A 225,800-nucleotide genomic window follows, 5' to 3' on the forward strand; every position below is an offset into this window, starting at 1 on the left:
CGGGCCGCAGGTGCATGGCGTGTCGGCCGAGGAGTCGATGCGCCGTGCGCACGACCTGCTGGCGCGCGTCGGCCTGGAGCCTGCGCGCTTTGCAGGCCGCTACCCGCACGAGCTGTCGGGGGGGCAGCGCCAGCGTATCAACATCGCGCGCGCCCTCGCGCTGCGCCCGCGCCTGCTGATCCTCGACGAGGCGGTGTCGGCGCTCGACAAGTCGGTCGAGAGCCAGGTGCTCAACCTGCTGTTGGACCTCAAGGAAGAGTTCGGCCTGACCTATGTCTTCATCAGCCACGACCTCAACGTGGTGCGCTACATGAGCGACCGCGTGCTGGTGATGTACCTCGGCGAGGTCGCCGAGGTGGGCCCCGCAGGCGATCTGTTTGACAACCCCGCCCACCCCTACACCCGCGCGCTGCTGTCGTCGGTGCCCTCGATGGACCCTGACCACCGCACCGAGGCACCGGCCCTCACCGGCGACCCGCCCAACCCGATCAACCCGCCCCCGGGCTGCCGCTTTCACCCGCGCTGCCCGATGGCCGACCCGGTCTGCTCGACCCGCACCCCGGCGCGCAGCCTGGCCGGTGAGCACCATGTGGTGGCCTGCCTGATGCACGAGCTGGGCAGCGGCCACCCGCGCGCGCCGCAGCGCTCGCTGCACGACCCGCAAAACCTGTTCATCGCGAAAGAGGCCCTGGCATGAGCGCTGACCCCAAGACCCTGTCCGCCGGCGCGAGCGACGATGCACCGCTGGTGCAGATCGAAGACCTGTGCGTCACCTTCACGGGCGGCCGCAAGCCGGTGCAGGCCGTCAGCGGCGTCACCCTCAGCGTGCCGCGCGGCCAGGTGGTGGCCCTGATCGGCGAGTCTGGTTCGGGCAAGAGCGTCACGCTGCGCACCCTGCTGCGCCTGCACCCCGAGCGCCGAACGAAGATGAGCGGCCGGGTGCTGGTCGGTGGGCGCGACGTGCTGGGCATGGGCTCGCGCGAGCTGTGCGACTACCGCGGCAAGACCACCTCGATGATCTTCCAGGAGCCCCTGCTGGCGCTCGACCCGGTGTACCCGGTGGGTGCGCAGATCATCGAATCCATCCGCCGCCACGACCCGAGCGTCAGCCAGGCCCAGGCCCACCAGCGGGCGCTGGCCCTGTTTGAGCAGGTGCGCATTCCGAGCCCCGAGCGCCGCTTGCAGGCCTACCCGCACGAGATGTCGGGCGGCATGCGCCAGCGCGCCATGATCGCGCTGGCCCTGGCCTGCCGTCCCCAGCTGCTGCTGGCCGACGAGCCCACCACGGCGCTCGACGCCACGGTGCAGATCCAGATCCTGCTCTTGCTGCGCGAGTTGCAGCGCGAGCTGGGCCTGTCGGTGATTTTTGTCACCCACGACATCGGCGCCGCGGTTGAGGTGGCCGATCGGGTGGCCGTCATGTACGGCGGCCGCATCGTCGAAGAGGGCACGGTGCGCGAGCTGATCCACCGCCCGCAACACCCCTACACGCAGGCCCTGCTGGGCAGCCGATCGCACGGCGCGATGACGCCGGGCCAGCGCCTGCAGACCATCGGGGGCTCGCCACCGGACCTGGCCAACCTGCCCGCCGGCTGCTCGTTTGCCGAGCGCTGCAGCCGCGCCAGCGACCTGTGCCGCCAAGCCCAGCCCGAGGCGCGCGAGGTGGTCCACTCGGGCAGCCTGGGCCACCGCGTGCGCTGCTTCCATGCCGGCCCGGCCACCCCCGCGGCCCCCTTGCCCCCAGTTGGAGAAGAACCCCATGCCCTTGCATGACCCGGCGCACGCCTTCGTGCCCTATCCCGATGTGCCGGTGGCCCACGCGTCCACCGGTCCCCTGACCGGCCTGCGTTTCGCGGTCAAGGACCTGTTTGACATCGCCGGCTACCCCACCGGCGGCGGCAACCCCATCGTGCTGGCCCTGTCGGGCATCAAGACCCGCACGGCCCCCACGGTGCAGGCCTTGCTCGACGCCGGCGCTGCGCTGGTGGGCAAGACCGTCACCGACGAGCTGGCCTTCTCCATGAACGGCAACAACGCCCACTTTGGCGCCCCGATCAATGGCGCCGCGCCGGACCGCATCTCGGGCGGCTCGTCGTCGGGCTCGGCCTCGGCCGTGTCCAACCACCTGGCCGACTTTGCCCTGGGCACCGACACCGGTGGCTCGGTGCGCGCCCCAGCCAGTCACTGTGGCCTGTACGGCCTGCGCCCCAGCCACGGCCGCATCTCGCTGGCCGGTGCGCTGGACCTGGCGCCGAGCTTTGACACCTGTGGCTTCTTTGCCCGCGAGGCCGACACTTTTTGTCGCGTCGGCGAGGTGCTGCTCGGCCCCGACGCCACCCCGCTGCCGGCCCGTCCGCGCCTGCTCAAGCCGCTGGACCTGTGGGCCCTGGTCGCGCCCGCGGCCGTGGCCGCGGTGACGCCGCTGTTCGAGCGCGCCCAGGCCCTGTGGGGCCCGGCCGCCGACAGCGCCGCGGTGCTCGACTCGCTGGAGGCCATGTACTGGCACTTCCGTTACCTGCAAGGCCGTGAGGCCTGGGTCACCGATGGCCCGCTGATCGAGCGCTACGCGCCGCCGCTGGGCCCGGGTGTGGCCGAGCGCTTTGCCTGGTCGCGTGCCGTGACCGATGCCCAGGTGGCCCAGGCGCAGGCCTTCCGGCGCGCCTACCAGGCCCACCTGGCGGCGCTGCTGGGCGCTGACGGCGTGTTGATCCTGCCCACCATGCCCGACGTGGCGCCGCTGCGCAGCGCCCCCGAGTCGGCCTTGGAGGACTACCGCAACCGCGCCATCAACCTGCTGTGTGCGGCGGGTTTGGCGGGCTGCCCGCAGGTGTCCGTGCCGGGCGCCGTCCAGGCCGAGGCGGGGGCGCCGATCGGTCTGTCCCTGATCGGGCCGGTGGGCTCCGACGCCAGCCTGCTGCGCCTGGCGGCCGCCCTGAGCGTGGTTTGAGTGCGGCTTGAACGTGGCTTGAACGCGGCTTGAACGCGGCTTGGGTGGGCCCTGAGCCCAGGCTGAACCCGCGTTGAACCGGCCCTGATCCACCCCCGATCCACCCCCGGCGGGCGCGTCCGCGCCGGCGGCTCAGGTGCCCCGTCGGCGGTGCACTTTGTAACAAAGTTGGCGCCGTCTTTGCGGCCTTTTCATCTCGGGCGCATGCGTCGGCGCGACGGCGGCGACTACAGTGCACGGGCCCGCGCTGCGCGGGCAGTGACTGGGTGTTCCGATGCAGACTGTTCTCTCTCTTTTGGCCTTGCTCGCGCTGGTGGCCTGTTCCGGCGTGGTGACGCGCTTCTGGCCGCGCCTGCCGCAGCCCTTGTTGCAACTCGCGCTCGGCGCCCTCGCAGCCTGGCCGGTGTCGGGCCTGCGGGTCGAGATCGACGCCGCCACCTTCATGCTGCTGATCCCGCCGATGCTGTTTGCCGACGGCTGGCAGATGCCCAAGCGCGAGTTTGGCGCCAACCGCTGGCCCATCCTGATGCTGGCCGTGGGCCTGGTGCTGATCACCGTGCTGGTGGTCGGCCACATCATCCACTGGATCCTGCCCGCCATGCCGCTGTCGGTGGCCTTTGTGCTCGCCGCGGTGCTGTCGCCGACCGACGCGGTGGCGGTCTCGGCCGTGTCGCAGCGCCACCCCATGCCCGCGCGCCTGCAGAACGTGCTGGAGGGCGAGTCGCTGATGAACGACGCCTCGGCGCTGGTGGCGGTCAAGTTCGCGGTGGCGGCCACGCTGACGCAGCAGTTCTCGTGGCGCGAGGCGGGCTGGGACCTGCTGTGGATGTCGGGCGGCGGGGTGCTGGTGGGGTGGCTGTTCAGCCGCGCCTTTGCCTGGGTGCATGACCGCTTTCTGTTCTGGCGCGAGGGCGAGGCCGCGGGGCCCTCCGTGCTGTTGATCCTGCTGATGCCTTTTGCGCCGTACCTGGTCGCTGAGCACCTGGGCCTGTCGGGGGTGTTGGCCGCGGTGGCGGCGGGCATGAGTGCCAGCCTGCTCGACCTGCGCAGCACGCGCTTCAACGCCTTCCATGTGCAGGCCCAGGGCACCTGGGAGGTGATCCGTTTTGCCTTCACCGGCCTGGTGTTCGTGTTGCTGGGCCAGCAGGTGCCCGAGCTGCTGCAGAACCTGCAAGAGCCTTTGCAGGACCTGCAGGCCGCGGGTGCGCGCATGCACCCGGGGCAGGCGCTGGGGCCGCTGCTGGGCAGCACCTTGGTGATTGCCTTGTCCCTGCTGGCGGTGCGCTTTGGCACCCTGCTGATGGGCGTGGGGCTGCCGTCCTTGCTGCCTCGGCGCTGGCGCCGTGGCGGGCTGCGCCCGGTGCCGCTGAGCTGGGTGGCGGTGGCCTCGCTCGGTGGCATCCGCGGCGGCATCACGCTGGCCGCGGTGCTGGGGCTGCCGCTGTGGCTGAACTCAGGCGCACCGTTTCCGGCGCGCGACCTGCTGGTGTTCCAGACCACCGCCATCATCGTCATTTCGCTGCTCGGAGGCAGCCTGGGCCTGCCCTGGTTGCTGCGCCGCCTGCACGCCGCGGCAGGCCCGGGCCGACCGCACCTGGAGCAGCGCTGGGCCCGCAAGCGCGCCTTGCGCGCCGCCCTGCTGGCGCTGGAGCAGGTGCCCGAAGGCCTGGTGGCCCGCCACTTGGGGGACGAGGCCGCCGCACAGGCGGCCCTGATCGACAAGGTGCGCCTGCGCGTGCGCCACCTCTACCAGCACCGCCTGACCGAGGTGGCCGGTGACGAGGCCGGGCGCGCCGTGTCGCAGAGCGTGCTGGGGTTGGAGAAGGGCCTGCGCCTGCACGTGCTGCAGGCCGAGCGCGAGGCCCTGTACGCGCTGCGCGGGCGCCACCAGATCAACGACGACACCCTGCGCCTGCTGATCCGCGAGATCGACATGGTCGAGCTCGCCTTGCGCGGCGTGGTCTGAGGCTCGCGCGGGGGGCTGCGCCGCGGGCTCAGGCCCACAGCGGCTCGGCGTCCAGGGCTTCGAGCTGGTCGTGCAGCAGGTGGGTCTGACCCTGCCAGTAGTCGCTGCTGCCAAACCAGGGAAAGTGGATCGGGAACGTGGGGTCGCTCCAGCGGCTGGCCAGCCAGGCGCTGTAGTGGATCAGGCGCAGCGTGCGCAGCGGCTCGATCAGGGCCAGCTCGCGGCGGTCGAAGTCGCGCACCTGCTCATAGCCTTCGAGCAAGGCGCTGAGCTGGCCGGTCTGCTGCGCGCGGTCGCCCGACAGCAGCATCCACAGGTCTTGCACCGCGGGGCCGCTGCGCGCGTCGTCGAGGTCGACAAAGTGCGGGCCGCCCTCGGGCAGCTCGGTCGGGGTCCAGAGGATGTTGCCCGGGTGGCAGTCGCCGTGCAGGCGGATCAGCTTCAGTGCATCGGCGCGGAAGTGCCCGTTCACCGGGTCGCAGGCCGGGTGGGCCGCGATGCGCGCCAGCGCCTCGTTGCAGGCCGCCAGCCAGGGGCCGGCGGCGTCGGCGGGCAGGGCGTTGGACTGCAGCAGGCTGTCGCGCGCGGCCCAGCCAAAGCTGGCCAGGTCCAGCGCCGGGCGGGCCTCAAACGCCTGCTGCGCGCCCACCTGGTGCAGGCGCGCCAGGAAGCGCCCGGTCCATTCGAGCACCTCGAAATCGTCCAGCTCGGGCTGGCGGCCACCCCGGCGCGGGCTGACCGAAAACGCGAAGCCGCTGTGGTGGTGCAGGCTGCGGCCCTCGATCTGCAGCGGGCCCACCGCCGGCACTTCGGCGGCACTGAGCTGGGCCGAGAAGCGGTGTTCTTCGAGGATCTGCGCCTCGCTCCAGCGCCCGGGGCGGTAGAACTTGCACACCACCCGGTCGTGCCCCTGCACGGGTGACTCGAGTTGCACGTCGTAGACGCGGTTCTCGTACGAGGACAAGGCCATCAGGCGGCCGTCGCCGTGCAGGCCGATCTGGGCCAGCGCGTCCAGCACGGTGTCCGGGGTCAGCCTTTCGTAGGGGTGCTCGGCAGCGGGGCTGGCCGGGGCCTGCTCGTCGAAGGTGAAGGGAGGTTGGTCGTCCAGGGGATCGGTGTGGGGCATGCGCTGATTGTCGTTGCCCCGGGCCTCTAGGCGGTGGTCGCTTCGTCCATCCGTGCGGCCGCGGCCAGCAGGGTCTGGCGCAGCCACAGCAGGCCCGGGTCCTTGGAGCGGTGCTTGTGCCACTGCATGACCTGCACCATGGGCGGGATCGGCATCGGCGGTTTGAGCAGCCGGATTGGCAGGTGCCGACTGGCCTGCTGGGCCAGGCGCCGGTGCATGGTGGCGATGCGGTCGGTACCCACCACCAGGTGCGGTGCGGTCATGAAGCTGAAGGTGGACACCTCCACGCGGCGCGCGATGCCGTGGCGCAGCATGAAGGCCGACTCCAGCGATTGCCCCCCTGCCGGCGGCTGCATGATCACATGGCCGGCGGCCAGGTAGGAGTCCGGCGTCAGCTCGCGGTCGCGGAAGCGGCCCTGGTTGCACACGGCGCAGACAAACTCGTCCTGGAACACGGTGTCGGTTGGGTGGTCGGGCGAGCAGAACTCCTTGGGAATCACCAGCAAGTCGGCCTGACCCTGCTCGAGCGCCCGTTGGGGTTGCTCCACCTGCGGCATCAGGTGAAATCGCACCCGTGGGGCCTGGGCATGGGCCAGCACCATCAGCTGCGGCATCAGGGTGCTCAGCGAGTAGTCCGAGACAAAGATGCGGAACTCGCGCTCCGAGCGCGCCGGGTCGAACTCGGGCTGCGCGGTGATGGTGGTGTCGACCCGCATCAGCACGTCGCGCACCGCCTCCTTGAGCACTTCGGCACGCGGGGTCAGCTCCATTTGCCGCCCCACTTGCACCAGCAGCTCGTCGTCAAAGTACTCGCGCAACCGCGCCAGGGCGTTGCTCATGGCCGACTGGCTCATGTGCAGGCGCTCGGCGGCGCGGCTGATGCTGCAGGTGCTGAGCATCGCGTTCAGCGCCACCAGCAGGTTCAGATCCAGTTTGTTGAAACGCATCGCGGTCCTGCGGGCCACACCTCAGTGTTAACCCCTTATGTATTCATGGGATCGATATCTTAGATGTGTTGAAACCATTTTACGAATGTGTGTCGGCTTCGTAACCTTCGCGGCATCGATCGGCCAAGCCGCTCAAAGCCTCGCCAAGAAGGCCCCTGAAACCCACGGAGACACACACCATGCAACTCAGACCTCAGCGCCTGCGCCAGCGCACCAGATGGACCCGCCTGCCCCTGTGGGCCCTGTCCATGGTCATGTTCCCGGGCGCGCACGCCCTGGAGCTGGACACCGGCAACGAAGACCTCAAGATCCGCTTTGACAACACCGTCAAGGCCAGCACGCAGTACCGCCTGCAAGACGCCCAGCCCGCCCTGGCCAACAGCACCCGCCAGATCGTGCCCGGCGTGGCCGCCTCGGCGTTTCCGCAGGCCCTGAACCTGAACGCTGGCGATGACAACTTCCGCCGGCAAGGCATCGTCTCCAAGCGCCTCGACCTGCTGAGCGAGTTCGACCTCGTCTACCGCAAAGACCTGGGCCTGCGCCTGAGCGCCGCCGCCTGGTACGACGCCGCCTACAGCGGCACCACCTCGGCCACTGACCCCGGCAACGGACAGGCGGTGTACAACCAGTTCTCCAGCGCCACCCGCGACCTGGCCGGGCGCAAGGCCGAGGTGCTGGACGCCTTCGTCTTCGGCGCGCTGCCGCTGGCCAACGGCAACAAGGCCACTGCCCGCCTGGGCCGCCACGCCCTGCAGTACGGCGAAAGCCTGTTCTTTGGCGACAACGGCATCGCCCGCGCCCAGGGGCCGATCGACATCTGGAAGTTGATGTCCTCGCCCAACGCCCAGTTCAAGGAAATCATTCGCCCGGTGCCCCAGGTGTCGGCGCAGCTGCCACTGTCGTCTGACGTGTCGATCGGCGGCTATTACCAGTTCCGCTGGGAGGCCGACCGCATGGCCCCGGCCGGCAGCTATTTCAGCAATGCCAACACCATCTGGGGCGGCTCGGGCCTCAACGAGGTGGTGGGCAGCGCGGTGTTGCGCCCGGGCGCGGACGTGCGCCCACCCGACAGTGGTCAGTTCGGGGCCCAGCTCAAGTGGCGCCTCGAGGAGACCGACCTGGGCTTCTATGCCGCGCGCTACCACGACAAGGCCGGGCAATTGTTCTCGCAGCTCAATGTGACGGGCGGGCAGGGCCAGTGGTACTACGCCTTTCCCCAGGCCGTGAAGACCGTGGGCGCCAGCGCCAGCCACTCGCTGGGCAACACCAATGTGTCGGTCGAGACCTCGTTGCGCCAGGACATGCCGCTGGTCAACAGCAACATCGTCTACGCCAACGTGGGCCCCACCGGCGTGCTGGCCACCGGCAAGACGGCGCACCTGAACCTCTCGTGGCTCAGCTCGCTGGGGCCCAGCTTCGTGGCCCGCGAAGCCACCTTCCTGGGTGAGATCGCCTGGAACCGCCTGCTCAGCAAGCGCGACCCGCAAGGCCACCTCGACCCCCTGCGCACCCGCGACGCCACGGCGCTGCAGATGGTCTTCAGCCCCAGCTACCGGCAGGTGCTGCCGGGTCTGGACCTCAGCGTACCGCTGGGCCTGCGCTATGTGCTGGACGGCAACTCCGCCATCACCGGCCAGTCCTGGGGCCCCAAGGGCACGGGGTCGGCCACCTTCGGTGTGGAAGGCACGTACGAGGGCGTGTGGCAGTTCGCCCTCAATTACACCCGCTTCCTGGGCGGCTCGGCGCCCCTCGTCAACTACACCCCGCTGCTCACCGGCGGCACCCCGACCTACACCACCGGCAACCCCCTTGGCGACCGTGACTTTGTCTCGCTGTCGATCCGCCGGACCTTCTGATTTCGACTGGAGACAAGCGTGAACAAAACGATGCTGATTTCGATGCTGACCGCCGCTGCTGCGGTTTCAGGGATGGTGCCCGCAGTGGCGGCGGTGAGTGCCGATGAGGCGGCCAAGCTCAAGTCTGAACTGACCCCATTCGGGGCGCAAAAGGCCGGCAATGCCGACGGCACCATCCCGGCCTGGACCGGGGGCTACACCCAGCCCATCGCGGGCGACAAGGCCGGTGGTCGGCGTGGCGATCCGTTCAAGGACGAGAAGCCCCTGTTCTCGATCAACGCCAAGAACGCCGAACAACACGCGGCCAAGCTCAGCGAAGGCACGCGAGCCCTGCTCAAGAAATACCCCGACAGCTTCCGGGTCGACGTGTACCGCAGCCACCGCACGGCCGCGGCGCCGCAGTGGGTCTACGACAACACCTTCAAGAACGCCACCCGCGCCAAGCTCAACAACGACGTCATCGAGGGCGCCTACGGCGGCATCCCGTTCCCGATTCCCAAGACCGGCGCCGAGGCCATCAGCAACCACATCCTGCGCTGGCGCGGTGCCACTTGGCAATGGCAGGCCACCCAGTACCAGCTCACCGCCGAGGGCAAGGCCGTGATGACCACCGACGGCCAGGCCGACCAGCAGATGCCGTATTACTTTGAAGACGGCAATCCCGAGCAGTTCGCCAAGAAGAACGAGACCTGGCTGATCCGCCTCATCAACACCGGCCCGCCGATCCGCGCGGGCGAGGCCATCGTCGGGCGCACCCAGGTGGACGGCAGCAAAGACCAGGCCTGGGTCTACTTGACCGGCCAGCGCCGTGTGCGCAAGCTGCCCAACCCCTGCTGCGACACCCCGGCCCCGGCCACCGCAGGCGTGATGAGCTTCGATGAGCTGGAGACCTGGAACGGCCGCATCGACCGCTTTGACTGGACCCTGGTCGGCAAGCAGGAGATGTTCATCCCCTACAACGGCAACAAGCTGCTGCAGCCCAAGACTGACGCCGAAGTGCTGAGCGCCCACCACCTCAACCCCGACCATGTGCGCTGGGAGCTGCACCGCGTCTGGGTCATCGAGGCCAAGCTGCGTCAGGGCCAGCGCCACCAGGCCGTGCGCAGCCGCTACTACTGTGACGAGGACACCTGGACCTGCGTGCTGGGCGACCGCTGGGACGCCAACGGTCAACTCTGGCGCACCCTGTGGTCGCAGACCCTGGTGGCCCCGGACCTGCCGGGCACTGTGGTCGGCGCCATGGGCATGAATGACCTGCTGACCGGGCAGGCCTATGTGGCCAACCTCTACAACAGCAAGCCAGTGCACTACGCGATCAAGCCGCGCCTGCCGGACACCGTGTTCACTCCCGACGCCATGGCTGGCGAGGGGATCCGCTGAGGGCCCGACCCGACCGTTGCCCCTTCCTGTTCCCTCGGGGCCGGGCCCTTGCGGGCCCGGTTCGCCACCCCTTTGAAGATCGAGACTCGCCATGACCGCGCCTGCTGACGCCCTGACGGTGCCCCACCGCCCGCGTCGCCCCACTGGACCCGCATCCCCCGGGACCGCTTTCCCTCCCGCTGACCTCGCGGGCTCCGTGCCGGCCCGGCGCGTGCGCCCCGCCGCCGCTTCGCTTGCTGACCTGCTGGCTGCTTTTGTCGCGCTGCCGTTCCGGTGGTGTCGTGCTGCCTTGCTGGCCACACCGACGCCAGTGCCCGTGTGCGCCAGCCGTCGCGGGGCGCTGCGGTGGGGCGCCGCCCTGGGCGGCCTGCTGGGCGTGGCCCAGGCCGCCCCGGTGGTTGACAGCCTGGACCGGCCTGCGCTGGCCACCCGCCTGGGGCCGAACTCGGTGCTGCTGGCAGCGGCCCAGGCCGGCCCGCACACCGTGGTGGTGGGCGAGCGCGGTTTGGTGCTGTGGAGCCCGGACCAGGCGCGCACTTGGCACCAGGCCCAGGTGCCGGTCAGCGTCACCCTGACGGCCGTGCGCTTCGAATCGGAGCGCCGCGGCATCGCGGTGGGCCACGGGGGTGTGGTGCTGAGCACCCAGGATGGCGGTCAAAGCTGGCAACAGCGCCTGAATGGTCGCCAGATGGCTCAGGCCCTGCTGAGCGAGGCCCGCGCCCGCCAGCACGCCGGGGCCATCGCCCAGGCCGAGCGCCTGGTGCAGGATGGCGCTGACAAGCCCCTGCTCGACGTGGCCTGGGTGGCGCCGCAGCGCGTGCTGGTGGTGGGCGCCTTTGGCCTGGCGTGGGCCAGCGAGGACGGGGGCCTGAACTGGGCCCCGTGGACCGAGCGCCTGGACAATCCCAAGGGCTTGCACCTGTACGCGGTGCGCCACCATGGGGCGGCCCTCCTGCTGGCCGGTGAGCAGGGTCTGCTGCTGTATTCCAGCGATGCCGGGCGGCGCTTCCAGCGCCTGCCCAGCCCTTACCAGGGCAGCTTTTTCACGGCAGAGATGCTCAGCCCCACCGAGTTTGTGGTGGCGGGCCTGCGCGGCCAGATCTGGCACACTCAAGACGCGGGGCAGCACTGGCAGCCGGTCCACAACCCGGTCCACGCCAGCATCACGGGCTCGGCGCAAGGCGCCGATGGCCAGCTGTGGTGGGTCAATCAGGCGGGCCTGGTGCTGCAACAGCGCCAGGGGGCGCTGCAGCCCGTGCCGGGCAAGCCCCAGGCCCCCCTCAGTGGGGTGTTGCCGCTGGCGGGCGGGTCTTTGTTGACCGTCGGCCTGCAAGGGCTGCGCCTGCAGACCGTCGCGCCCGCCAGCGCCGCTGCGGCGGCCCCAGGAGCCCAGCCATGAGCGCCCACGTCCCGTCGCACCCCTCGGTCGTCGCACCTGCCGGAGCCGACTTCGATCCCCGCTCGGGCTCGGCCATCGAGCGCCTGCTGTTCAACCACCGGCGCTGGGTGCTGCTGTTCTGTGCGCTCGCCACCGTGCTCCTCGGTTGGCAGGCCACCGGGCTGCAACTCAACGCCAGCTTTGACAAAACCATCCCCGTCAGCCACCCCTATGTGCAGAACTACCTGAAGCACCAGGGCGAGCTCAGCGGCCTGGGCAATGCGGTGCGCATCGTGGTCGTCAACACGCAAGGCAGCAGCCTGTACGACCCCGCCTACCTTGAGACCCTGCGCCAGATCAGCGACGAGGTGTTCCTGATCCCGGGCGTGGCCCGCACCCAGATGAAATCGCTCTGGACCCCCAGCACCCGTTGGGTCGGGGTGACCGAAGAGGGGCTCGAAGGCGGGCCGGTGATTCCCGATGGCTATGACGGCTCGCCCGCCAGCCTGCAGCAACTGGCCGCCAACATCGCGCGCTCGGGCGAGCTGGGGCAGGTGGTAGCGCTGGACGGCCGATCGACCGCCCTTTACGTGCCCCTGCTGGAGCGAGACCCGCAGGGCCGGCGCCTCGATTACGCAGCGCTGTCCGAGCGCCTGGAAGCCCTGCGCACCCAGTACGAGGGCCGAGGCGTCACGCTGCACATCACGGGCTTTGCCAAGATCGTTGGTGACCTGATCGCCGGGGTGCGCGTGGTGCTGGTGTTCTTTGCGCTGGCGGTGGTCATTGCGGCCGCCATGGTCTATGGCTTCACGCGCTGTGCACGTTCCACTGCCCTGGTGGTGCTGGCCTCGCTGGTGGCTGTGGTCTGGCAGCTCGGCTTGCTGCCCATGCTGGGCTCCGCGCTGGACCCGTACTCGATCCTGGTGCCGTTTCTGGTGTTTGCCATCGGCATGAGCCATGGCGCGCAGAAGATGAACGGGATCATGCAGGACATCGGGCGCGGCATCTCGCCCCTGGTGGCGGCCCGCTTCACCTTCCGCCGCCTGTTCCTGGCCGGGCTGACCGCCTTGCTGGCCGACGCCGTGGGTTTTGCGGTGCTGCTGGTGATTGACATCCAGGTGATCCGCGAGCTGGCCATTGCCGCCTCGCTGGGCGTGGCGATGCTGATCTTCACCAACCTGATCCTGCTGCCCATCCTGCTGAGCTACACCGGCGTCAGCCAGGCCGCGGCTGCGCGCAGCCTGCGCAGCGAACTGGCCGATGCGTCCGGTGCGGCGCGCCACCCGGCCTGGGCCTTGCTGGACCGCTTCACCCAACGCCGCTGGGCCCTGGGCGCGCTGGTCGGGGCGGCCGCGCTGGCGCTGGCGGGTTACCACGGGAGCACCCAGTTGCAGGTGGGCGACCTCGATCCGGGCGCGCCCGAACTGCGCGCCGACAGCCGCTACAACCGCGACGTGGCCTACGTCAACGCGGCCTATGGCGCCTCCAGCGATGTGCTGGCCGTGATGGTCAAGACCCCCGAGGGCCAGTGTGCGAACTACGCGGTGCTGAACCGGATCGATGCCCTCGAATGGCAGCTGCGCCAGCTGGAGGGTGTGGAGGCCACCAACACCCTGGCGCTGCTGAACCGCCGCGTGCTGTCCGGTCTCAACGAAGGCAGCCCCAAGTGGTATGAGTTCCTGCCCAACCAGGACATGCTCAACACCGTCACGGCGGGGGCCCCGCGCGGCCTCTACAACGATGCCTGCAGCCTGCTCCCGCTGTATGTGTACCTGCGCGACCACAAGGCCGACACCTTGAGCCGTGTGGTCGGCCTGGTCGAGGCGTTTGCGCGCGACAACAACCGCCCCGAGGGCGAGTTTCTGCTCGCCGCCGGTTCGGCGGGCATCGAGGCCGCCACCAACATCGTCGTCAAGAGCGCCTGGCACGAGATGCTGTTGATGGTCTACGCGGCCGTCGTGCTGCTGTGCTTCATCACCTTTCGGTCCTGGCGTGCGGTGTTGGTGGCGGTGTTGCCACTGATGTTGACCTCGGTGCTGGCCGAGGCCCTGATGGTCGGGCTGGGCATGGGCGTGAAGGTCGCCACCTTGCCCGTCATTGCGCTGGGTGTGGGCATCGGTGTGGACTATGCGCTGTACATCCTCAGCATCACGCTGGCGCAGTTGCGTGCGGGCGCCACGTTGTCTCAGGCCTATTACCAGGCGCTGTTGTTCACCGGCAAGGTGGTCATGTTGACCGGCGTCACCCTGGCCATCGGCGTGGTCACCTGGGTTTTCAGCCCGATCAAGTTCCAGGCCGACATGGGGTTGCTGCTGGCCTTCATGTTCCTCTGGAACATGTTCGGCGCGCTGGTGCTGCTGCCCGCCCTTGCGCACTTTCTGCTGCGTCCCGCAGCGCCCTGCAACCCCCGGGTTGCTGCTCCCAACGAAGGTAAATCCCCATGAATCTGTTGAGCCATTTCCTGTGCCATTGCCTGCACCTGCGCTGGGTGGGGGCGGCCCTGGCGGTCTGCGTGGTGGCGGGCGGGCCGGGTCTCGCGGTGGCGGCCCCGGCCACCCCAGCCCAAGTCTTCGAGCAGTACTTGGCGGCCGTCAAGGCCCAGGACAAAGCCGCTGTCGCGGCCCTGATTGCCGACGAGGTGGAGCGCAACGACTTCCCTGCTTGTCGCCCAGAGATGAGCCACAAGCAGTGCCTGATGCTCTACATCGACGCCACGGTGCTGAGCCAGTCGGGCCAGATCACCGTGCTCGACACCCAGGTTCAGGGCGACACCGTCAGCGCCAACCTGGCGCTGCGCAGCGAGCTGACCCGCCGCGCCGGCGTAGAGCGGGTTTTGGGCGTGGACGTGGTGCGGGTGCGCGAGGGCCGCATCGTGGCCTTCCGTTTCGTGCCCGACTTCTCCGACCCCCCGACGCGCCGCTTCTTTGCCACCTTGGGCATTGGGCCGGGCGCGCACTGAGTTGTTGTGCCGGGCCGGCACTCGGCCCGGTGGCCCCCGTTTTTTTGAAGAGGACCTTGGATGTTTCGTTTCTTTCCCACCAACTATGTTTGGGACCTGTCCATCAACCTGGCCATCGAGATGGGCGCCCGCATGGGCGAGATACAGGCCATGTGCGCGCCGCTGGCCGATGCGGCCAAACAACCCGACGCGGCCGGTACCGCCGCTTTCCGCGACACCTGGGTGCGCATGGCCGACCAGCTTTGTGACCTGGCCGCCGAGGACGAGGCCCGTGGCCGCCTGATCTCGGCTGGCGACAAGCTCAACCGCGCCGCGACCTACCAGATCACCGCCGAGCGCCTGCTGGCCCACGGCAGCGAGGGCCGCCTGGCCCTGTACCAGCAGTTCTTGCGGACCTTTCGCCGCAGCATCGAGCTCGCGGGCGAGCCCTGCGAGTTCGTGCAGATCCCTTACGAAGGCCAGCATCTGTCGGGTTTGTTCGTACGAGCCGAAGGCGTCAGCGGGCCGGCGCCGGTCCTGGTGCAGGTCAACGGCCTGGACTCGACCAAGGAGATGAAGTACCGCGTGGGCCTGCCGGCCTGGCTGGCGAAGCGCGGCGTGTCCTCGCTGATCATCGACCAGCCCGGCACCGGCGAGGCCTTGCGCCTGCTCGGGCTCACAGCGCGCTACGACAGCGAGCACTGGGCCAGCCGCGTGGTGGACTGGCTGCAAACCCGCGCCGATGTCGACCCCGCCCGCATCGGCCTCGAGGGCGTGTCGCTGGGCGGCTACTACTGCCCGCGTGCGGTGGCCTTTGAGCCGCGCTTTGCCTGCGGCGTGGTGTGGGGCGCCAACCACGACTGGCGCGACGTGCAAAAGAAGCGCCTGGCGCGCGAGGGCAGCTTCCCGGTGCCGCACTACTGGGAGCATGTGCGCTGGGTCTGGGGCGCCAAGGACCAGGAGGATTTCATGCGCATCGCCGAGAACGTGCACCTCGACGGCGTGCTGGACCGCATCCGCGTGCCCTTCCTGGTGACCCACGGCGAGAAGGATTCGCAGATCCCGCTGGCCTGGGCGCACCGCACCTACGAGCAGCTGGTCAACAGCCCGAAGCGCGAGCTCAAGGTGTTCACCGACCGCGAAGGCGGCGTGCAGCACTCGAGCTTCGACAACTCGGCCAATGCCGGCGCCTACATCGCCGACTGGGTGGCCGAGACCCTCGGCGGCCGCACCGCCCTGAACAAGCGCCCGGGCTGAGGCCTGGGCACCGCCCTTGATTTTTGGAGACTTCGCATGAACATCATCGGACCCGACGCCCTGGTCTTTGGCGTCGACGACCTCGCGGCCTGCAGCCGCTACCTGACCGACTACGGCCTGCAGCCGGTGGGCGTGGACGCCCGCGGCGGCCGCTTTGAGGCCCTGGACGGCACCGCCATCGTGCTGGCCCGCCAGGACGACCCGTCGCTGCCCCCGAGCCTGGGCACTGCCAGCCAGTTGCGCAAGACGGTGTACGGCGTGGCCGACGCGGCGGCGCTGGAGGCCATCGCCACCGAACTCGGCCGCGACCGCACGGTGCGCCGCCTGCCCGACGGCTCGATCGAAGCCGTGGACGACATGGGCTTCACGCTGGGCTTTCAGCTCAGCGTGCGCCGCCCGATCAACCTGCCCGCCGAGACCCTCAACGCCCCCGGCGCGCCGGCCCAGCGTGCGCCCAACCAGGTGGCCGCCAGCGACGACACCCTGATCCGCCCGCGCACCCTGTCGCATGTGGTGTATTTCGTGCCCGACGTGGCGCGCGCCGAGGCCTTCTATGTGCAGCGCCTGGGTTTCCGTTGCACCGACCGCTTCACGGGTGTGGGCCCGTTCCTGCGTCCCGCCGGGACGCTGGACCACCACACGCTGTTCATGATCCAGACCCCGCCGTTCATGAAGGGGGTGGAGCACTTCACCTTCCACCTGGGGGGGCCGTCCGAGCTGATGCAGGCGGGCACACGTTTCGTCAACCAGGGCTACCAGTCGTTCTGGGGCCCGGGGCGGCACCGCTTTGGCTCCAACTGGTTCTGGTACTTCAACAGCCCGCTGGGTTGCCACGTCGAGTACGACGCCGACATGGACCAGCACGACGACCAGTGGCAGGCGCGCGAGACCCCGATGGGCGCCGATGCCTCGCAGCTGTTCCTGTTCCAGCACCGCGACAAGTGGGCGCCGTCGGGCCCGCCGCCCGGGGCGGCGGCCGCGGGCCACTGAGGCGGACCGGGCCGTGTCCTCTTGGATCCGACTGTGCCACAGCGATGAGCTGCCCGAGGGCAGCTCACGCGGCTTCGACCCCTTGCAGCAGGGGCAGGACTCGGTGCTGCTGGTGCGCTGGCAGGGCCAGGTGCACGCCTACCGCGACGCCTGCCCGCACCACCAGGGCACGCCCATGGCGTGGCGCAAGGATGCCTACCTCAACGCGGCGGGCAACCGCATCGTCTGTCACGCCCATGGCGCGCAGTTCGACATGGCCAGCGGGGTTTGCACCCTGGGGCCCTGTCTTGGACAGTCGCTGCAACGGCTGCCGATCGAGAGCAGCCCCGAGGGTGAACTGCGCCTGCCCCGGCAGGCCCTGATTTCAAAACACGGAGACATTTCATGAGCATTCAACAACCCAAGATATTGATCATCGGCGGCGGCTTCTCCGGCATGTCGGCCGCCATCGAACTGCGCAAGCGCGGCCACGCCGTGGACCTGGTCGAGATCGACCCCGGCTGGCGTTCGTACGGCGCCGGTATCAGCCTGGGCGGCGCCACGCTGCGCGCGTTCCGGCAACTGGGCATCCTGTCCCAGTTCCTGGAGGTCGGCCACGCTTCGGACGGCGTCGAGCTGCTGGCGCCCAACGGCAGCTCGCTGGCCATGCTGCCCACACCCCGCATTGCGGGCCCCGAGGTGCCGGGCGGCGGCGCGATCATGCGTCCCGTGCTGGCGCGCCTGCTGGCCGAGGCCACGCGCGCCGCAGGCGCCCAGGTGTTCCTGGGTTGCACCTTCGCCGACATCCGACCGGACGCCGAAGGGGTGGATGTGCGCTTCACCGACGGCCGTGAGCTGCGTTACGACCTGGTCATCGGTGCCGATGGCCTGTACTCCAAGGTGCGGCAAGCGGTGTTCCCGCAGGCCCCGGCGCCCCGCTACAGCGGGCAGGCCGTGTGGCGTGCCGTGCTGCCCCGACCCGACAGCGTTCAGCACGCGATGATGTGGGTCGGCCCGCGCATCAAGGTGGGCGTCAACCCGGTCTCCAAGACCGAGATGTACCTGTTCGTGACCGAGGACCGCGAGCACAACACCCATGTGCCGCCGGCCGACTTCCACCGCCTGCTGGACACCTTGCTGCAGCCCTTCAGTGCCCCGCTGGTGCAGCAGGTGCGCGCGCTGCTGACACCCGAGTCGCAGATCGTCTTCCGCCCGCTGGAAGGCCTGCTCATGCCGCGCCCCTGGCACCAGGGGCGGGTGGTGTTGATCGGTGACACGGTGCACGCCACCACGCCGCACCTGGCCTCGGGCGCCTGCATCGGCATCGAGGACGCGCTGGTGCTGGCCGAAGAGCTGGACGCGGGCAACGACATCGACGCCGCGCTGCAGCGCTTTGAGGCGCGGCGCTGGGAGCGCTGCCGCATGGTGGTCGAGAACTCGGGGCGCCTGGGTGAGATCGAGATCACCGGGGGCGACAAGGCCGAGCACGCGCGCATCATGCGCGACTCCCTCATGAGCCTGGCGGAGCCCGTATGAGCCGCGCCCCCGCTCCCGTGATTGCCCATGGCGCGGCCCTGGCCGGGCCGCGCGCCGACACCGAACGTGGGTCGGCCCGGCTGGCCTTGATGCTGGCGCACTGCGCGGGCATGCTGGACTTGGTGGCCCTGCCCTTGTGGGTGGGCACCCTGGTGTCGGCCTACCGGCTCGACCCCCAACAGGCCGGTGGCCTGGTCACCCTGTTCCTGGCTGGCGCCGTGTTCAGCAGCCTGGCTGTGGCACCGCGCCTGCACCGCCTGCCGGGGCGGCTGGTGACCAGCCTGGGCTTTGGCCTGGCCGCGCTGGCCTTTGCCGGGGTCTCGCAGACCACCGACTACGCCTGGATGGCCGGCCTGCACCTGCTGGCTGGCGTGACCTCGGCCGCGGCGTTGAGCTGCACCCACGGCACCATCGCACGCAGCGCCAACCCGCACCGGCTGTTCGCCTTGGTGGGCATGGCGCTGGGGGTGTTTGCGGTGGTGTTCTTTGCGGCGCTGCCACCGCTGATGGCGCGTTGGGGCGGCGACCGGCTGTTTCAGGTGTTCGCGGGGGTGATGGCGGTGGCCGGTGCGGTCGCGGCGCTGGTTTTCCCACGCACCGTGGCGGCGTCGCCGGTGCCGGCCTCGGTGGCGGCTGCGCCGCGGGCTGGTCTGGGCCGCGCGGTCTGGTTCGGGGCGCTGGGCGTGAGCTGCATGGCCCTGGTGCAAGCGATGATGTTCAGCTTCCTCGAGCGCATCGGCATCGACCGGGGCTTTGGCCAGCCGGCCGTCAACGCGGTCCTGGTGGCGCTGGGCCTGGTCAACCTGTTGCCCGCTGGCCTGGCCGCGCTGTTGCAGCGGCGTTGGCCGGCTGAACGCGTGGTGCTGTGCGGGCCCGTGGTTCAGCTGGCGCTGGTGTTGCTGATGACCCAAAGCCAGCAGTTCGCGCCTTACGCCGCCGCGGCCTCGGTGTTCGCCGCGGTGATGATCTTCACCCACACCTTTGCCTTTGGCCTGCTGGCCCGGCTCGACCCCAGCGGTCGGGCGCTGGCGGCCACGCCGGCCATGATGATGGCGGGTGCCGCCCTGGGCCCGGTGCTGGGCGGCACCCTGGTCAAGTGGGCCGGCTACGAGAGCCTGGCCGTGGCGGCCTTGCTCATCGCGATCGGCGCCGTGGGCTGCTTTGCGCAGGCCCGCCAGGCCCCCGGCCTGCGCCCCGACGCTGCGCGCAGCGCACCGTGATGTTGTTCCTCCTTCGCTGGCAAACCCCATGACCCCCAAGCCCAACCGCCAACTGATCGACCTGTCGATCTACCTCGAAAACGATGTGCTGTCCGACCCGCCCCCGCTGGCGCCGCGCATCACCTACCAGCGCCACGCCGACACCTTGCCCGAGTTCATGCACATGCTGCCGGGCACCCAGGTCGAGGACTACCCCGACGGCCAGGCCGCCGCGGCCGAGTGGGTGACGCTGACCACCCACAACGGCACCCACCTTGATGCGCCGTACCACTTCCACTCGACCATGGACGCCCACTTCGGCGAGGCCAAGCCGTCCATCACCATCGATGAAGTGCCGCTGGCGTGGTGCTTTCAACCTGGGGTGAAGCTGGACTTCCGGCATTTCCCCGATGGTTATGTGGCCACTGCTGCGGATGTGGCGGCCGAGTTGGCGCGCATCCAGTACACCTTGCAGCCGCTGGACATCGTGCTGGTGAACACCCGTGCGGGCGCGCGCTACGGCCAGCCCGACTACCTCAACGCCGGCTGCGGCATGGGCTACGAGGCCACCATGTACCTGCTGGAGCGCGGTGTGCGTCTGACCGGCACCGACGCCTGGAGCTGGGACGCCCCGTTCTCCTATACCGCGAAGCGCATCGCCGAGACCGGCAACAAGGCGCTGATCTGGGAAGGGCACAAGGCCGGACGGGACATTGGCTATTGCCACCTCGAGAAACTGCACAACCTCGAGGCGCTGCCGCCCCACGGCTTCACCGTGAGCTGTTTCCCGCACAAGATCCGTGGCGCCTCGGCGGGCTGGACCCGGGCTGTCGCCATCCTTGACCTGATGTGATGTTGCTTTCTACCGTTTTGGAACCTGGACACCCTTCGCCATGAGCACCTGCACCGCTTTCCCCCCCATCCACCGCGTGGTCACGGGTCACAATGACCGCGGCCAAGCCGTCATCAGCAGCAACGGCCCCTTGCCCACGGTGGTGGCCATCGAAGCCATCCCGGGCACGGTGTTCCATGAGGTCTGGAGCACCGACAGCACGCCGGTGCGCGTGGACAACGGCGCCGACCCCACCGTGGGCCCGCTGCGCCTGCCGCCGCCGTCGCAGGGCACGCGCATCCGCTTTGTGGACATCCCGCCCGACACGGCCGAGTATCTGGCGCACGGTGCCGGCCGCATGAAGGACGCCTTCACCCAGATCGGCGACGCCAGCGCGTCCACCGTGGCCGCCGATTCGCCCCACCCGCTGATGCACCGCACCGAGTCGGTGGACTACGGCGTGGTCATCGAGGGTGAGATGACCCTGGTGCTTGATGACTCTGAAGTGGTGCTGAGGCCTGGCAGCGTGGTGGTGCAGCGCGGCACCAACCACGCCTGGGCCAACCGCTCGGGTCGGCTGTGCCGCATGTTGTTTGTGCTGGTCGATGGCCGTTATGACCCGGTGATCGCACAGCAACTCGGGGCGCCCGGCCACCCGGGCGCCTGAGCCGGCTCCCCCGGGCGGTGGGGCGGTCAGGGCGTCACTCGGGCTCGATGCCGGCCGCCTTGATGATGCGGGCCCACTTCAGCGATTCGGCGGCCTGGAACTTGCGCAGCTCGTCGGGGCTGTTCAGGTAGACCTCGGTGCCGGTGGGCTGGTAGAAGGCCGTGCTGGCGCTGCCGCGCGCCGCCTTGTGCAGCAGCTCGTTGAGCTTGGCGACCACCGGGGCCGGGGTGCCGGCCGGGGCGTAGGCCGCGAACCAGTAGGTGGCTTCGTAGCCCTTGACGCCGGCTTCTTCGATGGTCGGCACGTCGGGGGCCAGCGGGCTGCGCTGGCGTGGCGTCACGCCCAGGGCGCGCAGCTTGCCGCCCTTGACCTGGGGCAGGCCGGTGGCCATGTCGGTGAACATCAGGTCGAGCTGGCCGCCGATCAGGTCGGTCACCGCGGGCGGGTTGCTGCGGTAGGGGATGGCCACGATGAAGGTGCCCGTCAACTGCTTGAACATCTCCCCGGCGATGCGGCTTGACGAGCTGCCCGCGCCAAACGAGTACTTGCCCGGGTTGGCCTTGGCGGCCTTGACGAAGTCGCCCACGCTGTGGAACGGCGACTGCGCGCCCACCACCATCAGCTGGCCGCCGCGGCCCAGCGCGGTGATCGGCTCAAAGTCCTTGATCGGGTCGTAGGGCAGTTTCTTGTAGAGGTGCTCGTTGGCGGCGTGCGTGGTGTTGGTGGCGATCAGCACGGTGTAGCCGTCGGGCTTGGCCTTGGCCACGGCCTGGGCGCCAATGAAGGCGTTGGCGCCGGGCTTGTTGTCCACCACCACGCTGTACTTGCCGTCGCTGCCGATGGCGTTGGCCAGCGCGCGGGCCAGTTGGTCGGTGGCGCTGCCGGCGGTGAAGGGCACCACGAAGGTGATGGGCTTCTCTGGGTAGCCTTGGGCCAAGGCGTTGCCGCCCCAGGCGGCGAGGCCGGCCACCAAGGTGGTTTGCAGCAGCAGGTGGCGGCGGTTCGGGGTGAAGTTCATGGGGTCTCCTTGGTGTTGTGAGGGGCTCAGGCGTCGGGCGCGGTGGGGCGGTGGATGGGCAGGCTCAGCAGCAGGCCGGACAGGCTTTTGCCATGGCCGTCGAGGTTGAGCGCATCATTCACACCGCCTTCGAGCACGTCTTCGAGCACGAAATTCATCGCCTGCAGCTGGGGCAGCAGGTAACGCGTGACCCGGCTCGGGCGCCGGTGGGCGAACAGTTCGGCCACGCGCGCCTCGGTCACTTGTTCCAGCAGCAGCGGCCAGGATTGGGGCTCGTAAGCGATCACGCTGATGTTGGAGTGGTTGCCCTTGTCACCGGTGCGGCCATGGGCCAGGTAGCTCAGAGGCACGGTGTCGGGCAGCGCGTTGGGCAGGGTCTCGGGTCGGGGCGATTTTGTCACAGCAGGCTCCATCGTTCTTGGATCCAGGCGCGCGGCACGTACCAGGATTCGCTGGCCAGGCGGGGGGTGATGGCCGTGCGCACGCCCGCGCCGCCGGCGGGACCGCAGGTGTAGAGCGCGAGCACTTCACGCGTCAGTTGCTCGGCGTCCTCGCGTTGCGGGCTGCGCGCGGCCACGCGCAGGCGCACGTCGGTCAGCGCCAGCGGGTCGGTCGCGGCCTCGGCGCCTTGCGCGCGGGCCCAGTCGCTGGCGTCGTCGTTGAACAGGCTGGCCACGCCAATCAGGTCGCAGCGCAGCGGGGCCAGCGCCGGGGCCTGTTCGGCCAGGCGGGTGCGCACCACCTCGGCCGCCAGCCGGGCGCGGGCCACGGCGTTGGGGCCCGCGTAGGAGATCTCGCCCTCGGCCAGCCAGCCCCCTTCAAAGCAGGCGGTGGTCTTGAGCGTGGCCGGGCGCGGGTGGCCGCGCACCCCGCTGACCTGCACCTGGTTGGGGCCGATGGCCTGCACCTGCACCGCGCTGATGTCGGCCACCACGTCGGGGGTCAGGTAGGCGGCGGGGTCGTGGATCTCGTACAGCAGTTGCTCCTTGACGGTGCGCTCGTCGACGCAGCCCCCGGTGTGGTCGGCCTTGCCCACCGTGAAGCGGCCATCGGCGGCCATGCTCAGCACCGGGAAGCCCACATGGGCCAGGTCGGGCACGTCCTTCAGGCCCGGGTCGGCAAAGTAGCCGCCACAGACCTGGGCGCCGCACTCGAGCAGGTGGCCCGCGATGGTGCCTGCGGCGAGCCGGTCCCAGTCGTCCTCGGCCCAACCAAAGTGGGCCAGCATCGGGCCCAGGGCCAGGGCCGGGTCGGCCACGCGGCCGGTGACCACGATCTGCGCGCCGGCACGCAGGCAGGCCGCGATGCCCTGCGCGCCCAGGTAGGCGTTGGCGCTGACCGGGGCGCCTGGGTGCGGGCCGCGCACCTGGGCCAGTTGTTCGGGCGTCAGTTGGGCCAGCACATCGTCGCCTTCGACCACGCCAATGCGCAGCGGCGGCAGGCCCAGCGTTTGGGCCAAGGCCTGCAGGCAGGCCGCCGCGCCATGCGGGTGAGCAGCGCCGAAATTGCCCACGATGGGGATGCCGTGCGCGATGCAGTCGGCCAGCACCGGGCGGATGAAGCGCGCCAGCGTCGGCTCATAGCCGGCCTGCGGGTTCTGGCGCCGCTGCAACTGGGCCAGCGCCAGGGTGCGTTCGGCCAGGGTCTCGAACATCAGCACCGCGGGGCCACCGCGCGCGATCAGGGTGCGCACCACGGGGACGGCAGCGTCCCAGCGGTCGCCTGAGAAACCGGCACCGCAGCCAATCAGCAGCGGCACCTGGGAGGGGGAGGTGGACAACATGGGCGCAGTGTGGCCGCCCAGTGGACATTTGTAAAATGGATTGATTGAATGGATTGATCCATGAATTCACTGAATCCAATCCGCTGGTCCTCGTCCGATCTGGAGGCTTTTGCGGCCCTGGTGCAGACCCGCCACTTCACGCGGGCGGCCGAGCGCTGTCACCTGTCGCAGAGCGCGTTCAGCCAGAAGATCCGGCGCCTCGAGACCGCGGTCGGTGCGCGCCTGTTCGAGCGCTCGACCCGCCAGGTCAGCCTGACGCCCGAGGGTGAACTGCTGGCGCAGGAGGTGTTGCGCCTGGAGCAGGAGCTGCAGCAGGCGTTGGGGCGTTTGCAGGCCCTGGCCGGCTTGCAGGCCGGGCGGGTGGCGGTGGCGGCGCTGCCCTCGCTGGCCGCGGTCTGGTTGCCCGAGCTGGTGGCGCAGTGGCGCCAGCAGCACCCCCAGGTGCAGTTGACGGTGCACGACACCCTGGCCCAGGGGGCGACCAACCTGCTGCGCGAGGGGCGGGTGGACTTTGCCTTGACCGCCGGGGGCGACCTGCGCGAGTTCGACACCGAGTTGCTGTTGACCGAACCCTACTGGCTGGTCTGCCCGGCCCGGCACCGCCTGGCCGCGCGCGGGGCGGCGGGGGCCCGTTGGGATGATCTGGCGGGCGAGGAGCTGATCCACCTGGCGCGCAGCAGCAGCGTGCGCCAGCAGATTGAGCGCCTGAACCTGCGCCCGAGCTGGCGCACCAGTGCGCTTGAAGTCGAGCACCTGGCCACGCTGGCCGGCCTGGTGCGCGCCGGTTTGGGCCTGACCCTGGTGCCTGCCTTGACGCTGTTTCACTTTGCGGGCCCCGGCCTGGCGGTGCTGCCCTTCCTGGAGCCGGCCTTGTCGCGCCCCGTGGTGCTGGCACGCCGCAAGGGCCAGGCCCTGTCGGTGGCGGCCCAGGCCTGGCGTGAACTGCTGCACCAACGGGTGGCCGCCGAGCGCATGGGGCTGCCGCCCAAGTGACACGCGGAGGCTGGGCCTGAGGGTTGTTGGGGATGGGCGCGGGGGCTCCGGGCCCTGCATGATGGCACCGTACTTGCATCGTGTTGCGCTTCAACAGGAACCTGCCCATGTCTCTTTTTTCCCGCTCTTTCGTGGCGACCGCACTGCTCGCTTTGTCCTGCTCTGCGGCCCAGGCGGCCAGCCTCGACGAGGTGCAGAAGGCCGGTGTGCTCAAGGTGTGCACCCCGGGCGACTACAAGCCCTTCAGCTTCGCCTTGCCCGATGGGAGTTTTGAAGGCCTCGACGTGGACCTGGTCGCTTCGCTGGCCGCCTCCTTGGGGGTCAAGCCGCAGTTTGTCAAAACCAGTTGGGCCAAGCTCATGGACGACTTCACCGGGGGCGCCTGCGACATCGCGGTGGGGGGCATCTCGGTGACCCTGGAGCGCCAGAAGCGAGCTTGGTTCAGCGTGCCCTACATGGTCAACGGCAAGACGCCCCTGGTGCGTTGTGCCGACGTGTCGCGCTACCAGACCGTGGCCGCCATTGACCAGGCGGGTGTCAAGGTGGTGGCCAACCCCGGGGGCAGCAACGAGCGTTTCGCCCGGGCCAATTTCAAGACCGCGCAGCTGACCATCCACACCGACAACATCACCATCTTCAATGAGGTGCTGAGTGGCCGTGCCGATGTGTTCGTCACCGAGTCGGCCGAGACCCTGGTGCAGCAAAAGCTCAACCCGGGCCTGTGTGCCGTGAACCCCGACAAGCCTCTGCAGTACGGCGAAATGGCCTACCTGTTGCCGCGCGGCGACACGCTGACCAAGGCCTACGTGGACCAGTGGCTGCACCTGATCCGGGCCCAGGGCGACTACCAACGCATCACGGCCAAGTGGCTCAACTGAGCCTGCTGGGTCTGGCCCCCGCGGCGCCCGAGTCCGGGGGACCGGGCCAGGGCGCTGCAGCGGGCTAGCCAGGGCCCTGTTTGATGGCTGTCGCATGGGTGACAATCTGCGGAGGTTGAGGGAAATGTATCCACATGTAAACAAGTTCGACGCATACTGTCTCACCGCGCTGACCCCTTCTTTTTTGTGCTGAACTGTGACTTGATTCGCCGTTGGACCGGCGGCCTGCGGGCCTGGCCTGGTCGCCTCATGGGCCTGCTGTTGTCGTGCTCGCTGGGCACTGTGGCCGCCGGGCCCACAGGGTCGCCTGGCGCCAGCGAGGTGGTGCGCATGGGCATCCTGGGCAACTCGCCGCCCATGTCCTTTCGCAATGCCGAGGGCGAGTACAGCGGCTACAGCATCGACATGGCCCGCGCCGTCTGCCGCGAGCTGAACTGGCACTGCCAGTGGGTGCCCACGACGATCAGCGCGGTCATGGACGAACTCAAACAAGGCCAGGTGGATGTGGCAGCGATGAGCCTGCTGTCCACCCCCGAGCGGCGCGCCCAGATCCTTTTGGCGCGCCCCTACTACACCTCGATTTCGGCCTGGGTGGCCCGCCATGGTGTGGCCCTGGATGCGCCGGGCACGCGGGTGGCGGTGGTGCAGGGGTCGGCCCAGGCGCGCTTTGCGCAGACCCGGTCGTGGAAAGCGGTGGAAGTCGGCACCCACGCCGAGCTGGCGCAGGCCCTGGCCCAGGGCCGCGCCGATGGCCTGCTGGCACCCATGATGTCGGTGGTGGGCTTGATGGCCCAGCCGCCCTTGCAAGGCCTGGGGCTCAATGTGCAACCCCGCCGCGAGCCCGAACTGACCGGGGCCGCGTCGTTTGGCATCAGCCCCTTGCGGCCCGAACTCAAACCCTTGATCGACGGGGCGCTGGAGCGCCTGGAGCGCAACGGGGTCTACGACAAGATCAACTCGCGCTACCTGCCGTTCAAGGTGAACTGAGATGTCGCGGCCTCGGCGCAACACCCGCTCCATCTGGTTTTTTTCGCTGGCGGCCGCGCTGTTTGTGCTGCTGTACTTGGGCACCTCTTGGTTGATTGACCACCAGCAGCAGCAGGTGCTGGCCGCCACCCAGCGCATGCAAGAGCGCACCGTGCCCGAGATCGTGCGCCTGCAGCGCCTGGGCCGCAACCTGGAGCAGATGCGGCACGCCGGTGAGCAGGTGCTGGCCCTGGCCCCGGCGTCGCAGCGGCAAAGCACCTTGCTGCTGCTCAACCTGGTCAGCCACCACCCCAGCCTGCAGGCGCACCCGCAGGCGGCGCCGCTGGCCGAGCAGGTGTTCCATTTCCTGACCGAAGCCGACGCCGCCCTGAGCCGCGACCCGTCCAGCGTGGCCGATTGGCGTCAGCGCTGGCAGCCACTGGCGCGTCAGCTCAGTCAACTGGCCGACGAGGTCATGACCCAGGCGGCCCATTTGATGAGCGAGGACCTCGACCGCCTCTCCAAGGTGGTGAGCCGCGCGCGGCTGCAGTTGTTGCTGTCGATGCTCCTGGTCGGCGGCTTCAGCCTGGCGTTGTTGGCCAGCCTGCACCGCCAAATCTTGCAGCCGCTGCGGCAGATCCATCAGGTGTTGCTGGCGCTGAACCAGCATGGCCGGGTGCCCGAGCTGCCGCAATCCCGGGTCATGGAAGTGCGCTCGGTGGAGTCGGCGATCACCGCTTTGCAGCAGGCCATGCGGGAGAACGAATCGGTGCGCCAGCAATTGGAGTTTCAGGCCCACCATGATGCCTTGACCGAGTTGCCGAACCGCCGCTTCTTCATGGACCAGGCGCAGCGCCTGACCCAGTCCTTGCAGGCCTCGGGCGGTGTCGCCGTGGTGGGCATGGCGGATCTGGATTTCTTCAAGCGCGTCAATGACGAGCACAGCCACGCGGCGGGTGACGATGTGCTGCGCCAGTGTGCCCACATCCTGCGCGCCGCCTTGCGCGCCGACGACCTGGTGTGCCGCTATGGCGGTGAGGAGTTTGCGTTCTTGCTGCCCCACGCCAGCCCCGAGCTGGGCCACGCGCTGGCCGAGCGCCTGCGGCACAACCTGGCCGCGCATGTGTTTTCACTCGGCGGCGGTGCGGTGCTGCCGCCCATGACCGTCAGCGTGGGGCTGGCCCCGTTGGGCCCCGATGGGTTGGAGAAGGCCTTGGCCGAGGCCGATCAGGCGCTTTACCAGGCCAAAAAGGGCGGCCGCAACCAGGTGGTGCTGCACCCGGCACCGGCCTCCGCCGTGGCGACCGCTGCGGCTTGAGCACCCAGGCCAGCACGCGCCCCAAGCCAAACAGCCCACGGGCCAGGGGCCGGTGGGCTGTGGTCACGCTGGGGGCGCGCCACCGCCGTAGGCGGGCTGGGCCCGCCGACGGGGAGTGCGCAGGTCGCTCAGGCCAGGGTCAGGGTGACTTCGATGTTGCCGCGGGTGGCGTTCGAGTAGGGGCACACGCCGTGGGCCTTGTTCACCAGGTCCTGGGCCACAGCGCGGTCCATGCCGGGCAGGCTGATGGTCAGGTGGGCTTCGATGCCAAAGCCGGCCGGGATGGCGCCAATGCCCACCTTGGCTTGGATCGAGGCGTCAGCCGGCACGGCGATCTTGGCGGCACCGGCGACGTGCTTGAGCGCGCCCATGAAGCAAGCCGAGTAGCCGGCAGCGAACAGCTGCTCCGGGTTGGTGGCGCCACCGGCACCGCCCAGTTCCTTCGGCGGGGCCAGCTTGACGTCCAGCAGGCCATCGGCACTGATGGCGCGGCCATCGCGGCCACCGGTGGAGGTGACGTCAGCGGTGTACAGAACTTTTTCGATCTTGGTGGTCATGGTGCTTCCTTCAGGTTGATGCCCGCATGGCGGGACAGGGGGGTACAGGGTGAATGTCAGGCCGACGCCAGTCGGTGTCGCAAGGCCTGCAATTGGTGGGTCAGGCTTTGCAGTTCGGGCAGGCTGCACTGGCTGGCCGCCAGCACGCAGGGGGGGATGGCCTCGGCGCGTTGGCGCAGGGCGCGGCCCTGGGCGCTGAGCGTCAGGCGCACCCGGCGTTCGTCGTGGGCGTCGCGCAGGCGGCTCAGCAGGCCGGCGCCCTCGAGGCGCTTGAGCAGCGGGGTCAGCGTGCCGGAGTCCAGGAACAGGCGCTCGCCCAGCTCGGACACCGTCAGGCCGTCGCGCTCCCACAGCACCAGCATCACCAGGTACTGCGGGTAGGTCAGCCCGATCTCGTCGAGCAGGGGCTTGTAGAGCTTGGTCATGGCCAGTGAGGCCGAGTACAGCGCAAAGCACACCTGGTTGTCCAGCTGCAGCATGGCGGGGCTGGGACCATCCATCGGCTGGGCTGAGGTGGGGGTGGGCTGCGTTGTCATGGGGTGAATTGTGGCGATCAATTTAATTGTGTGCAATTTAATTGCGAAAAACCATTTTCGACGAAGGGCTGCTGGCCGCGTGAATGGCGCGCCGCGCTGCGGTCTGGCAAGCCCGGCCCCTTCCCACGCGCAGGGGCCAGTCAGTCCGGGCTGGGCGGCCATGGCTGCGGGCCTGTTCCAGCGGCGGGGCCGAGGTGGTCGGCGGCGGTCAGCGCCCCACGAAGCGGGCCGCGCGCTTCTCGATGAAGGACTGCACCCCTTCGCGCGCATCCTCGCTGCGGGACAGGCGCTGCTGGGTTTCGATGAACTCGTGCATGGCCACCATCGGTCCGTGTTCGACGGCCTTCAGCGCGTTGAGGCGGGTCGCCACGACGGCCAGCGGGGCCTGCTCGGCAATCGCCTGCGCCAGCGCCAGGGCGGTGTCCAGTTGCTGGCCCGCGGGGACCACCTTCTGCACAAAGTTCAGGCGCAGGGCCTCGGCGGCCCCGAACTCATCGCCGGTCAACAGGTGCAGCAAGGCGTTGCCCAGGCCGGCGCGCTCGGCCATGCGCAGGGTGGCACCACCGGTGGCCATGATGCCGCGCTTGACCTCGAGTTGGGCAAAGCGGCAGTCGTCGGCAGCGACCACCAGATCGGCCGCCAGCATCAGCTCGATGCCCACGGTGAAGGTGATGCCCTGCACGGCGACCACCAGGGGCTTGGTGCGGCGCCGGTAGCCGGGGGTGCCCAGGTCGTTGGGCTCGACCAGGCCCAGCGGGATGGCGCGCTCGCCACGCTGCATCAGCGGTGCGATGGTCGGCAGGTCCAGCCCAGCGGTGAAGTGCGCGCCAAACGCATGCAGCACCCCCACGCGCAGCGCGGGGTCCTCGTCGAGCCGGGTGTAGGCCTCGGCCAGCTCGCGGTACATGCGGGGCGTGAAGCCGTTGCGCTTGGCGGGGCGGTTGATGCCGATCAGCAGCACGGCGCCACGCACTTCGGTGACGATGCAGCCCTCGGGCGGGGCGGGGGGCAGGGGGGAGTTGGGGGTGTCGGTCATGCCGACCATGCTAGGCCGGTGAACCCGGCGCCGCTTTCACCGAGGTGACATCGGGCGGCGCCGCGGCGGGGCGGCTTGGGGCCGCTGCCCCCGGGGCCGCCCTGGCCCCGGTGGGGCTCAGTAGGCGTAGACGCCGTGGCCGGTCTTGCGGCCCAGGCGGCCGGCCGCGACCATTTCGCGCAGCAACGGGCAGGGGCGGTACTTGCTGTCGCCGTATTCCTTGAGGTAGACCTCCATCACGGCCAGGCACACATCCAGGCCGATCATGTCGGCCAGGGCCAGCGGGCCGATGGGCTGGTTGCAGCCCAGCTTCATGCCGGCGTCGATGTCCTCGGCGGTGGCCAGGCCTTCGGCCAGCACAAAGAAGGCCTCGTTGATCATCGGCACCAGGATGCGGTTGACCACAAAGCCCGGTGCGTTCTTGACCGTGATCGGGCTCTTGCCCAGCGCCAGGGCCAGGGCCTTGACCGCGTCGTGCGTGGCATCGCTGGTTTGCAGGCCACGGATGATCTCGACCAGGGCCATCATCGGCACCGGGTTGAAGAAGTGCATGCCGATGAAGCGGTCAGCGCGCGAGGTGGCGGCCGCCAGCTGGGTGATCGAGATCGACGAGGTGTTGGACGCCAGGATCACCTCGGGGGCCAGCAGCGCGTCGACCTGCTGCAGGATCTTGACCTTGAGGGCGTGGTTCTCGGTGGCGGCTTCGATCACGATCTGGGCTTGCTTGAGCAGTTCGTAGTCGGTGCCCCCCTGGATGCGGGCCAGGGCCGCGTCCTTGTCGGCGGCGGTGATCTTTTCTTTCTTGATCAGGCGGTCCAGGCTGCCGGCGACGGTGGCCAGGCCCTTTTGCACGGCGGCCTCGGCGATGTCCACCATCACCACCTTCAGGCCCGCGACCGCGCAAGCCTGCGCGATGCCGTTGCCCATGGTGCCGGCGCCAATGATGCCCACAGTCTGAATGCTCATAAACAGTGCTCCTCGTGATGAATCTGTATCAATGGGGCGATTGTTATCGAAAACCCGGGGGGCCATGTGCCCGTTTCAGGCAGGTGCGCGACAGCGGGGCGATCACGGGCCTGCTACAACAGGCCTCCTTGCGGAAAGGCAAACCATGTTCGATTACCTGGTGATCGGTGGCGGTTCGGCGGGCTGTGTGCTGGCCGGGCGTTTGAGTGAGGACCCCGCTGTGCGCGTGGCCCTGCTGGAGGCGGGGCCCGCCGACACCAGCCCCCTGGTGCATTGCCCCGGGGGCATCGCCGGCATTGCTCGGTTTGGCTTGCTGGGGTGGGACCAGCACACCACGCCGCAGCCAGGCCTCAACGGCCGGCGTGGTTACCAGCCGCGCGGCAAGGTGCTGGGCGGTGGCAGCTCGGTCAACGCGATGGTCTATGTGCGCGGCCAAGCCGCGGACTACGAGGCCTGGGCCCAGGCCGGCAACCCGGGCTGGGGCTGGGCCGATGTGCTGCCGTACTTCAAGCGCGCCGAGGACAACGCGCGCGGCGCCGACCCCTGGCATGGCCAGGGCGGTCCGCTGCATGTGATGGACTTGATGTCGCCCCACCCGGTGAGCACCACCTTTGTCGAGGCCGCGGTGCAGGCGGGCCACCGCGCCAACCGCGACTTCAATGGCGCCGACCAGGAAGGCGTGGGCCGGTACCAGGTCACGCACCGCGCGGGCGAGCGCTTCAGCGCCGCCAAGGCCTACCTCACCCCCCACCTGGGCCGCCCCAACCTGCAGGTGATCACGGGCGCCCGGGCCAGCCGCATCCTCTTTGAGGGTCGGCGCGCGGTCGGGGTGGCCTACCTGCAAGGGGGGCAGGAACACCGGCTGATGGCCTCGCGCGAGGTGCTGCTCAGCGCCGGGGCCTTGCTGTCGCCGCAGTTGCTGATGCTGTCGGGCGTGGGCGCGGGGGCCGAGCTGCAGGCGCTGGGACTGCCGGTGCTGCACGACCTGCCGGGCGTGGGCCGGCACCTGCACGACCACCCCGATGTGGTGCAGGTGATGGACACGCCGCAGCGCAAAGACCTGTTCGGGGTCTCGCTCACCGGCCTGGCCCGCATCGCCCAAGGGGCCTGGCAGTGGCAGCGCCAACGGCGTGGCCTGCTGACCACCAACTTCGCCGAGGCTGGGGGCTTCATCCGCAGCCAGCCCAGCGAGCCCGCCCCCGACCTGCAACTGCATTTCGTCATCGGCAAGCTGGCCGACCATGGGCGTCAGACGGTGTTGGGCCACGGCTACTCCTGCCACGTCTGTGTGCTGCAGCCGCAAAGCCGCGGGTCGGTGCGACTGGCCAGCCCCGACCCGCAGGACCTGCCCCTGGTCGACCCCAACTTCCTGGCCGAGCGCGCCGATGTGGACCGCCTGGTGCGCGGCGTGCAGCGCCTGCGCGAGATCCTGGCCCAACCGGCCCTGGCCACCTTGGGCGGGCGCCCCGGGTCCGACGCGGCCCGTGCGCAAAGCCCGACCGAGATCGAGCAGTGGGTGCGCCAGCACGCCGACACCATCTACCACCCCGTGGGCAGCTGTCGCATGGGCCCGGGCCCGCTGGATGTGGTGGACGCTGCCTTGCGGGTGCACGGCCTGCAGGGCCTGCGTGTGGTGGACGCGTCGGTCATGCCGCGCATCGTGAGCGGCAACACCAACGCGCCCACCATCATGCTGGCCGAGAAGGCGGTGGACCTGATCCGCGCCGGGCGCTGAGCCCGCGCGGGCCCGGGGCTTGGCCCCCGTGCTGCAAAGGTGGGCCGGCGTTGTTAAAGTCGCGTTCCTTGAGGCCTCAGCGCTCGCCGCGTCCTACCTCCCTATGCTTCATTACCTGCGCGATCTGGTGCGTGGCACCGTGGCCATTGCCGGGGCCGAGCTCGCCCTGCTGCGCCGATTCCCACGCACCTGGCTGGCCATCCTGGCGGTGGGGCTGGTGCCGGCCCTGTATTCCTTGATTTACCTGACCAGTGTCTGGGACCCGAACGGCCACACCGGTGAACTGCCCGTGGGCCTGGTCAACGAGGACCAGGGCATCCACTACATGGGGCGCCACGCCAATGTCGGTGCCGAGCTGAGCCAGATCCTGCTGGAGCGACCGGCCTTTGGCTTCCGCGCCATGGCCCACCCCGAGGAGGCCCGTCAGGCGGTGCGCCGCGGTGAGCTGGCTTTTGCCCTGTTGATCCCGCCCAACTTCAGTGCCAACGCGGTGCCCGGCATCGAGCGGGGGGCGGGCGAGCTGGTCATCTACACCTCCGAGGGCAACAACTACAGCTCCGCCGGGCTGGCCCGGCGCTTTGCCTCCGAGGTCGGTCACCAGGTCAATGAGATGCTCAATGAACAGCGGTGGGCCCTGGTGCTGGACACCGCCTCCAGCTCACAAGACCGCCTGACCCAGCTGCGCCGCGCGCTGGCGCAGCTGCGTGACGGTGCCCACACCCTGTCCACGGGCAGCCGGCGCTACAGCGACGCCGCCAGCCAGGTGGGCGAAGGCTTCAAAGAGGTCAATGGCGGCATCCGCCACCTGGCCTCGCACCTGCCGCCGCCCGCCGACCTGAAGGCGCTGCGCAGCGGGGCCCAGCAGCTCAGTGCCGGTCAGCGCGAGCTGGGCAGTGGCCTGTCGCAGATCGGCCATGGCCTGGACCAGCTCGACACCGGCGCCGGGCAGTTGTTGACCGGGGCGCGCCAGATGCAGAGCGAGACTGAGTCGATCTGGCTGGTGGGCGACCGCGTGTCCGCCGGGGCCGGCCAGCTGGCCGATGGCGCCAGCCACCTCCAACAGGGCCTGCAACAGGCCCGCAGCGCCAACCGCCAGGCCCAGCTGGGCAACCAGCAACTGCAGACCGGAGCGGTGGCGTTGGAGAGCGGCGTGGTGCAGTTGACCGACGGCTTGCAGACCCTGGGCGACGGGGTGCAGAAGATGAGCAGCAAGCTGCCCAGCGACCGCCAGCTGGACGAGTTCAGTGACGCCGGGGTGCAGTTGGCACACGGCGCCCAGCGCCTGCTGCTGGGCCTGCAGACCGTGGAGGCGGCGCTGCCCCGTGCCATCACCCGGCTCGAAGGCAATGCCTCGGGGCTGGCCGAATCGGTGGCGCCCCAGGTGCAGGTCGACGCGCCCGTGGCCAACAACGGTGTCGCCTTCATCCCCAACATGGTGTCGGTGGCGCTGTGGATCGGTGCCGTCATGGCGGGCTACCTGTTCAACATGGGCCTGGTGCTGCACGAGCACGACCGCTACCCGCGCCTGGCCAAGGCGCTGGGCAAGATGGTGCTGCCCGCCGCGGTGGTCTTGTTGCAGGTGGCCTGGGTCGAGCTGGCCCTGCTGTTCGTGCTCGATGTGCGGGCCCCGCGGGTGGCGGGGCTGGGCGTGACCATGGCTTTGGCGGCGGTGGTCTTCCTGGCCGTGCTGTCCGCGGTGGTGCAGGTGTTTGGTGACTTCGGCCGCATCCTGTCGGTGCTGCTGTTGACGCTGCAGCTGTCGGCCGGGGGCGGTGTGCTGCCCGTCGAATTGTCGGCGGGCTTTTTCCGCGCGGTGCACGACTGGCTGCCTTTCAGCTGGGTCGTCCAGGCCTTCCGTGCGGTGCTGTTTGGCGCCTACGACCAGGGCTGGGGCCACGCCTGTGCGATGGTCGTGCTGTCGGGGCTGGTGGCCGTGGCGCTGATGGCCCTGTTCGGCCGCTGGGGCCGCGTGGGGCTGGACGCCTACCAGCCCACGGTCAAGCTCTGAGCCGGGTCAGCCCCGGAAGCGCTTGCGCGTCAGTTCGAAGACGCGCACTTCGCCACCTTACTCCTGTGCTCATGCGACGCCCCCCGCAGCCACAGGCTTGCGATGACCACCTGCTGCGCATGTCCCATAGGCCGGGCGACCCGTTTTCAGTCAACCCTGAGGGCTCTTTGACCCGGCGACTGGCAAATACCGTCATTCACCGCGACTTTGCGCTGCATGCGAGCAGCAGGCAGCATCGCTTGAATGGGGCGCCTCCGCCGGTCACAGGTTAAAAAAGTGATCCAGCCACAGTGGGGACAAGCGCCTGCACCTGTTCGTCGTCCTTTTGCTCAACCGCCCTCCCGCGGCGAGGGGCTGACCAGCTGGACTACAATTGTTTGAAAATTAAACAACGGTCCTCACTGGCCAATCAGTCATGAGCCCGCGAAGGCGAGTAATGGCATCACCCGCAACTCTGCCTCTCATTTTTGCGGGTGCTGCCACACCGCACTCCTCCCGCAAGTCAAGCCCGCCCAGACGCATGAGCACTCGCCGCCAATATTCGAACGACGACACCCTGTTTTGGACGCTCAAAGCGCTTCAAGACAATCCGGGAGCTACTCAACGAGCTTTGGCCAAAGAGGTGGGTATCAACGTCAGCACCATCCATTTTTGCCTGAAGGCGCTGGCTGAAAAAGGCTGGATCAAAGTCAGCAACTTCAGCAAAAGCCCAAATAAGTTAGGTTATGCCTACCTGCTTACGCCCACAGGGGTGTCTGAAAAAGCGGCGCTGACACACCGTTTCTTGCAGCGCAAGATAGCGGAATACGACAAGTTACGCGAAGAGATTGAAGCGTTGCAACGCCAAGTTGACCAGCCCTTTTCGCCCTTGATCAACGACGCGGGATCGTCGGCACCGACCCAGGAACCTCAATGATCCAAGACAAGCGCGTCCTCCCATGCGGAGGGTTGAGCCTGAGCTCAGGGCGGCTGTCACACAACGGCTTTGCCAAACAGTCTCTGCGTTGGACAGACCATGACAGTCTGTCGAGCTTGGCCGTGACGGAAAGCATTGTTATGCGGGGATTCGTGATGGCTTCGATGGGAAAAATGGCGTGCCTGGATGCGGCGCATGGGCGATTGAAATCACTGTGAGGTCAAGCTTGGCTGTGTCAATTATTCAGTTAACCAACGGGCGCGAGTTCTCTGCCGCCCCGGGCGTCTCCATATTGGATGCAGCCTTATCTGCCAAGATTTCTTTGCCCTACAGTTGTAAAAGCGGCCGTTGTAGTGCCTGCAAAGCACAGGTTCAGGGCGGTCGTACTCGCCCTCTTATTGTCGAAACAGGGCTCACGCCGGACGAGTTGCAAGCTGGCTGGATTCTGACCTGTGCTCGTGAGGTTGAATCCGATATCACGTTGGATGCTGATGATTTGGGGGGTATCGAATTACCCCACCCAAGAACCTTGCCATGCCGCATTGCGCATTTGGAACATCTTGCGTCGGATGTGCTTCAAGTGAAGCTTCGTTTGCCGCCGACGGCAGATTTTGCATACATGCCCGGTCAATACATTGATGTCATTGGCCCCGGTGGTCACCGTCGCAGTTACTCCTTGGCCAGGGCCTGCTCAGCCGATAAGCAGCTTGAATTGCACATTCGTGCAGTTGAGGGAGGGGTGATGAGTCAGTATTGGTTTGCTCAGGCAAAGGTGAATGACCTGCTGCGCCTTCATGGTCCCCTTGGAACGTTTTTTCTGCGTGAAACAGCTGGTGTGGACCTCGTTTTCATGGCGACCGGCACAGGATTTGCTCCCGTTAAGGCGATGCTGGAATCACTGAATGATCTTGCGGCTGATCTACAGCCTCGTTCGGTGACTTTGTTTTGGGGTGGCCGGAAAATAGAGGATCTCTATGCTGATCCTGTCCGAATGTCGACTGGGCACGTCTATGTTCCTGTGTTATCTCGCGCCCCCGAGGATTGGACAGGGGCCAGAGGTTATGTTCAGTCCGAACTGCTCAAGAAAATGCCTGAGTTAGCTCGCGTTGCAGTGTATGCGTGTGGCTCCGATGCCATGATTCGCAGCGCCAAAATTCAACTTGAGGCTGCCGGCTTACAAGCTCGACGGTTTTATGCAGATGCCTTTGTGAGTTCTGGTAATTAATTTTTAAGATTTTAATCTAGGTAACTAAAAATGAAAGCAGTCATTCTTGCTGGGGGGCTGGGGACACGTCTGAGTGAAGAGACTTCCACGCGTCCAAAGCCAATGGTAGAGATTGGTGGTAAGCCCATTTTGTGGCACATCATGAAAATGTACTCCCATCACGGGATTAATGATTTCATTATTTGCTGTGGTTATAAGGGATATTTGATTAAAGAGTATTTTGCCAACTACTTTTTGCACATGTCCGATGTCACTTTTGACATGCATGCCAATAGCATGCATGTCCACGAAAAGCGCGCCGATCCTTGGAAAGTTACCTTGGTTGATACAGGTGAAAAGTCCATGACAGGAGGCCGCTTGCGTCGGGTGGCTGATTATGTTAAGGACGATGAAGCCTTCTGCTTCACGTATGGTGACGGTGTTGGTGACAATGACATTGCTGCCACCGTTGCTTTCCATCGCAGTCATGGTAAGGCTGCGACCCTGACCGCGACCTACCCGCCAGGCCGCTTTGGGGCATTGGATATCAAAAACGGACAGGTACTCAGTTTTAAGGAAAAGCCGCGTGGTGATGGCGCCTTGGTCAACGGTGGCTTTTTTGTGTTATCTCCTAAAGTTTTATCTTTGTTGGAGAATGATGGCACCATCTGGGAGCAAGAACCTCTTGGTAAATTGGCCGAAGCAGGTGAGCTAATGGCATACCCGCATTATGGTTTTTGGCAGCCCATGGATACCCTGCATGACAAAACGACGCTGGAGAGCATGTGGTCCAGTGGCAGCGCCCCATGGAAAAAGTGGGATTGATGATGGCTGCCATCACCACAGTCGATCCAGCGTTTTGGAAAGGCAAGCGAGTTTTTCTCACTGGGCACACTGGCTTCAAGGGAGGCTGGTTGAGTCTCTGGCTGCAATCCATGGAGGTGAACCTACACGGATTTGCGCTGCCGCCGCCGACATCGCCAGCGCTTTTTGATGTTGCTGACGTGGGCGCTGGTATGCACAGCACGGTGGGTGATATTCGTGATTACGCGGCCGTTTTGGCTGCGATGCAGGCCTGTAGGCCTGACATCGTCATTCACATGGCAGCGCAGCCATTGGTACGCTACTCCTATCAAGCGCCTGTGGAGACCTATGCAACCAATGTCATGGGCACCGTCCATGTGCTGGAAGCTGCTCGGCAAATTGGTACCGTCAAAGCGATCGTCAATATAACTACCGATAAATGCTACGAGAATCGCGAGTGGGTATGGGGTTATCGTGAGATTGAGCCCATGGGCGGGCATGACCCGTACTCCAGCAGCAAAGGCTGCGCCGAACTGGTCAGTTCTGCGTATAGACAATCTTTTCTCAAAGATGCCGGTATTGCGATGGCCACAGCCCGCGCGGGCAATGTCATAGGCGGCGGCGATTGGGCGCATGACCGGTTGGTGCCAGACGTATTGCAAGCGCTCCAAGCCAAGATGCCAGTGCTTATCAGAAATCCGCACGCCATACGTCCGTGGCAGCATGTGCTTGAGCCCCTCTCTGGTTATCTTTTGCTGGCGCAGAGTCTCTACACTCATGGGCAGACGGATGCTGAAGCCTGGAACTTCGGCCCTACAGAAGAAGATGCACGTCCTGTCCAGTGGATTGTAGAGAGGTTGTGTCAGGCTTGGGGTGTTGGTGCGACTTGGTCGCTCCAGCCTGGCAACCACCCTCACGAAGCGCACTATTTAAAGCTAGATATTTCCAAAGCGCGGCAGCGTCTTCATTGGGCACCGCGTTGGTCGCTCGAGGCGGCATTGCATCAAATAACATCATGGCACCAAGCTTGGCTCAATCGTCAGGATATGCGTGCGATGTGTTTAGAACAAATATCTCAATACGAAATAAATCAATGACTGCTACGATTGTCAACTTCCAACCTAAACTTGACTTGCTCCGTAGTCAAATCAGCGAACTAGTACAACAGTTTGCCGAGATCGCATGCGCGCAAAAACCCTTCGTGCCTGGTGAGACACCGGTGCCTGTTTCTGGCAAGGTCATTGGTGCAGCTGAACTAAAGAACATGGTCGATGCATCACTGGATGGTTGGCTGACTACAGGTCGTTTCAACGCTATGTTTGAAGCGCGGCTCGCCGAATTCCTGGGTGTCAAGCATCTGATCACAGTCAATTCGGGCTCCTCGGCCAACTTGGTGGCTTTTTCTACGCTGACCAGTGCTAAATTGGGTGATCGGGCCATCAAGCCTGGTGATGAGGTCATTGGCGTGGCTGCAGGTTTCCCCACCACCGTCAATCCCATCATCCAATTTGGCGCTGTTCCTGTTTTTGTGGATGTAGAGCTGTCAACGCACAACATCGATGCTGACAAAATAGAGGCGGCCATCACACCTAAAACCAAGGCAATCATGCTTGCCCACAGTATGGGCAATCCATTCAATCTCGATGTTGTGATGGCTTTGTGCAAAAAGTACAAGCTGTGGTTGGTCGAAGATTGTTGTGATGCCTTGGGTGCGACCTATAAAAATCAAATGGTGGGTACTTTTGGTGATATTGCAACCTTGAGTTTTTATCCCGCACACCATATCACCATGGGTGAGGGCGGTGCGGTATTCACTAACAACTCTGAGCTTAAGTTGATTGCCGAATCGTTTCGCGATTGGGGGCGGGATTGTTATTGCCCGCCTGGCAAGGATAATACCTGTGACAAGCGTTTTTGCTGGACTAAGAAACAGTTGGGCGGTGATCTGCCTGACGGCTATGACCACAAATACACTTACAGCCACTTGGGCTACAACCTTAAGATCACCGACATGCAGGCAGCCTGCGCGTTGGCGCAGATGGATCGGTTGGAAGAATTCATTGCAAAGCGTCGTTCCAATTTTGCTTACTTGAAAGCCCGCTTGGCCAGTTGTGCAGATTTTCTGCAGTTGCCCGAAGCGACGCCGAACTCCAATCCATCTTGGTTTGGCTTCCCATTGATCGTCAGAGAAGAGTCTGGTGTTAAACGCAGTGATCTGATCAATTATTTGGAGCAAAACAAAATTGGTACACGTCTTTTGTTTGCTGGAAACCTAACAAAGCAGCCCTATATGGTTGAGCGAAATTGCCGCGTCAGTGGTGAATTGGTTAACACCGACGTGGTGATGAATCAGACTTTCTGGCTTGGTACTTTCCCGGCGTTAGAGAGAGATCATCTGGACTATATCGTCAGCAAGTTGGAGGAGTTCTTTGGAGTTAATTTCTGATGACTGCTGTCACGATGCCGTGCGGTGACGCTCGCGCTGATCGCCGCTTTGAACCCGCTCGCATGCGACGCACTGTGCTGCAAATGGCCTATGCTGGTGCTGCCGTTCACATTGGTTGCGCGTTTTCGATCACAGAGTTGCTCTCTGTGCTGTACCGAAACCATTTGCGATATCCAGGTAACGATCCTCGCGCTGAGGGGCGAGACTATTTGGTCCTGAGCAAAGGGCACGGGGTCATGGCTCAGTATGCCTGTATGCATGAGCTGGGGTGGCTGCAGGATTCGCATATCCTGGGCTATTTTGCTGACGGCAGCGAACTGAAAGGTTTGTCTGACTCCCGCGTTGCGGGTTTAGAAGTAACCTCCGGCTCTCTCGGCCACGGATTTTCCGTTGGGATCGGTATCGCGATGGGACTGCAACGGCAGAGGACTGATCAAAAGGTTTACGCGATCGTCGGTGATGGCGAGCTTAATGAAGGACCCATCTGGGAGGGAGCGTTGGTCGCTGCGCACCATCGAATTGATAATCTGATGTTGATTGTTGATAAAAACGGTTTTCAGGCGATGGGCTCAACCGATGACGTGCTGGCGCTTGGCGATTTGTCTGCCAAGTTCGTGAGTTTCGGCTTCGAGACGCTCGAGGTTGACGGTCACGACGAAGTTGCGATCGATGCTGCGATACGTCAACTGTGGGAACTCAGTCCGGGCAAACCGAAGGCTTTGATTGCACGCACTGTCAAGGGTAAGGGGGTGCCTTTCATGGAGTCTGACAACCGCTGGCATTACACGCGTCTTGACGCCAAGACCCTCGCCGATGCGGTTGATGCGCTTGGGCTCACTGGAGAATCAAGTTGAGAGAAGCGTTTTCCAACGCGCTGGTGCGCCTGGCGCTGGCTGACCCCAAAGTGCTGTTGCTGACCGGTGATCATGGCTATGCCCTGTTTGATGAGTTTCGCAAGCGCTGCCCAGACCAGTACATCAACGCCGGCATTGCAGAGCAAAACATGGTGGGGATGGCCGCTGGCTTGGCTCGGGTCGGTTTTAGACCTTTTGTGTACGGCTTGGCTGCTTTTGTGCCGATTCGCACCTTAGAGCAGATCAAGCTCGACATTGCCCATGACGACCTGCCAGTGGTCTTGGTCGGAGACGGTGCAGGTTTTGTGTACAGCCACTTGGGAACCAGCCACCAATCGACCGAGGACATTGCTTGCACCCGTGCAATCCCTGGCCTGGAAGTTCTGTCACCAGCCGACCGTTTTGAGATGACGGCCTGCATGGAGCGCGCTTATGCTGCCAAGCAAGCGGTCTATCTTCGCATGGGCAAGTCTGACTGCGGCGACGTGCATGCTCAAACGATCCCAGAGCTGAAGGCTGGTGGGCTTGTGCAGGTCCTTCTGGGTCGTTCCGATCGTCCTGGTCTGATTGCGACTGGCTCCATGGTGCGCGTTGCTGTGGACATTGCCCAAAGGCTGAACCTCTCTGTCTGGAGTGCGCCTGTTCTAAAGCCGTTTTTGTCCGACGATGTTTGCGCAGCAGCTCGCGCGACCACCGGCTTGGTGACATTGGAGGAGCACTCCGTGCTTGGTGGTCTCGGTGCGGCGGTGACTGAAATCACCAGCGAGCAACAGCCGACAAGAGTGCTTCGCATCGGCGTGCAGGACCGCTTCTCCAAATACTGTGGAACCTACGACTATTTGTTGAGGGAGCACGGGTTGGATCGCAGTGCCGTGGCACGGAGGATTGATGATTTCGTCGCGTCTTTCTGAACCGGTTAATCTCAGCGGTCAGCGGGTCTTTGTCACTGGGGGAACCGGTTTCGTCGGTCGTTGCCTGCTGGACTACTTTCTGGAATCAGCGCAAGCGCACGGCGCCGAGTTTGAGGTGTCCGTCTTGACTCGTTCGCCGCAAGCCTTTCTGAGGCGACATCCAAAGTACTCGGGGCAGTCCTGGCTGCGATTCGAAGAAGGCAGTTTGGATCGTTTGCCAGCTCCGGTTTGCGGGCGGTTCACCTGCGTGCTTCATGCTGCTGCGCAGACCCATACCGACATTCTGCCGCTCCGTTGGTTGGACCAACTGGTCCAAGGCACGCGTCATGTATTGGACTTCGCAGTAGCTTCAGGCGCTCAGCGTTTTCTGTTGGTCAGTTCCGGCGCGGCTTATGGTCCCATGCCTGAAGACCTAGCAAGTCTGCGCGAAGATGCGCCGTTCGCGCCAGTGACGCTGGATTTGAAGTCCGTGTACGGTCAGGGTAAGCGAATGGCAGAGCATCTGTGCGCGCTCTACGGTCAACAGTTTGGGATGGCTTGCGTGGTCGCTCGCTGCTTCGCGTTGATCAGTGAGCACATGCCGATGGACGGTCCTTACGCTGCCGGTAACTTCGTGCGAGACGCGCTTGCGGGTGAAGATATCGAGGTTCAGGGTGATGGCCGTGCCGTGCGCACCTACTTGTATGGTCGCGACGCGGCCCACTGGCTGACCCGTCTCATGTGTGACGGGGAAGCCGGTCAGATCTACAACGTCGGTTCGGATGCGGCTGTCAGCATCCTGGAACTGGCGCAGGCTGTTGCTGCGCAGGTGTCGCCGCCGGTGGATGTGCGCGTGCTGAAGCAGATTGCGCCCGGACCCAGAAGTCGATACGTCCCTGACGTTGAGAAGGCTGGGCGCCTGGGACTGAGGGTGGAAACCTCCTTGGCCGAGGCCATTGCGGCAACGATGCAGGCCAACGCCAATGACGCCTTGTTGCCTCAGTACTGAACCTGCGTCCTTGTCATCCCACAGCGCTGCCGTATGCTCCTCACCATTGCAATTCCCACCTACAACCGCGCTGAGAGTCTGCGTGCCACCTTGTTGGAGTTCGTCGCACAGATCAATCAGGCAGTCTTGACCGACGTGGAGATTGTCGTTTCCGACAACTGCAGCACGGACACCACGCAGCAAGTCTGCGCCAGTATCGCGACAGAACATCCGACTTTGAGCCTGCGGTACTTCTGCAACGCCTCGAACCTTGGTTTTGACGGCAATGTCAATGCATTGTTCGGTCATGCGCGAGGTCGCTACGTCTGGACCTACTCGGATGATGACCGACCTTCACCGAAGATGTTGGCACATGTCCTGAATCTCTTGGATCAGAAGGAAATCGAATTCGCTTTCATCAACTACCATGTCAGCGTTGATGGGCAGGTGCTACCTTCTCCGTTCGGCGCAGGACCTGACCGTTGGATTCCCTCACGCGATCTGCTTAAAACCATCCGCTTTTCCAACAGCCTGATCAGTTCCTGCCTTTTTTCGCGTCAGTCCTGGCTGAATGCCGAGCCGCTTCGGTACGTTGGGTCGCTGTGGATCCATTTCTTCATGGCCCGGGAGGTCCTACAGTCTGGCGAATCTCTGATTGTTGGTCAGCCTCAGTTCACCATGGTGCAAAGCTCCATTGAACAGTCGCGGGCCGAGAAACGTCAAGAGGGCAGTGGCCAGATCGAATACTACATGAGGGCGTATCTCAAGTTCGTGGAGTACGTCCATGATCTGCCTAATTTTAATTTTGACCGTGAAACCTGTACGCTGGCTCAGTCGATGTTGGAAGGTGCGGATCTCAATCAAATAGTGAGTTATAAGTTAACTGCCCAGCGTGATGAGTTGCAGCAACTGGTTCTAATATGGAAGCGACTGCTGCCATATCGGTCGACAACGCTCCGATTCTGGTGCATTACTACGCCATTGCTATTCGTCCCTGGCGGGATCTTTCGGCTGCTGAGAATTATGTCTCGGCTGGTGCGCTCATGAGTCTGGCCAACTTGTTCGGGTTCGCTTTGCGTGGTGGTTCTGCTGGTGCGAAGCTTCTGTTTGTTTTCTACTTGGCTGGCAAGGCCAGCAGTACACTTTTAGGCCAGGTCGCTATCGTCGTGACAATGGCGACCGTCTTCAGTCAAATAGCTGGGATGGAGATCAATCAAGTTATCGGGCGCCAACTGCACGCGCTCTCCATCACTGAACGACATCGATTGCTGCGCCGCCAAGCTCAAGCAGGGGTGGTTGCTTACATATTTTTATTGCCAATAGCGATATTGCTGTATGCCGATCTGTTGTCAGGCTACTGGCTCTGTACCTGCGGAATATTGGTGTTGGAGCATTTCATTCTTGAAGCCTATCGATTTAATGTTCTGATGTTGCGCCCTTTGTATGCAGCTGGGCTGTTGTTTGTTAAAAATGTTGGCTGGGTGCTGACTTTTATGGTTCTTGTCGAGAGCGGCTTCGCCAGCCCGTCTTTGTCGCTTGTGTTGGCTTGTTGGTGCGGATTGCTTGCCATCATGTCAGTCCCATTGCTATGGACTCCTCACACTTGGGCGACACTGAAGGATTTTGCGGCGTGGTCAATATGGCCTAGGCAATCTGGGGCGCTGATATGGCAAGCGCGTACATTCATAGTATCAGCGGCTGCTGGTGTTGGCATCGGTGCCATCGACAAGCTATTGATTGCTGAAAAATTTTCTGCAGCGGATCTGGGTGTTTACTTCTTCTTTGCCAGTTGTGCGTCAATTGTCTCATTGGTCGCATCATTCACTATCGGTTCGACAGTTGGACCACAGTGTATCAAAGTCTATGCAGCTGAAGGACGGGATGCTTACCTTCCTCATTTAAAGCGACTCAAGCGACTGTATTTAATTACAACCGTCTGTACGATGGCTGTGATCACGTTGCCTGCCAATTTTTTGCTCATGCATTTTGGACATTCGGAGTATCGTTATCACATTGAAATTTTGTTTCTGCTGACGCCAAGTGCTGCATTGTTGGTGCTTTGTGAGCCGTATAAGGTCAATGCTTATGTGGAGCGTCAAGACTTATCCCTCATGCTTGGGACCCTATTCCATCTCCTGAGTGTTGCCTTGTGTGTCTCGCTGTTTGCGATCAAGCAAGACATTGTCTTTATTTCTGTTGGCATGCTCTTATCGTCTTTGCTGATTTATTTGTACTTCGCATTGGATGTCGGTAATCGGGTGATTGGCTGCTTTCGGCAGGGTTTTGTACGCCAGTAACAATGGCCCCGTATGACTCAAAAGATCCTAGAAATCCTGATCCCCACCTACCTGCGTCCCCAGGCGGCGATTGCCGCGATTGACTCGGTACTCGCCGCGGCGGATCAACGAGTGGCGGTCGCCTGCCACTCAAATTGTCCTGACCTTGAGCTGGAACTTGCTGCGAAACAGCGGCCTGCGCTGCGTTACGGGAGCTTTCCAGAGAACCGTGGTGCAGTGGCTAATTTCCGCAAGATGCTTGAGGAAAGCCGTGGGGACTACGTCATGTTCTTGTCGGATGAGGATCGAATCGATCATAAACACCTCGGTAGCTTTGTGAATTTTTTATCTGGCAAGCAATATGGCTTTGTGCTCTGCAACATCGTCGAGAGCAGTGGGGCGCAATATTTCTCAATCACATCGCTCCAGATTGAAATGCTTTCTGCACATGATTTGCTTGTTTTATTCACCCTTCACCCAACCTACTTGTCAGGTTACTGCTTCCGTCGAGATCTACTTTCTGAGGAGTTGATCTCCGCAAACTTTGAATCAGACGATTCAAACGTTTATCCGCATTTGCTGCTTCGTAATGCCATTGCTGGCTATGAGAGTGTCGGGCTGTTTGCTGGGGATATCATCATCAAAGGAGTGGAGGCAAATTTTGGTGGCGACTCCCACAGCCATGTCGCTCAGTCGGCTGCAGTGAAGCATAACCATCATCAACAATATTTGAATCCGCGGATTTATGGTCAAGGTGCACGCGCTCGCCAGTTGTATTATTTGGTGCCGCGGCTGGAGATGTGGTTGAAGGGGAGTTCTGTATTTCGGCGAGGTTACGTGAATTTCTATGTGCTGAGCGCTTGGTTGAATATTACCCATGATGCACACAAGCATGTGGATGCTATGACAGATATTCCCTCGCTCAGGGCCACGATTGGAGACTACAAGTCTGCCAATAAAAGGATGTCTGGCCTGATTGGGAGTTACAATCGCATCCTGTTGATGAAGTCGGTGGTGCTTCGGGGGATGGTTATTAAGGTAATGTGGCAGCTCGCCAAATTGGTGAAGTTGATACTATTTATTCGGCGTTTTGGCTTTGCCCGTACGCGGGCTTTTGTGGCGGGTAAGGGCGATTGAGTTGGGCATGGTCAGCCATCTTGATCAAAAAGATGTCTGGTGCTGAGCTGATTTTTTCTGGAGACCTGCCATGAGTGTTGCTTGTGCTAGCTGTTTTTTGAAGTGTGGTTAGTATCGAGTGCTCAGTGTGGCTGATAGCTTGGCTTATCATTAAGTATTAAAATGACTGTAGACATGGCTTGCGGTTTGTGTTTTTCTTGATCTGTCTGATGGGCTTTTTGCGGTTGTGTTGCGTTTTAGGATGTGGGTGCTGCTTTCGCTTGTTGGGTGAGCGGTTTTGGTAAAAATTGGTGGTGATTTTGGAGCGATTATGTTGACTGCACTTGTGACCGGCGCTGATGGTTTCATTGGCTCGCACCTCACTGAGATGCTTGTGGCTGAAGGCTATAAGGTAAAGGCATTGTCTCAGTACAATTCATTCAACTACTGGGGCTGGCTGGAGGATGTGGGTTGTCTGAAGGAGGTCGAGGTTCTTAATGGTGATGTTCGTGATCCTCACTATTGCAAGCACATCACCAAGGATGTGGATATCGTTTTTCATCTTGGTGCCTTGATCGCTATTCCCTATTCTTATGTGGCGCCTGATAGTTATGTGGATACCAACATCAAGGGCACGCTGAATATATGTCAAGCGTCACTGGAGAACGGTGTCAAGCGTGTTATTCATACGTCGACCAGTGAGGTTTATGGCACCGCGCAGTACGTTCCCATTGACGAGAATCATCCGTTGCAGCCGCAGTCGCCTTACAGCGCCTCAAAGATTGGGGCTGACGCGATGGCGATGAGTTTTTTCAATGCTTTCAACCTACCGGTCACCATTGCCCGTCCGTTTAATACCTACGGCCCACGCCAGTCGGCGCGCGCAGTGATCCCGACGATCATCACTCAGATCGCCAATGGTAAAAAGCAGATCAAGCTTGGTGATGTTTCGCCGACGCGCGACTTTAATTACGTACTTGATACCTGTCGAGGCTTCCTTGAACTGGCTCGTTGCGATCAAGCGATTGGCGAAACTGTCAATATTGGCTCAAACTATGAGATATCGATCGGCGATACCCTGTCGTTGATTCGCGAGTTGATGGACAGCGAGGTCGAGTTTCTAGCCGAGGAGCAGCGTGTCAGGCCCGCGAAATCTGAAGTTTTTCGCCTCTGGTGCGACAACGCCAAGATCCAGAGGTTAACCGGTTTCAAGCCGCACTTCGACATCCGAGCGGGTTTGCAGGCAACCATTGATTGGTTCATACAACCCGGGAACCTACAGAAGTACAAAGCTGACATCTATAACGTCTAAGGAAGACATGTTTGACTCGCTCATTCATTTCGTTCGCGATCAATACCGTACCGACGAGTTCATACCGCTGCATGCCCCGGTGTTCAGGGGCCGTGAACGGGAGCTGGTGACAGACACGATTGAGTCCACCTTTGTTTCCAGCGTCGGTGCCTATGTCGATCGCTTCGAGAAGGACATCGCGGCAATGACTGACAGCCCTCGCGCGGTTGCTGTCATGAACGGCACAGCCGCGTTGCACATCGCGTTGAAGTTGGTCGGTGTGGTACCGGGCGACTTGGTCGTGACCCAATCGCTGACGTTTGTGGCAACCTGCAACGCTATTGCATACTGCGGGGCCGAGCCGCTGTTCGTGGATGTCGATCGTCACACGCTGGGGCTGTCTCCCGCCGCCTTGGACGCCTGGCTTGGAGAGCACGCGTTGATCGATGACCGCGGCGACTGTCGAACCCGCGTGGGACACAGGCGCATCCGCGCCTGTTTGCCAATGCATACCTTTGGCCACCCTGTCGACCTCGATGCACTGGTTGCGCTTTGCCAACGATGGCGCCTTGTTCTGGTTGAGGATGCGGCCGAGTCGCTGGGCAGCTATTACAAGGGCCGCCACACCGGTAACTTTGGTCGGATCGGCGTGCTCAGTTTCAACGGCAACAAGATCATGACGACGGGTGGTGGTGGCATGCTGTTGACCGACGAGGTCATGGGCCTCCGTGCCAAGCACTTGACGACCACGGCGAAGGTGCCTCATCCCTTCGAGTTCGTGCACGACGAGGTCGGCTACAACTACCGAATGCCTAACTTGAATGCCGCTCTCGGCTGCGCACAGCTCGAGCAGCTGCCATCATTCCTTGCTTCTAAGCGGGCTCTGGCTGCCCGATACATCGAGTTTTTCAATGGCAGCGATCTCCAGCCGATCGTCGAACCCCGTGATTGCATTTCCAACTACTGGCTCAATGGGGTGATCTGCCAAGATCGCGCTCAGCGCGACGCCTTACTCAAGGCGACAAATGACGCGGGTGTCATGACGCGTCCGATCTGGGCATTGATGACGGGATTGCCGATGTTCGCCAATGCGCTTCAAGGCCCGCTGGACAACGCGGAGTGGCTGGAGGCTCGTGTCGTGAACCTGCCGAGCAGCGTGATCTAAGCTGGAGCATGAGCTTGCGTCGAATCGCTTTTTTCACAAGTACCCGCGCGGATTACGGGCTGCTCAGACCACTGATGGCGGAGGTCGTCGCGCGCATGGGGCTCGCTTTGCAGGTCATTGTGTCGGGGACTCATCTTTCAGAGGCTCACGGTGCTACGTGGCATGAGATTGTTGCGGACGGTTTTTCGATCGACGAGCGAGTCGACATGGAGATCACCACGGACGATGCCGAAGCGGTGGCATCATCAGCCGCTTTGGTCTTGTCTGGCGTCGCAAGGGCGTTGGTCCGACTCAAGCCAGATGTTTTGGTGCTGCTTGGCGATCGCTACGAATTGCTGGCTGCGGCTCAAGCCGCGGTGCTCTCCCGCGTGCCCATAGCCCACATCCATGGCGGCGAAGCAACCGAGGGGGCGATCGATGAGTCCATGCGCCACGCGGTCACCAAGTTGGCGCAATGGCACTTTGCTGCAGCGGCACCTTATGCAGATCGCATACGCCAAATGGGAGAAGCTGCTACCCGTGTCTGGAACGTCGGTGCGCCAGCGATGGACAACATTGCCGCACTGGATCCTGTTCCGAAGGAAGAGCTGGAGGCTTACCTCGGCTTGCAGTTGCGCAGACCAACTTTTCTAGTCACCTACCATCCGGTGACCCTCAGTGACGACAGGGGGCTCTTTGCGATGCAGGCGTTGCTGGCCGCTTTGGATGCAAGCGACGGTACGGTCGTCATCACGGGAGCGAATGTTGACCCGGGGGCTACAGCCATTCGCGCGTGCTTGCAAGACTATGCCTCTGCCAGACCGAGCCGTGTGGTACTGGTTGAGTCACTTGGCTCTCGGCGCTACTTGAGTCTGATGCTTCATGCTGATGCCGTCGTTGGGAACTCATCGAGTGGATTGTTGGAGGCGCCCGCCGTTGGCATTCCCACCGTTGACATCGGAGCCCGCCAGAAGGGGCGGCTGCGCGCACCTTCGGTACTGCATTGCGGCGAGAACGCGGCAGAGATTGGCAGCGCCCTGCGGGTTGCGCTCTCTGATCACCACAGAGCGATCGCCGCGCGGCGAGAATCGCCCTACGGCCAGCCGGGCGTGTCAAGAAGGATCATCGATCAGCTGGAGGCCGTCGATGTTAAGGTGCAAACCAAGCCGTTCGTTGATCGCCACTGTGCGGCCGACAACTGATTTTTTTATCCGATCAAATGACAGGGAGTCTCATGCACAAGGTCTATGTCATTGCTGAGGCTGGGGTGAATCACAACGGCGACCTTGATCTGGCGCGTGCACTTGTCGATTGTGCTGCCGATGCAGGCGCCGACGCCGTGAAGTTCCAGACCTTCGACGCCAACAAGTTGGCCACGGGTGCGGCGCCGAAGGCTCGTTACCAGCAGCAGACCACTGACGCCGCTGAATCTCAGCTCGACATGCTACGCAAGCTGGAACTGCCGCGCGAATGGCATTGGGAACTGCTTGAGCGCGCCCGATCAAGGGGGATCGAGTTCCTTTCCACTGCTTTCGATGCCGGTAGCTTGGCGTTTCTTGAAGAGCTTGACATGCCCTTCTACAAAGTACCGTCTGGTGAGCTTACAAATGGTCCGTTGCTCTGGCAGTTCGCCCGACTGGGACGCCCATTGGTGTTATCCACTGGCATGGCAACGATGTCCGATGTAGAGCAAGCGCTGGCGGTGGTGGCCCATGCTGTCAATGCACCTGCTGAGCCTGCCGATGTTGGCGATGTGTGGCGTGGCTGGACCGATCCGGCTTGGCGTGCCAGCCTCAACGGGCGGGTGACGTTACTGCATTGCACGTCGCAATACCCGACACCGATGAATGAGTGCAACCTGCGCGCGATGGACACCTTGCGTGCGTTTGGTTTTCCGGTTGGTTACTCGGACCATACGAAGGGAATTTTGATTCCGATTGCAGCGGTTGCACGTGGCGCAACCCTCATTGAAAAGCACTTCACGCTGGATCGTAAGATGCTCGGTCCAGACCACAGAGCATCACTCGAACCAGATGAGCTGACGAAAATGGTTGCGCAAATTCGCGACCTGGAGGTGGCTTTGGGTGACGGCACCAAGTGCCCACAGCCGAGTGAATGGAACACCCGTCAGGCGGCTCGTCAGCATGTGGTGGCTGCCCGCCACATTGCCGCCGGGACCTTGCTTTCTCGCGACGATCTCACAACCGCTCGAAGTGGCGGTGGACTTCAGGCCACGGACCTTTGGGGGCTGGTAGGTGTGCCCACGGTTCATTCTTACGCAGCAGGGGAGCCGATAAAACGATGAGTCCCGGTGTACGTCCCCTCGTTCTGCTCGGTGCTGGTGGTCACGCCAGGGTGCTGGTCGCACTCGCTCGGGCCGCGGGCTATATGATCCTGGGCGTCTGCGATCCAGCACTGGCGGCGAAGGGCATGACTCGCTGGGAGTCTCTGGATGTGCTTGGTGATGACCGAGCTCTTGAAGGGCTTGATCCCCGCCGCGTCGAGCTGATGCTTGGTGTGGGGCAGCTGACAACATCCAAGGTGCGGGAGCAGCTTTATGCCTCATGGCGGGCTCGCGGGTATGCATTTCCGCCGCTGGTGCATCCCGCGGCCTGGATTGCGCCCGGTGTCCTCTTGAGTGATGGTGTGCAAGTGATGGCGGGCGCCGTGATCCAGCCAGGCTGTGAGATCGGCGACAACAGCATTGTCAATACGCGAGTCAGCATCGACCATGACTGCCGCATCGGACGCGGTGTCCACGTGGCACCAGGTGCAACGCTATGCGGTTCTGTCACGGTCGAAGACGGTGCTTTCATCGGTGCGGGCTCGACGGTGATTCAGGGCGTGCGTGTCGGCAAAAGAGCCGTGGTGGGGGCCGGTGTGACCCTGGTCGGAGATTTGAGCCCTAGTGCAACCATCATTGGTGCGGCGAATCGTTTGCGTTGACAGGCGATTGAAACTAAAAGTACTCAGGAAAAGTTGGGAATGAAAAACTGGAAGACTGTCGCCGCTTTACCGAATACGCCACTCGAGCAGGCGATCGGCGTGTTGGACAAGGGCGGCCTCGGGATTGTTCTTGTGACAGACTCCGACGACACCCTTCTTGGCACCATGACAGACGGTGATGTACGCCGGGCACTTTTACGCCATCAGACGATGGTCACGCCGGTCAGCGAAATCATGTGTTCCACCCCGCAGGTCGCCGAGTTGCACTGGTCGCGCGAGAAGCGGTTGTCAATCATGGAGTCAAATCGGATCCTGCAGTTGCCAGTCGTGGATGCCAGTCGCCGTGTCGTCGGTATCGAGACGCTGCACGACATGTTGGACCACAAGCGGCTCGAGAATCCTGTTTTCTTGATGGCAGGAGGTTTTGGCAAGCGTTTGTTTCCGCTGACCCAGCGCTGTCCTAAGCCCATGCTCAAGGTTGGCGGAAAGCCGATCCTGGAACTGATCTTGCAGAGCTTCGTCGACGCCGGATTTCATCGGTTCTACATATCAACGCACTACTTGCCAGAGGTGATACGTGAGCACTTTGGCGACGGCAGTCGTTGGAACGTCAGCATCCAGTATGTGCACGAGGATGAGCCCTTGGGGACTGGCGGGGCCTTGGGCTTGTTACCTCATGACGAAATTGAGATGCCTATTTTCCTGATGAATGGGGATCTCTTGACGCGTGTTGACTACCGCAGTCTGCTGGATTTTCATGAACGCCACGAGGGCTCGGCCACCCTCTGCGTGCGGGAGTATGAAAGCCAGATCCCCTATGGCGTCATCCAGAGCGACGGCCATCGCATCACACACATTGTTGAAAAGCCTGTCCAGCATTACTTCATCAACGCTGGCATTTACATGCTGTCGCCAGAGTTGGTCCGCCGAGTCGCACCCGGTGAGCGGATAGACATGCCAACGCTGCTAGAGCGCGAAATTGATGCTGGTCGTGCCGTCAACATGTTCCCGGTTCATGAGTACTGGCTCGACATCGGGCGCATGGACGATTTCCAGCGTGCGCAGCAAGAAGTCCTGAACCCGTGAGCACGCCTCATAAAGCCCTTGTTGTTGGCAGCGGCAGCATTGCCCGGCGACATCTGGCCAACTTTCGCCGGCTGCTGCCTGAGGCTGAAATTGGATGCGTGTCGTCTTCTGGACGCCGGCTCGCTGAGAGCGAGACCGTGGCCACGATTCAGTTCACGTCGATGGAGGATGCCGCCGCCTGGGCACCTGATTTGGCCGTTGTAGCTTCGCCGGCGCCTTTTCACCTGGAGCATGCTTGTTTCCTGTTGGATGCCAGCATTCCTGTGCTAATTGAGAAGCCATTGAGCGATAGCTTGGACCGTGTGCGTACCGCGGCCCCCTTACTGGCTCGTCACCGGGACCGCATCGAAGTTGCCTACAATCTGAGGTACCTGTCGTCGGCTTTGCAAATGAAGGCCTTGATTGAGACTGAACGCGTCGGTCGAATTCTCGGCCTGCGAGTCGAAGTTGGTCAGTACCTACCCGATTGGCGGCCCCAGGCAGATTACCGCGAACAGGTGTCTGCGAGACGGGCGCTTGGCGGCGGGGTTCTGCTGGAGCTCAGCCATGAGTTGGACTACTTGAATTGGCTTTTTGGTCGCTTTGAAAAGGTTTTCTGCATTGCGACGAACAGCGGGCAGCTCGAAATTGACGTTGAGGATCGCGCGGATCTTTTGCTGGCGCGCGAGGACTTGACGGCGCAGGTGCACTTGGACTTCTTGCAGCGTCGCGCCAGCCGCAGTTGCAAAGTGATCGGCTCCAGCGGCAGCTTGCATTGGGATCTCGTTGCCAATTGCATTTCTATGGACAGCCCGAGTGGCACGGAGGTTCTCTTCTCGGACTCAGCTGCTGACCGAAATGACATGTACGTCGAACAACTGCGTGGCTTCATCGAGGTTGCCAAAGGCCGAGCGTTGCCACGCATCACGCTGGAGGACGGAATGGCCGTCCTTTGCATGGTCGAAGCAATGCGTCAGTCTGCCGCTACCGGTCTTCAGATCCCTATCCTCGCTGACCCCCTCCTTGCGCTTCTTCCCCCTGAATACCATTCACCATGACCTGGCGCACTTTTGCCTTCATCTTCGCCCGGGGCGGCTCCAAGGGACTGCCTGGAAAGAACATCAAGCTACTTGGCGGGATTCCGCTGATAGCCCATGGCATACGCCTGGCCCAGGCGATGGAGCGTATCGAAAGGATCTTCGTCTCCACGGATGACGCTCAGATCGCTGCTGTCGCGAGGCAGTTCGGTGCCGACGTCATTGACCGGCCGGCGGCGTTGGCCACGGACACAGCGTCTGAATGGCTGGCTTGGCAACATGCGATTCAGCATGTCCGTGCGCTCGGCTTTGACTTCGACGTCTTCCTGAGTTTGCCTGCGACCAGCCCACTGCGAAGCGAACAAGATGTCAGTAACTGTATTGACGCTTTGCAAGATGACGCAGACATCGTGATCTCCGTCACGCCGTCGGCGCGCAGTCCGTACTTCAACATGGTCGTCACCAACGAGGCGGGTTTGGCGAGTGTCGTTCTGGGGGATGCCGCACTTCAACGGCGCCAGGATGTCCCGCCGGTGTATGACATCACGACAGTGGCCTATGTGGCGAAACCCGATTTCATCTTGGCGCATGAGCGATTGTTTGACGGGCGCGTCCGGCCTGTCGTTGTACCGAAGGAGCGCGCAGTGGACATCGATGATGAATTTGACTTTAAGGTAGCTCAAGCGCTGCTCGACTTATGAACATGACTTCCGTACTTCACGCTAAAACGGTCCTCATCGTCGGGGCTGCTGGACGAATTGGAAGCGCTGTTGTTGACGCAGTGCTGTCAGCCGGCGGCAGGGCAATCGCCCTCGACACGGATGCCGCTGGCCTGCAGACCTTGGTCGACGCGCACGGCACAGACGCCTTGGTCTGTGGATCGGTCGACATGGTCGATCGCGAGTCAGTCGACCGTGCTTTAAGCTCCGCTCATGACCGATTTGGCGCTGTCGATGGGGCTGTGAATGCGGCCTATCCGCGCAATACGCGCTATGGGCGACATTTCTTCGACGTCGAGTACGCCGACTTTTGCGAGAACACTGGCCTGCACATGGGGGGGTATTTCCTATTCATGCAGGCGTGTGCTCGCTATGCACTCGAGCATCAGCGACCGTTCTCGCTGGTCAACTTGTCCTCGATCTACGGCTCGATGGTGCCGCGCTTTGAGGTTTACGACGGTACTGCCATGACCATGCCGATCGAGTACGCCGCTATAAAGGCCGGCATCGAACACATGACGGGCTATGTCAATGCCTACATGAAGAGCCGGAATGTTGCATTTCGCGCCAACTGTGTGAGCCCGGGTGGCATCTTGGCTGGACAGGATGAGCAGTTTCTAGCCCGCTATGGAAATCATTGTTTATCCAAAGGAATGCTGGATGCCCGGGATATCACGGGTGCCATTGTCTTCTTGCTTTCGGATGGCGCGCGCTATGTTGTAGGGCAAAACCTGGTCGTGGATGACGGTTTTTCCATTTGATGATTTCCCGCATTCGACTTCGATTGTTGGCTGATTACATTGCGGCAACTCGCAATGAGATCGCCGTTGATGAGATGTTTTTGGCGCTGTCTAAAGTAGACGCTGTTGACGTCGGCTACTTTCCGCGTGTGCCGCATTGGATCAGTTTTGCCAAACGCCAGCCGAATCTGGTTCGCCTGGTGTTCCACATCGCCCGCGTGGTTTGGCTGGGCGGTGGGGCAGCGATTTTCTTTGTCCTGGAGTACTTCAAATTCAGGCGCTTACACCGTATTACCCATGTCGACCAATTACCTCGACACGACGGTGCCGTTCTTTATTTGTCTAAGCGTGTTGGTGATGTTTTAAATCCCACTCAGTTCCCCGCGTTCCCGCGAATATGGTTTACGCTTCCCTGGGTGCCTCCGCAAGGTATTCAGAAGGGGGTGGCAGAGTTGCCCATGCTGTCAGTCTTGCGGGTCCAAGACCTGCGTGAGGCCCTCGTTGACGCGATGATTGTGACCCACCGGAGGCGACGCAAGCAACGTCTATCACCCTGGGTGCTGCAAACATACACGGCATTCCGCTGGTTCTTAGTACGCCGGGCATTGAATTGTTTATCGGGAACATTGGTCACGTCGGAACATTATGATCGATGGGCTGTGCTGGTCGATAGAACTGTACGGGAGCATCGTCGCGTTTCATGCAGCACAGCCCGACTGGTCCTTGTGCAGCACGGGGCAATGACTGGACTTAATCAAGAATTGCCCCTTCGGAAATCCTTGTTGCAATTGCCGACACGCTTGCGGCAAGTAGACGAACTTCACGTTTACAACAGCGATGAAGCCGCCGCATTTGAGGCGCATGTATTTGCCCCAGGCAGGGCAGCACCGATGCCAGAGGTCTACTTTTTCAAGCCTCTGATTGAACTTCGGGGATCCCCATTTTCGGAGCATCAGCGGCTCCTTTTTGTCGGGCATCCCCTCTGTGAGGGTTTTCAAATTGAGATCTTTCAAAGGTTGAAAGCCTGTCGGAACGTCGAAGTCTATTACAAACCTCATCCAACAGCGCCCATGTCCAAGTTGATTGAGGCACTTGACTGGGTGTTGATTCGAGACGTCAATTATTTCCCAAAAGTGGATTTGCTTGTTTCATACCCTTCGACTTTAGTGGTTGAGTATGAGGGTGTCGGTATCCCCGCGTCAGTTCACCCCCTTGATGTGGCTGTCGATGATGCACCTCTATTTTTTGAAAAGACGCTGGCCATCATCGATGGTCGGCTAGAGGGTTTAAGATGAGATTGCTGATTGATATTTTATCATATCAGCCAATGAAGGTGTTGAAGATAACGTCATGAATAAGTCACATCAAGTTTGTAAGCGTTGCATTATGGATGCATCGGATCCTGGCATTTCTTTTGATGCGTCGGGTGTTTGTGATTATTGTAATAATTTTGATTTATTGATTAAGCCGAGCTGGCTGGTTGGACCTGCTGGGCTGCGGCAATTGGATGTTATGGCGGATGATATTCGCCGTGATGGACGAGGTAAAGATTTTGATTGTATTATTGGGCTTAGTGGCGGTCTTGATAGTTCATATGTCTGCTATGTGGCGAAGGAAAAGATGGGTTTGCGTCCACTTTTATTTCATGTGGATGCCGGCTGGAATACAGACCAAGCGGTTAGCAACATAGAAAAGCTGGTTGATGGCTTGGGTTTGGATTTGTATACGGATGTTGTCGATTGGGAATCTATCAAGCGGATGCAGGTTGCGTTCATGCGCTCTGGTATTCCTGATCAAGATCTTGTGCAGGATGCTGCATTTTTTTCGGGTCTTTATAGATTTGCGCGCAAGTACAAAATAAAGCACATCATGACAGGTTCGAACTTTTCTACAGAATGTTGTCGTGAGCCGGAGGCTTGGGGTGGCTATCTGGGAATTGATAAAACGTTGTTTGGTGACATTTGGCGAAAGTGTGGGGATGGTTTGCCAAATGAGGATTTTCCCCTGGTGGATATCTTGGTTTACAAGCTTTGGTATCAAAAGGTGTTGGGTATGAAGGTTCATCACCCGTTGAATTTTGTGCCATTTATAAAAGAAGATGCTGAAAACGAGCTGGCACGTCGATTTGGTTGGCAGCGTTTTCAGCATAAGCACCACGAATCACGCTTTACTCGATTTTATGAGGATTATTGGTTGCCGCGCCGGTTCGGTTTTGAAAAGCGGCGTGCTCATTTTTCCAGCTTGATCATGACGGGGCAAATGACGCGTGAGCAAGCAGTTGAGCGTATTTCGCGTCCTGAAATGGATGAGCATTTTTTGACCCGAGAGTTTGAGTATGTCGCGCACAAGCTTGGTCTGACTGTGGAAGGCTTGACACATCTTTTTCAAATGCCCAAGAGAACCTACCGTGACTATAAAAACAAGCGTGATCTGATTGGCCTTGGGTCAAATGTCATGCGCAAGATCGGACTGGAGAAGAGGTATTTTAGATGATCTGTATCGTTGACTACGGTGTTGGTAACGTCCAGGCCTTTTTGAATCTTTTCAAGCGCTTAGGCGTTGATGCGCGTCGAGCTTGCACTGCTGATCAGTTATCGGGTGCGGAACGCTTGGTTTTGCCGGGGGTGGGTCATTTTGACCGCGCCATGCTGCGGTTGAATGAGTCGGGTTTGCGCCCTAAACTTGATGAATTGGTGTTGGGCGCTCAAGTCCCCGTTATTGGTGTTTGTGTCGGTATGCAAATGCTGGCCTGCCAATCTGAAGAGGGGAACATGCCAGGTTTGGGTTGGGTGCCGGGGTGTGTCAAGGCGTTTGCCAATCATCCGCTCACCGCTCAGATGCCAATGCCGCACATGGGGTGGAATGATTTGCAATCGAAGTCGACGAGCAAGTTATTCTCACGGGGATTTGAGGGCGGCGCGCAGTTCTATTTTTTGCACTCTTATTATTATGATGCTGAGGATAAGAGCGACGTGGCTGCGACAGCTCAATATGGTATAGATTTTGATGCGGCTGTGTCTCGTGGCAATATTCATGGTGTTCAGTGTCACCCGGAAAAGAGTCATCATTGGGGTGAGCAGCTTCTTAAAAATTTTGTCGAGTTGTAGAACATGCTGAGACCAAGAATCATTCCTTGTTTACTCCTCCACAAGGGTGGGCTTTTTAAGACACGTTTATTTAAGGAGCCAAAGTATGTGGGGGACCCCATCAATGCAGTACGCATCTTTAATGAGAAAGAGGCTGATGAGTTGATGGTGTTGGATATCGATGCAACACGAAATGGAGCCTCCCCCGACTTCGCCTTGATTACAAAACTGGCTGCCGAATGTCGGATGCCATTGTGCTATGGCGGCGGCGTGACCACTGCCGAGCAAGCCGCGCGTTTGGTGGATATGGGTGTTGAGAAGGTCGCCTTAAGTGCTGCAGCCATTGCCCGTCCAGAGGTGCTGACTGAAATGGCTGCTGCTGTTGGCCGGCAGTCAGTTGTGGCGGTCTTGGATGTGCGAAAACGGAGTGGTTTTTTTAGCAGAGGTTATGAAGTTTGCACCCATAACGCGACGATCGCTCACAAACTAGAGCCAGTGGTCTTGGCGAAGCAATTACAAGATGCTGGCGCAGGGGAAATTGTCATCAATTCCATTGACTGTGACGGCATGATGCAGGGTTATGATTTGGATTTGGCATCGGAGGTCAAGCGTGTATTGAATGTGCCTCTTACAATTTTAGGCGGAGCTGGTACTTTGGATGACATGAATGATTTGGTCCGGCGGCTTGGTGTGGTCGGGGCCGCTGCTGGTAGTTTGTTTGTCTTTAAAGGCAAGTATCGTGCTGTTTTGATTAACTACCCTGCGCCTGAGAAGAAGATCCAGATGTGCCGCGATGCTCTTCAAATTGAAATAAGGGGAAGTCATGTTTAAAAATAAAAAACTCTTGATTACGGGGGGTACTGGATCATTTGGTAATGCTGTGTTGAATGGACTCTTGAGTTCTGATGTGACTGAAATTCGTGTTTTCAGTCGTGACGAAAAGAAGCAAGATGACATGCGTAAGCGTTACAACAGTTCCAAGCTTCAGTTTTATATTGGGGATGTTCGCGATCCGCGCTCGGTTGCGGCTGCCATGCGCGGAGTGGACTATGTGTTTCATGCCGCCGCGCTAAAACAGGTGCCGAGTTGTGAGTTCCACCCGATGGAAGCGGTTCGCACCAATGTCCTGGGAACTGAGAATGTGTTGGCCGAGGCTGTGGCTGCTGGTGTGAAGCGCGTGGTTTGCCTAAGTACAGACAAGGCGGTGTACCCTATCAACGCGATGGGTATCAGCAAAGCCATGATGGAAAAGGTCATGGTGGCCGCTAGTCGGAACCTAGAAGGCTCCGCTACAACGATTTGCGGTACACGTTATGGCAATGTCATGGCCAGTCGGGGTTCGGTCATTCCACTGTTCATTGAGCAAGTCAGGGCTGGTAAGCCGATCACCATCACTGATCCGTTCATGACTCGCTTCATGATGACATTACCTGACGCAGTTGATTTGGTACTGTACGCATTTCAACATGGTAACAATGGCGATATTTTTGTGCAAAAGGCCCCTGCTGCAACCGTGGAAACCTTGGCCAAAGCCATGTTGGAACTGATGGGGCAGCCCAAGCACCCCATCCACATCATCGGTACCCGCCATGGTGAAAAGTTATACGAAGCTTTGCTGGCGCGCGAGGAAATGGCTTGCGCTCAAGACATGGGCGACTATTACCGGGTGCCACCTGATGGGCGCGATCTGAATTACGCCAAGTTTGTAGAACAAGGTGACCAAAAACTCACCCAGACCGCTCACGGGGAGGACTACAACAGCCACAATACCCGCAGACTGGACGTAGAAGGCATGAAGCAATTGCTGCTGAAGTTGCCCCTCATGCGACGCATTGCCGCTGGCGAGTACGCTACGACTGAGGACTATTGAACAATGGCCAACGTTCTCATTACCGGAGCAGACGGTTTTATAGGTAGCAATCTGCGATTGCATCTCTCCGACCGCAAGGTAGACAAGGTGATGTGCTTCACCCGTCAGCACCGAGTGGATCAATTATTTGAAATGTTACAGGGGATAGATTTCATATATCACCTGGCAGGCATCAACCGCCCGCTCCATCCAATGGAGTTTGTCACTGGGAATGTCGATTTCACCTTGGCTCTCTGTCAGGCTGTGGTGGCCGTGGCAAAAGCCACAGGAAAGTTGGTGCCAGTCGTATACGCCTCATCCGTACAGGCGGCGCTTGACAATCCCTACGGTCAAAGCAAACGCACGGCTGAACAGGCACTTTTTGCCCTGCAAGCCCAACATGGGGTGCCGGTTCATGTGTGCAGGCTACCCAATGTGTTTGGGAAGTGGGCTCGGCCCAACTACAACTCGGTGGTGGCCACCTTTTGCCATAACGTGGCGCGGGGAATGCCAATCAAGATTGACAATGCGTCCTCGCCAGTCAGCTTGGTGCATGTGGACGATGTATGCGAGCGCTTTCTGCAACTTCTGGATGGCGCACAGCCTGCACTCTGTCCGCTGGGTTTTGAGCAAGTTGGGCCTGTGTACACGAGCACGGTAGGTGATTTAGCCTGCACCATTGAAGGATTTGCTGCCAGCCGCCAAACCCTGCTGACTGATCGTGTTGGCACTGGCCTGATTCGAGCGCTGTACAGTACCTACGTCAGCTACTTACCAGTTGAATCGTTTGCCTACAGCGTGCCTCAGCATGTCGATCCACGTGGTGTGTTTGTGGAGATGCTTAAAACGCCTGACTGTGGGCAGTTCAGCTACTTCACGGCGCATCCTGGTGTCACGCGTGGGGGGCACTATCACCACAGTAAAACCGAGAAGTTCTTGGTCATCAAAGGCGAGGCATTGTTCAAGTTCAGACACATGTGTTCGGGTGAAGCGTATCAGTTGCGCACCAGTGGCGCGAAGCCCACCGTGGTCGAAACCGTACCTGGCTGGACGCACGATATCACCAACATCGGGCAAGATGAAATGGTGGTTATGTTGTGGGCCAATGAGGTTTTTGACCGAACACGGCCCGATACCTTCGCCTGTCCTTTGTGATGCCGATCCACCCAGGGGGGGCAATGGGGGTGCCGCCAGGTCGATGGGGCAATGTGTGACTTTCAAGCACGCGATTCCTGGCCAATGCGCTTGCCGATAAAGGGACAATTCTTTTGGGTATCAAGCCTGAAGCACCCACGCCGACGACCTTCATCGCCTTGGAAGCTTTGGACTGATTGATGAGTTCGAAGATTACTATTTAGTAGGCGGCAATTCAATCGAAAAAAGCGCTTGCGTGTGGGGGTTAGGTGATGGAATTGATTGCTGAGGATTGATTGTTCCTCATGCGTTTGTCTGAACTATTCTCTGCCGATGGGTGAGTTCGGTAAATAAATTATTTCTTGCGTTATTTTGGATGCCATGAAAAAACTCAAAATCATGTCCGTTGTGGGTACTCGCCCTGAAATCATTCGCTTGTCCCGCGTGTTGGTAAGGCTTGATGAGTTTTGTGACCACGTCCTGGTGCATACTGGCCAGAATTATGATTATGAGTTGAATCAGGTTTTTTTTGATGATCTGGGGCTGCGCAAGCCCGACTATTTTTTAAATGCTGCTGTCGGCAGCGCTGCTGAAACCATTGGAAACATCATTGCCAAAATGGATGCAGTTCTATTGAATGAGCAGCCTGAAGCTCTATTGGTGCTTGGTGACACGAACAGTTGCCTGAGCGTGATTCCTGCCAAACGGCGCAAAGTGCCCATCTTTCACATGGAGGCTGGCAACCGCTGCTTTGACATGCGAGTGCCTGAAGAAATCAATCGCCGTATTGTTGATCACACTGCAGATATCAATCTAACTTACAGCACAATTGCGCGTGACTATTTGCTGCGTGAGGGTTTACCACCCGATCAAGTTATTAAAACTGGCAGTCCCATGTTTGAGGTGCTGACGCACTATCGCCCTCAAATTGATGCGTCGAATGTGCTGCAGCGCCTGGGGTTGGTCGATCAAGCTTATTTTTTGGTGAGTGCCCACCGCGAAGAAAACATCGAGAGCGAGAAAAATTTTGCAAAGCTCGTGAACGTGCTGAATGCGGTGGCCGTCGACCATGGGCTGCCTGTCATTGTCAGTACCCATCCTCGTACTCAAAAGCGCATCGATGCTTCAGGTGCTGTATTTGATCCCATGGTGCGACTGATCAAGCCGCTGGGTTTTCACGACTACAACCATTTGCAATTGCACGCCAGAGTTGTGCTGTCTGACAGCGGTACCATCAATGAAGAGGCTAGTATTCTTAACTTCCCAGCATTGAACCTGCGCGAGGCTCACGAGCGCCCGGAGGGCATGGAGGAGGCTGTCGCAATGATGGTGGGATTGGAGGCCAACCGAGTGAGTCAAGGACTCGCGATTTTAGCCACTCAGCCACGCAGCAGCAACCGCAGCGTCCCCCACGGCGTTCGACTCGTGGCCGACTACAGCATGCCGAATGTGAGTGACAAAGTACTTCGCATTGTGCACAGCTACACCGACTATGTGAACCGGGTCGTTTGGAAGAAATACTGAGGCTACCTTGCACATTCTTGTCGTCAGCCAGTATTTCTGGCCAGAGAACTTCCGGGTCAACGACTTAGTTAAGGAGTGGGGCGCGCGCGGTCATGTCGTGACAGTACTCACTGGTTTACCCAATTACCCCTTAGGTAAAGTGTACGACAGCTATCGGAGTAATCCACAGGCGTATCGTTATTACGAAGGCGCTAGAGTGATTCGTGTGCCCATGTTGCCTCGCGGCTCGGGCGGTCTGCGCCTCATATTGAATTATTTGAGCTTTGTCGTTGGTGGCTGTTTGTGGGGACCGGTGCGCTTGAGAGGCGTCCAGCCTGACGTGATTTTTGTTTTTGAACCTTCCCCTGTAACGGTTGGGTTGCCTGCAGTATGGTTGGGCCAGCGTAAGAAGGTGCCGGTGGTTTTTTGGGCGCTCGATCTTTGGCCTGAGACATTATCTGCTATTGGTGTAGTGCGCTCGAAGCTTGTGCTGGGTTGGGTCGCTCACATGGTGCGTTATATTTACAAGCGTTGTGAGTTGGTACTAGGCCAATCGCGAGGTTTTATGACCAGCCTTGCCAAGTATTGTGACAATAAAGACAAGATTCGTTATTTTCCCAGTTGGTCGGAGGACGTGTTCATCGAAGGCAATGTGCAGCCAGCTCCAGAAGTTCCCAGGATGCCAGGTACCTTCAGCGTCCTGTTTGCTGGCAATATTGGTGAAGCGCAAGACATGCCTGCTGTACTGGATGCGGTCGAGCGTTTGAAAGAAAATCTTGCCATTCGGTGGATCATCGTGGGCGATGGTCGCAAGACGGAATGGCTGCAAACCGAAGTGTTTAAGCGAGGTCTGCAGGACAGGGTGGTGCTAGCAGGGCGGTTCCCTGTGGAGCGCATGCCGTCCTTTTACGCCCACGCCGATGCGTTGCTGGTGTCATTGAAGCGAGATCCTGTGTTCAGCATGACCATTCCGGGCAAGGTGCAGTCTTATCTGATGGCTGGAATTCCGTTACTGGGCATGCTGGATGGTGAAGGCGCTGCTGTGATCCGCGACGCTGATGCCGGTTTGACGTGTGATGCAGGCGATGGCGAAGGCTTGGCCAATGCGGTCCTGGCCCTGGCGGCCATGCCGGTCGAGGTGCGGCAGCGGTTGGGGCTCAATGGTCGGCACTATGCCCAACAAGAGTTTGGGCGTGCCCAACTGATGGACCGACTGGAGGGGATGTTGGCCGAAGCCGTCGCCCTTCGTAAAGCCAACGCTTGAAAGAAAACGACGATGATTTTGGTGACAGGGGCAACCGGTTTTGTGGGCAGCGCGCTGGTCAAACGGCTTGTGATTGAAAGCGCTTTTGGCGGGGTGGTCGCTGTCTCACGGCGCTTGGATGTCTCATGGCCAGAGGGTGTGAAGCGGGTGCAAGTAAGTGACTTGCTGCCTACAACCGACTGGTCCGTGGCGCTGCGTCAAGTAGATGCCGTTGTGCATTGCGCAGCGCGGGTCCATGTGATGCAGGACAGCGCCAGCGATCCGCTGCAAGCCTACCGGCATGTGAACGTAGAAGGCACACTCCATTTGGCAAGGCAGGCTGCGGCTGCGGGAGTGAATCGGTTTGTGTTTGTCAGTTCCATCAAGGTCAATGGCGAGTCCACGCTGCCAGGCGTTCCATTCACGGCAAATGACGAGCCTGCTCCGCTTGATCCGTACGGTGTGTCCAAGATGGAAGCTGAGCAGGGGTTGCAAGATATTTCAGCCCAAACGGGTATGGAGGTCGTCATTGTTCGTCCACCCTTGGTGTATGGCCCAGGGGTCAAGGCCAATTTCGCGGCCATGATGCGCTGGGTTGCCAGGGGCGTGCCCTTGCCGCTGGGGGCCATTCACAATGCTCGCAGCATGGTCGCTTTGGATAACTTGGTCGATTTGCTCGTGAGGTGTTTGTCCCACCCTGCGGCGGCAGGACAAACCTTTTTGGTGTCAGACGGCCAAGACGTGTCCACCACCTCGCTTCTTCGTCGCACAGCCCAAGCGATGGGTAAACAGGCTTTGTTGCTACCGGTGCCCGCGGGTGTGTTGCAATTGGTGGCCGCTTTGTTGGGTAAGCGGGATGTCGCCCAGCGCCTGTGTGGCTCGTTGCAGGCTGACATTAGCAAGACGCGCCAGTTGTTGGGTTGGTCGCCGCCGCTGACCTTAGACCAGGGCCTTAGGAAAGCTGTAGAGGGAATGACGCTGTGATGCGCATGTTCGACGGGTTGCTGGTGTATTCCTGCGTGGGGCTGGACGCCTACCAGCCCACGGTCAAGCTCTGAGCCGGGTCAGCCCCGGAAGCGCTTGCGCGTCAGGGCCAGGGCGACCCAGAACGCCACCACGGTGTAGCCGGTCAACACCCCGGCGTGGCGCAACGCGTGTTCGGGCCAGCGGTCCATGAACAGCGGTCGCACCAGCTCGACCGCATTGGTCAGCGGCAACCAGTCCGAGGCCAGGCGCACCAACTCGGGCAGCTGTTCGCGTGGAAAGAAGATGCCCGACAAGAACATCATCGGCGTCAGCACCAGGGTGAAGTAGTAGGTGAAGAAGTCATAGCCCTGGGCCAGCGCATTGAAGATCAACGCGATGCTCGAGAACATGGCCCCCACCCCCAGCAGCACCACCCAGGCCAACAGCAGCTTGGGGCTGTGGCTGATGCCCAGGGCCAGCATCACACCCAGGATGGCGGTGACGGTGAACAGCGACTTGAAGGCTGCCCACAGCATTTCGGCCAGCACCACATCGTCGAGCGCGACCGGCGCGTTCATGATGCCGTCCCAGGTCTTTTGCACATGCATGCGCGAAAACGCCGAATACAGGGCCTCGAACGAGGCCGCGTTCATCGCGCTCATGCAGATCGAGCCGCTGGCCAGAAACAGGATGTAGGGCACCTGGGTGGCGCCGTCCGGCCCGTTGACCGTGATCTGGCCCACCAGGGCGCCCATGCCGTAGCCAAACGCCACCAGCCACATCAGCGGTTCGGCGATGTTGCCGACCAGGCTGGGGATGGCCAGCTTGCGCCAGACCAGCAGGTTGCGCAAGAACACCGGCCACCAGCGTGTCGAGAGCTGGGGCGCACGCCAGATCGAGGGCGTCGGTGGGGGCGGTGGCAGGGCCGGGGTGTCGGCGGGCGGGGCAGAGGTCGGTTCGGTCATGGTGGGTGCAGTGCAAAAACGCCAGGTCGAAGGTCGTGGTGCGAAGGGCCGTGAGGGCGGCGGGAGCGGTGGCTGGGCCTGGTGGTGGCTCAGCCCCCTTCGCGGATCTGTCGGCCGGTGAGTTTGAGGAACAGGTCCTCGAGGTTGGCCGGCCGGTGCAGGGTGCGCAGCGCAGGCCATTCGGCCAGGACGTTGAGCAGCGGTGCGGCGGCGTGGGTGTAGAAGAACACGGTTTCGCCGCTGACTTCGGTGCGGCTGGCCAGCGTGGCCACCGGGCTCTGGGTCAGGGCCAGGGCGCCTTGGCCATAGACCTCGACCACCTCGGGTTCCAGGTGCTCGGCGATCAGCTCGCGCGGCGGGCCCTCGGCGATCTTGCGGCCATGGTCCAGCACCAGCAGGCGCGAGCACAGGCGCTCGGCCTCGTCCATGAAGTGGGTGGTCAGCAGGATCGACTTGCCTTGCTGCATCAGCAGCTGCAGCCGCTCCCACATCAGGTGGCGGGCCTGCGGGTCCAGCCCGGTGGTGGGCTCGTCCAGCAGCAGCAGGCGCGGGTTGTTGACCAGGGCTCGCGCCAGGCTCAGGCGGCGCTTCATGCCGCCCGACAGTTCGCCGGGTTTGGCATCGGCCTTGTGCGACAGGGCCGCGAACTCCAGCAGCTGCGGGCCGCGCTCCAGCATCACGCGGCGTGGGATGCCAAAGTAGCGCCCATAGACGATCAGGTTCTCCAGGCAGGTGAAGTCGGGGTCCAGGGTGTCGAACTGGGTCACCACCCCGAGCCCGGCCTTGATGGCCAGGGCGTCGCCCGGCATGTCCAGGCCGAAGGCCCGGATCTGCCCGCCGTCGGGCGTGGTCTGGCCCAGGCACATGCGGATGGTGGTGGTTTTGCCGGCGCCGTTGGGCCCGATCACCCCCAGGCATTCGCCCGGCGCGATGGCAAAGGACAACTGGTCGACCACCGTGTTGGGGCCGTAGCGTTTGTGCAGGTCATGCACCTCGAACAGGGTCTGTGGCATGGTGTCAATTGTGGCGCAGCGACCGGATCCACGGTATGGCCGACCGCTTTGTCCGTTGAGGCTTGCGGGCTGAATAAAATGGGGGGTTAACAACTCCCCGGGAGTGCGCTCTTGTCCGACCGTCTTGTGGTGCTGCCGCAGTACCTGATGCCCAAGCTGGCGCTGACCCGTTTGGCTGGCCGACTGGCCAGTGCCCGGGCCGGGGCCTTGACCCACTGGGCGATCCGCCGCTTTGTGGCGCGCTACGGCGTGGACCTGTCCGAGGCCCAATGGGGCCAGGCCAGCGACTACGCCAGCTTCAACGACTTCTTCACCCGGCCCCTGCGCGAGGGCGCGCGCCCCCAGGCCCAGGCCGACTACCTGTGCCCGGTGGATGGCGCGATCAGCCAGTTCGGCCCGATCGAGCGCGACCAGATCTTCCAGGCCAAGGGCCACTCGTACAGCACCCAGGCCCTGGTGGGCGGCAATGCCGCGTTGGCGCGCCAGTTTGAGGACGGGCACTTCGCCACCCTCTACCTGAGCCCGCGCGACTACCACCGCATCCACATGCCCTGCGACGGCCGCCTGCTGCGCATGGTCCATGTGCCGGGCGACCTGTTTTCGGTCAACCCCGCCACGGCGCGCGGCATCCCGGGCCTGTTCGCGCGCAACGAGCGCGTGGTCTGCGTGTTCGAGGACACGGCTGGGCGCCCCTTTGTGCTGACCCTGGTGGGGGCCACCATCGTGGGCAGCATGGCCACCGTCTGGCATGGCCTGGTCAACCCGCCGCGTCCGGGCACGGTGCGCGAGTGGCGCTACGACAGCCAGCCCGTGCAGCTCAAGAAGGGCGAGGAGATGGGCCGCTTCCTGCTGGGCTCGACCGTGGTGATGCTGTTCCCCAAGGACACCCTGCGCTTCAACCCCGACTGGGCGCCCGCCCGCGCCATCCGCATGGGCGAAGCCATGGCCGAGGCCCTGCCGGCGACCTGCACGCCGTGACCGTTTTCTCCCCCCGCAACCCCTTTTCAACCGACGCGCACTGCGCTTGAAACCATGACCACACTCGGCACCCCCCTCTCGCCCTCGGCGACCAAAGTCATGTTGCTTGGCTCCGGCGAGCTGGGCAAAGAAGTGTTGATCGCCCTGCAACGCCTGGGCGTCGAAACCACCGCCGTGGACCGCTACGACAACGCGCCCGGCCAGCAGGTGGCCCACCACGCGCGCACCATCACCATGAGCGACCCGGCCCAGCTCAAGGCCCTGATCGAGGCCGAGCGCCCGCACCTGGTGGTGCCCGAGATCGAGGCCATCGCCACCCCCATGCTCGAAGAGCTGGAGGCCGCGGGCGTGGTGCGTGTCATCCCCACCGCGCGCGCCGCCCGCCTGACCATGGACCGCGAAGGCATCCGCCGCCTGGCCGCCGAAACCCTGGGCCTGCCCACCAGCCCGTACCAGTTCTGTGACTCGCTGGCCGAACTGCAAGCCGCCATCGACGGCGGCATTGGCTACCCCTGCGTGGTCAAGCCCGTGATGAGCAGCTCGGGCAAGGGCCAGAGCAAGATCGACGGCCCCGCCGACGTGCAAAAGGCCTGGGACTACGCCATGGCCGGCGGCCGCGTCAGCCACGGCCGCGTGATCGTTGAAGGCTTCATCGACTTCGACTACGAGATCACCTTGTTGACCGTGCGTGCGCGCGGCGCCGATGGTCAAGTGCAAACCCAGTACTGCGAGCCGATCGGCCACGTGCAGGTCAGCGGCGATTACGTGGAGAGCTGGCAGCCCCAGCCCATGCACGCCCGCGCCCTCGAGGCCTCGCGCCACATCGCCAAGGCCGTCACCGACAACCTGGGCGGCCAGGGCCTGTTCGGGGTGGAGCTGTTCGTCAAGGGCGAGCAGGTCTGGTTCAGCGAGGTCAGCCCGCGCCCGCACGACACCGGCCTGGTGACCCTGTGTACCCAGCACCAGAGCGAGTTTGAGCTGCACGCCCGCGCCATCCTGGGCCTGCCGGTGGACACCAGCCTGCGCAACCCGGGCGCCAGCGCGGTGATCTACGGCGGTGTCGAGGCCCAGGGCATTGTGTTTGACGGCGTGGACGAAGCCTTGGCCATCCCCGGCACCGACCTGCGCCTGTTCGGCAAGCCCGAGAGCTTCACCAAGCGCCGCATGGGCGTGGCCCTGGCGCGCGGCACCGACGTCGACAGCGCCCGCGACACGGCCAAGCTGGCGGCGTCCAAGGTCAAGCCGCGCCAGGCCTGAGGCCCCCGGGGCGGCTGCTGTGCCGGTCGCCCGCCCACCGCGCTCAGGCCGCGCGGCCGGCTCACTGGCCCATGCGCCGGTACAGCGTCTGCCGGCTGATGCCCAGCTGCCGGGCGGCGGCCGACAGGTTGCCCTGGTGCTGCTGGATGGCCTGCTGGATCGCTGCGCGTGAGATGTCGGCCAGCTTTTGCTCACGGCTCGGCGGCGTGCCCAAGGTCGCCGTGGCTGCCGCGGGCATGGCGGCGCTGTCGCCGGCACCCGCTGAGGGCGCGGCGTCGCGCTGCAGCAGTTCGCGCAGGTCGTCGCCCAGGTGGACCCAGTCGATGCAGTGCTCGTCGGGGTCGAGCATGGCGATCGCGGTGCGCAGCACGCTGGCGTACTGGCGCAGGTTGCCGGGCCAGTCGTAGGCCGCGAAACGGGCTTGCAGCTCGGGGGCCAGGTGCAGGCGCGGTTCGCCGCTCAGTTCCAGCAACAGTTTCTCGGTCAGCGCCGCCAAGTCGCTGCGCGCGCGCAGCGGCGGCAGCTGCAGGGTCAGGCCATTGAGCCGGTAGTACAGGTCGGCGCGAAAGCGCCCGGCCTCGGCCGCTTCGCGCAGCGGCTGGTGGGTGGCGCAGACCAGCGCAAAGTCCACCGCCACGGCCTCGCCACCCCCCAGTGGGCTGACCTGGCGCTCTTGCAGCACGCGCAGCAGCCGGGTTTGCAGGGCCAACGGCATGTCGCCGATCTCGTCGAGGAACAGGGTGCCGCCGTCGGCCTCGCGCAGGCGGCCCGGGCGGCCCTCCTTGCGCGCCCCGGTGAAGGCGCCCGCGCTGTAGCCAAACAGCTCGGCCTCGATCAGGTTCTCGGGCAAGGCCGCGCAGTTGATCGCCACAAAGGGCCGGTGGCGGCGCGGCGAGCTGTCGTGCAGCGCGCGCGCAAACAACTCCTTGCCCACCCCGGATTCGCCCAGCAGCAGCACCGGGATCGGTTTGCCCGCCACGCGCCGGGCCTTGTCGGCCGCAGCGCGCCAGGCGCTGTCGCCGGTGTCGAGTTGCTGCAAGGCGTCCCGCGCTTCACGGGCCACGGCGGGCTCGCCCAGCACCTCGGTGCGGGCCGGGCCGGAGCGCACGCTCAGCGGCCGCCCCAGCGGGCGGCCCGCCGGGTGGTGCAGCTGCACAAACACCGGCTGGCCGTCGCGCCGGTGCAGGCACAGCGGCTGCTGGGCTTGCTGGTGGGCCCGCAGCACCAGCGCGTCAAAGCGGGTGTCGAGCACGCGCGCCAGCGGCGTGGCGCCGATGTCCTCACGTTGCAGGCCCAGCAGTTTCAGCGCCTGGCGGTTGGCGCCCATGATCCAGCCGTCCTCCGACAGCGCCACGATGCCCTCGGCCAGGGTGCCGATGCCGTGGGCCTGCGGGTGCAGGTGCAGGCGCGTCTGGTGTTGGCAGCTGGTCAGGAACAGGCGGTTCTCGATCATCCGCGCCGCCGTGTTCACCAGGCCCAGGGTGTGCGGGTGGTGGCTGCGCTGGTCGCCCGAGATGTCCAGGATGCCCAGCAGCTCGCCGCTGGCCGAGGCGATGGGCGAGGCCGCGCAGGTCAGGAAGTCGTTGCGCTCCAGGTAGTGCTCGGGGCCGTGGATTTCGATGCCGCAGGATTCGGCCAGTGCGGTGCCGATGGCGTTGGTGCCACGCTGGGCTTCGTGCCAGTTGGCGCCGGCCTGCAGCGCCACGCGCTCGGCCTTGCCCAGGAAGTCGGCGTCGCCCAGGGTGTGCATCAGGGTGCCGTGGCGGTCGGCCAGCACCACCATGCTGTGGCTGTGGCGCACCTGTTCGAACAGGTACTCCATGACCGGCTGGGAATGGTTGATCAGGTCGCGGTTGCAGGCCAGCGACTGGCGCAGTTCGGGGCCGCTCAGGTGCTCGGCATGCCGCCCCGACTGGCTGGGCGCCAGGCCTGCGGCCAGGCTGCGGCGCCATGAGCGGGCCACGCGCTCGTCCACACTGCCCAGGGGCATGTCGTCGCCACTGAGCAGGCGCAGCCGGGCCTCGCGCAGCAGGGGGCCGGGAACAGGGTGCAGGTTCGCCATCGGGTCTTGTCTCCAGGGCACCTGAGGTGCTCGTTTGCTGCGCAGTTTAGGCCCTTGGCGGCCGTGGCGACCAGGGGGGCGGGCAGGAGGCGCCGAGGTGTTCCATTTTTGGACAGCTGTGCCGCCCTGTGACGTCCGCCGGCGGACAGGCCGGGGTGCCGGCGAGCGGCGCAGCGGGTCACGGGTCGGCGCCCGTGGGACCTCGAATCCACCAAAGTCCTTGTCAATCAAGCACTTGGCGTGCCCGGCCCGCGGCGGTGGGGGCCCCGGCGGGCCGCTTTTGGGCCCCCCGGTGGGCCTTGGCATGGCTCTTGATCTGTCTGAGCGTCCGACGGGCCTTGCCCGCCGGCCCAACCCATAACACCAGGAGACATTTGTGATCTATGCCGCACCCGGCGCCGCAGGCGCCAAGATCGTCTACAAACCCCGTTACGACAACTTCATCGGTGGCCAATGGGTGCCGCCGGTCAAGGGCCAGTACTTCGACGTGATCACCCCGATCTCGGGCACCGTCTACACCCAGGCTGCCCGCTCGGGGGCCGAGGACATCGAACTCGCGCTCGACGCCGCCCACGCCGCGGCCGACAAGTGGGGCAAGACCTCGGCCGCCGACCGCGCCAACATCCTGCTGAAGATCGCCGACCGCCTCGAAGCCAACCTCGAGCTGCTGGCCTATGCCGAGACCGTGGACAACGGCAAGCCGATCCGCGAAACCCTGAACGCCGACATCCCGCTGACCATCGATCACTTCCGCTATTTCGCGGGCTGCGTGCGCGCCCAGGAAGGCGGCATCAGCGAGATCGACGAGAACACCATGGCTTATCACATCCACGAGCCGCTGGGCGTGGTGGGCCAGATCATTCCCTGGAACTTCCCCATCCTGATGGCGGCCTGGAAGCTGGCCCCCGCGCTGGGGGCGGGCAACTGCGTGGTGCTCAAGCCCGCCGAATCGACCCCCATCAGCCTGCTGGTGCTGGTCGAGTTGATTGCCGACCTGCTGCCCGCGGGCGTGCTCAACATCGTCAACGGCTATGGCCGTGAAGCCGGCATGCCGCTGGCCACCAGCCGCCGCATCGCCAAGATTGCCTTCACCGGCAGCACCAGCACCGGCCGGGTGATCGCCCAGGCCGCCGCGAACAACCTGATCCCGGCCACGCTGGAGCTGGGGGGCAAGTCGCCCAACGTGTTCTTTGCCGACATCATGGACCAGGACGATGCGTTCCTGGACAAGGCGATCGAAGGCCTGGTGCTGTTCGCCTTCAACCAGGGCGAAGTCTGCACCTGCCCCTCGCGCGCGCTGATCCAGGAATCGATCTACGACAAGTTCATGGCGCGCGTGCTCCAGCGCGTGGCGGCCATCGTGCAAGGCAACCCGCTGGACACCAACACCATGATCGGTGCCCAAGCCAGCAAGGAACAGCTGAGCAAGATCCTGTCTTACCTGGACCTGGGCAAGCAAGAAGGGGCCGAAGTGCTGGCCGGTGGTGCCCAGTCGCACCAGCCGGGCGAGCTGGCCGGTGGCTACTACGTGCAGCCCACGCTGTTCAAGGGCCACAACAAGATGCGCATTTTCCAGGAAGAAATCTTTGGCCCGGTGCTGGCCGTGACCACCTTCAAGGACGAAGCCGAAGCCCTGGCGATCGCCAACGACACCCTGTACGGCCTGGGCGCTGGGGTGTGGAGCCGCAACGGCAACGTGGCCTACCGCATGGGCCGCGCCATCAAGGCCGGTCGCGTCTGGACCAACTGCTACCACGCCTACCCGGCGCACGCCGCCTTCGGTGGCTACAAGGAGTCGGGCATCGGTCGCGAAACCCACAAGATGATGCTCGACCACTACCAGCAGACCAAGAACCTGCTGGTCAGCTACAGCGAGAACAAGCTGGGTTTCTTCTGATCCCGCTGACGCTGGATTGACACCGCTGCGCTCTCCTTGACGCGCCCCGTCGCCCGGCCTCAGGCCGGGCGCCCGGGCGCTTTTTTGCTTTCTGATTCGGAGGTGTTCTCATGGTCGACAAAGTCATCGCCACGCCCGCCGCCCTGGCCCTCATCGAGCGGCTGCGCGCCGAGCACGGCAGCTTCTTTTTTCACCAATCGGGCGGCTGCTGCGACAACAGCGCCGCCAACGCCTACCTGCCCGGTGAGCTGACCATCGGCGCGGGCGATGTCTACCTCGGTGACATCGGTGGCATCCCGTTCTACATCGGCGCCAACCAGTACGCGTACTGGAAGCACACGCAACTCATCATCGATGTGATCGAGGGCAGTGGCGGCACCTTCTCGCTGGAAGGCCCCACTGGCCTGGCTTTCCTGACCCGCTCGCGCGTGTTCACCGACGACGAGGCCGCCGCCTTGGGCTTGAGCTGAGCCGGCACCGGCCGAGCCCTTGCGGCGCAGCGCCTTGGCGTCCCTCCTCCGCTCCTTGGCTTGGCCGCGGTGCGTCGGGCGTGGCGGCTGGCTGGGGTGGGCCGGCGGGGCGTCCAGGCACGCCGCCTCGCGTCAGGGGGCTGGGGGGGGGCACGGCGCCCGAGGGGGGCTCAGGGCGCCTCAGGCGGTGTGGGGGCGCGCGGGCTTGGCTTTGATGCTGGGCTCGGGCAGGGCCAGCGCCGTGGTGCGCACCAGGTTGACCAGCCAGTCGCGTTCGTCCCAGTGGTCGGGGTCGATGTGGAAGTAAGGCTTGCCGCCGGGGTAGGGCGGGCGCTCGTCGGCGGACTTGAGCAGCGGCCGGGCGGCTTCGGTGGGTTTGAGGAACAGCTGCTCGTCGCAGACCAGGCCCACCGGCTTGCCCGCGAGGTAGAGGCAGTACTCGCCAAACATCTTGCGGGCGCTCACCGGCCCGGCGGCCGAGAGCTGGTCGAGCAGGTGGTCGATGGTGCTTTGTCGGGTGGCCATGGTCGACTCCTCCGAAGGGCAAGGCCTTGATTTTGAACCGATCGCCAGGCCTTGCCAACCCGGCACCGGCGCTTGGCCGGGCCGGGTTTCAGCTTCATTGGAAGGCGACTTCGGCGAAGCTGCGCAGCTTGCGGCTGTGCAGGCTGGCCATGCCCTCGGCGCGCAGGATCTCCAGCGCGCGGATGCCGATGCGCAGGTGCTGGTCCACGCGTTCGCGGTAGAAGTGGTTCGCCATGCCGGGCAGCTTGATTTCGCCGTGCAGCGGCTTGTCGCTCACACACAGCAAGGTGCCGTAGGGCACGCGGAAGCGGAAGCCATTGGCCGCGATGGTGGCGCTTTCCATGTCCAGCGCCACCGCGCGGCTTTGGCTGAAGCGGCGCTGCGGCTGGTTGTCGGGCAGCAGTTCCCAGTTGCGGTTGTCGGTGCTGGCCACCGTGCCGGTGCGCATGAAGCGCTTCAGGTCCGGGCCGCTGACCTGGGTCACGTCGCTGACAGCGGCTTCCAGCGCCAGCTGGATCTCGGCCAGCGCCGGGATCGGCACCCACAGCGGCAGTTCCTCGTCGAGCACATGGTCCTCGCGCACATAGCCGTGGGCCAGCACGTAGTCGCCCAGTTGCTGGCTGTTGCGCAGGCCGGCGCAGTGGCCCAGCATCAGCCAGGCATGCGGGCGCAGCACGGCGATGTGGTCGGTGATGTTCTTGGCGTTGGCCGGGCCGACGCCGATGTTGACCATGGTGATGCCGCTGTGGTCGGCGCGCACCAGGTGGTAGGCCGGCATCTGCGGCAGGCGCGGCGGCGGTGCGCCCAGTTCGTCCCCGGGCTCGGCGTCCAGGCCAACGCGGCGTGTCACCACGTTGCCGGGCTCGATGAAGGCGATGTACTCGCTGTGGGGGTCTTTCATGGCCTCGTGGCCCAGGCGCACGAACTCGTCGATGTAGAACTGGTAGTTGGTGAACAGCACAAAGTTCTGGAACGCGCGCGGCGAGGTGCCGGTGTAGTGGCGCAGCCGGTGCAGCGAGTAGTCCACGCGCGGCGCGGTGAACAGCGACAGCGGCTGGGCTTCGCCGGGCTTGGCGGTCCAGGTGCCGTTGGCAATGCCGTCGTCCATCGCGGCCAGGTCGGGCAGGTCGAACACGTCGCGCATCAGCTGGCGGCGCTCGGCGCTCATCTGGCCCTCGACGTGGTCGTGCTCACTGAACGAGAAGTGCACCGGGATCGGCTGGTTGCTGGTGCCCACCTCCAGCTCGACGCCGTGGTTTTGCAGCAGCAGGCGGAACTGATCCAGGTAGTACGCGTGGTACAGGTCGGGCCGGGTCAGCGTGGTTTCGTAGCGGCCGGGGCCGGCCACAAACCCATAGGCCAGGTGGGCGATGTCCGCGTCCGATTTGTTGCGCGACACGGTTTCGGTGTGGATGCGCACAAAGGGGTAGCAGGCCCGCACATGGCCCGGCAGGGTTTCGCCCGCCACGAAGCGCTGCATGGCGTCGCGCAGGTGGGCAATCTGCTGGTTGTAGATCTCATGCACCTGTTGCAGTGCCGATTCGGCGCTGAGGTGGCGGGTCGGGGCAATGAAAGGGGGCAGATAAGGCATGTGTCACATTGTGCAGCGGTGTGGCCGCCGCGCTGTGACGGACCCGCTTTTTTTACCTGCGCGCGGGGGCGATGGGCCGGGCAAGCGCGTGCCCCGCCGCCGACCCGGATAATCCGGGGATGAACACGTCTTCCCAAGCCCCCTCCGCGCCCCGTTTTGACACCCTGGGTCTGTCCGCAGCCGCCCTGCAGAACCTGGCGCAACTGGGCTACACCAGCATGACCCCGATCCAGGCCGCCAGCCTGCCGCTGACCCTGGCGGGGCGCGACCTGATCGCCCAGGCCAGCACCGGCAGCGGCAAGACCGCCGCCTTCGGCCTGCCCCTGGTGCAAAAACTGCAGCCCACGCGCCTCGATGTGCAGGCCCTGGTGCTGTGCCCCACGCGTGAGCTGGCCGACCAGGTCACGCAGGAGATCCGCCGCCTGGCGCGGGCGGTCGACAACATCAAGGTCGTCACCCTGTGCGGCGGCGTGGCCCTGCGCGGCCAGACCCTGAGCCTGCAACACGGCGCCCATGTGGTGGTCGGCACGCCGGGCCGCATCATGGACCACCTGGACCGCGGCAGCCTGAACCTGGGCGCCGTCAACACCCTGGTGCTCGACGAGGCCGACCGCATGCTGGACATGGGCTTCTTCGAGGACATCGCCTCGGTGGTGCGGCGCTGCCCGGCGCAGCGCCAGACCCTGCTGTTCTCGGCCACCTACCCCGAGGGCATCGACCGCCTGGCCGCGCAGTTCATGCGCGAGCCCCAGCAGGTCAAGGTGCAGGTGCAGCACGACAGCCACACCATCCGCCAGCGCTACGTCGAGGTCAGCAACGCCCAGCGCCTGCCCGCCGTGGCGCAGCTGCTCAACCACTATCGGCCCGAGTCGAGCCTGGCGTTTTGCAACACCAAGCAGCAGTGCCGCAACCTGGTGAACCTGCTGCAAAGCCAGGGTTTCAGCGCCCTGGCCCTGTATGGTGAACTGGAGCAGCGCGAGCGCGATCAGGTGATGATCCAGTTTGCCAACCGCAGCTGCTCGGTGCTGGTGGCCACCGACGTGGCGGCGCGCGGCCTGGACGTGGCCAACCTGCAGGCGGTGATCAACGTCGACGTCAGCCCCGACCCCGAGGTGCATGTGCACCGCATCGGCCGCACCGGCCGCGCGGGCGCCGAAGGCCTGGCCCTGACCCTGGTCAGCATGGACGAAATGGGCTACGTGGGCCGCATCGAGCAGATGCAGGGCCGCGAATCGGACTGGGTGCCGCTGGACAGCCTGACCCCCACCGGCAAGGGCCCGCTCAAGGCGCCGATGGCGACGCTGCAAATCGTCGGCGGCCGCAAGGAAAAGATCCGCGCTGGCGACGTGCTGGGCGCCCTGACCGGCGAGGCCGGCTTCGTCAAAGAGCAGATCGGCAAGATCAACGTCAACGAGTTCTCCACCTACGTGGCGGTCGATGTGGGCATTGCCCGCGAGGCGGTGCGCCGCCTCTCGGCCGGCCGCATCAAGGGCAAGGTGGTGAAGGTGCGCCTGGTCGAAGGCGACAGCGCCTGAGCCCCCGGGCCCAACCTGCCTGCCTGCCTCCGCCGCTCTGAAAGTCACCCATGTCCGAACCCGCAGCCCCCGCCATCCCGCTGACCTGCGCCGCTCTGGGCCCCGACGGGGCGCTGGCCCTGGTGGTGGGCGGGCAGGGCGGGGTGGGCGCGGCGCTGGCCGAGGGCCTGGCGCAGCGCCACCCGCAGGCCACGGTGCGTCGCAGCGCGCGCCAGCCTGGCCGCCCGGACGACCTGGCGCTGGACTTGCTCGACGAGGCCTCGATCGAGGCCGCAGCCCAGCGCCTGGCGCAGGACCTGGCCGCGCGCCAGCAAAGCCTGCGCACCCTGGTGCTGGCCAGCGGCTTTTTGCACCAGGCGGGCGCGGGCCCCGAGCGCAGCTGGCGCCAGCTCGACCCGGCCTACCTGCAGCAGGCCTTTGCCGTCAACGCCATCGGCCCGGCCCTGGTGATCAAGCATTTCTTTCCGCTGCTGGCGCCCAGCGGGCCGGTGCTGGCGGCCTTTTTGTCGGCCCGCGTCGGCAGCATCGGCGACAACGCGCTGGGCGGCTGGTACGGCTACCGCGCCTCGAAGGCGGCGCTGAACCAGCTGGTGCGCACCTCGGCCATCGAGCTCAAGCGCCACAACCGCGACGCGGTGTGCGTGGCGCTGCACCCGGGCACGGTCGACACGGCCTTGTCCCAACCCTTTGCCAAGACCGGCCTGCGCGTGCGCCCGCCCGAGCAGGCCGCTGCCGAGATGCTCGACGCGCTGGCCGCGCTGGGCCCGGGCGACAGCGGCCGTTTCCTGGCCTACGACGGCAGCGCCATCCCCTGGTGAGCGCGCCAGCGCTCCCCGGTGCGCCGCCCTGAGCGCGGCGCTCAGCCCGGTCTGCCGGCCCACCTGACCCCCACCCTGGTGCCCTCCGGTCCTTTGCGTTAGACTTCAAGTCATCTAGAGGACTATAAGTCTTGAGCATGAAACACCCCTCCCTGAGTCTGGCGACCGAGGCCGCCCACGCCTTGCCGGGCCAAAGCCGCTACGGCGCCTTGGCCGCGACCCTGCGCCACCGCGTGGTGGCGGGCGAGTGGCCCCCGGGCACTGCGTTGCCGGCCGAACAGCTGCTGGCGGCCGAGCATGGCGTGGCCCTGGGCACCTTGCGTCGCGCGCTCGAGCTGCTGGCCGAACAGGGCCTGATCGAGCGCGTGCACGGCAAGGGCACCTTTGTGCGCCAGGGCATTGCGGGGGCGTCCATGCTGCGCTTCTTCCGCTTTGGCGACAGCGCGGGCCAGGTGCCCGACTCGCGCATCCTGTCGCGCCAGACCGTGCCCGCCTCCGCCACCGTGGCCCGGGCGCTGGGACTGGCCCCCGGCGAGCCGGTGCTGCGCTTGCAGCGCCTGCGCCTGATCGACGCCCAGCCCTGCCTGCTCGAAGACCTGTGCCTGCCGCTGGACCTGTTCGCCCCCTTGGTCGACGGTGATCCCGCCGACTGGGACGCCTTGCTCTACCCCATGTACGCGCGCCGCTGTGGCGTGCATGTGCAGCGCGCCATCGACGACATCGGCTTTGGCCTGCTGAGCGCCCCCCAGGCGCAGCCCCTGGGCCTGGCCGCCGGCCACCCGGCGGCCGTGGTGACGCGGCTGGCCTACGACCTGAGCGGGCGCTGCGTGGAATGGCGCTGCACCCGCGGCGACGCCCATGCCTTTCATTACACCGTGACCCTGACCTGAGGAGACAAGCCCATGCACCCCATCCCCCCCATCACCGCCCGCGCGGGCCTGTCGCGCCGCCTGTGCCTGAGCGGGCTCGCCGCCACCGCCGCCGCGCCTTGGCTGGCGGCCCGCGCGGCCCAGCCGATTGCCGGTGGCCGCACCATCACGCTGGTGGTGTCTTACCCGGCCGGTGGCGGCGCCGACCTGATGGCCCGCATCATCGCGCCGCGCCTGGCCGAGGCCCTGGGCCAGGGCGTGGTGGTGGACAACAAGCCCGGCGCCAGCGGTCAGCTGGCCGCGGCCCAGGTGGCGCGCGCCACCGCGGACGGCAGCACCTTGCTGCTCGATGCCTCGTCGTTTGCCGTCAACCCCTCGCTCTACCCGCGCCTGCCCTACGACAGCGACAAGGCCTTCACCCCGCTGGCGGTGCTGGCCACCTTCCCCAATGTGCTGGTGTGCACGCCCAGCTTCGAGGCCCAGTCGGTGCGCGACGTGCTGCGCCTGGCACGTGCCAAACCCGGTGACCTGGCCTACGCCTCGTCGGGCAACGGCTCGGCCCAGCACCTGGCGGGGGCCTTGTTCGAGGCGCGGTCCGGCGTGCAGCTGAGCCATGTGCCCTACCGCGGCGGTGGCCCCGCGCTCAACGATGTGATGGGCGGCCAGGTGCCCCTGTTCTTTGCCAATGTGGCGTCCTCGCTGGGCCACATCCAGGCCGGCAAGCTGCGCGCCCTGGCCGTGACCAGCCGGGTGCGCGCGCGCTCGCTGCCCGAGGTGCCGACGATGGAGCAAGCCGGCGTGGCCGGCTACGAGGTGCTGGAGTGGAACCCCGTGCTGGCCCCGGCCGGCCTGCCCGAGGCGACCCGCCAGGCCTTGGTGGCCGGCCTCCGCCGGGCCCTGGCCGACCCCGAGGTGCTGGGCCGTGTGCGCCAGCTGGGGGGCGATGTGTTTGCCGACGCCAGCCAGGCCAGCGCGGGCCGCTTCATCCGCGAGCAACAGGCGCAGTGGGCGCAGGTGGTGCGCGAGCGCCGCATCTCGGTGGGTTGAAGCGCATGGGGCAAGGTCTTGTGAATGAAGCACCGGCGTCCGCCTGGGACGCCCATGTGCATGTCTTCGATGCCGCCCGCCCGGTGGCGCCCGGCCATTACCAGCCTGTGCACCGACCGCTGGAGGCCATCGAGGCCCTGGCCCAGGCCCACGGGGTGGGCCACCTGGTGCTGGTGCAACCCAGCGTCTACGCCTGTGACAACGAGGTCCTGTTGCAGGCCCTGGCCCGCGAACCAGGCCGCCACCGCGCGGTGGTGGTAGTCGACGCCGGGGTGAGCGACGCTGAACTCGCCCGCATGCAGGCCCTGGGTGTGCGTGGCGTGCGTTTCAACCTGGTGTCGCCAGTGGGCAACGGCGCGGCCGACCTGCTGGCACTGGCGCCCCGCCTGCACGCGCTGGGCTGGCATGTGCAGTGGTACGCGCGCAGCACCGACCTGCCGAGCATCCTGGACTGGCACCGCCGCACCGGCCTGCCCTGTGTGCTGGACCACCTGGCCGGCCTGCACGCGGCGCTGGCCGGGGACGACCCCGCCTGGGCGTGCCTGGGCGACCTGCTGGCGCTGGGCGCCTGGGTCAAGTGGTCGGGTTGGTACCGCTTGGGGGCCGAGGCCCCCTACACCGCCCTGCAGCCCGCCCTGCAACGGGTCGCCACCTTGGCCACTCAGGCGGGCGAGCGCCGCGGCGAGGCGCCGCGCCTGGTCTGGGGTTCGGATTGGCCGCACACCGCGTTCACACCGGACGCGCTGCCCGCTTACGACAGCGTGTGGCAACCGGTGCTGCAGGCGCTGGGGCCGCAGGCCGCGCTGGCGGTGCGCGAGGCCGGTGCCCGCTTGTACGCCTGAGGCGCGGCGCGGGCGGCCGGCCGCACAGGCGCGGGCCCGCCCCGGCTGAGGTTGGTCAGCGCAGCGTGACCTCGACGCGGCGGTTGCGCGGCTCGTCCACCTCGTCGGCGGTGGCGATGGCGGGCTCGCGTTCGCCCCGGCCAATGGCCTCCACCTGACGCGGGCTCAGGCCCTGCTGCACCAGCAGGTCGCGCACCTGCTGCGCGCGGCGCAGGGACAGCGCGTCGTTGCCTTCGCTGTTGCCCTTGGTGTCGGTGTGGCCGACCACCAGCACCTCGACGCCCGGGTAGCGCGCCATGTCCTGCTGGATGCGCGGCAACTCGGCCTGCGACTCACCCGACAGGCGCGTCGTGCCCGGCTGGAAGTACAGCACATAGCGCACCGGTTGCGGCGGGGCAATGCGGAACAGCGCGTCGTAGGTCTGGCGCACCTGGGTCGGGTCCACCTGGTCCACCACCGGCGCGCGGTTGGCCAGCGCGCTGGCGCGTTGGTAGGGCTCGGTCAGCGTCTGCGTGGCCTGGCCGGCTTGCACCACCACGCCGCTGGCGCTGCCATCGGCCTGTGGCAGCAGCACCACCTTGACGCTGGGCACCGGGGGCGGCGGTGGGGGCTTGGGGGGCGGGCTCGAACAGGCGGCCAGCAGGGCCAGCAGCAGGCCCCCGAGGGCGCCGCGCAGCCAGGGCCGCATGGCGACGGTGTGCAGCGACTTCATGGTTGCTCCTCGCCGACTTCCACAATGAAATCCGTGCCCAGCACCCCGATGGTGGAGGTGGGCGTGATGACGCGCATCGCGTCGGGCCGGTGCTTGCCGATCAGACCCGTGATCACCCGCAGCGTGCCCTTGAGCATGCTCAGCACCACCTGGCCGTTGTGGGTGGTGCTGTTGAAGGCAAACTCGCGCAAGTCCAGTTCGCTGTTGGGGCCCACCATCAGCGTGGTGCCGTCGCGCAGCACCAGGCTGACCGACCCGTCCGCGCCGGTCAACACGCGTTCGGCCACTTGCAGCTCATCGCCTGAGCGCAGCGGTCGGTTGCCTTGCGGGCCACGCGCCTGCACTGCGCCAGCCACTTTCTTCACGGTGGCCGCCCGCTCACCCGGGGCATTGGCCGGGCTGGCGGCGGCGGGGGCCGTGGTGGGCAGGGGCGTCGGGGCCGGGGTCTGGGCTTGGGCAGAACCCCAGCCCAGCATCAGCACAGGCAGCCAGGCCGCCCAAGTGGCAGCGTGGCGCGGAGTGAACTTGGTCGTCATGGACTCATCGATCCTTCAATTCGGGGCGTCGCCGTGCAAGCGGCGGACAAAACTCCGACACACTACCATTTTTGTTGCAGGGACGGCAATACACGGACGTGGTGGTCGAAGGGCGACCCGCCGGCCCCTGGAGGAAGGTGCTTGTGATCAGTTTGATTCAGCGGGTGAGCGAAGCCCGGGTGTGGGTGGACGGGCAGGTGGTCGGCGAGATCGGCCCCGGTCTGTTGGTGTTGGCGTGTGCCGAGCGCGGTGACACCGAGGCGGGCGTCGAGCGCCTGCTGGCCAAGGTCTTGAAGCTGCGCATCTTCAGCGACGAGGCCGGCAAGATGAACCGGTCGGTGCAGGACCTGGACGGCCAGGGCCGCCATGGCGGCCTGTTGCTGGTCAGCCAGTTCACGCTGGCCGCCGATTGCAGCAGTGGCAACCGCCCCAGCTTCACGCAGGCCGCCGCGCCCGACGAGGGCCGCCGACTCTACGAACACCTGGTGCAGCGCGCCCGCGCCAGCCACCCGGACGTGGCCACCGGCATCTTCGCGGCCGACATGAAGGTGCAGCTGATCAACGACGGGCCCATCACCATCCCCTTGCGCATGGTCTGAACCCGCGCCATGCGGGGCGGCGCCGGGCTCGGGCCTCAGTAGGGGTTGGCGAAGCCCAGCGAACCCAGCAGCAGGATCTCCAGCGCCTCCATTTCCAGTGCGTCGCGCTGGTTGGTTTCGTGGTCGTAGCCGCAGGCGTGCAGGGTGCCGTGCACCAGCAGGTGGGCGTAGTGGGCTTGCAGGGTCTTGCCCTGTTCTTTCGCTTCGCGGGCCACCACGGGCGCGCACAGCACCAGGTCGGCCAGGATCACCGGGTCGTTGGCGTAGTCGAAGGTCAGGACGTTGGTCGCATAGTCCTTGTTGCGGTAGGCGCGGTTGAGTTGCTGGCCTTCTTCGGTGTCGACGATGCGCACCGCGATCTCGGCCGCCTGCGGCAGCGCATGGCGGATCCAGCGCATGACGGCGCTGCGCGGCAGCGCGGCGCGGTGTTCGGCGACGTCCGCAAAGCGGGCAAATTGCAGGGACAGGGTCAGTTCAGGCAGGCTCATGGGGCGGGTTCCTGTGGGGCGGCGTGGGGTGTTGTTGGAGGGGGGGAGGGGCGCACCGACCCTGCGGGCACCGGGTCGGTGGGGCTCAGGCCGCTGGCGCGGCCTCAGTCGCCGCTGGCGCGCCGGGCCGCCGGGCGGCCTGCGGCGTCGTAGGCGTCCACGATGCGGGCCACCAGCGGGTGGCGCACCACGTCGGCGCTGGTGAAGCGCGTCACGGCAATGCCCTTGACGCGCTTGAGCACGCGCTCGGCCTCGATCAGCCCGCTGGGCGCGCCCTTGGGCAGGTCGATCTGGCTCACGTCGCCGGTCACCACGGCCTTGGCGCCAAAACCGATGCGGGTCAGGAACATCTTCATCTGCTCGGGCGTGGTGTTCTGCGCCTCGTCGAGGATGACAAAGGCGTTGTTCAGCGTGCGCCCGCGCATGAAGGCCAGCGGGGCGATTTCGAGCGCGTTGCGCTCAAAGGCTTTCTGCACCTTGTCGTAGCCCATCAGCTCGTACAGCGCGTCGTACAGCGGGCGCAGGTAGGGGTCGACTTTCTGGCTCAGGTCGCCGGGCAGGAAGCCCAGGCGCTCGCCGGCCTCGACCGCCGGGCGGGTCAGCACGATGCGCTGCACCGCGCTGCGCTCCAGCGCGTCCACCGCACAGGCCACCGCCAGGTAGGTCTTGCCGGTGCCGGCCGGTCCAATGCCGAAGGTGATGTCGTGCGTGGCCACATTGTCCAGGTACAGGGCCTGGGTGGGGGTTCGGGCGCGCAGGTCGGCGCGCCGCGTGCTCAGCAGCTGGGCCCCTTCGGGCGCCTCGGCCAGCGCGGTATCACCGGCCATCATCAGCTGCACGGTTTCGGCGGGGATGGGGCGCTCGGCGATCTCGTACAGGGCCTGCAGCACCTCCATGGCGCGCTGGGCACGCGCCTTGGGGCCGTCCACCTTGAATTGCTCGTGGCGGTGCGCGATGCTGACTTGCAAGCCCGCTTCGATGGTGCGCAGGTGCTCGTCCATCGATCCGCACAGGTGACCCAGGCGCAGGTTGTTGTGGGGGGTGAAGGTGTGTCTGACGATCAAGCTGATAATTCCGGCCAAAGGGCCCCGAGCCGGGGCCACAAGGACTGCAATGATAGGCAAATTGACCGGAACCCTCGCCGACAAAAACCCGCCCCAGCTTCTGGTGGACTGCCACGGGGTCGGCTACGAGGTGGATGTGCCCATGAGCACTTTCTACAACCTGCCCGGCCTGGGCGAGAAAGTCTCGCTGCTGACGCACTTTGTGGTGCGCGAGGACGCCCAGATCCTGTACGGCTTTGGCACCGCGTCCGAGCGTGAGGCGTTTCGCCAGCTGATCAAGATCAGCGGCGTGGGCCCGCGCACCGCGCTCAGCGTGCTGTCGGGCATGAGCGTGAGCGAGCTGGGGCAGGCCATCTCGCTGCAAGAGCCGGGGCGCCTGGTCAAGGTGCCGGGCATTGGCAAGAAGACCGCCGAGCGACTGTTGCTGGAGCTCAAGGGCAAGCTCGGGGCCGAGCTGGACCTGCGCCAGCCCGCCGCCAGCGACGCCCAGGCCGACATCCAGCAGGCCTTGCTGGCGCTGGGCTACAACGACAAGGAAGCCGCGGCTGCGCTCAAGGCCTTGCCGGCCGACGTGGGGGTCAGCGACGGCATCAAGCTCGCGCTCAAGGCGCTGGCCAAATAAGCCGTCCGGCCGCGCTTCAGGCCGGCGCTTCAGGCCTGCGGCCGCAGGGGCAGCCGGCGCAGGCGTTGCCCGGTCAGCGCGAACAGGGCGTTGGCCACGGCCGGTGCGATCGGTGGGGTGCCGGGTTCGCCGACGCCGCCGGGGGGCGCGTCGCTGGGCATCAGCCGGGTGCGGATGACCGGCATGTCGGCCATCCGCAGTGCGTCGTAGCTGGGGAAGTTGCTTTGCTCGACGCGGCCGTTCTTCAGCGTGATCTCGCCCATCAGCGCCGCGCTCAGGCCGTAGACGATGGCGCTTTGCAGCTGCGCGTCCACGCTGTCGGGGTTGACCACGGTGCCGCAGTCCAGCGCGCAGGCCACGCGGTGCACGCGCACCCGGCCCGCGTCCAGCGAGACCTCGGCCACCTGCGCGCACAGGGCCCCAAACGATTCGTGCAGCGCCAGGCCGCGGGCGCGGCCGGCCGGGGCCGGCTGGCCCCAGTCGCCCAGTTCGGCGGCGGCCTGCAAGACCGCGCGGTGGCGCGGCTTGGCCGCCAGCATGGCCAGCCGGTAGGCCAGCGGGTCCTGCCGCGCCGCGTGGGCCAGTTCATCGAGAAAGCACTCGGTGAAGAACGCGTTGTAGCTGTGGCCCACGCTGCGCCAGGAGCCCACCGGCACCGGCGTGGCCACGCGCAGCTGGCGCACCTCGAGGTGGGGGATCGCGTAGGGCAGGTCGAAGGCGCCCTCGATGTGGTTTTTGTCGGGGGAGTCCAGCGCCAGGCGCGGCATCAGGCGGCGCACCGTGTCCAGCCCGATCGACGGCGCCGCCACGCGGTGGCGCCAGGCCCGCGGCAGGCCCTGTGGGTCCAGCGTGGCGCTGAAGCGCGACACCGCGGCGGGCCGGTACAGGTCGTGTTGCACGTCCTCCTCGCGCGACCAGGTCAGCTTGACCGGCGCCCCCCCGGTGCGCAGCGCAATCGCCACCGCCTCTTCGACCATGTCGGACTCCAGCCGGCGGCCAAAGCCGCCGCCCAGGAACGGCACCTCGAACGTGACCTGTGCGCTGTCCACCCCGGCCACCTCGGCGGCCTTCATGCGCGCCAGGGACGGGGCCTGGCTGCCGCACCACACGGTGACCCGGCCGTCCTTGACCTGGGCCGTGCAGTTGACCGGTTCCAGTGCCGAGTGGGCCAAAAACGGCACCTCGTACTCGGCCTCGATGCGGGTCTTGGCGTCGGCCAGCACCTGCACCGCATCGCCTTCGTGGCGGAAGCGGGTGCCGTCCTCCTGGTCGAAGGCCTGGCGCAGCCGGGCGCTGATGCTGCTCGACTGCAGCTGGGCGTTGGGGCCTTCGTCCCACACCGGGGCCAGGCGCAGCAGGCCCTGCTGGGCCAGCCAGCTGTTGCGCGCCACCACCACCACCGACTGGGCGTTCAGGGCGAAGGCTTGCAGCACCCCTTGGAGGGCCAGCGCGGGCGCTGGGTCCAGGCTTTTGAGTTGGCCGCCGAACACCGGGCAGTGCGCGATCGCGGCGTAGACCAGGCCCTCGGGGCGCACATCCAGACCGAACACGGCCTGGCCGTTGACCTTGGCGGGCACATCGGTGCGCGGCACGGGCTGGCCGATCAGGCGCCGTTCGGCCCGGGGTTTGAGGCGCAGTTCGCGCGGTGCTGCCTGCTGGGCCGCGGCCTGGACCAGGGCCCCGAAGCGCAGCGGCGCCCGGCCCGCCGGCCCGTGCACCAGGCCGTCGCGCACACGCAGCTCGCTGACCGGCACCTGCCATTGCCAGGCCGCGGCCTGCAGCAGCTGGTGCCGCGCGGCAGCGCCGGCCAGGCGCATCGGTTCCCAGGCGTCGCGCAGGCTGGACGAGCCGCCCGTCACCTGCAGCGCCAGCGCGTAGCCGGCGGTTTGCAGCGAGTCGCGGGTCAGTCGGGCCAGCAGGCCGTCGTCGTCGGGCAAGAAGGGCGAGACATTGAGCAACAGCGCGGTGTTGCTGTAGACGCGGGCGATCGGCGCCGCCTCGACCTGCACCTGGTCCCAGCGTGCGTCCAGCTCGTCGGCCACCAGCATGGCCAGGCCGGTGTGCACGCCCTGGCCCATTTCAGAGCGCGGCACGGCCACGATGACGCGGTCGTCCGGCGTGATCTTGACCCAGGCATTGAGTGCCACCTGGTCGCCGCTGGGGGCGAAGTCGCTGCCCTGGCCGACCCGGGCGGCGGGCGCGGCACCACCGCAGCCCACCAGCAGGCCGCCGCCGGCGGCGGCGCCGGCCAGCAGAAAACCGCGTCGGCTCCAGGGGGCGTGGGCGCCGATGGCGTCTGGTGACGGGGGGCTCATGCGCGGCTCCCTTGCAAGGCCTGGGCGGCGGTGTGGATGGCCGCCCGGATGCGTTGGTAGGTGCCGCAGCGGCACAGGTTGGTGATGGCGGCGTCGATGTCGGCGTCGCTGGGTTGGGGGCTGCGCCGCAGCAGCGAGGCGGCGGCCAGGATCATGCCGCTCTGGCAGTAACCGCATTGCGGCGTCTGGTGCTGCACCCAGGCCGCCTGCAGCGCGGCCACGGTGCGGTCGGGGGCCCCTTCGATGGTGCGGATGGCCTGGCCTGCCACGCTGCCCACGGGCATCACGCAGGCGCGGGTGGCGACGCCGTTGAGCTCCACCGTGCAGGCACCGCAGGCCGCGATGCCACAACCGAACTTGGTGCCGGTCAGGCCCAGTTCGTCGCGCAGCACCCACAGCAAAGGCATCTCCGGTGGCACGTCGCAGTCCCGGGTTTGTCCGTTAATTTGTAATTTCATGGTGTCTCCTGGGGGCGGTCGAAGGCCTGCACCGCCTGGCCCATTGTGGGGGAGCGGCGCGGGGCGTGGCGTCGTGCGCGGGACCGGGGTGGGCGGGGGGCAAGGTGCTCCTGCCTTGGCCAGGGCCCGCCTGGCGGCATTATTTACATTTGTGCGCCAAGGAACGGCCTCGACCCCGGTGATGCTGGGGCCTTGACCCAGATGGAGCTGACCATGGCCCACCCGCCGCACGCGACCCCCACCTCAACGCCGACACCAAGACCGACATCGACATCGACATCGACCCCGTCCGGCCCCGCCACCCCCGCCGGGCCGTCCGCCGGGCCCGCGCGCTTGGCGTTGACCGTCTGCGTGTTTGAAGGCGGTTGGAACCTGCCGCTGTGGGCCGCCGAGCAGCAGGGCTTTTGGGCCGCGCAAGGCCTGGACGTCACCGTGCTGCCCACCCCAGGGTCGCAGGCCATGGTGCAGGGCTTTGTCGAAGGGGCTTTTCCGCTGCTGTTGCTCAGCGCCGACAACGTGGTGGCCTACCAGCAGAACCTGGCCGAGGTGCCCGTGCCGGGCGTGCCCGATGCGGTGATCTTCATGGGCGGCGACGATGGCTTGCTGAGCCTGGTGGCCGCACCCGGCGTGAGCGAGGTCGCGGCCTTGCGCGACCAGGTGGTGGCGGTGGACGCGCCCGAGACGGGCTTTGCCCTGGTGCTGTACGAGATGCTGGCGCAGGCCGGCCTGGCGCGCGAGGCGGTGCGCATCGAATCACAGGGCAGCACCGAGCAACGCTTTCAGGCCCTGTTGGCCGGGCGTTGCCGCGCCACCTTGTTGCGTACCCCATATGAGTTGATGGCCGAGCAGCACGGCTGCCGGGTGCTGCAGCGCGGCCATGGGGTGTTGCCGCACTACCAGGGCACGGTCGGGGCCGTGCGCGAGGGCTGGCGCGCGTCGCACCCGCGCGAACTGGCCGCCTTTGTGCAGGCCTACCGGCAAGGCCTGGCCTGGTGCCTGGCCGACACCGCGGCCGCGGCGCAGCTCTTGTCATCGCATGTGCCGGGCCTGAGCCCGGGGCTGGCCCAGGCGGCTTGCGCGCTGTTGCTGGACCCCGACCGCGGCCTGCGGCGCGACCTGTCGGTGGACCCCGAAGGCCTGCGCACCGTGCAGGCCCTGCGCCAGCGCTACCTGCCCGCGGTGCAGGGGCGCGCTGCGGTGATGACCTGCGTCGACGCGGCGGCCGCTGGCGGTAAGGGTGCGGATGCGCTCACACCAGCAGTTCAACCGCCTGTGCCAATGGATGTGGGGTTTCGGCCGTTGGCGGCCGCGGAGGCGCCAGCCCGCCGGGATCACCCATTAGAGTGAAGCGCGGCTGGGGCACCACCGGGTGCCACCTCTCGGTCGCAAACGGTCTTGTGATGACACCTTTTTGGAGCTGGTGATGGCGCAACGCGTTTTGTTTGCAGGTGCCCGGTTGGGGCTGGTGCAGGTGGCGCTGTGGGCGCTGTGGGCGGCCGGGCCGGCACAGGCTTTTGAGGGCCGCGAAGGCTGGCTGCGCGGCGCCAACGGCGCCGCGGCCCGCAGTGAGATGGTGGGCAAAGAAGGGGAGATCGCCAGACGCCGTGGCTTCGTGGGCGAGAACGCCGCAGGCCAGGCGGTTGGCGGCCGTGCAGAATCCCTGCGCGGCCCCGATGGGGGGGCGGCAGGCCGCGTTGGCGGCTTCAGCGAAGGCCCCAACGGCAGCCTGAACCACGAGTCGGCCGCCGGCCTGCGCGGGGCCGATGGCACGATGCAAAGCCAGTCCAGCTTTGATCGCTCGGGCACCGGCCCCGCCACGGGCCAGCGCACCACCACCGCCACCGGGGTGGACGGCAACTCTTACCAAGGCAACACCAGCTACACCCAAGGCCAAGGCATCAGCCACAGCGGCACCTGCCGCAACGCCGCGGGTGCCGTCATCGCTTGTCCTTGAGGCCTCTGCGGGGGCCTTGGGCCGCCCGCGCTGAACGCCGCAGGGGCTTGGGCCCTGCCCAGCGCAGCCCAGGCCGGGCCGGGCGCCCCCAGGGGGCGGCGTCGGTCCCGGCGAGCCCTGGTGGGCCTGTCACTGGAGCCCGTGACTGAGGTCCGGGACTCAGGTCCGGGACTTCGACCCGGGGAGGGCGTGGCCTCAGTCGGGGCGCTCGCCGCGGGCCAGGCGGGCCTCGATGTCCTCGATCACCGGCAGCAGGTCGGCCACGCTGTCGATCACCCAGTGGGCGCCGCCGGCCCGCAGTTCGGCCGTGGCGCGTTCGCGCAGGCGCTGTTGCTCGGGGGCGGGCAGGGCTTGCCACTGGGCCTCGCTCAGGCCCAGGGTGTTGCCGCTGATGGCCAGGCCCACCACCCAGGCGCCGATGGCGCGGCCTTCTTGCAGGCCGGGCACGGTGTCGTCCACCTTGACCACGGCCGCGGGCGGCCAGACCTGCAGGTCCGACAGGGTGCGCACCATCATCAGCGGGCCGGGGCGGGCACTGACCAGATCGCCCGCACACACCAGGTTGTCGGGTGCATAGCCCTGGGCCGCGGCCAGCGCTTGCACGACCTCCATGATGGGGCGGTTGTAGCCGGTGGTCGAGCCGATCTTCAGGCCGCGTGCGCGCAGTGCCTGCACCGTGGCCAGGGCGCCCGGGATCAGCTGCGCGTGCTCGCGCACGCTGGCCGCGTTCATCGGCGTGAAGACCTCGTACAGCGCGTCGCAGTCGGCCGCGCTGAAGGGGCGGCCGTGCACGCGTTGCCACTCGGCCGCGATGCGCGGGGCGCTGCCCAGGGCGTGGATGTGGTCCCATTTGGCCAGGCCCATGGGCACGCGGGCCTCGGCCACGTCGATGCGCACGCCGTAGCGCGCGAACAGTTGCACAAACGCGTCCATCGGGGCCAGGCTGCCGAAGTCGATCACGGTGCCGGCCCAGTCGAAGACGACGGCTTGCAAATGGGTCGGGTTGGGGGAGGGCGGAGCGGTGTTCATGGAGGGGCTTTCATCCAATGGGGAGGGGTTACCAGGCGGCCATGACCTCTTCGGCCAGGCCAAAGGCCGTGCTGGCGCCGGTGCCGCCGGTGACGGTGACGAGGCGGGTGTGGGCATCGGGCGCCAGCACCAGGCAGGGTTCGGTGGCCGAGGCGGGGTAGGTGCCGACCCAGCGCTCGGTGACTTCGGCGCTGCCCAGCTGCAGCGCCGCGCGCAACTGGCCCAGGATCAGTTGGTCCACCGCCTCCAGCGCAAAGGGCGGCACGGCGGGCCCGTAGTGGTGCGAGTCGCCGACCACCAGCGAGCCGTCGGCGCTTTGCACCGCGATCAGGTGGATGCCGTGTTGCAGGCAGTCGGCGGCCTCGTGCTGCAGCTGGACGCGCAGCGCGGTGGCCTCTGGCAGCTCGGCATAACCCTCGTAGCGCACCAGGCTCAGGTCGCCCATCACCGAGCCCTGCAGGCGAAAGCCCGGTTGCGGCCGCACGCGCAGCATCTGCAACTGGCACAGGCGCAGCTGGTGTGGCGTCCACAGCGGGGCGAACAGGCCATGGATCTCGGCGTTGGTGCAAACCACCACGCGCTCGGCGTGGTAGCGGGCGCGGGCGGTTTCGACCACCGGCGTTTGCACCGACTGCACGGTCTCGCCGAAGTGGAACTGCACGCCCCAGTGCTCGGCCAGCCAGCGCGTGAGCTGGGGGATGGCCTGGCGCGACTCCACGCGCAGTTCGTGCGGGCTGTACAGCACCGACTGCAGGCCCTCGGTGCGCAGCGCCGGGTGGCGTTGCGCCGCCTCGGCGGGGCTCAGCAGTTCGCAGCCTTCGCCCATCTCGGTGCGCACAAAGGCCTCCAGCACCGCGTGCGCGGCCGGGCGTTCAGCGCGCAGCCACAGGCCCTGGTGCAGCACCTCGATGCCGGCTTGCGGGGCCACCTCGGCCCAGACATCGCGCGAGCGCCGTGCGCGGGCCCAGCTGGCCCCGGCCTTCTGGCCCGTGACGGTGACAAAGCCAAAGTTGCGGATCGACGCGCCGAGGCACATCGCATCGCGCTCCACCACCACCACGCGCAGGCCGCGCCGCGCGGCCTGGTAGGCGTGGGCCAGGCCGACGATGCCGGCGCCCACCACAAGAAGATCACAAGAAGTCGAGGTCATAAGAGAGGTCAGAGAGCTTGGTCAGGACAGCAAAAAAAACAGACATCAGGGCCGGGCCGGTCGACCGGGGTCGGCGGCGTCTGCGGCCAGTGCAGGGGCCATGCGGCGGCCCATGCCGCGGCCCAGGCGGCTCCCCACGGAGCGGCGCCAGGGCCGTCGAGCGGCGGGGTGGTGAGGGGCGCTGGGCGGGGGCTCAGCGTCGGCGCCAGCGCTGGGTGCGCGCGACCAGCCAGCGCTCCAGCGCGCCCAGCAGGGCGCGCCCGAGGGCGGCGCTGGCGAAGATCAGGGTGGCCATGGCGGCGGCTGGGGCGATGTCGCCGGCGTCGTCCATGGCCAGCACGGCCAGCGAGGCCAGCGTGGTTTCGGGCGAGTAGATGAACACCACGGCCGACACGGTGGTCATGGCACTGACGAAAAAGTAGCCCGCCACCTGCAGCAGCGTCGGCAGGCACACCGGCAGGTGCACCTGCCACAGCGTGCGCCAGAACGGCACGCCCAGCGAGGCGGCCACTTGCTCGTACTCGGCGTCGAGCTGGCGCAGCGCCGTCAACTGCGTGATGTGGGCCACCGAATAGCAGTGCGCCACGGTGCACAGCGTCATCAGCGTCAGGCTGCCGTACAGGCCCTGCAAGGGGTTCCAGCCCGCATTGAAGAACAGGATGTAGCCCAGGCCCAAGGCCAGGCCCGGCACCGCCATCGGCACCGAGGCGATGGCGTTGAGCCAGAGCCGCGCAGCGGCGAACTGGCGCGGCTTCTCGACCAGGTAGGCGCTGACAAAGGTGCACAGGCTGCCCAGCACCGCGGTGCCGATGGCCATCACCAGGGAGTGGCCGTAGCTGGCCCAACCGCCGCCGTCCACCAGGTCAAAGTCGTAGTTCTTGAAGCTGGGCGTCAGGTTGTAAGGCCAGAACGTGGCCAGCGAGGCGAACACCGCCACCGCCAGCACGCCCAGCAGGGCCAGGGCGATCAGGGCGCAGTAGGCAAACAGCGCGCGGTCCAGCACCGGGCTGGGCTGCGGTTGAAAGGGCACGGCCCGCACGCCCAGGTTGGCGCTCTGGCGTGCGCGCAGGTGCTGCTCGGCGACAAAAGCCAGCACCGCGGGCAGCAGCAGGATCAGCGCCACCACCGCGCCCATGGGCAGGTTCTGCTGGCCGATCACCTGCTTGTAGATGTCGGTGGCCAGCACCTGGGTGTTGCCCCCGATCACCTTGGGCACGCCAAAGTCGGTGATCACCAGCACGAACACCACGGTCCACGAGATCATCAGCCCGTAGCGGCTGGCCGGCAGGGTGACGCGCCAGAACACGCGCCAGCGGCTGGCGCCCAAGGTGGTGGCGGCCTCGACCAGGCGGCCGTCGCTGGTGGCCAGCGCGGTGCTGAGGATCAGCAGCGCGTGCGGAAACGTCCACAGCACCGAGCCGGTGACGATGCCAAACGGACCGTAGGCGTTGCCGCCCAGCAGCAGGTCTTTCAGCAGGCCCTGGTGACCGAACAGGTAAATCAGGCTGATGGCCATCAGCAGCGACGGCGCCAGCAGCGGGATCAGGGCCACGGCCCGGAACAGGCGCGCGCCGCGCAGGCAGCTGTGCGTCAGCGCGTAGGCATAGCCATAGGCCAGCGCCACGCACACCGTGGCACTGAGGGCCGACAGCCACAGGCTGTTGCCCAGCGAGTTCAGCACATTGGGACTGCGCGCGTAGGCCGTGAAATGCGCCAAGCCGACGAAGTCGCCCGCGCTGTCCCACAGGCTCATGCCCAGCAGGGCCAGCACCGGCAGCGCGATGAACACGGCCAACCCCGCGAGGGCCAGGCCCAGCAGGGCGGCCAGCCAGGGGCGCTCGGCGGGCGCCTGGCGCCGTGGCGAGGCGGCCACAGGCGCTGGCGACGCGGCCGCGGCGAGCGGGGTCACCGACGGGCTGGCTGAAATGTGGCCTGAAATGTGGTCTGAAAGGGGGGCCGTCCCCGGGGTCGCCCCCGGCATGGCGGCCAGTGCCGCCGCCCGGGTGGGACCCCCGGCCGGGGCCAAGGGGGCGAGCGGCACCGCAGGGGCGGGGCTTGGGTTCAGGGGCCAGTTCATGCGGCGCGCCTCGTCGATTCAGGCAGGGGCAGCGTGTGCAGGGCCGGGGCGGGCAGGTCCAGCAGCAGCTCGCCGTGCAGCCAGTCGGGCAGGCGGGCATCGACGCCGGTGGGCCAGTGGGCGTCCAGGGTGGCCTGCAGGCTGTCGCAGTGCAGGCGCAGCAGGGCCGTGGGGCCATGGAACTGGGCCTCCAGCAGGCGGGCCCGCACGCGGTTGTCGGTGGCACCGGCCGGGGGCGTGTCCGCGCGGTGCAGTTGCACCGCCTCGGGCCGCAGGCCCAGCAGCAGGGTGCTGCCGGTGCGAAACGCCTGCGTGTCGCAGTGCAGCCGGGTGTGGCCCACTTCGACGCGGTTGGCCGCCACCACGCGCGCGGGCAGCAGGTTCATGCGGCCGACAAAGCCGGCCACAAAGCGGGTTTCGGGCCGCGCGTAGAGCTGCTGCGGCGTGCCTTGTTGCTCGATGCGGCCCTCGTGCATCACCACCACCCGGTCGGCCATGGACAGGGCTTCGTCCTGGTCGTGGGTGACCATCACGGTGGTGATGCCCAGCTGCTGCTGCAGGCGCCGGATCTCGGCTTGCAGGCCGCCACGCACCTGGGCGTCGAGCGCGCTCAGCGGCTCGTCGAGCAGCAACAACTCGGGCCGCGGCGCCAGCGCGCGCGCCAGCGCCACGCGCTGCTGCTGGCCGCCCGACAGCTGTGACGGCACCTTGTGCCCTTGATCGCCGAGGCCAACCAGGGCCAGCATCTCGGCCACGCGTTCGGCGCGCTGGGCGCGTGGCAGGTCCTGCAACCCAAAGGCCACGTTCTGCGCTGCGCTGAGGTTGGGGAACAGCGCGTAGCTCTGGAACACCACGCCAAAGCGGCGCCGCGCGGCGGGCCAGGCGGTGATGTCCTCGCCACGCAGCGTCAGGCTGCCCGTGTCGGGCGATTCGATGCCGCACAGGATGCGCAGCAAGGTCGTCTTGCCGCAACCCGAGGGCCCCAGCAGGCTGATGAACTCACCGGGCGCCACGTCCAGCGCGATGCCGCGCAGCACGGGTTGGGCGCGGTAGCGCTTGGTGATGTGTTGGATGGAAAGCATGCCGGGGCTCGGGTTCTCGGGGGGCTGCGCAGGGGCAGGGGCTTACTTCTTTTCGGCCTTGGCTTCGTAGCGGCGGGCCCACTCGGTCAGGATGCGGTCGCGCTGGGCGGCGGCCCAGACAAAGTCGTTCTTGACCAGCATCTTTTCGAGGTCGGAGGGCACGAACTCCAGGCGCTCCTGCACCTGGGGCAGGGCCAGCACGGCGAAGTTGGCGGCGTACAGCTCGTTGGCCTTCTTGGTGACGGACCAGTCGGCCAGGGCGCGTGCGGCGTCCTGCTTCTTGCTGGTCTTCATGACCGCGGTGGCTTCGACTTCCCAGCCCAGGCCTTCCTTGGGGAAGATGATGTCGATCGGGGCGCCGTCCTTCTTGGTCTTGTTGGCGCGGTACTCAAAGCTCAGGCCCACCGGAAACTCACCGGCACCCGCCTGACGGCAGGGCTTGGAGCCGCTGTGGGTGTAGACGCCCATGTTCTGGTGCAGCGCGTCCATGTAGGCCCAGCCTTTTTCTTCGCCCATCATTTGCAGCCAGGCCGAGACCATCAGGAAGCCGGTGCCGCTGGAGGCGGGGTGCGGCATGGTCAGCGTGCCTTTGTACTCGGGGCGGGTCAGGTCGGCCCAGCCGGTCGGGGTGGGCAGCTTGCGCTTGGCGGCCTCGACGGTGTTGAAGCACAGGGCCGAAGACCACAGGTCCATGCCGACCCAGGTCGGGGTGGCGCGCGGGTCGCGCATGCTGGCGCGCACGGCCTCGAGGCCCTTGGGCGCATAGGGCTGGAGCATGTTTTCCTTGTCCAGCAGCATCAGCGAGGTGGCGGCCAGGCCCCACACCGCGTCGGCCTGCGGGTTGGCTTTCTCGGCCAGCAGGCGGGCCGTGATGATGCCCGTGCTGTCGCGCACAAATTTCAGTTCGATCTCCGGGTGGTCCTGCTCGAAGGCCGACTTGTAGGCCTTGATCTGGTCGGCTTCCAGGGCGGTGTAGACCAGCAGTTCGGTTTTCGCCAGGGCGGCCGAGGCGGCCAGGGCCGAGGCCAGCACGGTGGTGGCCAGGCCGAGGCGGCGGGCCCATTGGAGCAAGGTGGTGCGCATGTGAAGGTCGTTTGGTTGGGTTGACTGAGGGGGGGAGCCGGTCTGGGCCGGGGCTCGGACCTGGGGAGGGACTGTAGGCAGCGCGTGTGAAATGCCCGTGTCACACAACGGCAATTTTTTGAAGGCCCCATAGGCAGATTTGCGTGCCGCGACCCCCGGGCTGGCAGGGCGGGTTTCTGCCATGATTTCGGGGTCGGCTTGGCGCTGGGGCGCCCTGTTCGCCCCCTGTCCACGGCCCTTTTTTTACCCGGGTTCCTGCCATGTTTGTCACCCAGCTCAAATCGTTCTTCACCGTGGCCCGGCTGGGCAGCGTGACCCAGGCAGCCAAGCAACTGGGCCTGAGCCAGCCCACCGTCACGACCCAGATCAAGGCGCTTGAGGCGCATTACGGCGTGGCCTTGTTCCGCCGCCAGGGCGGGCGCCTGTCGCTCAGTGACGAGGGGGCCCAGTTGCTGCCCCAGGTGGACCGGCTGTTGCAGCAGGAGATCCAGGTCGAGTTCGCCCTGCGCGAGTCGGGCGAGCTGCCGCGCGGCCACTTGCGCCTGGGCGCCACGGCGCCGTATTACGTGCTGGACATCGTGCAGCGGGTGCGCGCCCGCCACCCCCAGGTCAGTGTCAGCCTGGGCGCGGGCAACTCGCGTCAGATGGTCGATGCGCTGCTGGCTTACCAGGTGGACCTGGCCACCTCATCGCACCTGGAGACCGACCCGCGCCTGCACCGGGTCATGCTCGGGGCCGACCCGCTGGTGCTGTTGCTGCACCGCGAGCACCCGCTGGCCCTGCGCCCCGCGCTGCACCTGGCCGACCTGGCGGGGTGTGACCTGATCCTGCGCGAGCGTGGCTCGACCACCCGGCAGATCACCGAGGATGCGCTGGCGCGCGCCCGTGTGCAGCCGCGCAGCGTGATGGACATCGCGAGCCGGGAGGCCATCCGCGAAGCGGTGATCCGGCGCATGGGCGTGAGCGTGTTCGCGCGCCACGAGGTCAGCAGCCACCCCGACCTGGTGAGTCGCCCGCTGGCGGACGAGCTGCCGTCCCTGGTGGAGTACCTGTATTGCCTGCAGGAGCGCCGCGAGTCGCGCCTGATCGCGGCCTTCCTGGCCGAGTGCCGCCCCGCCGCGGCCGGCGGCTGAGCCGGGGCGGCCGAAGGGCCCTGGGCTGGTGGCCGGTTTAAGGCACTTCCCGCACCACGCGGCCGTTCAGCGGCTGGGTCGGGCGGGCGTTGTTGGGGAACAGTTTGGCGAACAGGCGCAGTTGCTCGGTGCTCAGGGTCATGGGGGTTTTGAGCACCATCCACAGCACGCCCTCGGTGCAGGGCGGCGTGGTCAGCGAGCCCAGGAACTGGTAGTAGCGCGTGTCCTGCGGCAGCAACTCGCTGAGGTTGATGCTGCCCGGGGGCACCTGCACCCGGTCCTGGGTGTCCAGCGGCATGTAGGTCCAGACCTTGTTGATCAGCGGGCTGGGCGGGCCCGGGTCCATCAGCACCGCCACCACGGCGAGCTGGTTCTGGTCGTTGCGGTGCACCAGGTGGGCCACCATCGAGAAGCCCTTGTAGTTGACCTTCTCTTCGGCCGGGTGGTGGAAGTGGAACTGGATCAGTTTGTAGGTGGAGCCGCGCACGGTCAGGGTGTTGGGCGAGGCCGGGTCCAGGTCCACCTGCAGGGTGTGGCCGTTGTTGACCACCGAGCCGCCGCTGGGCATGTAGCGCACCTGCAGGGGTTCGGCCGGGCCGACCAGGGTGTCCGAGTCCAGGATGTGGATGGGCGACTGGCGGCGGCCCAGGCTGCAGGTGCTGAACTCGGGCTGCATCTTGCCCCAGGCGGCGGGGCCGTTGACGCCTTCGTACTCCCAGTGGGCACTGCCATGGTGGCCGTGGGTGTCTTCTTTTTCCTCGTGGCCTTCGGCCTTCTCGCCGTTGGCCATTGCCATGGCCTTGGCGCGCAGGGCTTCACGGCTGTTGGGTTCACGGTGCGCGGCCTCGGTGCTGGCCGCGCGGCGTGAGTCCACCGGGTTGGCCAAGGCGCCCGAGGGCTTGGTCACGGCCTTGGGCATGCGCACTTCGATGACGGTGGCGCCTTCGCCCTTGGCGCCCTTGCCCGCCTGGTTGTTGCGGTCCACCCCCTCCCGGATGCGGCTGGCCAGGTCGTTGGCGGCGGCTTTGTCGGCGCCCGCGGCGGGGGCGGCCTTGGGCGCGGGCTTGGCGCTGTGGTCGCTGCCATGGGCATCGGCGGCGTGGCCGGTGGCGGACAGCAGGCCCAGGCTACAGCCCAGGATCACCAGTGCGCGAGACAGGGGTGACCGTTGGGGCAGGCCCGGTTGTGGGCCAGGTGAGGCGCTTGCTTGGTTATGGTTCATGTTGGGCCAGCACAGGGGCGGGGCCGCAGGGCCACGCTGAGACAAAAAGTGATCCGCTATGACGGGATTATCGGCAGCCGCGCGCCACACTTGAGCCCCTGGCACCAACGGCTCGGCTGGTGCGCGCCCCAGGCTGGGCTGGGGCAGCGCTATAGTCGGGTTTGCCGCCGCGGCCCCGCGCTTTGTCAGGGCCGTGGCGGCGGGAACCTGCCCCTCCGAGGGCCCCTGACCCGACCCGCTTTTCCCCTTACGGCCCCCTGCCTGCCTGCTGCTGTGACCATCCAGACCGACAACTTCGCCTCCGCGCCGCCCCCACCCGACCGCCGTGTCGTGTCGGCCGGCCCCACCTCGCCCCACGAGGAGGCCATTGAACGCGCGCTGCGCCCCAAGCTGCTGGACGAGTACGTGGGCCAGGCCAAGGTGCGCGAGCAGCTGGACATCTTCATTGGCGCGGCGCGCAAGCGCGCCGAGGCGCTGGACCATGTGCTGCTGTTCGGCCCGCCGGGCCTGGGCAAGACCACGCTGAGCCACATCATCGCCGCCGAGCTGGGCGTGAACCTGCGCCAGACCAGTGGGCCGGTGCTGGAAAAGCCCAAGGACCTGGCGGCGTTGCTGACCAACCTCGAGAAGAACGATGTGCTGTTCATCGACGAGATCCACCGGCTCTCCCCCGTGGTGGAGGAAATCCTCTACCCCGCGCTGGAGGACTACCAGATCGACATCATGATCGGCGAGGGGCCGGCGGCGCGCAGCATCAAGCTCGACCTGCAGCCCTTCACCCTGGTGGGCGCCACCACGCGCGCGGGCATGCTGACCAACCCGCTGCGCGACCGCTTTGGCATCGTGGCGCGGCTCGAGTTCTACACCGCCGAGGAACTCCAGCGCATCGTGCGGCGCAGCTCGGGCCTGCTCAACACGCCCATCGACGAGGACGGGGCGTTCGAGATTGCGCGCCGCTCGCGCGGCACGCCACGCATTGCCAACCGGCTGCTGCGCCGGGTGCGCGACTACGCCGAGGTCAAGGGCGACGGCCGCATCACCCGCGCCATGGCCGAGCGCGCGCTGACCATGCTGGACGTGGACCCGCAGGGCTTTGACGTGATGGACCGCAAGTTGCTGGAGGCGGTGATCCACCGCTTCGATGGCGGCCCGGTGGGCCTGGACAACATCGCCGCCAGCATTGGCGAGGAGTCCGGCACGATTGAAGACGTGATCGAGCCCTACCTGATCCAGCAAGGCTACCTGCAGCGCACGCCGCGCGGACGCATCGCCACGCTGGCGGCCTACCGCCACCTGGGGGTGACGCCGCCCAAAGGCAGTGGCGGCGGCAGCGAACCCGCGGTCGAGGCCTGAGGCCCCAGGCCCAATGCCCCAGTTGGGGCGCTCAGATGCGTTCAGGGGCGCTCAGAGGCGGTTAGAGGCGCTCAGAGGCGCTCAGAGGCGCTCAGAGGCGCCGGGCGCACGCAGGGGCGCTGGCCTCAGCGGCGCGGGCCCGCGCCGCCTTGTCCTGCCTGGCCCAATCTGCCCCAACCCGTCCCAACCCGCTCCGTTCGCTGAACTGGCGCCGTGCGCTGTGGCGTGGCTTGGGTGTGCGCGCGGCGTTCTCTGCGCGTGAGGGTGTCTCAGCTCAGCCCACGGCGCCGCGCGCGTCCACCGTCACGATGCGCTCCACCGTGCCCTGCTTCAAGCCGCCGCGCACGCCCACCATGAAGTCATGCAGGTTGACCGTGGGGTCGCAGTGGCCGGGGATCAGCCACAGGGTCTGGCCCAGCGCGGGCAGGGTCTGGCCCGCCTGGGTCGGGTAGAGCAGGCCGTGTTCGTCGCCCCCGTTGCCAAAACGCAGCGCGGGCTCGCCGGGCCAGGTGTGCACCGTGGGCAGGCCCGAGTCGATCGCGTGGCTCTTGTGGCCCGCATCGCAGACGGCGTGCTGGGCGCTGCGGCTCATCACCTGGGTTTTGACGAACAGGGCGTGTTCAAACTGGGGCTGGGCCGGGTCGCGCTCGTTGGCGGCGTAGTCGGCGTCCATGAACAGGAAAGAGCCCGCCTGCAGCTCGCCATAGACGCCACTGGCGGTCTCCAGCACCAGGGTGCCGGTGCCGGCGCCGGTGATCAGCGGGGTTTGGATGCCCGCGGCCTGCAGCACCTCGCCGCTCAGGTTGACCGCGCGCACCGCCTGAGCGATGGCCGCGCGGCGCTCGACGGGGCTGCGCAGGTGCTGGGCCTGGCCGTGGTAGGCCTGCAGGCCCCCGAACACCAACTGTGGGCAGGCCAGCACCTGGCGCACCAGGGGCAGCACGGCCTCGCCGGGGGGCACGCCACAGCGGCCCTGACCGACGTCGATCTCGACCAGCACGCGCACCTTGGCGCGGCGGCCTTGCAGGGCCTGGGCCAGGCGCTCAATGCCCAGCGCGCTGTCCACCGCCAGCGCCAGCCAGCCGCCACGGCCCGCGAGGGTCTCGGCCAGCGTGGCGATCCGGGCCAGTTTGGCCGGTGCGATCACCTGGTTGCTGATGTAGAGGTCGGTCACGCCGCCGGCGGCCAGGGCCTCGGCTTCGCTGGTCTTTTGCACGCAGGCGCCAACCGCCCCTGCACTCATCAGCAGGCGCGCCAGTTCGGCGCTCTTGTGCATCTTGGCGTGCGGCCGCCACAGGATCTGGTGCTTGGCCGTGAAGTCCACCATGCGCTGCAGGTTGCGCTCCATGGCGTCGAGGTCGATGACCAGGGCCGGGGTGTCGATGGCGTCCACGCCCTGGCCGATCAGGCCCCAAAGTGCGTCAGGAATGGTTTTCGTCAAGGGGGCTGTCCTGCAAATGCTGGGTGTCGGACCAGCCGACCAGGGTGAAGCCCTGCGGGGTCCAGAGCAGACGGTTGATGGCGGCGTTGCCCAGGGCCCAGGTCCGGGGGGCCTGCAACTCCTGGCCGGTGGCAGCGCGGTAGAGGATGTCCATCACGCCGCCGTGGGCCACCAGCACGATTTGCTCGCCGGGGTGGCGGGCCGCCAGTTCGGCCGCGGTGTCCACCACGCGCTGGCGAAACACGATCAGCGACTCGCCACCGTCGGGCGCGAACACCGGGTCGCGCGTGCGCCAGAGGCGGGCTTGTTCGGGCAGGTGGGCTTCGATCTCGGCGAAGGTTTTGCCCTCGAACTCGCCAAAGCCGCGTTCACGCAGCCCCAGGTGCGGGGTCACGCTCAGGCCGGTGTGCTCGGCCACTTGGGCCGCGGTTTGCCAGGCGCGCGCCAGGTCGCTGGCGTAGATGGCTTGCACGGCCTCGCCGGCCAGGGCTTGGCCGACGCGGCGGGCCTGCCACTGACCTGTGTCGTTGAGCGGGATATCCAGCTGGCCCTGGATGCGGGTGTCCACATTCCAGGCGGTTTCGCCATGTCGGATGGCAATGATGCGGGTGACGTCCATCCAGCCGATTCTAGGCCGGCGTCTGGCACCCGCCGGTCATCAGGGCGGCATCATCACGTCGACGTTGACGCGGCGCAGCCCGCTGGGCGGGGTCGGAAAACCCGCCAGGGCCGCATCGAACAAAGCCCCCAGGGTGACGCTTTCGCTGCGCGTCAGCCCGTCGCTGGCGGCGTGCGTTTCGTAGACCGTGCGGCCGTCGCTGTGGCTGCGGATCAGCACGGCCACCTCGCGCAGGGTGCGCGGTGGTGCATAGGGCATGCCGCCCCACAGGCCGCGCGTGCCCGAGCCGTAGTACATGCCGCGGCCGGCCCAGACCCGGCCCGACCAGCCATAGCCCGGCCAGCCGCCGAAGGGGTAGGGCGCGAAGGGGTCGGTCACGGTGGTGCTGCGCACGCCGACCTGGACGCTGTACTGCGCGTTGGCGTCGTCGCGCTTCAGGCCGGCTTTTTCAAGGGCGGCCTGGGCCAGGGCCTCGATGCGGTCCTGCACCTCCGCCGGCGCGGCCTGCTGCTGTGACGGCAGGCGCTCGAAGCGGAAGCTGCTGCCCAGCGCGATCACCGGGGCGGTGGCGTAGGTCTCGACGTCGCTTTCGACTTCCCAGCGCGTGCTGGCGCAGCCGCTGAGCATCAGCGTCAGCGCGAGCCAGAATGGAATAAGCCACTTCATGGTGTTCTCCTGCTCCCCTGCGGCCTGGGCATCGGGTGGGGGCCGCCGCTCACCGGACTCAGAGTTGCACCACCTGCAGCCCGCCAAGGGCCGGGCTGGTCTGGGGGAACTCTTCTTCGTCAAAGGCCTTGTCGCCGTTGTCGTCGGCGATGCCGGTCGGCTTGAGGTTCTTGAAATCGTGTTGCTGTGCGTCCATCAGGTGCGAGGGCACCACGTTGTGCAGCGCGGTGAACATGTTCTCGATGCGGCCGGGGAACTTCTTTTCCCATTCACGCAGCATGTTGCCGATCTGCTTGCGCTGCAGGTTTTCCTGGCTGCCGCACAGGGTGCACGGGATGATCGGGAACTGGCGGTGTTCGGCCCAGCGGATGAGGTCTTTTTCGGCCACATTGGCGAGCGGTCGGATGACGGTGAATTCGCCGTTGTCGCTGACCAGCTTCGGGGGCATGCCCTTGAGCTTGCCGCCAAAGAACATGTTGAGGAAGAAGGTCTGCAGCATGTCGTCGCGGTGGTGGCCCAGGGCGAGCTTGTTGCACTTCAGTTCGCGCGCCACGCGGTACAGGATGCCGCGGCGCAACCGGCTGCACAGGCTGCACATGGTCTTGCCCTCGGGCACCTTCTCCTTGACGATGGAGTAGGTGTCCTGGGTTTCGATGTGGAACGGAATGCCCAGGCCGCCCAGGTACTCGGGCAGGATGTGGTCCGGGAAGCCGGGTTGCTTCTGGTCGAGGTTGACCGCGATCAGCTCGAAATCGATCGGTGCGCGGGCCTTGAGCTTGAGCAGGATGTCGAGCATCCCGTAGCTGTCCTTGCCGCCCGACATGCAGACCATGATGCGGTCGCCGGCCTCGATCAGGTTGAAGTCGACGATGGCCTGGCCAACCTGGCGGCACAGGCGTTTCTCGAGCTTGTGGGTCTCACGCTCGATCTTCAGGCCCTTGTTCGGGGCATCCGGGACGTCAGCCGCCGCAGCAGCCTCGTCATCAATCCATACGGCACTCATGGGCGGTATTGTCTCACCGTCGCCTTTTCGGCGTCAGCAAAGGACGCGCCGCGGGCCGGTCTTTACCAGTGGCCGGTTTCGACGCGGATCGCCACTTCGCAGTCTTCAAAGATCTCGAGCTTGGCGATCTTCACGCGCACGCCCAGCACGCCGGGCAGTTGCATCAGGCGGTGGGCCAGCTTGCCGATCAGGCTTTCCAGCAGGTTCACATGCTCGGCGGTGCACTCGTTGATGATGATCTGGCGCACCTTGCGGTAGTCCAGCACATGGTGGATGTCGTCATCGACCGGCAGCAGCGGCTGGGTGCCCAGGTTCAGTTCAGCGTCGACCTGGATCGGCTGCGGGTCGGTCTTTTCGTGTTCCAGAATGCCCAGGTTGGCGTCGAAGCGCAGGCCGGTGAGGGTGAGGATCTGGGTGCCTTTGGTGTTGAAGCTCATGGCGTTGGGCAACGGGTTGGGGCTCACATGAGCGAAAAATCGCGCTCGAAGCGCATCAGGTGCTGACCGCCGTCCACCAGCAGGGTGGTGCCGGTGATGGAGCGGTTCTCGAGGGCGAATCGTACCGTGGCCACCACGTCGGCGGGCGAGGACGAGCGCCCCAGCGGCGACAAACGATGCAGTTGCTGGAACTTGTCGTCGCTGAGCATGTGGCTGGTCAGGGTCAGGCCCGGTGCCACGCCCACCACCCGCAGCTGCGGGGCCAGCGCCTGGGCCAGCATGGTGTTGGCCGCCTCCAGGGCCGCTTTGGACAGGGTGTAGCTGAGGAAGTCGGGGTTCTGGTTCCAGAGCTTCTGGTCCAGCAGGTTGACCACCACCCCCTGGCCCTGGCGCGCCAGCACATGGGTGTGCAGGGCCTGGGCCAGCAGGATCGGGGCGCCGGTGTTGCTGCGCAGGTGTTGTTCCAGGCTGGCGTAGCCAAAGCTGCCGGCATCGTCGTGCTCGAACAGCGAGGCGTTGTTGACCACCGCCTCCAGGCTGCCCAGCTCGGCCACCGCGCGCGGCACCAGGCGGCGCACCGCGGCTTCGTCCTGCAGGTCGGCCTCCAGCACCACCGACCCTGGCGTCAGGGCGTTGCACAGGCGCGCCGTTTCGTCGGCGTCCTGGCGGGACTGGCGGCAGTGCACGGCCACGCGCCAGCCATGGCGGGCCAGTTCCAGGGCGGTTTCCCGGCCCAGTCGGCGGCCGGCGCCGGTCACCAACACAGTGCGGGGGGAGGTGGGGGTGTCGCTTGAGCTCATGGGCTGGATTGTCCATGGCCTGCGACCCGGCTGCTGGTGCGGGGCTTTGTGGGGGGCCTGCCTGGCCCTGGGCCCGGCGCCCGCGTGGACAATAGCGGGGTGAGCACCTCTTCTTTTCCTCCTTCCCCTGCGCCCGCCGACGCGGTGGCCAACCCTTTGCTGGCGCAGCTGCTGCGCGACATCCCGGCCCAGGGCGGCTGGATGGGCTTTGACCAGTTCATGGCCGCGGCGCTTTACACGCCGGGCCTGGGCTATTACGCCAACGACAGCCGCAAGTTCGGCAGCCTGCCGGGCTCGGGCAGTGACTTTGTCACCGCGCCGGAAATGTCGCCGCTGTTCGGCCACACGCTGGCGCGCCAGCTGGGCGAGGCGCTGGACGTCACCGGCACCGATGAGCTGTGGGAGTTTGGCGCCGGCTCGGGCGCGCTGGCGCGCCAGGTGCTGGAGGCCCTGGGCGACCGGGTGCGCCGCTACACCATCGTCGACCTGTCGGGCAGCCTGCGCGAGCGCCAGCAGGCGGCGCTGGCAGCGTTTGGCGACCGCGTGGTCTGGGCCACTGAACTGCCCGAGCGCCTGCGCGGTGTGGTGCTGGGCAACGAGGTGCTGGACGCCATGCCGGTGCAGCTGCTGGCGCGCGTCGGTGGGGTCTGGCACGAGCGCGGCGTGGCCGTGCACGACGGCCGTCTGGTCTGGGCCGACCGGCCCACGGCGCTGCGCCCACCGCTGGAGATCGAGGGGCCCCACGACTACCTGACCGAAATCCATGCCCAGGGTGAAGGCTTTGTCCGCACCCTGGCCGACCACCTGGAGCAAGGTGCCATCTTCTTGATTGACTATGGCTTTGGCGAGAGTGAGTACTACCATCCGCAGCGCCACATGGGCACCGTCATGTGCCACCGCGCCCATGTCGCCGACGACGACCCGCTGGCCGACCCGGGGCTCAAGGACATCACCGCCCACGTCAACTTCACCGGCATCGGGGTGGCCGCGCAGGAGGCCGACCTGGCCATCCTGGGCTACACCACCCAGGCCCACTTCCTGCTGAACTGCGGCCTGCTCGAGCTGCAGGGCGAGGGCGACTTGGTGCAGCGGGCACAGGTGCTCAAGCTCATCAACGAGCATGAGATGGGGGAGTTCTTCAAGGTCATCGCGCTGGGCCGCGGCACGCCGCCGGACTGGACGCCGATGGGTTTTGTGCGCGGCGACCGCACCCACAGGCTCTGAGCCGTGTTGCGCTGGATCCTCGTCACTTTTCTGGTGCTGGTGCTGTTCAGCGGCATCTCGCCCTGGCTGCGCAAGCTGGGGTTCGGGCGCTTGCCTGGGGACTTTCAGTTTCGCTTTCTGGGCCGCGACTGGCAGATCCCGCTCACCTCCACCCTGCTGCTGAGCTTTGCTTTCAGCGTGCTGGCGCGCTGGTTGTGAGCGCGCCGGGCCGGCGGGGCGCGCCACCGCCGTCCACCCCCTGACAAGACCCCTGGAGGGCGTCGGACCGTAAAACCCAGGTAAAACCCCGGCCTGTGTACCAAGTCGGAGACAAACGGCGCTTAGTATGATTTGTGTTGGGTTCGTGCCCTGACGGGGTGCGGGCCGCTGTCGCCTGATCGGCGGTGGGTGCCGCAGGCCGGACGCTGGACGTCGGCCCCCGGGCCCGTCGACCTGACCGGGGCGGGGTGGCCTGGCGCTGAGTCCTGCGCGGCCTCTCCCACCTGCTGTCTGCCCTCCTTCGCCTGGCCCTGTCCGAAGCCTGAACGCCTGCCCATGACCGAACCCCACGATCCCGCTGACCGCCCTGAACCCAGCGCTTTGGCGCCTCTGGCCCCGCCCCAACGGCCCCTGAGCCCGGCCGACCGCCCCGCGACCGCGCCCGGGCGGGCCCGGCGCCGTTCGCGTGGCTGGGTCTGGGGCCTGTTGGCCCTGGTCTTGCTGGCGGGCGGGGGGGGCGGCTGGTACCTCTGGCAGGCCCGCAGCGCCGGGGCCGATGGGGCCGAGGGCGCGGCCACGGCCCCAGGCGGTGCCCCGGGCGGAGGGGGCCGGCGACCCGGTGGCAGCCGCACTCAACCGGTGTCGGCCCAGGCCGCGCGCCTGCAGGACGTGCGGGTCACCGTCACCGCCATTGGCAACGTCACGGCGCTGAACACCGCCACCGTGCGCTCGCGGGTGGACGGCGAGCTGCGCCGCGTGCTGTTCAAAGAAGGGCAGCAGGTCAAGGCCGGCGATTTGCTGGCCGAGATCGACCCGCGCGCCTACGAAGTCGCGCTGGCCCAGGTGCAAGGGCAGCTGGCCCGTGATGCGGCCCAGCTGCGCAACGCCGAGCTGGACCTGGCCCGCTACAAGGACCTGCTGGCCAAGGACTCGATTGCGCGTCAGCAGGTCGACACCCAGGAGGCCCTGGTGGCCCAGTTGCGCGGCACCGTGCAGACCGATCAGGCGCTGGTGGACAACGCCAAGCTGCAGCTGTCCTACACCCGCATCACCGCGCCCATCAGCGGTCGCCTCGGCCTGCGCCTGGTGGACCTGGGCAACACGGTGCGCGCCAGCGACACCACGGGCCTGGTCAGCATCACCCAGACCCAGCCGGTCGCGGTGGTGTTTGCGGTGCCTGAGATCCACCTGCCGCTGATCAACCGCAAGCTCAAGGCCGGGGGCCTGACGGTCGAGGCCTGGGACCGCGAGCAACGCCAACGCCTGGCGCAAGGCCGGGTCATCACCACCGACAACGCGATCGATGCCGCCACCGGCACCATCAAGCTCAAGGCCGAGTTGGCCAATGCCGACGGCGCACTGTTCCCGAACCAGTTCGTCAACATCCGCCTGCAGCTGGACACCCTGAGCCAGACCCTGGCGGTGCCCAACAACGCGGTCCAGCGCGGCAGCATGGGCACGTTTGTCTACCTGATCAAGGAAGACAGCAGCGTCACCCTGCGCAAAGTCACCACCGGTGCGGTCGATGGCGCCTGGGTCGCGGTCGAAGGCGACCTCCAGCCCGGCGATCGCCTGGTCACCGACGGCGCCGACCGCCTGCGCGAAGGCGCCAAGGTCGAAGTCATCGCCGCCAACCGAAACCGCCCAGGCGGTGGTGCCGGGGCTGCGGGCAAGGCGGACGCCGCTGGGGGCGGCAAGCCGGTGTCGGACGCTGGGGCCCCCGGCGCTCCCGGTGCTCCTGGTGCTCCCGGCGCTCCCGGCGCTCCCATCACCCCTAGCGCTCCCGTCACGTCGGCCGCCCCGGGCGCGGCCAAGCCGGGGCCCGCTGCGGCCGCCAGCGCCGGTGGCACCCCGTCCACAGCGGCGCCGGCCCCGTCGGCTGGCACCGTCGGTGGCGCCGACAGCGCGGCCGCGGGCGGCGCCCGACCGGCCTGGATGGACCGCCTGCCGCCTGAGCTGGTCGACAAACTCATGGCCATGCCGCCCGAGGAGCGCAAAGCGTATTTGCAGAAGCTGCGCGAACGCCGCCAGCAACGCGAAAGCGGGGGCTGAGCCATGCACGCCTGCCTGTTGCCTGCGGCCCGCTTGACCCGCGGAGCCTGAGCGCATGAACCTGTCACGCCTGTTCATCCTGCGCCCGGTGGCCACCTCCTTGCTGATGGTGGCGCTGCTGCTGGTCGGCCTGCTGGCCTACCGCCTGCTGCCGCTGTCGGCGCTGCCGGAGGTGGACTACCCCACCATCCAGGTCACCACCCTGTACCCCGGTGCCAGCCCCGACGTGCTGACCTCGGCGGTGACCGCCCCGCTGGAGCGCCAGTTCGGCCAGATGCCGGGGCTGTCGCAAATGTCCTCCACCAGTTCGGGCGGAGCCTCGGTCATCACCTTGCGCTTTGCGCTCGATGTGACCCTCGATGTCGCCGAGCAGCAGGTGCAGGCGGCCATCAACGCGGGCAGCAACCTGCTGCCCAACGACCTGCCCATGCCGCCCACCTACAGCAAGGTGAACCCGGCCGACGCGCCCATCCTGACGCTGGCCATCACCTCCAAGACCTTGCCGGTGATCCGCGTCCACGACCTGGTCGAGTCGCGCGTGGCGCAGAAGATTTCGCAGGTGTCGGGCGTGGGTCTGGTGGCCATCGCGGGCGGGCGCCGCCCGGCCGTGCGCATCCAGGCCAACCCGGTGGCGCTGGCCTCGGCGGGCCTGTCGCTGGAGGACGTGCGCACCGTCATCACCGCGGCCAATGTGAACCAGGCCAAGGGCAGTTTTGACGGCCCTTCACGCGCCTCGACGGTGGACGCCAACGATCAGCTCAAGTCGTCGGCCGAATACGCCAACCTGATCCTGGCTTACAAGAATGGCAACCCGATCCGCCTGAAGGACATGGCCGAGGTGGTCGATGACGCTGAAAACCTGCGCCTGGCCGCCTGGGCCGACCTGCAGCCTGGCGTGATCCTGAACGTGCAGCGCCAGCCCGGCGCCAACGTGATCGAAACCGTGGACCGCATCCAGGCCCTGCTGCCCCAGCTCAAGGCCACGCTGCCGGCCTCGGTCGAGGTGCAGGTGCTGACCGACCGCACCGTCACCATCCGGGCCTCGGTGGCCGACGTGCAGTTCGAGCTGATGCTGGCCGTGGCCCTGGTGGTGATGGTGATCTTTGTCTTCCTGCGCAGCGTGCCGGCCACCCTGATCCCGGGGGTGGCGGTGCCGCTGTCCCTGGTCGGCACCTTTGGCGTCATGTACCTGGCGGGGTTTTCGATCAACAACCTCACGCTGATGGCGCTGACGATTGCCACCGGCTTTGTGGTCGACGACGCCATCGTCATGATCGAGAACATCGCGCGCTATGTGGAGGAGGGCGAGTCCCCGCTGGAGGCGGCGCTCAAGGGCAGCAAGCAGATCGGTTTCACCATCATCTCGCTGACCATTTCGCTGATCGCGGTGTTGATCCCGCTGTTGTTCATGGCCGACGTGGTGGGGCGCTTGTTCCACGAGTTCGCCATCACACTGGCGGTGTCGATCCTGATCTCGGCGGTGGTGTCGCTGACCCTCACGCCGATGCTGTGCGCACGCATCCTGCGCCACACGCCCGAGGACAGCCATGGTCGCCTGTACCAGGCCACGGGCCGCTTTTTCGACCGCATGATCGCGGACTACGGCCGCATGCTGCGCTGGGTGCTGGACCGCCAGGCCCTGACCCTGCTGGCGTTCGCCGCCACCCTGGTGCTGACGGCGCTGCTCTACCTGTGGGTGCCCAAGGGCTTCTTCCCGGTGCAGGACACCGGGGTGATCCAGGCCATCACCGAGGCCTCGCAAGACACCTCGTTTGCCGCCATGTCCGAGCGCCAGCAGGCGCTGGCCGAGCAGGTGCTCAAAGACCCGGCGGTGCAGAGCCTGTCGTCCTTCATCGGGGTGGACGGGGCCAATGCCACCTTGAACGCCGGTCGCATGCTGATCAACCTCAAGCCGCGCGAGGAGCGCGACGCGAGCGCCAGCGAGGTGATCCGGCGCCTGTCGGCCAACCTGCAGGCGGTGCCGGGCATCGCGCTGTACATGCAGCCCGTGCAGGACCTGACCATCGAGGACCGCATCTCGCGCACCCAGTACCAGTTCATGCTGTCGTCGCCCCGCACTGACGAGCTGGCCAAGGCCTCGCAGGCTTTGGTGGCGCGGCTCAGGACCCGGCTCGAACTGGCCGATGTGGCCAGCGACCTGCAAGACCAAGGCCTGCAGGCCTGGGTGGAGATCGACCGCGATGCGGCCGGCCGCCTGGGCGTCACGGTGGCGGGCATCGATGCAGTGCTCTACAACGCCTTTGGCCAGCGCCTGATCTCGACCATCTTCACCCAGACCACGCAGTACCGCGTGGTGCTGGAGGTGGCGCCACGCTACAAGCTCGGGCCGTCGGCGCTGCAGCACCTGTACGTGACGTCGAGCACCGGTGTGCAGGTGCCGATGAGCGCGGTGGCCCGGGTCAGCGAGCGCCCGGTGTCGCTGGCCGTGAACCACGCGGGCCAGATCCCGTCGGTCACGATTTCGTTCAACGCGGGCGCAGGCGCATCCTTGGGCGAAGCGGTCGAGGCGATCAAGGCCGAGGTGGCCGCGCTGGACTTGCCGCTCAGCGTCGAGACCGGCTTCCAGGGGGCGGCACTGGCCTTCCAGGCCTCGCTGACCAACACCTTGCTGCTGATCTTGGCGGCGGTGGTGACCATGTACATCGTGCTCGGTGTGCTGTACGAGAGCTACATCCACCCGGTGACGATCTTGTCCACCTTGCCGTCCGCCGGGGTGGGCGCCTTGCTGGCCTTGCTGGTGGCCCGGCTGGAGCTGGGCATCATCGCCATCATCGGCGTGATCTTGTTGATCGGCATCGTGAAGAAGAACGCGATCATGATGATCGACTTCGCGCTCGAGGCCGAGCGTGAGCAGGGCCTGCCCCCGCGCGAGGCCATCTACCAGGCCTGCCTGCTGCGCTTCCGCCCGATCCTGATGACCACGCTGGCGGCCCTGCTGGGCGCCTTGCCCCTGATGCTGGGCAGCGGCACCGGCAGCGAGCTGCGCCACCCGCTGGGGGTGACGATGGTCGGTGGGCTGATCGTCAGCCAATTGCTGACCCTGTTCACCACGCCGGTGATCTACTTGGCGTTTGCCGGGCTTGCGCAGCGCTGGCGTGAGGGGCGTGAGGGGCAGGTATGAGTGCTTGGTTTGGCTTTGGCTTGCTTTTTTGCCCTTCGCTCCGCTCTGAACAAGCAGTGCTTTCGCTGAGGGCGGAGGCCGGGTTTGCGCCCCGGCAGGCGCCTCACTTTTTTTGCTTCGCCAAAAAAAGTAAGCAAAAAAAGGCGACCCGAAGTCAGGGCCGCTGCGCGGTCCCCTGCGCTGCTCACACCAGGGGGGGGCCCGCGAAACTCGCTTCGCTCAAACAGTCGCGGGTCCTTATCCCCCTGGTGCTGCGCTGCTCGGCCCTGACACACGGGACAAGCGGGATCGGACAAGCTCACCACCGCACTGGCGAATGTGCTTTTCGGGGAAGATCTGAAACGGGCAATTGGGTTGAGGCCCAAGTTCAGGTTTGGGTCATACCCAAAACCAAAGCCAAGGCAGCCCCTTCCGACTTGGCCACCACTGGTCGAGCTGGGTTGCGAGGCGCCGCTGCGCAGCAGCAGGCGTTGGGGCCCGTGTTCGACCGCCCGTCTCACCCGGCGAGCAGCGTAGGCCGGGGCGGAAAAAGGGCTCGCGACTGTTTGAGCGAAGCGAGTTTCGCGAGACCCCGCCCTGGCCGAGCAGCGCAGCGGACCCTGCGCAGCAGGGCGGGTGAGTCGGGTCGCCTTTCTTTGCTTACTTTCTTTGGCGAGACAAAGAAAGTGAGGCGCCCGCCGGGGCGCCATCCCGGCCTCCGCCCTCAGCCAGCGCACTGCGTGTTCAGAGCGAAGCGAGGGGCTCTCCCTTGTCTCCCAGTCAACCTCGCCAACAGCAACAGCAACAGCAACAGCAACAGCAACAGCAACAGCAACAGCAAAACAGCCCAGATCGGACAGGCCGCCCCTTTCGCTGGCCAGGCCCACCGCACCCCTGAGAGGCTCACCCCATGAACTTCTCCGAGCCCTTCATCCGCCGCCCCATCGCGACCAGCCTGATCACCATGGGCATCGTGCTGGCCGGCATCATTGCGTTCTTCCTGCTGCCCGTCGCCCCGCTGCCCCAGGTCGACTTTCCGACCATCTCGGTCTCGGCCAGCCTGCCCGGTGCCAGCCCCGAAACCATGGCCACCACGGTGGCCACGCCGCTGGAGCGCGCCCTGGGCAGCATCGCCGGGGTGTCGGAAATCACCTCGTCATCGTCGCTGGGCAACACCCGCGTCACCTTGCAGTTCGAGCTGGACCGCGACATCAACGGCGCCGCGCGCGACGTGCAGGCGGCCATCAACGCTTCGCGGGCCCTGTTGCCCACGGGGCTGCCCAGCAACCCCACCTACCGCAAAGTCAACCCGGCCGATGCGCCCATCATGATCCTGGCGCTGACCTCGGACGTGCTCGCGCGTGGCCAGATGTACGACGCCGCCTCCACCGTGCTGGCCCAGCGCCTCGCGCAGGTCAACGGCGTGGGGCAGGTGGTGGTTGGCGGTGGCGCCTTGCCGGCGGTGCGGGTCGAGCTGGACCCCAACCGGCTGGCCGCCAGCGGCATCGCCATCGACAGTGTGCGCGCGGCCCTGGTGGCCACCAACGCAAACCGCCCCAAAGGCTCGCTCGAGGACAGCCAGCGCAGCTGGCAGATCGGCGCCAACGACCAGGCTTTCACCGCGGCCGAATACGCCCCCCTGGTGCTGCGCTATGCCAACGGCAACGCGATCCGCCTGCGCGACGTGGGCGAGGTCATTGACTCGGTGCAGGACGTGCGCAATTACGGCGCGGCCAACGGCAAGCCCTCCATCCTGCTGATTTTGTTCAAGCAACCCGGCGCCAACATCATCGAGACCGTGGACGAAGTGCGTCGCCTGCTGCCGCAACTGCGCGCCTCGATCCCCAGCGCCATCGACCTCGATGTGGTGGTCGACCGCACCCCGACCATCCGCGCCTCGCTGCGCGAGGTCGAGCGCTCGCTGGCCATCTCGATCGGTTTGGTGATCCTGGTGGTGTTTGTGTTCCTGCGCCATTTCCGCTCGGCGCTGATCCCCAGCGTGGCCGTGCCCGCCTCGCTGGCCGGCACCTTTGGCGTCATGTACCTGTGCGGCTACAGCCTCGACAACCTGTCGCTGATGGCGCTGACGGTGGCCACGGGCTTTGTGGTGGACGATGCCATCGTGGTGCTGGAGAACATCTCGCGCCACATGGAGCGCGGCAAGTCCGCCCTGCAGGCGGCCCTGGACGGCTCGCGCGAGATTGGCTTCACGGTGCTGTCGATCAGCCTGTCGCTGATCGCCGTGTTCATCCCCGTGCTGCTCATGGGGGGCGTGGTGGGGCGTTTGTTCCGTGAGTTCGCGGTGGTGCTGTCGGTCGCCATCCTGGTGTCGATGGTGATCTCGCTGAGCACCACCCCAATGATGTGCGCGGTGCTGCTCAAGCCTCAGGCGCCTGCCACCCACCCGGGGCGCTGGGCGCGCTGGGGGCTGCGCTTTCGGCGCGCGCTGCAGCGCCTGTACCGGCGCACGCTGGCGCTGGCCCTGCGCTGGCAGCCCATCACCCTGTTGTTGCTGGCCGGGGTGATTGGCCTCAATGTCTACCTGTACCGCGAGGTGCCCAAGGGCTTCTTCCCGCAGCAGGACACCGGGCGCATCGTGGGCAACATCCGGGCCGACCAGGCCACGTCTTTCCAGGCCATGCAGCGCCGGCTGGACCGCTTCATGACCATCGTGCGGGCCGACCCGGCGGTGGCCTCGGTCAGCGGTTTCACGGGGGGCGGGCAGCGCAACACGGCGTCGATGTTTGTCTCGCTCAAGCCCCTGGCGGAGCGCGGTGTCAGTGCCGACCAGGTCATCAACCGCCTGCGCGGCAAGCTGGCCAGCGAGCCCGGCGCCAACCTGTTCCTCAACCCAGTGCAGGACATCCGCATTGGCGCGCGCCCGTCCAATTCGCAGTACGAATACACCCTGTTGGCCGACACGCTGGAGGACCTGCGCACCTGGGAGCCCCGCATCCGCCGCGCGGTCATGGCGCTGCCCGAGTTGCTCGACGTGAATTCGGACATGCAGGAGAAGGGCTTGCAGAACTCGCTGGTGATCGACCGCGATGCCGCCACCCGCCTGGGCCTGAGCATGGCCAACATCGACACCACGCTGAACGACGCCTTTGGCCAGCGCCAGGTGGGCGTGATCTACAACCCGCTCAACCAGTACCGGGTGGTGATGGCGCTGGCGCCCGAGTACCAGCAGTCGCCCGAGTCGCTGCGGCAGTTGCGCTTCACTTCCAGCACCGGCGCCCAGGTGCCGTTGTCGGCCTTTGCCCGCGTGGAGCTGACCAACACGCCGCTGTCGGTCACACACGAGGCCGGCGCGCCCGACACCACGATCAGCTTCGCGCTGGCGCCCGGGGTGTCGCTGTCCCAGGCCACCGCAGCGATCGAGGAAGCGGTCGGCGCGCTGGGCGTGCCGGTCAGTGTGCGGGGCCGCTTTGGCGGCACGGCGGGCGCATTCCAGCAGTCGATGGAGAGCCAGCCCTGGCTGATCCTGGCCGCGCTGATCACCATCTACCTGGTGCTGGGCATCCTGTACGAGAACCTGATCCACCCCATCACCATCCTGTCGACCCTGCCGTCGGCGGGGGTGGGGGCCTTGCTGGCGCTGATGTTGACGGGCACCGAGTTCTCGATCATTGCCTTGATCGGGGTGATCTTGCTGATTGGCATCGTCAAGAAGAACGCCATCATGATGCTGGACTTCGCCATCACGCGGCAGCGCGAGGCCGAGCTCAAGGGCTTGCAGCTGAGCGCCGCGCAGGCCATTTACCGGGCCTGCCAACTGCGCGTGCGCCCGATCCTGATGACCACGGTGGCCGCCATCTTTGGAGCCGTGCCCCTGGCCTTGGGGGCCGGCGATGGCGCCGAACTGCGCCGCCCGCTGGGCATCGCGATTGTGGGGGGCCTGCTGTTCAGTCAGCTGCTGACCCTGTACACCACCCCGGTGGTGTTTGTCTGCATGGACCGACTGCGCCAGCGCTGGCGCCGTCGTCGTGCCCGTCCCACCGAGGCGCATGGGGCCCTGCCGGCCCCCTCGCTTGAAAGAGCTGTTCCATGAAAGCTGAGTCTTTGTTGTCGTTGCTGAGCCCTGGGGCCCGGTTGCTCGTGTCGGGCCGGGTCGGCGTGTTGCGGGGGGCCGCGCCGGCCCCCCGGGGGCGTGTCGCCGGGCGGGCCCTGGCCGCCGTGGCGCTGGCCAGCCTGGCTGCCTGTTCCCAGGCGCCGGTGTACCAGCGGCCCGAGGTGGCCACCCCCGCCGCTTTCCGCGAGTCGGCCTGGCAGGCTGCGCAGCCCCAAAGCCCCGACGTGCTCGACGACTGGTGGACCCAGTTCAAGGACCCGGTGCTCAGCGAGCTGCAGGCCCAGGTGGTGGTCAACAACCAGAGCCTGCAGGCGGTGGTGGCCCAGTACCGCTCGGCCGAGGCCGCGGTGGCGATCAGCCGCGCCGCCCAGTTCCCCACGGTCACGGGCACGCTGGGGGCGTCGCGCAGCGTCAGCGGCACCACCAACAGCACGGGCACCAGCGGGTCATCGACCCCGGTGAATGTGTTTTCGCTCGGCGCCAACGCGAGCTGGGACACCGACCTGTGGGGGCGCCTGGCCAACGCCACCGAGGCCGCCCGGACCCAGGCGCAGGCCAGCCGGAGTGACTTGCTGGCCGCCCGCCTGTCGCTGCAGGTGACCCTGGCGCAGACCTACTTCTCATTGCGCAGCGTCGAAACCCAGGCCCAGTCGCTGGCGCGCGCGGTGCAGGCCTACGAGCAGTCGCTGCAGCTGACCCAGAACCGCTACGCCGCGGGCGTGGCGGGCGCAGCAGACGTGGCCCAGGCGCAGACCCAGCTGAAGTCCGCGCAGGCGCAGGCGATCGAATTGCGCCTGCAGCGGGCCCAGCTGGAACACGCGCTGGCGGTGCTGCTGGGCCAGGCCCCGGCCAACTTCCGCCTGGCCGAAACCGCCCGCCTGCCCGAAGCCCCGCCCGCGCCCCGCTTGCTGCCCGCCAGCCTGCTGCAGCGCCGCCCCGACATCGCGGCGGCCGAGCGCCGCGTGGCGGTGGCCAATGCCCAGGTCGGCGTGACGCGGGCGGCGTTCTTTCCATCGCTGACCCTGTCGGCCAGCGGGGGCTACCGCGCCAACCAGTGGTCCGACCTGGTCAGCCTGCCGCACCGGTTCTGGTCGCTGGGCCCCAGCATGGCCCTGGCCTTGTTCGATGCGGGCGGGCGCGAGGCGGCCACCCGCCAGGCCTGGCTGGCGGTGGACCAGGCCTCCGCCAACTACCGCCAGGTGGTGCTGACGGCGTTCCAGGAAGTCGAGGACAACTTGGTCGCCGCCGATGCGCTGGCCCAGGAAGCCCAGGTGCAGGCCGAGGCCTTGGCCGCGGCCCGGCGGGCGCTGGAGATCGTCAGCAACCAATACAAAGCGGGCACGGTCAGCTACCTGAATGTGATCAGCGCCCAGGCCACGGCCCTGACGGCAGAGAACACCTTGACCACGGTGCGCAACCGCCAATTGCTGGCAGTGGGACAATTGCTCAAAAATGCGGCGGGCCGTTGGGACTTGCCGCTGTCCACCGAGGGGGCGGCACCTGCCGCCCAGAAGCCACCGGGCGCTTGAAGTTCTTTACACGCACGGGGTTGAACTGTGGACCGGTTTTGTCATCAAAATCGACATCTCAGCGTCCAAACCGACCGAGGTTTTCCATGAACAAACTGCTCATCCTCAGTGCCAGCCTGCTGGCAGCGACCGGTGCTGTCCAGGCCCAGGAGCTGGGCCGCGTGGTCTCCTCCACGCCCGTGATCCAGCCCGTGGCGGTGCAGCAACAAAGCTGCGGTACCACCCCGATGGTGGTGCAGGCGCCCAAGTCCGGTGCCGGCGCCTTGGTGGGGGCGGTCGCGGGCGGGGCCATTGGCAACGCGCTGGGCGGCGGCGCTGGGCGCGCGGTGGCCACGGCGGCCGGTCTGATGGGCGGCGCCATCCTGGGCGACCACATCGAAGGCGCGGGTGCCACGCAGGTGGCCCAGGTGCCGCAATGCAGCACCCAGACCGTCTATGAAAACCGCCAGGTTGGTTACAACGTGGTCTACGAATACGGGGGCCGCCAGCACACCGCCATGATGGCCAACGACCCGGGGCCCACCGTGCAACTGCAGGTCAACCCGGTGGTGCAGGGCGTCGGCAGTGCGCCGGTCAACTACGGCCAAAGCACCCAGACCAGCCAGATCACCTACACCCAGCCGATCTACACCGAACCCACCACGGTGGTGACGCAGACCGTCTACCCGACCACCACCTACACCACCTACGCGCCGGCGTACTACCCGCAGCCTTACTACGTGGCCCCATCCTATTACCCGGCGGTCACGCTGGGGGTGGGGCTGGGCCTGGGGTACTGGGCCGGTTCACGCGGGGGCTACCGCGGGGGCTATTACCACGGTGGTGGTTGGCGAGGTGGCCGCGGCTGGCGCTGAGGCGCGCTGTCAGGGCCGCTGATCGGCCCCTTTTTCAGGCCACCCCGCCGGGCGGGACTGCGCTGCTTGCCAAGTCGGCCCAGTGACCGTTTTTTTTGGGGCGGCCTCAGTCGGTCGGCAGTGACAGGGCCTGGGCGACCGCCCGGCTGCGCGCCTGTTGCACCGCGGCGCCCACGGCCGGGCCTTGCAGGCCCCGGGCGGCGGCCTGCGCGGCGACGCTGGCGGTCTCCACCGACAGCGCTGCGGCCAGGGCCTGGCGCAGCCTCGCGGCCTGCGGGTAGGCTGCTTCCGACAGGCCCAGCCGACCCCGGGCATCGCATTCGCAGGCCTGCAAGATGTCCTCAAAGCGCGCGGGCTTGCGGATCGCATCGCAGCGCTCCAGCAGGCGCATCAGCGCACTGGCGCCAAAGTCGAGGCTGCGGTGCAGGTTGCCGTGTTCGCGTGCCACCACGTCGGCCAGTTCCTTGCAGTCGATGGGCACGCGCAGGCGGGCGCTGACGGCTTTGAGCAGGCGGGCGCTGCGCTCCTCGTGCCCGATGTGGCGTGGCAGCACGTCGGCCGGCGTGTTGCCCTTGCCCAGGTCGTGGCCCAGGCAGGCGTAGCGCACCGCGAGCGGGGCCTGCAGGCGGGCCGCCATGTCCAGCACCATCATGACGTGCACGCCGGTGTCGATCTCGGGGTGGTAGTCCGCACGCTGTGGCACGCCCCAGAGGCGGTCCAGTTCGGGCAGCAGGCGCTGCAGGGCGCCACAGGCGCGCAGCACCTCGAACATGCGCGAAGGCCGTTCGCTCATCAGGCCGCGGGCCAGTTCCTGCCAGACGCGTTCGGGCACCAGGTGGTCGACCTCGCCGTCGTCCACCATCTCCCGCATCAGCGCCAGGGTTTCCGGCGCCACCGTGAAGTCGGTCAGGCGCGCGGCAAAGCGGGCCAGGCGTAGGATGCGCACCGGGTCCTCGCGGAAGGCCGGCGTGACATGGCGCAGCACGCGCTGGCGCAGGTCGCGTTCACCGCCCCAGGGGTCGATCAGCTGCCCGCTGCCCGCGGGCGGGTCGGACAGGCGGCCGCTGGCCAGCGCCGGGTGCACCGCCTGGGCGATGGCATTGACCGTCAGGTCGCGGCGCGCCAGGTCTTCTTCGAGGCTCACCTCGGGCGAAGCGTGGACCGTGAAGCCCTTGTAGCCATGACCGCTTTTGCGTTCGGTGCGGGCCAGCGCGTACTCCTCGTGGGTGACGGGGTGGAGAAAGACCGGAAAGTCCTTGCCCACCGGCACGAAGCCGTGGCCGCTCATGGCCTCGGGGGTGGCCCCCACCACGACCCAGTCGCGGTCCTGTACCGGCAAGCCCAGCAGGGCGTCGCGGATGGCCCCACCCACCAAATAAATCTGCATCCGATCGGGCTCCAGCGTCAGCGTTGGACGCGGTAGGGTTCTTCGAAGTCGAGGAAGTCGTTCTCTGCCAGGGCGTCCTGGATCCAGGCTTGCACGCCAGGCAGGGCGCGCACGCGCTCCACATAGGCCGCCACGGGCTCGGACAGCGGCAGGCGGTAGGTGTGCAGGCGCATGCAGACCGGCGCAAAGTAGGCGTCGGCGACGCTGAACTCGCCAAACAGCATCGGGCCGCCGTGCTGGCTCAGCGCATCGGTCCACAGCTCGCTCAGGCGGGCCACGTCGTGGCGCACCGCGGCCTGGTCGCGCCAGACCAGCGCCCCGATGTCGGGCAGCTGGGCCTCGATGTTCATGGGGCAATGGCTGCGCAGGGCGCTGAAGCCCGAGTGCATTTCGGCGCACAGGCTGCGCGCGCGCGCCCGCGCCTTGCGCTCGCTGGGCCACAGGGCTTTTTCGGGAAAGGCCTCGGCCAGGTACTCGGCGATCGACAGCGTGTCCCAGATGGCGAGGTCGCCGTCCAGCAGCACCGGCACCTTGCCGGCCACCTTGAGCCGGGCCAGCGCGCGCTTGAAGCCCGAGTCCGGCGCAAAGGAGTCAAACCGCACCTTGACCTCTTCGAACTCGATGCCGGTCTGGCGCAGCAGCACCCAGGGCCGCATCGACCAGGAGGAGTAGTTCTTGTTGCCAATCACCAGTTTGAGCATGGGGTTCTCCACAAAATGGCCCGCCAGTCCCGACCCAGCCAGCCTGGGCGGCGACAGTGAGGCGTGCATGATGCCATGGGCAGCGGCTTGGCTTTGTAGCACTCTCTTACACTTGAGGCATGCAAGAGCGGCTTTCCCCCAGTGGCCAGCGGACCCTGGCGGGCGTCCGCCCCGGGGGCTGGGCGTGGCCGGGCGCCCGGACCGGGCTGGCCTTGGCGCGGCGTGTGCTGCGGGCTGGCGGTTGGGGTGGGCTGGGGCTGATCCTGCTGCTCTGGTTGGGGCTGGCGGCCGCCGTGCCCCCGGACCGGGCCAACCCGCCCTCGACGCCCGCCGCCGCAACCCGACCGGTGCCCGTGGTGACCTTGCAGACCGGGGCCCAGGGCGTGCCCTTGACCGGGGCCGTGGCCCACTTGGTCGACGCCTCCGGCACCCTGACGGTGGACGATGTGCGCGGTGCCGCGCACGCCCCGCGCTGGGCCTACCCCAGCGAACCCGTGCGCACCGCCATGGACGTGCGCGCCCACTGGTTCAAGGTGCAGCTGCGCCACCCGGGCGGCGATGGCGACTGGTTGCTGGCCGTGCCCTCGGTGGCCGCGCGTGAACTGAGCTTTCATGGGCCGTTCGACGCCCACGGCCTGGCCCTGGCCGCGCCCGTGCACACCGGCATCGCCTACCCCTACAGCACGCGCCCGCTGCAGGCCGAACGCATGGTGTTCCGCTTTCGCCTGCACACGCCGGGCGAGTACACGGTCTACCTGCGTGCGGTCTCGACCATCGGGCAGGTGTATGCCCTGAGCGCCTGGGACACCGGCGACTACCTGGCCGGTGTGCAGACCAAGCGCCTGTTCGACGGCCTCAGCTACGGCATCTTGCTCGGCATGCTGATTTACAACCTGGCCTTGATGCTGCTGTTCCGAGACCGGGTCTACGGCTACTACCTGCTCAACTGTTTCTTTGCGCTGTTCTCGATCGCCAGCTTCAACGGCCATGTGGCCCGCTACCTCTGGCCCGACCAGCCGGTCCTGGCCGAATGGGCCTATGTGCTGGGGCCGGCGTTCTGGATCACCGGGGGCGCCTTGTTTGCGCGGCGTTTTCTGGACTTGGCGCGCTTTGCCCCGTGGATCGACCGTTTCTTGCTGGCCCTGGTCGGCGGGCTCACGCTGGCGGTGCTGTTGGCCGGGCTGTGGCCCCTGTGGTGGCTGGTGCTGGCCACCGAGTTGGGGGCCATGTGCGGTGCAGTGGCCGCGTTGACCGGGGCGGTGATCGGTTTCCGCCGGGGCTTCCGGCCCGCCGGGCTGTACATCGCGGGCCTGCTGCTGTTGTTTGTGGCGGTGTTTGTGCTGATCCTGTCCAACCGCGGCCTGCTGCCCTGGAGTCCGCTGCACCTCAATGTGCTGCAACTGGGCGTGGCGGCGGAGCTGGTGGTGTTTTCGCTGGCGCTGGGCACCCGCATCCGGGTCATGCGCCGGGCCCAGCGCGAACTCAACGCCCGGGCCGAGCAACTGGCGCAGGCCGCCGAAACCGACAGCCTGACCGGGGTGGCCAACCGGGCCGGCCTGGGGCAGGCCGCATCGCGCCTGCTGGTGGGGTCACGCCAGCACGCGCTCATGCTGCTGGACCTCGACCAGTTCAAGCCCATCAACGACCAACACGGCCACGAGGCCGGGGATGCCGTGCTGGTGGCGGTGGCGCAGCGCTTGCAGGCCCAGCTACGCCCCAGCGACCTGGTGGCCCGCCTGGGCGGCGATGAGTTCGTCATTTTGCTGGCCGAGGTGCACGAGCGCCCGCGCCTGAGCGTGCTGGCCGAGCGCCTGTTGCAGGCCTTGCAGCACCCGGTGCCCTGGAAGGGGCAGCTGTTGCGGGTTCAGGCCAGCCTGGGGGTGGCGCGCTTTCCGCTGGACGGGCGCAACCTGATCGAGTTGCAACGCGCCGCCGACCGTGCCATGTACCACGTCAAGCAGTCGGGCCAGCCCGGGCATGCCTTCCACGAGGACCTGCCCGACGGCTATGCGACCCTGCCAGCGCCGCTGTTCTGAGGCGAGCCGAGCCGCCGCCTGCGGGGGGCCGTGAGGCCAGCGCGCGGCGGCCGGCCGCTTGGTTGGCCGGGGCGGTGGGCTCGCTCAGCCCACCGGCCAGACCACGCCGTTGTCGTTGAGGATCGCGTCCAGCGGCAGGTCGTGGGCCTCGGGCTCGAAGTCGGGCAGGAAGCCCTGCGTGTAGCCCAGCCCCACCGTCACCGGACGCGGTTCGAGGGCGGCCAGGGTGCGGTCGTAGAAGCCACCGCCATAGCCCAGCCGGTAGCCGCCCGGGCCGTAGCCCACGCAGGGCACAAACAGCAGGGTGGGCACGATCAGCTCGGTGTCCTTGGGCTTGGGGATGCCGTAGGCGTCCTCTTCCATGGGGCAGCCCGGGTACCAGGCGTGGAAGGTCAGCGTCTTGTGCACCTTGTCGACCACGGGCAGGCCGATGCGGCGCGGCTGCGGCTCGCCTTGCAGCTCGCCGTCTTCCTTCCAGCGGTGCAGTGCGGGCAGGGGGTCAAATTCACCCTTGATGGGCCAATAGGCGCCAATGACGGCGTCGGGACGCCCCACCAACCAGATGCGCATCACCCGCTGCAGCAGTTCTGCGCGTTCCAGCCGGTCGGGCATGTTCAGGCGTTGCTCGATGAGTGCCTTGCGAACCGCTAACTTGTCCATAATTCCCTCATGTATCTACAGAAGATTTTGACATCGGTTCTGACCTGCGTGGTCATGGGCTCTTTTTCGGGCCTGGCCAGCGCCCAGAACCGGGGCGACGATGTGTTGCTCGACATGAGCCAGGCCTTCCGCAAAGGCGACCGCAAAAAGCTCACCCAACTGCTGCCCCAGGCCCGGGGCCATGCGCTCGAACCCTGGGCCGCCTACTGGGAGCTGCGCGCCCGGCTCGGCGAGGCCAGCAGCGAGGACGTCGAGGCGTTTCTGGCCCGCTATGTGGGCACCTACCAGGAAGACCGCCTGCGCAACGACTGGTTGCTGCTGCTGGGTCAGCGCCGCGACTGGGCCGGGTTTGCGGCCCAGTACCCGTTCTACCGCATGGGCGATGACCGCGAGGTCAAGTGCTACGGCCTGCTGGTCGACTACCTCAAGGGCACGGCCTCGCCCCAGGTGGCCGACGAGGTGCGCCGCCTCTGGTACAGCCTGCGCGAAGCCGACGACGGCTGCACCCAGGCCGCGGGTCGCCTCTACGCCACCAAGCGCCTCAGCGCCACCGATGTGTGGCGCAAGGCCCGCCTCGCCACCGAAGCCAACCGCCCGCGCGCCGCGCGCAACGCCGTCGAGCTGGTGGCGCCCGATGCCATGGCTGAGCTGGCCCAGCTCAACGACAGCCCCGTGAAGTTCCTCGCCAAGCGGGTGGCCGCGCCCAGCCGGGTGCGCCAGGAGCTGGTGGTGCTGGCCCTGATCAAGATCGCTCAGACCGACCCCGACGCCGCGGCCAACCTGCTCGACACCCGCTGGGGCGTGCAGTTGCTGCCCGAGGAGCAGCACTGGGTGCTGGGCGTGATCGGCAAGCAACTGGCCATGAAGCTCGACAGCGACGCGATGCGCGTGCTGGCCAAGGTCAACCGCGACAGCGACCTCAACGACGACCTGCTGGGCTGGAAGGTCCGGGCCGCGATGCGGGCCGGCCAATGGCGCCAGGCGCTGAGCGCGCTGCGCGCGATGAGCGACGAGGCCAGCCGGGACCCGACCTGGGTCTACTGGCGGGCGCGGGCCCAACTGGCCCTGGCCCGCACGGAGGAGGCCCGCCAGGAGGCCTTGCAGCCACTGCAGTCGATGGCCGGCCCGCGCGGCTTCTATGAGCAACTCGCGCTCGAAGAACTGGGCCAGCGCATCACCTTGCCGCCGCGCCCGGTGCCCCTGTCGGCCGAAGAAAAAGACGCCGCGCGCCAGAACGCGGGCCTGAACCGCGCCCTCTACGCGATCGCCCTGGGCCTGCGCGCAGAAGGCAACCGCGAATGGAACTACACCACCAACCTGCACAGCCCCGGGGGCATGGGGGACCGCGAATTGCTGGCCGCCGCCGACTTCGCGTGCCAGCGCGAGGTCTGGGACCGCTGCATCAACACCAGCGAACGCACCCGCAGCATCGCCGACTACGAGCAGCGCTACCCCATGCCCTTCCGTGACCAGGTGCTGCGCCGCAGCCGCGACATCGGGCTCGACCCGGCCTATGTCTATGGCCTGATCCGCCAGGAAAGCCGCTTCATCATGGACGCCCGCTCCGGCGTGGGGGCGTCGGGCCTGATGCAGGTGATGCCGGCCACCGCGCGCTGGACCGCCAAGAAGATCGGCCTGACCAGCTTCACGCCCGACCAACTGTCCGATCGCGACACCAACATCGCGATTGGCACGGCCTACCTCAAGCTCGCGCTGGACGACTTTGGGGGCTCGATGCCGATGGCCGCGGCCGCCTACAACGCGGGGCCGGGCCGCCCACGCAACTGGCGCAACGGGCCGGTGCTGGACGCCGCGATCTGGGCCGAGAACATCCCGTTCCACGAGACCCGCGACTACGTCAAAAAGGTGCTCGCCAACACCACCGCCTACGCGGCGTTGATCACCGGCCAGCCCCAGTCGCTGAAAGCCCGGCTGGGCATGGTGGGCCCGCGCGACGAGCGCATCCCCGAGCCCAACGCCGACCTGCCCTGAGCGGCCGGCTGCGGCTGGCGTGGGGCGTCCCTTGGGTGCTCCGGTGCGCGAGGGGCCGGGTGAACGGGCCTGCGCAGCGCCGGGCCCCGGCCGACCGCCGGCGTGTCCTGGTGCACGCCGGGCAGGCCCGCCTCAGAGGTTGAGCAGGCGCTCACCGTCCAGCCGCGCGGCCCCGGAGGCCAGCAACTGGCCCACCAGGTCGCGCAGCCAGGCGCCGTCAGGGGCCTGGCCCTGGCGCTGCGCCGCCGTCACCATGTAGGGGGTGCGCTGCATCCACCGGGCGAGGTCGGGCAGGTCGATCTGCTGCCACTCGAGCAGCTTGAACTTGAGCAGCACCTTGGTCGCGTACTGCTGGTGCTTGTCGGGCTGGCGCTGAAAGCCGTCAAGGCGCCGACGTGCGACCTCGAGCGCGGCCGGGGCGTCGTGGAACACCGCCCCATGGCCCGGGATCACGGTGCGTGGCGCCAGCGACTCGATCAGGTCCAGCGTGGCCCCCACGGCGTCGAAGGCCGACTCGCCCTCCAGTTCAGGGAACACCACGCCAAAGCCGGTCTGCCACAGCGCGTCGGCCGAGATCAGGGTGCGCGTGGCGGGCTCGAAAAACACCACCGAATGCGGGTCATGACCCGGGGCGGCGTGCACCTGCCAGTCGGCCGCCCCCAGGCGCAGCGTCTGCCCGGGCTGCAACACGGCGTTGAAATGAAAGCGGGGGCAGTGTTGACCGGTGGCCTGGTAGCTGAGCCGGTCTTCGTCCCAGTGCCGCACCAGCTCGGCCTCGCCTGGCGGGATGGCCGTGTGCAAGCGCGGGTAGGCCGCCTGCAGCGCGGCATTGCCACCACAGTGGTCGCTGTGCAGGTGGGTGTTGAACAACTGGTCCAGCGGTTGCCCACCCAGCGCCTGGCCCACCAGGGCCAGGGTTTGGGCGCTGTGGCTGGCGTAGCCGCTGTCGATCAGGGCGCTGCCGTCGGGCCCGCGCAGCAGGATGTTGTTGGCTGACAGCCAGCCGCGCTCGAAGACGGTGACGCCGTCGGGCAGGGCAGGCCGTTCGGTGGAGGCCGACATGGGCGCTCGTTCGGGCTCGGGGCCTCAGTGGGCCGCCGCGCTGCTGCGCAGTTCACGGCGCAGGATCTTGCCCACATTGGTCTTGGGCAGGTCGGTGCGGAACTCGATGAACTTGGGCTGCTTGTAGCCGGTCAGGTTGTCGCGGCAGTAGCGCAGCACGTCGTCCTCGGTCAGGGCCGGGTCTTTGCGCACGATGAAGATCTTGATGGCCTCGCCCTGCTTGGCGTCGGGCACCCCGACGGCGGCGCATTCCAGCACGCCCGGGCACAGCGAGATCACTTGCTCCAGCTCGTTGGGGAAGACGTTGAAGCCGCTGACCAGGATCATGTCCTTCTTGCGGTCGATGATGCGGGTGTAGCCCTTTTCGTCCATCACGCCGATGTCGCCGGTGCGCATGAAGCCATCGGCGGTGAAGGCCTTGGCGTTCTCGGCGGGCTGCTGGTAGTAGCCGGTCATCACGTTCGGGCCCTTGATGCAGATCTCGCCCGACTGGCCTTGCGGCACGGTCTGGCCTGCGTCGTCCTTGATGGCGATGTCGATGCTGGGCAGCGGCAGGCCGATGGTGCCCGAGAAGCTGGTGCTGGTCACCGGGTTGTTGGTGCCGATCGCGCAGGTCTCGCTCATGCCCCAGCCTTCGACCATGGCCGAGCCGGTGGCCTCTTGCCAGGCCCGGGCCGTGCCCTCGGCCGCGGCCATGCCGCCCGCCTGGGACACGCACAGGTGCGAGAAATCCAGCGTTTTGAACTCGGGGTGCTGCAGCAGGGCGTTGAACAGCGTGTTGACCGCCGGCAGCATGTGGAAGGTGCGCTTCTTGAGCACCTGGATGAACTTGCCGATGTCGCGCGGGTTGGGGATCAGCGTCATGTGCGAGCCCTGGCGGATGGCCAGCATGCACAGGGTCAGCGCGAAGATGTGGTACAGCGGCAGCGCGGCGATGCTGTTGATCTTGGTGGGGTCGCCCACGCGCGCCAGCGCCGGGCGGAACCAGGCGTCGGCCTGCAAGGTGGCGGCCACGATGTTGCGGTGGGTCAGCACGGCGCCCTTGGACAGGCCGGTGGTGCCGCCGGTGTACTGCAGGAAGGCGATCGAGTCCAGCGTGTTGTTGGCGGCGCGCAGCGAGCGGCCGCGGCCTTGGGCCAAGGCCTTGCTGAACGGGGTGACGCTGCAGCGGTCGTTCTGCGGCAGTTGGTAGGCCGGCACCATCTTGACCAGGTGGCGCACGGCGAAGGTGACCCAGGCGCCTTTGAGGCCGCCGAGCAGGTCGCCCATCGAGGTGAGCACCACCTCCTTGACCTCGGTTTTGTCGATCACCGCCTGCAGGGTGTGGGCGAAGTTCTCGAGGATCACGATGGCGCTGGCGCCCGAGTCCTTGAGTTGGTGCTCGAGTTCACGCGCGGTGTAGAGCGGGTTGACGTTCACGCAGGTGTAGCCCGCGCGCAGCACGGCCGCCATGGTGACGGCGAACTGCGGGATGTTGGGCAGCATGATGGCCACACGGGCGCCGGGCTCGAGACCGCGCGACTGCAGCCACGCCCCCAGGGCGGTGGACAGGGCATCGAGCTCGCCATAGCTCATCCACACGTCCATGCAGACCGAAAACGGCTTGTCGGCGAATCGGCGGAAGGACTCCTCCAGCAATTGCGTCAGCGAGCCATATTGCTCGGGGTCGATCTCGGCGGGTACGGTGTCGGGGTAGTGCTTTAACCAGATGCGGTCCATGTCGGTCTCCTTATCGCGCGATTCTGGATGCAGCGCAGCAAATCCCTTCATCGGGCTTGTCCTAGGTTGAAGGGCTCCGGGGTCTCTCAGGCGACAGAATCGGCCGCGCTCGGGGATGCAGCGCGCGGGGCGGCGGCGCCGCCTGAGTCATGCCATCATGCAGCCTCGTGTGGCCAAGGAGGGGTCGATGATTGCCCAACTGCAACGGGGCCTGCTGGCCGTGATCTGGGGGCTCGCTGCCCTGGCCCTGTGGGGCCTGTGGTCGCGCTCGCCCGCGCTGGCCGTGGGCGTGGCCTGGGCGGTGCTCGCTCTCAATGCCGGCGTGCTGGGGCTGGAGTTCCTGCTGGCCGCCTGGCACAACCGCCGCGAGCCGGTGCCGCGCGCGGGGGCGCTGGTGCTGCTGCAGGCCTGGTGGGGCGAAGCCGTGGCCGCGACCCGCGTGTTTGGCCACTGGCAACCCTTTGCCGCCGGGGCCGTGCCCGACCAGGTGGCGCCAGGCCGCCACCCGGGCCTGCGGCCGGTGCTGCTGTTGCATGGCTATGTCTGCAACCGGGGCTTTTGGACCCCCTGGCTGCAGGCTTTCCGGGCCGAGGGGCGCCCCTTCATGGCCCTGACCCTGGAGCCTCCGTTTGCCAGCATCGACGCCCAGGCCGACGCCGTGGGCGCGGCCGTGCGGACGCTGACCGAGGCCACAGGTCGGGCGCCGGTGGTGCTGGCCCACAGCATGGGCGGCCTGGTGTTGCGCGCCTGGTGGCGGGCGCACAGCGCGCGCGGGCTGCCCGACGCAGTGCACCACGCCATCACGCTGGGCACCCCACACCACGGCACCTGGCTGGCGCGCTGGGCCCACACCGCCAATGTGCGCCAGATGCGCCTGGGCAGTGACTGGCTGCGTGCGCTGGCGCAAGGCGAACCCGCCGAGCGCGCGGCACGCTTCACCTGCGTTCACTCGAACACCGACAACGTGGTGTTCCCGGCGGGCACCGCGACGCTGGCGGGGGCGCGCAACGTGCTGGTGCGGGGCTTGGGCCATGTGGCGCTGGCCTGCGACGATCGGCTGCGCGCCGAAGTGATGGGCTGGATCGCCGCCACGGACGAGGCGCCGGCGCCAACCTCGCGCGCCGAGGCTTGAGGCTCAGGCCGCCAGGGCGGGAGCGCTGACCGGGGCGGGGGACGGCGGTGCGGTTTCGACCTCGTCGGCCGCCAACTCAGGCCAGCCGCGCAGGCGCTCGTACAGCGGCGTGAAGTCGCCTTCGGTGAGGTCGAACAGCTGCTGAAAGCTGTCGATCTCGAAGTAGGTCGCCTGGTAGGTGTCGATCTTGTAGCGCGTGCGCATGGTGCGCTCGAGCTGCAGCGGCAGGCGCTGCGGTTCGGGGCTTTGCACCGCATGGCGCAGTTCACCGCTCGAGCTCAGGATGCCCGCGCCATAGGCGCGCAGGCCGCCGTGCTGGCGGATCAGGCCGAACTCGATGGTGTACCAGTAGAGCCGGCTCAGCTGCTCGCAGGCGCCCAGCGCATGGGCCTTGAGCCCGCCTTGGCCGTAGCGCTGCACGTAGTCGGCAAACACCGGGTTGAACAGCAGCGGCACGTGGCCGAACAGGTCGTGGAACACATCGGGCTCGACGATGTAGTCGAACTCGGCCGGGCTGCGGATCCAGTCGGTGACGGGAAAGCGGCGCTGTGACAGCAGGGTGAAAAAAGGCACTTCCGGGATCAGGCCCGGCACCGTGACCAGCTGCCAGCCGGTGGCACGCATCAGGCGCTCGTTGACCTCGTCAAAGCGTGGGATGCGGTCCACCTCGTCGGGGTGCTGGCCCAGCGAGGGCAGGGCGGCGATGAACTCGTCGCAGGCCAGCCCGGGCAGCAGGGCGGCCTGGCGGCGGAACAGCCGGGCGTAGGTGTCGTGGTCCTGGGCCGTGTAGGCCGCGTAGTCCTGGGTGCAGGTGTAGTCGGCGCCGGCGCGCGAGTAGTCGCCGCGCGGGGGGCGGTCACTGGCGCCGTACACCACGGGTTCGATGGCCATGGCTTGTCTCCTGAAGGGTTGAAACCCCCGCGGCGAGCCGGGTCGGCTGGGGCGGGGGTGGTGCCGGCCCGCCCTTTCTGGGGGGCGGTGTCCGGCTGGGGCTTACAGCACGCCGCGGCGCATCTGGTCGAGCTCGATCGACTCGAACAAGGCCTTGAAGTTGCCGTTGCCAAAGCCGTCGTCGCCCTTGCGCTGGATGAACTCGAAGAAGATCGGGCCGAGCTGGTTTTCGCTGAAGATCTGCAGCAGCAGGGCGTCTTTCTTGCCGTCGATCAGGATCTTGCGCTCGTGCAGCGCGGCCAGGTCTTCGCCGTGGCCCGGGATGCGCTTGTCCACCAACTCGTAGTAGGTGTCGATGGTGTCGAGCAGGCGCACCTGGTTGGCGCGCAGACCGTCCACGGTGGCGTACAGGTTGTCCGAGCCCATGGCGATGTGCTGGATGCCTTCGCCGCGGTACATGTCCAGGTACTCCTGGATCTGGCCGGCCTTTTCCTTGCCTTCCTCGTTGATCGGGATGCGGATCTTGCCGCAGGGGCTGGTCATGGCCTTGCTCTTGACGCCGGTCACCTGGCCTTCGATGTCGAAGTACTTGACCTCGCGGAAGTTGAACAGGCGCTCATAGAAGTCGGCCCACTCGTTCATGCGGCCGCGGTGCACGTTGTGCGTCAGGTGGTCGATGTAGGTCAGACCGACGCCGCGCGGGGCCAGGGCTTCCTCGGTGCTCAGGCCCGGCAGGGGCTCGAAATCGACGTCAAAGAAGCCGATGTTGCCGATGGCGCCCGGGGCCCCGCCGTTCTTGCCGCGCCAGCGGTCCACCAGGTAGATCACGCTGTCGCCGATGCCCTTGATGGCCGGGATGTTCAGTTCGCCCGGGCCGGCGGTGCCGGCATAGCCCCAGGCGCCGAGGCCGATGGCGCGCTCGTAGGCGGCCTTGGCGTCTTGCACGCGGAAGGCGATCGCGCACACGCTGGGGCCGTGCAGGCGGGCAAAGCGCTGGGCGAACGAGTCGGGCTCGGCGTTGATGATGAAGTTGATCTCGCCCTGGCGGTACAGGGTCACTTGCTTGTGGCGGTGGCGGGCCACGGGGCGAAAGCCCATGCGCTCGAACACCAGGCCCATGGCCACGGGGTCGGGTGCAGCGAATTCGATGAACTCAAAGCCATCGGTGCCCATGGGGTTGTCCCAGGGCGTGAAGGGGGCGACGGCGGCGGTCGGCAGGGCGGCATTCATGGTCTTGTCTCCGGTGGGCAGGTTGGTGATTCGACTGTAGGGCGCCGCCCCAGCATTTTTTCTGCATTCTGTGGCGTTGATCTGGATCAGTTTGCAGGAAAAATGCAAAATCAAAGCCATGGAAGCACTCGACAAGCTAGATAAGCAAATATTGCGCAGCCTTCAGCAGGATGGCCGGGCCACCTACGACCAGATCGCCGACACCGTGGGCCTGTCACCCAGCGCGGTGCTGCGCCGCGTCAAGCGCCTCGAAGAGTCGGGCGTCATCGACCGCTATGTGGCCCTGGTCAAGCCCGAATCGGTGGGCCTGGGGCTGACGGCCTACCTCAATGTGCGGCTGGAAAAACTCACCGAGAGCCACAAGCGCAACCCCATGGACGTGTTCCGCGCCAGCGTGCAGACCTGGCCCGAGGTGGTGGAGTGCGCCTCCCTGACCGGTGAGATGGATTACCTGCTGCGCGTGGTGGTCGCCGACATGGCCCATTACAGCCGCTTCATCATGGACACCTTGCTCAAGCACCCCAGCGTGCAGGACTGCAAGACCAGCTTTGTGCTGGACCGCGTCAAGGCGACCACCGCCGTACCGCTCTGACCATGAGGTGCCCCGGGCATCCCGGGGCAGGGGATGGGGCACGCATTTCTCGGTACAAGTCAGGGGTTTGTGCAGATCGAATTTGCAATCTAGGTGAAAACCCTTATAGTTCGGGCCATGTTAGCTCCCTCCATCTGGTTCAAAGCATCTTGGCAGGCGGGTCGTGAATGGTTCCGACCGCGGGCCATCACGCGCTCGGCCCATGCCCGTGCCCCCGCGCCGGTGATGGTGCCCATCCGTTCCTTGGGCCCGGGTTACCGATCGCGCATTGCCGCCCACCTGATGGCGCTGGAGCCGCACGACCGCTACCTGCGCTTTGGCTACGCCGCCAGTGACGAGCAGGTGCAGCGCTATGTGGACCAACTGGACTTCGAGCGCGACGAGATCTTTGGCATCTACAACCGCCGCCTTGAGCTGATCGCCATGGCGCACCTGGCGTTCTCCAGTGACCCCAAGCTCGACAGCTGCGCCGAGTTCGGCGTGTCGGTGCTCAAGCAGGCGCGTGGCCGGGGCTACGGGGCCCGCCTGTTCGACCGCGCGGTCATGCACGCCCGCAACGATGGCGTGAGCCTGATGTTCATCCACGCCTTGAGCGAGAACACCGCGATGCTCAAGATCGCCCGCAACGCCGGGGCCACCGTGGAGCGCGACGGTTCGGAGTCCGAGGCCTACCTCAAGCTGCCGCCGCCCAACTTGGACACCCAGATGGCCGAGCTGTTTGAGCAGCAATACGCCGAGATCGACTACCGCCTCAAGGTGCAGGCCAAGCAGTTCTGGGACACCCTGGCCAGCCTGCAGGAGATCCGCAGCGGCGTGCGTGCCGGCCGCCATCAGTCGGCCCAGTGACGCGGGGCGGCGCCGGGTGGCTGCCGCCTGTCACATCAATCCGCTATCCTTGAGCCCTCTCCACTACCGCACGTTTTGCGCCCCAGGCTGTGTCCGACCCCCACCCCGCGCGACCTTCTGAGAAAGAAGACAAGCGCAGCTTTCTGCAAAAAGTAGCCGAGTTCATTCGGCCGGGCCCCGACTCCCGCGACGAGTTGCTGGAAACCCTCTCTGAAGCCGAAGACAACGACGTCATCGGCGCCGAGTCGCGTGTCATGCTCGAAGGCGTGATCCGCATGGCGGACATGACCGCCGGCGACGTCATGGTCGCCGCCCCGCGCATGGACCTGATCAACATCGACGCGCCCTACGACGAGCTGTTGAACCTGGTCATCGAGACCGCGCACTCGCGTTTTCCGGTCTACAGCGGCGAGCGTGAAAACATCATTGGCATCCTGCTGGCCAAAGACCTGCTCAAGCTGCAGCGGGCCCCCGAGCTCAACATCCGCGCGCTGCTGCGCCCCGCGGTGTTTGTGCCCGAGAGCAAGGGGTTGAACGACCTGCTGCGCGAGTTCCGCGGCAACCGCAACCACCAGGCCATCGTGATCGACGAGTTCGGCCGGGTGGCCGGGCTGATCACCATCGAGGACGTGCTCGAAGAGATCGTCGGCGAGATCGAGGACGAATTCGATGTCGCCGAGGACGAGGGCGACATCTTCGGCCTGGCCGACCACACCTACCGCGTCAGCGGCGACACCCCCATCGAGCGGGTGGCCGAGGCGTTTGGGGTCAGCATCACCAGCTCCGACCCCGAGGACGATTTCGACACCATTGGCGGCTTGATCGCGCACGAGATGGGCCATGTGCCCCGCCGTGGTGAAGCCCATGTGCTGGCCGGTCTGCGCTTTGCCGTGCTGCACACCAAAGGGGGGGCCGTGCGCTGGTTCAAGGTCTCTCCCGTGGTGGACGGCGCCGACGGCGCATGAGCGCCGGCGCTGCGCTACACGCTCCCGTGCGGCCAGGGCGCGGCCTGCTCTGGCGCGTCTGCTGGGCGGTGCCCGCGGGCCTGATGCAGGCTTTTTCGCTGGCCTGGCCGGCGGGCGGCAGCCCCTCGGGCACCCTGCAACTGCTGTCCCTGGCGTGGCTGGCGGGCTTGTTGGCAGGCGTTCAACGGCCCCGCCAGGGTCTGTGGCTGGGGGCCAGCTTCGCGCTGAGCTGGCTCGCAGGCACCTTCTGGTGGCTGTTCATTTCCATGCACACCTACGGCGGTCTGCCCGCGCCGCTCGCCGTTCTGGCGGTGCTGGGGCTGGCCGCCTTCCTCGGGGTCTATTACGCGGCGGCGGCGGCGCTGTACGTGCGCTGGCGCGAGCGCCTGCGCGGGGCCTGGTCGCGCAGCCTGCTGTTCGCCACCCTGTGGACCTTGGCCGAGCTGCTGCGGGGCCAGATGTTCACCGGTTTTCCGTGGGGGGCTGGCGGCTATGCCCAGGTGGATGGTCTGGCGCGCTGGCTGGCCCCCTGGGTGGGGGTGTATGGCGTGGGAGCGCTGGTGGCCTGGGCCGCGGCGGGCCTGGCCGAGGCCGTCAGCCTGCTGGGCGCTCGCAGGAAGACGCGCCAAGGGCGGCTGGCCCCCTGGGGCGGCTGTCTGGTGGGGGGGCTGGTCTGGGCTGCGCTGGCCCTGGTGCCGGCGCCTGAATGGTCGGCCTCGTCGGCCCCGCTGGCAGTGCGGCTGCTGCAGGGCAACATCCCCCAGGACGAAAAATTCCAGGCCGGCAGCGGCGTGCCCATGGCCCTCAAGTGGTACGGCGACCAGCTGATGGCCCATGACAGCGCGCTGGTGGTGGCCCCTGAGACGGCCTTGCCCCTGCTGCCCCAGCAGCTGCCGGCGGGCTACTGGGCGGACTTGCTGGCGCGTTATGGCGTCGCCGCCCAGGCCGATGGGGCTGGCGCGACCGCCCAGGCCGCGCTGCTCGGCATTCCGCTGGGCACCGCGGCCCAGGGCTACACCAACTCGGTGGTCGGCCTGAAGCCGGGTGAACGCTCGCTGTACCAGTACGACAAGCACCACCTGGTGCCTTTTGGTGAGTTCATCCCGCCGTTGTTCCACTGGTTTGTGGCGCTGATGGACATCCCCCTGGGCGACTTCAATGCGGGCGCGTTGGGTCAGGCCTCCATGGACTGGCAGGGCCAGCGGCTGGCGCCCAACATCTGCTACGAGGACTTGTTTGGCGAAGAACTGGGGCGCCGCTTCCTGGTGCCCGAGCAGGCGCCCACGGTGTTGGTGAACTTCAGCAACATCGGCTGGTTTGGCGACAGCGTGGCGATTGACCAGCATTTGCACATCTCCCGCTTGCGCGCGCTGGAGTTCGCCCGCCCCATGGTGCGCGCCACCAACACGGGCGCCACTGCGCTGATCGACCACCGGGGCCAGGTCCAGCAGCAATTGCCGCCGGTGACGCGGGGCGTCTTGCAAGGCACGGTGCAAGGCCGGGGGCTGAGCGCCGAGCAGGGCGGTTGGGGCATCACGCCCTATGCCTGGTGGGTCTCGCGCTGGGGCCTGTGGCCGCTGTGGGCGCTGGCTGGGCTGGTCCTGGCGGGCCTGTTGCGCCCCTCGGCCCGGCGCTGAACGAGGCCGCTCAAAGAGGCCGCTCAAAGAGGCGCTGAACGCGCTGCCGTCGGGCCCCGCGCCCCACCCATGACCAAGGGGCCCGTTCAGGGCCCCTTTGTTCTTGGGTCTGTGGCGCGGGCCAGACCCGGCTGACGCCGGCGGCCCTGCGCTGCGCCCACCTTCAAGGCGTGTTCCAGGCGTAGTAGCCGATGCCCTCGTAGCGGAAGCGCGGCAGGTTGCCGATCACCAGGTCCCGTTCGGTCGTGTCGGTGGTGAAGAAGTGCGCACCCGCGTTGGCGTTGTAGAAGCGGTACAGCGCGGTGTTGCCGCTGCCCGTGGCCGAGTTGGCGTACCAGCCCACGCCTTGGTAGCTCCAGCTCGGGTTCAGCTGGATCAGCAGGTCACGCTCGGTCTGGCTGATGGTGTAGAAGTAGGTGTTGCGTGTGGCGTTGTAGAAGCGATAGACCGGTTCCAGCGCCGAGGGGTTGCTGGTGTAGGCGTAGAAGCGGATGCCGTCGTAGCTCACGCCGGGCGGGTTGGCCGCCAGCATCGCGTCGCGTTCGCTCTGCGTGATGGTGTAGAAGTGCGAGTCGCTCACGCTGTTGTAGAAGCGGTAGACCGGGCTGCGGCTGACCGAGGCCACGTTGTCCAGCCACTTGTAAATGGCGGCCTGGTAGGCCAGGTCAAAGCGGCCGTAGACGTCGGTGCCTGTGGGGTTGCTGCAGTAGGACGAGCCGCCGGTGAGCACGCCCACCAGGTACTTGCCGCCGCTGCTGGTCTGGAACAAACCCGAACCGCTGCTGCCGCCTTCGGTCACGCCGCTGGTCCAGCCCACGGTGAGGTGCGAGCTGCTCGCGACGCTGCTGCTGCCACAGCTGACGTTGGACGATCCGGCGGTCAGGTTGCAGGTCGAGTAGCCGACCACCTGACCCAGGCTGACCTTTTGCAGGTCACCCGAGGGGTGGTGCACGCCGCCCATCGAGGTGCCCACGGCCGGCACCGAGGGCGACCAGCCGGCGTAGGTCACGCCAGCGGGCGGGGCGTTGTTGAGCTTGAGCAGGGTGGTGTCGGTGCTGCTGCTGGTGTAGAGCAGCGAGGCGCCGCCGACCACGGTGCGGCTCAGCCCGCTGAGCACGCCGCTGCCGCAGGCCGAGGCGCGGTAGAACCAAAAGGTTTGCAGCGTCGAGGCCGCGGCCTGGGTCGAGATGCAGTGGTTGGCCGACAGGAAGTACGGCGTCTGGCTGTTCGCGCGGTCGTTCAGCAGCGTGCCGGTGCACAGGTAGCTGGCGCCGGAGCTGGTGTCGGAGAACACCATGCGGGCCGTGCTGTTCGCGGTGGTGGCCCAGTCGGAGCGGCAGGCGACGTCGACTTCGCAGCTGCCCGAGTTGTTGATCTTCAGGCTCAGCTTGGCCGCGGTGGGCGACTGGAACAGGTGCGAGATCTGCGGCACGTTGATCTGCAGGCTGCTGGTGGCCACGCCGGCCGGCAGTTCGATCTCGAGGTTGATTTCTTCACCCTCGACATAGGGGCCGACGTAGGTGCGGCTGGCGCTGCTGCCCGGGGCTTCGATGGCGTTGGTGCTGAGGGTGTCCTTGATTTCCAGGCCGCTGATCTGCGTGGCCGTGGTCGCGCCCTGGCCATAGAAGCGCAGTTGTGCGCTGGGCGGGATGGCCGTCACGTCGAGCAGCAGGCGGGCCCCGGCGGCGCCGGTCGAGACAAACCGGATCGCGGTGATCTGGCCGCCGCTGGCGGTGGCGCTCCACTTCAGGCGTTGGCTGAAGTCGCTGGCCGAGCCCAGCTCGGTGACCTTGCGGCCAATGCCGATTTGCGGCACGTCGGTCAGGCTGCGTTCGCTGCTGGTGGCGACCTTGGCGATGTCGGCCGTGGCGCTGGCCAGCACCAGCTTGGCACTGGGCTGAGGCGACTGGCTGCCCAGGGTGTAGCTGTGCTTGTCTTCGGCGCCGGCCTTGGTCACCTCCGGGGTGTAGGACTCCACGCTGGTGCTCAGGGGCCCGCTGGCGACGGCGCTGCGTGTGGTACTGGCCACATCGCCACTGCCCGTGCTGCCCCCGCAGGCGCTCAAGAGTGCGGCCAAGCCCAGGGCCAGACCTTGGACAAACCGGTTTGTTTTCATACCCATTCCCTCTGAAATTGGACTGCTGCGGACCGTCTGGCCCGCTGGGATGGCCATTCGAGGCCCCATTGGGTGAGGATTTTGCTCTGCCCAGCGCGCCGCGACCAGCCCCTGGCGCCGATTTAGGGCCTCAGATCGGGTTGAGCGGGGCCTGCCGTGTCTTGTTTTCCACAGACAAGGCCTGGTGCAACAGGGCAGGCATCAGGCCCAGCATGCGCTGGGCCTGGTGGCCCGGCGGGTTGGCGCTGGCGTGGTAGCTGTACAGCGACATGGGGGGCAGTTCGTGCAGCTCCAGCGTGAGCAGGGTGGCCGGGTCCAGGTGGCGCGCGGTCAGGAAGTCCACCACCGTCCAGCCCATGCCGCGGCGCACCAGCTCCAGCGCCAGGCGCGAGGTCTGCACCTGGATGCCGGGCCCGGCCGCCGCTTGCAGGCGCTGGGCCAGCTCGTCGATGGCCTGGCGCATCGGGTCGTCACCGACCAGCCGGATCACGGGGATGTGCGCCAGCCGGGCGTGGGGGCGCGGCTCGGGGCTGGGGGGGCAGCGGTCCCACAGGGCGCGCGTCACGGCCAGGAACAGGCGACCGCTGATCAGCAGGTCGCTGCTGATCTGCGGGTGCGGGTGGGGGTAGTAGCCCAGGCAGAAGTCCACGCTGTGCGTCAGCAGGGCCTGGGCCATCTGGTCCTGGTTCAGGGTGCGCACCTCGATGCCCACCTGCGGGTGGCGCTGGGCGTGCAGTTGCAGCACCTCGGGCAGGAACTCGTGGGTGATGGCCGGGATGGCGGCCAAACGCACCAGGCCGCTGTCGCTGCGCCCCAGGTTGCGCGCGGTGCGGCGCAAGCCGTCGAGCTGCCGGTGGATGCTGGCCGACTCCATGGCCAGCAGGCGGGCCTCGGGGGTGGGGCTCAGACCGCTGGGGCTGCGGGTGAACAGGCGGTAGCCCAGTTGCAGTTCGGTGTGCGCCACCGCCTTGCTGACCGCCGACGGGGTGATGCACAGCAAGCGGGCTGCGGCACTCATGTTGCCGGTCTGCAGCACGGCTTGGAAGACTTCGAGTTGACGCAGGTTCATGGCAGGCGCAAGGGCAGGAAGGGGAGGGGTGTGAATTTAACTCACACCCTCAGGTTGATATTTCGCAGCTTGATTTCAGCCCTTCCTCATAGCATGGCGCACCTCGTGCAGGTGCCCGAGTCGTGAATCCGGGGTGTGTGCCGGTTTCACACCCCCTCAACTACAGGAAGTTCAAGATGTTGAATCGTTTCGGATGGAAAAACGGCCTCGCGGCCCTCTTGCTGTCGGCGCTGTCCAGCGTGGCCCTGGCCCAGGCGGCCAAGCCCCATGTGGTGGTCTTGGCCACGGGTGGCACCATCGCGGGTGCGGGCGCTTCGGCGGCCAACAGCGCCACCTACTCGGCGGCCAAGGTGCCGGTCGACAAGCTGCTGGCCGGTCTGCCCGAGCTGGGCCAGGTGGCCCGCGTGAGCGGTGAACAGGTGTTCCAGATCGCCTCGGAAAGCTTCACCAACGAGCACCTGCTGACCCTGGCCCGCCGCGTTTCGGCCCTGAGCAAGCAAGCCGACGTGAACGGCATCGTGATCACCCACGGCACCGACACCCTCGAAGAAACCGCTTACTTCCTGAACCTGGTGGTGCGCACCACCAAGCCGATCGTGGTGGTGGGCTCCATGCGCCCCGGCACGGCCCTGTCGGCTGACGGTGCCCTGAACCTGTACGACGCGGTCAGCGTGGCCGCCAGCCAGGACGCCGCCGGCAAGGGCGTGCTGGTCACCCTGAACGACGAGATCCAGAGCGGTCGCGACGTCAGCAAGACCGTCAACATCAAGACCGAAGCCTTCAAGAGCCAATGGGGCCCGCTGGGCATGGTGGTCGAAGGCCGCAATTACTGGTTCCGTGCCCCGGTCAAGCGCCACACCAGCGCGTCTGAGTTCAACATCGACGAGATCCAGAGCCTGCCCGCTGTCGACATCGTCTACGGCTACGGCAACATGAACACCACCGGCATCGACGCTTACGGCAAGGCCGGCGTCAAGGCGCTGATCCACGCCGGCACCGGCAACGGTTCGGTGGCCGCTCAAGCCGTGCCCGCCCTGCGCGCCCTGCGTGCCAACGGTGTGCAAGTGATCCGTGGCGCCCGCGTGCCCGACGGCTTCGTGCTGCGCAACGCCGAGCAACCCGACGACCAGTACGACTGGGTGGTGGCCCACGACCTGCGCCCGCAAAAGGCCCGCATCCTGGCCATGGTGGCCCTGACCAAGCCCCAGGACGCCAAGTCGCTGCAGCGCATCTTCTGGGAATATTGATCCCCTGAGACCCCGTCGCCGCCCTGCTCCGGGGCGGGGCGCGTCCACAGGCCGGCCCGCTGAACAGCGGCCGGCCTTTTTCATTTTGGGCCCGCCCCGGTGCGCGGCGGCGCCAGCGAGCCCACCGGGCCGTAAAATCAGGGGTTTGCATGCGCGACTGGCTTGTCCCGGGCGCGAGCGCCTCATTCACCTCTTTGCCCAGGCCCTGTTTCCGCAGGGCCCACCGTCATGTTGACCTTTCAGCAAATCATTCTGAAGTTGCAGTCCTACTGGGACGCCCAGGGCTGCGCGTTGTTGCAGCCCTATGACATGGAAGTCGGGGCAGGCACCTCGCACACCGCCACTTTCCTGCGCGCCCTGGGCCCGGAGCCCTGGAAGGCCGCCTATGTGCAGCCCAGCCGCCGCCCCAAGGACGGCCGCTACGGCGAGAACCCCAACCGCCTGCAGCACTACTACCAATACCAGGTGGTGCTCAAGCCCGCGCCCAGCAACATCCTGGAGCTGTACCTCGGCAGCCTCGAAGCCCTGGGCTTTGACCTCAAGAAGAACGACATCCGCTTTGTCGAAGACGACTGGGAAAACCCCACGCTCGGCGCCTGGGGCCTGGGCTGGGAAGTCTGGCTCAACGGCATGGAAGTGACCCAGTTCACCTACTTCCAGCAGGTCGGCGGCATTGACTGCAAACCCATCACCGGCGAGATCACCTACGGCCTCGAGCGCCTGGCCATGTACCTGCAAGGGGTGGACAACGTCTACAACCTCAAGTGGACCGACACGCTGAGCTACGGCGACGTGTACCACCAAAACGAGGTCGAGCAGTCGACCTACAACTTCGAGCACAGTGACGCCGACTTCCTGTTCACCGCCTTCAGCGCGCATGAAAAGCAGGCCAAGTACCTGATCGAGCAGCAACTCGCCCTGCCGGCCTACGAGCAGGTGCTCAAGGCTGCCCACACCTTCAACCTGCTGGACGCCCGTGGTGCCATCTCGGTGACCGAGCGCGCCGCCTACATCGGCCGCATCCGCAACCTGGCCCGCTCGGTGGCCCAGGCCTACTACGAGAGCCGCGAACGCCTGGGCTTCCCCATGGCCCCGCGCGAGTGGGTCGAACAGATGACGAAGAAGGCCGCCTGAGCGCGCCTGGAAGAAGCGAAAGAACCCGACATGAGCCACCAAAACCTTCTCGTTGAACTGTTTGTTGAAGAACTCCCGCCCAAGGCCCTGAAGAAGCTGGGCGAGTCCTTCGCCAACGTGCTGGCCGAGCAACTCAAGGCCCAGGGCCTGAGCGGTGCCGACAGCGTGGTCACCCCCTTTGCCTCGCCGCGCCGCCTGGCCGCCCACATCACCCAGGTCCTGCCCCAAGCCGCGGACCGGGCCGTGCAGCAAAAGCTCATGCCGGTGAGCGTGGGTCTGGACGCCGCCGGCAACCCCACGCCGGCCCTGCTGAAGAAGCTGGCGGCCCTGGGGGCCGATGCCTCCGCCGTGGCCGGCCTCAAGCGGGCCCCCGACGGCAAGGCCGAAGCGCTGTTCTATGACAGCGTGGTGCCCGGCGCCGCACTGCAGGCCGGCCTGCAAAAAGCGCTCGAAGAGTCGCTGGCCAAGCTGCCGATTCCCAAGGTCATGACCTACCAGCTCGAAACCGACTGCGAGCTGCCGGGCTGGAGCAGCGTCCACTTTGTGCGTCCCGCTCATGGCCTGGTGGCCTTGCACGGCAGCAGCGTGGTGCCGGTCAAGGTGCTGGGGCTGAGCGCAGGCCACACCACCCAGGGCCACCGCTTTGAGGCCGCCCAGCCCGTGGTCACCCTGGCCCACGCCGATGACTACGCCGACACCCTGCGCCGCGATGGCGCTGTGATCGCCAGCTTTGCCGAGCGCCGCGCCGAGATCGCGCGCCAACTGGCCGAGCGCGCGGCCCAGATCGGTGGCGGTGTGCGCCCGATCGAAGACGACGCCCTGCTCGACGAGGTGACCGCCCTGGTGGAGCGTCCCAATGTGCTGGTCTGCGCCTTCGAGACCCAGTTCCTGGACGTGCCGCAAGAGTGCCTGATCCTCACCATGAAGGCCAACCAGAAGTACTTCCCCCTGCTCGACGCGGCCGGCAAGCTGACCCACCAGTTCCTGGTTGTCAGCAACATCCGTCCCGACGACGCCAGTGCGGTGATCGGTGGCAACGAGCGCGTGGTGCGCCCGCGCCTGGCCGATGCCAAGTTCTTCTTTGACCAGGACCGCAAAAAGACCCTGGCCTCGCGCGTCGAGGGCCTGGGCAAGGTGGTCTATCACAACAAGCTGGGCACCCAGGGCGAACGCGTCGAGCGCGTGCGCACGATTGCCCGCGCCATCGCCGCCCAGCTGGGCGACGCCACCCTGGTCGAACAAGCCGATCTGGCCGCCCAGCTGGCCAAGACCGACCTGGTGACCGACATGGTGGGCGAGTTCCCCGAGCTGCAAGGCACCATGGGCCGCTACTACGCGCTCAACGACGGCCTGCCCGAAGCCGTGGCCGACGCCATTGAGGACCACTACAAGCCCCGTTTCGCTGGCGACAGCCTGCCGCGCGGCACCGTGGGCCTGGTGGTGGCCCTGGCCGACAAGCTCGAAACCCTGACCGGCATGTTCGGCATTGGCAACCTGCCCACCGGTGACAAAGACCCGTTTGCCCTGCGCCGCCACGCGCTGGGCGTGGTGCGCATGCTGATCGACCAGCAACTGCCGCTGTCGCTGTCGGCCCTGTTGAGCAGCGCCGTGCCCGCGTTCGGCGACAAGATCACCGACGCCACCCCGGCGCTGGCCGACTTCATCTACGACCGCCTCGCCGGTGGCCTGCGCGAGCAAGGCTTCAGCGCCCAGGAGGTCGACGCCGTGCTGGCGCTGCGCCCGCAGCGCCTGTCCGACGTGGCCCAGCGCCTCGAAGCCGTGCGCGCCTTTGCCGCCCTGCCCGAAGCCGCGGCCCTGGCCGCAGCCAACAAGCGCGTCAGCAACATCCTCAAGAAGGCCGGTGAGGTGGACGCCCACGTCAGCCCGGTGCTGCTCAAGGAGCCCGCCGAGCAGGCGCTGTATGCCGCGCTGCAAGCCACCGTGCCGGGCGCCAACCAGCAGTTCGAGGCCGGTGACTACACCGCCTCGCTGCAGGCTCTGGCAGCGCTGCGTGCACCGGTCGACGCCTTCTTTGACGGCGTGATGGTGAACGCCGAAGAGACGGACCTGCGCCTGAACCGCCAGGGCCTGCTCAAGACCCTGCACGAGGCCATGAACCGCGTGGCCGACCTGGCCCGCCTGGCCAGCTAAGCCTTTCCCCCCTCAGGAGCCCCCCATGAAACTCGTCATTCTTGACCGCGACGGCACGATCAACGAAAGCAGTGACGACTTCGTGAAGAGCCCCGAGGAATGGCTGCCCCTGCCGGGCGTGCTGGAGGCCATTGCCCGCCTCAACCACGGCGGTTTCCAGGTCGTGGTGGTGTCCAACCAGGGCGGGCTGGGGCGGGGTCTGTTCGACATGGCCCAGGTCAATGCCATGCACGCCAAGATGCACAAGCTGCTGGCCGCAGCCGGTGGGCGGGTTGAAGCGGTGTTCTTCTGCCCCCACGGGCCCGACGAGGAATGCCGTTGCCGCATGCCGCTGCCGGGCTTGTTCGAGCAGATTGGTGAACGCTATGGCATCAGCCTGAATGGCGTGCCGATGGCCGGTGACAGCCTGCGCGACCTGCAGGCCGGACACGCGGCCGGGTGCGAGCCCCACCTGGTGCTCACGGGCCTGGGCGCCGAATGGCGCGACCGGCCACTGCCCGACACCTTCCCCCCGGGCACCCGGGTGCATGCCGATGTGGGCGCGTTTGCCGACCACCTGCTGGCCCGCGAGGCGCAGCGCCAGGCCCAGCAGGCCTGAGGGCCCGCCGTGCGCGCCCTGTTTGTTTGAGTTTCCTCTCCGAGAAAGTCCCCATGTCTTTGTTGCGTTCCATCTTGCATGCCCTGTGGATGCTGGTCACCGTCATGCCCTGGGCCCTGATCATGCTGGTGGCCTCGATCTGGCGGCGCGGCAAACCGCTGTGGTGGATGGCGGTGCGCTGGCTGCGCTGGGCCACCGATGGCGCGCGCGTCATCCTGGGCATCCAGGTCAAGGTGATCGGCCGCGAGAACCTGCCCGTGGGCGAGACCGCACCGGCCATCCTGCTGGTCAAGCACCAGTCGACCTTCGAGACCTTCCTGATGCCCACGCTGATGCCGCATCCGCTGGCCTACGTGTTCAAGAAAGAGCTGCTGTACGTGCCGTTTTTCGGCTGGGCCATGGGCCGGCTGGACATGATCCACATCGACCGCAGCCAGCGTGCCCAGGCCTTCAACAAGGTGGTGGCCCAGGGCAAGCGCCTGCTGGCGCAGGGCATCTGGATCATCATGTTCCCGGAAGGCACGCGCATCCCGCGCGGGCAAAAGGGCCAGTACAAGAGCGGCGGCACGCGCCTGGCCATCGAGACCGGGGCGCCTGTGATCCCGGTCGCCGTGACCTCGGCCAAATGCTGGCCGCGCAAGGCCTTCATCAAGCGCCCTGGCGTGGTCGAGGTGTCGATTGGCAAGCCCATTCCCAGCGTGGGCCGCCAGCCCGATGAGCTGATGCGTGAGGTCGAAGCGTGGATCGAGGCCGAGATGCGCCGCCTCGACCCCGAGGCCTATGCCAGCTCGCCGGCGACCCCGTCCAAGCCTGCCTGAAGGTCGGCACCCTGCCTGTTTTCGCCATGCACCGCCTGCTGCAGTTCACGCTCGACCTGTTCGAGCGGGACCGCGCCCCTGCGACCCCGGTGCCGGCCCCGCCCCAGGGGGCGCGACCTCGCCGCTCGACAGGGCCTCGGCCGCCCCGCCGCGCCGCAACGCCATCGATGCCGGCGGCGCCAGAAGATGACCTGTTCGCCGCCCCCACCCCCGATCTGGGGGCCGGGGCAGCGACGTCCAGGCCACCGTCCCCACCTCGCGCCCCGGTGGCGACGAGCCCGGCGGTGCCGTTGGCCGAAGCCGTCGCCCCGGTGGCGTTTCAGCACCCCCAGGCCAACCGGACCTTGCGCTTGCAAGACAGCACCGTGGCCTACCTGTTCAAGCGCGCCCAGCGACGCAGCATTGGCTTTGTGGTGGGGCCCGACGGGCTGGTGGTCAGCGCTCCGCGCTGGGTCACGCTGGTCGAGGTCGATGCGGCCTTGCAAAGCAAGAGCGCCTGGATCCTGCGTAAGCTCGGTGAATCGCGCGAACGCCTGCAGCGCCAGGCTGCCGCCCAGGTGCGCTGGGCGGATGGCGCGGAGCTGCCCTACCTGGGGGAGCCCCTGCGCCTCACGCTGAGCCCCGGTCAGTCGCCCGGCGGCCAGTTGCAAACCCTGACGCCGACCGAGGCGCTGGCCGTGGGCGTGTCCCGGCGCCTGCTGCTGGGCCTGCCGCCGCAGGCGGCTGAAAGCCAGGTGCGCGATGCCGTGCAGGCCTGGCTGATGCGCGAGGCCAAGGCCTTGTTCACCCAGCGCCTGGACCACTTTGCCCCCCAGCTGGGCGTGCAGTGGAAGAAGCTGGCGCTCAGCAACGCGGGCACGCGCTGGGGCAGTGCGCGCATCGATGGCAGCATCCGGCTCAATTGGCGCCTGATCCATTTCAGCCTGCCCGTCATCGACTATGTGGTGGTGCACGAGCTGGCCCACTTGCGGGTGATGGACCACAGCCCGCGCTTTTGGGACACGGTGGCCAGCGTGGTGCCTGACCACGCCCAGCGGCGCCAGCAACTGCGCCAAGTGGGTTTGCCTGAGTGGTGAGGCAGGCAGTGATCCACGGCCTGACCCTCTTGTTTTTGATGCAGCTGCTGGGCGAAGGCCTGGTGTTCTGGCTGGGCTTGCCAATGCCCGGGCCGCTGCTGGGCATGCTGTTGCTGGCCCTGTGGCTGGTCTGGCGGGGGGCAGTGCCTGAGGGCTTGCGCCAGGCCTCCGGGGGGCTGTTGCAACACCTGATGCTGTTGTTCATTCCCGCCGTGACCGGGGTGATGATGCATTTCGGGCGCGTGGCGCATGAATGGCTGCCCTTCCTGGCCGCCTGCCTGGGAGGCGCCGCGGTCACTCTGTTGGTGACGGCCTACACCTTCCGCTGGATGCTGCGGCGCAGTGGGGGCGAGTCGCCCGACCACGGTGGGGAGGACGGGCTGTGAACACCAGCGGTCTGTTTGAGATCTGGGTGTTTTTGGGCCGCTCGCCGCTGCTCTGGCTCGCCCTCACCCTGCTGGCTTACCTTGGGGCGGTGGCGCTGTACCAGCGGTCCGGACACAAGCCCTTTCTGATCCCCGTGCTCACCGCGGTGGCATTCATCATCGCGGTGTTGATGCTCACAGGCACGCCGTACCCCACCTACTTTGATGGCGCCAAGTTCGTTCACTTCCTGATTGGCCCCGCCACGGTGGCGCTGGCTGTGCCTTTGTTCAGCCAGTTTCAGCGCTTGCGCCGCATTTGGCGGCCGGTGCTGGTGGCTTTGCTGGTGGGGTCGCTCACGGCCATGGTGTCGGCGGTGGGCATCGCTTGGGCGTTGGGCGGCACGCGTGAGACCTTGCTGTCCCTGATGCCCAAGTCATCGACCATGCCCATTGCCATGGCCATGGCGGAGCGCTGGGGCGGCCTGCCCTCGTTGGCTGCGGTGGCCGTGGCGGTCACCGGTGTCGGGGGCGCCATCATGGCGCGTCCGCTGCTCAACCTGGCGGGCATCCAGGATCCGGCGGTGCGCGGTTTCACCGTGGGCATCACGGCGCACGCCATCGGTACCGCGCGGGCCCTGCAGGTGCATGAGACGGCTGGCGCCTTCTCGGCCTTGGCCATGGGCCTCAACGGCGTGGCCACGGCCTTGTTGATGCCCCTGGTGATCTGGCTGTGCCGGGGGCTGGGCTGGCTTTGAGCCACGGCCCCGGCGGGGGCTTGCCGCCTCAGCCGCGCGCGTGCGTCACGCCGCCGTCGACCGTCAGCGTCGAGCCGACCACATAGTCACCGGCCCGCGAGGCCAGGAAAATCGCCGCGCCGGCCATGTCTTCGGGCTCGCCAATGCGGTGCGCCGGGATGCGCGCGGACACCGCTTCGCCATGGTCGCGCGCATCGCGGTTCATCTCCGAGGCAAAAGCGCCGGGGGCGATCGCGCTGACCACGATGTTGTCGTCGATCAGGCGCAGCGCCATGCGACGCGTCAGGTGGATCAGGCCCGACTTGCTGGCGGCGTAGGAGTAGGTCTCCAGGGGGTTGACCGAAATGCCGTCGATGGACGCGATGTTGATCACCTTGGCCGGGCACTTGGCCGCGGCCCGGCGCAGTTGCGGCACCAGGGTCTGGGTCAGGAAGAACGGGGCTTTGAGGTTGAGGTCGACCACCTTGTCCCAGCCGTTCTCCGGGAACTCGTCAAACGGGGCCCCCCAGGCGGCGCCCGCGTTGTTGACCAGGATGTCCAGCGAGTCCTCGTGCTGTGCGTAGGCCGCGGCCAGCGCCTGGGCACCGGCCAGCGTGGACACATCCCCCGGCAGCGACACGCAGTGGCCGTGTTGCGACAGTTCGGCTGCGGTCTGATCGCAGGCGGCGGCCTTGCGCGCCGAGATGTAGACGCGTGCGCCCTGGGCGATGAAGCCCTCGGCGATCATGCGGCCAATGCCGCGCGAGCCGCCGGTGATCAGGGCCGTGCGGCCTTGCAGCGAGAAGAGTTTTTGGGTGTCCATGAGCGAGGTCTCCGTTGGTTTTTGAGGTGGTGGGGGAAGGCAAAAGCGGGGCGGCGCGCTGGCCGCGTGGGCTCAGCCAAAGGCGTGGCCCTGGGCCAGGCCACCGAGCCGGGCGGTGATGTCGAAGAAGCCCTGCACGGTGTCGTCGATGATCTGTTGCGCGGTCTTCACGCCCTCGATCAGGCCCACGCTCTGGCCGGCCAGGGCCGGTGCGGCCTCCATGTCGCCGCCGAAATAAACCTGTTGCAGGCCGGCAAAGGTGTCGGGGGGCATCAGGCCGGCTTCGTGGATCTGGCGTGTGCGCTCGGACTTGAGCGCCCGGATGCACGGCGAGGCCTTTTTGTTGAGCACCCAGGTGCCGGTCTCGCTGGCGTTGACGATGGCGTTCTTGTAGTGGGCGTGCACGGGGCTTTCGGCGCAGCAGACAAAGCGGGTGCCCATCTGGATCGCCTCGGCCCCGAGCGCGAAGGCGGCCGCCATGCCGCGCCCGTCGACGATGCCCCCCGCGGCCACCAGGGGCAGGTCGAGTCGGCTGCGGATGCTTTGCAGCAGCACCAGCGTGGAGACTTCTTCGGGGTTCTTGAAGCCGCCGCCTTCGGCACCTTCGACCACCAGGCCGTCGACGCCGGCGTCGGCGCATTTGAGCGCGGTTTCCAGCGTCGGCACCGCGTGGTAGACCGTGATGCCCGCGCTCTTCAGCGGCGCGATGAACTTGGCCGGGCTGCCCGCCGAGGTGGTCACAAAGCGCACCCCGCTGTCGCAGACAAAGCGCAGCATGGCCTCGTCGTGCAGGAAGCGGATGGGCAGATTGACCCCGAACGGCAGGCCCAGCGCCAGCATCTGGCGGATCTCGGCCTGGCAGTTGGCGGTCTCGCCGGACGAGGTTTCAATGATGCCCAGCCCGCCGGCCCGCGACACCGCCGAGGCCAGGGGCGTGCGGGCGATCCAGCCCATGGGGGCCTGAAAAATGGGGAACCTGGCACCCGTGTGGGCAAGGACGCGGTTGCCCGCAAGGGCCGGGGACGAAGCGCTCATGTCGGTGATCCTGAGGGGGAGAACATGGGCTGGCAGCGTAGCGCCGGCCGTCCCCGCTGTCGGTCACCTGCGGGTCAGGCCACCCAGCGTCGTGCCACGGCCATGCCCGCCACCAGCGCGGCAACAAAGGCCAGCGCGTCGAGCCCACCGGTCAGCAGCGACGCCAGTGCGGGACCGGGGCAGTAGCCCGCCAAGCCCCAGCCGACGCCAAACAGCGCGGCGCCGGTGATCAGCTTGCCGTCGAGGTCGCGTCGGGTGGGCAGCTGAAACCGGTCGGCCAGCCAGGGCTTGCGTTGCGGTTGGGCGGCCGTGGGTGGCGTCAGCGCAAAGGCCAGCAGCGTGACCATCAGCGCGCCGCCCATGACAAAGGCCAGGCTGGGGTCCCAGCGTCCTTCGGCGATGGCGCCCAGGTCCAGAAAGCCCATCACCTTGGCGGGCTGGGTCATGCCCGACAGCACCAGGCCAGCCGCAAACAGGGTGCCGGCGCCGAAGGCGCTGAGCCAAACCGCCCAGCGGGCGGGCGGGGTGTGGGGGGAAAGGGAGGCGGTCGGGGTGGGGGTAGGCATGGTGTGATTCCGGTGTGGAGGTGGGAGGGGAGGAGGGGGTCAAGCCAGCCAGCGCATCAGGCCCACGGTGGCAAAGCCGGTGCCCATGAAGGTGGCGGTGGCCACCAGCGAGCGCAGCGAGCGCCGGCCCAGACCGCAGACCCCGTGGCCGCTGGTGCAACCCGAGCCCAGCACCGTGCCAAAACCAACCAAGCCGCCCGCCAGCACCAGCAGGGGCAGGGGGCGCAGCACGGTGGCCGGGGGCTGCCACCACAGGGTGAACAGCGCGCCGCCCAGCACCAGGCCCGCGAGGTAAGCCACCCGCCAGGCCCGGTCGCCGCGCGTGGGGGCCTGGCGGCCCGGCAGCAGGGCCGCCGCGATGCCACTGATGCCGGTGACCCGGCCCAGCGCGGCCAGCAACCACCAACTGGCCAGGCCGATCAGCAAACCCCCGAGGCTGGATTGGAGGTAAGGGTGCAGGGTGTCCATGGGCAATATCCTTTCGTGTTCAGCGGCAAATATACTCCATGGGGTATATTTGCGTGACCGCCCCGTTTTGATTCCCAGGAGTTTCCATGTCGCAATTGGCCGATCCCGCCAAGAAAAAAGCCCTGCAGGCCCGCCTGGCCCGTGTCGAAGGACAGCTGCGCGGTGTGCAGCGTCTGATCGAGGAAGAAGCCGACTGCGAGCAGATTGCCCAGCAATTGGCCGCGGCGCGCAAGGCGCTCGACAAGTCCTTCTTCAACATGGTGGGCTGCATGATCGAGCAGGGCGGCATGCCAGGGGCCCAGGTGGCCGGGATGTTGGCTAAATTCGCCTGATGAACCGGCCCGAGCGGCCGCTGCTTTGATGACTTTGCAAGGACCCGAGATGCACCCCATTCAATTGTTTGACGCCGCTTCCAGCACCTACACCTACCTGCTGCACGACCCGGCCACGCGCGAGGCTGTGATCATTGATCCGGTCGACGAGCAGCTGGAGCGAGACCTTCAGTTGCTGCGCGAGCAGGGCCTGACGCTGCGCTGGATCCTCGAAACCCACGCCCACGCCGACCACATCACCAGCGCCGCGGCGCTGGCCGAGCACACCGGCGCCCACACCGTGGCCCCGGAGGGCTGTGGTGTCGGCACGGCCGCCACGCTGCTGGTCGATGGCCAGACCTTGAGCTTCGGCGGCGAAACCCTGCGCGCCCTGCACACCCCGGGCCACACCGCCGGCAGCATGTGCTACCTGTGGCGCGAGCATGTTTTCACGGGCGACACGCTGCTGATCAATGGCTGTGGCCGCACCGATTTCCAGTCGGGCAGTGCCGAGGCGCTGTACCGCAGCCTGACCGAGGTGCTGTTCCAGCTGCCCGACGCCACCGTGGTCTGGCCGGGCCACGACTACCAGGGCCGCACCCGCTCCAGCATCGGGGTGGAAAAGACCGCCAACGCCCGCATCGCAGGCCGCAGCCAGGCCGAGTTCGTGGCCCTGATGGCCGCGCTGGACCTGCCCAAGCCGCGCCGCATCGACGAAGCCGTGCCGGCCAACCTGCGGTCGGGCCTGCGCCAGGACGCGGGCGCGCAGCCCGTGGGCGAGCCCCTGCCGGCAACGGGTTACGCCGGTGACGTGTCGCCCGCGCTGGCTTGGCAATGGGTGCAGGCCGGCGAGGCGGTGCTGGTGGATGTGCGCACCGAGGCCGAACGCGAATGGGTCGGCCACGTGCCGGGCAGTGTCGGCCTGGCCTGGAAGCAGTGGCCCGGCATGGCCATGAACCCAGCGTTTGACGCTGGCGTGCTGGCCGCTGCCGCCGAGGGGCGCAAGGTGGTGCTGCTGTGCCGAAGCGGTGTGCGCTCGGTGGCGGCGGCGCGGCGGGCCACCGAGTTGGGGGTGGCCGAGGCCTACAACATCCTGGAGGGCTTTGAAGGCGACCCGGACCAGAACGGCCAGCGCGGCCGCAAGGGCGGCTGGCGCTTCCGCGGCCTGCCCTGGCGCCAGGGCTGAGCCCGGGCCAGCGTCAGCGGCCGGGCGACGGCGGGTGACTGGGGCGCTGGCCCACCGCAGTGCGGCGGCCCCTCAGGGAGGCCTCAGCGCCTGGCTTGCTGGCGCAGGTGGCGCTGGTAACGGTACATGGCCGGCGTGGTCCACAGGCGCAGCAGGCTGCGCAGGTGCAGGCTCACATAGCGCCATTCCCGGTGGCTGGTGCGCTGTGCATGGTGCGTCATGTGGGTGTCGGCGCGCGCCAGTTGCCAGCCGGCGGTCTGCAGGCGCAGGCAAAAGTCCACGTCCTCGCAGTACAGGAAATAGCCTTCGTCAAACCCGCCCATCTGGCGCCAGATGTCGCTTTGCAGCACCCAGCAAGCGGCATTGACCCAGTCGCGGCGTGGCACGGGCGGGCGGTGGGTGTAGCGCTTGAGCAGCGCCCAGGGGGTCGGAATCTCGCGCTCGCTGTCCTGCACGGTGCCGTCCAGGTTCAGCAGCCGTGGGTAGGCGCAGCCCACGCCCGGCTGGTCGGCCAGGGTCACCAGGCGCGGCCACAGGTCGGCGGGCAGGTCTTCGAGGTCGGGGTTGATGACCCCGAAATGCCGGCTGCGGCAGTGCTGGAAGGCCTGGTTGTGGTTGTGGCCGAAACCCTGCGGGGTGCGGTTGTGCAGCTCGGTCAGCTCAAAAGGCCAGCCGCCTGGCGGGGTGGGCAGGGGGCGGCTTGGCGCGGGCAGGTTGTGGGTCACGATCAGGTGCTTGAGCACGCCCGCGTGCTGCTGAGCCAACTGCGCCAGCAGGGTGTGCAGGCAGTCGTCATGGCCGTGGCTGACCACCGAGAGGGTCAGGCCCTCGACGACGGTTTTGGTCTTTTGAGGCGCTGCCGCCGCGGCCCCTTCACTCACAAACAACACCTGCTTTCATGGCGCAGGATGTTACCTGCTCGGGGCGCTTGAATTTGGCGCCGTGGGGCGCAGATGCGTTGCACGGGGCATTTGTCGCCCTTTTCACATCATGAATACATGGGCTTTTGGGGCGTTGGTGGGCGTGTCCCTGCTGGGCGCGGCCTGGCTCTGGCTGGCGCCTTGGCGCCAGGCCTGGCAGCGTTGGCGCTGGCGGCGTCAGGCGTTTCCGGCCCACTGGCGGGCGATCCTGCGCGAACAGGTGCCGTTGGTGGCCCGCCTGCCGGCGGACCTGCAGCTGCAACTCAAGCAGCGCATGCTGGTGTTCCTGGCCGAGAAGCCTTTCCTCGCCTGTGACGGTCTGGTGCTGACCGAAGCCATGCGCGTCGTGGTGGCGGCACAGGCCTGCTTGCTGTTGTTGAACCGGCCCGGCGCCGACTTTGAATCGCTGCGCCAGGTCCTGCTGTACCCGGCGCCCTTCTGGGTCGACCGCGTCCGCACTGGGGCGGCGGGGGTGGTGCACGAGCAGCGTCAGGCCCTGTCGGGGGAGTCATGGCAAGCGGGGCAGGTGATACTGTCCTGGGCCGATGTGCAGGCCGGCAGCGCCGATCCCGGCGACGGGCGCAATGTGGTGATCCATGAGTTTGCCCACCAACTGGACCAGGACAACGGACCGGCCAACGGTGTGCCGCGCCTGGGTTCGCGGCGGCGCCAGCGCGAGTGGCAGCAGGTGATGGCCGATGAGCTGGCCGCCCTGCAAGCCCGGGTGGCTGCGGGGTTGCCCGGGCTGCTGGACCCGTATGGGGCCACCGATCCCGCGGAGTTTTGGGCCGTCGCCAGTGAAGCCTTCTTTGAGCAGGGGGAGCGCCTGGCCGCCGAGCGCCCGGCGCTGTACCGCCAACTGAGCCTCTATTACCGGGTCCTGCCACTCAGCTGGCGCTGAGCGTGCCGGGGCAGGTTCACCGTGGCGCGGGGCAGATGGTGCAAAATTGCGCCCTTGTTGTGGGCCCGTGCGGCCGCCTGTGTGGGCGGTCGGACCGGCCTCAGGCGGGTGTTGTTGCCGCCTGGGCCGGGGCCCCTTTGCCTCACTCTCCATCTCATGACCACTGACGCCCCTGTTGCCATCGAGCCTTCGCTGACGAATGCCGTGGAGCGCCCCCGCCTGGGCGAGCTGTTGGTGCAGCAGGGCAAGCTCAGCGCACGCGACATGGAGCGCGCGCTGCAGGCGCAGCAAGAACTGGGCAACATGCTGGGCCGGGTGCTGGTGCAGCTGGGCCTGGTGTCCGAGCTGGACGTGCTGGCCACGCTGTCGCAGCAACTGGGCGTGCCCGTGGCCAGGGCCGATGATTTTCCGGAGGTGCCGCCCGAGGTCGAGGGCCTGTTGCCCGAGTTCCTCGCGGCCAACCAGGTCTACCCACTGCGCCTGGACGTCGACCAGCTGGACGTGGCCATGGCGGTGCCGCAGGACGCGTTTGTGCTCAAGGCCCTGCGCCTGTCGACCGGCCTGAACATCCGCCCCTTCATCAGCCTTGAAAGCGACATCGAGAAGGCCCTGGCCCAGCCGGTGCCGGAGCCGGAAGATGAGCAGGCCGACGGCTTTGAGGACGAGGGCCTGGGCGGCGACTTTGTCGAACACCTGAAGGACCTGGCCAGTGAAGCGCCGGTGATCCGCCTGGTCAACAGCATCATTGGCCGCGTGATCGACCTGCGCGCCTCCGACATCCACCTGGAGCCTTTCGATGACGGTCTGCATGTGCGCTACCGCGTCGACGGCGTGATCCACGCCGGTGAGCTGGTGCCGCCCAAGCACAGTGCGGCGGTGAACTCGCGCGTCAAGCTGCTGGCCCACCTCGACATCGCCGAGCGCCGCCTGCCGCAGGACGGCCGCATCAAGACCCGGGTCAAGGGCCGTGAGCTCGATTTGCGGGTCTCGACCGTGCCCACCGTGCACGGCGAAAGCGTGGTGATGCGGGTGCTGGACCGTGCCAGCGTGCGTTTCAGCCTCGAGAGCATGGGCTTTGCGAGCGACACCCTGAGCCGTTTCAACGCGCTGCTGGCCAAGCCGCACGGCATTTTGCTGGTCACCGGGCCGACCGGCTCGGGCAAGACCACCACGCTGTACGCGGCCCTGTCCAAGCTGGACTCGGCCACACAGAAGATCATCACGGTGGAAGACCCGGTCGAGTACCAGCTCGAAGGCATCAACCAGATCCAGGTGCACCCGCAGATCAACCTGACCTTTGCCAGCGCGCTGCGCTCCATCCTGCGGCAGGACCCGGACATCATCATGATCGGTGAAATGCGCGATGGCGAAACCGCCCAGATCGCGGTGCAGTCGGCGCTGACCGGTCACTTGGTGCTGTCCACGCTGCACACCAACACCGCCGCAGGCGCCGTGATCCGCTTGAAGGACATGGGCGTTGAGGGCTACCTGATCACCTCGTCGGTCAACGGCGTGCTGGCCCAGCGCCTGGTGCGCACCCTGTGCAAGCACTGCAAGGCGCCCGAGGTCCCGTCGGCCGAGTTGCTGGCCACGGCCGGTCTGCACCGCTTCTGCGCGCCAGGGCAGCCCCTCTACAAGGCGGTGGGCTGTGACCACTGCCGCGGTTCGGGCTACCAGGGCCGCACCGGCATCCATGAACTGCTGGTGCTCGACGAGCCGATGCGCCGCGCCATCGTGGCCGGCGAGGACGCCAGCCGTCTGCACGCGCTGGCCATCCAGTCGGGCATGCTGACCCTGCACGATGACGGCCTGCGCAAGGTGGTGGCAGGCGTCACCAGCCTGGATGAATTGCTGCGCGTGACGGAGGACCAGGGCGATGCCTGAGTTCATCTGGCGTGCCGCCGACGCCGCCGGCAAGGCCCAGGAGGGCCGGCTGGAGGCCGCCTCTGCGGCCGCGGTGCAAAAACAACTGCGTGCACGCGGCCTGACGCCGCTGAGCATCCGCGCCCCCGGCGCCGACGACGGCGCTGCGCCGGCCCCGACCGAGTCGGCTGGCGCGGCGGCCCTGGCGGGCCTGGTGGCCGCGCCGGGCAAGCAGCGCCTGGGCCGCGGCCCGGTCAATCAGGCCGACATCCTGTTGCTGACCTCGGAGTTGTCCATCATGTTGCGCGCCGGGCTGGCGCTGGACAACGCCCTGCGCGTGCTGATCGGCATGAGCCACAAGCCCTCGGTGGCCGAACTGACCCAGCGCACGCTCGAAGACGTCAAGGGCGGCACTCCATTCAGCAAGGCGCTGGCCAAGAACCGCAACCTGTTCGGCGACTTCTACATCAACATGATCCGCTCGGGCGAGGTCAGCGGCCAGTTGACCTCGGTCATGGAGCGCCTGGTCGAGCACATGGAGCGCCTGCGCGCGCTGCGCGAAAGCGTGGTCTCGGCCACCATCTACCCGGCCATTCTGCTGGGGGTGGCGGTGCTGTCGCTGGTGGCCATGCTGGGTTTTGTGGTGCCGCAATTCGAGAAACTGTTCACCGACATGGGCGATGCCCTGCCCATGCCCACCCGCCTGGTGATGGGCCTGGGCCAGGCCTTCACCCGCTACGGTGTGTTCATGGCGCTCGGGGCCGCGCTGCTGGTCTGGGGCCTGCGCCGCTGGCTGACGTCGCCCAAGGGGCAGCAGTGGTGGCAGGTCACGGTGCTGCGCCTGCCTCTGCTGGGCCGCCTGATGCTGAAGTACCAGTTGACCCTGTTTTCGCGTTCGCTGGGCACCTTGCTGGGCAATGGGGTGCCCCTGCTCACGGCCTTGCACATCGCCACCGACACGGTCACCAACACGGTGTTGCGTCAGGCCCTGGCCAGCGTCGGGCCAAACGTCAAAGAGGGCGGCAAGATGGTCGATGCGATCTCGGCCACCCGTATTTTTGAACCTCTTGCCATCAACTTGATCAGAGTGGGTGAAGAGACGGGCCGCATCGGCCCCATGATGCTGGAGTTGGCCAACATCCTGAACCGGGATGTGGAAGTCGGCATCAAACGGAGCCTGACCCTCGTGGAGCCGCTCCTGATCATCGTTCTGGGGTTGATGATCGCGTCGATCATCGTCTCCATCTTGTTGGGCATCCTGTCCATCAATGACCTTGCATCTTGATTTTTTACTGAAGGATTCATCATGGTGAGCATTCGCCAAAGCCGTCGTCAACGTGCCAGCCGGGGTTTCACCCTGATCGAACTGCTGGTGGTGCTGGCGATCCTGACCCTGCTGGCCGGCCTGGTGGGCCCGCGCGTGCTCAACCAGTTGGGGGGCGCCAAGTCCAAGACCGCCGGCGTGCAGATCGCCGACCTCGAAAAATCGCTCGACCTGTTCAAGCTGGACGTGGGCCGCTTCCCCACCGCCGAGGAAGGCCTGGACGCCCTGGTCACCAAGCCGGCGTCGGTCACGGGCTGGAACGGCCCCTACCTCAAGGGCGGCGTGCCCACCGACCCCTGGGGCAAGCCCTATAAGTACGCCCTGGCGGGCGGCAATGTGGAGCTGATCTCCTTCGGCGCCGACGGTGCCGCCGGTGGTGAGGGCGAAAACGCCGACATCCGCAACGCCAAGTAAGCAAGGGCGGCGGGCGTGCAGGCGCAGCGTGGCTTCACGCTGATTGAGTTGCTGGTGGTGTTCTCCATCGCCGCCCTGTTGGTCGGCGTGGTGCCCTTCGCCTTCTCGCGCATGCAGGAGTCCGCCCAATACCGCGATGTGCTGCGCGCCATGCTGTCCGACCTGCGCCAGGCGCGTCAGCAGGCGCGGGTGCAGGGGCGCGAGGTGCGCTTTCGGCTCGATCTGCCCGGTCGCCGTTTTGGGCTGGATGGCCAAAATGCACGCGACATCCCCGAGCCCCTGCAGGTGCGGGCCACGGTGGCGGGCATCGAGATGTCCGGCAACCAGGTGGCGGCCATTCGCTTCATGCCCGAGGGCGGTGCCACCGGTGGCAGCGTCGACGTGTTCCGCCCGTCGGGGCAGGGTACGCGGGTGCGGGTCGACTGGTTGTCCGGCCAGATCAGCACCGAGCCGATCCGCCCATGAGCGGCCTCTCCGTCCAGCGCAGCCAGGGCTTCTCCTTGCTGGAGTTGCTGGTGGCCATCGCCATCATGGGCATGGCCATGGGCTTGTTGTACCGCGCCAGTGGCGGTTCGGCCCGCAGCGTGGGGCAGGCCGAGGCCAGCCAGCGGGCGGGCATCGTGCTGGAATCCCTGCTGTCGGCGCGCGATGCGGTGCCCGAAACCGGGGTCAACGAGAGCGGCCGCACGGCCGGTTTCGAGTGGGCCGTGCGCTCCGAACCCTGGGCCCAGGGCGCCGACCTCGATCCGCGCGCGGTGCCTTTGCACCGGGTCTTCATGACCGTGCGCTGGCTCGACGGCGAACGCTGGCGGCAACTGGAGGCGGTCACCCTGCTGCCTCAGCGCCGGGCCGTGGTGCCAGGGGGAAGCTGATGATGCGCCGTGGTTTGTGGCTCTCCTGCCGACCTGGCCTCGCCCGGGGGCGGGGGGCTGGGCGCGGCTTCACTTTGCTGGAGCTGTTGGTGGTCATGTCGCTGATGTCCCTGGTCATGCTGGCCATGACCTCGGCCCTGCGCACCATGGCCCAGACCGAAGAACGGGTGGACGCCCGCGTCGCCCGCGCCGATGACTTGCGCTCCAGCCTTGATTTTCTGCGCGGCGCTTTGGGTCGGGTGGCCATGCGCAAGGTGCCGATGCAAGGCGGTGTGCAGGGCAGTCCCTATTTGTTCCAGGGCGGCGGGGATGCCTTGGTGTGGGTGGGCATCATGCCGGCGCGCTTTGGCGCGGGCGGGCGTTATGTGTTCCGCCTGGGACCGGAGTCGATGCCCCAGGGCCAGATGTTGACCCTGCGCTTCGCGCCCTGGAACCCGATGGCGGGTTTTCCGGATTGGGCCCTGACGGACATGCGTCCGCTGGTCCAGGGGCTGACGGGCTTCTCTATTCAATATGAGGACCTGCGCCGCGCCCCAGGGCAGTGGCAGCCCGACTGGCTGTTGCGCGCCGACTCGCCCTCGGACCGGGTCAATCAGTTCCCGGGCCGCGTGCGCCTGCTGGTGCAGACCCAACAAGGGCCGTGGCCCGAGGTGATCATCCCCTTGCGGGTGCTGAGCTCGTCGAGCAGCAGCCTGGGTGGGTTCACCGTCGGTGGTGGGGGGCAGGATTGAGCGCCCGTCGCATGCCCGCCGCCCGGCCCCGCGCGCAAGGCATGGCGCTGATCGCCGTGCTGTGGATCGTGGCCGCGCTGAGCCTGGTGGTCACCGGCCTGGTCAAGACCGCGCGCGATGAGATTCGCCAGGTGTCGGCCAACCAGCGCGCGCTGAGCAGCGACGCCCTCGGCCTCGCTGCCATCAACCAGGTGCTGCAGCAGATCCAGGTCAAGCCGACCGCCGTGACCGGGCTGACCATGGTGCCGGTGCAGTTTGCCGGTGTGCCGATCCAGGTCCAGGTGATCCCGCTGACGGGCCTGATCAACCTCAACAGCGCGCCAGCGGGCCTGCTGAACCGCCTGTTCACGGTGGCCGGCGGGTTGGCCGCGGGGCCGGCCGAGGCCCTGACCAACCAGGTCATGGCTCAGCGCCAGGCGCGCGATGGGGCCGGGGCCACGGTGGGTTTCGATGCCCCTGAGGACCTGCTTCAGCTGCCAGGGGTCGGTTATGAGCTCTATGCTAGACTCGCTCCCCTTGTGGTGGCGGACCGCCGTACGACGGGCGGGGTCAACCCCTTGGCGGCCCCGGTGGGGGTGCTCAAGGTGCTGGCCGGGGGCGATGAGGCCATGGCCTTGCAGATCGATGCCGCCCGGCGCACACCGGGTGCTGGCGTGGACACCAGCCGCTTCGATGGGGGCTGGCTGGACCAGACCATTGGCAACCGTTTTTGGCTGATTGCGCGTGTTCCCCAGGCCGATGGCGGCTGGTTGCTCAGCCTGCGCGGGGTTGATGTGGCCGCTGGCAGCCGCGATGGCCTGCCTTGGCAAATCTTTGCGGCGCGTCGTTGGCTGGAGCCTGCGGCGTCGGCGCCTCTGTAAAACCCAAGTCCCACTGTCTACCCCCTCTATTTCTGATGGCACTGAACTCTCAAGATTTGCGACTGTTCGGCCTGGACCTGCGCAAGGCCGGTTCCGAGCTGCGTCGCCTGTGGCAGGGGGCAGCACAGCATCCGCTGCTGGCCTGGCTGACGCCCGCGCTGCCAGTGCACCTGGTGCGTGCCGATGGCAGCGAGTGGTTGTGGCTCGACGGCCAGGCCGCCACACCCTGGCAGCCCTCGCCGCGCAAGGCCTTTTTGGCGCGCCTGTTGCCCCATGACAAATACCTGGCGCGCACCCTGACCTTGCCCGCCTTGGGCGAGGCGGAGCTGAGTTCGGCGCTGGCGCTGGAAGCCCAAACCAGCAGCCCCTTCGCGACTTCAGACCTGGTGTGGGGTTATGGGGTGCAGGGGCGTGGCGAACAGGGGCTGCGGATTTTGCTGGTGATGGCCTCGCGCCGTCAGGTGTCGGCCTTCCTGGCCGCCTCGAGTGGCAGCGCCGATGAGACCGCCCAAGAACTGTGGGTGCTGGAGGGCGAAGAAGCCCTGCAGGCCCGTGAGGCGACCGCCCCGCCACGTGGCCAGCCGATCGTCTTGCAAGGGTACGGCGAAGCCGCCCGCCGTCAGCGCATGGCGCTGGGCCGGACATTGCGCGTCAGCTTGCTGGGCCTGGCCCTGGTGGGGGTGGCCGCGCTGGCCGTCACCCCGTCGGCTCAGTTGCGCCTGCGCGCGCTCGATGCGCTGGCCCAATTCAAAGAAGTGCAGTCCCGCACCGTGCCCTTCTTGCGCCAGCGCGAGGCTTTGGTGCAGTCGGCAGAGCAGTTGAACAACCTCGGTGAACTGCTGCGCGAACGGGTGGAGCCCTTGCGCACCTTGGACCTGCTGACCCAGGCCATGCCTGACGATGCCTCTTTGCTGTCTTTGCAGGTGCAAGGCAACAAGATCACCCTGATCGGCCTGGCCCCCAACTCAGCCTTGCTGATGCAAAAGCTGGGGGCCGAACCGCTGTTCAAGGACGTCAAGGCACCCACCGCCGCGGTCAAGGCCCTGGGGGCCACCAAGGAAAGTTTCACCATCGAGCTGACGCTCGACGCCAAGGCCATGCGCGCCAACGACCCCGTGCCGCCGCCCCCGGTGGTGAGCGCAGCGACGCCCGCTGCGGGCACCGCCACCACGGCGCCGGCGCCTGCCACACCCTCGGGGGGCACGGCCACGACGGCGGCCCCGGCCGCCACACCGGCGCCTGCGCCTGCGCCGGTCGCTCCGGTGGCCGCCGCGCCCGTGGCGGCGCCCGCACCGGCGCCGGTGGCGCCACCGCCCCCCCCGCCACCGCCACCGGCCGCACCGGCGGGGGCGTCCCCCTTCACGGTCGGCGGAGGTGTCCGATGAGTCAGGTATTGCGCACCGCGCGTGACCGTTCTGTGCTGGTTCTGTTGGGTTTGCTGTTGCTGGCCCCGGTGCTGGCGTTGGCGGCCTATGTGGCCTACAAACACCAATGGGCCAGCGAGCAAATGGCCCAACTCGAGCCGCGTTACGCCCGCTTGCTGGGGCTGGAGCAGCAGCGTGACAAGTTGCAGACCCTGGCTCAGCAGTCAGCGGCGCTGGTGGCTCAGTACGCCTACCCCGAATCGCAAGAGGCCACCCAGGCCGGCAATGACGCGCAGCGCCGTGTCCGCGATGTGTTTGCTAAGGCGCGCCTGGAGGTCATGAGCAGCCAGGTGCTGCCGGCCAAGCAGGAAAAGCAGTTCGACCGCATCCCGGTGGTGGTCCGTTACGAAGGGCAACTGACCGCCCTGCAAAGCGCTTTTGTGGCGCTGGCGGCCGACCCGGGCCCCGCCATCCTGGTCGAGGGGTTCACCGCACAGACCATTGGGGTGGTCAAGGCCGAAACGCCGCAGATGCTGGGTGGCCAGATCAACCTTTACGTGCTGAGGGTGCACCCATGAACCTTCGACTTTTCTTGACCCGTCAGGGCACCTGGTTGCTGCTGGGCCTCAATGCCTTGCTGGCCCTGGGTGGGCTGGTGCTGTGGGTGGACGCCGACGGCCACTGGCGCCATGTGAGCTGGTCGGCACCAGCGGCCCAGCCGATGGCGCTGGCCGAGATCAACTTGCCCCGGGGCTCGGTTGGCGGCGACGTCGACGTGGGGCGATTCGTGGCCGTGTTGGACCGCCCCCTGTTCTCGCCCAGCCGCCGGCCCCCGCCACCCCCTCCGCCGCCAGCGCCGCCGCCACCGGTGGACCCGCTGGCTAACATCCAGCTGTTCGGGGTGTACGGAGGCAAGACCGGGGGGGGCATCGTGGCCCGCATCGACGGCAAGGTGCAGCGGGTGGCGGTGCAGTCCCAGGTCGGCGAATGGGTCGTGAAGTCCGTTGTCGGGCGCGAAGTGACCTTTGCCCGTGGGGACGAGACCCGCACCCTGACCCTGGTGCATGCAGTGGCGGCCCGCGCGGTGGCCCCGGCGGCGGCGGCGGCGCAGCCGACCGAGGCCGTCAATCCCGGCGGCGCAGCCCTGGGTGCCCAACAGAAAATGCAGGAAGAAGCGCGAGCCCGCGAAGCCGCGCGACTGGACATCTTGCGCCGAGCCGGCCTGACGCCGCTCAAATAGTGAGTGATTTCGATATGAACAAACACAGTTTGGCTTTGACGCTCGTGGCCCTGGCCACCCTTCAGGTCTGTGCGCAGGCGCAAACCGCCGGTGCCCCATCGCCGTTCTCGGTGGGGGGCAGCACCGTGGCCGCCCCGGCCCCGCGTCCCGCGGTGGTCAAGCCCGTGGTCGTGTCACCTGGGGTGGCCACCCCCACCACCCCCTCGGTCACCGCCACCGTGGCGCCTGCGCCGGCCCCGGCTCCGGCCGCTGCCATCCCGGTGTCGGCGCCGGCAGCCCCTGATGCGCCGGCTTCGGCCTCGGTGGTGGCCGCACCCGAGCCGGCGGCTCCAGCGGCCGCCGCTGCCCCGGTCGAGGTGGCCCCGGCCGCTGCCGCCGTGGCGCCCGTGGCCCCGGCTCCGGTCGGGACCCGAGGCCCCGTGACGGCCCCGGTGGCCTCGGGCACCAAGATCGCCGCCGAAGCCCCGGTGCAGGCCGAGCCGCGCATCATCGTCGGCAATGACCGCGTGATCGCGGCGCCCAAGCCCTTCCCGGCCATTGAGGGCGCCGCCATGGCCTTCAAGTTCGAAGAGGCCCCGATCTCCGAAGTGATCCATGTGGTCATGAAGGACGTGGTCAAGGCCGACTATGTGTTGCACGGCCAGGTGGCGGGCACGGTGACCCTGTCAACCCAGACCGATGTGTCGCCCGACCACGCGGTCTTGCTGCTGGAAAGCGCCTTGCAGGCCAATGGCCTGTCGATGATCCGCGACAGCCGCGGTACCTTCCACATCGGTCGTCCCGACGCCCTGCGCGGCATCTTCCCGACCATCCGCCAGGTGGTCGCCAAGTCGCCCTTGCCCCCGGGCAGTGGTGCCATCATCGTGCCGCTGCAGTACATCGGCGCCAACGAGATGGCCTCCATCCTGCGCCCGATGCTGCCGCCCGACGCCCTGGTGCGGGTCGACAGTGTGCGCAACCTGCTCGTGCTGGCGGGTAACCGCACCCAGGCCGAGGGTTGGCTCGATGTGGTCAGCACCTTCGACGTGAACCTGCTCAAGGGCATGTCGGTGGGGGTGTTCCCGCTCAAGTACGCAACCATCAAGGAAGTCGAGATGGCGTTGCGGCTGATGTCGGGCAGCGCCGGCGCTGCCGCCGCCAACGCAGCGCCAGGGGCGGCCGGTGTCGCGGCCGGGGTGGCGGGCAATGCCCCGGGGGCCAGTTCGGCGGCCACGGGTGGTTTGTCGGGCAGTGCGTCCTCCTCGGGCTCGTCGGTGGCGCTGTCGGAGAGCTTCCCCCTGTTTGGCGCGGTGCGCATCATGCCCATCGAGCGCATGAACAGCATCCTGGTGGTGACGCCTCGCGTGGCCTACCTTGAAGAGGCGCGCCTGTGGATCGAGCGCCTGGACAAGCCCAGCAGCAACAGCGGCGAATCGCAGTTGTTTGTCTACCCGGTGCAGAACGGCTCGGCCAAGCACCTCGCGTCGGTGATCGGTGGCCTGTTCGGTGGCTCGAGCACCACGGGTAACTCGAACTCGGGGGTGGCGCCCTCGCTGGGCTCGAGCAGCCAAAGTTCGGGCTTGGGTTCGTCCTCCAGTGGCGCGGGCCTGACCCTCGGCACCAACCTGAACCGGACGGCCAACACCAACCAGACCACCCCGGTCAGCGCGGTCACCCTGGCCCCGGGGCTGCGCATGATCGCGGACGACATCAACAACGCCGTGCTGGTGTATGGCAACCGCAACGACTTCATGAAGATCGAGGCGGCCCTGAAGCGCCTGGACGTGCCGCCCACCCAGGTGCTGATTGAGGCCACCATCATTGAAGTCACCTTGGGCGACTCGCTTCAATATGGGCTGCAGGGCATGTTCAGTGGCAAGGGTGTCAACGGCGGCACCGGCACCGGGGTGCTGAGCACAGCCACCGACGGCAGCCTGTCCAGCGCGGTGCAGGGTTTCTCCTACACCTTGAAGAACTCGGCGGGCAACATCCAGGGCGTTTTGAGTGCCTTGGCCAGCAAATCCCTGCTGAAAGTGATTTCCAGCCCGTCTCTGATGGTGCTGGACAACCACACCGCCAACATCACCGTGGGCACCCAGCAGCCAGTGCAGACCGCGTCGACCATCATCACTGGTGGCGCCGTCAGCAACAGCATCCAATACAAGGACACGGGGGTGAACCTCACGGTCACACCGTCGGTCAATGCGGGCAACATGGTGACCATGGACCTGGTGCAGTCGGTGTCTGACGTGGGCGCCAAGGTGGACTCAGCCACAGGCCAGTTCCCTTTTAATCAGCGTCAGATCACCAGCAAGCTGGCGGTCCGCTCGGGCGAATACATCGTCATGGGGGGCTTGATCCGGGACAACAACTCGAGCGGCAGCTCGGGCCTGCCGCTGTTGAGTTCGATTCCCGTGGTGGGTGGTTTGTTTGGAACTCGCACGTCGACCCAGAATCGGACCGAACTGCTGGTGGTCCTGACCCCGCGGGTGGTTCGCTCCGACCAAGAGGTCCGGGACGTCAGCGAAGAGTTGCGTGACCGCATGAAGGGGTTCACGGGTTTCGAGGCCTTGTCGATCTTGCCGTCTGCCAAGGCGGGGACCCACCCGGCCCTGGTCAATGAGGCGGGCAAAGCCAAGGCAAGTCCTTGATTTGAACGACGAAGTTGTTTTTTATCGTTTAGGAGTGATGTGTGATGTGGGATCAAAAATGGACCCGTCGGGTCAGTGGTCTGGCGCTGGGGTTGACGGTGCTGCTGCTGGGCGCCTGTTCCAGTGTCCCGAACCAGAAGCCCGAAGAGGTGGTGCGCCAGCGCGCTGAGCAGCGTTGGTCTTACCTGATCAAGGGCGCCAGCCAGTGGCCCAAGGCCTACGAGTTGGTGGAGCCGTCGTACCGGGCGGTCAATGACTTTGACAGCTGGGCCCTGAACTTCGCTAATAAAGTACGCTGGAAGAGCGCCGAAGTCTTGTCGGTCAAATGCGAGGCGGAAAAATGCGCGGTCAAGCTCCTGGTCACCGTTTATTTGCCGCTGTCGCGTCGTGCCAACGACACGATCAGCACCAGTGTTGATGAAACTTGGTTGCTGGCGCAGGGCCAGTGGTACTATCACCAACAGCCCTGAAAGGGCAGCGTTTGCTGGGTCCGCTTGGCTTCGGTTGGGCGTCCTGATCATGAGGAGGGGTGACCAACCATGGTTTGAAGAACTTGTTCACATTGGGCCTGTTGCTTTTTTTCTACATAAAATCACATCAGGTTTGTCTGTCGTTCATCCTCGCAACGCCTGTGCTAACATCCTCTAGCGTAATCAATCTTGGTAGTTGCGCTTACCAACTTTTTTAAATGGAGTCTTTAATGAGAAAAAGTATTCTCTCTGCAAGCATTGCTGCCATGATTGGTGGCCTCGGCTTCGCTGGTGCTGCATCCGCCGCTGTGTTCAGCAACGGTAACACCACTGGTGACATCCAACTCGCCGCCAGCGGCGTGGGTGACATCCTGATCGTTCCTTACTTCACGGCTCAAGGCACCAACGCCACGCTGCTGAACATCACCAACACCGACACCACCAACGGCAAGGCCGTGAAGGTGCGTTTCCGCGGTGCATCGAACTCTGACGACATTTTTGACTTCCAGCTGTACCTGTCGCCTGGCGACGTGTGGGCTGCCAAGATCAGCAAGGACGCCACCACGGGTCTGAGCAAGCTGGAAACGGCTGACAACTCGTGCACGCTGCCCGCTGGCATCGGCAAGACCACCACGAACTTCGTGACTGGCCGTCTGAACACCAAGCTGACGGGCGACGCCCTGGCTGCTGAAACCCGCGAAGGCTACGTCGAAATTCTGACGATGGCTGACGTGCGTCAAACTGGTTTCGCTGACCAAGCCACTGGCTCGCCGCTGGCAACCCCCGCGACCAACCCGTTGTTCACTGCCATCAAGCACGTGTCCGGCGTTGCACCTTGCACCTCCGCTACCCTGGGCCTGCTGATCAATGATCCGGTTCGCGTTGCCTACGGCGCCACTGCCAACAACTCGTCGTCCACTGTCAACGGCTACTCGGCCAACGCGCTGGGTCTGACCTACCCCACTGGCAAGCTGATGGCTAACTACACCATCATCGACGTCGTCAACACTGCTACCTTCAGCGGTGAAGCTGTTGCTCTGCGTGCCTCGCAAGGTGGTAACCTGGTGTTCTTCCCGCAAACCGCTACCGGTTTCGCAGGCACCCGCGTCACCAGCGCTACCGACACTTTGGGTAACGCTGCCACCATCGTTGACGTGACCGCTGACCCGCTGTTCCGTGCTGACTCGTTCCTGGCCAACGGCACCAGCACCATCAGCACCGCCGTTGTTACTCCTGGTAACTACGACCTGCCCGACCTGTCGACCCCCTACGCTAAGGCCCCGACCGTGACCGCTACCGGTACCGACTCGATCGCCCAAGCTAAGGCGCTGACCGCTGCTCTGGCTGTTCAATCGATCACCAACGAGTACCTGACCACCACCAGCATCGCTGCTTCGACCGACTGGGTCTTCTCGATGCCTACCCGTCGTTACGCCGTGGTGTACAACTACGCTTCGACCGCCACCGATGGCCGTCTGTTCTCGCTGGGCTGGAACAACGGCGGCGCGTACTTCACGCCGAGCAACACCGCAGTGGCCACCAACGGCTACCAAATCTGCGTGGCTGCCACCAGCGTGACCCCGTACGACCGTGAAGAAACGACCCCGACCGCTGCCGCTCCTGGCTTCGTCGTGTCGCCGAGCTCGGTTGCTGCTGCCGCTACCCTGCGCTTCTGCGGTGAAGCTTCGGTTCTGAGCGTGAACGCTCCGACCACTTCGTTCGCTGCCACCCCGACCCTGAAGTCGACCGTGACCCGTCAAGACATCTCCGTCACGACCGGCAACGAAGGCTGGCTGACCATCAACACCACCAACGGTGGTCTGGGTCTGCCGGTTGTGGGCAAGGCCTATGTCAAGTCGGGCGGCTTCGCTGCCAACTGGGCACACCGTACCAACTAATCACTGGTACCCGAAGCAAGGCCCGCAAGGGCTTTGCGACGACAAAGGCGGGAAGCAATTCCCGCCTTTTTTCATGATGCTTTACATTCTTGGTGCTATCGCTGTATGACTCGCCTGCTGACTCGTCTGTTGTCTGGTCTGGGTATTTTGCTGGTGTCCGCGCTGCCCCTGGTGGCCAGCGCGCAAGGCCCTGGCATTGTGATTCAGCGTGATGGTGTGGCCATCACCACGGCTGATCTTGAATCTGAATTGCGTCGCATGTCGCCTGAGGTGCGCTCGGCCATGTTGCGCAACCCCGATGACATGGGCCGCATGAGCTCGAATTTGTTGCTGCGCCGGGTGTTGGCCAAACAAGCTGAAGAAGCAGGTCTCGACAAAGACATGCTGAACCAAGCCACCCTGCGCATTGTGGTTGACCGTGTGCTGTCAGAAATGCAACTGGTCCGCCTGGATGAGAAGGTCAAGGTCAATGACCAGGCGCTGACCGACCGGGCCTTGAGCCTTTACAAGGCCAATGCCAAACGTTTTGAACGTCCTGCCGAAGTTCGCATTCGCCACATCCTGTTGGCCAATGGCAGTGGCACCCGAGAACAGGCTGAGCAACTGCTCGCCGACCTCAAGAAGGGGGCTGACTTCGAGAAAATGGCGCGTGAAAAGTCCAACGACCCTGGCAGTGCTGCCAAGGGCGGGGATTTGGGTTTCTTCACAGCAGGTCGCATGGTGAAGTCTTTTGAGGATGCGGCGTTTGCCCTCAAGACGCCGGGCGAACTCAGCGGGGTGGTGGAGTCGCAATTTGGCTTTCACATCTTGCAGCTGGTGGAGTCCCGTCCGGCAGGCATGCAGAGTTTTGAAGAGGTCAAAGCTGAACTCAAGAACGAAGTCCTGGGCAAGCTGACCCAGGATGCGCGTTTGGCTGAGGGCCGCCGCATTTTGGAAAAGGCACAAACCAAGCCTGAAGTCCTCAAGGCCTTCATCGACGCGCAATTGGCTGCTCAGCCTGCGCAGTAAGACGCCACGGCCCTCAGGGGCCGTTGGTGTTCTTGTCTCCTCGCCAGAAGAAGTTTCTCCATGCCGCTGATTCGCGACTTGCTCACCGTCTGGCGTTCCCGCCAACTGCTGTGGGTGCTGACCCGCCGGGAACTCTCCGCCCGCCATGCTGGCACCGCGGCGGGTTGGTTGTGGGGCTATGTTCAGCCCCTGTTGACCGTCGCGGCTTACTACCTGGTGTTTGACGTGGTGTTCGCCCTGCGCTTGGGCGAGAACGCGCCGACCCGCCACGTGGGGGCTTTCCTGATCGTGGGGGCCTTGCCCTGGATGTCTTTTTGCGACGCGGTGGGGCGGGGCGCCAACAGCCTGCTGGAGGCCGGTGGCCTGCTGCAAAAGAACCCTCTGCCACCGGTGCTGTTTCCGACCCGCTCCGTGCTGGCCACCATGTTGACCCACGGACCGCTGATCTTGGTGCTGGCGCTGGCCTACTGGCCCACCCACCAGGGGGCCTGGTCGGTGCTCTGTCTGTTGCCCCTGTGGCTGTTGCAGTGCTTCTTCTGTGTCCTGCTGGCGTACTTGCTGGCGGTGTTCGCGGCCGCCGTGCGCGACACGGTGCAGATCGTTGGCTTTCTGCTCTCGGTGGGGGTGTTCATCTCGCCGGTGTTGTTCCCGGTGAGTCAGTTCCCCGAGGCCTGGCGTTGGGTGCTTTGGCTCAACCCCATGAGCGCCTGGGTCGAGGCCTATCAACTGGTGTTGTTGAAGGGTGCCTGGCCGGAGTTCGCGCAATGGGCCGCCATTTTGCTGTGGATTGCAGGCGTGGCCGGCCTGCTCAATGTGGTGGTGCGGCGCAGCCGTGACCAGTTGGTGGACTGGCTATGAGTTCCAAATTCAACCCCTTGCTCAATTCCCAGACCTTGATTCAGGTTGAGGGGCTGGGCAAGCAGTACCAGATCTACGATTCGCCACGCGAGCGCATGAAAGCCTTGCTGTTGGGCAGTGGGCCGCAGCGCCACCACTGGGCGCTCAAGGACGTGTCTTTTTCGCTTGCCAAAGGGCAGTGCCTGGGCCTGATTGGTGACAACGGCGCGGGCAAGAGCACCTTGCTCAAACTGCTGACCGGCACCCTGCAGCCCAGCACGGGCCGCATCGAGCGCACCGGTCGCCTGACGGCCATCCTGGAGTTGGGCGCCGGGTTCCACCCCGACTTCACGGGGCGACAGAACCTGTATTTCGGCGGCAGCCTGATTGGCCTGTCGGCCGAGGAAATGAAGCGCCTCGAGCCCGAGATCATTGAATTCTCTGAACTCGAGGCCTCCATTGACCGACCGGTGAAGACCTACTCGTCGGGCATGATCGTGCGCCTCGCCTTCGCCCTGGTGACCGCCGTCGAGCCGGCGATCCTGATCATCGACGAGGCCTTGGCGGTGGGCGACCAGCATTTCCAGAAGAAGTGCATCGAGCGCATCGATCAGTTCCGCGAGGCGGGTTGCACCATCATTTTTTGCTCTCACAGCCTCTACCATGTGCGCCACTTGTGCGATGTGTCGCTGTGGCTCAGTGGCGGACAGGTGCAGGCTTTCGGGCCCACAGAGCATGTGCTGGCCTCGTATGAGACCCATGTGCGTCAACAAGACGCCAAGGGTGACAGCGCCGCCGCAGCGAACGGGGGCGCGGTGGCGCCGCGCGCGGACCGCAGCCGCGACCAGGCCGGCTTGGTCTCGGTCGAAGTCGATGGTTTGAACGCAGACACCCCGCCCTTGATGGCCGGGCCTGATCTGGTGGTGCGCGTAAAGGCGCGGGTACCCGGTGGATCGCGGCCCAGTTTTGGCGTCATGCTGGAGCAAAATCACGGCGTGGGCATCACCTCACTGGCGACCCACGCCGAAGGGGTCGAAGCGGTCCCCTTGGGCGATGAACAGTGGGGCATCACCCTGCGCTTTCCTGACTTGCCCCTGCACTCGGGCGAGTACAAGGTCAGCGCCTATTTGTTTGACACCCAGGGTTTGGTGACCCTGGACGAGTGGTTGAATGCATTGGTTTTCAAGTGGGTGGCCCCCAACCTGACCCCCGGTCTGGTCCGTTTGCCACACCACTGGGAATGACACATCAGTGAGTTGACGAGAGCAACGACAACAGGGTTTCGAACATGACGGTTCCGAGCGGCTACAGCGCATCCCCCTCCACTTCTTGGCAGGCCTTGTTGGCCGAACAGCAACAGGCCGCGCCGGCCCCGGCCCAGCCGCCCTCTGACGGGCTGGACCTGGCCTTGGGGGCGGGCTGGATGCTGGTGCTGATGTTCTTCCTGCTGCCAGTGTTGGGGGCGCCCGAGGCTGCGCCAGTGGGGGATTCGGTCAAATCGGCCATCGTGGCCTTCGGTACCCTGGGGGCCGTGCTGTGGTACGCACTGACGAACCGAGCTGAGTTCACGCGGTCGCAGGGGCATTGGTTCTTGGCCATGGGGGCTTTGTTGACGCTGTATTCGGCGGGCAGCATCCTTTGGGCTCACGCTTATTTGGCCACGGGTGAAACCGTGCGCTGGGGGCTGTTCACCTTGTTGCTGTGGCAGACCCTTCAGCTCAAGAGTCGCTCCATGTTCGTCACCCTTTCCTGGGCTGTTCATTTGGGCGTGTTTTTGTCCTCGCTGGTGATCGCGTGCCAGTACTGGTTCGGGGTTGAGTGGTTTGCCCAGTCGGCCCAGCCGGCGTCAACTTTCGTGAACCGTAACTTCTTCTCGGAGTACGCGGCCTGTGCCCTGCCGTTCTCGATCTTCTTGCTGTCCCGCCTGCGTGTCGGTTTGCCGCTGTACCTGTTGACTGTTTCTTTGGCATTCAATGTGGTCGCATTCTTCATGACAGGCACGCGCTCGGCGCTGTTCGGCATGATGCTGGCGGTGCTGGCCACCCCCGCGCTCTTTTGGTTTTACCGTCGTCCCTTGGGCCTCGTGAACCGCTGGCGTCTGAGCACCGTGCTGCAGGTGACCGTGTTGTTCTCAGCGCTGGTGATTGCGCTGGGCATGCTGCCGACTGGCAATGCGGTGATCTTGCAAGAGAATGCTCAAGGAGGCCGGTCGCACAGTGCCTTTGCCCACAGCTTCCAACGCATTCAGGCCATGGGAAGCAAAAGCGAGTACACCGTAGGCAGTGTCTCGGTGCGCTTGGACATGTGGAAGTCTGTTATTCGCGCCATTGCCGCACACCCTGTGGCCGGCGTGGGCGCTGGGGCCTGGGAGGTGGTGATTCCGCTCTACCAGCCGCCTAAAACTGAGTTGGAAATCGACTACTACGTGCACAACGAGTTTTTGCAGCTGCTCGTGGAGTACGGCATCGCGGGCTGGGTGTTCCTGTTGGGGCTGTTCGGTCTGCTGGGGCGCACGGCTTGGCAGTTGCTCAAGACGACCCAAGCTGAAGAAAACAGCGATGTCGCGATGCGCCTCACGGGGCTTGCCAGCTTGCTGCTGTTGTTGTGGGTCAGCAACCTTGGCTTCCCCCTCCACTTGGCTGGGACGGGGGCCTTTTTTGCGGTGAGCATTGCCTTGATGGTGCCTTCGCGTCAGACCGTGCATGCGCAAGAGGCTTCACCCGAACCTCAGGCCATGTGGCGTCAGGCTGTGCCTTATGGGGTGGCTGGCCTGGCCGTGTTGGGCCTGCTGGGCAGTGTCTACGTGACCCGCCAAGCGTTCTACGCTGAAGACCGCTTCATGCGCAGCATTGGCTTGTTGAAGGCGGCCAAGCTGATCAAGAACCCGGCTGATCCGCGCCGCGCGCGTTACATGGAAATGGCACTGGCTTCGGGCAAGGAAGGCGTCGAAGTCACCCCTCATTACCGCAAGCTGATGAGCCAGATCTCCGACGAATTCAACGGCTTGGGCGATTGGAAGAACGCAGTGTGGGCCTATGAAATCATGGCCCAGTCGCGCCCCAACATCCCGGTGATCTGGGCCAACCTGGCGATTGGCTACTCGTACCAAAACAACCACGACAAGGCCAAGGAGGCCCTCGCCAAAGCCCAGGCGATCAAACCCGATGCCCACTCGGTGCGCTATGCCGACGTGCTGGTCACTGCCAATGCCGGCGATATCCCGGGGGCAGCCAAAAAGCTGCGCAGCTACATCGAAGACGACGGCTACAACGCCAGCTTGGTTGAAGCCACCCGAACCATGGCGCCCCACACTGGCGACTGGGAACTGGTCGTGATGGCGCTGAAGGGCGGTCGCATCAAGGCGCCGCAGTACGCGGTCCAGATGTCCCTGCAACTGGCGGATGCCCACCAGCGCTTGAAGCAACCCGAGGAGGCGCTGTTGGCCTTCCGCGACGCGCTGGTCTATTCGGTCAAGACGGGCCAGGTCGCAGCGGTGCAGGCGCGCATTCCGCCCGAGATCCGTGAGAAGGCGGTGGCCCTGGCCAATGCGCAACTCAAGGCCAATGCCGAAGCGGCAGCGGCCAAGGCGCGATGAGCGTGCAGCGTTACCGGCAGGAACTGCGCGACCTGCTGGAGCTGGTGTTGCTGCCAGGGCTGGCGGCGGTGTTGCCTTGGGCGGTCTGTTTTCGGGTCTTCAAGTGGCTGGCCCATCTGCGCTTTCTGTACCGCGACCCCTGTGAGCGTGCGCTGGCCCAGGCCCAGGCGCGCGGCTGGGTGGGCAGCGAACCCGGTGCGGCGGCGCGCTGGATCTGGTCACGGCGTCTGGTGACGCTGGTGGACCACGCCGACTTTTACCTGGGCCGCACCCGCTCTGATGCCTGGATGCGGCGCCACCTCGATGTGGAAGGTCATTGGTGCCCGCCAGACCAAGCGGCCTTGTTGTGCACCTTCCATTGGGGGGCGGGCATGTGGGGGCTGCGCCATGCGCGTGCCCAGGGCTTGAAGCCCCATGCCCTGGTGGCGGCCCTCAATGGCGATCATTTCAAAGGCCGCACCGTCCTGCATTGGTATGCGCGGGCGCGCACCCAGGCCGTGACCGACGCGCTGGGCCGTCCGGCCATGGATGTGTCGGTCAGCCTGCGTCCTGCGATCAAGGCCTTGCGCTCAAACGAACAGGTGCTGGCCGCCATTGACGTGCCGTCTGACCAGGTGCTGTCGAGCGAGGTGGTGTCCCTGGCCGGCATGCCGGCCCGGGTACCGCGCGGTCTGCTGCGCCTGGCCGTGGACCAGAAGATCCCGGTGGTGCTCTACATCACCGGCATAAACCTCGACACCGGGCGTCGCCATTTGCGCATGCGCGTGTGGGGCGTGGGCGACGACGTCAGCACGCTGGCCCAGGCCGTGTTTGGCGAGCTGGATGGTTTGATCCGGCAATGCCCGCCGGCCTGGCATTTCTGGAGCGAAGCGCCACGCTTCTTCATCGACACCGAAGCCGAAGCGGCGGCGCAGGCCACACCCGCCGCGCCAGCCAGCCCGGAATCCCCCGCCAGCCCGTAAAGCCACTGAGCGCGGGCCACCCGCGCTGGGTTGAAGCGGTGGTGGCGGCGTCTGGCTGAACCGACCGGGGGGCCGGCCGGGGGGCGTTTGAGGCACCCGTCGGATCGCCACATCGAGCGCTGAGCCCCTGCATGGACCGGGCCGCCGCCGGCCCGGATCGCTTCAGTGTATTGACCCAGAAATTTCCTGCTCAGGTGTTATCGTTGAAAGGAAACACAGATGAGCACCCTGATGGAAGACGACATCAAGCGTTGGACGGCCAAGAGAAAGACGGCCCTGGTCCTGGACATCATCCAGGGCAAGACCACGATCTCGGAGGCCAGCCGGGCCTTCGATCTCAACCCGTCGGAGGTGGAGCAGTGGGTCGATGAAGGCAAGCGCGGCATGGAGAACGCCCTGCGCACCAAGCCTCTGGAAGTCAAAGAGCAGTACGAGAAGCAACTGCGTGAGCTGCAGGAGGCCTATGGCGAAGCCATGCTGGAGCTGCGTGCCAGAAAAAAGCTGGCGTCCCTGCTGGGCACCGAGGACGAGAAATGATCCTCAGCCTTCAGCAGGGACTGGCTGAAGAGGGATTGAAGGTCAGCCTGGTCAAGCTGTGCCAGTGGTTCGAGATGCCTCGACGCACGGTGTACTACCGCAGCACCAAGGCCGCGCCGAAGGTTCAGCAACACTTCGTCAAGCCCATCAAGGCGATGATCGAAGAGAACCCGTCGTTTGGTTATCGCACCGTGGCGCACCTGCTTGGCTTCAACAAGAACACCGTGCAGCGGATCTTCCAGCTCAAGGGTTGGCAGGTGCGCAAGCGACCGGTGGGCTTCAGGCCTCGCATCCAGGTATTGCCATCGGTGGCCAAGGCGCCAGACGAGCGCTGGGCCACCGATCTGTGCCGCGTGTGGACCGGGCGTGACGGCTGGGCTTCGCTGGCCTTGGTGATCGACTGCTACAGCCGCGAGCTGCTGGGCTGGCACCTCAGCCGCAGCGGCCGATCCAAGACCGCTGAGGCGGCACTCGAGCAAGCGTTGATTGCCAGGTACGGCTGCCTGGGCAAGGTCCGGCACCCATTCTTGCTGAGGTCAGACAACGGGCTGGTGTTCACCAGCCGCAGCTACACGGCCCTGGTCAAAAGCTATGGTCTGCAGCAGGAGTTCATCACTCCATACAGCCCAGAGCAAAACGGCATGGTCGAGCGCGTGATCAGAACGCTCAAAGACCAGTGTGTACACCACCACCGGTTCGAAACCCTGCAGCACGCCAGTCGCGTGATCGCGGATTGGATCAGCTTTTACAACCACCGGCGCCCTCACCAGGCGCTGGGCATGAAGACCCCCGCTGAGGCTTATGCGTTAGCAGCCTGACCTGTGCAGAAAGTGCTGGGTCAATACATCAGGCCATCCGGCCGGCGGTGGCGTCACTTTCAATCAGCAGGGCCCCGGCCGCCGGTCTGGAGCAGCCCGCGCGGGACAGGGAACACGCCGCGTGATGGGGGGCTGACGCGTCTCGGTGCCAGCCCGGGCGAGCTCACGCCCCCAAGTGGCGGCGCAGGGCGGCCTTCACGCGGGGCGGCAGCACGCGCAGCACCAGACCCGCCCCCGGCAGCGAACGCAGGGGGTGCGGTGCGGCGGTCGCAACGGTGCAGGCCTCGGATGGCGCTGCCACCGCGTCAGCTGGCTGCGGGCTGGGCGCGGTGTCCGTGGGGGCCGCCGCCAGGGGCTGGAAATCGCTGCGGAACTGGTTCAAAAAGTCGGCCGGCAGGCCCTGTGCCGGGGCCACCTCCGGCAGGTCTTGCAGGTACTCGCGCTCGTAGTCCCAGTCTCGCACCACGCTGCCCAGCCAGGGTGAGGCCGGCCGCGCCGGCGGGGTGGGCGGCAGGCCGCTGACGAAGTGGGCCTCGCGCACCGATTGCCACCAGTCCACCCACTCGTTGACCGAGCTGTTCCAGGGGCGCAGCCAGGTCCAGGCGCGCTCGTGCAGGCGCTCCGGGAAGGCGCCCAGGTCCGGGGCCACCACCGGCAGCCCGGCCGCCAGGCAGGTGCTCAGGGTGTAGCTGTAAGTCTCCGGCCACAGGGCCGGGAACCACACCACGTCCGGTTGCAGCCAGGCCAGCATGGCGGGCAGGTCGGCATCCTCGTAGGCGCCGTGCACCGTCAGTCGGGTCTTGGGGCGGGTCTTCAGCGTGCGGTAGCCGTAGCCCACCAGGTGCAGGTCGATCGGCACCTGGCGGCGCTCGGCCTCCTGGGCCACGGCTTCGAGCAGGTCGGCCCCCTTGATGGCGCTCAGCGCCCCGAGGATCACCACCTTCAGCGGGGCCTCGGCAGGCAGCTGGCGGGGCAGGGCCGCCAGTGGCAGGTCGGCCGGCAGATCCCGGTGCGGTGCCAGCCGCACATCGCAGGTCGGTACAAAGCTCGCCAGGCGCCGGGCCGCGTCGAGGCTGGGCGCCAGCACATGGCGGGCGCGTTGCAGCAGGTCGGCATTGAAGGCGCGCCAGTCTTCGATGCGCCCCCCGCCTGGGGCGGGGCGCTCGGCCACACAGGCGCGGCACTGGTCCAGGCCTTGTTCGCCGCAGTACTGGCCGTCCTCGGTGGTCAGCGTGATCTGGGGGCAGTAGCTGTAGAAGTCGTGGGCCGTGAACTCCGACGGCACGCCCAGGTCCTGCGCCAGTCCGCGGATGGGCAGCGCATGGCCCAACAGGTGCTGGTAATGCACCAGGCGCACGCCCAGGTGGCGCAAGGTCTTGAGCAGATCGGGGTACTGGGTGGCCACATCAAAGCCCAGGTCCAGGCCTTCTTGCGGGCCCACCAGCTGCAGGCGCACCTGGGTGCCGTCTTCGGGGCGCAGCAGCAGACACCAGGCGCGTCCGCTGAGTTGTGCCGCCAACTCGCGCGCATGGCGCACCGTGCCCCCGGCAAACTGGTGCAGCACCATCAGCACCACGGGCAGACCGGACTCAACCACACGGGCCACGTCCACGGCCTGCCGTGCACCACGTGCCGGGTCTTGTTGGATGAAGGCTTGCACCGCGCCGTCGTACTGCGGGTGCAGGCGGCGCAGGGTGTCCATGGCGGCCAGTTCGCGCGCGCTCTTGGAGGCGCCAAAGCTCACCCCGCCGGCGTGCAGCACAAAGGTGTCGAGCGCATGCAGGTTGCGCCAGCCCGCCAGGTGGGCGCGGTGGCAGAAGTCGTTCTCTTCGCCATAGCCCTTGCCGAAGTGGGCCACATCGAACAGGCCCACGTCCTGCAGGCTGTCGCGCCGGATGTACATGCAAAAGCCGACGCCGGTGGGCACGTCCACCACCTGACCCGGGTTGGTGCGCGCAAACAGCGCGTCCAGGCGGGCGGTGTCGTAACCCTCGGGCAGGCGGTTGGCCTCACAGAAGCGCGGTGCGCTGCAGATGGTCGCGTTGTTCGAGAACGGCGTCACCGTGGCCACACGGCCGTGGTGGTAGGCCGCCTGGGCCAGGCGGTCCAGCCAGTCGTTGGCGACTTCGGTGTCGCTGTTGAGCAGCACCACATCGCGCTCCGGGTGCAGTGACATGCCGCGGTTGACGGTGGCCACAAAGCCCAGGTTTTCCGGGTTCTCCAGCAGGGTGATGCGCGGCTCGCGGGCTGCCACCTCGCGCAGCCACTGGCTCACTTCGGGCTCCGGGCTGCAGTCGTTGATGACGATCAGTGCCCAGTCACAACGCTGCACGCTGGCCAGGGCCGAGTTGATGCAGCGCTGGGTGTCGCCCAGGCCGCGGTAGACCGGCACGATGACATCGATCGGTGCGGCCAGCCCCGGCGCCTGGGCCGTGGTGTCCTTGGGGCGGGCGGCTGGCACGGGGGCCGGGGCGGTGATGCCCGCCTGCGCTGGCGCCGGTGTGCCCCCCGCCTCCCGTGGGCCCAGCAGGCGCATCTTGAGTTGCACCAGCGGTCGGCTCAGGCGGAAAACGGTCGAGTTTTCCAGCGCCGTCAGGTGCTGGCGCTGGCGTTCGCAGGTGGCCTGCAGCTGCTGCACTTCAGCGTGCAGGGCCTCGCGCTCGTGCTGCAGGGCCTGTTGGGCGGCGCTCAGGTGCTGGTTGCGCTCGTTCAGAATGTGTTGGGCCTGGTTCAGGGCCTGCATCTGCGCCTCGGTCTCGGCCTGCTGCGCTTGCCACGCTTGCTGCGCGCTGTGCTGTTGCAGCGCGCTGACCCGAAGCTGTTCGCTCAGGGCCAGAAAGTCGGCCGACATCGGCCAGCCCAGGCGCACTTCAAATCGCCCGCCCACGGCGTCGGCCAGGTGGCTTTGCAGTGGCGGCATCAGCCAGGGGTCGGCCCCGTGCATCAGGCACAGGGCACTGCCGCTGCCCAGGCCGGTGCGGTGGGGCAGCAGGTCGTGGTGGGGCCATTGGCTCAGGGTGTCCAGGCCCTCCTGGTCGCTGCGCCACTGCCACAACAGACGGCCATCGGCGGCGTGGAGGCCCAGGCTGTGCAGGTGGATGAAGCCGGGGCGGTCGGCCGGGTCCAGGCGCAACTCGGTCAAGGTGCGGTCGCCGGGCAGCTCAAACACCAGGGTCTGGTCGGCCAGCCCGATGGCACCGGCTTGCACCAGTTTGCGGTCCTCACTCAGGCCGCGGGCGTCGCCCAGGTACAGGCTGGCGCTGAAGCGCGGGTGGGCGTTGGCCGGCTCGGCCTGCAGCAGGCCGCTCTGGTGGGCCCGGTCGGGCACCACCGTGGCAATGAACTGGTAGGTCAGCGCATCAGGCTGGCTCAGCAGTTGCCGGGTCACGGCGGGGGCCAGGGTGTCGAACCAGGTGGCGAACTCGGATTCGTGCAGTTCGCGCTCGATGGTGTCCAGGGCCAGCAGGCCCCAGCCCTCGTCGCTCAGGAAACGGCCCAGCGACTGGCGCGTGAAGAAGCGCACATGGGTGCGGTCCAGCAGGCCCTCCTCTCGGTACAGGAACTCGCCCTGCATCAACTCGGCCAGCAAGCCGGCATAGGCCGCGTTGGGGATCGAAATCAGCAACTGCCCACCGGGGGCCAGCAAACTGCGGCAGGCGCGCAACACCTTTTCAGGGCCACGCAGGTGTTCCAACACGTCGGCGCAGATGATGAAGTCGTAGCGTTCGCCCGCGAAACGCAAGGCCAGGTCGTCCTGGTCCAGATCGGTCACATCGACCCGGCGGTAGCCTGGGCGCGCCAGCGCGGCTTCCGCTTCGTTGATGGTCACCCCGTCGACGGTGCACTGCCGTTGGGCTTTCAGGTGCTGGCCCAGTGAGCCACTGCCGCAACCCAGGTCCAGCACCAGGGCCCCGGGTCGCACCAGGTCGGACAAGACCCGCAACGAGGTGCGGGCTTCTTGGCGAATTTCGCGGTTGTAGACGTGAAGAGGGGCGTTCCGAGATGACATGCGCGGATTATGAGGGCTGGCTGCCGGGGCCCTGGGCCGCTGCGGCGGGCCTGGGGACGGCGCTGGCGAACTAGAATCGAGGGTTTAAGAATTGCAGGGAGAGGTGCGTGTGCATCGGACGTCCCCTGGCAATGCTACCGATCGACACCCTAAGGTCTCCTCATGCAGGCACTCATCGCCGTTTCTCCCGAAGCTTTTGCTGGCCAGTTCTGGAAGCACCCCGGCCACTACCAGTACGCTGTCACCACGTCGTTCGTGCCGCTGTCGGCCGCGGAGCTGCGCAAGGCCGCCGCCCACCTGCCGCTGGCTTTTGTGCAGATCGCAGGTGAATGGCAGCTGGTCGCCATCCTGTCGCTGCTGGAGAACACCAACCTGCTGGTGGGCCCGCAAGGCCAATGGCTGGGCGGCTATGTGCCCGCCGCGCTGCGCGCTTACCCGTTCCGCCTGGTGCGCGACGAGCAGCAGCAGGGTCTGGTCCTGGCCACCGAAGCCACTGGTGCCCACCTGGTGCCGGCCTCCGAAGGCCAGCCGTTCTTTGAGCAGAACGGCCTGCCCAGCGCCGAACTGCAGCGCGTCATGAACTTCCTGATCGAGCTCGAGAACGGTCGCGTACAGATCACCCGCGCCGCCAATGCCTTGGCCGCCGCGGGCGTGCTGACGCCTTGGGAGCTGGTGGCCAGCCACAACGGTCAAGACCAAAAGGTGGCGGGTCTGTTCCATGTCAACGACGCTGCCCTGGCCGCGTTGAAGCCCGATCAACTGGTGCGCCTGCAAGCCGAAGGCGGTCTGCCGGTGGCCTACGCCCAGCTGTTCTCTGAAGAACAGTTCTCGCGCCTGCAACAAGCCATCCAGACGCAAGAAGCCCTGCGCTCGGCCCAAGGCTGAGCCCGCACCGACCTGCTGACCCTGCCGCCTGGGAGCCCCTTTGACCCGATCGATTGACTGATGGTTGTCCTGACTTCCATCGCCTTCCTGATTGCCCTGCTGACGGGCGTGGCCATCGTGCGCGCTCAAAGCCGCGCGGGGACCCTGTTCCATTACGGCGACGACAAGCCCCAGCGTTTTCACGTGGGGCATGTGCCTCGCCTGGGCGGGCTGGCGCTGGGCGCCGGCCTGTCGGTGGCCTGGCTGGTCGGGGCCTTGGTGGACGGGGTGTTGGTCAACCTGAACCTCAAGCTCAACCCCATCAACGTCTTGCTGTGGTTGCTGGTCATGATGCCGGCCCTGCTGACGGGCCTGATGGAGGACATGACCCAGCGCCTGCCGGTCAGCCTGCGTTTGCTGGCCACCTTTGGCACGGCGACCCTGGCCTGCTGGTTGCTCGACCTGGGCGTGCACCGCCTGGACATCGGCTGGATCGACCAAAGCCTGAACCGCTGGCCCTGGCTGGCGGTGGTCCTGGCCGTGATGGCGATTGCGGGCCTGCCCCACGCCTTCAACATCATCGACGGCTACAACGGCCTGGCCGGCACGGTGGCGCTGTTGATCTCGCTGGCCCTGGCCCACGTGGCCCTGCAGGTGGGCGACCGGGCCCTGGCCGCGCTGATGATGGCCCTGGCCGGCGCCACGGCCGGCTTCCTGGTCTGGAACTACCCGCGCGGGTTGATCTTTGCCGGTGACGGGGGCGCTTACCTGTGGGGCGGTGTGATCGCGGTGGGCGCCATCATGCTGGTGCAGCGCAACCCGGTGGTCTCGCCGTGGTTCCCTTTGTTGCTGCTGATTTACCCGGTCTGGGAAACGCTGTTCTCGATTTACCGCAAGGCGGCGCGCGGCGTCTCGCCTGGGGTGGCCGATGCGCTGCATTTTCACCAACTGATCTTCCGTCGCCTGGTGCGCAAGGTGTTCCACGACGACCATGCGCGCCAGCTGCTGATCCGCAACAACCGCACCTCGCCCTACCTGTGGGGCTTCACGGCGCTGACCGTGCTGCCGGCGGTGCTGTTCTGGCAAAACTCGGTGGTGCTGCTGTTGTTCTGCGGCCTGTTCGTGGTGACTTACGTGCTCGCCTACCTGGCCATCGTGCGCTTCAAAGTGCCTGGCTGGCTGCGCCGTTGACCGCCTGAGGGCCGCGGGTGCCAGCCTGTGCTGGCACTTTTGCGCGCCAGCCGGGCCGACCGACCCGGTGCAAGCCCCCGCTTGCGGCACAATTCGGCCTGTTTCGCCCCGGCTGCGCTCCAGCCCCTCCCGGTAAACCGCTGCTGGCTCCGGCCCGCAGCACCCACCTCAGTTCAGACCATGACCGACATCCAAACCATTGCCCCGCGCGACAAGGCCGAGATCCTGGCCCAGGCGCTGCCCTACATCCGCAAGTTCCACGGCAAGACCCTGGTCATCAAGTACGGCGGCAACGCCATGACCGACCCGGCCTTGCAAGCCGACTTCGCCGAGGACGTGGTGCTGCTCAAGTTGGTCGGCATGAACCCGGTGGTGGTGCACGGCGGCGGTCCGCAAATCGAAACCGCCCTCAACCGCCTGGGCAAGAAGGGCGAGTTCATCCAGGGCATGCGCGTCACCGACGCCGAAACCATGGAAGTGGTCGAGTGGGTGCTGGCCGGTGAGGTGCAGCAGGACATCGTGGGCCTGATCAACCAGGCCGGCGGCAAGGCCGTGGGCCTGACGGGGCGTGACGGCGGCATGATCCGCGCGCAGAAGCTCAAGATGGTCGACAACCAGGACCCGAACAAGGAATACGACGTCGGCCAGGTGGGCGACATCGTCTCCATCGACCCCAGCGTGGTCAAGGCGCTGCAGGACGACGCCTTCATCCCCGTCATCAGCCCGATCGGCTTTGGCGAGGACAACGAGAGCTACAACATCAACGCCGACGTGGTGGCCAGCAAGCTGGCCACCGTGCTCAAGGCCGAAAAGCTGGTGCTGCTGACCAACACCCCCGGCGTGCTCGACAAGTCGGGTCAGTTGCTGACCGACCTGACCGCCAAGCGCATCGACGAGTTGTTTGCCGACGGCACCATCTCGGGCGGCATGCTGCCCAAGATCGCCGGCGCGCTGGACGCGGCCAAGAGCGGTGTCAACGCGGTGCACATCATCGACGGCCGTGTGCCACACGCCATGCTGCTGGAGATCCTGACCGATCAGGCCTACGGCACCATGATCCGCTCGCACTGAGCGCCGCGCCGACCACGCCCCCCCTGGCCTTGGGCCCTGCGTCGCCACCGGCGGCGGGGCCGGGCCAGTCCGCTTCAACCTCTCCCCACTCCGCATGAGACTGCTGCTCGTAGAAGACGACGTGATGGTGGCCAGTGGCATCAAGCTCGGCCTCAGCGATGCCGGCTATGCCGTGGACTGGGTCGGCAGCGGTGAACGCGCCGAGGAGGTGCTGCGCGCCGAAACCTTTGACGCCGCCATCATCGACATCGGCCTGCCCGGCATGAGCGGGCTCGATCTGACGCGGCGGCTGCGCCTGTCCGACGTGGCCAGCCGCACCATGCCGGTGTTGATCCTGACCGCCCGCGACGCCTTGCAAGACCGGGTGCAGGGCCTGGACCTCGGGGCCGACGATTACATGGTCAAGCCCTTCGAGCTGCCCGAGTTGCTGGCCCGCTTGCGTGCGCTGCTGCGGCGCTCGCAGGCGGCCACCTCGGCGGTGCTGAGCTTTGGGCCGCTCGAGATGGACACCGCGAGCCGCCGCGCCACCGTGCGCAGCGGCACCGACGGTCGCCAGACCGTCATCGACCTCGGGCCGCGCGAATGGACGGTGATGGAGTACCTGCTCATCAACGCCCCCAAGCCCGCCAGCAAGGACAAACTGCTGGCCGCCCTGACCGGCTGGGACAAGGAAATCACCCCCAACGCGGTCGAGGTCTACATCTCCCGCCTGCGCAGCAAGCTCGAGCCCCACGGCCTCGCGCTGCGCTCCATCCGGGGTTTTGGCTACCGCCTCGAACTGCAAGAAAGCGTTTGAGCATGGCAACCCGCCTGCGCAACCGACTGCTGGTCTTGTTGCTGGCGCCGCTGTTCTTGCTGGCCCTGGGCAATGCCTGGTTCGACTACCGTTCGGCCGACAGCGCGGCGGTCCAGCACGACCGCAACCTGCTGCGCTACGTGCCCCTGCTGGCCGACTCGGTGGTGGCCCCGGGCGTGCAGTCGGGCGACCCGCCCGTGCTCTTGCTGGCCCCCCCGGTGGAAGACTTTCTGAAGCTGCGCCCGGGCCACGCGGCATACAGCGTCAATGACCTCGAAGGCCGCCTGCTGCACGGCGAGCCCTGGTTGTCCGGCGCCACCGTGGCCACCGGCGAGCCCGAGTTCCACAGCGTCGAGGAGCAGGGCGTCACCTACCGCATCGTGTCGCAGCGCGTGCGCACCCGTGCGGGCGACCTGATTGTGCAACTGGCCGACGGCTCTGACCCGCGCCAGCAGTGGCTCAGCGCGCTGCTGGCCCGGGTGCTGTTACCCAACCTGGTGCTGATGATTGCGGCCGCCCTGGCGGTGAGTTGGGCCGTTCGGCGCGCGCTGCGCCCCCTGATCGAGCTGACCGAGGCGGTGGAAAACCGCTCGCCCCAAGACCTCAGCGCCATCGATGTGGCCTCCTCGCCCGCCGAGGTGCGGCCCCTGGTGCAGTCGCTGAACCGCCTGTTTGACCTGGTCAATGCCCAGTCGGCCAGCCAGCGCCGCTTCATTGCCGATGCCGCCCACCAATTGCGCACGCCGCTGGCGGGCTTGCAAGCCCAGGTCGAGGCCTGGGCCCAGGTGCTGCAAAACAAACACCGCCAGCAGCCGGCGCCCGCGCCGGATGGCCTGGGCGGCCCCGGCAGCCCCCCGCCGCCCCCGGTCACCCTGGCCCTCGACGCCGAGCAGATCGACAAGCTGCGCCGCGCCACACGCCGCACCTCGCAGTTGGCCAACCAGTTGCTGGCGCTGTCGCGGGCCGACGCGCGCAGCATGGAGGCGCAGCCGGTGCAGCGGGTTGACCTGCTGGCGCTGTGTGAGTCGCTGCTCGAGGTGCACCTGGACGCGGCCACGGCGCGCGGCATCGACCTGGGGCTGGCCGCCGAGCCGGCCCACACCCAGGGCCACGAATGGCTGCTGCGGGAGTTGCTGGGCAACCTGGTCGACAACGCCATCCGCTACACCCCCGAAGGCGGCAGCGTGACCCTGCGCTGCGGCCAGCTCCCGCTCGCCGGGGCGGTGCGCCCCTACCTCGCGGTGGAGGACGACGGCCCAGGCATCCCGGCCCCCGAGCGCAGCCGGGTCACCGAGCGCTTCTACCGCGTCCCTGGCACGGTGGGCGAGGGCAGTGGCCTGGGTTTGGCGATCGCCGACGAGATCGCCCGCGTGCACCACAGCACGCTGGAGTTGCTGGTCGGCCAGGGCGACCGCGGCCTGCTGGCGCGCCTGGTTTTCGCCCCCGAGCCCCACTGAGCGGACCCGCCCGGGCCGCCCCGGCAGGCCCGCTTTGGGGGTGTGCGAGAATCAGCCGCGCCAACCCCACCTGCCGATGCCTGACACCCCTGTTTTTTCAGCTGATACCGACGACCGCCTGAGCCCGGTACCGCCTGAGGCGGACGCCGACAGAGAAGCCGAGGCCGACGCCCCCGCCGTGCGCAAGCGCCCCCGGCCCGGCGAGCGCCGCGTGCAGATCCTGCAGACCCTGGCCAGCATGCTCGAGCAACCGGGGGCCGAGCGCGTCACCACCGCGGCCCTGGCGGCCCGCATCGGGGTCAGCGAGGCGGCGTTGTACCGCCACTTCGCGAGCAAGGCGCAGATGTTTGAGGGCCTGATCGAGTTCATCGAGCAGACCGTGTTCTCCTTGGCCAACCAGCTGATCGAACGCGAAGCCGCAGGCGATGCCGACCCGCGCACGTTGGGCCGCCGCCAGGTGACGCGCGTGATGTACCTGCTGGTGCAGTTCGCCGAGAAGAACCCCGGCATGGTGCGCGTCATGTGTGGCGACGCGCTGGTGCTCGAACACGAGCGCCTGCAGCAGCGCATGAACCAGCTTTTCGACCGCCTCGAGTTGACTCTGCGCCAATGCCTGCGCCCGCTGGCCGAGGCCTTGGGCTCGCCCACCCCGACGGTCGATGCCCAGGTGCGCGCCGCGGCGCTGACCGCGTTTTTGCAGGGCCGCCTGCAGCGTTATGCGCGCTCGGGTTTCAAGCGCCTGCCGTCCGAACAACTCGACGGCACCTTGCTGCTTTTGCTGGGCGCCTGAGCCTCACCAGCTCCACAGCGTGCCGTCGTGCTGCAGCCGGTTGACGGGCAGGTAGGCGCGTTGGTAGGGGTAGCGCGCCGCCAGTGCCTCGTCGATGTCGACCCCGTGCCCCGGCGTCTCGCCACAGTACATGAAGCCTTGTTCAAACCGGTAATCGTGTGGAAACACCGCCAGCGTGGCCTCGGTGTGGGGCATGTATTCCTGGATGCCGAAGTTGGGCACCCAGGTGTCAAAGTGCAGCGCTGCGCCTATGCACACCGGTGACAGGTCGGTGGCGCCGTGGCAGCCGGTGCGCACCTGGTAGAGGGCGGCCAGGTCGGCGATGCGGCGCAGGTGGCTGATGCCCCCCGCATGCACCACGGTGGTCCGGATGTAGTCGATCCACTGCTGCTCGATCAGCGTCTTGCAGTCCCACAGCGAGTTGAACACCTCGCCCACCGCCAGCGGCGTGGTGGTGTGTTGCCGGATCAGGGCGAAAGCCTGCGGGTTCTCGGCGGGCGTGGCGTCTTCCAGCCAGAACAGGTGAAAAGGCTCCAGCGCCTTGCCCAGGCGTGCGGCCTCGATCGGCGTGAGGCGGTGATGCGCGTCGTGCAGCAGGTGAACGTCCGGGCCCACGGCCTCGCGCACCGCGGCAAACAAGGCCGGTGTGTGGCGCAGGTACTTCTCGCTGCTCCAGTCGTGCTCGCTGGGCAGGCTGGCGTCAGCGGGCTCGTAGAAGCCGCCCTGGCCCACGCCGTAGACCTTGTCCAGGCCCGGCACACCGCTTTGCGCCCGGATCGCCTGGAAGCCCATGTCGCGGTGGCGCAGCACCTCGTCCACGGTGTGTTCGATGTCGCGCCCGTTGGCGTGCCCATAGACCAGCACGCGGCTGCGGCTGCGCCCGCCCAGCAGCTGGTACAGCGGCAGGCCGGCGGCCTTGGCCTTGAGGTCCCAGAGGGCCGTGTCCACCGCGGCGATGGCGCTCATGGTGACCGGCCCACGGCGCCAGTAGGCGCCCTTGTAGAGGTACTGCCAGAGGTCTTCGATCTGGTGCGCGTCGCGCCCGATCAGGCAGGGGATCACATGGTCGTTGAGGTAGCTGGCCACCGCCAGCTCACGCCCGTTGAGGGTCGCGTCTCCCAGGCCGGTGAGGCCCTGGTCGGTCTCGATCTTGAGGGTCACAAAGTTGCGGCCGGGGCAGCAGACGATGACACGCGCAGCGGTGATTTTCATGGGCATCAGGCCGGGGTAGCGGCGTTGAGTTCGTGCAGGGCGGCGAGCGCGCCCACGGCCTGGATGCGCTCCAGGTGCTGCTGTACCGCGCGGGTCCAGCGGGCGTCCTGGGGCAGGCTGGGGCCCCACAGCGCTGGCTGTGTCAACAGCGCCCGCACCGTGGCCGCGGCGTCGCCCGCGTGCTGGCGGGCCAGGGCCTGCAGGGGCTCGGCCAGGGGGTCATTGACGGTGTAGGGCTGACCGAGTTCGTTCACGCCCCGCAGGTAGCGCAGGTAGATCGCGGCGCAAAACGCCAGGTGGCTGATGCGTTGGCCCGCCGCCAGTTGGCGCTCGGCCGACGGCGGCCAGCGCAGCGGGATTTTTTGCGAGCTGTCGGTGGCGATCTGGTGCACGCTGTGCTTGAGCTCGGGGTTGCCAAAGCGGGCCAGCAAGGCGTCGCGGTAGGCGGGCCAATCGCGCCGGCTCAGGTGTGGGGCCACCTCGTGGCTCATGAGGCTGTGCACAAACTGGCGGATCGCGGGCGTACCAATGCAGTCGGCAATCACCGCCAGCCCCAGAACGGCGCCAAGGCAGGCCATGGCCGAATGGCTGCCGTTGAGCAGGCGCAGCTTGGCCTCCTCGAACGGGCGCACATCGTCGACCACGGTGACCCCGGCACTGGCCAGTGCGGGGCCATCGTCGGGGTCGACAAAGCGTCGCTCGATCACCCATTCCCAGAACGCTTCGGTGCCCAGCGCGCCGTCATCGTCCAGGCCCAGGGCCTGGCGCGCGGCCTGCAGCCGCTCGGGCGTGGCGGCGGGCACGATGCGGTCCACCATGCTGTTGGGGAAGGCGCAGTGCGCCGTGATCCAGTCCGACAGTGCGCCGGGCTCGGCGGTGCACAGGGCCTGCAGGCGCCGGCCGTTGTCGCTGAGGTTGTCACAGGACGCCAGCGTCAGGCCGGGCAGGCCCGCTTGCTGGCGCTCCGCCAGGCCTTGGCGCAGCAGCGCGGCCAGCTCGGACGTGTAGCCCTTTTCGGTCACCGTCAGGGTGATCCAGCGCGTGCCCGGTGCGGCGATGGCTTGCCGCACCACCTCGGGTTCGCGCGCGGCCACACTGGTGCGCAGCAAGGCCCCAGGCACTTGCCAGTGCAGGCCTTGCTGGCTGGCCACCTGCACCGCGTAGAGCCCGTCCTGGCGCGCCAGCGCGTCGGCCAGGGTGGTGCTGCGCATGGCCACACCGTGCACCCCCCAGTGGCGGTGGCCCGCCTGCAAGAGTTGGTCAAACACCAGCGCCTGGTGGGCGCGGTGGAAGGCCCCCAGCCCCAGGTGCAGCACGCCGGGCGTCAGGTGTTGGCGGTCGGCGCCGGGCACGCGCACGCCGCGCTCGGGCAGTTGGTGAAGGGTGTGGCGGTTCAGTGAAGGCATGGGGCCGAGTGAGTGGGGGCGGTGGCAAACCAAGAGGCCATGGAACGCTGCCAGGGGGGCTGCGCCTGTGTCGGGGTGGGGGGCGGCGGGGCTCAGTCGAACTGCAGCCCACCGTTGAGGTCGAGCACCTCGCCGGTGATGAAGCCGCTCATGGGGTGGGCCAGGAACAGCACGCAGTGCGCGAACTCCTCCAACTCGCAAAAGCGCCCCACCGGGATGGTTCGGCGCAGTTCGGCCTGGCGCTCGGGCGAGACCTGCTCGGTCACCATCTGGGTTTTGACAAAGGCCGGGGCCAGGGCATTGCAGGTCACCCCGAAAGCCGCGTATTCGCGCGCAAAACTGAAGGTCAAGGTCACCACACCGCCCTTGCTGGCGGCGTAGGCCGGCAGCGGCGACAGCCCCCCGGTCTTGGCGCCAAAGGAGGCGATGTTGACGATGCGCCCGAAGCGCCGCGCCTTCATGCCCGGCGCGACGCGCTGGCTGACGTAGAACACGCCGTCCAGGTTGACGCGCAGGATGCGCTGCCACAGCTCGGGCGTGGTCTGTTCGCAGTTGGCGTACTGCAGGATGCCCGCGTTGTTCACGCAGACGTCGATGCGGCCCCAGTGGGCCTCGATGCGGCGGCAGGCCGCATCCACGGCCTGCACATCGCTGACGTCCATGGGGGTGCAGAACAGGCGGTCGCGGTGCGCGGCCAGGCTCTGCGCCACCTGGTCCACGCGCAGGTCGGTGGCCGCCACGCGGTAGCCTGCTTCCAGCAGCGCGCGGGTGGTCGCCAGGCCCATGCCGGCATTGGCGCCGGTGACCAGGGCCACCTGGTCCTGGATGGCGGGCAGCGGGCCCAGCGCCGCAGGCCAGGCTGCGCCCGCGGCGCGGTGGGTGGGTTGGCTTGGGTGGGTCGGGCTCATGTCGGGGGCTCCGTTCAGTCGCTGTGCACCGGCGCGCCCACTTTGTGCGCGGCGGCGACGATTTCTTGCCAGGTGGTGGCGTCGAGTTCGATGCCGTCGCGCAGGCGCTCGGCGCGCGTGGTGCGCTCCGGCTCGCCGGCCAGTTGCACGCCCTCGGTGCCCGGGGCGGGCGGGCTTTGGCGCAGCCAGTCGACAAAGGCCGCGGCCTGCGCTTCAAAGTGCGCCTGGGTGCCCAGGCGCACCGGGTCGATCAGCTGGGTCAGCATGCCGTTGAGCACGGCCTTGCGCGCGTCGGCCGCCTGGTGCCAGGTGCCGCCGCCGGTCAGCGCGCCCCCCAGCAGCTCGCAGGCCACCGCCAGGCCGTAGCCCTTGTGTTCGCCAAAAGGCATCAGCGCGCCGTAGCCACCGCCGGGCTGGGGCACCACCACCACCCCGGGGTTCTGGGTGGGCGCGCCGTGTTCGTCGATCAGCAAGCCGCTGGCCACGGTCTTGCCCTGGTTGTGGGCCACGCGCATCTTGCCCTGGGCCACGCGGCTGGTGGCGAAGTCCAGCACGAAGGGGGGCGCGTCGCGCAGCGGGATGCCGATGCAGCAGGGGTTGGTGCCAAAGCGGCCGTCACCCCCCTGCCACGCCGCCACCACGGGGCGCGACAGCACGTTGACGAAGTGGATCGACACCAGGCCGGCGGCGGTGGCCATCTCGGCAAACTGACCGATGCGCCCCAGGTGGTGGCTGTTGCCCAGGGCCACCGTGCAGGTGCCGTACTGGCGCGCGCGTTCGATGCCCATCTGCAGGGCCTGCTCGCCGATCACCTGGCCATAGCCGCGCTGGCCGTCCAGCGTGAGCAGGGGGCCGGTGTCCAGTTGCACCGACAGCGCGGCGTTGGGCTTCAGGCCACCTTCGAGCACGGCGTCGACGTAGCGGGGCACCATGCCCACGCCATGGGAGTCGTGGCCGCTGAGGTTGGCCAGCACCAGGTTGTCGGCCACCTGTTCGGCTTCGCGGGGCAGGCTGCCCGCGTGTTCAAGGATGCGGGCCACTTGCGCGCGCAGGGCTGGGGCGGTAAAGCGTGGGTTCATGGGCAAACAGGTCTGAAAACAAAAGGCGTGGCGGGGCTCACATCACCGCACCGATTTGCCAGGGCACGAACTCGTTTTGTCCGTAACCGTGGCGCTCGCTCTTGGTGCTTTGGCCCGAGGCGGTGGCCAGCATCAGCTCGAAGATGCGTTGGCCCATGGCCTGGATGCTGCTGGCGCCGTCGATGATCTCGCCGCAGTTGATGTCCATGTCCTCCTCCTGGCGCTGCCACAGCGCGCTGTTGGTGGCGAGTTTGAGCGAGGGCGAGGGCGCACAGCCGTAGGCGCTGCCGCGGCCGGTGGTGAAGCAGATCAGGTTGGCGCCGCCCGCCACCTGGCCGGTGGCGCTGACCGGGTCGTAGCCCGGGGTGTCCATGTAGACAAAGCCGTGTTCGCGCACGGGTTCGGCGTATTCGTACACCGCCTGCAAGTTGCTGGTGCCCCCCTTGGCCACGGCGCCGAGGGACTTTTCCAGGATGGTGGTCAGCCCGCCCGCCTTGTTGCCGGGCGAGGGGTTGTTGTTCATCTCGCCGCCGTTTAGGGCGGTGTACTGCTCCCACCAGCGGATGCGCTCGATCAGCTTGTCGGCCACCTCGGGGCGCACGGCGCGGCGGGTCAGCAGGTGTTCGGCGCCATAGATCTCGGGCGTTTCGGACAGGATGGCCGTGCCCCCATGGGCCACCAGCAGGTCCACCGCCGCCCCCAGCGCCGGGTTGGCGCTGATGCCGGAGTAGCCGTCCGAGCCGCCGCACTGCAAACCCACGGTGAGGTGGGCCGCGCTGCAGGGCTCGCGCTGCACCGCGTTGGCCAGCGGCAGCATGTGCTCGATCAGGGCGATGCCCTTGGCCACCGTCTGGCGTGTGCCGCCGCTGTCCTGGATGTTGAAGACCTGGAACAACGGGGTCTCTGCCAGGTGGCTGTGGGTCAGCCAGGTTTTGATCTGGTTGGCCTCGCAGCCCAGGCCGACCACCAGGATGGCGGCAAAGTTGGCGTGGGTGGCATAACCCGCCAGGGTGCGTTCCAGCAGCTTCAGGCCCAGGCCCTCGGTGTCCATGCCGCAGCCGCTGCCATGCGTCAGGGCGACCACACCATCGACCTGCGGGAAGGCCGCCAGGGCTTCGGGCCGGTTCTGACGCGAGAAATGGTCGGCGATGGCGCGCGCCGCGGTGGCGGAGCAGTTCACGCTGGACAGCACGCCGATGTAGTTGCGCGTGGCCACGCGCCCGTCGGCGCGCCGGATGCCCATGAAGTGGGCTTCGCGCGCCGCGGCCGCGGGTTTGACGTCGCTGCCCACCGCGTAGTCGCGCTCGAAAGCGCCTTTGGCCGCGCCCATGTCGAGGTTGTGGGTGTGCACATGCTCGCCCGCTGCAATCGGGCGCGAGGCAAAGCCGATGATCTGGTTGTAGCGGCGCACCGGGGCGCCGGTGTCCAGCGCGCGCACGGCCACCTTGTGGCCCGGGGGCACCAGGCCGCGCACGGTCAGGCCATCGAGCACGGTGCCGCCCAGCAACTGGCTGCGCGCGATCAGCACGTCGTCATCGGGGTGGAGTCGGATGAAAGGGGTCATGGTCACAGGCCTTGGGCGGTGTCGGGGTCAGTAAAACAGGCGGGGCAGCCACAGCACGAGCTGCGGGCAGTAGGTGATCAGCACCAGGCTGCCCAGCAGCGGCACCAGCCAGGGCAGGATGGCCACGGTGGTGCGCTCGACGCTGAGCTTGGCGACCCGGGCCAGCACGAACAGCACCATGCCCATCGGCGGGTGCAGCAGGCCGATCATGAGGTTGAGCACCATCACCAGGCCAAAGTGCACCAGGTCGATGCCGAGCTGCTGGCAGATCGGGACCAGGATGGGCACCAGGATCGTGATGGCCGCGGTGGGCTCCAGGAAGCAGCCCACGAACAGCATCAGCAGGTTGGCCATCAGCAGGAACACCCAGGGTTCCTTGGTGAAGCCCAGCACCCAGCTGGCGATCGAGGTGGTGACGCCGGTGGCCGTCAGCATCCAGCCAAAAATGCTCGCGGCGGCGACGATGAAGAGCACCGTGCTGGTGGTCTCCACGGTGTCGAGGCAGACCTTCACGAACATGCGAAAGCGCAGCGTTCGGTACCAGGCAAAGCCCAGCACCATGGCCCACAGGCAGGCGGCGATGGCGCCTTCGGTGGGGGTGAAGATGCCCGTGGTCATGCCACCAATCAGCAGCACCGGGGTCATGATGGGCAGCACGGCCTGGAAGTCGAACAGCTTGTCCGCCGCAAACAGCAGCAGCAAGGCGCCCAGCACCGTGGCCTGGGCCGGCAGGCCGCCGTGGGTGACGGCCGCCCACACGGCCAGCGGCCAACCGATCACCACCGCGGTCTCGGCCAAGGCCTTGAAGACGCGCGGCCATTCGAACTTCACGTCGGCGCCCCAGCCGTTCTTGTGGGCGAAGTACGCCACCGTCACCATCATCGCCACGGCCATCAGCACACCGGGCAGGATGCCCGCCAGGAACAGCGCGCCGACGCTGACGTTGGCCATCATGCCGTAGATCACAAAGGGCAGGCTGGGCGGGATGATGGGGCCCAGCGTGGCCGAGGCGGCGGTCACACCGACCGCGAACTCGGTGCCGTAGCCGTGGTCCTTCATGGCCTTGATCTCGATCGTGCCCAGGCCCGCGGCGTCGGCGATGGCGGTGCCGCTCATGCCGGCAAACACCACCGAGCCCACCACATTGACATGGCCCAGGCCGCCCTTGAGCCAGCCCACCAGGGCCAGTGCGTAGTTGTAGATGCGGTTGGTGATGCCGGCGTTGTTCATCAGGTTGCCGGCGAGGATGAAGAAGGGCACGGCCAGCAGCGGAAAGCTGTCGATGCCGCTGACCATGCGGTGGATCACCACAAAGGGCGGCAGGTTGCCGGTGAACAGGATGTAGACCAGCGAGGCGCCGGCCATGGCGATGGCCACGGGCAGTCCGCCCGCCATCATGAACAGGAAAATGATTTTCAACATGGGTGGGGTCCGGTGGGGGCGCTGGCGCTCAGCGCTCGGCCATGGTGGATTCGGGGCGTTCGAGGGCGCTGTAGCCACGCTGCCAGTGGATGCGCATCACCCACACCGAGCGTGCGGCCATCGCCACAAAGCCCAGCAGGCAGACGCCATAGACGTAGTTCATGGGCAGCTCGACGACGGTCATCTTGTAGGTGTCCATCTTCATCATCATCTGCACCGTCAGCACCGAGGCCGCGGCAAAGAAGGCGATGCGCACCACATCGACCAGCGTGGACAGCACCCGGCCGGCCCGCGCCGGCAGGTAGCGGAACAGGAAGTCCACCTGGATGTGGTTGTTCTTGGCGACGCCAATGGCCGCGCCGACAAACACGGTGCTCACCAGCAGGTAGCGCGCGATCTCCTCGGTCCAGGCCGCCGAGTCGTTGAGCACATAGCGGGTGATGAATTGGTACACCACGGTGGCGCCCAGGGCCCAGAAAAAGAGCAGGGCGAGCCAGGCTTCCCAAGGGGTGTCGGACAAGTCCACCTCATCGTCGGTGGTGTGGAAGGTGCCGTCGTCGCGCATCACGCGGGGGCCGGAATCCAGATCGTGCATGGCAGTTCTTTGCAGCGGGGCCCGGGCAGGGCGCCCGGGCCGGGGGGAACAAAAAGCGCCGCTCGCAATGGCTTCGGCGCGGCGTGAGGCTCGGGCGCTGAGCGCGGGCTCAGCGGATGGCCTGGATGCGGTCCCAGTCTTTCTTGTCGTAGCCCATGGTGCTCATGTCGACGGCTTTCACGATGCGGTCGCGGAAGGCGTTCTTGTCGACTTCGACCACGTTGATCCCGCGCTTCTTGAAGTCGTCCACCAACTCGCCTTCGCGCTTCTGGATGTCCTTGCTGGCGTTGGCCGCGGCCTCTTGCATCACCTCGGTGAACAGCTTGCGCTCGTTCTCGTTGAGGGTGTTCCAGACATGGGGCGCGATCTGCGTGATCAGGGAGTCGTTGATGTGGCCGGTCAGGATGATGTTCTTCTGCACCTCAAAGAACTTCTTCGCCTCGATGGTCGGCAGCGGGTTCTCCTGGGCGTCGACGGTGCCGTTCTGCAGCGCCAGGTAGACCTCGGCAAAGGCGATCGGCGTCGGGTTGGCGCCGCAGGCGCGCGGCAGCGCCATGTAGGCGGGCACGTCGGGCACGCGCATCTTCAGGCCCTTCATGTCGTCGCAGGTCTTGAACAGCTTGTTGCTGGTCGAGTGGCGGGCGCCGTAATAGGTGACCGCGGTGACCTGGATGCCGGTCTTGGCCTTGTAGCCGTCGGCAAGCTCTTTGAACACATCGCTCTTGGCGTACTTGAGCAGGTGGTCGGCGTCGCGGAAGGTGTAGGGGTAGTAGCCCACGCCAATGCGCGGGAAGCTGCGTGACGCAAACGAGGCGCCCGAGATGATGATGTCCACCGTGCCCAGTTGCAGGCCCTGGTTGATGTCGCTCTCCTTGCCCAGTGTGGAGGCGGGGAAGACCTGGATCTCGAACTTGCCGTTGCTGCGCTTCTTGATTTCGTCACCGGCCCAGACCGACCACTTGTGGTATGGCTCGGAGGTCTCGTAGACGTGGGCCCATTTGAGCTTGGTCTGGGCTTGTGCCAGGGCTGGCGCGCCGAGCACACCGGCCATCAGAAGGCTGGCGGCCAGGTTGTGCAGGCTGCGGCGGGGAAGGGTCAGTCGGTTCATGTTGTCTCCTGTCGTTGTCGTTGAGGTGTCAATCGGTCGGGTCTTTGTCAACTTGTCCTGCCGCGCCTGCCCCCAGGTCACGGGGTCGGGCGGCTCAGCCGCTGCCCGATCGTTTGGCCTGGCGCCAACTGGCGCTGAAGCGGCTGTGCGAGTTGTCCATGTGCCGCTGCATGGCGGCGCGGGCTGCGGGTCCGTCGTGCGCCGCAATCGCCTGGTAAATGGCTTCGTGTTCCTCGATGGCGGCGCGCCATGAGGGCAGGGTCTCAAAGTAGCCGCCGAGGCGCTCGAACAGCGGGCCGCGGCGTGAGTCCCAGAAATGGTGGATGGTCTCGATCAGCACCATGTTGTCGCAGGCCTCGACGATGGCCGAATGGAAGGCGCGGTCGCCGTCGAGCGGCATCACGCCCTGGTTGGCCGCGGTGTTCATGGCCTCGATCGCCTGGCGCATGGCGCTCAGGTGCTGGCGTTTGGCCTGCACCGCGGCGATGGCGGCGATCTCGCCTTCCACCACGCGGCGGGCGCGGATCAACTCGAGGGGGCCCCACTCGGTGGGCGCGATCTGCACCGTGGCCGGGCCACCGACCACGGGCAAGCGGGCCAGCACATAGACGCCCGAGCCGGTGCGCACCTCGACCCAGCCTTCGACCTCGAGCGCGATCAAGGCCTCGCGCACCGAGGGGCGGCTGACCCCCAGCTGGCGGGCCAGGTCGCGCTCGGCCGGCAGGCGCGAGCCGGGCGCGAATTCGCCCTGCTCGATCAGGCCGCGCAACTGCTCGGCGATCTGGCGGTAAAGGCGTTTGGGTTCAACGGACTGGATGGGCACGGAAGACGGATCTCGCAAAAACAGAGGGGCTCAGACCGGGGCATCGCACTCAGGGTTATTCATAAGTGGCCAAGTGGTCAGACCAATTCAGAATGCCACGGAAGACCGCAGGCCCCATCAGGCAAAACCCTGAATCGCGGGGCGCTGAGGGCCCAGATGGCGTTCAATGGAGATGGCATGAGACTCAAAGGAAAGACCGCGCTGGTCACCGCCGCCGGTCAGGGCATTGGCCGGGCGGCCGCGCTGGCGCTGGCGGCCGAGGGGGCCGAGGTGTGGGCCACCGACCTCAACACCGATTTGCTGGCCGCCTACCAAGGGGTGCCCCGGGTGCACACCCGCCGCCTCGACGTGCTGGACAAGGCCGCCATCCAGGCGCTGGTGGCCGAGTTGCCGCGCCTTGATGTGCTGTTCAACTGCGCGGGCTTTGTGCACAGTGGCACGGTTCTGCAGGCCAGCGACGCCGACTGGGATTTCGCCTTCAACCTCAATGCGCGGGCGCAGTTCTGGACCGTGCAGGCGGCCCTGCCGCGCATGTTGGCGCAAGGTGGGGGCAGCATCATCAACATGGCCAGCGTGTGCAGCAGCATCAAGGGCCTGCCCAACCGGTTCATCTACGGAGCCTCCAAGGCGGCGGTGATCGGCCTGACCAAAAGCGTGGCGGCCGACTTTGTCGGTCAGGGGGTGCGCTGCAACGCGGTCTGCCCCGGCACGGTGGACACCCCGTCGTTGCAAGACCGCATCAATGCCAACGAAGACCCCGTGGCGGCGCGTCAGGCCTTCATTGGGCGCCAGCCCATGGGGCGGCTCGCGCAGGCGCATGAGATCGCGCCGCTGGTGGTGTTCCTGGCCAGCGATGAGTCGGCCTTTGTCACGGGCCAGGCCTACGCGATCGACGGCGGCATCACCCTCTGACACCCGCGCGGCCTGCTGCCGCCACCCGCGCCCCGCGACGGGCATGGCCCGGGCCCTGCGGTGTGGGACACGCTTTGTCCATAATGCCCTCCGTGCGCCCGCCGGTCGCCATCCGGCCCGGCCGCTCCCAACCTGAAAGGACCTCATGAAACTCGTACGTTATGGCAAGCCTGGCCAGGAGAAGCCCGGCCTGATCGATGCCCAAGGCAAGCTGCGCGATTTGAGCGCGGTGGTGAAGGACGTGGGTCCTGAGCAACTCAGCGATGCCGCCCTGGCCAAGCTGGCCAAGGTCAATGTGGAGAAGCTGCCCCTGGTGCGCGGCAAGCCGCGTTTTGGCACGCCGGTGGCGGGCACGCGCAAGTTCATCGCGATCGGCCTGAACTACGCCGATCACGCTGCCGAGTCGGGCCTGCCGATCCCGCAGGAACCGGTGGTCTTCACCAAGGCCATCAGCTGCATCCAGGGCCCGAACGACCCGGTCATGCTGCCCAAGGGCTCGAAGAAGACCGACTGGGAAGTCGAGTTGGGCGTGGTGATCGGCAAGCGGGCGCGTTACATCACGCAAAAGGACGCGCTGTCCCATGTGGCCGGCTATGTGACCATCAACGACGTCAGCGAACGCGAGTTCCAGATCGAGCGCGGCGGCACCTGGGACAAGGGCAAGGGTTGCGACACTTTCGGCCCCATCGGCCCCTGGCTGGTGACCCGCGATGAAGTGCCCAACCCGCAGAAGTTGAGCATGTGGCTCGACGTGAACGGCCAGCGCATGCAGACCGGCAACACCAAGACCATGATCTTCAGCGTGGCCAAGATCGTCAGCTACCTGAGCCAGTTCATGACCCTGGAGCCGGGCGACATCATCACCACCGGCACCCCGCCGGGCGTGGGCATGGGCATCAAGAAGGACGGCCAACCCGCGCCGGTGTACCTCAAGAAGGGCGATGTCGTGACCCTGGGCATCGAAGGCCTGGGCGAGCAGCGCCAGGAAGTGGTGCCGTTCAAGCTGTGAGGCGACCAGCCGGGCCGGCCACCGGCCCGGTGACGGGGCGCCGGCCCCGCCAAGGCGCCATCACGGCGGCGCTGCGCCCGGCCTGACCCCACCCCGCGGGGCCCTCGTGCAGGGCCCTTTTTTGGGCGCGCGGGCGACCCGTGGCTGGGCCGCGCGGCCCGGGCAGGTCTTGGTTGGGTCTTGTGGTGGGTTTCGCTCGGGCCTCAGTCGAGCGTCACGCCGGAGTTCTTCACCAGCTTGCCCAGGCGCACGGTCTCGGTGCGGATCAGCTCGCCGAACTGGGCGGCACTGCCCGCCACCACCGGGGTCCCGATGGCCTCCCACTTCTTGCGGAACTCGGGCTGCGCAAAGATCGCGTTCAAGGTGCTGTTGAGCTTGTCGACAATGGCCGGCGGCGTGCCGCTGCGCATCGCGATGCCGTGCCAACCCGTGAACTCATAGCCCGGCATGCCGGCCTCGGCCATGGTCGGGACATCAGGCAGCGCGGGCACGCGCTTGGCGCTGGTCACGGCCAGGGGGGTCAGCTTGCCCGACTGGATGTAGGGCAGCGAGCTGCCCAGGATGTCGAACATCACATTCACCTGCCCACCCAGCACATCGTTGAGCGCCGGGCCGGCGCCGCGGTAGGGGATGTGCGGCATCTTCAGGTCCTGCAGGCTGTTGAACAGCTCACCGGCCAGGTGCTGCGGTGTGCCATTGCCCGCCGAGGCAAAGCTCAGGTCCTGGCGCTTGTTGTCCTTGAGCGCCGCGACCAACTCTTTGAGCGACTTGATGCCGGTCTTGGGGTTCACCTCCAGCACCAGCGGGAAGGACGACAACTGGATCACCGGCACCAAATCGGTCTGCGGGTTGAAGGTCATGCTGCGGTAGAGCGTGGGGTTGACGGCCATCGGACCGCTGGCCGCCAGCAGCAGGGTGTAGCCGTCGGCCGGTGCTTGCTTGGCCACCTCGGCGCTGCCCAGGTTGCCACCGGCGCCGCCCTTGTTGTCCACCATCACCGTCACCCCGAGCTTGGTTTGCAGCTCGCCCTGCAGCAGGCGCGCCATCAGGTCCGTGGGGCCGCCGGGCGGGTAGGGCACCACGAAGCGGATGGTCTTGTTGGGCCAGGCGTCCTGGGCCTGCGAGGGGGCCGCGCTCAGGGCCGCGACGGCGCTCAGGGCACTGGCCAGCAGGGTGCGAATGAATTGTTGTCTTTGCATGGTTGTCTCCGGGGGGCTGGGGCTGAAAAAATGGGGTGGCGGCGCGGGCTCAGCCGCCGAAGCGCTCGCGGATGTGGCGCGCAGTGGCCAGCGGTCGGCCCAGGCTGGCCGCGGCTTCGGCCGCTTGCGCCACCAGGGCCCCGTTGTGCGGTGCCCGGCTGCCATCCTTGAGCTGGAGGTTGTTCTCGAAGCCCACGCGCACATGGCCGCCGAGCGCGGCCGCGGCGGTCACGCAGGCGTGTTCGGTGGCCCCAAAGGCGCACACCGCCCAGGGTTCGGGGCCGCTGTGGGCGTGCACAAAGGGCACCAGGTCCAGCGGGCTGGAGGTCTGGCCAGCGGTGTAGCGGCCCAGCACAAAGAGCAGGAACCAGGGCGCATCGGGCACCACGCCGCGCGCGCGCAGCGACTGCCAGCGTTGCAGGTCGGCCACGTCGTAGAGGATGACCTGGGTCATGACCCGCTCGCGCGCCAGCCAGGCGAAGAAGTCCGCCAGACCGGCCTCACCGATCTCGGGTTGGTCCAGCTCGCGCAGCCCCACCGACACAGCTTCGGGGCGCAGGGTGCGCACCATCGCGATCTGGGCCGGCGCATGGTAGGTGCGGGCGGCTTCGCTGGTGACTTGCAGCACCATCTGGTCGCCCACAGCGGCCTTGACCGCGCTCAGCGCGTCGCGGTAACCCTGCACGTCCAGGCTGTGGTGGCCCGCGGCGTCGCGGATGTGCAGGTGCAGCATGGCGGCGCCGGCGTCCAGGCACTGGCGTGCGGTCTGCGCCAGGCTGCTGGGGGTGAGGGGCAGCGCCGGGTGGTCGCTCAGTTGCTTGTAGGCGCCATTGGGGGCGCTGGTGATGATCAGGGGCGTGGTGGGCATGGGGTGGTCCTGGGGCAGTGGGGCGGTGGGCCGGACGGGGTGGGGCTCAGTCGCGTTCGATGGGCGGCAGCTCGGCGGCCAGCAGGCTCAGGCCCTGCTGCAGCAGGGTGTCGTAGCGCTGGCGCTCGGCCAGCCGGCGCTCCTCGGGCCAGTCGTAAAAGCCGCCACCGGTCTTCATGCCCAGTCGGCCTGCGGCCACCCGTTCGCTGAGCGCGCGTGCCGGGCTCGTGTTGGCGGCCAGCGAGGGGTACATGGTGGCGGCCGCGGCGCAGTGCACGTCCAGGCCCGCATGGTCGCGCTGCATGACCGGGCCGGCCGCGAGGTAGCGAAAACCAAAACCAAAGCGCACCGCGGCGTCCACGTCCTCGGGGGTGGCCACGCCTTCGTCGATCATGGCAAAGGCCTCTCGGGCCAGCGCGTGCTGCAGGCGATTGGCCAGGAAGCCCGGCTTGTCTTTGCGCACCCGCACCGGCACGCTGCCACAGCCCCGCATGAAGCTGCACAGGCGCTCGGCCTGGGCTTCGTCGGTGTGCGGGCCTTGCACCACCTCGACCAGTGGCACCAGGTGGGCCGGCATGAAAAAGTGCAGTCCCAACATGCGCTCGGCGCTGGGCAGGCCCTCGGCGATGGCGCTGATCGGGAAGCTGGAGCTGTTGCTGGTCAGCACGCAGTGGGCCGGGGCGTGTTGCAGCAACTCGGCGAACAGGGCCTGCTTGAGGGCCAGCTGCTCGGGGATGCATTCGATCACCAGCACCACGTCGTCCCAGTGCACGTCGGCCAGGCTGGCCACGCCTTGCACGCGGTCGGCGCGCGCCCCCAGGCCCAGCGGGGTCAGGCCCTGGCGCACCCGCACGGGCAGCGCGGCGCGCTGGGCTTCATGGGGGTCGGTGACGGTGACACGGCATCCGCCACGGGCCAGCACGGTGGCGACATCGGCGCCCATGGTGCCCGCGCCAATGACGACGGCGTGGGTGTGGCGGGGGTGTTCAGGCAGCAAGTTCAAGGCAAGGTCCTCGGTCAAATTCAGCAGAGATGGGCGCAGTCTAGGAAGCCGCCATTGCACCGTCCAGACGATTTTTTCAATAAACTGATCGGCTATGAAGATCAATTGGTCGACGCGTGAACTCGAGGTGTTCCTGGCCCTCGGGCAAACCCTGAGCTTTCGGCGCACCGCAGACCAGGTGCACCTGTCGCAGTCGGCGGTGTCCGGGGTGCTGACCCGGCTCGAGGAGGCCTTGCAGGTGCGGCTGTTCGACCGCACCACGCGCAGCGTGCAGCTCACGCTGGCGGGGCAGGTGTTCCTGGAGCAGGCGCAGCTGTTGCACACCCAGACCGAAGAGGCGGTGCGCGCCGTGCGCAGCGTGGCCGAACTGCAGGTGGGCCAGGTGACGCTGGCGGCCTTGCCCTCGCTGGCCGCCACCGTGGTGCCGCTGGCCATGGCGCGTTTGACCGAGCGCTACCCTGGCATCCGCCTCGCGGTGATGGACACCCTGTCGGGCCCGGCGTTTGACCTGGTGCGCAGTGGTCAGGTGGACTTTGCGCTGACCGCAGCCAACCCCGCCTACGCCGACCTGGACTACCAGCCCCTGGCGTCAGACGGTTTTGTGCTGCTGCTGCCGGCCCGCCATGCCCTGGCCAAGGGGCGGCGGGCGCTGGCGTGGTCCGAGGTGGCCGACCTGACCCACATCTCAATGCCCTTGCCGACCAGCGTGCGCCAGTACGCCGACGCGGCCTTGCTGCAGCACAGGCTGCGTTTTGCCCCGCGCTACGAGGTCGAGCACCTGGCCACCATCCATGCCATGGTGGCGGCCGGTCTGGGGGTGGCGGCCCTGCCCGAGCTGGCCGCTGCGGTGGCCCCGGTGAGTGGGGTAGTGCGTCGGCGCCTGGTGGCCCCCGACATCTTGCGGCCGATTGGGCTGGTCACGCGCCGGGGGCGCAGCCTGAGCCCGGCCAGTGCCGAGATGGTGGCCCTGCTGCGCGAGGAGGTGCAGCGCCTGGTGCCGCGCCGCCGTCAGACCGCCGCCGCCCCCGCGGGCGGGGCGGCGGTGTGACCCGGCCGCGCTGAGCGGCGCAGGCTGGGCGTGGGGGCCCGAAGGCCCTCACTTCATCGGGATGGTCAGGCTGCGGTCCACGGGCACCGCGGTCACGCTGTTCTGGGGCGAACCGTCCACCAGGCGGTCGGAGTAGCTCAGGTAGATCAAGGTGTTGCGCTTGCTGTCCACCATGCGTACCACGCGCAGGCGCTTGAACAGCAGCGACATGCGCTCGGAGAACACCTCGTCCTCCTGGCGCAGCGTGCCCTTGAACTCGATCGGGCCCACCTGGCGGCAGGCGATCGAGGCCTCGGCCTTGTCTTCGGCCACCCCAAAGGCACCCGACAAGCCCCCCGTGCGGGCCCGCGACACAAAGCAGGTCACGCCCAGCACTTGGGGGTCGTCGTAGGCCTCGACCACGATCTTGTGGTTGGGGCCAATCAGCTTGAACGCGGTGCTGACGTCGCCCACCACCTCGGGGCCGGCCAGCGCGGAGCTGGCCCAGCCCAGCCCGGCGGCCAGCAGGGCCAACGGACAGGTCAGGCGGACAAGGGCGGATCGCAATGGTCGAAGGCGCAACATGGGTTCTCCAGATCAGACGGCCGGCGGGCGGCGATTGCGTTAGTCTGCCCTGATTTTCCGAAAACCACAGGAGACCCACCATGGATTTGCAATTGACGGGGCAGCACGTGCTGGTGACCGGGGGCAGCAAAGGCATTGGCCTGGCCTGCGCGCGCGGCTTTCTCGACGAGGGCGCGCGCGTGACCCTGGTGTCGCGCAACCCGGCCCACCTGGCCGCCGCCCAGGCCCGTCTCGGGGCAGACGCCAGTCGCCTGGCCACGGTGGCCGCCGACCTGTGCGACCCGGCGGCCGCGCTGGCCGCGCTGGACACGGCCGAGGCCGGTCTGGGCCCGGTGGACGTCCTGGTCAACTCGGCCGGCGCGGCGCGCCGCACCCCGCCCGATGAGCTGCAGCCCGAGGCCTGGCACGCGGCCATGCAGGCCAAGTACTTCAGCTACATCCACATGATCGACCCGGTGGTCAAACGCATGGGCCAGCGCGGCCGGGGTGTCATCGTCAATGTGGTGGGCAACGGCGGCAAGGTGGCCAGCCCGATTCACCTGCCGGGTGGGGCCGCCAATGCCGCGCTGATGCTGGTCAGCGCCGGGCTGGCCGCGGCCTACGGCCCGCGCGGCGTGCGGGTCAATGCCATCAACCCGGGCCTGACCCTGACCGACCGCCTGCGCGAAGGCATGGCGGCCGATGCGCGTTTGCAGCAGATCAGCCCCGAGCAGGCTTTGCAGCGCGCGCGTGAGAAGCTGCCACTGGGCCGCCTGGCCGAGCCCGAGGAAATCGCCAACGCGGTGCTGTTCCTGGCCTCGGCCAAGGCCAGTTACATCACGGGCGCCATCCTGGCCATGGACGGGGCGGTCACGCCGATGGTGGTTTGAGCATGGCGGGGGCCTGGCGCATCGAACTGCCTGCCCAGGGCTGGGCCTGGCCTGCCGAGGCGGGGGACAGCCTGTTGCAGTCGGCCGAGGCCGCCGGGGTGATCCTGCCCAGCTCATGCCGCAACGGCACCTGCCGCGCCTGCCTGTGCCAGCTGTTGTCGGGGCAGGTGCGTTACCGCATCGAATGGCCAGGCCTGAGCGCCGAAGAAAAGGCCGAGGGCTGGATCCTGCCCTGCGTGGCCGAGCCCGTGGCCGACTGCGCCCTGGCCGTGCCCGCCGCCCACCGCGCGGTGTGGGACTGACCGCCCAGGGACGGGCATGAAAAAGGCCGGCAGTGGCCGGCCTTGACGTCGCGCAGGGTGACGCGGTGGGGCCGCGGGCTCAGCGCCCCTGGGCCGCGTCGCTGACGCGTTTGGCCAGGTGGGCCAGAGCCTCTTCGACCTGGTCGACCAGCACCAGGCACAGGTCGCCCGGTTGCAGGCGGTCCAGGGCCACGTCGATGGCCTTGAACTCGCCCTGGATCTCTTCCACGTGCCGCGTGCGGGTGGCCCCCGCCAGGCCCTGGCGCAGCAGGGCCATGACCTCGCCGTCGGCCCGCCCGCGCTGGCAGGCGTCTTCGTACAGCACCACGTCGTCGAAGGCCTGACCCAGGATGGCGGTCTGCTCGGTGATGTCTTCGTCGCGGCGGTCACCCGCACCGCTGATGACCACCGAGCGGCGTTGGGCGGGCATGGCCTCGACGGCCGACACCAGCGCGCGCATGGCATCGGGGTTGTGGCCGTAATCGGCGATCACAGTGGCGCCCCGGAAGTCCATCACATTGAACCGGCCCGGTGCGTTGTCGCTGTCGTTGACGAAGCTGGCCACACCGCTGCGGATGGTGTCCCAGCTCAGGCCGACGCCCCAGGCGGCGGCCACCGCCGCCATCACGTTGTCGATCTGGAAGCCGATGGTGCCGTTGCGGGTGATTGGCACGTCGCGCAGCAGGATGTGCTCGCGCCAGGTGCCTTCGGTGACCACGATCGCGTCACCGTCCACATAGACGGTGCGCTTGCCCTGGGCCCGGTGGGTGGCCATGACCGGGTGGTTGCGGTCGCGGGCGAAGAAGATCACCTGGCCCGGGCAGCTGTCGGCCATGGCGGCGACCATCGGGTCGGCCGCGTTGAGCACCGCGTAGCCATTGGCGGCCACGTTCTGCACGATCACGCGCTTGACCACGGCCAGGTCTTCCACCGTGTTGATGTAGTTCATGCCCAGGTGGTCGCCGGCGCCCACATTGGTCACCACCGCCACTTGGCAGCGGTCGTAGCCCAGGCCTTCACGCAGGATGCCGCCGCGCGCGGTCTCGAACACGGCCGCGTCCACATCGGGGTGCAACAGCACGTTGCGGGCACTCTTGGGGCCGCTGCAGTCGCCGCTGTCGATTTGGCGGCCATTGACATAGACGCCGTCGGTGTTGGTCATGCCCACGCGCAGGCCGCTGGCCGTGAACAGGTGCGTGATCAGGCGGGCGGTGGTGGTCTTGCCGTTGGTGCCGGTCACGGCCACCACCGGGATGCGACCGTCGTCGCCGCTGTTGTAGAGGTGGGATACCATGGCTTCGCCGACCTGGCGGCCCTTGCCGTAGGACGGGGTCAGGTGCATGCGCAGGCCCGGTGCGGCGTTGACTTCAACGATGCCGCCGTGCTGCTCTTCGAGCGGGCGCAGCACGCTCTCGCAGACCACGTCGACACCGCAGATGTGCATGCCCACCATCTGGGCCGCGGCCACGGCGCGCGCCGCGACTTCGGGGTGCACGTCGTCGGTCACGTCGGTGGCGGTGCCGCCGGTGCTGAGGTTGGCGTTGTTGCGCAGGATCACGCGCTGGCCCTTGGGCGGCACGGACTCCGGCTGCAGGTCTTGCAGCGCCAGGCGCGCGATGGCGATGTCGTCGAAGCGGATCTTGGTCAGCGAGGTCGCATGGCCCACGCCACGGCGCGGGTCGGCGTTGACGATGTCGACCAGTTCGCGCACGGTGTGCACGCCGTCACCAATGACCTGCGGCGGGTCGCGGCGGGCCGCGGCCACCAGGCGATCGCCCACCACCAGCAGGCGGAAGTCGTTGCCGGGCAGGTACTTCTCGACCAGCACCTCGCCGATGTCGGCGGCGGCCTTGTAGGCCAGGTTGAGCTGGGCGCGGTCGGTGATGTTGACGGTCACGCCCTTGCCCTGGTTGCCGTCTTGCGGCTTGAGCACCACGGGCAGGCCGATCTCCAGCGCGGCGGCCCAGGCGTCGTTCTCGTCCACGGCCGGGCGGCCCAGCGGCACCGGCACGCCGGCGGCGCGCAGCAGCATCTTGGTCAGGTCCTTGTCCTGGGCAATCGACTCGGCCACGGCGCTGGTGGTGTCCACCTCGGCGGCCTGGATGCGGCGCTGGCGCGAGCCCCAGCCGAACTGCACCAGGCTGCCCGAGGTCAGGCGGCGGTACGGGATGCCGCGCTTGACGGCGGCTTCGACGATCGAGCCCGTGCTCGGGCCCAGGCGCTCGTCCTCGTCGGTTTCGCGCAGTTGGGCGATGGCCGCGTCGATGTCGAAGGCGGTGTTGTCCAGCGCAGCTTGGATCAGGGCCAGCGCCTGGTCAAAGGCCTGGCGGCCCACGACTTCTTCGCTGTACTCGATCACGACTTGGTAAATGCCGGGTTCGCTGGTGGCGCTGGTGCGGCTGTAGGTCACCGGGCAGCCGGCCTGCGACTGCAGCGCCAGGCCCGCGGCCTCGAGCACATGGGCCAGCGAGACCGGGCCTTCGTGGCTGTCCGGGCGCAGCGCACCGATGCCGGGGAACAGGGCCCGGATGCGGGTTTCAAACCCGTCCAGACCAGCGACGGAGCGCTCTTCGGGGGCACATTCCACCACGGCCTCGATGGCGGTGTGGCGGCTCCAGATGTTGGGGCCGCGCAGGGCCCGGATGCGTGAGACTTGCATCGGTTTCTCTTGAGTTCAGTGGGCGCGTTGGGGCGGTTCGGGCTGCGGGCTCAGCGGAAGAAAGCCGTGCTGCCGGCCGGGCGAACCGGTTGCGGATCGGGGTCGAAGGTTTCGATGCCGGCGGCGATCAGGTCGGGCGAGATGTCCAGCGCCCAGGCGGTGGCCACGGCGGCCAGCAGCGCCTCTTCGGTCATCGGGAACGCCGTGTTCTGGCGCGTGCGGATGTCGCCGAGGTCGGACAGCACCTTCTCGCGGCTGCCTTCGGCCAGCACCACGTAGCCGTGTTGCAGGTAGACGGCGCGGCCTTCGGCGGCGCGGTGCGCTTCGATCGCGGGCACGTTGGCGGCCAGGCCGTACAGCACCACCGAGCCATCGCACAGCGAGGCCATGTCGCTGACGCGGGTGTCGGCGGTGTTGAGCACCGCCACGCCATCGGGCAGCACCACGTCGACCTGGGTGCGCATCACCCGCACCATTTGGTCGGCTTCGTGCACGTCGTAGTGGCTCAGGGCTTCAAAGCCTTCGAGGTCGGTCACCACGCCCACCTGGCAGCGGTCGTAGGGCAGGCCGTCGCGCAGGATGGTCTCGGCGCCGTTTTCGATCACGGTGGCCTGCACCGAGTGGTTCATCAGCAGGCGGTGGCCGGCTTCCCAGTTGGCGCAATCCACGGATTCGACGCGGCGGCGGTCCAGGAACAGGCCGTCGCGGCAGGCCAGGCCCGTCTGGCGGCCACTGAGGTGGGCCAGCCAGGCGACCATGCGGGCGATCTTGTGGGTGTCACGCGTGCCGGCCACGCCCACCACGGGGATGCGGCCCGGCGCCACGTCGCCTTCGGTTTCGGGGAACAGGTGGTCCACGATGGCGCGGCCCACCGGGCGCGGCGAGCCTTCGGCGGGCTTCAGGTGCATCAGCAGGCCGGGGCCGGCGTTGACTTCAACGATGGCGCCGCCTTGCTCGGCCAGCGGGCGCGAGATGTCCTTGGCCACCAGGTCAATGCCCGCGATGTCCAGGCCCACCACGCGCGCGGCCAGGCTGGCGGCGTACTGCACCTCGGGGTGGATGTTGTCGGTGCAGTCGATGGCCACGTTGCCATTGCGTTCGATCACCACAAAGCGGCCCGCGGCGGGCACGGCGTCGGGGCTCAGGCCCTGGCGCTGGATCTCGAGCTGCACCTTGGTGTTGGTCTCGATGACGATGGTTTCGAGCGGGAACTCTTCTTCGATGCCGCGGCGCGGGTCGGAGTTGAGCTGGCTGTCGATCAACTGGCGCACGGTCGAACGGCCGTCGCCGGTGATGCCGAGGATCTCGCCACGCGCCGCCGCCACCACCTTGTCACCCACCACCAGCAGGCGGTGTTCGTGGCCCGGGATGAAGCGCTCGACCATCACGTCGCTGCCCTCGGGGTAGGCCACATGGTAGGCGGCCTCGATGTCGGCCTGGGTGTGCAGGTCCAGCGTCACGCCGCGGCCATGGTTGGCGTCGGAGGGCTTGACCACCACCGGGAAGCCGATGTCCTGGGCCGCTTCCCAGGCTTCTTCGGGGCTGTTGACGATCTGGCCTTCGGGCACCGGCACGCCGCAGGACTTGAGCAGCGATTTGGTCAGGTCCTTGTCACCGGCAATGCCTTCGGCGATGGCGCTGGTGAATTCGGTCTCGGCGGTCCAGATGCGGCGCTGGCTGGCACCGTAGCCCAGTTGCACCAGGTTGCCGTCGTTGAGGCGGATGTGCGGGATGCGGCGGTCGGTGGCCGCGTCCACGATGCAGGCGGTGCTGGGGCCGAGGTAGCAGTTGTCCACTTCGGTGCGCACGCGGTGCACCGCGGCCTTGACGTCAAAGCTGTCGCCGCGGATGGTGGCGATCAGCAGTTGGTGGCCGGCGTCCAGTGCGGCGCGCGCCACGCGTTCTTCGCGGGCCCGGAACACCATGCGGTAGACCCCGTGGCGCGAAGTGCTGCGGGTCTGGCCAAAGCCGGTGGGCATGCCCGCCAGGTTCAGCAGCTCGATCACGATGTGTTCCAGGATGTGGCCCGCCCAGGTGCCTTCTTCGAGGCGCTGCAAAAAGCCGCCGCGCTCACCGACCCCGCAGTGGTGCTCGATCAGGGCGGGCAGCAGGGCCACCAGCCGGTCCTTGAACCCGGGGATCTTGTTGGAGGGGTAGTTTTCGAGGTCCCCGAGGTCCAGCCAGACTTCCAGGACGGAACGGTAGGTCCAAATGTTGGGGCCGCGCAGGTAATTGATGCGCAAGAGCTTGAGATCGTCGGCTTTGATCATGTTCGAGTCGGGTTCGGTGCCTGGCGCCATGCCGCCATCCAGCCGAGATTGTGCGCTCACTTTGGGCGCTTGGCTGAGCTCACATTCTGCGTCAGACCGTCGCATGGCTTCGGTTTCGGCGAAAATCGACTTTTCCTGCCTCTGCGCGGGAGGGCGAACAGTGCCGCGCGGTACGGAATCAAAATGCAACATTCAAATCCTGTAGGTTCTCCAGACGAGACAGCCGATCTCGGAAGAATCGACCCTCAATCTCAGCTGGCGTCCGGTGAAAACGTGCTCGCAACCCTTCCGGTTGACCTGGACACCGGCTTGCGCTACGCCCGCGGCCTGCTGGTGGTGACGGAAAAGCGCCTGCTGGCCTGCGAGCCCGGCTCGGGCGAGTGGCGCAGTTGGCCGCTGGACGCCAGCCTGGCGCTGCGCCACAGCGACCACGCGGGCGTCGGCACGCTGGAGCTGGTGACGGCCGAGCGCCGCCTGGCGCACTGGCGCTTCACCCTCAGCGCCGATGTGCACGCGATGCGCCTGCTGCGGGTGTTCGAGCAACGCCTGGCCGTGTTGGCTGGCGCCGCGCCCGAAGACAATGAAGAAGTCGCCTGCTGCCCCGCCTGCAGCGCGCCGCTGCCGCCCGACAGCGACAGCTGCCCGGCCTGCGAGCGCGAGCTGCAGCCGCCCACCTCGACCTGGGTGCTGTTGCGCCTGTGGCGCTTTGCCCGCCCTTATCAGAAGCAACTGGCGATCGGGTTTGGCCTGACGCTGGCCTCCACGGCGGCCACGCTGATCCCGCCCTACCTGACCATCCCGCTGATGGACGACATCCTGATCCCGTTCCAGAACGGGAAGCAGATCGACCCGATGCTGGTGCTGCTCTACCTGAGCGGGCTGCTGGGGTCGGCGCTGGCCGCCTGGGGCCTGAGCTGGGCGCGCACCTACATCCTGGCCCTGGTGTCCGAGCGCATTGGTGCCGACCTGCGCACCACCACGTACGAGCACCTGTTGCGCTTGTCACTGGATTATTTCGGCGGCAAACGCACCGGCGACCTGATGAACCGGATCGGGTCGGAGACCGACCGGATCAACGTGTTCTTGTCGCTGCACGCGTTGGATTTCATCACCGACGTGTTGATGATCAGCATGACGGCGGTGATTCTGTTCTCCATCAACCCCTGGCTGGCCCTGGTCACCCTGGTCCCGCTGCCGTTCATCGCCTGGCTGATCCACACCGTGCGCGACCGTTTGCGCACCGGGTTTGAGAAGATCGACCGCGTCTGGTCGCAGGTCACCAATGTGCTGGCCGACACCATCCCCGGCATCCGCGTGGTCAAGGCTTTTGCGCAGGAAAAGCGCGAGGCCGAGCGCTTCAAGCAGGCCAACCGCTACAACCTCGAGGTCAATGACAAGCTCAACCGCACCTGGTCGCTGTTCTCGCCCACGGTGTCGCTGTTGACCGAAATCGGCTTGCTGGTGGTGTGGGGCTTTGGCATCTGGCTGGTCTCGCGCAGCCAGATCACGGTCGGGGTGCTGACCGCCTTCATTGCCTACATCGGGCGCTTCTACACCCGGCTGGACTCGATGAGCCGCATCGTGTCGGTGACGCAGAAGGCCGCCGCCGGGGCCAAGCGCATTTTTGACATCCTGGACCACGTCTCCAACGTCCCCGAACCGACCCAGCCCGTCAAGCTGCCGGCCGTGAAGGGGCGCATCGAGATGAACAACATCGGCTTCCGGTACGGCACGCGCAGCGTGATCCGGGGCGTGGACCTCGACATCCAGCCGGGCGAAATGATCGGTCTGGTCGGCCACAGTGGCTCGGGCAAGAGCACCCTGGTCAACCTGATCTGCCGTTTCTACGACGTCACCGATGGCGGCATCAAGCTGGACGGCACCGACATCCGCCGCTTTGCCGTGGCCGACTACCGCAGCAACATCGGCCTCGTGCTGCAGGAACCCTTCTTGTTCTTTGGCACGATCGCCGAGAACATCGCCTACGGCCAGCCCAACGCGACCCGCGAGCAGATCGTTGCGGCGGCCCGTGCGGCGCACGCGCACGACTTCATCCTGCGCCTGCCGCAGGGCTACGACTCGCTGGTGGGCGAACGCGGCCAGGGCTTGTCGGGGGGGGAGCGTCAGCGCATCTCGATTGCGCGCGCGCTGCTGATCGACCCCCGCATCCTGATCCTCGACGAGGCCACCTCGGCCGTGGACACCGAGACCGAGAAGGAAATCCAGCGCGCCCTCGACAACCTGGTGCAAGGCCGCACCACCATCGCCATCGCCCACCGCCTGTCCACCCTGCGCAAGGCCGACCGCCTGGTGGTGATGGACCGCGGGCAGGTGGTCGAAGTGGGGCCGCACGACGAGCTGATGGCCAAGCAGGGGGCCTACTGGCGCTTGTACGAAGCCCAGGTGCGCCGCGTCGACGGCAGCGACGACGACACGCTGGCGCTGGCGCCCAGCGCCCATTCCGCCCACCCGGCGGGTCAACCCTGAGGTGGCCAGATCATGAGCAATCCCGTTTCTTTCCAATTGCAGCGCCACCCGCTGGGGCGCCTGGTGCTGATCGACGCCGAGGGCCAGAGCCACCTGGGCGTGACCCCGGTGCGGGCTTTCCCGATCGCCGCGCCCGACGAAGGCCTGTCCCTGGTCGGTCCCGAGGGGCACGAGCTGGCCTGGGTGCCGCGGCTGGACCAGCTGCCCGCGCCCGAGCGCACCCTGATCGAAGAAGAGCTGGCCTCGCGCGAGTTCAACCCGGTGGTCAAGCGCCTGCTGGCGGTGTCGAGCTTCTCGACCCCCTGCACCTGGACGGTTGAGACCGACCGCGGCCCGACCCAGTTTGTGCTCAAGACGGAGGACGACATCCGCCGGCTGGAGCGCGGCAAGCTGCTGATTTCGGGCGGCCAGGGCATCGTCTACCAGGTGGCCGACATGCAGGCGCTGGACCGCGCGTCGCGCAAGCTGCTGGAACGTTTTCTGTGAGCCGGGCGCTGCGGCGCCCCCTATTTATCTGAGTGAGGCGATTTCATGCCCCTGCACACCACGGCGCTGGTCCTGTTTTCGGGCGGCCAAGATTCCACCACCTGCCTGGCCCACGCGCTGGCGCGCTACGAGCGTGTCGAAACCGTGGCGTTCGATTACCGCCAACGCCACAGCGTGGAGCTGCAGGCGCGGCTGGCGGTGCTGGACGCCTTGCGCGCCCAGTTCCCGCACTGGGCTGGCAAGTTGGGCGAGGACCACCTGTTGGACCTGGGCGTGCTGGGCCAAGTGAGTGAGACCTCACTGACCCGGGACATGGCGTTCCAGATGGAACAAAGCGGTCTGCCCAACACCTTCGTGCCCGGCCGCAACCTGCTGTTCCTGACCCTGGCTGCGGCGCTGGCCTACCGGCGCGGGCTGGAGGTCATCGTCACCGGCGTGTGCGAAACAGATTACTCAGGCTACCCCGACTGCCGTGACGACACCATGAAGGCCATGCAACTGGCCCTGTCGCTGGGCATGGACCGCCGCCTCCTGATCGAAACCCCGCTGATGTGGATCGACAAGGCCGAGACTTGGACCCTGGCGCACCAACTGGGCGGCCAGCCGCTGGTGGACCTGATCGTCGAGCACTCCCACACCTGTTACCTGGGCGACCGGGAGCACCGCCATGCCTGGGGTTGGGGCTGTGGCCAGTGCCCCGCCTGTGAACTGCGCGCCCGTGGCCATGAGCGCTACCTCAGCCAGTGGCCGGCGGGTCGCCCCGCGCCGGTTCCCGCCAGCGCCTGAAGTGCATTTGGACGGTGTGTTCAAAAAGAGACCCTCGGGTCTCTTTTTTGTTATGAGGGCCCAGCCCTTGCGCAGATCAAAAAAATCTCGAAAATTTTTCAGAAAGGGCCTAAATTTTTCGGGCCGGCTGCCGTAAAAGGTACGAGAGCACTCAAAAACCCTTGAGTTGCTGTGTAAACCATTTGTACTGAGTGGGTCTGTTATGCAACTTCCCCCTGTCGATCGCACGATGAGCTGGGCCGCCTACGGCGCCGGCGCTTCGGCGTCGGCTGGCGAAAGCGAGCGCCAGACGCCGACCAAGCCCGCCACCACGGTGACCAACGCGCCGACCGAGTCGACCATCATCACGGTCTCGGGGCGCAAGGTGGAGAGCCCGGACAAGCCCTCGGCCTCGAACGACCAGCCCAACAAGGATTGGACCGAGGTCAAGAAGAAGGCGACCACCGAAGAGCCCAAGAAGCCACCGCCAGAGCCCATCTCGAAAAAGCTGCTGGACTTCATCCACTCGGTCTGGAAGGCCAGTGGTTCGGTGGTCGAACTGGCCGCCACCGAGGCCAGTGCCGAGGCCAACCGCCTGCAAAACGAGCAGACCAAGGCGGGCCTGTCGACCAATCTGCTGGTCTACACAGACCCCAAGGTCAAGCGCGGCGGCGGTCTCTGAGCCGCGAGGCGCGCGGACCGGGTCGTTGACTGCCCCGCCGTTCAACTGGCCCACCCACCCGGGGCGGCCTGAGCCCTGTCAAATCGATTCACTGACCAAGCGGAAGCGGCGTGGCGCGCTGCTGACTTCTTCCAGCCGCCAGCGCGTGTTGTGGAAGCGCGCCAGCTCGGGCCGGTGCGCAATCGACACCAGACCACCGCCTTGCGACTGGGTCAGCGCCACCAGACGCTGGTACAGCAACTGCTCGGTGTCTTCGTCCAGGGCGCTGGTGGCCTCGTCGGCCATCACCCAGGCGGGGCGCTTCAGCAGCACACGGGCCAGCGCCAGGCGCTGCTGTTCACCGCCCGACAGCTTCTGGCTCCAGGCGTCCTCGCGGTCCAGCTCGGTGCACAGGTGTGGCAACTGGGCCTGGCACAGTGCCTCGCACAGGGCCTCGTCGTCGTAGGTGCTGGCGGCGTCGGGGTAGGCCAAGGTGTTGCGCAGCGGGCCGTTGGCGAGGTAGGGCTTTTGCGGGATGTACATCACCCGTTGCGGCTGGCTCAGCGTGCCGTGGGCGTGCGGCCACAGGCCCGCCAGGGTGCGGAACAGGGTGGATTTGCCGCTGCCCGACGGCCCTTGCAGCAGCACCTTCTGACCGGCCCGCGCATGGGCGCTGCTGGGGGCCAGCAGGGGCTGACCATTGGGCAGTTGGATGCTGAGTTGATCGATCTGCAGGTCGTCGCCGAGCTCGGTGCGCAGCCCCTCGGGCACCGCCTGGGCATGGGTCAGGTTTTCTTCAAAGGTGGTCAGCCGGTCGCTGGTGGCCCGCCAGCTGGCCAGCGAGTCGTAGTTGTCGACCAGCCAGCTCAGCGAACCCTGCACCCGGTCAAACGCCGAGGCGATCTGCATCAGCTCGCCCAGCTGGATGGCGCCACTGAAAAAGCGCGGCGCCGCCACGATGAAGGGGAACACCACCGCCGCCTGGCCAAAGAAGTTGGTGAACCAGACCAGCCGCTTTTGCGCCTTGATGAGCGCGATGTAGTTCGCCATCAGGCGGCCGAAGCGCTGCTTGAGGTTCTCGTTCTCGACCGGGCTGCCCAGGTCCAGCGCGATGGATTCGCTGTATTCACGTACCCGGCCCATGTGGCTGCGGAAGTCGGCCTCATAGCGCTTCTGGCCAAAGTTGAGCCCGATCAGCGGGCGCCCGATGTAATGGGTGGCGACACTGCCGGCCACGCAATACAGCACCGCCATCCAGACCATGAAGCCCGGGATGTTGTAGTCGCTGCCGCCCAGCGAGAAGGCAAAGTTGCCCGACAGGCTCCAGAGGATGCCGACAAAACTCGCCAGCGTGACCACTGCATTGAGCAGGCCCATGCTCAGCGACACGGTCAGCGAGGTGAACAGGTTGACGTCCTCCTGGATGCGCTGGTCCGGGTTGTCGGGCGGCGCCTGGTGGGCCGCGCCTTCGGCGTAGCGCGCCAGTTCAAGCCGGTAGAACAGGTGGTTGGCCAGCCAGCGGTCGAGGTAGTGGCGGGTCATCCAGGCCCGCCAGCGCAGCTCCAGCCACTGGGTCAGGTAGAACTTGTAGACCGCGATCACGATGTAGGCGAACGCCAGCAGGGCAAAGCGCGACAGCTGGTGCCAGAACACGTCGGCCTGCTTGTTCTGCAGCGCGTCGTAGAACACCCGGTTCCAGTCATTGATCAGCACCAGCATGTACACCGCGCCGAGGTTCAGGGCCACGATGGCGGCGAGCAGGCCGCGGGCCTGCCAGCGTTCATCGGACCGGAAGTACGGCATGGACAGCGCCAGGATGCGGCGGCTGGTGTCGCGAAAGAGTCTGAATTTGGAGACGGTCATGGCATGCGAGGAGGTCAAAGAGGTGCCTGGCCGAGGCAATCCGCTAGCACGGGGGCGGGGGCGATGGATAATTCTGGCAGCGGAAAGGGGGGCTTTCCGCTCCAAGAGGGTGGTTCGATCTGAAACCACCCCAGCAGGAGGGAAGTTTGCCAGTTTCGATTCGGGCGCGTCTGAACCAGATGCTGCTTTTCATGACCGTGCTGGGCGTCGCGATTGCCGTGACCTGGGCCTGGTGGATCAGCCGCGGCCAGGTGTTGCACGACGTTGAAGACCGGGCGCGCCAGCACATGGTGACCGCTCAAGCCATCCGCCAGTACACCGAGACGCATGTGCGTGAGGCCTTGCTGGCCGACACCCAGCAGTTTCACCCGGCGTCCGTGCCCTCGTTCGCGGCCAGCACGACACTGGCGCTGCTGCAAAAAGACTACCCCGATTTCGACTACCGCGAGGTGGCGCTCAACCCCACGGTGCCGGCCCACCAGCCCCAGGGCTGGGACCGCGTGGCGGTGGACGCCTTCCGCGCCAACCCGGACCTGAGCTCCTTGCAGAGCCGGGACTGCGAGCCCGGCGGCCAGCGCTGGTGCCTGGCCCGCCCCTTGCGCGCAAAGGCCGCCTGCCTGAGCTGCCATGGTCAGCCCGAACAGGCGCCCGCCGCCATGTTGGCCCGCTACGGGGCCACCCACGGGTTTGGCTGGCAGGTCGGCGAGGTGGTGGGGGCCCAGGTGGTGTCGGTCAACCTGGCCCCGTTGTGGGGGCGGGTGTACCGGGCCATGGGGCGCACGGCGGCCTTGTCGCTGGGCATCATGGGCCTGTTCTTTGTGATCATGAACTTCGCGCTCAAGCGCATGGTCATCTCGCCCCTGCAGGCCCACAGCGATGGTTGGCAGCGCCTGGCGTCCGAGGACGCCTTGACGGGCTTGGCCAACCGGCGTGAGTTCAACCTGCGGGCCGAGCAGGCGGTGCGCTGGGCCGAACGCGAACATCGGCCTTTGTCCTTCATCGTGCTCGATCTCGACAGCTTCAAGCAACTCAACGACCGGTTTGGCCATGCCGAGGGCGATGGCGTGCTGCGCACCCTGGGCCAGTTGCTGTCCCAGAGCACGCGGCACCGCGACTTGCCGGCGCGCCTGGGCGGCGAGGAGTTTGCCTTGATGGTGCCGGGTCATGATCTGATGTCGGCGCACCAATTTGCCGAGGCGCTGCGCCACAAGGTGGAGTTCACGGTGTTTCCGCGGGGCTTGCCGGTCACGGCCAGCCTGGGGGTGGCGCAGTGGCAGCCCGGTGAGTCGGTGGCCGAGACCCTGCAGCGTGCCGACGAGGCGCTCTACCGGGCCAAGGCCGCGGGGCGCAACACCGTCTGCATCGCACCCTGAGCCCACAGCAAAGGGCTCAGCGCTTGGCTTCGGTGCTGCCCTCCGTGGCCTTCTGGGCCCGCAATTCTTTGGCGTAAGCGCGGATTTCTTCAAAGCTCACCTTGCCATCATGGTCGGCGTCGGCCGCGTCAAAGGCCTTGGCCAGGCGCGGGAACAGCGCCACTTCGCCGCGGCTCAGGTAGCCGTCGCCATTGAAGTCCAGCATCTTGAACTGACGCGCGGCCAGGGCTTCGCCTTCGCTGGGTTGTTCATCTGACGGTGACGGGGCCGTGCTGGGGCCTTGGGCCGTGGCCAGGGACCAGTGACCCAGGCCCGCCAGGCAGAGCACGAGGGGCAGGGCGCGGGCGGCACGGGCTAGGCCCGAGGCGCGGGAGACATTCATGGGGATCCTTTCTAGAGTCGTCAGATGGGGACGGGGCCCGCATCTTCAACGCCTTGGACGCCGTTGGGGGCCCAGAGTTGCCGCTGCTGACAGACTTTGCCAAACATTGACATGCCGACCCCGGGGGCGCTTCGACCAGGCTGCTCGCCTGCCTGCGCTTGCCCTGGGGCCCTGTTCAGGGGTTGGCCACCCCGCTGTGGACATGGCCGGCCGGCACATGCTGGGCCGCCGAGTTGACGTGGCCAGTCTGGTCGTCAAAGAAGAAATCAGGCTCGAACTCGCGCAGGAACCCGCCTTTTTCGAGCCCGCCGAGGAACAGCACCTCGTCCACCTCGATGTTCCAGCGCATCAGCGTGCGGATGGCGCGTTCGTGGGCCGGGGCGCTGCGGGCCGTGACCAGGGCGGTGCGGATGCGCATGTGGGGGTTGTCGGCCTGCTGCAACCGGTGCAGGGCGGCCAGCAGTGGCTTGAACGGGCCGTCGGGCAAGGGGTCGGCGGCGCGCTGGCTCTCGTGCTGCTGAAAGGCGTCCAACCCCTGGCTTTGGTAGACCCGTTCGGCTTCATCGGAAAACAGCACCGCGTCGCCGTCAAAGGCAATGCGCACCTCGTGGGGGTGGCTGTTGCTGGCCTGCACCGATTCGGTCAGCACCCGTGCCGCCGGAAAGCCCGCCGCCAGCGCCTGGCGCACATCGCTCTCGTTGGCCGACAAGAACAGGTGGGCGCCCAGCGGCCGCAGGTAGCCAAAGGGGTTGCGGCCGCGCGTGAAGACGCCGCGCTGCAGCGGGATGCCGGTCTCGTGGGCCGAGCGGAAGATGCGCATGCCACTGACCGGGTCGTTGCGCGACAGCATCACCACCTCCACCAGCCGGTCGGCACCGGGCTGGTTGAACGCCAGCAGCTTCTTGACCAGCGAGAACGCCACCCCGGGCGGTGCCGTCACGTCCAGCCGATCGAGCTGCAGCTGCCGATAGGCTTGTTCGCTGACCTGTTCAAAGACCGTGTTCTCTTCTTCAAAGTCAAACAGTGCGCGCGATGAAATGGCCACCACCAACTGGCCATCAAGGGTCATAGGCATGGGCCCAGCCTCCAAGGTTGAATCCCCCCATTGTGAGGCCGCCCGCCGCTGACCTGTGGCCATGTCGGCGCCCGCCCACCCGCGGCCAGTCTCCCCCCAGGCGACCAAGGCCCCCTTGGGGGGCAGCGACCCACACGCAGCGGGGAGGGTGGTGGCCTGACCGGACGCCGCCGGGCCGCTCCCAAGGCGGCCGGGGCCCCCCTGGGGGGCAGCGACCCACACGCAGTGGGGGAGCGTGGGGGCCTCACTTATTTCATTTGACGAACTGGTTCAGCTGGATGATCGGCATCAGCACCGCCAGCACGATCAGCATCACCATCAGGCCCATGCCGACGATCAGCAGCGGTTCGAGGATGGTGGCCAGTTGCATGGCGCGGCGTTGCACCTCGGTGGCCAGTTGGTTGGCGGCGCGCTGCAGCATCAGCGGCAGTTGGCCGGTCTGCTCGCCGAGGCGCGCAAACATCGAGACCAGGCCCGGGAAGCGTTTCTTTTGCGCCAGCGCCGAGCCCAGCGGGGCGCCTTCGCGCACCAGCACCAGGGCGTCCAGGGCGTCGGCGCGCATGGCGCGGTTGGACACGGTCTCGGCCGCGGCCTGCAAGGCCTTGAGGATGGGCACCCCCGCGGCGGCCAGCATGGCCAGGGTGCCGGCGAAGCGGGCCGCGTTGTAGCCGCGCGCCAGCTTGCCGATCAGTGGCAGCCGCAGCCAGGCCGCGTCAAAGCGCAGGCGCCAGGCCTCGAGGGTCAGCAGGTAGCGCGCGAGCGCGAACAGCCCCCCCAGCACGGCGGCCATCAGCCAGCCGTAGCTGCGCACCAGGTCGCTCAGGCCCAGCATGATCACGGTCAGCAGCGGCAGGGCGCGCTTGGTGCCGGCGAACACGTTGGCCACCTGGGGCACCACGTAGCCGACCAGGAACAGCACGATCACGATGGCCACCAGGGTCACGATGGCCGGGTACATGGCGGCGCCGATCAGTTTGCTGCGCAGGGCTTGCCGTTCTTCGAGGTCGTCGGCCAGGCGCTCCAGCACCAGACCGAGGTTGCCGCTTTGCTCGCCCGCGCCAATGACGGCGGTGTAGATGTCGTTGAACTCGCGCGGGTGCTGCGCCAAGGCGCGCGCAAATGAGGCGCCGGCGTTGACTTCGGCGCGCAGCCCGGCCACCAGCTGGCGCTGGGCGTCGCTGTCGGCCTCGTCGGTCATGGCGGTCAGGGCGCGCTCCAGCGGCAGACCCGAGCTGACCAGGCCTGCCAGCTGGCGCGTCCAGATGGCCAGCGTGGTGGCGTTGAAGATGCGCTGGCTGAACAGGCCGGGGCGGTGCACGCCGTCGGCGTCGGCGGTGCCGCCCTTGACCGGCTGCACATTGAGCGGCACCAGGGCCTGGGCGCGCAACTGGCTGCGCGCGGCACGCGCGGTGTCGGCCTCGATCACGCCCTTGCGGGCCTGACCCTGGGCGTCGACGGCTTCGAATGAATAGGCTGGCATGGGGCGGGTGGTGGGGCGGTCGGGGGCGCGCTCAGTCGCGCGTCACGCGCAGCACTTCTTCGCGCGAGGTGATGCCGGCGGCGATCAGGCGTTCGCCGTCGTCGCGCATCAGGGTCATGCCCGCGGCCAGGGCCGCGTCGCGGATGTCCGCCTCGGCCGCCTGACCATGGATCTGGGCCCGGATGGCTTCGTCGGTGACCAGCAGCTCGAACACCCCGGTGCGCCCCGCATAGCCGGTCTGGCCGCAGTGCTCGCAGCCGGTGCCGTGGCAGTGGCTGCAGTACTTGCGCACCAGGCGCTGGGCCAGCACCCCGAGCAGGGACGACGACAGCAGGAAGGGCTCGACCCCCATGTCGGTGAGCCGGGTGATGGCGCTGGCCGAGTCGTTGGTGTGCAGCGTGGCCAGCACCAGGTGGCCGGTGAGCGAGGCCTGGATGGCGATCTGCGCGGTCTCGAAATCTCGGATTTCGCCGATCATGATCACGTCCGGGTCCTGGCGCAGGATGGCGCGCAGCGCCTTGGCAAAGGTCAGGTCGATCTTGGCGTTGACCTGGGTCTGGCCGACGCCGGCGAGCTCGTACTCGATCGGGTCTTCCACCGTCATGATGTTGCTCTGCGTGGCGTCCAGGCGCTGCAGGGCCGAGTACAGCGTCGTGGTCTTGCCTGAGCCGGTGGGCCCGGTGACCAGGATGATGCCGTGGGGCTGGCCGATCAGGCGCTCAAAGCGGGCCAGCACATCGCCCTGCATGCCCACCGATTCGAGGCTGAGCTTGCTCTCGCTCTTGTCGAGCAGGCGCAGCACGGCGCGTTCGCCGTGGGCGCTGGGCAGGGTGGAGACCCGCACGTCGATGGCCCGGGTGCCCAGGCGCAGGCTGATGCGGCCGTCCTGCGGCAGGCGTTTTTCGGAGATGTCGAGGTCGGCCATGATCTTCAGGCGCGAGATCAGGGCCGCGTGCAGCGCGCGGTTGGGCGTGACCACCTCGCGCAGCGTGCCGTCGACACGGAAGCGCACGCTCGAGTGGCGTTCATAGGGCTCGATGTGGATGTCGCTGGCGCCGTCGCGTGCGGCCTGCGTGAGCAAGGCGTTGAGCATGCGGATGATGGGGGCGTCGTCGGCGGTCTCCAGCAGGTCTTCCACCGCGGGCAGCTCTTGCATGATGCGCGACAGGTCGGCGTCGGATTCGACCTCGCTGACCACGCTGGCAGCGCTCGATTCGCCCTGCGCGTAGGCGGCCGAAATGCGCTGGGCCAGCGCCGGGGCGTCCAGCCACTGCACGGCCTGCACCGGGTGGCGGCGCATGACCTCACTGACCGCGGCGGCGTCGGCCCCGGGGGCCTGCACCAGCACGCACTGCTGGCCGTCGTCTTCCAGCAGCAGCTGGTGGCTGCGCGCGAACGCATAGGGCAAAGGATGGCGCATGGCTCTCAGGGCTTGGCGGTGGCGGCGTTGCTGTCGGGGGCCGGGCTGCTGGCCGGGGCCGGCGTGGGCAAGGGGCTGCCTTTGGCATCGGTGCGCGGGCCCAGCACTGGCAACACCGGGGCCCCGGTGACGTTGGGCATCATGGCGCTGGGCGTGGGCTGCACGGTTTGCTGCACGCCGCGCAGGGTGTCGTAGCGGCCCTGGGTGATGGCGTCGGCGTCCGAGGCCTCACGCACCACCACCGGGCGCAGGAAGACCATCAGGTTGGTCTTTTTGCGCGAGCGGTTTTCGCTTTTGAACAGGTTGCCGAGGATGGGCAGGTCACCCATGCCGGGCACCTTGTCGGCTGCGCCCGAGTACTCGTCTTGCAACAGGCCGCCGAGCACCACGATGGCGCCGTCGTCGACCAGCACTTGCGACTCGATCGAGCGCTTGTTGGTGGACGGGCCGTTGGTGTTGGTCTTGGTGGAGGCATCGATGCTCGACACCTCCTGGTAGATCGACATGCGCACGGTGCCGTTTTCGCTGATCTGCGGCTTCACGCGCAGGGTCAGGCCGACGTCTTTGCGCTCCACGGTCTGGAACGGGTTGACGGTGCTGGTGCTGTTGTTGGTGCTGGTGTAGGTGCCGGTCACGAAGGGCACGTTCTGCCCGATCACGATCTTGGCTTCCTCGTTGTCCAGCGTCAGCAGGCTGGGGGTGGACAGCACGTTGCCGTCGGTGTTGTTCTCCAGGAACTGGGCCAGGAAGCCCAGCACGTACTGGCCGTTGATCTTGCTGCCAATGCCGAAGTTGAAGCCATTGCCCGGCAGCACGGTGCCCAAGGTGCTGGTCGACAGGCTCAGGATGTTGGCCCCGGCCTGGGCCGAGTTGGTGCCCAGCAGGCCCACGGTGCCGCCGGCGCTGCCCAGTAGGCCCTGCCACTGCACGCCAAATTGCGCCACCTTGTTGGCGTTGACTTCGACGATCAGGCTCTCGACCAGCACCTGGGCGCGGCGGCCGTCGAGCTTGTCGATGACGGCGCGCAGCTGGCGGTACTGGGGTTCGGGGGCGGTGATGATCAGCGAGTTGGTCGACGGGTCGGCCTGGATCTGCCCGCCCGTCGAGGGTTGGGCGCTGGTGCCAAAGCTGCTGGACGCGCCCAGGCTGCTCGAGCTGCCGGTGTTGGTGGTGCTGCCCAGCGACCCGGTGGGGGTGCTGCCGGTGCTGCTGCTCAGGCCGCTGGTGGTGCTGAGCCCGCTGCTGCTGACGCCCGTGCTGGTGCCGGTGTTGCCGGCGTTCATGGCGGCGCGCAAGGTGGTCGCCAGCTTGGTGGCGTCGGCGTTCTTCAGGTAGACGACATGGATGTTGCCCGCCGCGCCATTGGCGCCCGAGGTCGGCTGGTCGAGCTTGGCCACCAGCGACTTGACCAGCGCTGCGCGCGCCGGGTTGGCGGCGCGCAGGATCAGGCTGTTGCTGCGCGGCTCGGCCAGCAGCGTGGTTTTGAAAGAGGTGTCGGCCTGGCCCTGGGCGGCACCTGCGGCGACGCCGGTGCTGCCGGGGTCGATCAGCCGGCTCACCAGCACCGCCAGGTCCACCGCCACCGCGTGCTTGATGGGCAGCACCTCGACGTCACTGGCGTTGGGCACGTCCATCGACGCGATGATGCGGGCCAGGCGCTGCAGGTTGTCGGCGTAGTCGGTGATGATCACCGAGTTGTTGCCGGGGTTCACGTTGATGGTGTTGTTCGGGCTGATCAGGGGCCGCAGCACGGGCACCAGGTTGTTGGCGCTCTCGTAGTTGAGGCGGAAGATCTGCGTCACGATCTGGTTGCCGCCGCTGCTGCGCTTGTCGGTCTCGCTGCTCGAGATGGTGACCGAGCCCCCTTGCAGCTTGGCCTCGGCCTCGGGCACCACCTTGTACAGGCCGCTGGCCTCGACCACCGCAAAGCCCTGCAGGCGCAGGGTGGTCAGGAACTGTTCCCAGGCCGCTGCCGGGCTGACGGGGCGTTCGCTGGTCAGGGTGATGGTGCCTTTGACGCGGGGGTCGATCACCACGTTGCGGCCGGTGATCACGCCCAGGGTGCGCGCCACGCCGTCGATGTCGGCGCCATTGAAGTTGAGGGTGATCGGCTCGCCGGCCTTGGGGGCCGATCCGGTTTGTGCCGGGCTGGGCACGGCACCCAGCAGCAGGCTGGAGGCCAGTGACAGGCTGGCCAGTCGGACAAAGGGGCGGGTCGGGGTTTTCATGTGCAATTAGCCCAGGGTGATGTGGGAGCGCGCGCCACGGCGGCGTCCGATGAGGTTCAACAGGTTGTTCAGTGCGGCTTCGCGTTCGGGCGCGGCCTCGCCCGTGCCCTGAAAGCGCAGGCGGGCGCCGACCCATTGGCCGTGTCCGCTGAGCAGCAGGCTGCCTTCGAGGGTGCTGAGGTCCAGGCTGGGCGAGTCACCGCCCTTGACCACCACACGGTAGCTGCCCATGGGCCGCAACGTGGACAGGCGCGAGGCCATGTCCAGCAGGTCCAGCTGGGCCTGGCCTTCGAGGCGCAGCCGGCCCGCCGCCCAGTCCAGGCGCAGGCCGCTGAGTTGCAGTTGCAGGCGGCCTTCGGGCTGCAGCGTGTTCCAGGGCGTGCCCAGGCCGCTGAGCAGCTGGGCGGGCCAGTGCGACTGGTGGTCCTGCACCTGCACGCTGAGCCGGTTCCAGCCCGGCTGGAGCAGGGCTTGCAGCGGCGCCTCGGCGCAGCAGTCCAATGCCAGGGTGATGCCCAGGCCGTTCCAGTGCGGGGCCAGGCGCCAGCCGATGCGGCCGGGCAGGGTGGTGCGGTCCTGGCTGTCACGCCCGCCGGTCAGCACCCATTGGGCCGAGCCCGACCAGACCGTGCCACGCGGCCACAGCAGTTGCACCTGCCCCTGGCTGGCCTGGTCGACCGCGGCGGCCAGCCAGCGCGCCGGGGCCCAGAAGCCCGCGCACAGCAAGGCGCCGCACAGCGCGCCAGCCCAGGCCCAGCGGCGCCCCAGCCGGGCTTCCTGCGGGCCGCGCGCGCGCGGCAGCAGCGCGGCCTGCAGGGCAGCGGCGCGGGGTTGAGGGGAGCGGGCAGGCAACAGGCGCATGGGACCGGTGGGTGGGGTGGCCGGGGGTTCAGGCCGGGGGCAGTTGCAGCACCAGGGTGCCGTCCCAGGCCGGGCCCGGGGGCAGGCTGCCGGGTTTGGGGGGCGCCGTACCCGGGCCGGGCGGTGGGCTGCGCGTCAGGCGCGCCTCGCCGGGCAGCACGCGGGCGTTGGCACGCGCCTGGGCCAGCCATTGGCTCAGGGCCTCGGCCGGGGTGTTCTTCAGCACCAGGGTGGCGCGATCGCCTTGCAGGTTGAGCTGGGCGCTGGCCCCCAGGCGCTGGCGCACGCTGGCTTCCAGGGCCTGCACCGCCTCGTGGCGGGGCAAGCGGCTTTGCTGCTGCAGCGCCTGGGCCTGGGCTTTGAGCTGCTGCATTTGCTGCCATTGGCGGTCCAGCGTTTGCTGGCGCGCCTCGGCTTGGCGCAGCGTGTTCAGGGCCGGGGCCAGGGCCACGCTCCACAGCAGTGCCGCCCCCAGCACCAGTGCGCCGGCTTGCAGGCCCAGGCGTTCACGCGGGGCCAGGCCTTGCCAGCGTTGCCGCAGCTCGGCGCTCAGCCGCTGGGTGGCGTTGGAGGCGGCGGAGGAGGTCGGGGCGCGGCTCATCAGCGGGGCTCCTGGCGCAGGGTCAGTTGATCGGCTTCCAGGCGGCCGCTGTAGCCGCGCTGGCGCAGGCGGTCCAGCGTGGCCTGGCCTTCTTCGGGGTTCAGCGACAGGCCTTTGAGGCGCAGCTCTCCGGCAGCGAACTCGATGCCCGAGGGGATGCGCCCCGGCGGCGCGGCCAGCGCGGCGGCGCCCAGCAGCGATTCCAGGTCATCGCCTGCGGCCTGGCCCGAGGCCTGGCGCAGGGCGCTGACCTCGCGCGCCATCTGCAGCGGGGCATCGACCACCACCTGCACCTGCGGAAAGGTGCTGGTCAGGGTTTGGCGGATGTCGGCCGCGCGTTGGCGCAGGGTTTGGTTTTCTTTCCAGGCCCAGGCGTTGAGCCCCGCCAGCTGGGCCAGCAACAGGGCGGCCACACCCCAGCGCGCAGGGCGCCAGGCGGGGGCTTGCCAGGCCGATTGCAGCTGGCGCACCAGGTGGCGGCCCAGGCGCTGGCGCTGGCCGCTGGCAAAGCTGTGCTGGGCCAGTTCCCAGGGGCTGGCGGCGGCGGCCAACCAGCGGCTGGCCGGCGTTTCGAGGCGCACCGGGCGGCCCAGGCATCGCTCGGCCAGTGCGGCCACCGCAGGTTCCGCCAGCCATTCGGTGCTGTCGTGCGGCGCGGGATGGGGGGTGGCAGGCTGCAGGGGCAGGCATTCGACCGGGCGCTGAGGCCCCAGGCCGGTGCCGGCCCAGAACGCGGGGCGGTCGCTGTCGGGCGGGGCTGCCAGGGCGCGCACCACGGCGCTGTCGGTGGCTGCGGCGGGCCACAGCTCAGGCACGATGCGGGTCACGGGGCGGCCCGCGGCCTCCAGGGCCTGCACGCAGTCGCGCAGCCAGGCCCGGTCGCACACGGCCACCCAGCGCGGGGCGTCGGCACCGGCGTCGCTGCTGGGGCCCAGGGCCAGGTGCAGGTGTTGGGGTTCGTCGAGCAGGCGCTCTTCGAGCAGGCCCTCCAGCACGGCTTGCAGGCGCGGGCTGCCCGCCTGGGTGCCCCGTGGCAAGACCACCGCTTGCCAGGACAGGTGCTGCACCGGCACCACGGCCACCACCTCCGCGGGGCGCGGCACCGGGGGCAGCAGGCTGGCAACGGCGCTGCCCTGCTGGGCCACGGTCTGGCCGTCGGGCGTCAGGAGGTAGGGCCACTCGGTGCTGGCCGTGGGGCTCAGCGCGGGCAGGTGAACGATCAGGGTGCTCATGGGGGATGTAGGCGGCCCATTGTAGAGAGGTGATGTGAAGGTTTGACGGGCGGCATGACCGTCTGGCTGCATGGTTTGGGGCTCAAGGCGTTTGGGCGCTGGCGGGCAGGCTCGGGCTGGGGTTGCGCTCGCGCCACACGGTCTGCACTTCGGTGTTGTTGCGGCGCACCAGGGAGCGCTCTTCAAGGCGGTTGTCGCCGAGGCGCAGGCGGCCCAGCACTTCGAAATAGCGGCTGTTCACGCTGTGCTCGTTCTCGTTCACCTGGGCTGCCAGCTCGCCCAGCTGCTGGCCCACGTCGCTGAGGCTTTTGAAGTGGCTGCGTGCGCGCAGCTTGACCAGGCGCTGGGCGCTGGCCATGTCCAGGCTGCGGATGCTGGCGTACAGCACCTCGACCGGCGCGGTGTTGAGGTTGACCGGGGTTTTCTCGGGCAGCACCGTGATGAAGGGGCGCAACTGGGACAGGGTGCTGGCCGTGAGGCCGTAGTGCAGCAGCTGGTCCACACGCTGGGCGGGCAGCAGGGCCTGGCTGTCGCTGCCTTTCTGGGCCAGCACCAGGTTTTGCTCCAGGGTGCTCAGCTGCGCGGCGGGCAGGCTCAGCAGGTCGAACAACTTGGCGAAAGCGCGGTGGGCGGCGGGCTGCAGTTGCTGGTTCTCGACCAGGTTGCTCACATTGAGGCGGCCCTGCTGGTCGGTGATGCTGCCGGCCAGGAAGGCGTCGAGGGCATCGATGTCGTCGCCCGCATTGTTGTTCTGGTCGGCCGCCAGGAAGGTGGACAGGCGGGCCTCTTGCAGCGGAATGGACCAGGGTTCAGACAGGCTGTCCGGACCGCCCGCGATGGCGTCCTCGCGCAGGATCAGGCGCGACCAGTCGAGCGCGCCGGTGAGGATCCAGTTCGACTGCACGCGGGTGCGCTCGGCGCTCTCGACCTCGACGGCGCGCCACTGCTGCCACAGGGCGCCGGCGGCCAGCGTGGCGACGAGGGTGACGGTCAGCATCGCGGCCAGCAGCGCGGCCCCGCGCTGGCGGCGGCTTGGCCATAGGCGCTGGCCCGGGGGGCGGCACTGCGCCCGCGGTGCGGTGGGGGGGCGGGCTGGGTTGGGCGCTGGCCTGGGGCTCATGATTTGCCTCCGCCGAGGTTCGGGCGCGCCCAGTCGCGCTGCAGTCGCCCGCTCAGGGCCTGGCCGGGGGCCAGCGTCAGCAGCAGGCGCACGCCTTGCGGCAGCTCCCCTGCCGTGTTGCTGCCGGGGCGCGCGGCCCCATTTTGGCCGGCGGATCCGGCGGGCGGCGGCGGGGCGCCCGCGCCCGGGCTGGTGCCACTGCTGCTGGCGTCGCTGGACAGCGGGTTGGTCCAGGCGTCTTGGCGATAGTAAAAAATCTGCCACTCGGTGGCGGGGGCGATCACCACCTCCCGTTGGCGCGCGGCCTCGTCGGGGTTCTGGCCCCAGAGGGCCGCCTGTTGCCAGGCCCGTTCCCATTCGCTGCGCCGGCTCAAGGGGGGCGACTGCCAGCGCAGCCACTGGCCCTGGCTGCCGGCGTTGCGCAGGGTCCAACCCACCACCAGGGTGCTTTCGGGGGCCGAGGCCGGGCCGCGCCGGGTCAGGCGCAATACGCGGCCATCCCAGTCCAGCGCGCTGACCTGGGGCAGTTCGATCAGGGCGTCGAGGTCGGCTTGCCACTGACCCAGGCCGGCTTGCAGGGCCAGCACGTCCTGGCTGTATTGGTCGGTTTGGCGCTGGGTGCGCACCATGCCGTCCAGGCCCTGCCAGCTCAGCAGCGCCATGATGGCCATCACCGACAGGGCGATCAGCAGCTCGACCAGGGTGAAGCCCCGGCCGTGGGCCCGGGCGGGGCGTTGCCGCAGCGGGGGCTTGGTCACCAGCGCCCCACCACGGTTGAGAGTTTCACGATCGGGCGCCCCTGTTCGTCCAGCGCCTGCGCGTCAACGCGGCGAAAGCTGGGGTTGGGGGTGGGGCGCACGGCCACATTGACCTGCAGCACGCGGCCAACCTGTTCGCAGTTCTGCACGCTGTCGCCCACCGACGGCATCTGGCGCGACAGGCGCACTTTGGCCAGTTCGTTTTCGGCGCACACATGGGCCAGCAAGGTGTCGGCCTGGCGGTTGGCGTTGCGGGTCAGGGCCCCGCTGGCCTGCACCCCGGCCATCAGGGCGATGGCCACGATGCCCAGGGCCACCAGCACCTCGATCAGGGTGAAGCCGTGCGCGGTGTTGCGGTGGCGGATCATGGGTCGTTGGCCAGCACGTTGAAGGGGCGCAGGCCGTCGGTGGCCACGCGCAGGGCCTGGCCCGGGGCGTCGGCGCGCAC

202 protein-coding genes and 1 pseudogene (2 of these 203 cut by a window edge) are annotated in these 225,800 nt (G+C 66.8%); 128 read left to right on the plus strand and 75 right to left on the minus strand.

All coding sequences use genetic code 11. The features are described from left to right. From PSQ40_RS09840 to PSQ40_RS09855, 4 genes are all read left to right on the plus strand, one after another. Window positions 1-697, plus strand: the 3' portion of a protein-coding gene (locus PSQ40_RS09840) for an ABC transporter ATP-binding protein (protein ID WP_273951214.1). 413 nt of this gene lie to the left of the window's left edge; 697 of the gene's 1,110 nt are visible here — the last part of the coding sequence; the start codon falls outside the window, past its left edge; it ends in the stop codon at window positions 695-697. After that, window positions 694-1,773 carry an ABC transporter ATP-binding protein gene (locus PSQ40_RS09845; protein ID WP_273951215.1) on the plus strand — a complete coding sequence of 360 codons (1,080 nt, stop codon included), beginning with the start codon at window positions 694-696 and terminating at the stop codon, window positions 1,771-1,773. Before PSQ40_RS09840 ends, PSQ40_RS09845 begins: the two co-directional genes overlap by 4 nt. Next, window positions 1,760-2,947 (plus strand): amidase, encoded by a 1,188-nt coding sequence (locus PSQ40_RS09850; protein ID WP_273951216.1) that lies wholly within the window; start codon window positions 1,760-1,762, stop codon window positions 2,945-2,947. Before PSQ40_RS09845 ends, PSQ40_RS09850 begins: the two co-directional genes overlap by 14 nt. Window positions 2,948-3,221: 274 nt before the next feature. Then, window positions 3,222-4,913: a Na+/H+ antiporter gene (locus PSQ40_RS09855; protein WP_273951217.1), complete on the plus strand. Its 1,692-nt coding sequence runs from the start codon at window positions 3,222-3,224 to the stop codon at window positions 4,911-4,913. Window positions 4,914-4,941: 28 nt separating this feature from the next. Here PSQ40_RS09855 and PSQ40_RS09860 read toward each other — a convergent pair whose 3' ends face one another. Then, complete coding sequence (locus tag PSQ40_RS09860; protein WP_273951218.1) at window positions 4,942-6,039, minus strand: serine/threonine protein kinase; 1,098 nt, start codon at window positions 6,037-6,039, stop codon at window positions 4,942-4,944. 26 nt (window positions 6,040-6,065) lie between these two features. Further along, window positions 6,066-6,986, minus strand: a complete 921-nt coding sequence (locus tag PSQ40_RS09865) for a LysR family transcriptional regulator (RefSeq protein ID WP_273951219.1) — start codon at window positions 6,984-6,986, stop codon at window positions 6,066-6,068. Window positions 6,987-7,165: 179 nt separating this feature from the next. On the opposite strand from PSQ40_RS09865, the gene PSQ40_RS09870 reads away from it, so the two are divergent. From PSQ40_RS09870 to PSQ40_RS09925, 12 genes are all read left to right on the plus strand, one after another. Beyond that, window positions 7,166-8,842: a DUF1302 domain-containing protein gene (locus PSQ40_RS09870; protein ID WP_273951220.1), complete on the plus strand. Its 1,677-nt coding sequence runs from the start codon at window positions 7,166-7,168 to the stop codon at window positions 8,840-8,842. A gap of 18 nt (window positions 8,843-8,860) precedes the next feature. Next, window positions 8,861-10,222: a DUF1329 domain-containing protein gene (locus PSQ40_RS09875; protein WP_337961826.1), complete on the plus strand. Its 1,362-nt coding sequence runs from the start codon at window positions 8,861-8,863 to the stop codon at window positions 10,220-10,222. Window positions 10,223-10,313: 91 nt separating this feature from the next. Next, window positions 10,314-11,621: a WD40/YVTN/BNR-like repeat-containing protein gene (locus PSQ40_RS09880; RefSeq protein WP_273951221.1), complete on the plus strand. Its 1,308-nt coding sequence runs from the start codon at window positions 10,314-10,316 to the stop codon at window positions 11,619-11,621. Further along, on the plus strand, window positions 11,618-14,044 hold the full coding sequence (locus PSQ40_RS09885) for an efflux RND transporter permease subunit (RefSeq protein WP_273951222.1): 2,427 nt from the start codon (window positions 11,618-11,620) through the stop codon (window positions 14,042-14,044). Before PSQ40_RS09880 ends, PSQ40_RS09885 begins: the two co-directional genes overlap by 4 nt. Further along, window positions 14,041-14,559, plus strand: a complete 519-nt coding sequence (locus tag PSQ40_RS09890; protein ID WP_273951223.1) for a nuclear transport factor 2 family protein — start codon at window positions 14,041-14,043, stop codon at window positions 14,557-14,559. Before PSQ40_RS09885 ends, PSQ40_RS09890 begins: the two co-directional genes overlap by 4 nt. 60 nt (window positions 14,560-14,619) lie before the next feature. Beyond that, window positions 14,620-15,795: an alpha/beta hydrolase family protein gene (locus tag PSQ40_RS09895; protein WP_273951224.1), complete on the plus strand. Its 1,176-nt coding sequence runs from the start codon at window positions 14,620-14,622 to the stop codon at window positions 15,793-15,795. Between the two features lie 36 nt (window positions 15,796-15,831). Next, a complete protein-coding gene (locus PSQ40_RS09900) occupies window positions 15,832-16,785 on the plus strand; it encodes a VOC family protein (protein WP_273951225.1) in 954 nt (317 codons plus the stop codon). A 13-nt stretch (window positions 16,786-16,798) separates the two neighbouring features. Beyond that, window positions 16,799-17,173 carry a Rieske (2Fe-2S) protein gene (locus PSQ40_RS09905; protein WP_273951226.1) on the plus strand — a complete coding sequence of 125 codons (375 nt, stop codon included), beginning with the start codon at window positions 16,799-16,801 and terminating at the stop codon, window positions 17,171-17,173. Beyond that, window positions 17,170-18,300: an FAD-dependent oxidoreductase gene (locus tag PSQ40_RS09910; RefSeq protein WP_273951227.1), complete on the plus strand. Its 1,131-nt coding sequence runs from the start codon at window positions 17,170-17,172 to the stop codon at window positions 18,298-18,300. Before PSQ40_RS09905 ends, PSQ40_RS09910 begins: the two co-directional genes overlap by 4 nt. Beyond that, on the plus strand, window positions 18,297-19,520 hold the full coding sequence (locus PSQ40_RS09915; RefSeq protein WP_409338578.1) for an MFS transporter: 1,224 nt from the start codon (window positions 18,297-18,299) through the stop codon (window positions 19,518-19,520). Before PSQ40_RS09910 ends, PSQ40_RS09915 begins: the two co-directional genes overlap by 4 nt. 28 nt (window positions 19,521-19,548) lie before the next feature. Beyond that, window positions 19,549-20,352 carry a cyclase family protein gene (locus tag PSQ40_RS09920; protein WP_273951229.1) on the plus strand — a complete coding sequence of 268 codons (804 nt, stop codon included), beginning with the start codon at window positions 19,549-19,551 and terminating at the stop codon, window positions 20,350-20,352. A 40-nt stretch (window positions 20,353-20,392) separates the two neighbouring features. Beyond that, window positions 20,393-20,998, plus strand: a complete 606-nt coding sequence (locus tag PSQ40_RS09925) for a cupin domain-containing protein (RefSeq protein WP_273951230.1) — start codon at window positions 20,393-20,395, stop codon at window positions 20,996-20,998. Window positions 20,999-21,032: 34 nt separating this feature from the next. Here the strand turns inward: PSQ40_RS09925 and PSQ40_RS09930 are convergent, their stop codons facing one another. Genes PSQ40_RS09930 through PSQ40_RS09940 form a run of 3 tightly spaced genes read right to left on the minus strand, consistent with a single transcriptional unit; the run spans window position 21,033 to window position 23,799 of the window. After that, window positions 21,033-22,016: a Bug family tripartite tricarboxylate transporter substrate binding protein gene (locus PSQ40_RS09930; RefSeq protein ID WP_273951231.1), complete on the minus strand. Its 984-nt coding sequence runs from the start codon at window positions 22,014-22,016 to the stop codon at window positions 21,033-21,035. Window positions 22,017-22,042: 26 nt separating this feature from the next. Continuing rightward, the gene (locus PSQ40_RS09935) at window positions 22,043-22,417 is read right to left on the minus strand and encodes an AtuA-related protein (protein WP_273951232.1); all 375 of its coding nucleotides are present in this window, start codon (window positions 22,415-22,417) and stop codon (window positions 22,043-22,045) included. After that, window positions 22,414-23,799, minus strand: a complete 1,386-nt coding sequence (locus tag PSQ40_RS09940; protein WP_273951233.1) for an acyclic terpene utilization AtuA family protein — start codon at window positions 23,797-23,799, stop codon at window positions 22,414-22,416. Before PSQ40_RS09940 ends, PSQ40_RS09935 begins: the two co-directional genes overlap by 4 nt. A 60-nt stretch (window positions 23,800-23,859) precedes the next feature. On the opposite strand from PSQ40_RS09940, the gene PSQ40_RS09945 reads away from it, so the two are divergent. From PSQ40_RS09945 to PSQ40_RS09960, 4 genes are all read left to right on the plus strand, one after another. Then, entirely contained in the window at window positions 23,860-24,792 is a 933-nt protein-coding gene (locus PSQ40_RS09945) for a LysR family transcriptional regulator (RefSeq protein WP_273951235.1), read from the plus strand. 107 nt (window positions 24,793-24,899) lie between these two features. Beyond that, window positions 24,900-25,670 carry a transporter substrate-binding domain-containing protein gene (locus PSQ40_RS09950; protein ID WP_273951236.1) on the plus strand — a complete coding sequence of 257 codons (771 nt, stop codon included), beginning with the start codon at window positions 24,900-24,902 and terminating at the stop codon, window positions 25,668-25,670. Between the two features lie 201 nt (window positions 25,671-25,871). Then, window positions 25,872-26,657, plus strand: a complete 786-nt coding sequence (locus PSQ40_RS09955) for an ABC transporter substrate-binding protein (RefSeq protein WP_273951237.1) — start codon at window positions 25,872-25,874, stop codon at window positions 26,655-26,657. 1 nt (window position 26,658) lies between these two features. Further along, complete coding sequence (locus tag PSQ40_RS09960; protein WP_273951238.1) at window positions 26,659-27,954, plus strand: GGDEF domain-containing protein; 1,296 nt, start codon at window positions 26,659-26,661, stop codon at window positions 27,952-27,954. A gap of 128 nt (window positions 27,955-28,082) precedes the next feature. Here PSQ40_RS09960 and PSQ40_RS09965 read toward each other — a convergent pair whose 3' ends face one another. The 4 genes from PSQ40_RS09965 to PSQ40_RS09980 all read right to left on the minus strand — a co-directional run bounded on the left by PSQ40_RS09965 (window position 28,083) and on the right by PSQ40_RS09980 (window position 31,049). Next, window positions 28,083-28,511, minus strand: a complete 429-nt coding sequence (locus tag PSQ40_RS09965) for an organic hydroperoxide resistance protein (protein WP_273925077.1) — start codon at window positions 28,509-28,511, stop codon at window positions 28,083-28,085. Between the two features lie 56 nt (window positions 28,512-28,567). After that, window positions 28,568-29,047, minus strand: a complete 480-nt coding sequence (locus tag PSQ40_RS09970; protein WP_273951239.1) for a MarR family winged helix-turn-helix transcriptional regulator — start codon at window positions 29,045-29,047, stop codon at window positions 28,568-28,570. Window positions 29,048-29,255: 208 nt separating this feature from the next. Then, window positions 29,256-30,083: a crotonase/enoyl-CoA hydratase family protein gene (locus PSQ40_RS09975; protein WP_273951240.1), complete on the minus strand. Its 828-nt coding sequence runs from the start codon at window positions 30,081-30,083 to the stop codon at window positions 29,256-29,258. A gap of 117 nt (window positions 30,084-30,200) precedes the next feature. Further along, window positions 30,201-31,049, minus strand: coding sequence for a 3-hydroxybutyryl-CoA dehydrogenase (locus PSQ40_RS09980; RefSeq protein ID WP_273951241.1), 849 nt, complete (start codon window positions 31,047-31,049; stop codon window positions 30,201-30,203). A 145-nt stretch (window positions 31,050-31,194) separates the two neighbouring features. Between PSQ40_RS09980 and PSQ40_RS09985 the strand changes: the two genes are divergently transcribed. The 31 genes from PSQ40_RS09985 to PSQ40_RS10135 all read left to right on the plus strand — a co-directional run bounded on the left by PSQ40_RS09985 (window position 31,195) and on the right by PSQ40_RS10135 (window position 65,027). Further along, the gene (locus PSQ40_RS09985) at window positions 31,195-32,784 is read left to right on the plus strand and encodes a GMC family oxidoreductase (RefSeq protein WP_273951242.1); all 1,590 of its coding nucleotides are present in this window, start codon (window positions 31,195-31,197) and stop codon (window positions 32,782-32,784) included. Window positions 32,785-32,887: 103 nt separating this feature from the next. Then, entirely contained in the window at window positions 32,888-34,792 is a 1,905-nt protein-coding gene (locus tag PSQ40_RS09990; protein WP_273951243.1) for a YhgE/Pip family protein, read from the plus strand. Window positions 34,793-35,312: 520 nt separating this feature from the next. Next, window positions 35,313-35,708 (plus strand): MarR family EPS-associated transcriptional regulator, encoded by a 396-nt coding sequence (locus PSQ40_RS09995; protein ID WP_273951244.1) that lies wholly within the window; start codon window positions 35,313-35,315, stop codon window positions 35,706-35,708. A gap of 232 nt (window positions 35,709-35,940) precedes the next feature. Next, window positions 35,941-36,933: an FAD-binding oxidoreductase gene (locus PSQ40_RS10000; RefSeq protein ID WP_273951733.1), complete on the plus strand. Its 993-nt coding sequence runs from the start codon at window positions 35,941-35,943 to the stop codon at window positions 36,931-36,933. Window positions 36,934-36,963: 30 nt separating this feature from the next. Then, window positions 36,964-37,737, plus strand: a complete 774-nt coding sequence (gene rfbF / locus PSQ40_RS10005; protein WP_273951246.1) for a glucose-1-phosphate cytidylyltransferase — start codon at window positions 36,964-36,966, stop codon at window positions 37,735-37,737. Then, window positions 37,719-38,813: a CDP-glucose 4,6-dehydratase gene (gene rfbG / locus PSQ40_RS10010; RefSeq protein WP_273951247.1), complete on the plus strand. Its 1,095-nt coding sequence runs from the start codon at window positions 37,719-37,721 to the stop codon at window positions 38,811-38,813. The genes rfbF and rfbG overlap by 19 nt, the downstream gene beginning before the upstream one ends. After that, window positions 38,810-40,162: a lipopolysaccharide biosynthesis protein RfbH gene (rfbH, locus tag PSQ40_RS10015; RefSeq protein ID WP_273951248.1), complete on the plus strand. Its 1,353-nt coding sequence runs from the start codon at window positions 38,810-38,812 to the stop codon at window positions 40,160-40,162. The genes rfbG and rfbH overlap by 4 nt, the downstream gene beginning before the upstream one ends. Further along, a complete protein-coding gene (locus PSQ40_RS10020) occupies window positions 40,162-41,016 on the plus strand; it encodes a transketolase (RefSeq protein ID WP_273951250.1) in 855 nt (284 codons plus the stop codon). Before rfbH ends, PSQ40_RS10020 begins: the two co-directional genes overlap by 1 nt. Next, the gene (locus PSQ40_RS10025; RefSeq protein ID WP_273951252.1) at window positions 41,013-41,927 is read left to right on the plus strand and encodes a transketolase family protein; all 915 of its coding nucleotides are present in this window, start codon (window positions 41,013-41,015) and stop codon (window positions 41,925-41,927) included. Before PSQ40_RS10020 ends, PSQ40_RS10025 begins: the two co-directional genes overlap by 4 nt. Beyond that, window positions 41,905-42,915 carry an NAD-dependent epimerase/dehydratase family protein gene (locus tag PSQ40_RS10030; protein ID WP_273951253.1) on the plus strand — a complete coding sequence of 337 codons (1,011 nt, stop codon included), beginning with the start codon at window positions 41,905-41,907 and terminating at the stop codon, window positions 42,913-42,915. The genes PSQ40_RS10025 and PSQ40_RS10030 overlap by 23 nt, the downstream gene beginning before the upstream one ends. Before the next feature lie 33 nt (window positions 42,916-42,948). Beyond that, window positions 42,949-43,941 (plus strand): glycosyltransferase family 2 protein, encoded by a 993-nt coding sequence (locus PSQ40_RS10035; RefSeq protein WP_273951255.1) that lies wholly within the window; start codon window positions 42,949-42,951, stop codon window positions 43,939-43,941. Next, window positions 43,860-45,191, plus strand: a complete 1,332-nt coding sequence (locus tag PSQ40_RS10040) for a polysaccharide biosynthesis protein (protein WP_273951256.1) — start codon at window positions 43,860-43,862, stop codon at window positions 45,189-45,191. Before PSQ40_RS10035 ends, PSQ40_RS10040 begins: the two co-directional genes overlap by 82 nt. A gap of 12 nt (window positions 45,192-45,203) precedes the next feature. Then, window positions 45,204-46,307 carry a glycosyltransferase family 2 protein gene (locus PSQ40_RS10045; RefSeq protein ID WP_273951257.1) on the plus strand — a complete coding sequence of 368 codons (1,104 nt, stop codon included), beginning with the start codon at window positions 45,204-45,206 and terminating at the stop codon, window positions 46,305-46,307. A gap of 310 nt (window positions 46,308-46,617) precedes the next feature. Then, window positions 46,618-47,598, plus strand: a complete 981-nt coding sequence (locus tag PSQ40_RS10050; protein WP_273951258.1) for an NAD-dependent 4,6-dehydratase LegB — start codon at window positions 46,618-46,620, stop codon at window positions 47,596-47,598. A gap of 7 nt (window positions 47,599-47,605) precedes the next feature. Next, complete coding sequence (locus tag PSQ40_RS10055; RefSeq protein WP_273951259.1) at window positions 47,606-48,742, plus strand: LegC family aminotransferase; 1,137 nt, start codon at window positions 47,606-47,608, stop codon at window positions 48,740-48,742. Window positions 48,743-48,750: 8 nt separating this feature from the next. Then, window positions 48,751-49,923, plus strand: a complete 1,173-nt coding sequence (gene neuC / locus PSQ40_RS10060; protein ID WP_273951260.1) for a UDP-N-acetylglucosamine 2-epimerase — start codon at window positions 48,751-48,753, stop codon at window positions 49,921-49,923. A gap of 32 nt (window positions 49,924-49,955) precedes the next feature. Next, complete coding sequence (gene neuB, locus PSQ40_RS10065; RefSeq protein ID WP_273951261.1) at window positions 49,956-51,026, plus strand: N-acetylneuraminate synthase; 1,071 nt, start codon at window positions 49,956-49,958, stop codon at window positions 51,024-51,026. After that, window positions 51,023-51,667: an acetyltransferase gene (locus tag PSQ40_RS10070; RefSeq protein WP_273951263.1), complete on the plus strand. Its 645-nt coding sequence runs from the start codon at window positions 51,023-51,025 to the stop codon at window positions 51,665-51,667. Before neuB ends, PSQ40_RS10070 begins: the two co-directional genes overlap by 4 nt. 39 nt (window positions 51,668-51,706) lie before the next feature. Continuing rightward, on the plus strand, window positions 51,707-52,753 hold the full coding sequence (locus PSQ40_RS10075; RefSeq protein WP_273951264.1) for a nucleotidyltransferase family protein: 1,047 nt from the start codon (window positions 51,707-51,709) through the stop codon (window positions 52,751-52,753). Continuing rightward, complete coding sequence (locus tag PSQ40_RS10080) at window positions 52,750-53,790, plus strand: Gfo/Idh/MocA family protein (protein ID WP_273951265.1); 1,041 nt, start codon at window positions 52,750-52,752, stop codon at window positions 53,788-53,790. The genes PSQ40_RS10075 and PSQ40_RS10080 overlap by 4 nt, the downstream gene beginning before the upstream one ends. Continuing rightward, window positions 53,787-54,470, plus strand: a complete 684-nt coding sequence (locus PSQ40_RS10085; RefSeq protein ID WP_273951267.1) for an acylneuraminate cytidylyltransferase family protein — start codon at window positions 53,787-53,789, stop codon at window positions 54,468-54,470. The genes PSQ40_RS10080 and PSQ40_RS10085 overlap by 4 nt, the downstream gene beginning before the upstream one ends. 2 nt (window positions 54,471-54,472) lie before the next feature. Continuing rightward, entirely contained in the window at window positions 54,473-55,249 is a 777-nt protein-coding gene (locus PSQ40_RS10090; RefSeq protein WP_273951269.1) for an oxidoreductase, read from the plus strand. Next, a complete protein-coding gene (locus tag PSQ40_RS10095) occupies window positions 55,249-56,523 on the plus strand; it encodes a hypothetical protein (RefSeq protein WP_273951270.1) in 1,275 nt (424 codons plus the stop codon). Before PSQ40_RS10090 ends, PSQ40_RS10095 begins: the two co-directional genes overlap by 1 nt. Window positions 56,524-56,578: 55 nt before the next feature. Next, the gene (locus PSQ40_RS10100) at window positions 56,579-57,721 is read left to right on the plus strand and encodes an N-acetyl sugar amidotransferase (protein WP_273951271.1); all 1,143 of its coding nucleotides are present in this window, start codon (window positions 56,579-56,581) and stop codon (window positions 57,719-57,721) included. Continuing rightward, a complete protein-coding gene (gene hisH / locus PSQ40_RS10105; RefSeq protein ID WP_273951272.1) occupies window positions 57,718-58,335 on the plus strand; it encodes an imidazole glycerol phosphate synthase subunit HisH in 618 nt (205 codons plus the stop codon). Before PSQ40_RS10100 ends, hisH begins: the two co-directional genes overlap by 4 nt. A gap of 3 nt (window positions 58,336-58,338) precedes the next feature. Further along, window positions 58,339-59,145 (plus strand): AglZ/HisF2 family acetamidino modification protein, encoded by an 807-nt coding sequence (locus tag PSQ40_RS10110; protein ID WP_273951273.1) that lies wholly within the window; start codon window positions 58,339-58,341, stop codon window positions 59,143-59,145. Next, the gene (locus PSQ40_RS10115; protein WP_273951274.1) at window positions 59,138-60,184 is read left to right on the plus strand and encodes a polysaccharide biosynthesis protein; all 1,047 of its coding nucleotides are present in this window, start codon (window positions 59,138-59,140) and stop codon (window positions 60,182-60,184) included. The genes PSQ40_RS10110 and PSQ40_RS10115 overlap by 8 nt, the downstream gene beginning before the upstream one ends. A 3-nt stretch (window positions 60,185-60,187) precedes the next feature. Beyond that, complete coding sequence (gene wbjC / locus PSQ40_RS10120) at window positions 60,188-61,318, plus strand: UDP-2-acetamido-2,6-beta-L-arabino-hexul-4-ose reductase (protein ID WP_273951275.1); 1,131 nt, start codon at window positions 60,188-60,190, stop codon at window positions 61,316-61,318. A 360-nt stretch (window positions 61,319-61,678) separates the two neighbouring features. Next, the gene (gene wecB / locus PSQ40_RS10125; protein WP_273951276.1) at window positions 61,679-62,821 is read left to right on the plus strand and encodes a non-hydrolyzing UDP-N-acetylglucosamine 2-epimerase; all 1,143 of its coding nucleotides are present in this window, start codon (window positions 61,679-61,681) and stop codon (window positions 62,819-62,821) included. A gap of 7 nt (window positions 62,822-62,828) precedes the next feature. Further along, on the plus strand, window positions 62,829-64,064 hold the full coding sequence (locus tag PSQ40_RS10130; protein ID WP_273951278.1) for a glycosyltransferase family 4 protein: 1,236 nt from the start codon (window positions 62,829-62,831) through the stop codon (window positions 64,062-64,064). A gap of 12 nt (window positions 64,065-64,076) precedes the next feature. Beyond that, window positions 64,077-65,027 carry a UDP-glucose 4-epimerase family protein gene (locus PSQ40_RS10135; protein WP_273951279.1) on the plus strand — a complete coding sequence of 317 codons (951 nt, stop codon included), beginning with the start codon at window positions 64,077-64,079 and terminating at the stop codon, window positions 65,025-65,027. A gap of 80 nt (window positions 65,028-65,107) precedes the next feature. Here PSQ40_RS10135 and PSQ40_RS10140 read toward each other — a convergent pair whose 3' ends face one another. Both PSQ40_RS10140 and PSQ40_RS10145 read right to left on the minus strand, forming a co-directional pair. Continuing rightward, complete coding sequence (locus PSQ40_RS10140; RefSeq protein ID WP_273951280.1) at window positions 65,108-65,974, minus strand: ABC transporter permease; 867 nt, start codon at window positions 65,972-65,974, stop codon at window positions 65,108-65,110. Between the two features lie 89 nt (window positions 65,975-66,063). Next, complete coding sequence (locus PSQ40_RS10145) at window positions 66,064-66,987, minus strand: ATP-binding cassette domain-containing protein (RefSeq protein ID WP_273951281.1); 924 nt, start codon at window positions 66,985-66,987, stop codon at window positions 66,064-66,066. Window positions 66,988-67,098: 111 nt separating this feature from the next. Between PSQ40_RS10145 and asd the strand changes: the two genes are divergently transcribed. Beyond that, complete coding sequence (gene asd, locus PSQ40_RS10150) at window positions 67,099-67,965, plus strand: archaetidylserine decarboxylase (protein WP_273951282.1); 867 nt, start codon at window positions 67,099-67,101, stop codon at window positions 67,963-67,965. 54 nt (window positions 67,966-68,019) lie between these two features. Further along, on the plus strand, window positions 68,020-69,222 hold the full coding sequence (gene purT / locus PSQ40_RS10155) for a formate-dependent phosphoribosylglycinamide formyltransferase (protein ID WP_273951284.1): 1,203 nt from the start codon (window positions 68,020-68,022) through the stop codon (window positions 69,220-69,222). Window positions 69,223-69,283: 61 nt separating this feature from the next. On the opposite strand, the gene PSQ40_RS10160 is transcribed toward purT, so the two are convergent. Beyond that, window positions 69,284-71,284 carry a sigma-54-dependent Fis family transcriptional regulator gene (locus tag PSQ40_RS10160; RefSeq protein ID WP_273951285.1) on the minus strand — a complete coding sequence of 667 codons (2,001 nt, stop codon included), beginning with the start codon at window positions 71,282-71,284 and terminating at the stop codon, window positions 69,284-69,286. Between the two features lie 376 nt (window positions 71,285-71,660). On the opposite strand from PSQ40_RS10160, the gene adh reads away from it, so the two are divergent. Together adh and PSQ40_RS10170 are read left to right on the plus strand one after the other, a co-directional pair. Continuing rightward, window positions 71,661-73,181 carry an aldehyde dehydrogenase gene (adh, locus tag PSQ40_RS10165; protein ID WP_273951286.1) on the plus strand — a complete coding sequence of 507 codons (1,521 nt, stop codon included), beginning with the start codon at window positions 71,661-71,663 and terminating at the stop codon, window positions 73,179-73,181. Window positions 73,182-73,291: 110 nt separating this feature from the next. Next, complete coding sequence (locus PSQ40_RS10170; protein WP_273951287.1) at window positions 73,292-73,651, plus strand: DUF779 domain-containing protein; 360 nt, start codon at window positions 73,292-73,294, stop codon at window positions 73,649-73,651. Window positions 73,652-73,831: 180 nt separating this feature from the next. Here PSQ40_RS10170 and PSQ40_RS10175 read toward each other — a convergent pair whose 3' ends face one another. Further along, window positions 73,832-74,176 (minus strand): TfoX/Sxy family protein, encoded by a 345-nt coding sequence (locus PSQ40_RS10175; RefSeq protein WP_273951289.1) that lies wholly within the window; start codon window positions 74,174-74,176, stop codon window positions 73,832-73,834. Between the two features lie 94 nt (window positions 74,177-74,270). Next, window positions 74,271-75,767: an AMP nucleosidase gene (locus PSQ40_RS10180; protein WP_273951290.1), complete on the minus strand. Its 1,497-nt coding sequence runs from the start codon at window positions 75,765-75,767 to the stop codon at window positions 74,271-74,273. A 119-nt stretch (window positions 75,768-75,886) separates the two neighbouring features. Between PSQ40_RS10180 and dbpA the strand changes: the two genes are divergently transcribed. The 5 genes from dbpA to PSQ40_RS10205 all read left to right on the plus strand — a co-directional run bounded on the left by dbpA (window position 75,887) and on the right by PSQ40_RS10205 (window position 80,878). Beyond that, window positions 75,887-77,302, plus strand: coding sequence for an ATP-dependent RNA helicase DbpA (gene dbpA / locus PSQ40_RS10185; protein WP_273951291.1), 1,416 nt, complete (start codon window positions 75,887-75,889; stop codon window positions 77,300-77,302). 50 nt (window positions 77,303-77,352) lie between these two features. Beyond that, on the plus strand, window positions 77,353-78,120 hold the full coding sequence (locus tag PSQ40_RS10190) for an SDR family NAD(P)-dependent oxidoreductase (RefSeq protein WP_273951292.1): 768 nt from the start codon (window positions 77,353-77,355) through the stop codon (window positions 78,118-78,120). A gap of 137 nt (window positions 78,121-78,257) precedes the next feature. Then, a complete protein-coding gene (locus PSQ40_RS10195; protein WP_273951293.1) occupies window positions 78,258-79,010 on the plus strand; it encodes a GntR family transcriptional regulator in 753 nt (250 codons plus the stop codon). A 12-nt stretch (window positions 79,011-79,022) separates the two neighbouring features. Next, window positions 79,023-80,036, plus strand: a complete 1,014-nt coding sequence (locus PSQ40_RS10200) for a tripartite tricarboxylate transporter substrate binding protein (RefSeq protein ID WP_273951294.1) — start codon at window positions 79,023-79,025, stop codon at window positions 80,034-80,036. A gap of 5 nt (window positions 80,037-80,041) precedes the next feature. Continuing rightward, a complete protein-coding gene (locus PSQ40_RS10205) occupies window positions 80,042-80,878 on the plus strand; it encodes an amidohydrolase family protein (protein WP_273951295.1) in 837 nt (278 codons plus the stop codon). Between the two features lie 55 nt (window positions 80,879-80,933). On the opposite strand, the gene PSQ40_RS10210 is transcribed toward PSQ40_RS10205, so the two are convergent. Beyond that, complete coding sequence (locus tag PSQ40_RS10210) at window positions 80,934-81,590, minus strand: OmpA family protein (RefSeq protein WP_273951296.1); 657 nt, start codon at window positions 81,588-81,590, stop codon at window positions 80,934-80,936. Further along, complete coding sequence (locus PSQ40_RS10215) at window positions 81,587-82,126, minus strand: FecR family protein (protein ID WP_273951297.1); 540 nt, start codon at window positions 82,124-82,126, stop codon at window positions 81,587-81,589. Before PSQ40_RS10215 ends, PSQ40_RS10210 begins: the two co-directional genes overlap by 4 nt. A 143-nt stretch (window positions 82,127-82,269) precedes the next feature. Between PSQ40_RS10215 and dtd the strand changes: the two genes are divergently transcribed. Beyond that, on the plus strand, window positions 82,270-82,725 hold the full coding sequence (gene dtd, locus PSQ40_RS10220; RefSeq protein ID WP_273951298.1) for a D-aminoacyl-tRNA deacylase: 456 nt from the start codon (window positions 82,270-82,272) through the stop codon (window positions 82,723-82,725). 35 nt (window positions 82,726-82,760) lie between these two features. Here dtd and ybeY read toward each other — a convergent pair whose 3' ends face one another. Together ybeY and PSQ40_RS10230 are read right to left on the minus strand one after the other, a co-directional pair. Next, complete coding sequence (ybeY, locus tag PSQ40_RS10225; RefSeq protein WP_273951299.1) at window positions 82,761-83,213, minus strand: rRNA maturation RNase YbeY; 453 nt, start codon at window positions 83,211-83,213, stop codon at window positions 82,761-82,763. Window positions 83,214-83,317: 104 nt separating this feature from the next. Then, entirely contained in the window at window positions 83,318-84,277 is a 960-nt protein-coding gene (locus PSQ40_RS10230; RefSeq protein ID WP_273951300.1) for a PhoH family protein, read from the minus strand. Between the two features lie 49 nt (window positions 84,278-84,326). On the opposite strand from PSQ40_RS10230, the gene ruvA reads away from it, so the two are divergent. After that, on the plus strand, window positions 84,327-84,899 hold the full coding sequence (gene ruvA, locus PSQ40_RS10235; RefSeq protein ID WP_273951302.1) for a Holliday junction branch migration protein RuvA: 573 nt from the start codon (window positions 84,327-84,329) through the stop codon (window positions 84,897-84,899). A 29-nt stretch (window positions 84,900-84,928) separates the two neighbouring features. On the opposite strand, the gene PSQ40_RS10240 is transcribed toward ruvA, so the two are convergent. Both PSQ40_RS10240 and PSQ40_RS10245 read right to left on the minus strand, forming a co-directional pair. Continuing rightward, complete coding sequence (locus tag PSQ40_RS10240; protein WP_273951303.1) at window positions 84,929-87,214, minus strand: xanthine dehydrogenase family protein molybdopterin-binding subunit; 2,286 nt, start codon at window positions 87,212-87,214, stop codon at window positions 84,929-84,931. After that, window positions 87,211-87,672, minus strand: a complete 462-nt coding sequence (locus PSQ40_RS10245; RefSeq protein ID WP_273951305.1) for a (2Fe-2S)-binding protein — start codon at window positions 87,670-87,672, stop codon at window positions 87,211-87,213. Before PSQ40_RS10245 ends, PSQ40_RS10240 begins: the two co-directional genes overlap by 4 nt. A gap of 333 nt (window positions 87,673-88,005) precedes the next feature. Here PSQ40_RS10245 and PSQ40_RS10250 point away from each other — a divergent pair, with 333 nt between their 5' ends. After that, window positions 88,006-89,019, plus strand: coding sequence for an ABC transporter substrate-binding protein (locus tag PSQ40_RS10250; protein WP_273951306.1), 1,014 nt, complete (start codon window positions 88,006-88,008; stop codon window positions 89,017-89,019). A 76-nt stretch (window positions 89,020-89,095) separates the two neighbouring features. Next, window positions 89,096-89,626, plus strand: a complete 531-nt coding sequence (locus PSQ40_RS10255) for a hypothetical protein (RefSeq protein WP_273951307.1) — start codon at window positions 89,096-89,098, stop codon at window positions 89,624-89,626. A gap of 195 nt (window positions 89,627-89,821) precedes the next feature. Here the strand turns inward: PSQ40_RS10255 and phnX are convergent, their stop codons facing one another. The 5 genes from phnX to PSQ40_RS10280 all read right to left on the minus strand — a co-directional run bounded on the left by phnX (window position 89,822) and on the right by PSQ40_RS10280 (window position 96,047). Continuing rightward, window positions 89,822-90,655: a phosphonoacetaldehyde hydrolase gene (gene phnX, locus PSQ40_RS10260; protein ID WP_273951308.1), complete on the minus strand. Its 834-nt coding sequence runs from the start codon at window positions 90,653-90,655 to the stop codon at window positions 89,822-89,824. A gap of 28 nt (window positions 90,656-90,683) precedes the next feature. Continuing rightward, window positions 90,684-91,805, minus strand: coding sequence for a TIGR03364 family FAD-dependent oxidoreductase (locus PSQ40_RS10265; RefSeq protein ID WP_273951310.1), 1,122 nt, complete (start codon window positions 91,803-91,805; stop codon window positions 90,684-90,686). Window positions 91,806-91,998: 193 nt separating this feature from the next. Next, entirely contained in the window at window positions 91,999-93,732 is a 1,734-nt protein-coding gene (locus PSQ40_RS10270) for a putative 2-aminoethylphosphonate ABC transporter permease subunit (protein WP_409338585.1), read from the minus strand. Window positions 93,733-93,878: 146 nt separating this feature from the next. Beyond that, window positions 93,879-94,964, minus strand: coding sequence for an ABC transporter ATP-binding protein (locus tag PSQ40_RS10275; RefSeq protein ID WP_273951311.1), 1,086 nt, complete (start codon window positions 94,962-94,964; stop codon window positions 93,879-93,881). A 42-nt stretch (window positions 94,965-95,006) separates the two neighbouring features. Next, window positions 95,007-96,047, minus strand: coding sequence for a putative 2-aminoethylphosphonate ABC transporter substrate-binding protein (locus PSQ40_RS10280; RefSeq protein ID WP_273951312.1), 1,041 nt, complete (start codon window positions 96,045-96,047; stop codon window positions 95,007-95,009). A 260-nt stretch (window positions 96,048-96,307) separates the two neighbouring features. Between PSQ40_RS10280 and PSQ40_RS10285 the strand changes: the two genes are divergently transcribed. Further along, complete coding sequence (locus PSQ40_RS10285; protein WP_273951314.1) at window positions 96,308-97,180, plus strand: LysR substrate-binding domain-containing protein; 873 nt, start codon at window positions 96,308-96,310, stop codon at window positions 97,178-97,180. A gap of 37 nt (window positions 97,181-97,217) precedes the next feature. Here PSQ40_RS10285 and PSQ40_RS10290 read toward each other — a convergent pair whose 3' ends face one another. After that, a complete protein-coding gene (locus PSQ40_RS10290) occupies window positions 97,218-98,324 on the minus strand; it encodes a carbonic anhydrase (RefSeq protein ID WP_273951315.1) in 1,107 nt (368 codons plus the stop codon). Between the two features lie 351 nt (window positions 98,325-98,675). On the opposite strand from PSQ40_RS10290, the gene ruvB reads away from it, so the two are divergent. Further along, window positions 98,676-99,755 carry a Holliday junction branch migration DNA helicase RuvB gene (gene ruvB / locus PSQ40_RS10295; protein ID WP_273951316.1) on the plus strand — a complete coding sequence of 360 codons (1,080 nt, stop codon included), beginning with the start codon at window positions 98,676-98,678 and terminating at the stop codon, window positions 99,753-99,755. A 274-nt stretch (window positions 99,756-100,029) separates the two neighbouring features. Here the strand turns inward: ruvB and PSQ40_RS10300 are convergent, their stop codons facing one another. From PSQ40_RS10300 to PSQ40_RS10325, 6 genes are all read right to left on the minus strand, one after another. Further along, complete coding sequence (locus tag PSQ40_RS10300; RefSeq protein WP_273951317.1) at window positions 100,030-101,196, minus strand: DSD1 family PLP-dependent enzyme; 1,167 nt, start codon at window positions 101,194-101,196, stop codon at window positions 100,030-100,032. Further along, window positions 101,177-101,815: a histidine phosphatase family protein gene (locus PSQ40_RS10305; protein WP_273951319.1), complete on the minus strand. Its 639-nt coding sequence runs from the start codon at window positions 101,813-101,815 to the stop codon at window positions 101,177-101,179. Before PSQ40_RS10305 ends, PSQ40_RS10300 begins: the two co-directional genes overlap by 20 nt. 39 nt (window positions 101,816-101,854) lie before the next feature. Continuing rightward, a complete protein-coding gene (locus tag PSQ40_RS10310; protein WP_273951320.1) occupies window positions 101,855-102,481 on the minus strand; it encodes a DUF4136 domain-containing protein in 627 nt (208 codons plus the stop codon). A gap of 58 nt (window positions 102,482-102,539) precedes the next feature. Further along, window positions 102,540-103,484 carry a tRNA 2-thiocytidine(32) synthetase TtcA gene (ttcA, locus tag PSQ40_RS10315; protein ID WP_273951322.1) on the minus strand — a complete coding sequence of 315 codons (945 nt, stop codon included), beginning with the start codon at window positions 103,482-103,484 and terminating at the stop codon, window positions 102,540-102,542. Window positions 103,485-103,546: 62 nt separating this feature from the next. Further along, the gene (locus tag PSQ40_RS10320; protein ID WP_273951324.1) at window positions 103,547-103,921 is read right to left on the minus strand and encodes a dihydroneopterin aldolase; all 375 of its coding nucleotides are present in this window, start codon (window positions 103,919-103,921) and stop codon (window positions 103,547-103,549) included. A 23-nt stretch (window positions 103,922-103,944) separates the two neighbouring features. Continuing rightward, a complete protein-coding gene (locus tag PSQ40_RS10325) occupies window positions 103,945-104,721 on the minus strand; it encodes an SDR family oxidoreductase (protein WP_273951326.1) in 777 nt (258 codons plus the stop codon). Window positions 104,722-104,922: 201 nt separating this feature from the next. Between PSQ40_RS10325 and PSQ40_RS10330 the strand changes: the two genes are divergently transcribed. The 7 genes from PSQ40_RS10330 (at window position 104,923) to PSQ40_RS10360 (ending at window position 117,771) form a co-directional block, all read left to right on the plus strand. Continuing rightward, window positions 104,923-105,945, plus strand: coding sequence for a class I SAM-dependent methyltransferase (locus tag PSQ40_RS10330; protein ID WP_273951735.1), 1,023 nt, complete (start codon window positions 104,923-104,925; stop codon window positions 105,943-105,945). 3 nt (window positions 105,946-105,948) lie between these two features. Beyond that, window positions 105,949-106,143, plus strand: coding sequence for a DUF2905 domain-containing protein (locus PSQ40_RS10335; RefSeq protein ID WP_273951327.1), 195 nt, complete (start codon window positions 105,949-105,951; stop codon window positions 106,141-106,143). A 336-nt stretch (window positions 106,144-106,479) separates the two neighbouring features. Beyond that, window positions 106,480-108,195 (plus strand): MdtA/MuxA family multidrug efflux RND transporter periplasmic adaptor subunit, encoded by a 1,716-nt coding sequence (locus tag PSQ40_RS10340; RefSeq protein WP_273951328.1) that lies wholly within the window; start codon window positions 106,480-106,482, stop codon window positions 108,193-108,195. Window positions 108,196-108,250: 55 nt separating this feature from the next. Next, on the plus strand, window positions 108,251-111,337 hold the full coding sequence (locus PSQ40_RS10345) for an MdtB/MuxB family multidrug efflux RND transporter permease subunit (protein WP_273951330.1): 3,087 nt from the start codon (window positions 108,251-108,253) through the stop codon (window positions 111,335-111,337). 889 nt (window positions 111,338-112,226) lie between these two features. Continuing rightward, entirely contained in the window at window positions 112,227-115,367 is a 3,141-nt protein-coding gene (locus PSQ40_RS10350; RefSeq protein WP_273951331.1) for a multidrug efflux RND transporter permease subunit, read from the plus strand. Next, on the plus strand, window positions 115,364-116,917 hold the full coding sequence (locus PSQ40_RS10355) for an efflux transporter outer membrane subunit (protein WP_273951332.1): 1,554 nt from the start codon (window positions 115,364-115,366) through the stop codon (window positions 116,915-116,917). Before PSQ40_RS10350 ends, PSQ40_RS10355 begins: the two co-directional genes overlap by 4 nt. A gap of 86 nt (window positions 116,918-117,003) precedes the next feature. Next, window positions 117,004-117,771, plus strand: a complete 768-nt coding sequence (locus PSQ40_RS10360; RefSeq protein ID WP_273951333.1) for a glycine zipper 2TM domain-containing protein — start codon at window positions 117,004-117,006, stop codon at window positions 117,769-117,771. A gap of 106 nt (window positions 117,772-117,877) precedes the next feature. On the opposite strand, the gene PSQ40_RS10365 is transcribed toward PSQ40_RS10360, so the two are convergent. After that, window positions 117,878-119,158, minus strand: coding sequence for a multifunctional CCA addition/repair protein (locus tag PSQ40_RS10365; protein ID WP_273951334.1), 1,281 nt, complete (start codon window positions 119,156-119,158; stop codon window positions 117,878-117,880). Between the two features lie 17 nt (window positions 119,159-119,175). Beyond that, entirely contained in the window at window positions 119,176-119,859 is a 684-nt protein-coding gene (locus tag PSQ40_RS10370) for a glutathione S-transferase family protein (protein WP_273951335.1), read from the minus strand. 119 nt (window positions 119,860-119,978) lie between these two features. Between PSQ40_RS10370 and PSQ40_RS10375 the strand changes: the two genes are divergently transcribed. Then, window positions 119,979-121,895, plus strand: a complete 1,917-nt coding sequence (locus PSQ40_RS10375) for a diguanylate cyclase domain-containing protein (RefSeq protein WP_273951336.1) — start codon at window positions 119,979-119,981, stop codon at window positions 121,893-121,895. Between the two features lie 84 nt (window positions 121,896-121,979). Here PSQ40_RS10375 and PSQ40_RS10380 read toward each other — a convergent pair whose 3' ends face one another. Further along, window positions 121,980-122,555: a 5-formyltetrahydrofolate cyclo-ligase gene (locus PSQ40_RS10380; RefSeq protein WP_273951337.1), complete on the minus strand. Its 576-nt coding sequence runs from the start codon at window positions 122,553-122,555 to the stop codon at window positions 121,980-121,982. 9 nt (window positions 122,556-122,564) lie between these two features. On the opposite strand from PSQ40_RS10380, the gene PSQ40_RS10385 reads away from it, so the two are divergent. After that, window positions 122,565-124,547 carry a lytic transglycosylase domain-containing protein gene (locus tag PSQ40_RS10385; protein ID WP_273951338.1) on the plus strand — a complete coding sequence of 661 codons (1,983 nt, stop codon included), beginning with the start codon at window positions 122,565-122,567 and terminating at the stop codon, window positions 124,545-124,547. 132 nt (window positions 124,548-124,679) lie between these two features. Here PSQ40_RS10385 and PSQ40_RS10390 read toward each other — a convergent pair whose 3' ends face one another. Next, window positions 124,680-125,609, minus strand: a complete 930-nt coding sequence (locus PSQ40_RS10390) for an MBL fold metallo-hydrolase (RefSeq protein WP_273951340.1) — start codon at window positions 125,607-125,609, stop codon at window positions 124,680-124,682. A 24-nt stretch (window positions 125,610-125,633) separates the two neighbouring features. Beyond that, window positions 125,634-127,328 (minus strand): AMP-binding protein, encoded by a 1,695-nt coding sequence (locus tag PSQ40_RS10395; RefSeq protein ID WP_273951736.1) that lies wholly within the window; start codon window positions 127,326-127,328, stop codon window positions 125,634-125,636. 157 nt (window positions 127,329-127,485) lie between these two features. On the opposite strand from PSQ40_RS10395, the gene PSQ40_RS10400 reads away from it, so the two are divergent. Then, window positions 127,486-128,460 (plus strand): esterase/lipase family protein, encoded by a 975-nt coding sequence (locus PSQ40_RS10400; RefSeq protein WP_273951341.1) that lies wholly within the window; start codon window positions 127,486-127,488, stop codon window positions 128,458-128,460. A 3-nt stretch (window positions 128,461-128,463) separates the two neighbouring features. Here the strand turns inward: PSQ40_RS10400 and phhA are convergent, their stop codons facing one another. Both phhA and hppD read right to left on the minus strand, forming a co-directional pair. Continuing rightward, on the minus strand, window positions 128,464-129,351 hold the full coding sequence (phhA, locus tag PSQ40_RS10405; RefSeq protein ID WP_273951342.1) for a phenylalanine 4-monooxygenase: 888 nt from the start codon (window positions 129,349-129,351) through the stop codon (window positions 128,464-128,466). A 102-nt stretch (window positions 129,352-129,453) separates the two neighbouring features. Further along, the gene (hppD, locus tag PSQ40_RS10410; protein WP_273951343.1) at window positions 129,454-130,581 is read right to left on the minus strand and encodes a 4-hydroxyphenylpyruvate dioxygenase; all 1,128 of its coding nucleotides are present in this window, start codon (window positions 130,579-130,581) and stop codon (window positions 129,454-129,456) included. Between the two features lie 118 nt (window positions 130,582-130,699). On the opposite strand from hppD, the gene PSQ40_RS10415 reads away from it, so the two are divergent. The 4 genes from PSQ40_RS10415 (at window position 130,700) to lnt (ending at window position 134,621) form a co-directional block, all read left to right on the plus strand. Further along, window positions 130,700-131,173: an Lrp/AsnC family transcriptional regulator gene (locus PSQ40_RS10415; RefSeq protein ID WP_273951344.1), complete on the plus strand. Its 474-nt coding sequence runs from the start codon at window positions 130,700-130,702 to the stop codon at window positions 131,171-131,173. 117 nt (window positions 131,174-131,290) lie between these two features. Continuing rightward, a complete protein-coding gene (locus PSQ40_RS10420) occupies window positions 131,291-132,019 on the plus strand; it encodes a GNAT family N-acetyltransferase (protein ID WP_273951346.1) in 729 nt (242 codons plus the stop codon). An 89-nt stretch (window positions 132,020-132,108) separates the two neighbouring features. Further along, complete coding sequence (locus tag PSQ40_RS10425; protein WP_273951348.1) at window positions 132,109-132,984, plus strand: HlyC/CorC family transporter; 876 nt, start codon at window positions 132,109-132,111, stop codon at window positions 132,982-132,984. Continuing rightward, window positions 132,981-134,621 carry an apolipoprotein N-acyltransferase gene (gene lnt, locus PSQ40_RS10430; RefSeq protein WP_409338579.1) on the plus strand — a complete coding sequence of 547 codons (1,641 nt, stop codon included), beginning with the start codon at window positions 132,981-132,983 and terminating at the stop codon, window positions 134,619-134,621. The genes PSQ40_RS10425 and lnt overlap by 4 nt, the downstream gene beginning before the upstream one ends. 163 nt (window positions 134,622-134,784) lie before the next feature. Here lnt and PSQ40_RS10435 read toward each other — a convergent pair whose 3' ends face one another. Together PSQ40_RS10435 and PSQ40_RS10440 are read right to left on the minus strand one after the other, a co-directional pair. After that, entirely contained in the window at window positions 134,785-136,737 is a 1,953-nt protein-coding gene (locus PSQ40_RS10435; RefSeq protein WP_273951349.1) for a serine protease, read from the minus strand. Between the two features lie 130 nt (window positions 136,738-136,867). After that, on the minus strand, window positions 136,868-137,806 hold the full coding sequence (locus PSQ40_RS10440) for a LysR family transcriptional regulator (RefSeq protein ID WP_273951350.1): 939 nt from the start codon (window positions 137,804-137,806) through the stop codon (window positions 136,868-136,870). A gap of 176 nt (window positions 137,807-137,982) precedes the next feature. Here PSQ40_RS10440 and PSQ40_RS10445 point away from each other — a divergent pair, with 176 nt between their 5' ends. The 8 genes from PSQ40_RS10445 to PSQ40_RS10480 all read left to right on the plus strand — a co-directional run bounded on the left by PSQ40_RS10445 (window position 137,983) and on the right by PSQ40_RS10480 (window position 145,950). Continuing rightward, the gene (locus tag PSQ40_RS10445; protein WP_273951351.1) at window positions 137,983-139,053 is read left to right on the plus strand and encodes a type II asparaginase; all 1,071 of its coding nucleotides are present in this window, start codon (window positions 137,983-137,985) and stop codon (window positions 139,051-139,053) included. Window positions 139,054-139,281: 228 nt separating this feature from the next. Further along, entirely contained in the window at window positions 139,282-140,187 is a 906-nt protein-coding gene (gene glyQ, locus PSQ40_RS10450; RefSeq protein WP_273951352.1) for a glycine--tRNA ligase subunit alpha, read from the plus strand. 30 nt (window positions 140,188-140,217) lie between these two features. After that, window positions 140,218-142,338 carry a glycine--tRNA ligase subunit beta gene (glyS, locus tag PSQ40_RS10455; RefSeq protein ID WP_273951354.1) on the plus strand — a complete coding sequence of 707 codons (2,121 nt, stop codon included), beginning with the start codon at window positions 140,218-140,220 and terminating at the stop codon, window positions 142,336-142,338. Window positions 142,339-142,363: 25 nt separating this feature from the next. Next, window positions 142,364-142,936: a D-glycero-beta-D-manno-heptose 1,7-bisphosphate 7-phosphatase gene (gene gmhB / locus PSQ40_RS10460; RefSeq protein ID WP_273951355.1), complete on the plus strand. Its 573-nt coding sequence runs from the start codon at window positions 142,364-142,366 to the stop codon at window positions 142,934-142,936. 53 nt (window positions 142,937-142,989) lie between these two features. Then, complete coding sequence (locus PSQ40_RS10465; RefSeq protein ID WP_273951356.1) at window positions 142,990-143,754, plus strand: lysophospholipid acyltransferase family protein; 765 nt, start codon at window positions 142,990-142,992, stop codon at window positions 143,752-143,754. Between the two features lie 266 nt (window positions 143,755-144,020). Continuing rightward, window positions 144,021-144,830, plus strand: coding sequence for a M48 family metallopeptidase (locus PSQ40_RS10470; protein WP_409338580.1), 810 nt, complete (start codon window positions 144,021-144,023; stop codon window positions 144,828-144,830). Between the two features lie 38 nt (window positions 144,831-144,868). Further along, window positions 144,869-145,216, plus strand: a complete 348-nt coding sequence (locus tag PSQ40_RS10475) for a CidA/LrgA family protein (protein ID WP_409338586.1) — start codon at window positions 144,869-144,871, stop codon at window positions 145,214-145,216. Then, window positions 145,213-145,950, plus strand: coding sequence for an LrgB family protein (locus PSQ40_RS10480; RefSeq protein WP_273951359.1), 738 nt, complete (start codon window positions 145,213-145,215; stop codon window positions 145,948-145,950). The genes PSQ40_RS10475 and PSQ40_RS10480 overlap by 4 nt, the downstream gene beginning before the upstream one ends. Window positions 145,951-145,978: 28 nt before the next feature. Here the strand turns inward: PSQ40_RS10480 and PSQ40_RS10485 are convergent, their stop codons facing one another. The 4 genes from PSQ40_RS10485 to PSQ40_RS10500 all read right to left on the minus strand — a co-directional run bounded on the left by PSQ40_RS10485 (window position 145,979) and on the right by PSQ40_RS10500 (window position 148,827). Next, on the minus strand, window positions 145,979-146,752 hold the full coding sequence (locus PSQ40_RS10485) for an SDR family oxidoreductase (RefSeq protein WP_273951360.1): 774 nt from the start codon (window positions 146,750-146,752) through the stop codon (window positions 145,979-145,981). Between the two features lie 72 nt (window positions 146,753-146,824). Beyond that, window positions 146,825-147,787 (minus strand): NAD(P)H-dependent flavin oxidoreductase, encoded by a 963-nt coding sequence (locus PSQ40_RS10490; protein WP_273951362.1) that lies wholly within the window; start codon window positions 147,785-147,787, stop codon window positions 146,825-146,827. Between the two features lie 74 nt (window positions 147,788-147,861). After that, window positions 147,862-148,353, minus strand: coding sequence for a DUF6691 family protein (locus PSQ40_RS10495; protein ID WP_273951363.1), 492 nt, complete (start codon window positions 148,351-148,353; stop codon window positions 147,862-147,864). Between the two features lie 39 nt (window positions 148,354-148,392). Next, window positions 148,393-148,827, minus strand: a complete 435-nt coding sequence (locus PSQ40_RS10500) for a YeeE/YedE family protein (protein ID WP_409338581.1) — start codon at window positions 148,825-148,827, stop codon at window positions 148,393-148,395. Window positions 148,828-148,907: 80 nt separating this feature from the next. Between PSQ40_RS10500 and PSQ40_RS10505 the strand changes: the two genes are divergently transcribed. From PSQ40_RS10505 to PSQ40_RS21345, 3 genes and pseudogenes are all read left to right on the plus strand, one after another. Further along, window positions 148,908-149,153 (plus strand): metal-sensitive transcriptional regulator, encoded by a 246-nt coding sequence (locus tag PSQ40_RS10505; RefSeq protein WP_273951364.1) that lies wholly within the window; start codon window positions 148,908-148,910, stop codon window positions 149,151-149,153. A gap of 49 nt (window positions 149,154-149,202) precedes the next feature. Next, a pseudogene (locus tag PSQ40_RS21340) lies at window positions 149,203-149,703 on the plus strand (MBL fold metallo-hydrolase); the annotation flags it as partial. Between the two features lie 201 nt (window positions 149,704-149,904). Next, window positions 149,905-150,318: a rhodanese-like domain-containing protein gene (locus tag PSQ40_RS21345; RefSeq protein WP_337961828.1), complete on the plus strand. Its 414-nt coding sequence runs from the start codon at window positions 149,905-149,907 to the stop codon at window positions 150,316-150,318. Window positions 150,319-150,401: 83 nt separating this feature from the next. On the opposite strand, the gene PSQ40_RS10515 is transcribed toward PSQ40_RS21345, so the two are convergent. Beyond that, the gene (locus PSQ40_RS10515) at window positions 150,402-151,208 is read right to left on the minus strand and encodes a glycosyltransferase family protein (RefSeq protein ID WP_273951366.1); all 807 of its coding nucleotides are present in this window, start codon (window positions 151,206-151,208) and stop codon (window positions 150,402-150,404) included. A 100-nt stretch (window positions 151,209-151,308) separates the two neighbouring features. On the opposite strand from PSQ40_RS10515, the gene PSQ40_RS10520 reads away from it, so the two are divergent. From PSQ40_RS10520 to PSQ40_RS10620, 21 genes are all read left to right on the plus strand, one after another. After that, complete coding sequence (locus PSQ40_RS10520; protein ID WP_273951367.1) at window positions 151,309-152,139, plus strand: M90 family metallopeptidase; 831 nt, start codon at window positions 151,309-151,311, stop codon at window positions 152,137-152,139. Window positions 152,140-152,295: 156 nt separating this feature from the next. Further along, window positions 152,296-154,023, plus strand: a complete 1,728-nt coding sequence (gene gspE / locus PSQ40_RS10525) for a type II secretion system ATPase GspE (RefSeq protein ID WP_273951369.1) — start codon at window positions 152,296-152,298, stop codon at window positions 154,021-154,023. Continuing rightward, a complete protein-coding gene (locus PSQ40_RS10530; RefSeq protein WP_273951370.1) occupies window positions 154,016-155,287 on the plus strand; it encodes a type II secretion system F family protein in 1,272 nt (423 codons plus the stop codon). The genes gspE and PSQ40_RS10530 overlap by 8 nt, the downstream gene beginning before the upstream one ends. Before the next feature lie 21 nt (window positions 155,288-155,308). Then, entirely contained in the window at window positions 155,309-155,740 is a 432-nt protein-coding gene (gene gspG / locus PSQ40_RS10535) for a type II secretion system major pseudopilin GspG (protein ID WP_273951371.1), read from the plus strand. A gap of 15 nt (window positions 155,741-155,755) precedes the next feature. Continuing rightward, window positions 155,756-156,205 carry a GspH/FimT family pseudopilin gene (locus PSQ40_RS10540; RefSeq protein WP_273951372.1) on the plus strand — a complete coding sequence of 150 codons (450 nt, stop codon included), beginning with the start codon at window positions 155,756-155,758 and terminating at the stop codon, window positions 156,203-156,205. Beyond that, the gene (locus tag PSQ40_RS10545; protein WP_273951373.1) at window positions 156,202-156,612 is read left to right on the plus strand and encodes a type II secretion system protein; all 411 of its coding nucleotides are present in this window, start codon (window positions 156,202-156,204) and stop codon (window positions 156,610-156,612) included. Before PSQ40_RS10540 ends, PSQ40_RS10545 begins: the two co-directional genes overlap by 4 nt. Before the next feature lie 2 nt (window positions 156,613-156,614). Next, on the plus strand, window positions 156,615-157,343 hold the full coding sequence (locus PSQ40_RS10550; RefSeq protein ID WP_273951374.1) for a PulJ/GspJ family protein: 729 nt from the start codon (window positions 156,615-156,617) through the stop codon (window positions 157,341-157,343). A gap of 11 nt (window positions 157,344-157,354) precedes the next feature. Next, complete coding sequence (locus tag PSQ40_RS10555) at window positions 157,355-158,203, plus strand: general secretion pathway protein GspK (RefSeq protein ID WP_273951375.1); 849 nt, start codon at window positions 157,355-157,357, stop codon at window positions 158,201-158,203. 35 nt (window positions 158,204-158,238) lie between these two features. Next, window positions 158,239-159,588, plus strand: a complete 1,350-nt coding sequence (locus PSQ40_RS10560; protein ID WP_273951376.1) for a PilN domain-containing protein — start codon at window positions 158,239-158,241, stop codon at window positions 159,586-159,588. Further along, window positions 159,585-160,145 (plus strand): type II secretion system protein GspM, encoded by a 561-nt coding sequence (gspM, locus tag PSQ40_RS10565; protein ID WP_273951378.1) that lies wholly within the window; start codon window positions 159,585-159,587, stop codon window positions 160,143-160,145. The genes PSQ40_RS10560 and gspM (PSQ40_RS10565) overlap by 4 nt, the downstream gene beginning before the upstream one ends. Then, window positions 160,142-160,807 (plus strand): hypothetical protein, encoded by a 666-nt coding sequence (locus tag PSQ40_RS10570; protein ID WP_273951379.1) that lies wholly within the window; start codon window positions 160,142-160,144, stop codon window positions 160,805-160,807. Before gspM (PSQ40_RS10565) ends, PSQ40_RS10570 begins: the two co-directional genes overlap by 4 nt. Before the next feature lie 14 nt (window positions 160,808-160,821). Further along, window positions 160,822-163,437, plus strand: coding sequence for a type II secretion system secretin GspD (gene gspD, locus PSQ40_RS10575; RefSeq protein WP_273951380.1), 2,616 nt, complete (start codon window positions 160,822-160,824; stop codon window positions 163,435-163,437). A 44-nt stretch (window positions 163,438-163,481) separates the two neighbouring features. Continuing rightward, a complete protein-coding gene (locus tag PSQ40_RS10580; protein ID WP_273951381.1) occupies window positions 163,482-163,907 on the plus strand; it encodes a hypothetical protein in 426 nt (141 codons plus the stop codon). A gap of 230 nt (window positions 163,908-164,137) precedes the next feature. Further along, window positions 164,138-165,805, plus strand: coding sequence for a cell surface protein (locus PSQ40_RS10585; protein WP_273951383.1), 1,668 nt, complete (start codon window positions 164,138-164,140; stop codon window positions 165,803-165,805). Window positions 165,806-165,910: 105 nt separating this feature from the next. After that, a complete protein-coding gene (locus PSQ40_RS10590; protein WP_273951385.1) occupies window positions 165,911-166,813 on the plus strand; it encodes a peptidylprolyl isomerase in 903 nt (300 codons plus the stop codon). Window positions 166,814-166,873: 60 nt separating this feature from the next. Continuing rightward, entirely contained in the window at window positions 166,874-167,671 is a 798-nt protein-coding gene (locus PSQ40_RS10595) for an ABC transporter permease (protein WP_273951387.1), read from the plus strand. Continuing rightward, complete coding sequence (locus PSQ40_RS10600; RefSeq protein ID WP_273951388.1) at window positions 167,668-168,894, plus strand: ABC transporter ATP-binding protein; 1,227 nt, start codon at window positions 167,668-167,670, stop codon at window positions 168,892-168,894. The genes PSQ40_RS10595 and PSQ40_RS10600 overlap by 4 nt, the downstream gene beginning before the upstream one ends. 44 nt (window positions 168,895-168,938) lie before the next feature. Beyond that, entirely contained in the window at window positions 168,939-171,245 is a 2,307-nt protein-coding gene (locus PSQ40_RS10605) for an O-antigen ligase family protein (protein ID WP_273951389.1), read from the plus strand. Next, a complete protein-coding gene (locus PSQ40_RS10610; RefSeq protein ID WP_273951390.1) occupies window positions 171,242-172,207 on the plus strand; it encodes a lysophospholipid acyltransferase family protein in 966 nt (321 codons plus the stop codon). The genes PSQ40_RS10605 and PSQ40_RS10610 overlap by 4 nt, the downstream gene beginning before the upstream one ends. Before the next feature lie 219 nt (window positions 172,208-172,426). Next, window positions 172,427-172,744 (plus strand): DUF1153 domain-containing protein, encoded by a 318-nt coding sequence (locus PSQ40_RS10615; RefSeq protein WP_273951391.1) that lies wholly within the window; start codon window positions 172,427-172,429, stop codon window positions 172,742-172,744. Beyond that, window positions 172,741-173,562: an IS3 family transposase gene (locus PSQ40_RS10620; RefSeq protein WP_273951392.1), complete on the plus strand. Its 822-nt coding sequence runs from the start codon at window positions 172,741-172,743 to the stop codon at window positions 173,560-173,562. The genes PSQ40_RS10615 and PSQ40_RS10620 overlap by 4 nt, the downstream gene beginning before the upstream one ends. 163 nt (window positions 173,563-173,725) lie before the next feature. Here the strand turns inward: PSQ40_RS10620 and PSQ40_RS10625 are convergent, their stop codons facing one another. After that, a complete protein-coding gene (locus PSQ40_RS10625; RefSeq protein WP_273951393.1) occupies window positions 173,726-177,571 on the minus strand; it encodes a methyltransferase domain-containing protein in 3,846 nt (1,281 codons plus the stop codon). A gap of 162 nt (window positions 177,572-177,733) precedes the next feature. Between PSQ40_RS10625 and PSQ40_RS10630 the strand changes: the two genes are divergently transcribed. The 6 genes from PSQ40_RS10630 to slmA all read left to right on the plus strand — a co-directional run bounded on the left by PSQ40_RS10630 (window position 177,734) and on the right by slmA (window position 183,740). Beyond that, the gene (locus PSQ40_RS10630; protein WP_273951394.1) at window positions 177,734-178,456 is read left to right on the plus strand and encodes a SapC family protein; all 723 of its coding nucleotides are present in this window, start codon (window positions 177,734-177,736) and stop codon (window positions 178,454-178,456) included. 60 nt (window positions 178,457-178,516) lie between these two features. Then, window positions 178,517-179,626 (plus strand): MraY family glycosyltransferase, encoded by a 1,110-nt coding sequence (locus PSQ40_RS10635; protein WP_273951395.1) that lies wholly within the window; start codon window positions 178,517-178,519, stop codon window positions 179,624-179,626. Between the two features lie 180 nt (window positions 179,627-179,806). Next, window positions 179,807-180,697, plus strand: a complete 891-nt coding sequence (gene argB, locus PSQ40_RS10640) for an acetylglutamate kinase (protein ID WP_273951396.1) — start codon at window positions 179,807-179,809, stop codon at window positions 180,695-180,697. Window positions 180,698-180,791: 94 nt separating this feature from the next. Beyond that, window positions 180,792-181,493: a response regulator transcription factor gene (locus tag PSQ40_RS10645; RefSeq protein ID WP_273951397.1), complete on the plus strand. Its 702-nt coding sequence runs from the start codon at window positions 180,792-180,794 to the stop codon at window positions 181,491-181,493. Between the two features lie 2 nt (window positions 181,494-181,495). Beyond that, on the plus strand, window positions 181,496-182,950 hold the full coding sequence (locus tag PSQ40_RS10650) for a sensor histidine kinase (RefSeq protein WP_273951398.1): 1,455 nt from the start codon (window positions 181,496-181,498) through the stop codon (window positions 182,948-182,950). Between the two features lie 76 nt (window positions 182,951-183,026). Next, complete coding sequence (gene slmA, locus PSQ40_RS10655; RefSeq protein WP_273951399.1) at window positions 183,027-183,740, plus strand: nucleoid occlusion factor SlmA; 714 nt, start codon at window positions 183,027-183,029, stop codon at window positions 183,738-183,740. 3 nt (window positions 183,741-183,743) lie between these two features. Here slmA and manD read toward each other — a convergent pair whose 3' ends face one another. The 9 genes from manD to PSQ40_RS10700 all read right to left on the minus strand — a co-directional run bounded on the left by manD (window position 183,744) and on the right by PSQ40_RS10700 (window position 193,857). Beyond that, window positions 183,744-184,952 (minus strand): D-mannonate dehydratase ManD, encoded by a 1,209-nt coding sequence (gene manD, locus PSQ40_RS10660; protein ID WP_273951401.1) that lies wholly within the window; start codon window positions 184,950-184,952, stop codon window positions 183,744-183,746. A gap of 5 nt (window positions 184,953-184,957) precedes the next feature. Beyond that, window positions 184,958-186,358 carry a mannitol dehydrogenase family protein gene (locus tag PSQ40_RS10665; RefSeq protein WP_273951402.1) on the minus strand — a complete coding sequence of 467 codons (1,401 nt, stop codon included), beginning with the start codon at window positions 186,356-186,358 and terminating at the stop codon, window positions 184,958-184,960. A 92-nt stretch (window positions 186,359-186,450) separates the two neighbouring features. Continuing rightward, entirely contained in the window at window positions 186,451-187,266 is an 816-nt protein-coding gene (locus PSQ40_RS10670) for an SDR family NAD(P)-dependent oxidoreductase (RefSeq protein ID WP_273951403.1), read from the minus strand. 14 nt (window positions 187,267-187,280) lie between these two features. Beyond that, a complete protein-coding gene (locus PSQ40_RS10675) occupies window positions 187,281-188,345 on the minus strand; it encodes a malate/lactate/ureidoglycolate dehydrogenase (protein WP_273951404.1) in 1,065 nt (354 codons plus the stop codon). A 37-nt stretch (window positions 188,346-188,382) separates the two neighbouring features. Continuing rightward, window positions 188,383-189,909: a UxaA family hydrolase gene (locus PSQ40_RS10680; RefSeq protein ID WP_273951405.1), complete on the minus strand. Its 1,527-nt coding sequence runs from the start codon at window positions 189,907-189,909 to the stop codon at window positions 188,383-188,385. A 27-nt stretch (window positions 189,910-189,936) separates the two neighbouring features. Further along, window positions 189,937-191,331 (minus strand): TRAP transporter large permease, encoded by a 1,395-nt coding sequence (locus PSQ40_RS10685; protein ID WP_273951406.1) that lies wholly within the window; start codon window positions 191,329-191,331, stop codon window positions 189,937-189,939. A gap of 28 nt (window positions 191,332-191,359) precedes the next feature. After that, the gene (locus PSQ40_RS10690) at window positions 191,360-191,926 is read right to left on the minus strand and encodes a TRAP transporter small permease (RefSeq protein WP_273951407.1); all 567 of its coding nucleotides are present in this window, start codon (window positions 191,924-191,926) and stop codon (window positions 191,360-191,362) included. Between the two features lie 109 nt (window positions 191,927-192,035). Beyond that, window positions 192,036-193,034: a sialic acid TRAP transporter substrate-binding protein SiaP gene (locus PSQ40_RS10695; protein ID WP_273951408.1), complete on the minus strand. Its 999-nt coding sequence runs from the start codon at window positions 193,032-193,034 to the stop codon at window positions 192,036-192,038. Window positions 193,035-193,128: 94 nt separating this feature from the next. Further along, window positions 193,129-193,857, minus strand: a complete 729-nt coding sequence (locus PSQ40_RS10700) for a FadR/GntR family transcriptional regulator (RefSeq protein WP_273951409.1) — start codon at window positions 193,855-193,857, stop codon at window positions 193,129-193,131. 177 nt (window positions 193,858-194,034) lie between these two features. Here PSQ40_RS10700 and PSQ40_RS10705 point away from each other — a divergent pair, with 177 nt between their 5' ends. Then, window positions 194,035-194,769: an SDR family oxidoreductase gene (locus PSQ40_RS10705; RefSeq protein ID WP_273951410.1), complete on the plus strand. Its 735-nt coding sequence runs from the start codon at window positions 194,035-194,037 to the stop codon at window positions 194,767-194,769. A gap of 145 nt (window positions 194,770-194,914) precedes the next feature. After that, window positions 194,915-195,778: a fumarylacetoacetate hydrolase family protein gene (locus PSQ40_RS10710; protein WP_273951411.1), complete on the plus strand. Its 864-nt coding sequence runs from the start codon at window positions 194,915-194,917 to the stop codon at window positions 195,776-195,778. Between the two features lie 203 nt (window positions 195,779-195,981). Here PSQ40_RS10710 and PSQ40_RS10715 read toward each other — a convergent pair whose 3' ends face one another. From PSQ40_RS10715 to PSQ40_RS10725, 3 genes are read right to left on the minus strand one after another with little or no spacing between them, the layout of a single operon-like run. After that, entirely contained in the window at window positions 195,982-196,977 is a 996-nt protein-coding gene (locus PSQ40_RS10715; RefSeq protein WP_273951412.1) for a Bug family tripartite tricarboxylate transporter substrate binding protein, read from the minus strand. A 49-nt stretch (window positions 196,978-197,026) separates the two neighbouring features. Further along, window positions 197,027-197,845 (minus strand): BKACE family enzyme, encoded by an 819-nt coding sequence (locus PSQ40_RS10720; RefSeq protein ID WP_273951414.1) that lies wholly within the window; start codon window positions 197,843-197,845, stop codon window positions 197,027-197,029. A gap of 46 nt (window positions 197,846-197,891) precedes the next feature. Further along, entirely contained in the window at window positions 197,892-198,788 is an 897-nt protein-coding gene (locus tag PSQ40_RS10725; RefSeq protein ID WP_409338587.1) for a 3-hydroxyacyl-CoA dehydrogenase family protein, read from the minus strand. 154 nt (window positions 198,789-198,942) lie between these two features. Between PSQ40_RS10725 and PSQ40_RS10730 the strand changes: the two genes are divergently transcribed. Further along, window positions 198,943-199,896, plus strand: a complete 954-nt coding sequence (locus PSQ40_RS10730; protein WP_273951416.1) for a LysR family transcriptional regulator — start codon at window positions 198,943-198,945, stop codon at window positions 199,894-199,896. Between the two features lie 48 nt (window positions 199,897-199,944). Here the strand turns inward: PSQ40_RS10730 and PSQ40_RS10735 are convergent, their stop codons facing one another. After that, window positions 199,945-200,460, minus strand: coding sequence for a CreA family protein (locus PSQ40_RS10735; protein WP_273951417.1), 516 nt, complete (start codon window positions 200,458-200,460; stop codon window positions 199,945-199,947). 80 nt (window positions 200,461-200,540) lie between these two features. On the opposite strand from PSQ40_RS10735, the gene PSQ40_RS10740 reads away from it, so the two are divergent. Then, window positions 200,541-201,329, plus strand: a complete 789-nt coding sequence (locus PSQ40_RS10740) for an SDR family oxidoreductase (protein ID WP_273951418.1) — start codon at window positions 200,541-200,543, stop codon at window positions 201,327-201,329. After that, window positions 201,326-201,631, plus strand: coding sequence for a 2Fe-2S iron-sulfur cluster-binding protein (locus tag PSQ40_RS10745; protein ID WP_273951419.1), 306 nt, complete (start codon window positions 201,326-201,328; stop codon window positions 201,629-201,631). Before PSQ40_RS10740 ends, PSQ40_RS10745 begins: the two co-directional genes overlap by 4 nt. 79 nt (window positions 201,632-201,710) lie before the next feature. On the opposite strand, the gene cphA is transcribed toward PSQ40_RS10745, so the two are convergent. Beyond that, on the minus strand, window positions 201,711-204,290 hold the full coding sequence (gene cphA, locus PSQ40_RS10750) for a cyanophycin synthetase (RefSeq protein WP_273951421.1): 2,580 nt from the start codon (window positions 204,288-204,290) through the stop codon (window positions 201,711-201,713). Between the two features lie 50 nt (window positions 204,291-204,340). Beyond that, on the minus strand, window positions 204,341-206,560 hold the full coding sequence (locus tag PSQ40_RS10755) for a cyanophycin synthetase (RefSeq protein WP_273951739.1): 2,220 nt from the start codon (window positions 206,558-206,560) through the stop codon (window positions 204,341-204,343). Window positions 206,561-206,743: 183 nt separating this feature from the next. On the opposite strand from PSQ40_RS10755, the gene PSQ40_RS10760 reads away from it, so the two are divergent. The 4 genes from PSQ40_RS10760 to PSQ40_RS10775 all read left to right on the plus strand — a co-directional run bounded on the left by PSQ40_RS10760 (window position 206,744) and on the right by PSQ40_RS10775 (window position 210,980). Further along, window positions 206,744-209,047, plus strand: coding sequence for a cyanophycin metabolism-associated ABC transporter (locus tag PSQ40_RS10760; RefSeq protein ID WP_273951422.1), 2,304 nt, complete (start codon window positions 206,744-206,746; stop codon window positions 209,045-209,047). 12 nt (window positions 209,048-209,059) lie between these two features. After that, window positions 209,060-209,533 carry a cyanophycin metabolism-associated DUF1854 family protein gene (locus PSQ40_RS10765; protein ID WP_273951423.1) on the plus strand — a complete coding sequence of 158 codons (474 nt, stop codon included), beginning with the start codon at window positions 209,060-209,062 and terminating at the stop codon, window positions 209,531-209,533. A 51-nt stretch (window positions 209,534-209,584) separates the two neighbouring features. Next, window positions 209,585-210,319 (plus strand): 7-cyano-7-deazaguanine synthase QueC, encoded by a 735-nt coding sequence (gene queC, locus PSQ40_RS10770; RefSeq protein ID WP_273951740.1) that lies wholly within the window; start codon window positions 209,585-209,587, stop codon window positions 210,317-210,319. Window positions 210,320-210,521: 202 nt separating this feature from the next. Next, window positions 210,522-210,980 (plus strand): hypothetical protein, encoded by a 459-nt coding sequence (locus PSQ40_RS10775; RefSeq protein ID WP_273951425.1) that lies wholly within the window; start codon window positions 210,522-210,524, stop codon window positions 210,978-210,980. Between the two features lie 78 nt (window positions 210,981-211,058). On the opposite strand, the gene PSQ40_RS10780 is transcribed toward PSQ40_RS10775, so the two are convergent. Beyond that, complete coding sequence (locus PSQ40_RS10780; RefSeq protein WP_273951426.1) at window positions 211,059-212,822, minus strand: ABC transporter ATP-binding protein/permease; 1,764 nt, start codon at window positions 212,820-212,822, stop codon at window positions 211,059-211,061. 146 nt (window positions 212,823-212,968) lie between these two features. Between PSQ40_RS10780 and PSQ40_RS10785 the strand changes: the two genes are divergently transcribed. Further along, window positions 212,969-214,195 carry a diguanylate cyclase gene (locus PSQ40_RS10785; RefSeq protein ID WP_273951427.1) on the plus strand — a complete coding sequence of 409 codons (1,227 nt, stop codon included), beginning with the start codon at window positions 212,969-212,971 and terminating at the stop codon, window positions 214,193-214,195. A gap of 16 nt (window positions 214,196-214,211) precedes the next feature. On the opposite strand, the gene PSQ40_RS10790 is transcribed toward PSQ40_RS10785, so the two are convergent. The 12 genes from PSQ40_RS10790 to PSQ40_RS10845 form a co-directional block, all read right to left on the minus strand. Further along, window positions 214,212-214,577, minus strand: a complete 366-nt coding sequence (locus PSQ40_RS10790; protein WP_273951428.1) for an EF-hand domain-containing protein — start codon at window positions 214,575-214,577, stop codon at window positions 214,212-214,214. Between the two features lie 175 nt (window positions 214,578-214,752). Next, window positions 214,753-215,652 carry a 5'-nucleotidase gene (locus PSQ40_RS10795; RefSeq protein WP_273951429.1) on the minus strand — a complete coding sequence of 300 codons (900 nt, stop codon included), beginning with the start codon at window positions 215,650-215,652 and terminating at the stop codon, window positions 214,753-214,755. Between the two features lie 253 nt (window positions 215,653-215,905). After that, window positions 215,906-217,132, minus strand: coding sequence for a type II secretion system inner membrane protein GspF (gspF, locus tag PSQ40_RS10800; protein WP_273951430.1), 1,227 nt, complete (start codon window positions 217,130-217,132; stop codon window positions 215,906-215,908). A gap of 31 nt (window positions 217,133-217,163) precedes the next feature. Continuing rightward, the gene (locus tag PSQ40_RS10805; RefSeq protein WP_273951431.1) at window positions 217,164-218,552 is read right to left on the minus strand and encodes a GspE/PulE family protein; all 1,389 of its coding nucleotides are present in this window, start codon (window positions 218,550-218,552) and stop codon (window positions 217,164-217,166) included. 5 nt (window positions 218,553-218,557) lie between these two features. Next, window positions 218,558-220,780, minus strand: a complete 2,223-nt coding sequence (gene gspD, locus PSQ40_RS10810) for a type II secretion system secretin GspD (RefSeq protein ID WP_273951432.1) — start codon at window positions 220,778-220,780, stop codon at window positions 218,558-218,560. 6 nt (window positions 220,781-220,786) lie between these two features. Beyond that, window positions 220,787-221,641 carry a type II secretion system protein N gene (gene gspN / locus PSQ40_RS10815; RefSeq protein WP_273951434.1) on the minus strand — a complete coding sequence of 285 codons (855 nt, stop codon included), beginning with the start codon at window positions 221,639-221,641 and terminating at the stop codon, window positions 220,787-220,789. A 28-nt stretch (window positions 221,642-221,669) separates the two neighbouring features. Then, a complete protein-coding gene (gspM, locus tag PSQ40_RS10820) occupies window positions 221,670-222,242 on the minus strand; it encodes a type II secretion system protein GspM (RefSeq protein WP_273951435.1) in 573 nt (190 codons plus the stop codon). Then, window positions 222,242-223,474: a type II secretion system protein GspL gene (gene gspL / locus PSQ40_RS10825; RefSeq protein WP_273951436.1), complete on the minus strand. Its 1,233-nt coding sequence runs from the start codon at window positions 223,472-223,474 to the stop codon at window positions 222,242-222,244. Before gspL ends, gspM (PSQ40_RS10820) begins: the two co-directional genes overlap by 1 nt. A gap of 82 nt (window positions 223,475-223,556) precedes the next feature. Beyond that, window positions 223,557-224,594 (minus strand): type II secretion system minor pseudopilin GspK, encoded by a 1,038-nt coding sequence (gene gspK, locus PSQ40_RS10830; protein ID WP_273951437.1) that lies wholly within the window; start codon window positions 224,592-224,594, stop codon window positions 223,557-223,559. Continuing rightward, complete coding sequence (locus PSQ40_RS10835; protein ID WP_273951438.1) at window positions 224,591-225,352, minus strand: PulJ/GspJ family protein; 762 nt, start codon at window positions 225,350-225,352, stop codon at window positions 224,591-224,593. Before PSQ40_RS10835 ends, gspK begins: the two co-directional genes overlap by 4 nt. Next, window positions 225,349-225,720 carry a type II secretion system minor pseudopilin GspI gene (gene gspI, locus PSQ40_RS10840; protein ID WP_273951440.1) on the minus strand — a complete coding sequence of 124 codons (372 nt, stop codon included), beginning with the start codon at window positions 225,718-225,720 and terminating at the stop codon, window positions 225,349-225,351. The genes PSQ40_RS10835 and gspI overlap by 4 nt, the downstream gene beginning before the upstream one ends. After that, window positions 225,717-225,800, minus strand: partial view of a prepilin-type N-terminal cleavage/methylation domain-containing protein gene (locus tag PSQ40_RS10845; RefSeq protein WP_273951441.1) — the 3' portion only. It continues 366 nt past the right edge of the window; 84 of the gene's 450 nt are visible here — the last part of the coding sequence; the start codon falls outside the window, past its right edge — the gene reads right to left on this strand; the stop codon is at window positions 225,717-225,719. The genes gspI and PSQ40_RS10845 overlap by 4 nt, the downstream gene beginning before the upstream one ends.

It is taken from the genome of Curvibacter cyanobacteriorum (assembly GCF_028649475.1).
Taxonomy (GTDB): Bacteria; Pseudomonadota; Gammaproteobacteria; order Burkholderiales; family Burkholderiaceae_C; genus Curvibacter; species Curvibacter cyanobacteriorum.

Excerpts from the sequence above, each read along its gene's own strand:
- PSQ40_RS10440 (WP_273951350.1), bottom strand. The coding sequence starts at position 137,806 with ATGAACCTGCGTCAACTCGAAGTCTTCCAAGCCGTGCTGCAGACCGGC.
- PSQ40_RS10630 (WP_273951394.1), top strand. The coding sequence starts at position 177,734 with ATGCAGGCACTCATCGCCGTTTCTCCCGAAGCTTTTGCTGGCCAGTTC.
- gspF (WP_273951430.1), bottom strand. The coding sequence starts at position 217,132 with ATGCCAGCCTATTCATTCGAAGCCGTCGACGCCCAGGGTCAGGCCCGC.
- PSQ40_RS10620 (WP_273951392.1), top strand. The coding sequence starts at position 172,741 with ATGATCCTCAGCCTTCAGCAGGGACTGGCTGAAGAGGGATTGAAGGTC.
- PSQ40_RS10600 (WP_273951388.1), top strand. The coding sequence starts at position 167,668 with ATGAGTTCCAAATTCAACCCCTTGCTCAATTCCCAGACCTTGATTCAG.
- PSQ40_RS10115 (WP_273951274.1), top strand. The coding sequence starts at position 59,138 with ATGTTTAAAAATAAAAAACTCTTGATTACGGGGGGTACTGGATCATTT.
- argB (WP_273951396.1), top strand. The coding sequence starts at position 179,807 with ATGACCGACATCCAAACCATTGCCCCGCGCGACAAGGCCGAGATCCTG.
- PSQ40_RS10805 (WP_273951431.1), bottom strand. The coding sequence starts at position 218,552 with ATGCGCCATCCTTTGCCCTATGCGTTCGCGCGCAGCCACCAGCTGCTG.
- PSQ40_RS10320 (WP_273951324.1), bottom strand. The coding sequence starts at position 103,921 with ATGAGCTTCAACACCAAAGGCACCCAGATCCTCACCCTCACCGGCCTG.
- PSQ40_RS10055 (WP_273951259.1), top strand. The coding sequence starts at position 47,606 with ATGTTTGACTCGCTCATTCATTTCGTTCGCGATCAATACCGTACCGAC.
- ttcA (WP_273951322.1), bottom strand. The coding sequence starts at position 103,484 with ATGAGTGCCGTATGGATTGATGACGAGGCTGCTGCGGCGGCTGACGTC.
- PSQ40_RS09925 (WP_273951230.1), top strand. The coding sequence starts at position 20,393 with ATGAGCACCTGCACCGCTTTCCCCCCCATCCACCGCGTGGTCACGGGT.
- PSQ40_RS10195 (WP_273951293.1), top strand. The coding sequence starts at position 78,258 with ATGAAACACCCCTCCCTGAGTCTGGCGACCGAGGCCGCCCACGCCTTG.
- PSQ40_RS10190 (WP_273951292.1), top strand. The coding sequence starts at position 77,353 with ATGTCCGAACCCGCAGCCCCCGCCATCCCGCTGACCTGCGCCGCTCTG.
- PSQ40_RS09860 (WP_273951218.1), bottom strand. The coding sequence starts at position 6,039 with ATGCCCCACACCGATCCCCTGGACGACCAACCTCCCTTCACCTTCGAC.
- PSQ40_RS09850 (WP_273951216.1), top strand. The coding sequence starts at position 1,760 with ATGCCCTTGCATGACCCGGCGCACGCCTTCGTGCCCTATCCCGATGTG.
- PSQ40_RS10420 (WP_273951346.1), top strand. The coding sequence starts at position 131,291 with ATGTTAGCTCCCTCCATCTGGTTCAAAGCATCTTGGCAGGCGGGTCGT.
- rfbF (WP_273951246.1), top strand. The coding sequence starts at position 36,964 with ATGAAAGCAGTCATTCTTGCTGGGGGGCTGGGGACACGTCTGAGTGAA.
- PSQ40_RS09965 (WP_273925077.1), bottom strand. The coding sequence starts at position 28,511 with ATGACCACCAAGATCGAAAAAGTTCTGTACACCGCTGACGTCACCTCC.
- neuB (WP_273951261.1), top strand. The coding sequence starts at position 49,956 with ATGCACAAGGTCTATGTCATTGCTGAGGCTGGGGTGAATCACAACGGC.
- PSQ40_RS10070 (WP_273951263.1), top strand. The coding sequence starts at position 51,023 with ATGAGTCCCGGTGTACGTCCCCTCGTTCTGCTCGGTGCTGGTGGTCAC.
- rfbG (WP_273951247.1), top strand. The coding sequence starts at position 37,719 with ATGGAAAAAGTGGGATTGATGATGGCTGCCATCACCACAGTCGATCCA.
- cphA (WP_273951421.1), bottom strand. The coding sequence starts at position 204,290 with ATGCAAGTCTCACGCATCCGGGCCCTGCGCGGCCCCAACATCTGGAGC.
- PSQ40_RS09865 (WP_273951219.1), bottom strand. The coding sequence starts at position 6,986 with ATGCGTTTCAACAAACTGGATCTGAACCTGCTGGTGGCGCTGAACGCG.
- PSQ40_RS10275 (WP_273951311.1), bottom strand. The coding sequence starts at position 94,964 with ATGCTTTCCATCCAACACATCACCAAGCGCTACCGCGCCCAACCCGTG.
- PSQ40_RS10635 (WP_273951395.1), top strand. The coding sequence starts at position 178,517 with ATGGTTGTCCTGACTTCCATCGCCTTCCTGATTGCCCTGCTGACGGGC.
- PSQ40_RS10305 (WP_273951319.1), bottom strand. The coding sequence starts at position 101,815 with ATGGACGTCACCCGCATCATTGCCATCCGACATGGCGAAACCGCCTGG.
- gspI (WP_273951440.1), bottom strand. The coding sequence starts at position 225,720 with ATGATCCGCCACCGCAACACCGCGCACGGCTTCACCCTGATCGAGGTG.
- PSQ40_RS10255 (WP_273951307.1), top strand. The coding sequence starts at position 89,096 with ATGGCGCAACGCGTTTTGTTTGCAGGTGCCCGGTTGGGGCTGGTGCAG.
- PSQ40_RS09870 (WP_273951220.1), top strand. The coding sequence starts at position 7,166 with ATGCAACTCAGACCTCAGCGCCTGCGCCAGCGCACCAGATGGACCCGC.
- PSQ40_RS10710 (WP_273951411.1), top strand. The coding sequence starts at position 194,915 with ATGAAACTCGTACGTTATGGCAAGCCTGGCCAGGAGAAGCCCGGCCTG.
- PSQ40_RS10210 (WP_273951296.1), bottom strand. The coding sequence starts at position 81,590 with ATGAAGTCGCTGCACACCGTCGCCATGCGGCCCTGGCTGCGCGGCGCC.
- PSQ40_RS10075 (WP_273951264.1), top strand. The coding sequence starts at position 51,707 with ATGAAAAACTGGAAGACTGTCGCCGCTTTACCGAATACGCCACTCGAG.
- PSQ40_RS10670 (WP_273951403.1), bottom strand. The coding sequence starts at position 187,266 with ATGAGCCCGACCCACCCAAGCCAACCCACCCACCGCGCCGCGGGCGCA.
- phnX (WP_273951308.1), bottom strand. The coding sequence starts at position 90,655 with ATGAACACCGCTCCGCCCTCCCCCAACCCGACCCATTTGCAAGCCGTC.
- PSQ40_RS09945 (WP_273951235.1), top strand. The coding sequence starts at position 23,860 with ATGAATTCACTGAATCCAATCCGCTGGTCCTCGTCCGATCTGGAGGCT.
- PSQ40_RS10570 (WP_273951379.1), top strand. The coding sequence starts at position 160,142 with ATGAACCTTCGACTTTTCTTGACCCGTCAGGGCACCTGGTTGCTGCTG.
- PSQ40_RS09960 (WP_273951238.1), top strand. The coding sequence starts at position 26,659 with ATGTCGCGGCCTCGGCGCAACACCCGCTCCATCTGGTTTTTTTCGCTG.
- gspK (WP_273951437.1), bottom strand. The coding sequence starts at position 224,594 with ATGAGCCCCAGGCCAGCGCCCAACCCAGCCCGCCCCCCCACCGCACCG.
- PSQ40_RS09990 (WP_273951243.1), top strand. The coding sequence starts at position 32,888 with ATGCTTCATTACCTGCGCGATCTGGTGCGTGGCACCGTGGCCATTGCC.
- PSQ40_RS10715 (WP_273951412.1), bottom strand. The coding sequence starts at position 196,977 with ATGCAAAGACAACAATTCATTCGCACCCTGCTGGCCAGTGCCCTGAGC.
- PSQ40_RS09900 (WP_273951225.1), top strand. The coding sequence starts at position 15,832 with ATGAACATCATCGGACCCGACGCCCTGGTCTTTGGCGTCGACGACCTC.
- lnt (WP_409338579.1), top strand. The coding sequence starts at position 132,981 with ATGAGCGCCGGCGCTGCGCTACACGCTCCCGTGCGGCCAGGGCGCGGC.
- PSQ40_RS10400 (WP_273951341.1), top strand. The coding sequence starts at position 127,486 with ATGCAGCCTCGTGTGGCCAAGGAGGGGTCGATGATTGCCCAACTGCAA.
- PSQ40_RS10050 (WP_273951258.1), top strand. The coding sequence starts at position 46,618 with ATGTTGACTGCACTTGTGACCGGCGCTGATGGTTTCATTGGCTCGCAC.
- gmhB (WP_273951355.1), top strand. The coding sequence starts at position 142,364 with ATGAAACTCGTCATTCTTGACCGCGACGGCACGATCAACGAAAGCAGT.
- gspN (WP_273951434.1), bottom strand. The coding sequence starts at position 221,641 with ATGCGCCTGTTGCCTGCCCGCTCCCCTCAACCCCGCGCCGCTGCCCTG.
- PSQ40_RS10505 (WP_273951364.1), top strand. The coding sequence starts at position 148,908 with ATGTCGCAATTGGCCGATCCCGCCAAGAAAAAAGCCCTGCAGGCCCGC.
- PSQ40_RS10215 (WP_273951297.1), bottom strand. The coding sequence starts at position 82,126 with ATGACGACCAAGTTCACTCCGCGCCACGCTGCCACTTGGGCGGCCTGG.
- PSQ40_RS10325 (WP_273951326.1), bottom strand. The coding sequence starts at position 104,721 with ATGAGCTCAAGCGACACCCCCACCTCCCCCCGCACTGTGTTGGTGACC.
- PSQ40_RS10310 (WP_273951320.1), bottom strand. The coding sequence starts at position 102,481 with ATGAAGTGGCTTATTCCATTCTGGCTCGCGCTGACGCTGATGCTCAGC.
- hppD (WP_273951343.1), bottom strand. The coding sequence starts at position 130,581 with ATGAATGCCGCCCTGCCGACCGCCGCCGTCGCCCCCTTCACGCCCTGG.
- PSQ40_RS10170 (WP_273951287.1), top strand. The coding sequence starts at position 73,292 with ATGGTCGACAAAGTCATCGCCACGCCCGCCGCCCTGGCCCTCATCGAG.
- PSQ40_RS09970 (WP_273951239.1), bottom strand. The coding sequence starts at position 29,047 with ATGACAACGCAGCCCACCCCCACCTCAGCCCAGCCGATGGATGGTCCC.
- PSQ40_RS10360 (WP_273951333.1), top strand. The coding sequence starts at position 117,004 with ATGAACAAACTGCTCATCCTCAGTGCCAGCCTGCTGGCAGCGACCGGT.
- PSQ40_RS10175 (WP_273951289.1), bottom strand. The coding sequence starts at position 74,176 with ATGGCCACCCGACAAAGCACCATCGACCACCTGCTCGACCAGCTCTCG.
- PSQ40_RS10045 (WP_273951257.1), top strand. The coding sequence starts at position 45,204 with ATGACTCAAAAGATCCTAGAAATCCTGATCCCCACCTACCTGCGTCCC.
- PSQ40_RS10355 (WP_273951332.1), top strand. The coding sequence starts at position 115,364 with ATGAAAGCTGAGTCTTTGTTGTCGTTGCTGAGCCCTGGGGCCCGGTTG.
- phhA (WP_273951342.1), bottom strand. The coding sequence starts at position 129,351 with ATGGCCATCGAACCCGTGGTGTACGGCGCCAGTGACCGCCCCCCGCGC.
- PSQ40_RS09995 (WP_273951244.1), top strand. The coding sequence starts at position 35,313 with ATGAGCACTCGCCGCCAATATTCGAACGACGACACCCTGTTTTGGACG.
- PSQ40_RS09915 (WP_409338578.1), top strand. The coding sequence starts at position 18,297 with ATGAGCCGCGCCCCCGCTCCCGTGATTGCCCATGGCGCGGCCCTGGCC.
- gspM (WP_273951435.1), bottom strand. The coding sequence starts at position 222,242 with ATGAGCCGCGCCCCGACCTCCTCCGCCGCCTCCAACGCCACCCAGCGG.
- PSQ40_RS09950 (WP_273951236.1), top strand. The coding sequence starts at position 24,900 with ATGTCTCTTTTTTCCCGCTCTTTCGTGGCGACCGCACTGCTCGCTTTG.
- PSQ40_RS10735 (WP_273951417.1), bottom strand. The coding sequence starts at position 200,460 with ATGTTGCGCCTTCGACCATTGCGATCCGCCCTTGTCCGCCTGACCTGT.
- PSQ40_RS10695 (WP_273951408.1), bottom strand. The coding sequence starts at position 193,034 with ATGAACCGACTGACCCTTCCCCGCCGCAGCCTGCACAACCTGGCCGCC.
- PSQ40_RS10445 (WP_273951351.1), top strand. The coding sequence starts at position 137,983 with ATGTTGAATCGTTTCGGATGGAAAAACGGCCTCGCGGCCCTCTTGCTG.
- PSQ40_RS10740 (WP_273951418.1), top strand. The coding sequence starts at position 200,541 with ATGGATTTGCAATTGACGGGGCAGCACGTGCTGGTGACCGGGGGCAGC.
- PSQ40_RS10690 (WP_273951407.1), bottom strand. The coding sequence starts at position 191,926 with ATGCACGATCTGGATTCCGGCCCCCGCGTGATGCGCGACGACGGCACC.
- PSQ40_RS10245 (WP_273951305.1), bottom strand. The coding sequence starts at position 87,672 with ATGAAATTACAAATTAACGGACAAACCCGGGACTGCGACGTGCCACCG.
- PSQ40_RS09880 (WP_273951221.1), top strand. The coding sequence starts at position 10,314 with ATGACCGCGCCTGCTGACGCCCTGACGGTGCCCCACCGCCCGCGTCGC.
- PSQ40_RS10180 (WP_273951290.1), bottom strand. The coding sequence starts at position 75,767 with ATGCCTTATCTGCCCCCTTTCATTGCCCCGACCCGCCACCTCAGCGCC.
- PSQ40_RS10610 (WP_273951390.1), top strand. The coding sequence starts at position 171,242 with ATGAGCGTGCAGCGTTACCGGCAGGAACTGCGCGACCTGCTGGAGCTG.
- ybeY (WP_273951299.1), bottom strand. The coding sequence starts at position 83,213 with ATGAGCCTGCCTGAACTGACCCTGTCCCTGCAATTTGCCCGCTTTGCG.
- PSQ40_RS10780 (WP_273951426.1), bottom strand. The coding sequence starts at position 212,822 with ATGACCGTCTCCAAATTCAGACTCTTTCGCGACACCAGCCGCCGCATC.
- PSQ40_RS10475 (WP_409338586.1), top strand. The coding sequence starts at position 144,869 with ATGCAGCTGCTGGGCGAAGGCCTGGTGTTCTGGCTGGGCTTGCCAATG.
- PSQ40_RS09975 (WP_273951240.1), bottom strand. The coding sequence starts at position 30,083 with ATGACCGACACCCCCAACTCCCCCCTGCCCCCCGCCCCGCCCGAGGGC.
- PSQ40_RS10240 (WP_273951303.1), bottom strand. The coding sequence starts at position 87,214 with ATGAGCCCCCCGTCACCAGACGCCATCGGCGCCCACGCCCCCTGGAGC.
- PSQ40_RS10465 (WP_273951356.1), top strand. The coding sequence starts at position 142,990 with ATGTCTTTGTTGCGTTCCATCTTGCATGCCCTGTGGATGCTGGTCACC.
- PSQ40_RS10160 (WP_273951285.1), bottom strand. The coding sequence starts at position 71,284 with ATGGCGAACCTGCACCCTGTTCCCGGCCCCCTGCTGCGCGAGGCCCGG.
- PSQ40_RS09930 (WP_273951231.1), bottom strand. The coding sequence starts at position 22,016 with ATGAACTTCACCCCGAACCGCCGCCACCTGCTGCTGCAAACCACCTTG.
- PSQ40_RS10495 (WP_273951363.1), bottom strand. The coding sequence starts at position 148,353 with ATGCCTACCCCCACCCCGACCGCCTCCCTTTCCCCCCACACCCCGCCC.
- wbjC (WP_273951275.1), top strand. The coding sequence starts at position 60,188 with ATGGCCAACGTTCTCATTACCGGAGCAGACGGTTTTATAGGTAGCAAT.
- PSQ40_RS10020 (WP_273951250.1), top strand. The coding sequence starts at position 40,162 with ATGACTGCTGTCACGATGCCGTGCGGTGACGCTCGCGCTGATCGCCGC.
- PSQ40_RS10580 (WP_273951381.1), top strand. The coding sequence starts at position 163,482 with ATGTGGGATCAAAAATGGACCCGTCGGGTCAGTGGTCTGGCGCTGGGG.
- PSQ40_RS10765 (WP_273951423.1), top strand. The coding sequence starts at position 209,060 with ATGAGCAATCCCGTTTCTTTCCAATTGCAGCGCCACCCGCTGGGGCGC.
- neuC (WP_273951260.1), top strand. The coding sequence starts at position 48,751 with ATGAGCTTGCGTCGAATCGCTTTTTTCACAAGTACCCGCGCGGATTAC.
- PSQ40_RS10090 (WP_273951269.1), top strand. The coding sequence starts at position 54,473 with ATGACTTCCGTACTTCACGCTAAAACGGTCCTCATCGTCGGGGCTGCT.
- PSQ40_RS10605 (WP_273951389.1), top strand. The coding sequence starts at position 168,939 with ATGACGGTTCCGAGCGGCTACAGCGCATCCCCCTCCACTTCTTGGCAG.
- PSQ40_RS10280 (WP_273951312.1), bottom strand. The coding sequence starts at position 96,047 with ATGCGCACCACCTTGCTCCAATGGGCCCGCCGCCTCGGCCTGGCCACC.
- gspL (WP_273951436.1), bottom strand. The coding sequence starts at position 223,474 with ATGAGCACCCTGATCGTTCACCTGCCCGCGCTGAGCCCCACGGCCAGC.
- PSQ40_RS10555 (WP_273951375.1), top strand. The coding sequence starts at position 157,355 with ATGCCCGCCGCCCGGCCCCGCGCGCAAGGCATGGCGCTGATCGCCGTG.
- PSQ40_RS09885 (WP_273951222.1), top strand. The coding sequence starts at position 11,618 with ATGAGCGCCCACGTCCCGTCGCACCCCTCGGTCGTCGCACCTGCCGGA.
- manD (WP_273951401.1), bottom strand. The coding sequence starts at position 184,952 with ATGAAAATCACCGCTGCGCGTGTCATCGTCTGCTGCCCCGGCCGCAAC.
- PSQ40_RS10585 (WP_273951383.1), top strand. The coding sequence starts at position 164,138 with ATGAGAAAAAGTATTCTCTCTGCAAGCATTGCTGCCATGATTGGTGGC.
- PSQ40_RS10775 (WP_273951425.1), top strand. The coding sequence starts at position 210,522 with ATGCAACTTCCCCCTGTCGATCGCACGATGAGCTGGGCCGCCTACGGC.
- PSQ40_RS10030 (WP_273951253.1), top strand. The coding sequence starts at position 41,905 with ATGATTTCGTCGCGTCTTTCTGAACCGGTTAATCTCAGCGGTCAGCGG.
- PSQ40_RS10205 (WP_273951295.1), top strand. The coding sequence starts at position 80,042 with ATGGGGCAAGGTCTTGTGAATGAAGCACCGGCGTCCGCCTGGGACGCC.
- gspE (WP_273951369.1), top strand. The coding sequence starts at position 152,296 with ATGACCACTGACGCCCCTGTTGCCATCGAGCCTTCGCTGACGAATGCC.
- PSQ40_RS09980 (WP_273951241.1), bottom strand. The coding sequence starts at position 31,049 with ATGAGCATTCAGACTGTGGGCATCATTGGCGCCGGCACCATGGGCAAC.
- PSQ40_RS10675 (WP_273951404.1), bottom strand. The coding sequence starts at position 188,345 with ATGAACCCACGCTTTACCGCCCCAGCCCTGCGCGCGCAAGTGGCCCGC.
- PSQ40_RS10650 (WP_273951398.1), top strand. The coding sequence starts at position 181,496 with ATGGCAACCCGCCTGCGCAACCGACTGCTGGTCTTGTTGCTGGCGCCG.
- PSQ40_RS10110 (WP_273951273.1), top strand. The coding sequence starts at position 58,339 with ATGCTGAGACCAAGAATCATTCCTTGTTTACTCCTCCACAAGGGTGGG.
- PSQ40_RS10595 (WP_273951387.1), top strand. The coding sequence starts at position 166,874 with ATGCCGCTGATTCGCGACTTGCTCACCGTCTGGCGTTCCCGCCAACTG.
- PSQ40_RS10390 (WP_273951340.1), bottom strand. The coding sequence starts at position 125,609 with ATGTCGGCCTCCACCGAACGGCCTGCCCTGCCCGACGGCGTCACCGTC.
- PSQ40_RS10615 (WP_273951391.1), top strand. The coding sequence starts at position 172,427 with ATGAGCACCCTGATGGAAGACGACATCAAGCGTTGGACGGCCAAGAGA.
- PSQ40_RS10140 (WP_273951280.1), bottom strand. The coding sequence starts at position 65,974 with ATGACCGAACCGACCTCTGCCCCGCCCGCCGACACCCCGGCCCTGCCA.
- PSQ40_RS10680 (WP_273951405.1), bottom strand. The coding sequence starts at position 189,909 with ATGACCCCTTTCATCCGACTCCACCCCGATGACGACGTGCTGATCGCG.
- PSQ40_RS10435 (WP_273951349.1), bottom strand. The coding sequence starts at position 136,737 with ATGAAAACAAACCGGTTTGTCCAAGGTCTGGCCCTGGGCTTGGCCGCA.
- PSQ40_RS10365 (WP_273951334.1), bottom strand. The coding sequence starts at position 119,158 with ATGCAGATTTATTTGGTGGGTGGGGCCATCCGCGACGCCCTGCTGGGC.
- PSQ40_RS10560 (WP_273951376.1), top strand. The coding sequence starts at position 158,239 with ATGGCACTGAACTCTCAAGATTTGCGACTGTTCGGCCTGGACCTGCGC.
- PSQ40_RS10720 (WP_273951414.1), bottom strand. The coding sequence starts at position 197,845 with ATGCCCACCACGCCCCTGATCATCACCAGCGCCCCCAATGGCGCCTAC.
- PSQ40_RS10725 (WP_409338587.1), bottom strand. The coding sequence starts at position 198,788 with ATGGGCGCCGATGTCGCCACCGTGCTGGCCCGTGGCGGATGCCGTGTC.
- PSQ40_RS10545 (WP_273951373.1), top strand. The coding sequence starts at position 156,202 with ATGAGCGGCCTCTCCGTCCAGCGCAGCCAGGGCTTCTCCTTGCTGGAG.
- PSQ40_RS09920 (WP_273951229.1), top strand. The coding sequence starts at position 19,549 with ATGACCCCCAAGCCCAACCGCCAACTGATCGACCTGTCGATCTACCTC.
- PSQ40_RS10795 (WP_273951429.1), bottom strand. The coding sequence starts at position 215,652 with ATGCCTATGACCCTTGATGGCCAGTTGGTGGTGGCCATTTCATCGCGC.
- PSQ40_RS09985 (WP_273951242.1), top strand. The coding sequence starts at position 31,195 with ATGTTCGATTACCTGGTGATCGGTGGCGGTTCGGCGGGCTGTGTGCTG.
- PSQ40_RS10330 (WP_273951735.1), top strand. The coding sequence starts at position 104,923 with ATGGGCTTTGACCAGTTCATGGCCGCGGCGCTTTACACGCCGGGCCTG.
- PSQ40_RS10790 (WP_273951428.1), bottom strand. The coding sequence starts at position 214,577 with ATGAATGTCTCCCGCGCCTCGGGCCTAGCCCGTGCCGCCCGCGCCCTG.
- PSQ40_RS10350 (WP_273951331.1), top strand. The coding sequence starts at position 112,227 with ATGAACTTCTCCGAGCCCTTCATCCGCCGCCCCATCGCGACCAGCCTG.
- PSQ40_RS10265 (WP_273951310.1), bottom strand. The coding sequence starts at position 91,805 with ATGACCTCGACTTCTTGTGATCTTCTTGTGGTGGGCGCCGGCATCGTC.
- PSQ40_RS09910 (WP_273951227.1), top strand. The coding sequence starts at position 17,170 with ATGAGCATTCAACAACCCAAGATATTGATCATCGGCGGCGGCTTCTCC.
- PSQ40_RS10345 (WP_273951330.1), top strand. The coding sequence starts at position 108,251 with ATGAACCTGTCACGCCTGTTCATCCTGCGCCCGGTGGCCACCTCCTTG.
- slmA (WP_273951399.1), top strand. The coding sequence starts at position 183,027 with ATGCCTGACACCCCTGTTTTTTCAGCTGATACCGACGACCGCCTGAGC.
- PSQ40_RS09845 (WP_273951215.1), top strand. The coding sequence starts at position 694 with ATGAGCGCTGACCCCAAGACCCTGTCCGCCGGCGCGAGCGACGATGCA.
- PSQ40_RS09940 (WP_273951233.1), bottom strand. The coding sequence starts at position 23,799 with ATGTTGTCCACCTCCCCCTCCCAGGTGCCGCTGCTGATTGGCTGCGGT.
- PSQ40_RS10485 (WP_273951360.1), bottom strand. The coding sequence starts at position 146,752 with ATGGACACCCAAAAACTCTTCTCGCTGCAAGGCCGCACGGCCCTGATC.
- PSQ40_RS10135 (WP_273951279.1), top strand. The coding sequence starts at position 64,077 with ATGATTTTGGTGACAGGGGCAACCGGTTTTGTGGGCAGCGCGCTGGTC.
- rfbH (WP_273951248.1), top strand. The coding sequence starts at position 38,810 with ATGACTGCTACGATTGTCAACTTCCAACCTAAACTTGACTTGCTCCGT.
- PSQ40_RS10590 (WP_273951385.1), top strand. The coding sequence starts at position 165,911 with ATGACTCGCCTGCTGACTCGTCTGTTGTCTGGTCTGGGTATTTTGCTG.
- PSQ40_RS10490 (WP_273951362.1), bottom strand. The coding sequence starts at position 147,787 with ATGAGCGCTTCGTCCCCGGCCCTTGCGGGCAACCGCGTCCTTGCCCAC.
- PSQ40_RS10755 (WP_273951739.1), bottom strand. The coding sequence starts at position 206,560 with ATGATCAAAGCCGACGATCTCAAGCTCTTGCGCATCAATTACCTGCGC.
- gspG (WP_273951371.1), top strand. The coding sequence starts at position 155,309 with ATGGTGAGCATTCGCCAAAGCCGTCGTCAACGTGCCAGCCGGGGTTTC.
- PSQ40_RS10285 (WP_273951314.1), top strand. The coding sequence starts at position 96,308 with ATGTTTGTCACCCAGCTCAAATCGTTCTTCACCGTGGCCCGGCTGGGC.
- wecB (WP_273951276.1), top strand. The coding sequence starts at position 61,679 with ATGAAAAAACTCAAAATCATGTCCGTTGTGGGTACTCGCCCTGAAATC.
- PSQ40_RS10200 (WP_273951294.1), top strand. The coding sequence starts at position 79,023 with ATGCACCCCATCCCCCCCATCACCGCCCGCGCGGGCCTGTCGCGCCGC.
- PSQ40_RS10395 (WP_273951736.1), bottom strand. The coding sequence starts at position 127,328 with ATGGACCGCATCTGGTTAAAGCACTACCCCGACACCGTACCCGCCGAG.
- PSQ40_RS10530 (WP_273951370.1), top strand. The coding sequence starts at position 154,016 with ATGCCTGAGTTCATCTGGCGTGCCGCCGACGCCGCCGGCAAGGCCCAG.
- PSQ40_RS10340 (WP_273951328.1), top strand. The coding sequence starts at position 106,480 with ATGACCGAACCCCACGATCCCGCTGACCGCCCTGAACCCAGCGCTTTG.
- PSQ40_RS10100 (WP_273951271.1), top strand. The coding sequence starts at position 56,579 with ATGAATAAGTCACATCAAGTTTGTAAGCGTTGCATTATGGATGCATCG.
- PSQ40_RS10520 (WP_273951367.1), top strand. The coding sequence starts at position 151,309 with ATGAATACATGGGCTTTTGGGGCGTTGGTGGGCGTGTCCCTGCTGGGC.
- glyS (WP_273951354.1), top strand. The coding sequence starts at position 140,218 with ATGAGCCACCAAAACCTTCTCGTTGAACTGTTTGTTGAAGAACTCCCG.
- glyQ (WP_273951352.1), top strand. The coding sequence starts at position 139,282 with ATGTTGACCTTTCAGCAAATCATTCTGAAGTTGCAGTCCTACTGGGAC.
- PSQ40_RS10665 (WP_273951402.1), bottom strand. The coding sequence starts at position 186,358 with ATGCCTTCACTGAACCGCCACACCCTTCACCAACTGCCCGAGCGCGGC.
- PSQ40_RS09895 (WP_273951224.1), top strand. The coding sequence starts at position 14,620 with ATGTTTCGTTTCTTTCCCACCAACTATGTTTGGGACCTGTCCATCAAC.
- PSQ40_RS10705 (WP_273951410.1), top strand. The coding sequence starts at position 194,035 with ATGAGACTCAAAGGAAAGACCGCGCTGGTCACCGCCGCCGGTCAGGGC.
- PSQ40_RS09890 (WP_273951223.1), top strand. The coding sequence starts at position 14,041 with ATGAATCTGTTGAGCCATTTCCTGTGCCATTGCCTGCACCTGCGCTGG.
- hisH (WP_273951272.1), top strand. The coding sequence starts at position 57,718 with ATGATCTGTATCGTTGACTACGGTGTTGGTAACGTCCAGGCCTTTTTG.
- PSQ40_RS10095 (WP_273951270.1), top strand. The coding sequence starts at position 55,249 with ATGATTTCCCGCATTCGACTTCGATTGTTGGCTGATTACATTGCGGCA.
- PSQ40_RS10375 (WP_273951336.1), top strand. The coding sequence starts at position 119,979 with ATGCAAGAGCGGCTTTCCCCCAGTGGCCAGCGGACCCTGGCGGGCGTC.
- PSQ40_RS10415 (WP_273951344.1), top strand. The coding sequence starts at position 130,700 with ATGGAAGCACTCGACAAGCTAGATAAGCAAATATTGCGCAGCCTTCAG.
- PSQ40_RS10035 (WP_273951255.1), top strand. The coding sequence starts at position 42,949 with ATGCTCCTCACCATTGCAATTCCCACCTACAACCGCGCTGAGAGTCTG.
- gspD (WP_273951380.1), top strand. The coding sequence starts at position 160,822 with ATGAACAAACACAGTTTGGCTTTGACGCTCGTGGCCCTGGCCACCCTT.
- PSQ40_RS10145 (WP_273951281.1), bottom strand. The coding sequence starts at position 66,987 with ATGCCACAGACCCTGTTCGAGGTGCATGACCTGCACAAACGCTACGGC.
- ruvA (WP_273951302.1), top strand. The coding sequence starts at position 84,327 with ATGATAGGCAAATTGACCGGAACCCTCGCCGACAAAAACCCGCCCCAG.
- PSQ40_RS10625 (WP_273951393.1), bottom strand. The coding sequence starts at position 177,571 with ATGTCATCTCGGAACGCCCCTCTTCACGTCTACAACCGCGAAATTCGC.
- gspM (WP_273951378.1), top strand. The coding sequence starts at position 159,585 with ATGAGTCAGGTATTGCGCACCGCGCGTGACCGTTCTGTGCTGGTTCTG.
- PSQ40_RS10760 (WP_273951422.1), top strand. The coding sequence starts at position 206,744 with ATGCAACATTCAAATCCTGTAGGTTCTCCAGACGAGACAGCCGATCTC.
- dbpA (WP_273951291.1), top strand. The coding sequence starts at position 75,887 with ATGAACACGTCTTCCCAAGCCCCCTCCGCGCCCCGTTTTGACACCCTG.
- PSQ40_RS10550 (WP_273951374.1), top strand. The coding sequence starts at position 156,615 with ATGCGCCGTGGTTTGTGGCTCTCCTGCCGACCTGGCCTCGCCCGGGGG.
- PSQ40_RS10380 (WP_273951337.1), bottom strand. The coding sequence starts at position 122,555 with ATGGACAAGTTAGCGGTTCGCAAGGCACTCATCGAGCAACGCCTGAAC.
- purT (WP_273951284.1), top strand. The coding sequence starts at position 68,020 with ATGACCACACTCGGCACCCCCCTCTCGCCCTCGGCGACCAAAGTCATG.
- PSQ40_RS09855 (WP_273951217.1), top strand. The coding sequence starts at position 3,222 with ATGCAGACTGTTCTCTCTCTTTTGGCCTTGCTCGCGCTGGTGGCCTGT.
- PSQ40_RS10645 (WP_273951397.1), top strand. The coding sequence starts at position 180,792 with ATGAGACTGCTGCTCGTAGAAGACGACGTGATGGTGGCCAGTGGCATC.
- PSQ40_RS10685 (WP_273951406.1), bottom strand. The coding sequence starts at position 191,331 with ATGTTGAAAATCATTTTCCTGTTCATGATGGCGGGCGGACTGCCCGTG.
- PSQ40_RS10385 (WP_273951338.1), top strand. The coding sequence starts at position 122,565 with ATGTATCTACAGAAGATTTTGACATCGGTTCTGACCTGCGTGGTCATG.
- gspD (WP_273951432.1), bottom strand. The coding sequence starts at position 220,780 with ATGAAAACCCCGACCCGCCCCTTTGTCCGACTGGCCAGCCTGTCACTG.
- PSQ40_RS10730 (WP_273951416.1), top strand. The coding sequence starts at position 198,943 with ATGAAGATCAATTGGTCGACGCGTGAACTCGAGGTGTTCCTGGCCCTC.
- PSQ40_RS10085 (WP_273951267.1), top strand. The coding sequence starts at position 53,787 with ATGACCTGGCGCACTTTTGCCTTCATCTTCGCCCGGGGCGGCTCCAAG.
- PSQ40_RS10370 (WP_273951335.1), bottom strand. The coding sequence starts at position 119,859 with ATGCTCAAACTGGTGATTGGCAACAAGAACTACTCCTCCTGGTCGATG.